This window comes from Antarcticimicrobium luteum (genome assembly GCF_004358185.1).
Taxonomy (GTDB): Bacteria; Pseudomonadota; Alphaproteobacteria; order Rhodobacterales; family Rhodobacteraceae; genus Antarcticimicrobium; species Antarcticimicrobium luteum.
Genome location: NZ_SMUV01000074.1, coordinates 53,047 through 277,361, shown reverse-complemented (window position 1 = coordinate 277,361; position 224,315 = coordinate 53,047). Strand labels below are relative to the sequence as shown.

Below are 224,315 nucleotides of genomic sequence, written 5' to 3'. Positions count from 1 at the left end.
TGGCCCGCCCTGCGCGAGGCCTTCGCGGCTTGGCTGAGCCCGTCGAATTTCACCGCCGATGGCGGGCAGGTCGAACGGCTCAGCGATCTGACCCGGCTGGTGCGGGTGGGCGCGGATCCGTCGCTTTGAGCGGGGCGCACCGAGGCGAGAGCGTCGGCAAGTAGGTCTGGATGGCCCGGTGGTGCCGGCATTTGGCTGACATTGGCACGGCGTCCTTCGGGCTTGATGCCGCGCTCGGGGGATTGGCGCAGAGGGGCGTTTCAGAGCGATGTTTCAGGTTTCTCGGCGGTTGCTTTAGAGCGGCTGCGCCTCGCGCAGCCGCTGCTGAACCAGCCCGGCGATCCGCGCGGTGGGCGAGGCCAGCGGCGTGCCGCGCGCCCGCGCCCGGGCCAGTACATCGGCCGCCTCGGCGAGGCAGGCGTCGTCGGCGCTGCGGGCGACGCCGCGCAGGAACTGCGCCACATAATCCAGAATGCGCCCGTCGCCCTCCACGGTCAGGAGCTCCGCAGCATGGGCCATGTCGTCGCGGTAGGCCAGCGGATCGGGGTGGATGATCTCGGCCTCCGGCAGGCCGGTGGCCGCGGGGTGCAGGTCGGGCGGCAGCCCCCCCAGGATCTCTGCCTGGAACCGGGCGAGCGAGGTGATCGGTTTGGGCAGGAACCCGTCGGCACCGGCGGCGATGGCGGTCTCCTCGCCGAAACTGTCGCCGGACAGGCCCAGGATTGCGCCGATCCGGGGGCTGGCCTGCGCGCATTCCTCGATCAGCTCGGCACCGGAGCCGTCGGGCAGGCCAAGATCCACGATCAGCGCCGCCGGGCGATAGACCTTCAGGTGCTTGCGGGCCGAATTCAGGCTGTCGGCGCGGCGGATGCGCGCACCGCTGCGCAGGCACAGCAGCCGCAGCGCCTCGGCGGCATAGGTGCTGTCCTCGACCACCAGCACGGTCAGCCCCAACGGAACCCGGCCGCAGCCGTCCCCGGGCCGGGACAGGGTGATCTTTTTCCGATCGTCCATCACGGGGCCTCCCCTCAGGCAATCCCGTCAAATTAGGAGCGAGGGGCTAATGCGCGGTTAACGCGGTCCGGTGCCGCGTCCGCTTGCCCCGCGCCCACTTGCCCTCGCGCCGGCCAGGCCCCATAACCCGGACACCCTGATCCCAGCCGCGAGGAGACCTGCCATGATCGGACGCCTGAACCATGTAGCCATCGCCGTTCCGGATCTGGAGGCGGCATCTGCGCAATACCGCGACGCGCTGGGCGCCAGTGTGGGCGCCCCCCAGGACGAGCCCGACCATGGCGTCACCGTGGTGTTCATCGAACTGCCCAACACCAAGATCGAGCTGCTCTATCCGCTGGGCGCCGACAGCCCGATCAACGGTTTTTTGGAAAAGAACCCCTCGGGCGGCATTCATCATGTCTGCTATGAGGTCGAGGATATCATCGCTGCGCGCGACCATCTCAAGTCCACCGGCGCCCGCGTTCTGGGCAACGGAGAGCCCAAGATCGGCGCCCATGGCAAGCCGGTGCTGTTCCTGCACCCCAAGGACTTCAACGGTTGCCTGATTGAACTGGAAGAAGTCTGAACCACATAACAGCCATCGGTCCGTCATCGGACCGGCGGCCGCAAGGGAGGCCCCCCCATGTCGATCACATCCGCTTTCGTTCTTTACGCGGTCATCTGGTTCATGACCTATTTCATCGCCATCCCGATCCGGCTGAAGACGCAGGGGGATATGGGCGAGGTGATGGAGGGTACCCATGCCGGTGCGCCCGAGCATCATAACCTCAAGAAAAAGGCCTGGATCACCACCGCCGTGGCCACCGTGCTCTGGGCGGCGATCACCTGGATTATCCTGTCCGGCTGGATCTCGGTTGACGATTTCGACTGGACGAAGAGCCTGCCGCCGGTCAGCTGAACCGCCCCGCGCCGGGCGGGGCGCCTCAGCGGCGCGCCGCCACCCGGTGGAAGATATGGGTAAAGGTGGCCGCCCCCAGGATCGGGATCACAAGGTTCAGCAGCGGCACCGACAGCGGGATCGCCATCAGCGTTCCCGCGGCCCAGATGGTGCCCGCATGGCGCGCCCGCAGTTCCTTGGCGCGCTGCCGCCCCAGCCGGCGCATCGCGGCCAGGGTGAAATATTCCCGCCCCAGCAGGAACCCGTTCAGCGCCCAGAAGATGAACAGCGAGGCGGGCGGGAACAGCGCGTAGAGGATGAAGGCCAGCAGGTTGGCCCCGATCAGCACCCCGAGAAAGTTGACCGTGTCGCGCAGCGCGTCCCAGAACGGTACCCTGGGCACCGGCGGCAGGCTGGGATAGTGGCGGTCCTCCACCGCCTGGGCCACCTCGTCGAGAAACATCGAGGTGATGGCCGAGGCGACCGGGATCATCAGGAACACCGACAGCACCATCATGAAGATGAAGGACGAGAGGCTGAGCAGATCGTTCAGCCAGTGCACCTCGCCCAGCACCGGCAGGGTCGCCTCGTTCCCCACGAACACCTCGATTAGAACCAGAAAGCCCGCGTAGGCCGCCACCAGCAGCGCGAAGGTCAGGCCGATGCCGAGCAAGAGCACCCTGCGGAACCGCGGATCGCCGATCTGGCCCAGGGCGAGGAAAAACGCCTGAAAGATCACTGGCTGACCCACTCGGTGATGTCGGTCAGCTCGGGGCGGGGCCGGTCCGGCGGCGCGCTGGTTTCGGTGGCGATATGGATCAGCCCGGCGATCCGCTCATGGCCTTGCAGTCCAAGCGCGGCTTCGCAGAACCCGCGGTCATGGCTGATCCAGCCCGAAAGCCAGTTGGCCCCCCAGCCCGCCGCCAGCGCCGCGTTGAGCAGCGCCAGGCAGACGGCCCCGGCCGAATAGCTCTGTTCGATGGGCGGGATCTTGTCCGAGGGTTTCTGCACCTCGATCACCGCCACCGCCAGATGGCCCTGATCGAACTGGCCGCGGGCCTTGGCGATGTCCACCTCCGGTTTGCCAAGGGCGCGGGCGCGGGCCTCGGCCAACTCGGCCAGACGCGGCATCGCGCCCGCCTCGATCACGATGAAACGCCACGGCTCCAGCTTGCCGTGATCCGGGCTGCGGGCGGCGGCGCGCAGCAGCGGCGCCAGTTCATCGCGGCTGGGGGCGGGGGCGCGCAGCGTCTTGGCCGGCCGCGACCGGCGGCTCAGCAGAAACTCCAGCGCGGCGGGGTTCGGATCGGGCATATGTGAAACCTGTTTACATTTGTCTCCCCCAATCTCAGGGCGGGCGGGAGGAGTTTCAAGGGCAAATCCGCGCGAAAGCTGCGGCTGTTTCCAGGCCCGTTCCCGCGCCCGGCCTTCGCGCGCCATGCCTTCACGAGATTGTGCGGCGCCGCGCGGCCCTGGGGGTGATAAAACAAGACGACGGGGCGCTGTCTTGCGCGCCCGACGGACGGAGATGACATGCGCGACATCATCCTGGCGATCGGTTTGACGGTTGGTCTGGCGGCCTGCACCCCGCCGGGCGGACCCGCGCCGGAGCCTGCGCATGCCCCTGACCCCGCGCTCGGCCAGGGCGCCTTTGTCGGGGCGCCGCCGGCACCGGGCAGGACCGCCGCCGAACGTGCGGCGCGGCGCACGTATTTCAGCGGCCCGCGTGGGCATGAATTCTGACCGAGACCGCTCTGGTCCTCGCCCCCGCCCGGGCGGTATAGAGGGGCATGGCGAAACCAAAGATCCGTGATCTACCCGACCTTTCCGATCTGGCGCACCCGGGCGCCGAGATCGCCCTGCGCGTCTCCCCAAAGGCGGCGCGCACCAGCCTGACGCGTGATGGCGACACCCTGCGCGCCACGGTCACCGTGGCCCCCGAAAACGGCAAGGCCAATGCCGCCGTGCAGGCCCTGCTCGCCGCCGCGATGGGGGTCGCGCCGTCGCGGCTGGAGTTGCGCCGCGGGCAGACCGCGCGCGACAAGGTGTTTGTTTTTCTGGGCTGAGCCACCGGGGAGCGGGGTTGGCAGGCGCGTGCGTGGACCGCGGCCCTATCCGTCCTGATCGGTCGGCGCCTCGCGCAGCTGATAGACCCCCTCGGGCAGGTCCAGCGCGGCGGCCAGATCGCGCAGTTGCTCGGGCGAAAAGGTAACCATCTGCACCCGGTCGGTGCGCGGATCGAGCTGTTCGACCGTCACGCATTCGGCAAAGGCATTGATGGTCACGTCCTCCTGCAGGGGGCGTTTGCCCTCGTCGATCAGGGTGATGACCGTGGCGTCGAATTCGTGCTCGATGGTAAACATGGACAAACTGTGCCGCCGCGCGTGCGCCAATGCAAGCAGCTTTGCGCGCCGCGGCTTGGGGCGAACGCCGGGACCGGGGCTGGCGGCGCCGGGGCGCTGTGATAAGCTCGGCCCGGGTGAACCGGGAAAGAGGCCCCCTGCGATGCGACGCATTCTGATGATGTTGGCCCTGCTTTTTGTCGCGGGCTGCGCGGCCGCGCCGCCCCCCGGCACGGCGCTGCCGGAGGAGGTGCTGCGCGCCCGGCGGGCCTTTGGTCAGGTGGTCGCGGCGGTCGAGCCGGTGGCCGAGCGCGAATGCGCAAGCCGCACCAGCGATGTGAGTTGCGATTTCATCATCCGCGTCGACCCCGATCCGGGGGATCAGCCCAACGCCTTTCAGACCGTCGACAGTCGGGGGCGGCCGGTGATTCTGTTCACCGTCGCGCTGATCGACAGCACCCGCAACGCCGATGAACTGGCCTTTGTCCTTAGTCACGAGACGGCGCATCACATTCTGGGCCATCTGGATCGGCAGGCGCGTCATGCCGCCGCCGGGGCGGCCATTTTCGGCGGGCTTGCCACGCTGGACGGGGCCAGCCCCGAGGCGGTGATCCGGGCGCAGGAACTGGGCGCGGCGGTGGGCGCGCGCAGCTATTCCAAGGATTTCGAGCTGGAGGCGGATCACCTGGGCACCGTGATCGCCTATCATGCCGGGTTCGATCCGCTGCGCGGGGCCGAGTATTTCGCCCGGCTGCCCGATCCGGGGGACCGGTTCCTTGGCACCCACCCGCCGAACGCGGCGCGGGTCCGGGTGGTGCAGCAAACCATGCGCGTCCTGCAGGGGCCGGGGCTGGCGGGATGAGCGGACCCGCGCTGACCCGCCTCGGCGTGGTCCTGAGCGATCGCGGCTCGCGCTATGCGGTCAGCGGTGCGCCAGTGCAATGCCGGGCCGAGATCGACGCCGTCCTGGCCGCGCTCAAGATCGACCGCGCCTATGCCAGGGCCACTCACAATACCTGGGCCGCGCTGTTGCCGACCGGCGCGCTCAAGGCCGACGACGGCGAGGCGGGCGCCGGTATGGTGATCCTGCGGATGCTGGAGCGGGCCGGGCTGGACAATCACCTGATTGTTGTAACCCGCTGGTATGGCGGCAAGAAACTGGGCGGCGACAGGTTCCGCCGGGTCCAGGATGCGGTGCGTGCCTATCTGGAGCAAACCGGGCTTTCCGACGGTTGACTTGTGTCAAAGGGCCGGGGTGGCGTTTTTGCTAGGCTGTTGTGGTGAACACCGGCCAAGGAGGGCTTCGGGATGCAAGACCGCGAAACGCTCAAACACCACGCCGCGCTGTTGGACCGGATGGCCGGCGCGCTGGGCATTGATCTGGAAGAGGCCGCGCTGTCGGGGCGGCTGACGGTTGATGAGATCTCGGATGCGGTGCTGCGCTGCACCGGCTGCGCCGGTCCGGCGCACTGCACCTCCTGGCTGGCGATGCGGGTCGGGGCACGGGCCGCCCCCGGATATTGCCGCAATCGCGATCTGATGGCCCGCCTGCGTGCCGCCGCGCCCGAAGCAGGGCGGCTGTGACGCAGGTTTTATTCAGGAGCTGCGATCCCGGGAGCGCGCCTGCGCACCGTATGGGTCCGGAAACAGGAGATGAACGATGGCAGTGTTGGGGCGACTCATGGACCATGTCCGGCTGATCGAACGTATGGCCATGGCCACCGGAACGGATCTGGTCGGCGCCTATGAGGCCGGCGCGCTCAGCCAGGCGGACTGGGCCGCGATGGTGCGAACCTGCCGCGGCTGCGCTTGGGCCGGGAACTGTGGTGCTTGGCTCGACCGTCACGAAACTGTCCCCTGTGCCCCTGCGAGCTGTCCGAACCGGCAGCCTTTCAGGGACTTGCGGTCCCGCACCCCGGCGCGCGCGGAAGGAGGAAAGTAAGATGGATGGTGGATGTCAAACCGAAGAGATGGAGGCGATGGATCGCCATTTCTGGCTGACCCGGTCGGTCGCGCGGGTGGCGGGGGTCAACTTGGCCCGTGCCATGGCCGCGGGTCACCTGAAACCGGCGCAATACAATGACATGATCGCCCGGTGCCAGAGTTGCGACCGCCGCGGGACGTGCGAGGTCTGGCTGGCGACACAGACCGACTGGCCGGCGCTGCCGCCCGCCTATTGCGCCCATGCGCCGATCCTCGACGAGCTGCGCCAGATCCAGCGCCCGCACTGAGCGGCGGGCGCTAATTTCCGTTCAGCCTCAGATGGTTAAAGTTTCGAGTGGGTTCCGTCGCAAAACGGCTGGCCGGAGGTGGCCTTGCAGCCGCAAAAGAAGGCCTTGCGGTCTTCTTCGGCAGTGAATTTCACCGGGCTGAGGCCGGTGTCCTTGTGGCTGCCGTCGCAGAAGGGCTGTTTCGCACTGAGCCCGCAGGCGCACCAGAAATAGGTTTTTCCGGCTTCGACCTCGACGGGGTAGGGGGCTTTTTGCGCGATCTTGGGCACGTCGGTCATTTCTGGCTCCTGTCCGGTGGCTGATCGAAGGCTGCCGCCCGGTCCCCCGCGCGTCAATGCGCAGCGCCGCACATCATCGGTGCGCGAGGGGAGTTTACGGATCCCGGGACGAATTGGGGAAGATCTGCCAAATTGTTGGCTTTTGAGTATCCAAGGGGTCCAGCCTGTGGATAACCCTGCGTCTATCGTTTCAAAATTCGGCCCCACAGATCATACTCTCCGGCCTCGTCCACCTCGACAGTGACGATATCCCCGGCGGCCAGCCCCTCGAAACCCTCGTCGATGAAAAGATTGCCGTCGATCTCCGGCGCGTCGGATTTGGTGCGGCAGGTGGCGGCCTCACCGTCCACCTCGTCGACGATCACCTCGCAGGTGGTGCCCACTTTGGCGGCGAGTTTGGCTGCCGAGATGGCCTGCGCCTTTTCCATGAAGCGGTCCCAACGCTCCTGCTTGATCTCGTCCGGGACATGGTCGGGCAATTCGTTCGACCGGGCACCGGCGACATTTTCGTATTGAAAACAACCCACCCGGTCCAGTTGCGCCTCGTCCATCCAGTCCAGAAGGGTCTGGAATTCCGCCTCCGTCTCGCCGGGATAGCCGACGATGAAGGTCGAGCGCAGGGTGATGTCCGGGCAGATCGCGCGCCAGGCGGCAATCTCGTCCAGCGTCCTGGCCGCCGCCGCCGGCCGCGCCATGCGCTTGAGCGTATCGGGATGGGCGTGCTGGAACGGGATGTCCAGATAGGGCAGCAGACCGTTGTCCGGGTCAGCCATCAGCGGGATCAACTCGCGCACATGCGGATAGGGATAGACGTAATGCAGCCGGACCCAGGCGCCGAGTTGCCCCAGTTCGCGCGACAGATCGGTGATGTGGCTGCGGACCTCGCGGTTTTTCCACAGGTTGGAATCATACTTTCGATCCAGCCCGTAAGCACTTGTATCCTGTGAGATAACCAGCAGTTCCCGAACCCCGGCCTCGACCAGCTTCTCGGCTTCGCGCAGCACCGCATGCGCCGGGCGCGATTGCAGCCGCCCGCGCATGTCGGGGATGATGCAGAACCTGCACTTGTGATTGCAGCCCTCGGAGATCTTCACATAGCTGAAATGGCGCGGCGTCAGCTTCACCCCCGCCGCCGGCAGAAGGTCGACGAAGGGGTCAGGGTCGGGCGGCACCGCGGCGTGGACCGCGTCCAGCACCTGCTCGTATTGATGCGGGCCGGTCACCGCCAGGATGCGAGGGTGGTGTTCGCGGATATAGTCGGGCTCGGCGCCCAGGCAGCCGGTGACGATCACCTTGCCGTTTTCGCGCAGCGCCTCGCCGATGGCCTCCAGCGATTCCGCCTTGGCGCTGTCGAGAAAACCGCAGGTGTTCACGATCACCGCGTCGGCGCCCTGGTAATCGGGCGACACGCCATAGCCCTCGGCGCGCAGCCGGGTCAGGATCCGCTCGCTGTCCACCAGCGCCTTGGGACAGCCCAGCGACACCATGCCGATATTGGGCTGGCCGGCGCGGGGGCGGTCGCCTAGGCGGGCTTTGGGGGCGAGGTCGGGGCGCAGATTGGGCGGATTGGATGTCATTGAGCGCATATAAAGGCGCGCGCGCGCCCTGCAAAGGGGGCAAAACGCGTCGGCGCGATTGCACCACGCGGCGCAGGGGGTAAGCTGGGCGCAAGAGCGGGCAGGGGGCAAGGCGATGAAATGGATCTTTCGCATCATCGGGATCGTGGTGGCGGCGGCGGCCCTGGCTGTGGTGGGGGTTCTGTTCCTGCCGTCCGAGCGCATCGCGCAGATCGCCGCCGACCAGATCGAGGCGCAGACCGGGCGCGCGGTGCGTATCGAAGGCGGCGTCAGGGTCTCACTCTGGCCGGTGTTGGGGGCCGAGACCGGACCGGTGACGCTGGCCAATGCGGACTGGGCCGGCGCGGAGCCGCTGTTGCGGGCCGACGGGCTGGCCATCGGGGTGGACGCGCGGGCGCTGATCGGCGGCACCATGCGGGTGACGCGGATCGTGGCGCGGCAGCCGGTGCTGAACCTGACCACCCGCGCCGACGGGCTGGGCAACTGGGTCTTTGCCAACGCGGCGGCGGCCGGCACAGGGGGCACTGCGGGAACTGAGGGCAATGCTGCCGCCCCGGTTACGCTGGACCGGCTGGAGCTGACTGGTGCGCGGCTGTTTTATTCCGATGCCGGGGCGGCACCGGTGACGCTGGGGCCGCTCGACCTGAATCTGGACTGGCCGCAGGGGCAGGACGCGGCGGATCTGACGGCGCGGCTCAGCCAGAACGGCGCTGTGATCGAGCTTTCGGCGCGGATCGGCGCGATGCAGGGGCTGCTGGCGGGCAAGGTGGTGCCGCTGACGGCGAGCGCCGCTGTGGGCAAGGCCAGGCTGGGCTTTGACGGTCGGGCCAGCATCGCGGGCGATGCCGCCGGCCGCGTCACCGCCGAAAGCCCGGACACCGCCGCGCTGATGGCGGCCCTCGGACTGGGCGCGGTGGATCTGCCCAAGGGGGCGGGCCGATCGGCCGGATTGTCGGCCGAGGCCACCTTTACCACCGATGGCCGTCTGTCGTTGCGCGACATGACGCTTGTGCTGGACCAGAACCGGATCACCGGGGCGGCCGACGTGACGCTGGCCGCAACGCCGACGGTGATCGCCGAGCTTTCGGCCGGGGCGCTGGATCTGTCGGCGCTGGGCGGGGCCGGCGGATCGGGCGGCGGCGGTGCGGAGGCCGGATGGTCCACGGCCCCGATCGACGCCGGCGCGCTGGGACTGTTCGACGGTTCGGTCAGGCTGAGCGCGCAGGGCATCGACACCGGCTCGATCAGGCTGGGGCCGACCGAGGCGAGCCTGACGCTGGAGCGCTCGCGCGCGGTGCTCAAGCTGCAGCCGGCCACGATCTTTGGCGGCAGCCTGCGCGGCCAGTTGGTTGCCAACGGACGCAAGGGGCTTTCGCTGCGCGGCGATCTGAAGGCCGAAAATGTGGATATGACCGCGCTGCTCCGCGATCTGGCGGGAATCGAGCGGCTGTCGGGCAAGGGGACGGCCAGTGTGGAGTTTCTGGGCTCTGGCGCCTCGATGGATGCGATCATGCGCAGCCTTTCCGGCCAGGGCAACCTCTCGGTCGGGCGCGGCGTGATCTCGGGCATCGATCTGGACAAGCTGTTCCGCTCGGGCGCGGTGACCGGCGGCACCACGGTGTTCGACAGCCTGACCGCAAGCTACCGGATCGAGGGCGGCAATCTGCGCAACGAGGATCTGCTGTTGCTGCTCTCCAGCTTCAAGGTTGCAGGTTCGGGGCGCATCGGGATCGGCGCCCGCGATCTGGACTATCTGATCACGCCGACCGCCTTCGAGGGCACGGACAGCGCCGGGCTTCAGGTCCCGATGCGCGTCACCGGCCCGTGGTCCAACCCGCGCTTTCGCCCCGATCTGGACGCCGCCAGCAAGGCGCGGCTGGAGGAACAGAAGGACAAGCTGGAGCAGAGGGCAAAGGAAAAGCTGCAGGAAAAGCTGAACCTGACCATCGAGGATGGCCAGAACGCCGAGGAGGCGATCAAGGACCGGTTGGAGGATGAGGCGGCGAAACAGCTCAAGAAGCTGTTGGGCGGGAACTGAGGCGGCGGGGAACGCGCCTTGCGGCGCGCGTGCCTGCGGCGCGACTATTTTTGAAGAGAAGGAGGCGGCTGGCCTTCGTTTCTTCTCTGTTCAAATGCTCAATTCAAGAGGATTGATCCGGGCGCGCCGATCGGGTGTCGGGCGCCCGGCCGGCAGGGTCAGATCCGCTGGTCGTAATCGCCGACCGAGGGCTCGGAGCGGATCACCGTGTCGATATCGGTGAAGATGGCGCGCATCTCTTCCTCGCTCTCGGCGCTTTCGCAGACCACGACAAGGTTCGGGGTGTTGGAGCTTGCCCGCACCAACCCCCAGGAGCCGTTGTCGAGGATCACCCGCGCGCCGTTCACCGTCACCACCTCCTTGATGGCGCGACCGGCGACGGTCTCGCCCGCCTCGGCCTTGGCGACCAGTTTCTGCACCAGCCGCTCCAGCACATCGTATTTCTCGGTGTCGGCGCAATAGGGCGACATGGTCGGGGTCGACCAGGTTTTCGGCAGCGCCTTGCGCAGGTCCGACATCGACTTGTCGGGGTTGCGCTCCATCAGCTTGCAGATCTCGACCGCCACCCGCATGCCGCAGTCATAGCCGCGCCCGATCGGCTCGGCGAGGAAGTAGTGGCCGGATTTCTCGAACCCCGCCAGCGCGCCGATCTCCTTGACACGGCGCTTCATGTGGGAATGCCCGGTTTTCCAGTAATCCGCCTTGACGCCGTACTTTTTCAGCTCCGGGTCCGAGGCGAACAGCCCGGTGGATTTCACATCCGCGACAAAGGTCGAATTGGGATAAAGCTTGGCCAGGTCGCGGGCCATGATCACGCCCACCTTGTCGGCAAAGATCTCTTCGCCCTCGTCATCGACCACGCCGCAGCGGTCGCCGTCGCCGTCGAAACCCAGCGCCAGGTCGGCGCCGGTCGACAGCACGGTCTCGGCCATGTCGTGCAGCATGTGCATGTCTTCGGGGTTCGGGTTGTAGTTGGGGAAGGTGTAGTCGAGGTCGTTGTGGCTGGGCACCACCTCGACGCCGATGCGCTCGAACAGCTCGGGCGCAAAGGCGCTGGCGGTGCCGTTGCCGGTGGCGCAGACGACCTTGAGCTTGCGGGTCATTCTGAAATCGCCGACGAGATCGTCGAGATAGGCCTCTTTCACGCCCTCGACGAATTCATAGCCGCCGCCGGGCGCCTGCGCGCCATGGCCCGACAGAACGATCTCTTTCAGTTCGGCCATCTCGTCGGGGCCATGGGTCAGCGGCCGCTCAAAGCCCATCTTGACCCCGGTCCAGCCGTTCGGGTTGTGGCTGGCGGTGACCATGGCGACGGCGGGCACATCCAGATGAAACTGCGCAAAATAGGCCATGGGCGAGACCGCCGGGCCGATATCCTTGACGTGGATGCCCGCCTGCATCAGCCCCAGGACCAGCGCGTTCTTGATCGCGAGCGAATAGTCGCGGTAATCGTTGCCCACCGCGATTTCCGGCCTGATGCCGCGGCGGCGCATCTGGGTGCCCAGCCCCAGGCCCAGGGCGGTGACGCCGGGCAGGTTGATCTCTTCGGGGTATTTCCAGCGCGCATCGTATTCACGGAACCCCGTGGGCGTGATCATCGGCAGCTTCAGAAAATCCCAGGTATTGGGTGTCACTTCGAAAAGCGGACGGGTCATAGCGTCATGTCCTTAAATCTCAGATTTCAATCGGGTTGGCCTTGGCCAGCGCATCAAAGCGCATCAGTGTGTCGATCAGTGCGCCCATCTGGTCCAGCGGGATCATGTTGGGCCCGTCCGAGGGGGCGCTGTCGGGATCCTCATGGGTTTCGATAAACACCGCGGCGACGCCCACGGCCACCGCGGCGCGGGCCATGACGGGGGCAAATTCGCGCTGCCCGCCCGACGCGCCGCCGAGGCCGCCGGGCTGCTGCACAGAATGGGTGGCATCCATCACGACCGGATAACCGGTTCTGGCCATCTGCGGCAGGGCGCGCATATCGGCGACCAGGGTGTTGTACCCGAAGGAGGTGCCGCGCTCGGTCAGCAGGATGCGGCGATTGCCGGTCGCCTCGATCTTGGCGATTACATTGGCCATGTCCCAGGGCGCCAGGAACTGGCCCTTTTTCACGTTCACCGCCGCGCCGGTCTCGCCGGCGGCAAGCAGCAGGTCGGTCTGGCGGCACAGAAAGGCGGGGATCTGAAGGATGTCCACCGCCTGGGCGGCGGCGGCGCATTGGTCCGGCGCGTGCACATCGGTGAGGGTCGGCACGCCGATGGCGGTCCCCACCTCGTTCAGCACCCGGAGCCCGGCGTCGATGCCGAGTCCCCGCTTGCCGGTGAGCGAGGTGCGGTTTGCCTTGTCGTAGGAGGCCTTGAACACATACTGCGCGCCGGCGGCATCGCAGATCTCTTTCATCCGGCCGGCGATCATCTGGGCATGGTCGCGGGTTTCGAGCTGGCAGGGGCCGGCGATCACGGTCAGCGGCCGGTCATTGCCGATCGTCAGGCCGGCGACGTCTACATGTTTCATAAGGGCTATGAGGTTACCTGTTCGCGGAGAATCGAAGCGGTCAGCGAGATCAGCAGGTAGATACCGGAAAAGATCAGGAATGCCAAAATCGTATTCTCGAACTTGCGGGGATAGCTGGGATCCTCGCTCGCCACCGGCTGGACCGAGGTGGTCAGATAGCGCACCTGGCGATTGGCCTCCATCCGGGTCTGTTCCACCTGTTGCAAGGCTGATTGCAACATCATGTCGCGGGTGGCCAGATCGGCCTGGGCCATCTGGATGCGCACGGAAAGCTGCGCCAGCGAGTTTTCGCCCTTGGAGGCGTCGACCATCTTGGCATTCAGCCGGTTCAGCAGCGCCTCAAGCCGGCGCACATCGCCCTGCGCGCCCTCGACCTTGGCCTTGTTGGGGCGCGGGTTGTCCATCAGCGCCGCCAGCTCAAGCTGTTTTTGCTGAAGCTGAACCTCGATATTGTTGATCTGTCCGCGCAGCGCAATGATCACCCCTTCGGGGTCCAGAATGGCGCCCTGCTGCTGCAGCGATACCAGCGCCTCCTGCGCCTTGCGCCGTTCTTCCTGTGCGCTTTCAAAACCTTTCATCGCATCGCGCATCTGGTCCGACCGTTTCTGTTCGCTCAGGTGGTTCACCCGCTCCTCGGCATAGGACAGCAGGCTGCTGGCGAAATCGGCGCTGACCCCGGGTTCGGCGGCGATCACCTCCATGCGGATCACCCCCTCGGTGGGATCGAACCCGATCTTCACGAACCGCGAGTACAGCTTGTAGGCCTGTTCGTTGGTGGGGGAATCGGGCAGGCGCTGGATCGGGTCGATCCAGTCCTGTGCGAAATGCCCCTTGAACCCCTCATCCCGGTCCAGCCGCAGCATCGCGTCCTTGGATTGCAGGTAGGATTGCACCGCAATGGAATCCTGACTGGTGGCGAATTGCGTCCCGCTCAGCAGACTGCCCAGCCCCATGCCACCGCCGGTATTGTCGGCCTTGAGGATCAGGAATTCCGACTTGGTCGCGTACATCGGCGTGGCAATGACATAGAAATACCAACCGACCACCGCCGTCGGCAGCAGCACGAAGAACAGCAGCCGCGTCATCAGCAGCAGCGATTTCTTGCGCCGGCGGCGGCCGATGTCGCGCTGGATCGCGGTGATCTCCTGCTCGCGTTCCTCAGCCGGGCTCAGCTCGGTCGAGGGCAGCGTCTCACGATCACCGGGCACGGTCTGCGGCAGCTGGACGCGCTCCCGGCGGCCGCCGGCCTGCTCTTCGGCATTGCTGTTGGGCACCACCAGTTCCAGCATGTTCGAGCGTTGGAACGGGTCGATCCCCTGTTGCCGCAGCAACCGAACCGCATCGAAATCGGAAGTGGCCGGCAGGTTGTGTTTCTGCGCCACGCGGCGCGCCATGCGCAGCTGGCGGCCGGTCAGCCCCTCGCGGCGGATGGCGTCGATGTCGTTTTCCGAGCTGACTTCGCGGGCCGAGGAAACCTCGCCGCTGCGCTCCGCGGGCCGGGCGGGGGCCTCTTGCGGCGCGGCGGCGGCGCTGCGCGGCTGGCGGGCGGCGCGGATCGTCTCGGCCGAGGGGCCGGCGGGCTGGGCTGCGGTCATCTCGGTCTCCTCATGGCCCGAGGCGACGACGCGCGGACGCAGCCGCTCCGTCGCGGGGGGCGGCGTGGCGTCGTTCCCGGCGCTCTCGGCGGCCGGCGCGGCGGCGCCCTGGGTCGGCGCGGCGTTGCGCCGGATGCGGAATTTCTTAGCCTTGGGTTTCGTAGTCATAGAGCTGCTTTGCCTCTTCCAAGGTATCGAACATGTGCAGTTTACCGTTTAGCAGAACCGCCGCCGAACGGACGAATTTCTCCAACGTGGCCGGCTGGTGCGACACCATCACGATGGTGGTCGTGCGCAGCCGCTCTTTCAGGATGGATCCCGCCTTGCGGTTGAATTCCACATCCGTGGTGCTCGGCATGCCCTCGTCGATCAGGTAGATGTCAAAATCCAGCGCCAGCATCAGCGCAAAAGAAAACCGGGCCCGCATGCCGGCGGAATAGGTTCCGATCGGCTGGTCGAAATATTCGCCGAGCCCGCAGAGCCAGCGGCAATAGGCCTCTACATAGTCGGGATCCATGCTGTAGAGCTTGGCAATATAGCGGCAGTTTTCCATCGCCGAAACCCGGCTGACCACCCCGCCCATGAACCCCAGCGGAAACGAGATCTTGCAGTTGCGCCGCACCTCACCCTCGTCGGGTTTTTCCAGCCCGGCCATCATGTTGATCAGCGTGGTCTTGCCGGTGCCGTTGGGCGCCAGAATGCCCAGCGACCGGCCCACATCCACCCGGAATGAAACCCGGTCGAGGATCACCTTGCGACGGGTGCCGGTCCAGTAGGATTTGCTGACATTGTCAAATTCAAGCATTCTAAAGTCCGGTGCTGTGGATGCAGCCGCACGGGTCCCTGTATCTTTTTCGTTCTGGCTTTTGCTCTTGCCCGTCCTCCTTAACAGAGGCGTCTTGACGGATTACATCTGGAATTAGGCCACATTATGTCGAAACATGAAACAAATTGCCATCAAGATTGAGGCCGAAATGGGGCGGACGCCGCTGTGGTGCAGTACTGTGGGCGCCTGCGGTCGATTGCCGGACCGGGTGGGGTATCGGATGACTGTTGCCGGTTCGGAAACGCGCGGTGAGGGTTTGTTTACCATGACGGGTACGGAAAGCCGATGACGGCGGCGCCGGATCTGCTGCGGGACATCGCGGCCTGTCGCCTCTGTGCCGACCGGTTTGCCGCGACTGCGACGGCGCATGCCCCCCGTCCGGTGGTCTGGTTTCGCCCCAGCGCCCGCATCCTGATCGCCGGCCAGGCACCCGGCGCGCGGGTTCATGCCTCCGGGCGGCCCTTCACCGATCCTTCGGGCGACCGGCTGCGGGACTGGCTGGGCATGGACGCGGCGGCCTTCTACGATCTGGACCGGGTGGCGGTGGTGCCGATGGCTTTTTGTTTCCCGGGCTACAACGATCGCAAGGCGGATCTGCCGCCGCCGCCGATCTGCGCGCGCACCTGGCACGCGCGGGTGATGGCCGCCTTGGAAAGGGTGGAGCTGACGGTTCTGGTCGGGGGCCATGCGCATCGCTGGCACCTGGGGACAAGGACGCCGGTGACCGGGACGGTGGCGGGCTGGCGCGCCCATGCGCCGCGCGTCTTTCCCTTGCCTCATCCGTCCTGGCGCAATACCGCATGGCTGAAGAAAAACCCCTGGTTCGAGGCCGACCTGCTGCCGGTTCTGCGCGCGAGGGTACGAGAGGTGCTGAATGACAAAGGCTGAAACGCCGATCGACCTCGCCCATGCGGCGATGGAGGGCGGACCCGAGGATGCCGCAGCGCGGCTGCGGTTCTATGAACGCGTGGCGGATGGCGAGCTTTACCTGCTGCTGACCGAAGAGGCGCAGGGCGAGAATATCACGCCCGAATTGTTCACGCTCGAGGCGGGCCGCTTTGTCCTGGCCTTCGACCGCGAGGACCGGCTGGCCCAGTTCGCCGGCCGTCCGGTGCCCTATGTGGCGTTGTCCGGCAGGGTGCTGGCGCAGATGCTGGCGGGGCAGGGGATTGGGCTGGGCCTCAATCTCGACGTGGCGCCTTCGGCGATCCTGATCCCCCCCGACGCGGTCGACTGGCTGCACACGACGCTGGGCCACGCCCCGGAGGAGACCGAGGCGCGCTTTGCCGAGTTCACGGCGCCCGCCGGCCTGCCCGAAGCGCTGATCCGGGCGCTTGACGCCAAACTGGCGACGGCGGCGGGGCTGGCGCAGGCGGCCTTTCTGGTCGGCACCGTCGACGCGGCGGGCGGGCGCGGGCATCTGCTGGGGTTCGTCGATGCCATCGAGGCGGCGCAGGGCGCGCTGGCCAAGGCCGCGGGCGAGGCGCTGACCTTTTCCGGGATCGAGGCCGGGGCGATGGACGTGGGCTTTTTCGCCGGTGACGCGGCGGTGACCGCCAAGCTGGCGGCGGTCGGTCTGCGTTTCGACCTGCCGCAGCCGCAGATGCCCGAGCGGATCGCGCCAGCCGCCCCGGGCCGCGACCCGGACAAGCCGCCGATCCTGCGATAGGGCGCGCTCGGCGACCTTGGCCAAGACGCATCTGACAAGAAAACGGCCAGCTCGCAGGAGCCGGCCGCAGGCGGTCTGCATCGGCGCGATCGGCCGGTGCGGACGGGGAAATTCGTTCAGATCGCCAGGTATTCGGAGCGCAGCTCGGCGTTTTCCAGCACCTCGGCGGCGGTGCCGTCGAACACGATGGAGCCGGTATCAAGGATGATGGCGCGGTCGGCCAGTTGCAGCGCGCGCACCGCGTTCTGTTCGACCAGAATCGTGGTGATGCCCTGCTCCTTGATGATGCGGAGGGTTTTCTCGATCTCATCCACGATCACCGGCGCCAGCCCTTCATAGGGTTCGTCCAGCAACAGCACCTTGAGGTCGCGGGCCAGCGCCCGGGCGATGGCCAGCATCTGCTGTTCCCCGCCCGAGAGCGTCACGCCCTCCTGCTTGCGGCGTTCGCCGAGGCGCGGGAACAATTCGTAAAGCCGTTCGAGCGACCAGCCGACCGGCGGCGCGATCTGGGCCAGTTGCAGGTTCTCCTCGACCGTCAGGCCGGGGATGATGCGCCGGTCCTCGGGCACCAGACCCAGCCCGACGCTGGCCGCCTCGTGCGAGGACATCTTGTGCAGCGGCTGGTGATCCAGCCAGATCTCGCCGTGGGTCACCTGCGGGCTGCCGGTGCGCGCGATGGCGCGCAGGGTCGAGGTCTTGCCGGCGCCGTTGCGGCCCAGCAGCGCCAGAATCTCGCCCTCGTGCACGTTGAAATTGACGCCCTGCACGATATAGCTCTCGCCATAATAGGCATGCATGTCCCAGACCGAGAGAAAGGCGGGCGCGGTTTCGGCGTGATTGGCGTGCTTGGAAAAATCCGGTTTGACGTTCATCGTTTCGTTCCTTTCTCACTCGACCAGCCCGAAAACGATGTCCGCTTTTCGGGGTGAGTGACGTCCTCGTCAGGCCGACTCGCCCAGATAGGCTTCGCGGACCTTGGGGTTGCCCTTGATGTTCTGCGGATCGTCCTCGACCAGCGGTGTGCCCTGCGCCAGCACGGTGATCCGGTCGGCGAGGGAGAACACCACATGCATGTCGTGCTCGATGATGGCGATGGTGATGTCGCGCTCTTCCTTGATCTGCTTGAGCAGGTCGATGGTGTTGTTGGTGTCCGCCCGCGCCATGCCGGCGGTGGGCTCGTCCAGCAGCAGCAGGCGCGGCTCCTGGCTCAGGCACATGCCGATTTCCAGCCGCCGCTTGTCGCCACGGCTCATGGCGGCGGCGTGCATGTGCCGCTTGTCGGCCATGTTCATGTCTTCCAAGACCTGTTCGGCCCGCTCGATGATCCCGCTTTCGTTGGCCACCGATTCATAGGCGTGCATCCGAAAGGCGCCGTCGCGGCGGGCAAAGATCGGGATCATCATGTTTTCCATCACCGTCAGATCGCCAAAGATCTCGGGGGTCTGGAACACGCGGGAAATGCCCATCTGGTTGATTTCATAGGGCGAACGGCCCAGCACCGATTTGCCGTCGAACATGACCGAGCCAGTGTCGGGGATCAGCTTGCCCACCAGGCAATTCAGCAGCGTAGACTTGCCAGCGCCGTTGGGGCCGATGATAGCGTGCACGGTGTTCTCGCGCACGCTCAGGTTCACATTGCTCAGCGCCTTGAGGCCGCCGAAGTTCTTGTTGACGTTCTTGACGTCGAGAATGCCCATCTCTGCGTCCTCCTTATTCGGCCACATGGGGCGTTTCTTTGGGGTGATGCTCGGGGTCTTCGCTGTCCGGGGCCTTCTTCTTGCCTTTCAGCAGCCGCCCGATGCGCTGTCCGCCTTCGACCAGACCGCCGGGCAGGAAGATCACGACCAGCATGAACAGCAGGCCCAGCGTCAGATGCCAGCCCTTGCCGATGAAGGGGTGCACGATGAAGACCACGAAATCCTCGATCCCGTCCGGCAGGAAGGCGAACCAGTTGTGCAACACGGTATCGTTGATCTTCGAGAAGATGTTCTCGAAGTACTTGATGAAGCCGGCGCCCAGAACCGGCCCGATCAATGTGCCGGTGCCGCCGAGGATAGTCATCAGAACGACCTCGCCAGAGGCGGTCCACTGCATCCGCTCGGCGCCCGCCAGCGGGTCCATCGCCGCCATCAGGCCACCGGCGAGGCCGGCATACATGCCCGAGATCACGAAGGCCGCCAGCGTGTAGGGACGGGTGTTCAGGCCGGTGTAGTTCATCCGCTGCTGGTTCGATTTCACCGCCCGCAGCATCATCCCGAAGGGCGAGCGGAAGATGCGGATCGCCAGGTAGAAGACGATCATCAAGATCACAGCGCAAAGGTAGTAGCCGGCGTTGAAGTCGAAGCGCCACGCGCCGAGTTCGAGCGAATAGGTCGAGCGCATCGACAACCCGAAAAGATGCGGCAGATCGGGCAGGCTGTCCCGATGGAACCATTGCGGATCGTCGGCATAGACCTGCAGGCCGGTTTCGCCGTTGGTCAGGTTGAACTTGGGGTTCGACAGCACCGAATAGGCCAGCGCAAAGGACATCTGCGCGAAGGCCAGCGTCAGGATCGAGAAATAGATACCCGACCGGCGCAGGCTGACAAAGCCGATGAACAGCGAGAAGATCGCGGCGACCACGACGCTGAGCGTGATGGCGGGGATCACGTTGTAGGTGAAGAGCTTGAAGATCCAGACCGCCGAATAGCTGCCGACTCCCAGAAAGGCCGCGTGGCCGAACGAGAGATAGCCGGTCAGGCCGAACAGGATGTTGAAGCCGATGGCGAAGATGCCAAAGATGATGAACCGTTGCATCAGGTCCGGATAGCCCGCGTTGAACTGCGCCATGGCGCTGCCGGTCGGGAACGGGTTCAGGATGAAGGGCGCACACAGCGTCAGCGCCGCGACCACGATCAGCAGCGTGGCGTCTTTTTTGTTCAGTCCCAGCATGAATTAGTCCTCCATCACGCCTTTGCGACCCATCAGGCCCCGCGGACGGGTCAGCAGAATGATGATCGCGACGAGGTAGATAATGATCTGGTTGATGCCCGGGATCGTGGTGGTCGCCCAGGTGGTCGAGGCGAAGCTTTCCAGAATACCCAGAAGGAAGCCGGCGAGCACGGCACCGGGAAGCGATCCCATGCCGCCGACAACCACAACCACGAAACTCAGTACCAAAAAGTCCATGCCCATATGATAATTCGGAGGATTGAGCGGGCCGTACATCACCCCGGCCAGCCCGGCCACCGCCGAGGCGACGCCGAACATGATGGTGAAGCGGCGGTCGATGTTGATCCCCAGCAGTCCCACCGTCTCGCGGTCGGCCATGCCGGCGCGCACCACCATCCCGAAGGTGGTGAATTGCAAAAAAGCGAAGACGCCGCCGATGATCCCGATCGCGAAGAAGAAATAGACCAGCCGCCAGATCGGATAGATGATCGCGTTGGCCTGAAAACCGACCATCATGCCCAGATCGACCGAGCCGCGCAGCATGTTGGGTTCCGGGGTCTGGATCGGGTTGGCGCCGAAGAAATACTTGACCACTTCCTGCAGAACGATGGCCAGGCCAAAGGTCACCAGGATCTGGTCGGCATGCTCGCGCTTGTAGAAATGCTTGATCAGCCCGCGTTCCATCACAAAGCCGACCAGAACCATGATCGGAATGGCGAACAGGATGGCCAGCGGCACCGACCAGTCGATGATGCCCGCGCCCAGATCGGGGCCGAACCAGGATTCGACGTAAGGCGTCTTGACCTTGAGCGGGTTGCCCAGGAAATCCTTCTGGGTCTCGTCGATGGTCTCGAAACTCAGGTTCAGGAAACGTTGTACCGTAACCGCGCAAAAGGCGCCGATCATGAACAGCGCGCCATGGGCGAAGTTCACCACGCCGAGGGTGCCGAAGATGAGTGTCAGGCCCAGCGCGATCAGCGCATAGGCCGAGCCTTTGTCGAGCCCGTTGAGAATTTGCAGAAGGAGTGCGTCCATTGTCCCCACCGTTGAATGGATCGGGAGCGTCCCTCCGGCGATTGCCGGGGGGACGACCGGTTGGTCCAACCGTTTTCCCTGAGTAAGAGGGTGCGGTCCGGGCCGTGGCCCGGACCTGCCGAGATCAGGCGCCCGGGTTGCAGGTGCCCAGTTCGCCGCCGGCGAACATCGGGTGATCCGGCGGATAGGTCACTTGCGCGGCCGGGGTCACTTCGACCACTTCCAGCAGGTCGAACTCGGAGGTCGGGTTTTCTTTCCCGCGCACCACGAGCACGTCCTTGAAGCACTGGTGGTCATCGGCGCGATAAAGGGTCGGACCGTTGCCCAGCCCGTCGAACTCGAAGCCTTCCAGCGCCTGACCAACACCGCAGGGGTTGAAGGTGCCGGCCCGTTCGCAGGCATCCGCATAGAGCAGCGTCTGGCAATACACGGTGTGCGCCGCCTGGCTCGGCGGGAAGCCGTATTTGGTGCCGAAGGATTTCACGAAGGCCTTGGAGCCCTCGTCCTGCAGCGACCAGTGCCAGTTGGTGGACCCCAGGATGCCCTTGACGTTCTCGCCGGCGCCCTTGGCCATCAGGCGCGAATAGAGCGGCACGACAATCTCGAACTGCTTGCCGTTGACCATCTTTTCGCGCAGGCCGAACTGCACCGCGTTGGTCAGCGAGTTGACCATGTTCCCGCCGTAGTGGTTCAGGATCAGCACATCGGCGCCCGAATTCAGCACCGGCGCGATATAGGACGAGAAGTCGGTCGCGGCCAGCGGGGTCTTGACCGCGTTAACGGTCTCCCAGCCCAGCGCCTCGGTGGCGGCCTTGATCGACTCTTCCTGAGTCCAGCCCCAAGTATAGTCGGCGGTCAGGTGATAGGCCTTGCGGTCGTTGCCATAGCGCGCGGCCAGCACCGGCGCCAGCGCGGCACCCGACATATAGGCGTTGAAGAAGTGACGGAAGCCGTTGGCCTTCTTGTCCTTGCCGGTGGTGTCGTTGGAGTGGGTCAGGCCCGCCATGAAGATCACGCCGGCCTCTTGGCACAGGCCCTGCACGGCGATGGCCACGCCCGAGGACGAGCCGCCGGTGATCATGATGGCGCCGTCCTTTTCGATCATCGACTTGGCCGATGCGCGGGCAGCGTCGGATTTGGTCTGGGTGTCGCCGGTGACAAACTCCACCTTCTTGCCCAGGATACCGTTGCCTTTCAGTGCCTTGGAGCTGAAGGTGCCCAGCATTCCGCCGTCGCCGCCGCCGTTCAGGTGCTCGACAGCCAGCTCATAGGCGCGCAACTCGTCGGCGCCCTCATCCGCATAGGGGCCGGTCTGCGGCACGTTGAAGCCCAGGGTGACCGAGCCGCCGGTGGGCTCGTTCATATAGGCGGCCGCCGAAGAGGCTGTGAAAATCGTCGGCAGGGCAACGCCGGCGCCGGCGATGGCGCCGGTTTTCAGCACGCCGCGACGTGTGACATCGTTCTTGGACATGAATATCCTCCCATTTATGGATTGCGCCACCAGGCTCCTCAACCCGGGACGGCGCGCGCACGATTGTGCAAATGGATTATGATGGGGGGGTGGAAAATTACGCAATAACCCCCTTGAAAAGCACGATATTTTTGTCAACAAATGAACAGGTGTATAGGGGTGGTTGTAAAAATCCTTATGTCGCAGCGCAGAAAGGCGTTGAAAAACCGCTGAAAAAAGGAGCGAGAGGCGATGCCCCGCGACACGCTGACCGGCAGCCGCATCCGCGAGCGGCGCGCAATCAAGGGGCTGCGCCAGGCCGATCTGGCCAGGCAGGTGGGCATTTCGCCCTCCTATCTCAACCTGATCGAGCACAACCGGCGCAGAATCGGCGGCAAGTTGCTGGTCGATCTTGCCGAGGTGCTGGGGGTGGAGCCATCGATGCTGACCGAGGGGGCCGAGGCGGCGCTGATCGCGACCCTGCGCGAGGCGGCGGACGAGGCCGGGCTCGCCACCGCCGAGACCGACCGCGCCGAGGAGTTCGCCGGCCGGTTTCCCGGCTGGGCCGAGGTGCTGTCCTGGTCGCATCGCCGCATTGCCTCGCTGGAGCGGACGGTGGAAACCCTCTCGGACCGGCTGACCCACGATCCCCGGCTGGCGGCCTCGCTGCACGAGGTGCTGTCGACCGCCGCGGCGATCCGCTCCACCGCCTCGATTCTGGCCGAGACCGGCGAATTGGAGCCGGAATGGCGCGACCGGTTCCACAAGAACCTGAACGAGGACAGCGCGCGGCTGGCCGACAGTTCCAAGGCGCTGGTCAACTATCTCGATGACAGCGCGACCGGCGAAGATCATCGCGGCGCCCCGCAGGAGGAGGTCGAGGCCTTCATGGCCGCCAACGGCCACCACTTCCCGGCGCTGGAGGCCGGGACCGCAGACCCCGATGCCATCGTCGCGGCCGCGCCCGAGCTGACCGGCAGGGCGGCGCGGCAGGTGGCGCGCGCGGTTCTCGGCCAGTACCTCGCCGATGCCGCGGCGATGCCGCTGGAGCCTTTTGCCGGCGCGGTAAAGGTGCAGGGGCTCGATCCGCTGGCGCTGGCGGCGGCCTTCGACGTGGACCTTCCGGCGGTGTTCCGGCGCATCGCGGCCCTGCCCGAGGCGGCCTTGCCGGGCGAGGTGGGGCTGGTGATCTGCGACGCCTCCGGCAGCATCCTGTTCCGCAAGGCGATCACCGGCTTTGCCCTGCCGCGCTTTGGCGAGGCCTGCCCGCTGTGGCCGCTGTTCACCGCGCTGAGCCGGCCGCTGGTGCCGATCCGCCGGCGGGTGTCGCAACTGGGCCGGGCCGTGGCCGAATTCGACTGCCTGGCGGTGGCCTGGCCGGATGGGCCGCCCGGGTTCGACCGCGATCCGCTCTACCGCTCGATCATGCTTATTCTGCCGCTGCGGCACGGCGAGGGGACCGCGGCGGCGGCGCAGCCGGTGGGGGGGACCTGTCGGGTCTGTCCGCGCAGCGGCTGCGACGCGCGGCGCGAGCCTTCGATCCTGAGCGAAGGGTTTTGACAGGCCGCGCGCCGCTTGGCTATGCTGACGCAAAGCAAGAACAAACTGTTAGCGCGGCCAGGCTGACACGTCAGGGGAGGAGTGGAATGGCATGGGCCGACATGTTCTGTTGATCGAGGACGAAGCCAATATCACCGAGGCGATCCGCTTTTTGCTGACGCGCGAGGGGTGGACGGTCGATACCCACGCCGATGGCCGCGACGCCATCGAGGTGATCCGCGCGGCCAAACCGGATCTGGTGATCCTCGACGTCATGCTGCCGGGCAAAAGCGGCATGGATATCCTGCGCGAATTGCGCGACAGCGACGGGCTGCGCGATCTGCCGGTGCTGATGCTCACCGCGCGCGGCCAGTCGCGCGACCGCGAGATGGCCGAGAAGGCGGGCGTCAACCGCTTCATGACCAAACCGTTCTCCAATGCCGAGGTGGTAACTGCCGTGCGCGACCTGTACGCGCAGGCCTCGCGGACATGACAGGCGACGGCGACGGCGAGCGGTCGGAACGCAAGGCGCCGGCGGTGTTTCTTGAACGTCAGACCTATCGCCGGCGCCGTCTGATGGACGCGGCGCGGCTGCTGCCGGTGCTGGGGGCGCTGCTTTTCGCGGTGCCCTTGCTGTGGCCGGGGGCCGAGGACGCCGGCACCGCGGCGCCGGTGCCCACCTCGCGCGCCATCCGCTACATCTTCGTGGTCTGGGCGCTGCTGATCCTGGGCAATGTCTGGTTCGGCCTGTTGACCCGCGGCTGGTCGGGGCAGGGGCAGGGACGCAACGACGACGAGGCCGAGCCCCCCCAGCGGGAGCGCGGATAATGGCCACGCTGAACCTGATGGTGCTGGTCTGTCTGGCCTATGTGGCGCTGCTGTTCATCGTCGCCTTCGCCGCCGACCGGCTGGCCGCCACCGGCCGCAGCACCTGGCTGCGCTCGCCGCTGGTCTATACGCTGTCGCTGTCGATCTATTGCACCGCCTGGACCTTTTACGGCGCGGTCGGCTACGCGGCGCGCTCGGGGTTGGAATATGTCACCATCTATCTCGGCCCGACGCTGGTGATGGTGGGCTGGTGGTGGGGCCTGCGCAAGCTGGTGCGGGTGGGCCGCAGCCAGCGGGTGACCTCGATCGCCGACCTGATCTCGTCCCGCTACGGCAAATCCAATCTTCTGGCGATCTGCGTCACCGTACTCGCCGTGGTGGGCATCACCCCCTATATCGCGCTGCAACTGCAATCCATCACGCTGTCGTTCTCGATCTTTTTCGAGGAGGCGCCGGTGGGGGCCTACAGCGATGCCTCGGTGGTGTTCTGGGTGGCGGCCGGGCTCGCCGTCTTTGCCATCCTCTTCGGCACCCGCAACCTCGATGCCAACGAACGCCATCACGGCGTGGTCACCGCCATCGCGCTGGAGGCGGTGGTCAAGCTGATCGCGCTGCTCGCGGTGGGGATCTTCGTTGTCTGGGGCCTGTCGGGCGGGGTGAGCGAGACCATGGCCCGCATCGACGCCTCGCCGATCGGGGAATGGAAGGTCAACGGCAGCCGCTGGGCCACCATCACCTTTCTCGCCGTGGCGGCCTTTGTCTGCCTGCCGCGGATGTTCCAGGTGATGGTGGTCGAAAATGACGATGAACGCCACCTGCGCACCGCCGCCTGGGCCTTTCCCACCTATCTGCTGCTGATCAGCCTGTTCGTGGTGCCGATCGCCGTGGTCGGCCTCGAGGTGATGCCCGAGGGCTCCAACCCGGACATGTTCGTGCTGACCGTGCCGCTGAGCCAGGGCCGCGAGACGCTGGCGATGCTGTCCTTTCTCGGCGGCTTCTCCTCGGCCACCTCGATGGTGATCGTCGCCGCAATGGCGTTGTCGACGATGGTGTCGAACCACCTGGTGATGCCGATCTGGCTGTCGTCGCAATCCGACCGCGCCTCGGTTTCGGGCGACGTGCGCCATGTGATCCTGCTGGCGCGCCGGGTATCGATCGCGGTGATCATGGCGCTGGGGTATTTCTATTTCCGGCTGTCGGGCGGCGGTGCTGCGCTGGCCTCGATCGGGTTGATCTCCTTCGCCGGCATCGCCCAGATTCTGCCGGCGCTGGTCGGCGGGTTGTTCTGGCGCGGGGCGACGCGCAGCGGCGCGCTGGCCGGTCTCACGGTCGGCTTCGCGCTGTGGCTTTACACGCTGCTGCTGCCGGGGCTGGGCGGCGGTCTGATGCCCGACTGGGTGCTCAGCGATGGGCCCTTTGGCATCGGCTGGCTGCGGCCGCAGGCGCTGTTCGGAATCCAGGGGCTCGACCCCATCGTACATGCGGTGATGTGGAGCATGCTGCTCAATACCGCGGCCTTCTGCGCCGCCTCGCTGCTGAGCTTTCCCTCGCCGCTGGAGCGGTTGCAGGGGGCGCAGTTCGTCAATGTGTTCGACCATTCGGCGGGGCCGCGCGGCTGGACCGGCTCGGTCGCGCAGAGCGAGGATCTGATGATCATGTCGCAGCGGATCCTCGGCGCGCGCGAGGCGCAGGATCTGTTCCAGAGCGAGGCGGCATTGCAGGGCGGGCGCGGCCATCTGCCCGAACCGACGCCGCTGTTCCTGGAGCGGCTGGAGCGCGAACTCAGCGGTTCGGTGGGCGCGGCGGCGGCACATGCGATGATCGGCCAGATCGTCGGCGGCTCCTCGGTTTCGGTCGAAGATCTGCTGGCGGTCGCGGACGAGAGCGCCCAGCTGATGGAATACTCCAGCCAGCTCGAGGTGAAATCGGGCGAACTGGCACGCACCGCGAAACAGCTACGCGAGGCGAATGAGAAACTCACCCAGATATCGTTGCAGAAGGATGCCTTTCTCGGGCAGATCAGCCATGAGCTGCGCACGCCGATGACCTCGATCCGGGCGTTTTCCGAGATCCTGCGTGACAATGACGGGCTGAATACGCAGGACAAGGTGCGCTATGCCACCATCATCCATGACGAGGCGCTGCGCCTGACCCGGCTGCTGGACGATCTGCTGGATCTGAGCGTGCTCGAGAACGGGCAGGTCAGCCTCAACATGCGCGATGGCATCCTGGCGGAGGTGCTGGATCGTGCCGTTGCCTCGGCGCTGGCCGGTGCCGAGGCGTCGCTGGCGGTGCGGCGCCGGCGGATCAGCGAGACGGTGCAGGTCCGCTCCGATCTGGACCGGCTTGCGCAGGTCTTTATCAACCTGATCGCCAACGCGCAAAAATACTGCGATGCGCCGAACCCGGAGCTGACGATCTCGGTCCATGACGTGGGCGGGCAGGCGGTGGTCGATTTCATCGATAACGGCAGCGGCATCCCGGCCGAGGTGCAATCCACCGTCTTTGAAAAATTCTTTCGCGTGAATGCGGAAAAGGCCGGCGGTGCCGGGCTCGGCCTGGCGATTTCGCGCGAGATCATGCTGCGGCTGGGTGGCGATATCGTTTATCTGCCCGGACAGTCGGGCGGCGCCTTCCGCGTGACCCTGCCGCTGGCCGGGCAGATGGCGGCGCAGTAGGGGGCGGCGCGGCAGTCCGTCCGCCAAGCCAATTGCGCGCGGCGGGCAGGGCCCTCACCGTGTCGGGTTATGCGATGGGCACAGACTGAAAAAGCGGCCCAGCGGCCGCTTTTCATTTACTTCAACTCTGCCGGTTCAGCCGCGCGCCGCCGCCAGCTGTTCCAGCGCCGGACGCATCCCGTCCAGCTGATAGCCCGCCGCCGTCGCCTTTTGCAGGATCTCGTCCACCGGCATCTGTCCGGCTTGGCCCAGGGCCCAGATCACTGTGCAGCGGGTGCCGCTGCGGCAATAGGCCAGCACCGGGCCGGTGGCGTCGGCAATGGTTTCTAGCTGCCGCACCCCGTTTTCCGGTGTCAGCGTCTCCTGCACCAGCGGCAGGGCGGCAAAGCTCAGCCCCAGCGCCTCGGCCGCATCGCGCATGGCGTGGCTGCCCAGCTCCGGCGGCACCTCGGCATCGGGCCGGTTGCAGATCACCATAGTGTAACCTGCTTCAGCGATGGCGGGCAGATCCTCGACCGAGATCTGCGGCGAAACGGCATAGCCGGGGGCAAGGGGGCGAATATCCATGCCCGACACTTACGCCGCCGCCGACATCCTGTCCAGACCGCGCCCGACCGCGGGGGCCGCCCCCATGCCGACCAGCATCGCGGCCATGAAGATCAGCCCACCCATGCCGTTATAGGTGATCGAGGCGACAGCCGGACCCGGGCAGAGACCGGCCAGTCCCCAGCCCATGCCGAACAGCACCGAGCCTGTGATCAGCCGATGATCCAGCTCGGGGCGCGGCAGGCTGGGAAACTCGCCGCCCACCAGCGGCCTGCGCCCAGGGGTCAGCCGCCAGGCGATGAACATCGGGATGATCGCACCGCCCATGACAAAGGCCAGCGTCGGATCCCAGTTGCCAAAGACATCGAGCCAGCCCTGCACCTTGGTGGTGTCGGTCATGCCGGAAACGAACAGCCCGCCGCCGAACAGCGCACCGGCCAGAAGAGACAGCAGAATACGCATCAGACCACCCCCAGAACGTGACGGAAGATCGCCAGCATCAGACCGCCGGCCAGAATGTAGAATACGGTGGCGGTGATGCCCCGCAGCGAGAACCGCGAGATGCCGCAAACCCCGTGTCCCGAGGTGCAGCCGTTGGCGATCCGCGTGCCGACGCCCACGAGCAGACCGGCGGCGATGATCACCGTCCAGTTCGTGGTCATATGCGTGTCGATCTCGACGTTATAGAGCGGCCACAGGATCAGCGGCATGACGACCACGCCGAACAGGAACACCGCCCGTTCCCAGAACGTGTTCCAGCCGCTGCCGTCAACCAGCCCGCCGATGATGCCCGAGGCGCCCATGATCCGCCCGTTGCCAAGCAGATATACGGCGCCCCCCGTCCCGATCAGCAATCCGCCGACCAGGCCCCAGATCCAGTCTGTTTCCATGATAATGTTCTTGCCCCTGTTGTTCGCGCGTTTTCCCGGTGGCGGATCAGACCGGCCCGCCGCCGGAACCCTTTTGGTGAGCCGCCGTTACAGCTTGTTCACCGGAATCTTGAGAAAGACATCGCCCTGTTCGTCCTCGGGCGGCATCTGGCCGGCCCGCATGTTGACCTGCAGCGAGGGCAGAATCAGCCGCGGCATCGCCAGCGTGGCGTCGCGGGCGTCGCGCATCTGCACGAAGTCCTCGATCTTCTTGCCCTGGCCGACGTGGATGTTCAGCGCCTTCTGTTCGCCCACCGTGGTCTCCCAGGCGTATTCGTCGCGGCCCGGCGCCTTGTAGTCGTGGCCGACAAAGATTCGCGTCTCGTCGGGCAGCGCCAGGATTTTCTGGATCGAGTTGTAGAGCGTTTCCGAGGATCCGCCCGGAAAGTCGCAGCGCGCGGTGCCGAAATCGGGCATGAACAGCGTGTCGCCGACAAAGGCCGCATCGCCGACCACATAGGTCAGGCAGGCCGGCGTGTGACCGGGGGTGTGCAGCACGTCGCCGCGCATCTGCCCGATCATGAAGCTGTCGCCCTCCTTGAACAGCGCGTCGAACTGGCTGCCGTCGCGCTGGAACTCGGTGCCTTCGTTGAACACCTTTCCAAAGGTGTCCTGCACGACGGTGATGCGGTCGCCGATGCCGATTTTGCCGCCGACCTTTTCCTGAATATAGGGCGCCGCCGACAGGTGGTCGGCATGCACATGGCTTTCCAGAATCCATTCCACGTTCAGGCCTTCGCCCTGAACATAGGCGATGACGGCATCGGCGGATTTGGTGTCGGTGCGGCCCGAGGCGTTATCGAAATCCAGAACGCTGTCGATGATCGCGCAGGCCTTGCCATGCGGCTCGCGGACGACGTAGGACACCGTAAAGGTGGCTTCGTCGAAGAAGGCTTTCACAAAGGGGGTCATTGGGATCTCCATTGGCTTTCGGAAAACATATAGTTTAAGCCGAATGTGTTGCAAGGATGATCTGGACCGGCCCGCCGTTGCCTGAAGCGTCGCCGAAAAGGTCGCCGGGCCGACCGGGCACCCCGAAATTGGTGCCGCATCACTGTGCACCGGTCAAGGAACCCGCGCAATTCAGTGGCAGGAACGCGCCGATCACCGGGTCCGGCCGGGAATCTCCGGGCGATTTCGCGCAGATGTCATATGCTCGTGCCAGATAGGGACCAGATTAGGGACGACAGGGGAGGATGTCATGACAGAACAGGATATTATCGCCGAGGCCGAACACCTCGAACGCCAGATCGCCGATGCAGATCGGGAGCTGCGCCAGGCCCTGCAACCGCAGTTGAGCCAGATTTTGGCCCGGCTGGAGAGCGCGGGCGCCCAGGTGCCGCAGCGGTTGCGCCGCCTCGAGGCATGCCTGACCGACGAGGCGGTCGAGGCGCGGTTTGACAATTTGCCGGTCTGAAATTCGCCGATGCGATTTTTTCCGGTCTGACAGGGGGGCTCCGGCGGCTTGGCGCGCGGCCGGTCAGCCGAGGAACGCGCCCAGCCCCACCAGCATCAGCCCCAGGATCGACAGGCCCAGCGCCCCAAGGTTGATCGGCAGCACCGATTTCAGCACCGCGCGCATGGCGTCGTCGGAGATTTTGGCGCGGCGGGCGTGGCCAACCCGCAGGATGCACCAGATCAACCCGGCCAGCCCCGCCAGCGACATTGCCACGCCGGCCCAGATCATGATGTCGAACATGGGTTATTCCCCCGGTTTTGCGTTGATCTTGCCGGTAACGGATCGGGGCAGGCGGCGCAAGTCGGCGTGGGGGAGGAAGGCATCCAAGGAGAAGGGGCTCTCCTTGCCCGAATAGCGCCGAAGGCGCCGGGCAGCGCCCGACCGCCCCCATGGGCGGGCGCTACTCTGACTGTTGCGCTCAGAACTGACGCCCGAAGTTGGGGTCGCCATAAAGTGACGGTCTCACAGCGAAGACGCGACCACCCGCGGCCGGGCGCTGCCCTTTGTTGCGCGCTGATTTCGGGGGAGCAGGCGTTCGCCGCGATGACGGGGATCTTGGAGCAGGTGCCCTTACGGATCGTCCGGCCGCCGCACATGCCGCATCCAGAACTCCGCGCCCTTGCGCACCGCGTCATGCACCGCGCGGCCCGCCGCCTCGCCCTGCGGCGTGTGCAGCCCGGCAAAGGGGGCATCCCCCGGCGGCGCCGCCACCGCGATGCAATCGGTCCCGGTCCCGGTGGCCAACCCTGTGGGCAGATGGTGGCCCGCCTCCATCACCGCTGCCGTGCGCGCCTGGGCGGCGATCGACAGCAGCTCCAGCAGCGCCGCGTCGCTCAGCGGCAGATCAAGGTGCAGCGCGATGTTGATGGTGCCCCAGTCCTTGCCGCTGCGGTCCATACGGGTGCCGACGCGTTCGGCGTTGCTGAGGCCCACGGTGGCAAGGCAAAAGGCGCGGACGCCCTCCACCTGCGCCTCGGCGGTCTCGAAGGCATCCAGATCGCGCGAGGTCAGCATCGCCACCGCATCGCCTGCGCCGCGCGCCGCCAATTCGCCTCGGTACCAGGCCAGAACGTCCAGATCCTCTGGCAGATCGGCATTGCGCACCTCGCGCCAGACGATCCGCTGCGCCGAAACGAACCCGGGGCGGGTCAGCGACCAGCTCAGCACCCGCACCTCGTCGCCCAGGTCCAGCTCCAGCCAGGGGCGGTCCAGCGTGACCCTCATCGCGTCACCCGCATCGGCTGGAACACCGGGCCCTGCGCGGTTTGCTCGTAATAGGCCAGGACGCCGAACACCCGGTCCACGTTTTCGGGCGTCAGCACCTCGCCCGGGGGGCCATCGGCCACCAGCCGTCCCCGCTCCATCATCATCAGCCTTGTGCAGTGCCGCGCCGCCAGCCCGAGATCATGCAGCGACACGATGACCGAGCGGCCCTCGCGCGCGAGACCGGCAAAAACCTCCATCGTGGCGATCTGATGCGCCGGATCCAGCCCGGCGATGGGCTCGTCCGCGATCAGCAGGGGCGTCTCCTGCGCCAGCGCCCGGGCGATCAGCACCCGCCCCTGTTCGCCGCCGGAAAGCTGGGTGGCGATGCGGTCGCGGTAACTCTCCAGACCCATCCGGGCGATGGCGGCATCCACCGTCGCCCGGTCCTCGGGCCGCAGCCGCGCGCCGCGCGGCAGATGCGGGATGCGCCCCAGCGCGATCAGCCGCTCAACCGTCACCGGCCAGGCGATCTCGCGCGCCTGCGGCATCCAGGCCGCCGCCCGGGCGCGCAGGGCGGCGGGAAGGGCGGCCAGCGTACTCTCGCCGCTTGCCGGCAGCAGGCCCAGTGCCGCGCGCAGCAGCGTTGTCTTGCCGGCGCCGTTGGGGCCGATCAGCCCGATGCACTCGCCGCCCGTCACGGTCAGCGAGACGTGATCGACGACCGGGCAATCGCCGCGCCGCACCGTCAGATCGCGCAGGGTCAGCAGGCTCATGCCATCTCCTTCCGCGTCTTGTAGATCAGGTGCAGGAACAGCGGCGCGCCGACCAGCGCCATCAGCACGCCCAGCTTGAGGTCGCGCGCGGGCAGCAGTTCGCGCACCGCGATATCGGCGGCCAGCACCATCGTCGCGCCGCCTAAGCTGGAGGCCCAGAGCAGGGCGGAGGGCCGCGCGCCGACCGCCGGACGCAGCAGATGCGGCACCACCAGCCCGACAAAGCCGATCGCGCCGGCCACCGCGGTCGCCGCGCCGACGCAGGCCGCCGTGCCGAGGATCAGCCGCAGCCGCAGGCCGGGCAGATTCACCCCCAGCGCCTGCGCCGCATCCTCGCCCAGCGTCAGCGCGTCAAGGCCGCGCCCGAGGCTCGCCAGCAGCGCCGCGCCGATGGCCATGAACGGCAGCGCCAGCCAGACGTGGGTAAAGCTGCGGTCGGCGAGCGAGCCCATCATCCAGAACACGATATCGGCCGCCGCAAACGGGTTGGGCGAGAGGTTCAGCGCCAGCGAGGTCAGCGCGCCGGCCAGCGCCGAGATGGCGATGCCGGCCAGGATCAGCGTGATCGAGGCGCCGCGCGGGCCCGCCAGCATGAGGATCAGCAGCACCGCCAGCACCGCCATGGCCAGCGCCGCCAGCGGCAGGGCCAGCGGAAACATCAGGCTGAGCCCGGTCTGGATCGCCAGCACCGCACCCAGCGCCGAGGCGCCGGAGACGCCGATCAGCCCCGGTTCGGCCAGCGGGTTGCGCAGATAGCCCTGCATCGCCGCGCCCGACAGGCCCAGCACGGCGCCGATCATCGCCGCCAGCAGCGCCCGCGGCAGCCGGATCTCGCGCATCACCACCGACAGCGGTGTGCCGTCCCCCGCGATCAGCGCCGCCAGGCTCTCTTTCGCGCCCACCGGCGCCTGGCCGCTGAGCAGCGAGGCGACGAACAGTGCCGCGACAAGCAGCGAAAGACCCAGCGCCAGCCTCATTCATTTCCCTCCAGCGACAGCCGCAGATCGCGCAGCTTTTCCACCGCCGAGAGGACCATGGGCGTGCCGCAGATCCAGTCGCGGTCGGTCAGCGTCCCGGCGACGCGGGTGCCGGGCAGGGCGCGCAGCGCGGGATGATCCAGCACCTCTTCGGCGCGGGACTGGCCGGGATAGTCGCGGCCGCTGACGATCACATCCGGCGCCAGCAAGATCAGCTGTTCCAGCGGCAGTGTGCCGCCCCGGGCGAGCCCGGCCTCACCGGCGACATTGGCGAATCCCGCCGCGCGCAGGATGTCCCCGGCCAGCGTCCGGTCGCCCACGGTATAGCTGTTGACATAATAGAGCGCCGCGCGCGGCCGGCGGTCCGGCGTCGCACTGAGCCGGTCCAGATCGGCGCGGAACCGCGCGATCAGCGCCGCCGCCTCTGCCTCGCGCCCCAGCGCGGCGCCCATCTGGGCGATGCGCTCCGGAACATCCGCGAGCGACTGCGCCGGGGCAAAGATCTCCACCCGGATGCCCAGAGTGCGCAGCATCTGCACCGTGCTGGCGGCGGTGAAGCTGCCGGCCAGCACCAGATCGGGGGCCAGCAGATAGACCTCCTCGGCGCCCGAGCCGTTGGTGGGATAGGCGCGGGCGGCCTCGGCCATGGACGAGCTGTCGGGATCCTGCGACAGGTGCGACAGCGACAGGATCTGGCCCGGCGCGGCCAGCAGCAGCGCCAGCTGATCCGTACAAAGATTGACCGAAACCACCCGTTTTGGCGCGGGTGCGGTTCCGGCCAAGGCCGCCGCGCCGGTCAGCACCAGCGCGGCGATCAGGGATATGACCCTAGAAGGACGCACGCAGCCCCGCATAGAGCGCCCGGCCCGACGCCTGGTATCCGGCCGCCGTCTCATAGGTTTCATCCAGCAGGTTCTCGATGCGCAGATACCCCTCGGCATTGTCGGTGAACGCATAGCTTACGCCGGCGTTGACCACGGTATAATCCCCCATCACGGTGCCGAATTCCGCCGGGCGGTCGGCGACGTGGCGCAGGTTCACATTGCCCGACCAGCCGCCCGAGAAATCGCCGGTCAGCCCAACCGTCATGTCATGCCCCGGCACCCGCAACAGCCGCGCACCGGTGGCGTCCTCGGCATCGGTATAGGTGTAGTTGCCGAACAGGCCGAGCCAGTCGTTCATGGCCCATTCCGCCGCAAGTTCCACCCCCTGCGTGCGCGATTCGCCCGGCACCTGCTGGTATTGCCCGGTAAAGGGCAGCGGCCATGAGGTCAGCGTGACGAACTGGATCAGGTTGTCGATCCGGGTGTGAAAGGCGGTTGCCCTGAGGCTGCGCCCGGCGCTGAACTCATGCTCCAGGCCCAGCTCGAAGCTGGTGCTTTCCTCGGGTTGCAGCGCCGGATTGCCGTAAAGCGTACTGTAAAGCTCGTAGAGCGACGGGGCACGGAACCCGGTCGCGGCGACGGCGCGGAGGGTGGTGGCGCCGGTCAGCCGATAGGCGGCGGCGAGCCGGCCGGTCACATGGCTGCCAAAGGTCGAATGATCGTCCAGACGCGCCGAGGCGGACAGGTCGAGATCGGCGGTGGGGGCATAGAGAACCTCGCCGAACAGGCCGGTGGTCTCGACGCTGCCTGAATCGGTGCCGGAGGTGAAGCTCTCCTCCTCCCAGTCGGTGCCGAAGGTCAGTGTCAGCAGGTCCGAGGCGATGTAGCGGCCGGTGTAGTCCAGCCGCTTGCGCTCGCCGTCGAAGAAGGTGTCGACCCCGTTCGAGCTGCTGACCCGGTCGGTGGTGAGATAGGTAAAGGACAGCGTGTGATCTACCGCGCCGGCGCTCAGCTCGGCAAAGGTGCGGATGGCGCGGGTCTTGGTGCTGTTTTTCTCGTCATAGGGCGGGGCGCCGTCGCCGAGGAATTCGTCGAACTCCCCCTCGCTGTCGAGCGCATAGCCGGAGAGGCCGAGTTTGAGCGTCTCGGTCGCCATCGTATCGGCGGAAAAGGTGATCTGCGTGCCGCGATAGCCGTCCGGCTCGGTGCTGCCGGCGCCGCTCTTGGACGAGAACCCGTCGGTGGTGATCCGGTCGATGCCGAAGGTCACACCGCCGCGCGCGCCGGTATAGGTAATGCCCGCCGCGGCGCGGTAGGTCTCGTAACTGCCGCCCTCGAGGCTCAGCGTGACCTTGCTGCCAGGTTCATCGGGGCGCTTGATTGTCGAGATATTGACCACGCCGCCAACCGCGCGCGAGCCGTAGAGAGACGAACTCGACCCCTTGAGGATCTCAACCCGGCCCAGATTGGCGGTGGTCAGCCCGCCCCAGTTGAACTGCGCCTGGGTCGAGCTGGGGTCGGTGACGTCGATGCCGTTGACCAGAACCTTGATGTATTTGCCGTCCAGACCGCGGATGCGAAGCGTGGTATTGGCGCCGACGCCGCCATTGGCGCTGACCGAAAGGCCGGGCTGGCGGGCGAGATACTCGGCCAGCGTGGTCTCGTCGGCCTTCTCCAGGTCTTCCTGGGTGATCACCTGGACGCTGGCGCCGGTCCGGTCGAGGGGGGTGGCCCCCCCGGCCTTGGTCGAGGAGAGGGTGATCTCACCCAGGTCATAGACCTCCTGCGCGCGGGCTGCGCCGCCGGCGCAGATGGCGAGGGCTGAGGCGGTGGCGAGGAATATCTTCATTGTCGTGGTCCTTTCCGGTCCTGTCGTTCCTGATGTCTGGAAAGGCACGGATTGAACGCGCTCTTCCGCAAACGGTGAGTTGGTCATCACCACTACGGTTCGAACGCCGCCCACCTGACGCACCCCGCGCCAAATGAAGGTGATCGCCTTGGCAGGTCTCCTGACTTGCGGGTCATCGCTGGGCCGGACCTTCCCGAACCCGGGTGGGTTCAGTGGTATTTGCCGGCCCCGCTCTCCGCCTACAGTTGCGGGGGCAGTCGCGGAATTGATCCCAAGCCGGATCGCACCGCGTTCCCTTTTCACGGCGACCGAAGCCGCCGAACCAAAGCAGGACCGTGGATAAGCGCTGCATCGGCGCGGCGCAAGCACGATTGCGGCACCGGCGGCGTCATTCCCGTCTTGCGGCAGCGCGGCGGGGCGGGTATCCCGGCGGGTACTCGCAAATCCCGACCATCGAGCGGAGCAGAACAATGGACTCAGTGGACGACAGCCAGGCCGAGGCCAATTACCGCGTGACCGCGGGCGAATTGCGCCAGTTCATCGAGCGGTTCGAGCGGCTGGACCAGGAAAAGAAAGACATCGCCGACCAGCAGAAAGAGGTGATGGCCGAGGCCAAGGCGCGCGGCTATGACACCAAGGTGATGCGCAAGGTGATCGCGCTGCGCAAGCGCGACAAGGATGACATCGCCGAGGAAGAGGCGGTGCTGGAGATGTACAAGGAAGCGCTCGGAATGTCCTGAGCCCGGGCGCGCCCGGGTCAGCGGGACGGGGGCGCTGCCCCCCCGCCGCACCGGCGCGCGACCCTCCCTGAGTATTTTTCAAAGAAAAGAGAACGGGCGGGTTCGGGTTCCGGCAGGGGGCGGCGGCTCAGCCCGCCCCGACGTCGGTGCGCGCAATCGAGACTGTCTTGATCACCGCATAGACCCGGCGCCCCGGGGCCAGCGCCAGCGCCTCGGCAGAGCGCCGGGTGACGCGGGCGAGCAGAAGGTCGCCGCCGCAGCGGATCTGCACCACCACGCCTGGCCCCTGACCTTCGCGCAGGGCGACCACCTCGCCGGGCAGGATGTTCAGCGCCGACAGCCCCTCGGGCGCGCGGTCGGCCACGATCACATCATGGGCCAGGATGCGCACCCGGGTGCGGGTGCCGGGCGGCTGGTCCATCTCGGGCAGGAACAACCGCCCGCCGGAGACCGCCAGTTCGGTCAGCCCGTCGGCGTGATGGCGGGCGATATGTGCGGGCAGCACCGCACCGGCCTCGCGCAGGCCGAACTGGCGCACCATGGCCGGATCCGACAACACCTGTTCGGCGGGTCCGGCGCGCACGACGCGGCCCGCCTCCAGCACCACCACGGTGGTGGCCAGCCGCGCCACCTCGGCCACGGAATGGCTGACATAGAGGATCGGCAGCCCGCTCTGGTCGCGCAGCCGTTCGAGATAGGGCAGGATCTCTTCCTTGCGCGCGGCATCCAGTGCGGCGAGCGGTTCGTCCATCAGCAGCATCCCGGGCCGTGCCAGCAGCGCCCGGCCAAAGGCGACGCGCTGTTTCTCGCCGCCCGAAAGCGCGCCCGGCCGCCGGTCGAGCAGGGGGCCGAGGCCCAGCAGATCGGCCACCTCGTCCAGCCCCGGGCCAGGCTCGCCGCGCGGCGCGAAACGGCAGCCATAGGTCAGGTTCTGGCGCACCGAGAGATGCGGGAACAGCCGCCCGTCCTGGAACACATAGCCTAGCCGGCGGCGGTGGACCGGCAGGTTCACCCGGGCCTTGGCATCGAACAGGGGAACGCCCGACAGAAGGATGCGCCCGGCCTGCGGCCGCAGCAGCCCGGCGATGGCGTTGATCACCGTGGTCTTGCCGGCGCCGGAGCGACCGAACAGCGCGGTGACCCCGCCGGGCGCCTCGAACGCCACGCGCAGATCGAACCCGGCCAGCGGATGGGTGATGTCGACCTCAAGGCTCATGCGCCGGAGACCCGTTTCGCCGCCCGCCGCGCCAGCACCTCGGAGACCGTCAACGCCGCCATCGCCACCGCGACCGACACCGCCACCAGGCGCAGCGCGGAGGCGTCGCCGCCGGGGACCTGCAGGAAGGTATAGATCGCCGAGGGCAGGGTCTGGGTCTGGCCGGGGATGTTGGAGACAAAGGTGATGGTGGCGCCGAATTCGCCCATCGCCTTGGCAAAGCCGAGGATCGCCCCGGCGATGACGCCGGGCAGGATCAGCGGCAGGGTGACGGTGGCAAAGACCCAGAGCCGCGGCGCGCCCAGCGTGGCGGCGGCCTGTTCCAGCCGGGGATCGACCGCCTCTATCGCCAGCCGGATCGCCCGGACCACCAGCGGAAAGGCCATGATTGCGGCGGCCAGCGCCGCGCCGGTCCAGCGGAAGGCGAAGACCAGACCGAACCAGTCGTCAAGCAGGCCGCCCACCGGGCCGCGGCGGCCGAAGGTGAGCAGCAGCAGATAGCCGGTGACAACCGGCGGCAGGATCAGCGGCAGGTGGACGATGCCGTTCAGCACCTGTTTGCCCGGAAAGCTCCAGCGCGCCAGCGCATAGGCGGTGAGAATGCCGAAGGGCAGGCTCAGCACAATGGCCCAGAGCGACACTTTCAGCGAAAGCGCCACCGCCTGCCATTCTTCCGGGCCGAGCCAGTCCGCCATCGGTTATTCGCCCGCGATGCCGAAGCCGTGACGCCGGAAGATTTCGCGTGAGGCCTCGCTGGTCAGGAAGGTAAAGGCGGCGCGGGTTTCCTCGCCATCGCCGTCCTTGAGGATCGCGGCCGGGTAGATGATGGCCGGATGGCTGTCGGCGGGGAAGGTGTCGAGCACGCGAACCTGATCGTCGGCGGCCGCGTCGGTGGCATAGACGATGCCCAGCGGCGCCTCGCCGGCGCCCACCAGCCGCAGGGCGGCGCGCACGTTGTCGGCCTGCGCCACCTTGCCGGCAACGCTGTCCCACAGGCCCAGCGAGCTCAGCGCCGCCTTGCCGTAGATGCCGGCGGGCACCGCATCGACCAGCGCCATCGCCAGACGGCCGTCGGCCAGCGTGCCGGCCAGATCGAGATCGGGGGAGATCGCAACGCTCAGGTCGGCGGCGGCGCCGGGTCCGGCGATCAGCACAATGGAGTTCAGCAGCAGATCGGTGCGGCTGCTCTCGGCCAGCAGCCCGTCGCCCTCGAGCGTGTCCATCCAGCCGGGGTTGGCCGAGATGAATATCTGCGCCGGTGCGCCCTGCTGGATCTGCCGGGCGAGGCTGGAGCTGCCGGCGAAGGAGGCCAGAATGTCGTTGCCGGTCTGCGCCTTGTAAGCGGCGGCGAGATCGTCCATCGCGGTCTTCAGGCTGGCGGCGGCAAAGACGGTGGTGGTTCCGGCCCACAGGGCAGGGGCCCAGCCGAACAGGGCGAGCGACAGGGCGACAAGCGCGGCGCGCAGGGTGCGGGGCATTGCAGTTTCTCCGGGTGGGCTTCGATATGTACCGCCAGATATATCGCCGGGGGCGCGGGCCGGTGCAAGCGATATTTTCATTCGGACATATCGGGTCGGAGCGCCGCAAGCGCCTCCAGCCCGGCGCGCCCGCACTCGCCGGCGGCGCGCTCGACTGCGCGGTAATGCGCCAGCACCCGTGCGCCGTTTTCGGTCAGCTGCGCGCCGCCGCCCCGGGCGCCGCCGCGCGCGCTTTGCACCAGCGGCGCGGTGAACATCGCGTTGAGTTCCTCGATCAGCGACCAGGCGCGCTTGTAGCTCATGCCCATGCGGCGCCCGGCCGCCGAGATCGAGCCGGTCTCGCGGATCAGGTCCAGCAGATCGGCCTTGCCGGGCCCCATCCAGCGCCCGTCGCCGAACAGCACCCGCAGCCGGAGCTTTGGCAGGTCGTCGGTCTGGGGATCGTCTGTCATGTCTGCCATGGGCACCTCGCCGGGGGAACGGGTCAGGGCAGGATCACCCGCACGCCGGGAATGTCGGCAATTGTGTCGATGTCCGCCTCGTAGATCGCCGTCATCTCCTCGACCAGATCATCGCTCCAGCCCGGTAGGTCGAGCTCTTCGACGATCTCGTCCTCGATGGCGTATTTGTCGAGAAAGGCGATCATCACCCGGCGCCGCTGCGCCTCGGTCAGTTCCGGGTTCTGGTGCAGGTAGACGCGAAACCGCTGCATGCCTTCCTTGCTCATGATTTCCGACAGCAGATCGAAGCCGCCGGCAATTTTCTCGTCCATCGGCAGACCGGCCAGCCGGCGCACCACCTCGCCCCAGATCAGCGGCAGATCCTCGTTGCACCAGACGGTGATCTTTATGCCGGGCACCTCGTCCTGGATGCGCTGGAACATGTCGGACCACAGCAGTGCGCGCGGGTCATGCCGGCTCAGGGTTTCGGCGATCCGCTGCCCGGTCGCCTTCTGCAGGGCGGCGGGCAGGAAGGTGGCCGGGTTGCGAACGGCCATATAGATCTCGATCTGGTCCTGCGGAAACAGCTCGCGCATCTTGGCCACCCGGTCGGACGCCTCCGGGTAGAGCTGGCCGTGATCCAGCACGTGGCGCTGCGAGCCGAAGAAATGCTCATTGGACAGGATCAGCCTCCCGGCCACCTCGTCATCGAGGATGGCGTCGATCAGCACGTCGCGCGCGCCCTCTGCGGCGGGCCCGACCTCAAGCGCGTTGAACGTGTCCTTCAGGAGCTGGCGGTATTTCCCTGGCCCCGGTACGGCGACGCCATTCTGCGAGAACGCTTCCTTGTTGCGCAGCAGGCATTTCAGGATCCGGTCCTCGTCGGTGCAATGGGCTCCGGTATGGAAAATGATCTTCATTCTTCCGCGCTCATGCCCCGACCTGACCTTTAAAGACTGCCTTTGGGTTAGCGCCTTGGTCCGGTTCAGTCAAACGGCTTTGCCGCGCCGCGCCCGGACCGCAGCACGTGCCGCCGGAGCCGGATCACGCACCGGCGGCGGGATTTCGGGCCGAACCGGCCGGGGCGGTGGCGCATGGGGCCGCCCCGCCCGGCCCATGTTCCGTGTCTCCTGTCCGCGCCCGACGCCACTGAGCGGCGTCGGCGACTGGCGAGGAGGGCGGTCGGGCCCAGGATCGGCGCCGGCGGCCGGTTTTCGGTGCGACGCCAGTCCGCGCATCCCGGCGCCCCCGGTGCGGACCGGGACCGAAGTCCGATCCGCGCCCAAGGAATGAAGAAGGACGCCCGACAGACTGCGGATGCGGTCAGAGGTCTTGCAGCGATCAGCCGAGTCGGGTAGGGGACAGCGTGGTATCGGAGACATCTGATCGCCCCCGGACCCTCGGGTCCCGGATGCCCCTATAGCTCAGCTGGTAGAGCAACTGATTTGTAATCAGTAGGTCCGCGGTTCGAGTCCGTGTGGGGGCACCATTACTTGGCCTAGGAGGCCATTTTTCAAGAATATCAGGCACCTAGATCCTCTCCCGAGACATTTTTCGGGACACATTGAGGCCACGGCCATGGTGGTGATGATGAAGCTCAAGAACGTTGGCGACCTCTCCGGGGGCCGAAAGCGGTTCCGTCGGCGCAACCCAAAGGCGGCCGAGTTGCTAAGCGAGTCGTTCTTTCAGGTGCCCATGAAGGCCGCGAAGGGGCCGCGCTGGCGGTCGTTCAGGAAACCCTCCTCGCCGAGTATGAGAAAATCGTTGCGAAAGCCCGGGAGAAGGCTGCCGGTGCCCGAGTCAGGCGCGACATGGGCGAACGTCGCGCATATGCATATGGTTGATGCATTCTGGCAGGCGGCTCTATAAAGATTTCCTATGGATATTCGTCAACTCCGCTATTTCGTTGCCATCGTGGAGCAAGGGTCTTTCTCCCGTGCTGCGGTCATCCTGCATGTCGCGCAACCGGCGCTTTCCCTGCACGTGCGCAATATCGAGGCCGAGCTGGGCACCAGCCTTCTGTTTCGCACGCCGAAAGGGGTTGTGCCGACGGAGGCGGGCGAAATTCTTCTGCGAAACGCCCGCACCATAATAGATCAGCTGACCATCACCGAGGAGGAGGTGCGCGGGCATCAGAACGATCCTGCCGGCGTGGTGCGGCTGGGTCTGCCGGGGACGATCAGCGAAATCTTGTCGGTTCCGCTGATCATGGCGGCGCGCAGCCGTTATCCCAGGATCGAGCTGCGTATCGCGGAGGCGATGAGCGGGTTCGTGCTGGAATGGCTCAGGGAATCGCGCGTCGACCTCGCGGTGATTTATCGAAACGTCAGCGACAACGGCCTCGCCACGGTTGAGCTGCTGGAGGAAGAGCTTGTCTTTTTTGGACCCGCCCAAGGGCTTTCGGACCCGCCCAATGCAGGCCCGTTGCCAGCGCCCGAGGCGATGCCGCTATTGGCCGATCTGACCGATTTGCCGCTGATCCTGCCGGGCAAGGCGCATGGTCTGCGTCTCTTGATTGATCGGCACGCCGCCGCGGCCGGGGTAGACCTGGATGTCTCGATCGAGGTGGATTCCTATTCCAATATCAAACGGCTGGTCTGTTCGGGCCTGGGCTGTTCCATTCTGCCGCTCAACGCGATTTCCCAAGAGGTCGCGGAAGGGAAGCTCGAAAGCTGGCATATTGGTGATGTGCGCCTGCGCCGGTCAGCCTATCTGGCCTTCCCCGAGGCGCGCCCGATGACCAACGCGGTGGCGGCCATTCGCGACCTTGCCGAGGAAGTGCTGCGCGATCTCGCGCGGAAAGGCAGCTGGGTTGGCGCGCGGGCGCTCCCCGGCGAAACCAGCTAATCTATCCCCATCAACGACGGCTTTCCCCGGCCGGTCTGGGTGCCCATGCGCGCAGATATAAGTTGCTTGCCGGCATCTTTTGGAAGGGCAGAACATTTTCTTATAGGGGGGAGCAAATATCTGGATTTGTAACGGCGATGATTTCGCAGTCACTATTCGGTAAGCCCCGGCGGGCAAGAGGAGCACACCGGGGCGGGAGAAGGGACAGCGGGTATTCGCCGGGATCGTTTGCCTCGTGCCAATCGGCGCGGGCGAGGCCGTCTTTGCGCCTGCCCGGAAGAGAGGGCCAGTATGATCCACGACCAACCGCCCGCCGCAGATGTCCTGCCGGCGAAAGGATGTTTCATCGACAACAGGTGGGTGCCAGCCGTTTCCGGGCAGACGCTGCCCGTGAGTGCGCCGGCGGAAGGGCGCGTCTTTGCCGAGATCGCCGCTGGCGGGCGCGAGGATGTCGACCGGGCCGTGGCCGCTGCCAGAGCCGCCTATGAAACCGGTTCCTGGTCACGGCTCAGCGCGACCGAGCGCGGCCGCCTTCTGAGCCGGCTGGGCCAGCTGATCGAAGCGAATTTCGAGGAGTTGGTGGCGCTGGAGGCGCGCGATTGCGGCAAGCCGCTGGCCACCGCCCGCGCCGACATCACGGCGACGGCGCGCTACTTCGAATATTATGGCGGAGCCGCCGACAAGGTACATGGGGAACAGATCCCCTTCATGAACGGGTACTACGTGACCGGCGAGCGCGAACCGCTGGGCGTGACCGGGCATGTGATTCCCTGGAACTACCCGGCACAGATGACAGGCCGCACGCTGGGCCCGGCGCTGGCGATGGGCAACGCCACCATCCTGAAGCCGGCCGAGGACGCCTGCCTGACTGTGCTGCGCATCGCGGAACTTGCCGCCGAGGCGGGCTTTCCTGAAGGCGCGATCAATGTCGTGCCGGGGCTTGGGCACGAGGCCGGCGCGGCGCTTTCGGAACATCCGGGGATCGACTTCATTTCCTTCACCGGCTCACCGCAGGTCGGCACGATGATCCAGACGGCGGCGGCGCGGAACCATATCGGTTGTGTGTTGGAACTGGGCGGCAAAAGCCCGCAGATCGTTTTCGACGATGCCGATTTCGAGGCGGCGGTTCCCGTGATCGTCGCGGCGATCGTTCAGAATGCCGGCCAGACCTGTTCGGCCGGGGCGCGGCTGCTGGTGCAGCGTAGCGCCTGGGACAGGCTGATCCCGATGGTGGTGGAGCGGTTCGCGAAGCTGCGCGCCGGCAAGCCGGAAGACACGCCTGATCTGGGCCCGATCATCAGCGCGAAACAGCGCGAACGTGTCGCCGGCTATATAGCGTCGGCCAAGGCGGCGGGTCTGCCGGTTCTGGCGGAGGGCGCGGTGCAGGAAGAGGCGCCTGAGGGCGGGTTCTTTGTGCCGCCGGTGCTGTTCGGCCCGGTGCCACGCGATGCTGCGCTGGCCTGCGAGGAAGTTTTCGGACCGGTGCTTTCGGCGCTGACCTTCGAGGATGAGGCCGACGCGCTGGCGCTGGCCAACGGCACCGAATACGGGCTCATCGCCGGCGTTTGGACCAGCGACACCGCGCGCGCGGTGCGCCTGGCGCGGCGGCTGCGGGTCGGGCAGGTCTATGTGAATGCCTATGGGGCCGGGGGCGGTGTGGAGCTGCCTTTCGGCGGCGTGAAGAAATCGGGCCACGGCCGCGAGAAGGGTTTCGAGGCGCTTTACGAATTTTCGGCGCTGAAAACCGTTGTCATCAAACACGACTGAACAGAGTGCACAGAGGGAGAGACTCATGAACGCAGCACAGGGCCGTATGGCCGGGAAGATTGCCGTGGTAACCGGCGCGGGCGGCGGCTTTGGAGAAGGTATTGCCAAGCTTTTTGCCCGCGAGGGCGCCAAAGTGGGTGTGCTGGATCTGCGTCGCGATGCGGCCGAGCGTGTGGCCGCCGAGATCGGCGAAAATGCCGTCGCGCTTGCTGCCGATGTCACCTCGCGCGCCGAAATGGATGCGGCCGTGCAGAAGATGGTCGACAGGTTCGGTGTGCCCAATGTCTTCATCAACAACGCCGGATGGACCCACAGAAACAAGCCGATGCTCGACGTGACCGAAGATGAGTTCGACAAGGTTTATGCGATCAATGTGAAGGCGATCTATCACGCCACTAACATCATCGTGCCGATGATGCGGGAGCTCGGCGGCGGCTCGATAGTGAATATCGGTTCGGTGGCGGGCATTCGTCCGCGCCCGGGGCTGACCTGGTACAATTCGACCAAGGGCGCTGTGAACATCCTTTCGCAATCCATGGCGGTGGAGCTGGCGCCTGACAATATCCGTGTCAACGCGATCTGCCCGGTGATGGGCGAAACCGGCCTGCTGGAAGAATTCATGGGCGTGCCCGACACGCCGGAGAACCGGGCGAAATTCGTTGCCACCATTCCGATGGGGCGGATGTCGCAGCCGGAGGACATTGCGCGGGCAACGCTCTATCTCGCCTCCGACGATGCCGAGTTTATCACTGGGATTCTGATGCCTGTGGATGGCGGGCGCACGGTCTGACGAGCTAACGCGAGCCGTTCGGCGCCTGTGCCACTGGGCGGCCCGCAAATATAAATGATTCTTGACTCATGATTCACATATAGATCTGATGCAGACGAGGATAAGAACGGTGCGGGCGGCCGGAGAGCCCCGGCAATGCCGGATCGCGCGACATTCAGGCGAAAGCCGGAATGAGGGGGGGGAATGGAACAGAACACAGAGAAAGATGGCGGCCATGGGGGGGCGGGCCCGATGGCTATGCTGAGCGGAGTTCTGGGCAAGGGCGGTTTCGATCAACTGCGGATCGTGACCTTGCTGTTTCTGGCGATTTTCATCCTCTATTCGGTTGTTCTTCCCGGCTTCTTTTCCGTGGGCAATCTTCTGACGCTGATGCGCACGGTTTCCGTGCTGGGCATTCTCGGTCTCGGCATGGCCATCGTGGTGATCGGGCGGGGGATCGACCTTTCCATGATCGCCACGCTGGCCGTGCCATCGGCTTTGGTGCTGACGCTTGCAGCCAAGGGATTTGGCGTGGTGCCAGCGGTCGGCATCGGGTTGATGCTCGCCATCTCCATCGGTGTGCTCAACGGCATTCTGGTGGCTTACGCCGAGATACCCTCGCTGTTCACCACGCTGGCGGTGGGCATCGGTGTGGCCGGAATCGGCCAGATCGGCCTTTTCGACTACGAGATCGTGTCCTGGCCGCCGGCGCTTGACGGGATCGCATGGATTGGACGGGGCAGTTTCTACGGGGTTCCCTATTCCGTTCTGGCCTTCGGTGTGGCGGCGATCGTGATCGGCATTTTCCTGCGCCGTACACGGTATGGCATGTTTGTCTATGCCTCGGGCGACAACCCCGGGGCGACGCGGCTTACCGGCATTCCGCTGCGGCCCGTTCTGGTGATGCAATATGTGATCTCGTCCTGTGTGGCGTTCTTCGCCGGCATGGTGCTTGCCGCCTCGTCGGCCAGCATGGATACGCGGATTTTCAATCTCACCTGGATCTACGATGTGATCCTGGTGGTGGTGCTGGGCGGGATCGGGCTGTCGGGCGGGCGCGGCGGTGTGGCCAATGTGATCATCGGCACATTGCTGATCGGCACGATCATGAACGGTCTGACAATCATGAATGTCTCGTTCGAGATGCAGAATCTGGTGCGCGGCCTCGTGCTGCTGGTGGCGGTGCTGGCCGACAGCATCATCAACCCGCGCAACGAGGAGACGGCGCAGCAAGGCGATATTTGAGAATCTCAGAGGCTATGGGCTGGCAGGAGGCTGACCGTGGCTGGGATGATAAAGGGAGGACCCGACATGAAGAAATTATTGAAACTGGGGATGACAGCGATGCTTGGCGCGCTGATCGGCACAGCGCAACTGGCCCATGCGCAAAAAAGCATGGATGACCCGCTGCGCGATGATTACTACGCCAATTTCGAAGGCCGGAAGGTGGTTTTCGTGCCGGTGTTCATGGGGCTGGACCTGACCGAGGGCTGGTCGAAGATCATGGCGAGCCAGGCCGAAGAGCTGGGCTATGATTACGAAGTTCGCAACTCGAACTTCAACACTGCCGCCGGCGCTCAGACTCTGACGTCGCTGATCAGCGAAAAGCCCGATGTCATCGTGGTGCAGAACCCGGATGTGCAATCGTATGCCAAGCTGCTTCGGCAGGCCGAGAAGGCCGGCATTCGTGTCATTCAGCTGAACATGAAGACCAACTATCAGACGACCGGCTTTGTCGGTGCCGATGTGGAGCTGATCGGCGAAAAGCAGGCCGAAGCCGCCGTGGCAAAATGCTCGAACGAAGCCAATCCCGGCAAGGTTCTGGTGCTTGCGGGCCCCCCGACCAGCCCGTTTTCGGCCTATATGCTGAAAGGATATGAGAATGTTCTGAACGCAAGCCCGGGGATGAATTTGGTGTCGGTGCAATCGACCGGGGATTATGAGTCCTCAAAGGCGAAATCGATCACGCAGGTCGTGTTGCAGCAACACCCCGATCTCTGCGCCATTCTCGGTGTCTGGGACAATACCGATGTCGGCACCGCAGCTGCGCTGCAGGAATCCGGCAAGGCCGATCAGGTTCTGGTGACCACCTCGGGCGGCGGCGGCGAGTTGGCCTGCAAAGGTCTGCACGAAGGCATGTGGCAGTATTACGTGAGCTACGATGTGCCGGGGCAAGGCCGGGATCTGAACGCGCTGATCATGGCGGCGCTTCAGGACAAGAATCCCGTCGGCAGCACCAAGACCGTGCTCTACACGCCGCTCGTGACCTACACGCCCGAGACGCTGGGCGACGAGCGCTGCTGGTCACTCGACACCCTGCGCTGAGCGCCGGGGCGCAAGCCCCCGGACCGACAAAGGCCAGCCCCCGGGGGACCCCTCCCGGGGGCTGCAACCAACATATCCGCACATTCCGAAACGGCCGGCTGAGGCAAGAACACGATGAATACACTGGTAAAACTGCGCTATCGCTTCTGGCCGGACAAGATTTTCGGCGAGCTGCTGCAGAAGCCCTGGATGGAAACGGCTGTGCCGCTCCTGGTGCTTCTTCTGGTGATCGCCTTCTTCAGCGCCCGGATCGACAATTTCATTTCGATCACCAACCTGAACGATACGCTGCGCCAGGCCTGTGAGCTGGGGTTCGTGGTGCTGGGCATGTCGATCGTGCTGATCGTCGGGGGGATCGACCTTTCGGTGGGGTCGATCTACGCGCTGTGCAACCTTTTGGCGCTCTATTGTGTCAACGTGCTGGGCCTCGGGATGATCTCCGCCGTGGCGATCACGCTGGTCGCGGGGGCGGCTCTTGGAGCGGTGAACGGCATTCTCGTCGGATATCTGAGGATGCGGGCCTTCCTGACCACCATGGTGACGCTGATCGTCTACAAGGCGGCGCATGATATGCTCAACGCCGAGGTGGGGGTTGCGATCTCGTCGAATTTCCCCGATGCGCCCGCCTGGGATTACCTTGGCTTCGGAACCTTTCTTTCGCTGCCCGTGGTGCTGTGGGTTTTCGCGGTGGTTGCTGTGGCGGGGCATGTGTTCCTGACACGGCTGCGTGCCGGCTGGCATGTAATGGCAATCGGCGGCAATCGCCGCTCCGCCTATAACACCGGCCTGCCTGTAAAGCGCGTGGTGGCGCTGTCGTATGTCGCGTCGGGCGTCTTTACCGCGACGGCGGCGATCTTCTTTGCCTCGCGCCTGGCCTCGCCGGGGGCGGATACCGGCAAGGGGCTCGAAATCGTCGTGCTGACCGCAGCCATCCTTGGCGGCATCCGGCTGGGTGGCGGCAAGGGCTCGGTCATGAAGGCGGTGCTCGGCACCCTGATCATTCTTTTGCTGACCAACGGCATGTTGCGCATGGCGATGTCTGCCGGCATGTCGCGGGTGATCTTGGCCACGATCCTGCTGCTCGCGGCGCTGCTCGATATTCGCTGGTTCAAGAACCGGCACAAAGCGGTGCAGGAACTCTATGTGAGCCCCGGCTACATGGAGCTTCCGCCGCCGCAAAGCACGGCGCCGGAATCCGGCTCGCCCTTTGCGCTGAACGACAAGCTGCGCCATGTCGACACGATCGGGCTGGGCGAGATCGAGAGCCCCGAGGATGTGGCGCTCGACGCCGACGACAATCTCTATTGCGGCAACCGCCATGGCGATATCGTCCGGTTCTTCGCGCCGGACTACACACGGCAGGAGGTTTACGCCCATATCGGCGGCCAGCCCCTGGGGATCGTGATGACGAAACAGGGCACCTTGTTCGTCTGCGTTGGGGGCATGGGGCTCTACAAGGTGAACCCCGATCGCAGTGTCGAGAAAGTGACCGATGAGACCAACCGTTCGCTGCTTTCGATCATCGACGACAGCCGGCTGCGCCTGGCGGACGATCTGGACATCGCGCCGGACGGGCGGATCTTCTTCTCGGAAGCGACGGTGCGCTACGAGATGCATGAATGGCCAACCGACAGTCTTGAAGCGCGCGGCAATGGCCGGATCATCTGCTACGATCCGCGCAACGGCAAAACCCATACCTGCCTGCGCAACCTGATCTTCCCCAACGGGATCGTCATGGCCTCGGACGGGCAGTCGATCCTGTTCGCCGAAAGCTGGGCCTGCCGGATCAGCCGCTATTGGTTCGACGGGCCCAAGGCGGGCACGGTGGAGCCGGTAATCGAGAATCTGCCGGGCTATCCCGACAACCTCAACCGCGCCTCGGACGGCAATTACTGGCTGGCGATCATGGGTGTGCGCAATCCGATTTTCGATCTGGCGATGCGCAAACCCGGCTTCCGCCGCCGCATGTCGAAAAAGCTGCCGGGCGATGAATGGCTAGCGCCCAATCTCAACACCGGCTGTATCGCCAAGATCAGCGAGAGCGGCGAGGTGCTCGACGTGATGTGGGATCTGGGCGGCGAGAACCATCCGATGATCACCTCGATGCGCGAGCACAAGGGGCAGCTCTTCATCGGCGGTATTCACAACAACCGCATCGGGCGGTTGAAGCTGGACGATGCCGATCCTGAATTCGTCGATCTCAAGGAGGCGGGCAATGCTTGATGTGTTTGGGCAGAAGCTGGGGGAGCTTATCGGTCTGCGGCGTTCGACCCTTGCGGTGCCGATCCTCGACGGGGTGTTCAAACCCAACAGCCTTCTCGAAGAGGCCGAGGTGTTGACCGAACGCGAGGGCATGGAGGATATGGCTAGAACGCCGGAGGGGCAGCTGCTTCTGGCCTGCGGCAGCGAGGTTCTGGCTTGTGACGTCAAGGGCGAGCTGAGCCCTGTGGCGGACCATGGCCGGCCGATCACGGCGCTCGCCGTTCTGCCCGATGGCCGTCGCGCCGTGGCGCTGGGCGACCGGATCGAGATCGAGGGAACGGCGGAGCCGCTGCGCGAGGCGGCAGGACGTCCATTCCGCGCGATCACCGCTCTTTCGCTGAGCCGAGATGGCAAGCTGCTGATCTGTGACGCGTCCGCCGAGCGCGATACCACCCATTGGCAGCACGATCTGATGGAGAAAGGCGCCAGCGGGCGGCTGGTCTCGCTCGATCCGGCGAGCGGCGCTGTGGAGGTTCTGCAAACGGGGCTGCAATGGGCCTATGGTGCATGGCAGGGAGAGGACGGCGGCATTCTGGTTTCCGAGAGCTGGCGCCACAGGCTGCTTCGGACGGGCAAGGGAACGATGGGCGAGATGCCTGGCTATCCTGCCCGGATCACACCCACGGCGGATGGCGGTTTCTGGCTGGCGGTGTTCGCCGCGCGGATGCAGATCGTGGAGTTCGTGCTGAGCGAAACCGAATTCCGGCGCGAGATGATCGCGACGATCGAGCCCGAACACTGGATTTCTCCGGCCTACAGCTCGGGCAAGGACTTCCTCGAACCGCTTCAGGGCGGCGGGGTGAAACAGATGGGTATTCTCAAACCATGGGCGCCGCCGCGTTCCTATGGGATGGCGGTTCGGTTCGATGCCCACGCGGTTCCCGTCATGTCGGTTCACAGTCGCGTTGGTGGCGAAAACCACGGCATTGTCACAGTGCTGGAGCGCGGCGAGGAGGTGTTGGCCCTGTCGAAAGGGGCGGGGCGGATGTTGCGGCTCGATGCGGGGGCGATCCGCCGGGCCAATGCCATCGGGGGAGAAGACGTATGACGCCGATTCTGGAAATGAAGGGTTTGACAAAGTACTACGGCCGTGTCGCAGCGGTCGAGGATATCAACTTCACGCTTTTCCCCGGCGAGGTTCATGCGCTTCTGGGTGAAAACGGCGCGGGGAAATCCACCCTGACCAAGATGATTGCCGGTGTGGTCGAGCCCAGCAGCGGCGAGATCCTGCTTGACGGCAAGCAGGTGCGGCTCGACACCCCGGCCGAGGCGCTGGAGACCGGGATCGCAATGGTGTTCCAGGAAACCAGCCTGGTACCCTCGATGACCGTGGCGCAGAACCTTTTCATGGGCAACGAACGGTTCTTCAACCGGCTGCGCGGGATCAATATCGCTGCCCAGCAATTCATGCAGGCGCTGAACTTTCAGGTCGATCCGACTGCGCTGGTGCAAACGCTGGGCGCGGCGAAGAAACAGATGATTGAGATCGCCCGGGCGATGCTGTCGGAGGCCCGGATCATCGTGTTCGACGAACCCACGGCAACGCTCACGCCGGAGGAGAAGAGGCATTTCTTCGATCTGGTGAAAACGTTGCAGAAACGCGGTGTTGCGGTCATTTTCATCAGTCACGCGCTGGAGGAGGCGCTGGCGATTTCCGACCGTATCACCATTCTGCGCGACGGGCGGCATGTGGTGACGGACAATACCACCAGTTTCGACCGTGATACGATCGTGCAGGCCATGGTGGGCCGCAGCCTGTCGGAGGAGCTTTACGGCACCAGAAAGAATGTCGTGCGTCGACCGGGCGAACGGGTGCTTCAGGTTAGCAACCTGCGGATGGCCAATGTCGTGCGCAACAATTCGCTTTCCGTGTTCGCCGGTCAGGTCACCGGGGTGTTCGGTCTCGTCGGATCGGGCCGGACCGAGACCTTCAAGGTGGTGGCCGGGGCGCTCAAGCGGAACTATCTCAACGGCGGCGAAATTTTCATCCACGGCAAGCGGGTGCGTTATCGTGTGCCGGCGCAGAGTCTGCACCAGCGCGTTGCCTATATTACCGAGGACCGCAAGGTCGAAGGGTTCTTCGAAACCATGTCGATCAAGGCCAATATCTTTATCGGCTGGCTGGCCAAGGCGGGCTGGAAGACATTCTGGATCAGGCGAAAGCGGGTCGACGAGATCGGCGAGGACTGGGCGAAATCGCTTCATATCCGTTCGGTGACGAACGATGCCAAGGTGATCGAGCTTTCAGGGGGCAACCAGCAGAAGGTCGTGATCGCCAAATCGCTGATCCAGGACCCGGACCTGATCATCTTCGACGAGCCGACGCGGGGCGTGGATGTGGGCGCCATAGCCGAGATTCACCACATGATCGAGCGGCTCGCCGACGAGGGCAAGGCGGTGGTGGTGATCTCGTCCTATCTGCCCGAGGTGATGCAGCTTTCCGACCGGCTTCTCGTTGCCCGGCAAGGGCGGATTGTCGAGGAATTCTCACCGCTCGACGCGACCGAGGAGAAGCTCATGTATGCGGCGGTGCACTGACATCGCACCGAAACGGCCCGCGATCCGAAGAGGGCGGGCCGTTTCAGCGCAGGCCTTAGCGTCTGATTTCCCGGCGTGCCGTGGAAAAGGCTTCGAGCACCGGGGCAAACCCGGCTTCCGCAGACGCTGCGGCGAAGCCGGCCAGCGCATCGACACATTCAGCTGAGACATCTTCCTGGGCGTTGGTGCGGATCAGCCGGTCGCGCATTTCATCGAAGGCGTAGGCGTAGTCAGCAGCCGTCATGTTGCAGATCTCGTCGATCACTTCGCCATCGTCGAGATGCACCAGTATCCGGCAGCAAAGCGTTGGCACCGCCGCATCGGCATCGAGGTCGATCCGGGCCACTAGAGCATTGATCTCGGCGTCGTCATATTCGGTCATCATCGCCATCGAGGGCGCGCCGCGCAGCAACGTCTGGGCGACGCAGAACGGGATGCTCATCAGCGTGCCGCCGATGGTCGAGAAGGGGCCTTTACTGTCCATCCCGGCATAGCCGCATTCATAGGGATTCATCCAGACGGTCGCACGTTCGATGCCGCGCCCGGCGATCCGGTCGCGCAGATCGAGCGTCGCTGTCACCGGGGTCTGGTTGAAGGCGCAGACGGGGAAGGGCTTGAAGGCGACGCGGAGCGTCTGCCAGTCGCGGCCGATCTTGGCGCGCGCGGTCTCCGTATCGAGCGGCTGGCCGGCGAAGGCCATGGCCAGCCCCTTGGCGCCCTCATAGCCTCGGCGCAGGCTGACCGAACCGGCCCGGGCAAGCTCGGTGGCGGCCCATCCTGCTTGTGCGGTCACACCCACCTGATAGCGCCATTCGTCGGTGCCTTCGGCGAAGGTTTGCAGCAGCCCACCGGAGAAGGAGACGGCATTTCCAAGCGCGGCGCATATCTGTTCCGGTGGCATGTGGAAGAGCCGCGCCGCCGCCGCCGCCGCCGCGCCGACACCGTAGATCGTGGTCGCGCGGAACCCCCTTGGTGTGGTGGCGCCGGCCAGAAGCTCTTCGAACAGGCCGCCCACCTCATAGCCGGCGACCAGCGCCGGAATAAGATCTTCGATGTCGCCATGGCCGCTTTCGATCAGGGCCATCAGCAGCGGAATCACCACCGCGCCAAGATGCGCCGCCCCGCAGGTGTCTTCCTGGCCACGCCCATGAAACAGCGCCCCGTTGGCAAGAATGGCGGCCGAAATGTTGCCGGTTTCGCCGCTGCCCAGAAAGCTGGCCGCGCCGCCGCCGGGATACATCGCCTGCCCGGCCTGCCGCGCCAGCGGCTCATAAGGCGTTGCCAGCCCCGCCATGGCGATCCCATAGCCGTTGAGAAGGCATGTCTGCGCCTTGTTCCAGACAGCCCCGGGGATGGTTTCGCGTTGCAGGCCAGATACGAAACGCCCGAGATCATCGGCAATTGTCATCTCTCTCTCCCTTTTCCTATGCGGAAGACTGGCCGGCGAAAACTGCTGCGTCAATAAAAATGAGAATTGACTCATAAATCAATTATGTCATCTTGGGGATCGGGAAGAGGAAGGGAGAGCACGATGTCACAGTTTACCGGCGAGATATTTGCGATCACCGGCGGCGCCAGTGGAATCGGTGCGGCCTGTGCCGAAGTTCTGGCGGCACGCGGCGCTCGCGTTGCCATTCTCGACTGCAATCTGGATCAGGCTCAGGAGGTGGCGGGCCGGCTGGACGGCATGGCCGTGCATGTCGATGTCGCCGATGAGGCCAGCGTCATCGAGGCTTTCGCGAAAGTCGAGGCGGATATAGGGCCGATGGCGGGCGGGGTCACCTCGGCCGGGATCGTTCAGACCCCGACGCCACCGGCCGAAATGGACATGGAGACCTTCGACAGGATTTACGAGGTGAATTTTCGCGGCACCTTTCTTTCGCTGAGGGAGATGGCGAAATACATGCTGCCGCGGCGCGCGGGCAGCATGGTGGCGCTCAGTTCCGTCACCGCCCGGCGCTCGACCCCGCTGCATGCCTATGGGCCGGGCAAGGCCGCAATCACGAATCTGGTGGGCGATCTTGCCGGCGAATGGGGCAGGGCGGGGCTGCGCATTAATGCCATCGAGCCGGGCTACACGAGGACACCCGCGCTTCAGGTCCAGATCGATATGGGCCATCGCGACGTGAGCTTGATGAACGAGAATTCCGCGCTGGGCCGTATGGTTGAGCCGTCGGAGATCGGAACTGTGGCGGCCTTTCTGCTGTCGGACGATGCCTCGGCGGTGACGGGCGTTTCCATGGCGGTGGATGCCGGTTTCTACCACGCCGGCTCATGGGCGCCTTATGGCGGTGTGCGCCCGCATTGAGACGCGAATTTCAAGTTCGTGCCGCTCGGGGGATGTGCCGGGCGGGGCGAGGACACGGTGCAATCCCACTCGATTTGGATGCACGTTATCTCAAGGGAGGAATGAGATGATCAAGACAAAGCAAGCCGACCTGTCCCGGCGGAAATTCCTGGCCACGACCGGCGCCGCCGGTGTGGCAACGCTGGCCAGCCCGGCGATTCTGCGCGCGGCGGGCAGCCCGATCAAGATTGGCATGCCGACGATCCTGTCGGGGCGCGTCGCGATTCTGGGCGAGACCGCTTCGGTCGGTGCGAAGATGGCGGTGGACACGTTCAATGCCGCCGGCGGAATCGATGGCCGCATGGTCGAGCTGGTGATCCGCGACAGTAAGGGCAAACCCGACGAAGCCGCAAAAGTGACTCGCGATCTGCTGAGCAGCGATGGCTGCGCGCTGATCCTGAACGGCGAGGCATCTGGCGGCACTTTCGCCGTCCATGAGGTGGTGCGCGATACCAAGACCTACTGCATGCACACGATTTCGGAAACCTCGGCGCTCACCGCCGATCCGGCCAACCGCGCACCTTGGGTGTTCCGTTCGGCCCGCCAAGGCATTCACGATGCGATCTCGGGCGGTCTCTACGCTTCGCAACTGGCCAAGGCCGGGGCAACACGCTGGGCCACCTGTTCGCCCGATTATGCCTATGGCCGCGATACCACGGCGGAATTCATGGAGTTCCTTGCCGTCTTCGCGCCCGAGGTCGAACTTGTCGGTGAGACCTGGCCGAAAATCTTCCAGCCGGATTACACCGAGAACATCACCAATCTGCTGAACTTCGCCCCCGATGCTCTCTATTCCTGCCTCTGGGGCGGTGATCTGGTGGCGTTCTTCGACCAGTCGAGCCTTTATGGTCTGTTCGATCAGTTCCAGACGGTGGCGGTGAACATGGGTGATGTGCCGGTGCTGGAAGCGATCAAGAACCTGCCGTCCGGCATCCATTCCGGCAACCGCTATCACAAGGATATCCCCGACACCGACGCCAACGAAGCCTGGAACACCAGCTTCCGCGAATCCGGCCAGCTTCCCACCAACTGGGCATGGCAGACCTATACCGGCGCGCAATTCGTGCTGGAGGCGCTGAAAGAAACCAAGGGTGAAACCGGCCATGAAAAGCTGGCCGATGCCACCCGGGGCCGCACAATCGACAGCCCCTTCGGCGTGAACGGGACGGTGACCCTGCGCGAGGCGGACAATACGCTGGTCGACTACGCGATCGGCTACGGCCAGACGGTTTCCGAAGCACCCCATATGGAGGGTTTCCAGCCCACCGGATGGGATGTGATCGCCGATCACGAAGCCGACTGGATGAAGCGCAAGAACTATCTCTGACGCTTTCCCCTTTCGCGCGGGCAGGTCCGGCCTCGGGTTCGGCTGTCCGCGCGGATTTTCATCTTTTGAACAGGAGTGCGGTCGCTGATGCTCAATATCGACGCGCTGATGAACTGTTTCGGCAATTCCGCATGTCTGGTGACGCAATCCGCGACCGGGCTGATTATCGGAATGTTGCTGTTTCTCGTGGCTTCCGGGGTGACCCTGATCTTTGGGGTGCTGCATGTGGTGAACTTCGCCCATGGGGCCTTTTACATGATCGGCGCCTACGCCGCCTATTCGGCCTATGGTGTGACCGGGAACTATTATCTTTCCGTGCTGGCCGGCGCGGTAGCCGCCGCGATTGTCGGCGTCCTGTTCGAACGATTGGCGATCAGCAGGGTGTATAAAGAGAACCTGCTGATGCAGCTGCTCGTCTGCTACGCCTTCGTGCTGATCTGCGACGATGCCGTGAAGATCATTTGGGGCGCAGAATACCTCGCCATGGGCATTCCCAGCGAGTTCCGCGTTCCGCCGCTGCGGATCGCCGGGGGCGTTGTGCCTCCCTTCTATCTGTTCCTCGCGGGCAGTGCGCTGGCCGTTGCCATTCTGAGCGTGATCCTGATCCGTTACAGCCGCTTCGGCAAGATCGTGCGCGCCGCGGCAGAGAACGCCACCATGGTTTCGGTTCTGGGCATCCGCGTTCCGCTCTACTTCGCGGCGCTGTTCGGGCTCGGCTGCGCGCTTGCCGGCATGGCCGGGGCGCTGGCGGCGCCGGTACGGTCGCTGACGCCGGGCATGGGACTCTCTATCCTGATCGAAAGCTTTATCGTCACCGTGATCGGTGGCATGGGCTCGATTCCCGGCGCGCTTCTGGCGGCGATCCTGCTGGGCTTTACCCGCTCTTTCGGCAGCGTCGGCTTTCCGCTCTTCGTCGATGGGGCGATGTTCCTGATGATGGTGGTGATCCTTGTGTTCCGCCCACAGGGGCTTCTCGGTGAAAGGATGGTCCGATGAACCTCGCGCATCCTTTCGTCCGCGCGGCGGGGCTGGCGCTTGTCTGCTTTGTCCTGCTCATCGTGCTCGCACTGGTTTACCCCGGCACATGGCTGCTCGATACGCTGACCGGCCTGTTTGCGTCCGGGCTGCTGGTGATGTCGCTGCATCTTCTGGTGGGCTATACCGGGCTCGTTTCCTTCGGCCACGCGGCGTATTTCGCCTCTGGCGGTTACATTTTCGGGATGTTTCTCCAGACGCCGGACATTGTCGCGGCGTTCGGAGCCTGGTCTGTCCCGGTGGCGACGCTTCTGGCGTTGCTGGGAACCGGCCTTTTCGCCCTCGTCGTGGGGCTGATCTGCGCCCGCCTGTCCGAGATCTACTTCGCCTTTCTGACCCTGGCGTTCCAGATGCTGTTGGTGTCGGTCATTCAGGGGCTGGTGCAATACACCGGCGGCGACCAGGGGCTGATGGGCGGCATTCCGCGGCCGGAATTCCTGGGTCTCGACATGGTGCAGGTGAAGGACCGTTTCGTGTTCTCGGCCTTCCTGTTCCTGGCGGGCGTTCTGGTGATCCGGCTGGTCACGCTCAGCTCTCTCGGTGCCACGCTGCGCATGGTGCGCGACAATGAGGTACGCACCGCCTTTCTGGGAGTGAATACCTATCGGGTCAAGGTTCTGGCCTTCACGATCGCGGGGGCCGTTGCCGGTCTGGGCGGTGTGATTCTGGCCATTCTGACCTCTGCGGCCTATCCGGAATGGGCTGGCTGGGCGGTCTCCGGCGAGGCGATCTTCACGATCATGCTCGGCGGGCTGCACAGCTTTTACGGGCCGCTCGTGGGCGTTGTGGTGATGCGTTTCATCAACGATGTGACGCTGATCTATACCACCCATACCGATCTCGCCAAAGGCGTCGCGATCCTCTTTGTGGTGCTGGTTCTGCGCCGGGGCATTCTCGACTGGATCATCGACCTGCGGGCCGCCCGGCGCGGGAGGAAAGAGGACGACAACGTCTCGCGGGCGCTGAGCAAGGCGGGAAAGGAGGCAGAAGATGCTGCGTCTTGATCATCTGGTGAAGAAATTCGGCGGGTTGACGGCCACGAATGACGTGACACTGGATTTCCCCGCCGGGACGCTCAGCGCAATCATCGGCCCCAACGGTGCCGGCAAGACCACGCTGTTCAACCAGATCACCGGCCATCTCGTGCCGACAAGCGGCAAGATCGTTTTCGCCGGTGAGGACATCACCGGGATGAAACCGGCGGCCATTGTCCGCAAGGGAATCGGCCGGGCGTTCCAGGTGGCCAATATCTTTCCCACGATGACGGTGGAGGAGGCGCTGGCCTCGGCGGTGAGCGCTCATGCGCATGCCGCTTTCGAACTGAGCAGCGCCTTTCCCCGCCGCGACGTGAAGACCAGGACGGAAGAACTTCTCGCGCTTCTGGGCATGGAGCCTGTGGCACGCCGCATTTCGGGCGAGATATCGCATGGCGATCAGAAGCTGCTCGATGTCGGGCTTGCTCTCGCGCTCGATCCCAAGCTGTTGCTGCTGGACGAGCCGGCGGCGGGCATGGGCCCCGAGGAGCGCTGGCAGATGATGGATACCGTGCAGCGCCTCTGGAAAAGCCAAAACATGACGCTGATCTTCATCGAGCACGATATCGACCTGGTGTTCCGGACTGCCGAAATCATCCATGTGCTGCGCTATGGCGCGGTTCTGGCCTCGGGCCAGGCCGACGAAATTCGCGGCAATCCCGAGGTGATCGAAGCCTATCTCGGCTCCGAGACCGATGCCACCGAGGCAGACAGCAGGGAGGAACCGGCATGAGCACACCGCAACCCGTTCTCGAACTCGACCGGATCAATGCGTTCTATGGGGCCTCGCATATCCTCTTCGATATGTCCTTTCAGGTCTACAAGGGGCGCACTCTGGCGCTTCTGGGCCGCAATGGCGCAGGCAAGAGCACCACGATGAAGGCCATTATGGGGGTGGTGCCCATCCGCTCGGGCGAAATCCGCCACGAGGGCCGGCGGGTCAATGGCGCCGCGCCGCATGTCATGGCGCATCGCGGCATCGGCCTGGTGCCGGAAGACCGGCAGATATTCCCGCGCCATACGGTCGACGATAACCTGCGTATCGCCGCGAAGCCCGGGCTTTCCGGGCGGGCAGACTGGACGCTCGACAATATCTACGATGCGTTTCCGATCCTCGCCCCGATGCGAGGGCGTAACGCCGGTATGATGTCGGGCGGCGAGCAGCAATTGCTATCCATGGCGCGGTGCCTGATGGGCAACCCCGATCTGATCCTGCTCGATGAGCCCTCGGAAGGGCTGGCGCCGATCATCGTGCAGGAGATCGGGCGGTTGATCCGAAAGCTGCGCGGCACCGGCGTGACCATCGTGATCGCAGAGCAGAACATGCATTTCTGTCTTGGCATCTCCGAAGATGCGGTGGTGATCGACAAGGGCCAGATCGTCTATCGTGGTACGATCGAAGACCTGCGTGGCAATGAAGAGATCACCAGTCGCTATCTGGCGATCTGAAGCCGGGTCGGCCGGGACCGCCAATGCGGATCACGGTCGAGGCTTCGGGTCGACAACAGAGGAATAAACCTATGTCCGGATCCCGATCTGCCATTCCTTCCCGGCGGCAATCCCCCCGGGTAAGGCTCAGCCGCGATGAGAAGGCGCGCCGCACCCGCGAGGCAATTCTGATCGCAGGGTGCCGGGTCGTGTCGTCCGACGGCTATGCCGGGGCATCCATCGCCCGCATCGCGGAGGAGGCGGGCGTAGCTCAGGGCACGTTTTACAACTATTTCGAGGATCGCCAGGCGCTTTTCGATCAACTCCTGCCATATGAAGGGCTCCGTATGCGCAAATGGGTCGAACGCGCGGCCCGGGAAACGCCGCCGGGCATGGATCGCGAATGCGCCCGCTTCAAGGCGTTTCTCGACTACGTGTCCGAGCATGTCGGGTTTTACCGCATTCTCTATGAAGCCGAAGTTTTCGCACCCAAGGCCCATAGGGCCCATATGGAGAATATCCTTCAGGGCTATATCCGCAGCTTCCGCCGGGCGATCGCGGAAGGCCGGATGCATGCGCTGGGCGAGGTGCAGCTGACCTGCCTGATCCACCATATGCTGGGAATGCGCGCCTATGCGGCGATGCAGATTCATGAAGCCGGAGGCGCTGCGGAGCGGCGGGAAATTGTCGCGGCTTCGCTGGAGGTTTACCGCCTGTTGCTGACGAAGGGCCTGTTCGCATAGAATCCGGTCCCCCGCCGGCCGGCCCCCGCCCGAGGCGTCAGTCCTTTCGAAACAGACCGTCGCGCATAAGCGCGGCATAGGCATTGACCGCCGCTTCGGGAACTTCGCGGCTCTCTTTGAATTGCATCGCCACATAGGCCCGCGCGCCCAGAAGGATCGCGGCGGTGGTGGTCAGCTCCGCCTCGTCCATCTCCCGCAGATCGCCCGCGGCCATCGCGCGTTGCAGCGCCCGCACATAGCCTTCGGTCAGGCGCCGGATATGCGCCTCATGCGCCTTGGGTGCGAAAACTTCAGCTTCGTAGAGCACCCGGTAAAAGCCCGGGTTTTCCCTCAAGTACCCGCAATAGGCGCGAAAACGCGCAACCTCACGTTCGAACCCGGTTCCGGAAAAATCGGCCAACTCTTCGGCGATCCAGTCAGTCATTCGCTCGCCGATATAGGGCAGAAGAACGTCGAAAAGTTCCTGCCGGTCTTCGAAGTAGTTGTAGAACGTGCCGTGGGCGACGCCCGCCACCTGCGTCACCTTGGCAATGGTGGTGGCCGCATAGCCGCTTTCCCCCACGATTTGGGCCGCCGCTTCCATCAGGTTGCCATAAGTGCGCTGGGCTTTCTCTTCACGGCTCAGCTTCTTGCGCTTCGGGCGATCGAGAGAGGCCGGAAGCGGTCTGTCGGGATGATATTCGGATCTATTCGGCACGGCTCTCCGGTGGGGTTGCTATCACTCGGTAAGAAAGCGATCTCGTAGCACTCTTTTCAGAATTTTTCCAGAAGGGTTGCGCGGCAGATCGTCGAGAATGCGCATGTCTTTCGGGCATTTGAAACCGGCAAGATGCGCGCGGCAGAACCCGACGAGGCTTTCGAGATCGAGCGTCGCCCCCTCGCGCAGCACGATTGCCGCGAGCGGCACTTCGCCCCATCGCTCGTCTGGCCGGGCGACGACCGCGACATCGGCCACCTCATCCATCATGTGGATCACCCGCTCAAGCTCGGACGAAGCGATATTTTCGCCGCCTGAGATGATCATGTCCTTCTTGCGGTCGGTCAGAAACAGGAACCCTTCCTCGTCGAGATAGCCGACATCGCCGGAGCGCAGGAAGCCATCGCCAAACATCGCGGCAGCGGTCCGTTCGGGATCTTTCCAATAGCCGCGCGTCACCTTCGGCCCGCGCATACAGATCTCGCCGATTTCGCCGGCGGGTAGGTTCTGACCTTCATCATCGCGGATTTCCAGTTCGACCATGCTAACCGGGCGCCCGACCGATCCGATCTTTTCGATCTCGCGTCCCGGTTCCATCAGGGTATCGCCCGAGACGGTTTCGGTCATCCCGTAGGCGTCGATATAACGCGCATTCGGGAAAACGCCGCCGAAATCTCGAATCCGACTTTCCGGGGTGCGCTCGCCGCCGGCGATACACCATTTCAGGCTGGCAAGATCGGGCAAGGCGCTCCGGTCGAGCGCGAGCAGGCCACTGGTCATCACCGGCGCCAGCCAGATGCCGGTGATCCGTTCGGCGGCGATGGTGTCGATCACCGTTTGCGGATCGTAATCGCGCAGCACGATCAATGTGCCGCCCATCGTGTGAACTGCCATCCCGGGCAGATCGCAGGCCCCGACATGATAGAGCGGTCCGGTCATGCAAAGCCTGTCCTGCGCCGAGAGCTGAAGCGCGAGGATCAGGTCCATGTTCTTGCAGTGATAATTCTCGTAGCTGTGGGTCACGCCCTTGGGCCGGTCTGTGGTGCCCGACGTATACATCAGCCGCATCAGATCGTTTCCGCTGCGGGGATGCGCGCCGGGGGCGGGATCGCTGCCAAGGACGCGCCCGCAATCGGCCTGCGCCGCCTGGTCGAGCAGGATGACCGGCGCTGCCAGGCCGCTGAGCACTCCGGCGAATTCCTCGTCCGCAACGATCAGATCCACGCCGGCATGGCTGGTGATGTAATCAAGCTCTTCGCCCGAGAGGCGGAAATTTGTCGGCAGCAGCACCGCGCCCAGATGCGACACGGCATAGACCAGCTCGACGAAGGCGGCGGAGTTCTTCATGACCAGCGCCACGATGCTGTCGGGGCCGATGCCCTTTGCGGCCAGCCCGCCGGCAAGCCGCAGGACGCGGGCTTCAAGCTCGGCCCATGTCAGCCGTGTTTCACCATAGACCAGCGCTTCGCGCCCCGGCATCTGCCGGGCGTGAAACCGCAATTGCGTCGTCAGGTTCTGCATCGTCGCTCCTCCCTCGAAAATGCAGTGTCAGTAAGATCTCGGAAGGCCGAGATTGGCCATCGAAATATAGTTCAGGATCATTTCTTCCGAGACCGGTGCAAAGCGGAAAAGCCGCGCATCGCGCCAAAGGCGCTCGGCGTGCATTTCCTTCGAGAAGCCCATGCCGCCCATGATCTGCATGGCCCGTTCGGCCACCGCCGAGGCGGCCTGCGATGCGATCAGTTTGGCGGCGTTGCTTTCCGAGCCGAAGGGCAGGCCGTTGTCGAAAAAGGAGGCCGCCTTGAGATTGAGCAGCTTGGCCGCTTCCAGCTCGGCCCAATGCTGGGCGAGGGGGAACTGCACCGACTGATAGGCGCCAATCGGTGTCTTGCCGAAAACGCGGCGCTCATTGGCATAATCGGCCCCGAGCTTGAGCGCCAGCCGTCCGGCTCCGATCAGGCCCGCCGTCGTGACGATCCGCTCGGTATTCAGCACGTCGAGAAGCTGGTGCCAGCCCTTGTCGAGCGTGCCGATCAGCTCGTCACCCTGAACCAACACATTGTCGAAGAAAACCTGGCTCGACGGGATCGTGTTGGTTCCGAGCTTGTCGATCGCGGTATGGCTCAGCCCTTCGCGTTTGGTGTCGATCATGAAGAGGCTGATGCCCTGGGTTTTCTTCTCGATCTGACCGACCGGCGTGGTGCGTGCGACAACGAGCATTTTCTGCGATTGCGGCACGCCGGTGATCCAGATCTTCTGGCCGTTCAGCCGCCAGCCATTGCCTTCCACGGTGGCGCTGGTTTTCAGCTCAAGCGAATTGCTTCCGGCATCCGGCTCGGTCAGCGCCATGCAGAACTGCATCTCGCCGCTGCAAAGTTTGGGCAGCCATTCCGCTCTCATCTTGTCGGTGCCGTATTTCGCAATCGAAACACCGCCGAAGATCGGGTTCAGCATGAAGATCTGGGCCAGCGTCGCGCCGGCTCCGGCGGCGCAAAGCTCTTCGATGATCAGGGCCACCTCGACCATGCCCAACCCGGCCCCGCCGAATTCCTCGGGCAGCATTGCGCCCGTCAGCCCGGCATCGCAGATCGCCTGCCAGCATTCCGTCGGAAAAGCCTTTTCCGCATCCAGCGCGCGCCAGTAATCCGGTCCGAATTTTTCGCCCACCTTTCGGGCGGTTTCGATCATCAGCTTCTGTTCTTCGTTCAGGATAAAATCCATATGGTCGGACTCCGGTTAGATCAGTTCGGTCGGCGCGCGGGGCGCAACAGCCGCAGGGGGGTTTCGAGGATCTCCACCACGGCGGAGAGAAAGCGCGCGGCGGCGGCGCCGTCGATGACGCGATGATCGCAGGCCAGCGTCAGGGTCAGTTCGCGCCTCAGGGCGGGCGCCCTATCGGGGCCCGGGCGGAACAGTGCACGTTCTGCGCCAACGCCCAGGATCATCGCCCCAGGCGGGTTGATGATTGGGGTCAGGCTGCTGGCGCCGAACATGCCGACATTCGACACCGAGATCACACTATCGCCGACATCCTCGGGCGTGAGCTGGCCGTCGCGGGCGCGGGCGGCTAGATCGCGCGCCGCGCGCGCCACCTGATCGAGCGACGCGGCGCCGGCATCGCGGATCACCGGGATGCGCAGCCCATCGAGTGTGTCGGCAACCATGCCGATATCGGCGCGGTCGAAGGCAAGAATCCTCTCGCCGGCCCAGATCCGGTTGAACCCGGGCATTTCTTCGAGCGCGAGGCCGAGCGCGCGGATCAGCATATGCGTGACCGAAACGCGCGGGCGGCCGTCCTCGGCATTGAGGCTTTCGCGCAGATCGGACAGCGCGGTGATCTCGGCTTCATGAGTGAGATAGAAATGCGGAATGTCGCGCTTTGCAGCCGTCACCCGCCGGGCGGTCGCCAGGCGCATCGCATCCGGTGCGATCTCCTGCACACCGGCCGGCTGCGCCGCAGGGGCGGCGGCGGCCGCGGCGGGCGTGGTGGGGGTGGCAGCTTCGACATCACGGGCCTTGATCCGGCCATTCTGCCCGCTGCCGGCGACAGAGCGCAGATCGACACCTTCGGCGTCGGCGATGCGACGGGCCAGCGGCGTGGCGATCACCCGCAGCACGTCTTCCTTCATCACCCGGCCATCGCGCCCGGTCGCTGGAACCTCGCTGCGTTCCAGCCCGTGCTCGGCCATCAGCTTGCGGGCGGCCGGGCCATCCGCCGGGGCGGGCGCCGATGGTGCCGGGGCGGCGGAAGTGGGCGGCGGGACGGCGGAAGAGGACGACGGGGCGGCGTGCGCCTCAACTTTCGCTGCACCGGCATCTCCGGCAAGCCGCGCCACCGGCGCGCCAACCGGAACCGTTTCACCTGCGGCAACGAGAATCTCCGCAATCTCGCCATCGCCTTCAGCTTCGACCTCGTTCGCCACTTTCTCGGTCTCGACCGTGAACAGCATGTCCCCGGCGCGAAACTTTGCGCCAGGCGCGACATGCCATTCCGAAAGCAGCCCTTCGGTCATGGTCAATCCGAATTTCGGCATCACAAGATCGGACATGATCAGCGGCCCGTGAAATTCGCATCGCGTTTTTCGAGGAAGGCCGTGCAGCCCTCATGCGCGTCGGCGCTGTCGAGCACGAGGCCGATCATCGCCTGTTCGTGGCGCAGGGCGGCAGAGAGCGGCATATCGCCCCCGTCCACCAGCGTACGTTTGAGCAGTTTCAGCACCAGCGGCGATTTATGGGCAATCTTCGCTGCGGTCTCGCGCGTGCTCTGCATCAGATCGTCATGCGGGACCACGCGATTGGCCAGCCCCACGCTCACCGCCTCATCGGGGGTCAGCATGTCGCCGGTATACATGATCTCCTTGGCGCGGCAGAGCGGCAGCTGGCGGATGATTCGTTGGGTGCCGCCGGCGCCGGGGAAGAGGCCCAGGGTGATTTCCGGCAGGCCCAGCCTGGCCTTGTCTGAAAGGATGCGGATATCGAGTGCCAGCAACAGCTCGGTTCCGCCGCCAAGAGCGAAGCCGTTCACCGCGCCGATTGTCGGCTTGTCGAAGGTTTCGATGCGGCGGAAGAGCTTGTGGATATCCTCGGCGAATTGCTCGTAATGTGGCAGGCCCCGGCGCGAATTCAGATCGGCGATATCGCCACCGGCAATGAAGGCGCGGCCCGCCCCGGTGAAGATCAGCACCCTTATCTCGGGATCGGCCTCGACCCGGTCGAGCGCCGTGTTCATCGCCGAAATCGTGGCGGTATCGAGGGCGTTCAGTGTCTCTGGGCGGTTGATCGTCAACGTGGCGGTCGCGCCATCGGTTTCAAGCAGGATGGGATCGGATGTCATGCGGATGCTCCTTCAGGATCAGGCGAGCGTGCGGCGCAGGGCCGCCTCGATACGCTCTGCGTTGGGGCGGTAGGCGTCTTCCAGTGTTTTGCCGAAAGGCGAAGGGGCAAAGGGCGCACCGACCCGGGTGATTGGCCCGTCCAACTCGTCAAAGCCGATATCGGCCATGCGCGCGGCAATCTCGGCGCCAATGCCGAATGCCTCGACCGCTTCATGCGCGACAACGAGGTTATGGGTGCGCGAAAGGCTTTCCAGAACCAGCCCTTCGTCCCATGGTTGCAGCGAGCGCAGGTCGATCACCTCGACGTCAATGCCTTCCCCGGCCAAATTCGCGGCGGCGGCTTCGGCCATGGTCACGGCGGCGCCGTAGGCCACGACGGTGGCATCATGCCCGGGCCGGACGATCCTGCCCTTGCCGATCTCGATCCGTTCGCGCGCCTCCGGCGCATCGGGCAGATCGCCCTTCATCGCGTAAAGCGCCTTGTTTTCGACCACGATCACCGGGTCGGGATCGTCGATTGCGGCGCGCAGGAGGCCATAGGCATCGGCCGGATTGGCCGGGCAGACCACCTTGAGCCCCGGGACATGCGCGAACCATGCCTCCAGGCATTGCGAATGCTGCGGCCCGGCATTGAGTCCGCCGCCATGCGGCGTGCGCAGAACCATCGGAACAGATCCCTGACCGCCGAACATCGAGCGCGCCTTGGCCGCCTGATTGACGAGCATGTCCATCGTGAGCGTGGTAAAATCCATGAACATGATCTCGGCCACCGGCCGCATTCCGGTGAGCGCGGCGCCGACGGCCATGCCGGCGATGGCGGCTTCGGAAATTGGCGTGTCATAGACCCGCTCGGGCCCGAACCTGTCAAGCAGATCGCGCGTCGCCTTGAACGATCCTCCGGCGGCGCCGATATCCTCGCCGATCAGGAAGACGCTCGGATCGGCCTCCATCGCATCCCAGAGGGCCTGATTGACGGCTTTGATATAGCGTATCTCAGTCATGGGTCAGACCTCGGCTGGCGTGTAGACATCGGCGAGAATGTCGGCGCTTTTGGGCAGGGGAGCGGCCAGCGCGGCCTCGGCGGCGGCTTCGATCTCGGCATCCACCTCGGCGGCGATCCCGGCGATCAGATCGGGCGCGGCCCCCGCCTCGGCCAGCGCCTCGGCGGCAAGCCGGATCGGATCGCGCGCCTCGAGCGCGGCGATCTCACCGGCGTCGCGATAGTCCTGCCTGTCGCCCTCGTAATGGCCGCGCACCCGGGTGGTGCGGCATTCGAGGATCGCCGGGGCAGGGTATCTCCGCATCGGCCCCACTAGCTTTCCGGCGGCGGCGGCCACATCGGCGATGACATTGCCATCGACCGAGCGGTATTTCATCGCAAAAGCCTTGCCCAGTTTTTCGAGATTGGTGGCAAGCTGGCGGTCGGTCGGGCTGAATTCCGACCAGCCGTTATTCTCACAAACGAACAGAATTGGCAGCGACCAGAGCTTGGCGATGTTCAGGCATTCATGCAGCACACCCTCCGCCAGAGCCCCATCGCCGAAATAGACGGCCGCGACATGCCCCTGCCGCTGCATCTTGTGCGCCAGCGCGCTGCCGGTGGTGATGGGAAGGCCGGCGCCGACGATCCCGTTGGCGCCCAGCATCCCCTTGCTCAGATCGGCCACATGCATCGAACCGCCCCGGCCCTTGCAAAGTCCGGTGGCCTTGCCCAGAATTTCGGCAAAGAAACCCGTAAGGTCCACACCCTTGGCAAGCGTATGGCCATGGCCGCGATGGTTCGACGACACGGTGTCGCGATCACTCAGAGCGCTGGACACACCGACCGGAACCGCCTCCTGCCCAATGGAGAGATGAAGAAAGCCGGGCACTTGCCCATCGGCAAAGAGCTTTTGCAAACGCTCCTCCGCGCGCCGGATCAAAAGCATCCGGCGGTAGAGGTCCGCCAGTTCGGTGAGCTTCATTGTGGTCCTCCCGTCTCTCGCTGCCAAACTGCCAAGGCCCGGAAGGGGAGTCAATAAAAATGATTAGTGAGTCATAAATCACCCCCCTTGTGTCCTCGGGCAGCTGTCACCATAGTTCCGGGTGCGAGCGAAGGGAGGGAAACCATGCAGCAAAACGGTCCTCATAATGCGCCCCGTCATGCGGTGATTTCCGGTGGCGGAAGCGGTATCGGACTGGCGACGGCGCAGCGGCTCATCCAGGCGGGCAGCCGGGTGACGGTGCTCGACCTTGCCGGGCCGGGAGAGGCGGCGGCGGCCGGGATCGGTGCGGATTTCTTCGAGGCTGATGTGACGCAGGAGGACTGTATCGAGGAGATCGCTGCCGTGCTTGAAAACCGTGCGGCGGCGGATGGCGGGCCGGCGCCCGACGCACTGGTGACCTGCGCCGGCGTCCTGCAGCGGACCCTTCCGCCCGAGACGCTGTCCTGGGCCGAATGGGACCGCATGATCGCGGTGCATCTGCGCGGCACCTATGCCTGTTGCCGCAGTTTCGGCGGGCGCATGGCGGTGCGTGGAGTGGGAGCGATTGTCACGGTTTCCTCGGTCGCGGGCATCGCTTCGGGGCCGCTTCACGGCTATGGGCCGGCCAAAGCTGCCATTGCCCATCTGGCGAAAACCCTGGCGGCTGAATGGGGGCCCTCCGGCGTGCGGGTGAACACGGTGGCGCCGGGCTTCACCAGCACGCCCGCATTGGAGCGCGGGCTTGCCGCTGGCGCGCTCGAGGCCGAGCGACTTGCCCGGGGCGCGGCATTGCAGAGGCTCGTGGCGGCGGAAGAAATCGCCGACGCTATCGCCTTTCTCGCCGGCCCCGCCGCCTCTGCCATCACCGGAGTGGTGCTGCCGGTGGATGCCGGGTACCTCGTGGCCGGTGACTGGGCAGCATATGGCGGGCTGCGCGATGCAGGGGCAAAGGGAGCATTGTGAATGTCGCGGTCTGGTGCGGTTTCTGTTCACTGAGGGTGCCCAAGCTTTAGCATCGGCAAGGACCGGAAAGGCGTTCTCGTGAAAAGGCATTGGGGCGGGACACCCCCCTTTTGATCCTGCATCGCGCAGCCCGCCATGCTGAGAAAGGGCGGAAAACTCTGGCTCTGGTACAGAGGGGGGCAGGAGGTTCGGTATCAAAGCACCTCAACCCCACGGGTCTCTCCATTGGGTGGAGGAACCTTGGGGCTCAGGTCACAGCCATAGTCGCAGCGGCAGGCCAAGCGTGATGTTGAACGGGAAACCCGAGCGCAAACGGCGCGTCACAATCCCCGGCCCGGAAGAACCGCGCGCCTCAAGCCACCTTGTCGCGGTTGTCGCCACTGATCCCCGAAATCGCCTGGATCAGATTGTCCTCGGTCACCTCGTCCGAGGTAAAGGTGCGCATGATCCGGCCGGAATACATCGCCACGATCCGGTCACTGACATGCAGCACCTCGGGCATTTCCGAGGAAATCACGATCACCGCATAGCCCTGCGTCGCCAGCTCGCGGATCAGGTTGTGAATCTCGGATTTCGAGCCCACGTCGATGCCGCGCGTCGGTTCATCCACGATCAGCACGTTGGGGTGCATGCTGAGCCATTTGCCGATCACGATCTTCTGCTGGTTGCCGCCCGAGAGGTTGCCGACAAGCTGTTTCCAGCCGGGGGTGCGGATGTCCAGCCGATCCCGGTACTGGTCGAAGATCGCAATCTCCGAGCCTTCGGCCACGAACGGCCCGGCCTTCAGGTCGTCGACCTGCGGCAAAGTCATGTTGTCGCGGCAGTTCATGCCCAGGACCAGCCCCTGGCCCTTGCGATCTTCCGGCACCAGCGAGATGCCCCGCTGGATCGCATCGTGCGGTGAATCGATTTGGACCTCCTCGCCATCGAGCAGGATCGTACCGGAAGAAGGATCACGCAACCCGAACAGGGTTTCTGCAATTTCGGTGCGACCGGCGCCGACAAGACCATAAAATCCGACCACCTCGCCGCGGCGAACTTCGAAGCTGACATCCTGATAGAGACGGCCGCAGGAGAGGCCCCGGACCTCCAGTGCCACGTCACCAAGTTCGTGGTGACTGGCATTGCGGCTCAGGTCCAGCTTCCGGCCAATCATCAGCTGGGTGATTGCTTCTTCGTCGGTTTCGCGGGTGTTGAGGGTGCCGCGATAGGTTCCGTCGCGCAGCACGCTGATACGGTCGGTAATACGGAAGATCTCTTCCATCCGGTGCGAGATATAGATGATCCCCACCCCCTGTGATTGCAGATCGGCGATGACATCGAACAGCACAACCTTTTCTGCATCGGTCAGCGAGGCGGTCGGTTCGTCAAAGATCACCGCCTTGGCATCGACCGTAAGGGCGCGCGCGATCTCGACCATCTGCTGGTTGGCGATCGACAGGTCGCCGACCCGGGTGCGCGCATCGAACCTGACTTTCAGCTTTTCGAGGATCGCGTTGGTCCGGGTATACAGCGTCTCCCAGTCCACCAGACCGAACCGCTTGCGCGGCAATTCGCCAAGGTAGATGTTTTCGGCGACGCTCAGTTCCTCCGCCAGACTGAGTTCCTGGTGGATGAACACGATGCCCTTTGCCTTGGCCTCCAGCGGCGAGGTCATCACCGCCGGTCGCTCGCCGACGATGATCTGGCCCTCGTCGGGTTGGTAGATGCCGCCGAGCACCTTCATCAAGGTGGACTTGCCGGCGCCGTTCTCGCCCATCAGCGCATGCACTTCGCCGGGCAGGACAGTTAGGGACACGTCATCGAGGGCACGCACGCCGGGGAAGGTTTTTACGATGCCTTCCAGGCGCAGGACGGGGGTTTGATCGGTCATACCTTCAGCTCCTCTTTACCCTTGATATTCAACTGGCGGTCCAGGAACAGGACGGCGATCAGGATCAGGCCGATCACCAGGTTCACAGTCGAGGTATCGGCGCCGATATGCGCCAGCCCCTTGCGCAGAAGCTGGATCGCCAGAACCCCGCCGAAGGTCGAGATGATCGAGCCCGAGCCGCCGGTCAGCTTGGTGCCGCCCAACACGACCGCGGTGATGACCCAGAGCTCGTAGAGCTCGCCGTCATTGGGATTGACCGATCCGGATTCCGAATAGAACACCACCGCTGACAGCGCCGCCAAAAAGCCGATGATCATGAAGTTGATCATCATGTGCGGGCCGACGCGGATGCCGGCATTCACCACAGCGGTGCGGTTGTCGCCGATGGCGTAAACGTTGCGCCCGTGCACGGTGCGGTTCATCAGGAACCAGATCGCCGCGGTCGCGATCAGCAGGAACCAGGTGGCGGTGTGCAGCCCCAGCCATTGCGCCTCGGCGAAGTCCACCAGGGTCCAGTTCAGGTGGCTGGTGGGCTGTTCACCGTTATACATGAAGACCAGACCGCGATAGCCAAGCATCGATCCCAGCGTCACGATGAAGGCATCGACCCCGGTCTTCCAGACGATCAGGCCATTCAGCGCGCCCAGCAGGGTGCCTGTCAGAAGCGCCAGTGCCCAGGCGACCGGGATCACCCCGTCGCCGAGCCCGGCAAAGAGCGGCCAGGTCATGCTGTCCAACAGGACGATGGCGGAAATGGCATAGGTCGCCCCGACACTCAGGTCGATATTGCCGTTGACCATGACGATGGTCATGCCCATGGCGATGATGCCGATCGGTGCCGACTGCTTGAACAACAGCAGCATGTTGTCGACATCCATGAAGGCCTTCTCACTCAGGCTCAGGAACTCGCCCGCGACGGTGAAGAAAATCAGCTCCAGCACGATAAAGCCCCAGATGGCGCCGCGCTTGAGCAGGGTGGAAAGGGTTCCGGGTTGCATGATCTCTCCTCCTTCAGGCGATTGGGGACCAGAGCTTGCCGCGCTTGGCCGCGATATCGAGCCAGACCGCAAGGATGATGATGACCCAGGTCACGACGAACTGGACGTAGAACTGCAGGCCGACAAGCAGCAGCCCGTTCTGGATGAAGCCTAGGATCAGCACCCCGATCACCGTCTTGAAGATCGTGCCAGAACCGCCCATCAGCGAGGCACCGCCGAGGATGACGGCGGCCAGCACCTCAAGCTCGAGCCCCTGGCCCACGGTGTTCTGCGAGCCGAGGCTGCGGCTGGCCTGGATCAGGCCGGCGGTGGCGACGCACAAGGCGCTCATCAGATAGCAGGTGAAGACGACCCGCGCCCGGCGGATGCCCGAAAAGGTTGCCGCGGTGCCGTTGCCGCCCACCGCATAGACCTTGCGCCCGAACGGTGTCTTGGACAGCAGGGCGCCAAGCACCACGGCCAACAGGACAAACAGCAGGATCGGCACCGGAATTCCCAGCGCATCACCCTGGCCGAACACCTTGAACCAGGTGCCTTCCTTATCGGCGATATCCATATTCTTGCCGCCGGAATAGGTCAGTGTCAGCCCGTGAATGGCCGACAGCATCCCCAAGGTGACAATCAGCGAATTGAGCTTCAGATAACCGACCAGGAAGCCGATGAAAGCGCCCAGACAGAGCGTCATCGCGAACATGGCCGGGATCGCCAGCGTCGGGCCGATCTTGTCATGCAAATCCAGAACGACGATCGTGGAGAACGACATCATCGAGCCGACCGACAGGTCGAGATTGCCGCTGATCACCACGAAGGTGACCCCCAGCGCCATCACCCCGAGGATGGCCGACGACCGCACCACGCCCATGATGTTATCAGGATCAAGAAATCGCGCATTCGCGAGTGTGAACCCGATCATGAACACCACGAAGGCGACGAGTATCCCCTGCCGGGCCAGAAAGCCGCCGATCTGTTCTTTTGTCAGCCCTGCCATGGCTTCCTCCCATTTGCCGCCCACGCGGCGATCACACCAGCGTCATGCCGCCGTCGATCATCACGATCTGGCCGGTCATGTAGTCGCTGTCCTTCGATGCCAGGAACGTTGTCGTCCCGGTGATGTCCTCAGGCGCTGCAACGCGGCCTTTCAGGATTTCGGAAGAGAATTCTTCCATTGCCTGACCCGGCCGCTCGGCCGCGCCGATCTCCATCAGGTCCTGATCGACCTGCTCCCACATCTCGGTAGCCACCACACCGGGCGCGAAACCCGTGACGGTGATATCATGTTTGGCCAGATCACGCGCACCCGATTGCGTCAGCGAGACCACCCCCCATTTCGATGCGCAGTAGGGCGCGACGTTGTCGAACCCCTGCCGGCTGGCGATCGAGGCGGTATTGATGATCTTGCCGAACGTGCCTTGCCGGATGAATTGTTTCGCGGCTTCCTGCATTCCGATGAGGCAGCCAAGCCCGTTCACATCCGTGATCAGGCGCCAGTTTTCCTCGGTCACGTCGAGAAAGTTCATCGGCTTGTTGACGCCCGCGTTGTTGAACTTGACGTCGAGCTTGCCAAAGACATCGACCGCATGATCGATCATCGCGCGCACTTGGGCGCGGTCGGTCACGTCAACGGCGGCATGGGTGACCCTGCCTCCGCCCCGCGCCGCTCTTTCGCGGTTGGCCCCGGCGACCTGGGCGACCTTTTCACCGTTGATATCGGCGAAACAAACGTCGGCGCCTTCGTCAAGAAGCGCCTCACCGATGGCGCGCCCAATACCTTGGGCTGCACCGGTCACGATACATGAACGGCCGGAAACTCGGGCCATGATCCCCTCCCAGGCGGTCTTGGTTGCTTTTTTCGGAGGCCGGGCGCGGGTTTGAGCCGCACCCGGCAAAGCGCGGGTCTTAGAAGACCGGCTTGGTGAAGTCGCCCATGTTGTCCTGGGTGATCTTCGGCGTGTCGAAGTAGTTCAGGAACGGAACCTCGGTACCGTTCAGGATGTCGATGGACGTTTCCAGGGCTGCCTCGGCATCATCGACCGGCGACTGGTAGATCGACCCCCAATACTCGCCGCGTTCCATGGCCTCGTAGCCGACGGAAAAGTTGGTGGCGCCGACGAAGATGATGCCTTCGCGCCCGGCGGCCTTGGCGGCGTTCAGCGCGCCCACACCCATGTTGTCGTCGCCGGCATAGACGCCGTCGATGTCGTCATACTTGACGAGGAAGGCCTCCATGACCTTCTGCGACTTCTCGCGGTTCCAGTCGCCTGGCTGGGTTTCGACCAGGGTGACGTTCGGGCAAACCTCCGGCAGACGGTCGTCAAAGCCTTTCTGGCGCTCGATCGCGGTGGTGTAGCCCGGCTGGCCCGAGATCTGCACCACGCGGGCTTCGTTTTCGATGCCCATAGCCTTGAACTTGTCGCACATGATTTCCGCCGAACGCGACCCTTGCGTGATATTGTCGGGACCGGAGAACGAGGCGACGAAATCGAAGCCCTGCTCGGCGATGTTCGAGTTGGTGACGACGACCGGGATGCCGGCCTTGTGCGCCTTGCGCACAGCGGGGATCACCGCTTCGCCGTTGGTCGGCCAGATGATGATGGCGTCGACTTCCTGTTGGATCAGGTCTTCCATCTGGGCGATCTGGCGGGCGACGTCGCCGCCGGCGTCAAGAACGACGGCGTCGACATTCGGGTTGGCGTCGGCCGCGGCGATGAAGGCCTTTTCGTAAGTGGTCTGGTAACTGTCGACGCCCACATTGTTCTGCGTGATGCCGATGGTCCAGGTTTCGGCCGAGGCACTGCCGGCGAAGGCCAGGGTGACGGCGGCAGTGGACATCGCCAATGCGTTGCGGATCTTCATTCGGGTCTCCTCCCAGATTGTCCCTGTTTCAAGTCCATACCCTCATTCGGGTCGGACAAATATCATCCGGGGTATCGGACGATTGCGCCCACATTGCCTTTTTCACCCGGCACGCAACGCAGCTTATTTATCCAAAACGAATAACAATACATCCAAAATGGATAATTTCGCGATACGATCTGGATGCCAGTTTGAACATCCTGACGAGGAGAGACGCAATGCCTGAACCGGATTCGTCCAATTTGAAAAAAACCGCGGTGAAGGCGCCGCGCGGACCACAAAGGGCGCAAGCACACCCAATGAACGCGATGAAGGGACATACCGATAGCTATCTGGTTTCGCCGCAGGCGAAAACCGAGATGCTTCATATCCTGTCCTATCTCGAGGATTTCGGAGACGAGCTTGAGACGTCGATCGAACTGTTCGCGCCCAATCCCCATTTTCGGATGACCCTGCACCTGATCCGCGGCCACCTGGAGGCCAAGACAGTGACCCCGACCTCGCTGATCGGGGCAAGTCAGGTGCCTTATGCCACCGCCAACCGGCGCCTCAAGGAAATGGTCGAATCCGGGCTGATCGAGCAGCGCCCGCGCACCCAGACCGGCAAGAGTTTCTCGATGCATCCGAGCGAGAAAATGCTGGAGCAGTGGATGCAGTTGTCGGGGCGGGTCGGACGCCTGGCCGAGGCCCGGTTCGGCGGGCGGGACCGCAGCCGGGACAACAAGGATTACTACTATGGCGGGTCCTACCTCTCTGCAAAGTCGATCCCGCCGCTGAAGGTTCTGCCCGAACCGCTGAAGGCGCCCGGCGGTATCCGCGTGCTGGTGCATGGCGACCCGACCTTCATGGTGATGGACAACCTCAAGCGCCAATTCGAACAGGTCATCGGCAGCCCGATCCACCAGCGCGCCTTTTCCATCGACCGGCTGCGCGAAGAAGCGATGCGAAATGCCGAACGCAAGGTCAGCCGCTATGACATCATCGCGTTGGATCTGCCCTGGGTCGGCGGATATGCCGAGCGCGGCATGTTGATGCCGCTGGACGAGGCGATGGACATCGCCCGGCTCGACCCGGCGGATTTCCATGCCGCCGGCTGGCAGGCCGCGCATTGGGGCGGGCGCCCCTATGGTGTGCCGGCCCAGACCACGCCCGAGCTGCTGTTTTACCGTAAGGATCTGTTCGCCGAGGCCGGTCTCGAACCGCCCGCCACAACCGGCGACTTGCTTGAGGCCGCCGCCGCCTTGCACGCGCCGGGCAGGGGCCGGTACGGGATTGCCTGGAACGCCGCGCGCGGCACCGCGCTGGGTCACACCGTTCTGATGACCATGGCCGATTTCGGCCAGCCGGTGCTGAACCTTCCCGAGATCGCCGGCGGGTTCGGCACGGATCACCTCTCCGATCATGACTACCGGCCGACGATCGACACCGAAACGGGCCTGCAGGCCGCTGAGTTCCTGATGAACCTGCTGGATTTTTCGCCGCCCGATATCCTGTCGATGTCCTGGTACGAGCGCGTCCGCCCCTATGCGGCCGGCAAGATCGCCATGGCCTATGGTTATACGCTGCTGGCGCCGTACTTCGAGCTGGACGAGACCTCGCCCGCCTTCGGGCAAACCGGCTACCTGCCGCATCCCGCAGGCCCCGGGGCCACACCGGTGGCGCCGGTTGGGGGCTATATGATGGGCATCCCGGCCAACCTTCCGCCCGAACGGGTCGCCGCCGCCGTCGAGGCGCTGATCGTCTTCACCTCGCCCGGCGCCCAGAAGCTTTACGTTCAGAACGGCAGCCGCACCAATCCGCGGTTCTCGGTCGGCGCCGACCCCGAGGTGCGCCGCGCCTCGCAGATCTTTGAGGCGGTCGACAACATGTCCTGGCGCGACGAGCTGCAATTCTGGCCGCGCCCGCCGGTGCCCGAGATCTGCGACATCATCCAGATCTGCGGCGAGGAATTCCACGACATGCTGCGCGGGATCGTGACCCCGCGCCAGGCTTTGCGCCAGGCCCAGGACCGGGCCGATGCGCTGATGCGACAAATCAGAACAACGTGACTTTAGGAGGAGTGCGACATGGACCCCAATCGTCTGAAAGGTAAGAACATCCTGATCACCGGTGCCGCGCGCGGTATGGGGGCGGCCAATGCCGAGAGCTTTGCCGCGCAGGGCGCCAATGTGTGCCTTGGGGATCTGGACCTCGACGAAGCCCAGAAAACGGCCGACCGCATCAACGCAGCGGGCAACGGCAAGGCGATCGCGGTCAAGATGGACGTGACCAAGCGCGAGGACAACGCCGCTGCCGTCGCCGCCACGGTCGAGGCGTTCGGTTCGATCAACGTGGGTCTCTTCAACGCCGGTCTCAACAAGCCCCGGTTCTTCATGGATATCGATGAAGACAACTGGGACATGATCATGAACGTCAATACCAAGGCGATGTGGCTGGGCATGCAGGAGACCGCCCGCCAGATGATCGCCCAGGGTCCGATGGAGGATCACCCCTACAAGCTGATCAATGTCGGCTCGATCGCCTCGCGCAAACCGCTGGTCGACGTCACCGTCTACTGCACCTCGAAATACGGCTGTCTCGCGCTGACCCATTGCGGCGCCATCGGATTGGCCGAACACAACATCACCGTCAACGGCTACGCGCCCGGTGTCGTGGTGACGCCGCTGTGGGAGCAGCTCGACAAGGATCTGGTCGACATCGGGTTCAAGGAACGCGAAGGCCAGGCCTATGACGACATCGTCCGCGACGCGCTGCAGATCAAGCGCGTGTCCTATCCCAAGGACATCGTCGGCACCGCATCCTTCCTGGCCAGTAACGACAGCGACTACATGACCGGCCAGATGATCCACATCGACGGGGGCTGGTGCATCCAGTGAACCCGGGGCTTCGGCCCGTTCCCGAACACCTGAACCAAAGCGGCGCCCGCGGGCGCATGGAGACCTATTATGAACACCAATGCCCTGAACCCCCGCATCCTGCAGCCCGGCGACATGGATCCGCGCTGGCGCTGGGACCGTCACATCCCCGCACTCGGCCACACGGCCGTGGATTTCGAGCGCCGGGTCGATCATGACCGCCTGCGCCGCTATCGCCTGAGCCGCGCCAAGGACGCGTTGAAGAAGTCGAACCTCGGCTCGATGCTGATGTTTGACGTCAACAACATCCGCTACGTCTCGGGCACCAAGATCGGTGAGTGGGAACGCGACAAGATGTGCCGGTTCTGCCTGCTGGCGGGCGACGAGGAACCCTATGTCTGGGATTTCGGGTCCGCCGCCGTGCACCACCGCGAGTATTGCGACTGGCTCGATCCCGACCGGATGCTGGCCGGTGTAGTCGGCATGCGCGGCACCATTCCGCCCAGCTTCGGCCTGATGAAACGCTACGCCGAGGAAATCGCCAGCCTGATCAAGAAGGCCGGCATGGCCGACATGCCGGTGGGCGTCGATTATGCCGAAACGGCGATGTTCTTTGCCCTGCAGGAGGCCGGGCTGAACGTGGTCGATGGTCAGCAGGTCATGCTGTCGGCGCGCGAGATCAAGAATATCGACGAGATCCAGCTGCTGAACCAGGCGGCCAGCATGGTCGACGGCGTCTATCACGCCATCTACGAAGAGCTGAAGCCCGGCGTGCGCGAAAACGAGATCGTCGCGCTGTCGAACAAGCTGCTCTACGAGTGGGGTTCGGACGATGTGGAGGCGATCAACGCCATTTCGGGCGAGCGCTGCAATCCGCATCCGCACAACTTCACCGACCGGCAGTTCCGCCCCGGCGATCAGGCGTTCTTCGACATTCTGCAAAGCTACCAGGGCTACCGCACCTGCTATTACCGCACGTTCAATGTCGGCTTCTCGACCCCGGCGCAGAACGACGCCTATGTGAAGGCGCGCGAATGGATCGATGCGTCGATCGACCTGATCCGTCCCGGCGTGACCACCGACGTGGTGGCGCAGGCCTGGCCCAAGGCCGAGGAGTTCGGCTTCCCGGATGAGCTGAGCGCCTTCGGTCTGCAATTCGGTCACGGCCTGGGCCTGGCGCTGCACGAACGTCCGATCATCTCCCGCGCGGTGTCGCTTGAAAACCCGATGGAGATCCAGACCGGGATGGTCTTTGCGCTGGAAACCTATTGCCCCGCGACCGACGGCTACTCGGCCGCGCGGATCGAGGAAGAGGTGGTCGTGACCGACAAGGGTTGCGAAGTGATCAGCCTGTTCCCGGCCAAGGATCTGCCGATCGCCAACCGCTACTGACCTCCCTTAGACTGCCTGGCCTTTCGGGGCCGGGCTCATTTCCGAAGAGATACGCACATGAGCCCCGCCAAGAAAACGAGCAACACCGAAGATTATCTGCGCATGTACCGCCAGATGGTCCGCATCCGCACCTTCGAGGACAACGCCAACCAGCTGTACCTGTCGGCCAAGATGCCGGGGTTGACGCATATGTACTCCGGCGAGGAGGCCGTCGCCGTCGGCATCTGCGAGGCACTCGAAGTGACCGACAAGATCACCTCGACCCATCGTGGCCACGGCCATTGCGTGGCCAAGGGCGCCGCGTTCAAGGAAATGTTCTGCGAGCTTCTGGGCAAGGAAGAGGGCTATTGCCGCGGCAAGGGCGGCTCGATGCACATCGCCGACCAGTCCAACGGCAATCTCGGCGCCAACGCCATCGTCGGCGGCTCGATGGGGATCGCCACCGGATCGGCCTTTACCGCCAAATTGCTGGGCCGCGACGATGTCACCGTCTGTTTCTTCGGCGACGGCGCCACGGCACAGGGCCTGATGTACGAGGTCATGAACATGGCCGCGCTATGGAAGCTGCCGGTGATCTATGCCTGCGAGAACAACGGCTATTCCGAATACACCGCCACCGATGAGATCGCCGCCGGCTCGATCCCCGCGCGCGCCGAGGCCTTTGGCATCGAGGCGCACAGCGTCAACGGCCAGGACGTGCTCGCCGTGAACCAGCTGACCCAGGATCTGGTCGCCCGCGCCCGCAAGGGCGAAGGCCCGTTCTTCATGGAGCTGATGACCTATCGCTATCACGGCCACCACGTCGGCGACATCAACCGCGAATACTACCGCCGCAAGGACGAAGAGCGCGATTGGAAGGACAACAAGGATCCGATCACCTTGTTCGGCGCCTACCTGACCAAGGAGGGCATTGCCACGAAAGAGAACCTCGCCGAGATGCAGGCCGCGATCGAGGCCGACGCCGCCGCCGCGGTCGAATACGCGCTCGCCGCCAAGTATCCCGACACGTCGGAAGTCGACATGCACGTCTTTACCGACGTCAAGCACGCGCTCGCCTGAGGAGAACGACCGATGAGAAATATTACCCTGTCCCAGGCCGTGAACGAAGCGCTGGCCGAGGAAATGCGCCGCGATGAGACCGTGTTCATCATAGGCGAAGACGTCGCCGAGGCCGGCACGCCGTTCAAGGTCCTGTCCGGTCTGGTCGAAGAGTTCGGCACCGATCGCGTCGTCGACACGCCGATCGCCGAGCCAGGCTTCATGGGGCTTGCCGTGGGGGCGGCGATGACCGGGACGCGCCCCGTGGTGGACCTGATGTTCGGCGATTTCATCTATCTGATCATGGATCAGCTCTGCAATCAGGCGGCCAAGACCCACTACATGTCGGGCGGCAAGCTGAACGTGCCCCTGGTGGTGCGCACCAATCTTGGCGCCACGCGGCGCTCGGCGGCGCAGCATTCCCAGTCGCTGCATGCGCTGGTGGCGCATATTCCGGGGCTGAAAGTGGCGTTGCCCTCTTCGGCCTATGAGGCCAAGGGGCTGATGAAGACCGCGATCCGCGACGACAACCCGGTGGTGATCTTCGAAGACAAGCTGATGTATAACGACAAGGCGCCGGTGCCGGAGGAGGAATACCTCATCCCCTTCGGCCAGGCGAATGTCCTGCGCGAAGGGTCGGACATCACGTTGATCGGGACCTCGTCCATGGTCCAGGTCTGCCAACAGGCCGCCGAACTGCTGGCCAGCGAAGGCGTCAGCGCGGAGGTGATCGACCCGCGCACCATCGTGCCGCTGGACGAGGAAACGCTGTTGAAATCGGCGAAAAAGACCTCGCGCGTGATCGTCGTGGACGAGGGCCACCAGAGCTTTGGCATCACCGGAGAGATCGCCAGCCGGATCAACGAAAAGGCGTTCTATCACCTGGATGCGCCGGTGCTGCGCATGGGCGCGATGGACGTGCCGGTGCCGTTCTCGCCCGCGCTGGAGGACATCACCGTTCCGACGCCCGAAGGCGTGGCCGCAAGCGCCCGCAAACTCATGTCGGGGGAGATGATCCATGCCGCATGAGGTGATCATGCCAGCGCTGGGCATGGCCCAGGAGACCGGCCTGATCGTCGCCTGGTACAAGAGCCCGGGCGATGCGGTCAAGTCCGGCGATGTGCTGTTCGAGGTGGAAACCGACAAGGCGACGATGGAAGTCGAGGCCCAGGCGGACGGCTTTCTCACGCAGATGCGCGCCCATGCCGGGGACGAGGTGCCCGTGGGTGACGTCATCGCTATGATCGGAGAGGACGCCGAGGCGGTTCATACCGAGGAGACCCCGGCCGGCACGGCCGCCTCCGAGGCGGCCGACCTGCCGGAAGGCCATCCCGTCATCATGCCCGCGCTCGGGATGGCCCAGGACACCGGATTGATCGTCGCCTGGCACAAGGCGCCGGGCGATGCGGTGGACGCAGGCGATATCCTGTTCGAGGTCGAGACCGACAAATCGACGATGGAGGTCGAGGCGGGGGCCGGCGGTTTCGTCGCCGCCCTTCTGGCCGAGGCGGGGGAGGACGCCCCGGTCGGTGAAACCATCGCGGTGATTTCGGCCGAGAAACCCTCGAACCCGCTGCAGGTCAGCCGATCCGGTGGTGCACGCGCGCCCGAACCGGCTGCCGCGCCTGCGCCCCGGTCTGAACCGGAACCAGCACGGGCCGAAGCCCCCGCAGCGGCGCGCAAAGCCCCGGCGCCGGTTCGGTCCGATGGGGGTCTCCTCGCCTCGCCGAAGGCGCGGCGGCTGGCGCTGGAACAGGGGCTGGATCTGACCCGGTTGGTCGAGGCCGGACACCCACAGCCCTATCACGCCGCAGATGTCGAGGTTCTGAAATCGCTTCCGGCCAAGGCGCCAGCCGATGCGCCGGCGGCCACGCGCCGTCTGGTTGCGGAACTGCCCGCCGATGGCTTCCCCGGGTTTGCCGCCTGGGCGGCGGAACATGCGGGGCTTGGCGATGGCAATGCCCTGTTGGCCGGACTGGCGGCGGCAAGCCTCGGGCGCGACAGTGCGACAGTCACGGTTGAGAGCATCGGCCGGACCAGCGTCCATTCCGTTCCGGCCGGCCCGCTGGGCGGCATCTCGGACGCCGATCCCGACACCATGCCCGACCTGTATCTGCGCGACTTGCGGATGAGCCGGCTCAGCACTGTCAACCTGGGGGCCGAGGCGGCGCCGGTTCTGACCCTGACACGGTCGGGCGACGGCCTTTCGATCACGCTGGAATGCGCAAGCCACCATCTGACCGCGGCGCAGGCGGTCAGCCTTCTTTCCGAATTCGCGGGCCGGATGGAGCAGCCGCTCCGCCACCTGCTCTGAGCCATGGAGACCAACATGGAATTCACCGATCTCTACATCAACGGCAAATGGGTGCCGGGTGCCGCCAAAGAGCGGTTCGACGTCATCAACCCTGCGACGGAAGAGGTGCTCGCCTCGGTCGCCTCGGCCGAGATCGCCGATGCCGACGCCGCGCTGAACGCTGCCGAGGCGGCAATGGCCGACTGGGCCGCGCGCACCCCGCGCGAACGCTCCGAGGTGCTGCGCAAGGCGTGGGAGCTGATGACGGCGCGGCTGGAGGAATTCGCCCGCTACATCACCCTGGAAAACGGCAAGGCCCGCGCCGATGCCATGGGCGAGGCCACCTACGCCGCCGAGTTCTTCCGCTGGTTCGCGGAAGAGGCAGTGCGCGCCGACGGGCTGATTACCCACGCCCCCGCCAGCGGGGCCCGGATCATGGTGCAGCACAAGCCCGCAGGCCTCGCGGTGCTGGTCACGCCGTGGAACTACCCCGCCGCCATGGGCACGCGCAAGATTGCCCCGGCTCTGGCCGCGGGCTGTGCGGTCATCATCAAGCCGGCCTCGGAAACGCCGCTGACCATGCTGGCGCTCATGCCGCTTCTGGAAGAGGCCGGCGTGCCGCCGGGACTGGTCAATGTGCTGCCCAGCAAACGCACCAGCGCGCTGGTCGACCACATGTTGCATGACCCGCGCGTGCGCGTGGTCAGCTTCACCGGCTCCACCGGGGTGGGCCGCAAACTGTTGCATTCGGCCGCCGATCAGGTGTTGAAACCGGCGATGGAACTGGGCGGCAATGCGCCGCTGATCGTGTTCGACGACGCCGATCTCGACGTCGCGGTCGAGGGCGCGATGCTGGCCAAGATGCGCAATCTGGGCGAGGCCTGCACCGCCGCCAACCGTATCTATGTCCACGAAGCCGTGGCCGCCGAATTCACCCGCCGCTTCCGTGACGCGATGGCCGCGCTCAAGGTGGGAGATGGCACCGACCCGAGCGTCGATGTCGGCCCGCTGGTCAACGCCGAGACCCGCGACAAGGTGGCCGAATTCGTCGCCGACGCGGTCGCCAAGGGGGCCAGGGTCGAGATCGGCGGCACCCCGCCGAACGGCCCCGGTTTCTATTATCCGCCCACCGTGTTGTCGAACGTGCCCGCAACCGCGAACTGCGTGCATGACGAGATCTTCGGCCCGGTCGCGGCGATCCAGACCTTCACCGACCAGGAGGACGTGATCGCGCGGGCCAACGACACCGAATACGGGTTGGTGGCCTATGTCTTCTCCGAGGACATGAAGCGCGCGCTGCAGGTCTGCGAGCGGCTGGAATACGGCATGGTCGGGTTGAACCGCGGTCTGGTCAGCGATCCGGCCGCGCCGTTCGGCGGCGTCAAGCAATCGGGTCTGGGCCGTGAAGGCGGGCATGAGGGCATGCTCGAATTCATGGAGACGCAATACATCTCGGCCAGTTGGTAAGGGGGCGGACATGACAGATGTGATCGCACCGCCCTCGGTCCGGGCACTGGCCCGGGAAAAGGGCATCGACCTTGACAAACTGGCCCGGGATCTTGGCCGCACGACGATTGCGCGCGAGGATCTGGAGGGCGGCAAACCGGCCGCCGGTCCGGCCGCCGACACCTCCTATTGGGAGGTGGACCATGCCGCCTACGGCCCGGTCACCGAGGAGCCGATGAGCCGGTTCGCCCACATCGCCGCCGCCAACCTGGCGGCTGCCAACGCGCTGATCCCGCAGGTCACCCACCATGATCGCGCCGATGTCTCGGCCATCGAGGCCCTGCGCACGGCATTGAAACCCGAGGCGCAGGCGCGCGGCGTCAAGCTGACCGCGCTGGCGTTCCAGGCCAAGGCGCTGGCCCGCGCGTTGCGCGAGTTCCCGCGCTTCAACGCCTCGCTGAGCGCGGATGGCAAGACGCTGATCGTCAAGGATTACGTGCATATCGGTATCGCCGTGGATACCGCGCATGGGCTGATGGTGCCGGTGGTGCGCGATGTGGACCGCAAGGGCCTTTGGCAGATCGCGGCGGAGATCGCCGATCTCGCCGGCCGGGCCCAGACCCGCAAGGTCGGACCCGACGAGATGGGCGGCGCCTCGATGACGATCACCAATCTCGGCGGCATCGGGGGCAGTGCGTTTACCCCCATCGTCAACCCGCCCGAACTGGCGATCCTCGGCATCACCCGCACCGAGATGGTGCCGGTCTGGGACGGCGCGGCCTTTCAGCCGGTCCCGATGGCGCCGCTGGACCTGAGCTATGATCACCGGGTGATCAACGGGGCCGATGCGGCGAGGTTCATGACCCATTTTGCCGGGCTGATCGCCGATCCGCGCCGGATCATGGTCTGAGGGGGCGAAGATGGTCGAGAAACACGCCGATTTCATCGTGCTTGGCGCCGGGCCGGGCGGCTATGCCTGTGCCTTCCGCGCCGCCGATCTGGGCCGCAAGGTCGTGCTGGTCGATCCGCGCGCGACGCTCGGCGGGGTGTGCCTGAACGAAGGGTGCATCCCGTCGAAGGCGTTGCTGCATGCCGCCGAGGTCATTCGTGAGGCCCACGAGATAGGCGACTGGGGCATCGACCTTGGCAAACCCAAGATCGACCTCGACGCGCTGCGGTCCAGAAAGGACGGCATCGTGGGGCAACTGACGGGCGGTCTGACCGGGCTTGCCAAGCGCCGAAAGGTCGAGACAGTGCGCGGCACGGCCCGCTTCACGGGTCCCAGCAGCCTGGACATCGACGGCGACGCCTGGACCTTCGATCAGGCTGTGATCGCCGTAGGCTCCGCGCCCATCCAGCTGCCCGGCTGGCCGGATGACGACCGCATCTGGGACAGCACTGCGGCGCTGGAGTTGCGCCAGGTGCCGAAACGGCTGGCAATCGTCGGCGGCGGCATCATCGGGCTGGAGATGGCCACGGTCTACGCTGCGCTGGGGGCGCAGGTGACGGTCATCGAATTCATGGACCAGATCGCCCCCGGCGCCGACGCCGAGGCGGTGCGCGTGCTGCATGACGCATTGGAACAACAGGGCGTCACCATCCACATCGGCACCAAGGTGACGACGATCAAGGCGACGAAAGCGGCCCTGACCCTGTCTTGCGAAGGCGGGTTTGCCGGCGACCTCAAGGCCGATGCCGCGATTCAGGCGGTCGGTCGACGCGCCAATGGCGCCTTGGTGGAACCGCAAGCCGCCGGCGTGGCGGTGGACGACCGGGGTGTCATCGCCGTCGATGCCAGCTGCCGCACCACAGTCGACGGCATCTTTGCCATCGGTGACGTCACCGGCAATCCGATGCTCGCGCACCGCGCCACCCATCAGGGCCATGTGGCCGCCGAGGTTGCCTCCGGCCATGTCGCGGCGCTCGACACCGACCTGATCCCCTCGGTCGCCTATACCAGCCCCGAACTCGCATGGGCCGGGCTGACGCAGGCTCAGGCCAAGGCGCAGGGCATCGCCCACAAGGTGGCAAGCTTCCCCTGGGCCGCGAGCGGACGCAACCTGTCCTCGGGCGGCGGTGACGGGCTTACCAAGTTGGTCTATTGCCCCGAAACGCACCGGGTTCTCGGCGCCACGCTGGTCGGCCGGAATGCGGGCGAATTGTTGGCCGAATGCGTGTTGGCGGTGGAGATGGGCGCGACCCTTGAAGACATCGCGCTCACCGTCCATGCTCATCCGACCCTGTCCGAGACTATCGCCTTCACAGCCGAACGCGCGCTTGGGACGCTTACCGACCTATGACCGCGGCGCGCCCCGAGATCGACCTTGCCGGCAAGACCGCGCTGGTCACTGGTGCCAGCCGCGGCATCGGCCTGGCCATCGCCCGCGTTCTGGCGCAATGCGGGGCCGATGTGATCGGTGTCGGCACCGCGATCAGCGGGCAGGCCAAGCCCCTCGGGGCACATTTCGACGGGCTGCCCGGAAAGTTCCAGCCCCGCGATTGCGATCTTGCGGACCGCACGCAAATCGACCGCTTGATCACCGACCTGGATGCGGCGGGACGGTCCATCGACATCCTGATCAACAATGCCGGGATCATCCGCAGAGCGGAAGCCGCCCACCACGGCACCGCCGACTGGGACGCCGTCATGGCGGTCGATCTGGACGCCGTTTTCCTTCTCAGCCGGGAAATCGGCGGCCGAATGCTGGACCGCGGCAGCGGCAAGATTGTCAACGTGGCCTCAGTTCTGTCGTTTCAGGGCGGAATCCTCGTGCCGGGCTACGCCGCAGCAAAAGGTGCGGTGGCGCAATTGACCCGGGCGTTCGCCAATGAATGGGCGGGGCGAGGCGTCAACGTGAACGCGGTCGCGCCCGGCTACATCGAGACAGACAACACAGCAGCCCTCCAGCAGGACGAGACGCGCACAAGAGACCTGATGGCACGTGTCCCGGCCGGGCGTTGGGGTCGGGCCGAGGAAATCGCCTGGCCGGTTGCGTTCCTTGCCAGTGACCTGGCCGGTTTCGTACACGGAGCGATCCTGCCTGTCGACGGGGGCTGGCTTGCACGATGAACGGAGGGGAAACGCTGGCACGGTAGGGTCCGCCGCGCTGATCCACCTTCACTCGAGAAAATATATGCGCGCCCTCTTCTGACGCGCCGAAAGGCGGACATTCCCTCCACGCGCATCGAGCGTCGGCTATCGGCTCAGGCGGTTTTCCTTGCCAACGCAACGTGAAAAACGGACCTTGATGCGCAGGCACCAAAGGGCACAGTATCGTCTGCGTCGCCGACATCGGTTCGAGCTGCAGCGAAAGCCCGTTTCCCGCCCGAAATGCATCTGCGCCCTTGCGACCGGCCAGCAGGTCAGTTCTGTTGTCGAGCGATTGCAAGCCCGGTGGCTCGTCGGCACCCATTCGGCACCCACTAAATCTTGCGACCACGGCGCCAATCCAAGAAATCGCGAATATATTATATTTTTCAGTGATTTAATGGTGCCCGGGGGCGGAATCGAACCACCGACACGAGGATTTTCAATCCACTGCTCTACCCCTGAGCTACCCGGGCACGGGAAAGGCGCTGGCCTTTGGGTGGGGGCGTTCTAGGCATTCCGCAGGCGGGTGTCCAGAGGCATTTTCGCCTTTGTGCGCCTAATGTGGTTTGCGCCGGGCGTCTTCGGCCTGTTCTTCTGTTATATCAAGGTCTTCGGGGGCATTCGCGGGCACCGAATAGGTGCCCTTGAACCAGTTGCCGAGGTCAATATCGGCGCAGCGCCCGGAGCAGAAGGGGCGATAGGCCGGGTCGGTTTCGCGCTTGCAGATCGGACAGCTCATGACAGCATCCCGAGGAGCGGCGCCCGGCCGCGTTTGCGCTGCAGCTCATAGTGGCCAAGCGGCGTCCAGCCGGCCAGAACCGTCTCTTCGCTGTCGGCGCGAAAGGCGGCGCGCAGCGCGGTCTCCAGATCGCGGCGATCCTTTTTCGGCATCGGCGCGAGGTCGATCGTGATCTGCCCGCCCAGCCCACGCAGGCGCAACTGGCGGGGCAGTTCGCGGGCGGTGGCGATATTGGCCTTGAGCCCGGCGGCGAGCGATCCGTCGGCGCCGGTGTTCACATCCACGGCCACCAGCGCCCGGGTCGGCTCGATGAAGAGGAAGGCGCCGCCGGAGAGCGGCACGCGCGGCGATTTCAGTGCCTCGATCGCGTCATAAACGCCGCAGCGCTCAAAGCCGCCCGCCGCGGTCTCGACCTGGGCCGGGTCCGACCAGTCGCGCCAGGCCAGAAGATGCGGCGCATCCCCTTCGGTCAGCTTTTCCGCCGCGCCGTCTGCATCGGCGAGGACGGTATCGGCCAGCGCCAGCATCGCGTCCACGTCCTCGGCGATCTCGTCGGCCTCTGCCCCGTCGCAGGCCGAGCGCAGGATGATGCCATGCGCGCTGTCCTCGGCGGCCGCGGTGCCAGCGGCGGCGAGAATGCGGATACGCTCCTCGTCGTCGTGGATGCGGCGCGACAGGTTCACCCCCGGCGCCCCCGGGGTGACGATGGCATAGCGGCTCTTGAACAGCAGTTTCTGCGTCACCGGGATCGCCTTGCCCGGTTCGGCATAGCCGGTGACCTGCACCAGCAGCGCCTGACCCGGCGCTATGCCCCGGATCTGCCGCAGATAGGCGGTGCCATCCGGCGTGTCGAGGAAAAGGCCGCCCTGTCCCTTCATCGGGCGCTGGGCAATGGCGCGATAGATGGCGCCGGGGCGGGGGGCGTCGCTGTCGATCAGCAGATCCTCCAGCCGCCCGTCGATCATCAGCGCGGCGGCCTCGCGCTCGCCGATATGGTCCAGAACGATCTGACGACCTTTCATTCTCTCTCTCCGTAAACGGGGTATCCCGCCGCCTGCAGCAATGCGGCGGTCTCGGCCAGCGGCAGGCCGACGATGCCGGTGAAGGAGCCGCTGATCCACGGGATCAGCGCGCCGGCCGGCCCCTGGATGCCATAGCCGCCGGCCTTGCCCTGCCAGTCGCCGCTGTCGAGATAGGCGTCGATCTCGGGTTGCGACAGGCGTTTCATCCGCACCGCGCTGACCACCTCGCGTTCCCAAAGGCGCTCGCCGCGCCGCACCGCTACAGCGGTGATCACCCGGTGCCGACGGCCCGAAAGCAGGCGCAGGAACCGCTCGGCCTCGTCCCTGTCGGCGGGCTTGCCCAGAATGCGGCGGCCCAACGCCACGGTGGTATCGGCGCACAGCACGATCTCATCCGCTGCGGCCTCGACCGCGCGCGCCTTTTCGCGCGCCACGCGGGCGGCATAGGGGCGGGGCAATTCGTCTTTCCGGGGGTCTTCGTCGATGTCCGCCGGGCGGATGTCATCCGGCACGACATGGATCTGCGCCAGCAGATCGCGCCGGCGCGGGCTGGCCGAGCCCAGGATCAGTTTCATCTCAGGGGCCCTCGCGCATAGGCTGCCTCGCCGGGGGCGCGGGACTTACTTGAAGCGATAGTTGATCCGACCCTTGGTCAGATCGTAGGGGGTCATTTCGACCTGAACCTTGTCGCCGGCAAGGACGCGGATGCGGTTCTTGCGCATCTTGCCTGCCGTATGCGCGATGATCTCATGGCCGTTTTCCAGCTCGACCCTGAATGTCGCATTCGGCAGGAGCTCCTTCACGACACCGGGAAATTCGAGCGTATCTTCCTTGGCCATGTTGTCTCCATAGTTGTTTCACCCGCCATTATGCGGGCCGTGCGCTTAGATGGCCCCATTTCCCCGGTTTTTCAAGGCTGCATTCGCGCATGGCAGAGGTTTTGTGACAGTGTCGCCTCATAGGGCGGCGCGTCTGCGCCTGCGCCCGACCATGGCCCGGGTATCGCCAGACGGCGGCCGGGATCACACGACCTCGGTCGGCTCTCCCCATTTTTCCTTGAGCTTGGCGATGATCTGCGCACGGGTCTGGCGGTAGGCGGCGAGTTTTTCCTCCCGCGTGTTGCCCAGCCCGGTGGGATCCAGGATCGGCCAGTATTCGACGGCGAGATGAAAGTACCGGGTCAGCTCCAGCGCCCGGCGCTGGCTGGCCGGCGACAGCGCCACCACCAGATCATAGGAACTCAGATCGTCGCCCCATTGCACCATGTCCTCGAACGAGCGGCTGCGGTGGCGCGACAGCTCGACATCGATCTCCTGGCACACGGCGATGGCAAAGCCGTCGATCTCCAGATCGTTCTTGACGCCGGCCGATTGCACATAGGTCGACATGCCATAGAACTTTTTCATAATCCCCTCGGCCATCGGCGACCGGCAGGAATTATGATCGCAGCAGAACAGGATCGACTGCGGCAGCGGTTCCACGGCTAGCCCCCGAAATGCAGGACGCAGATCAGGGTGAACAGACGCCTTGCGGTGTCCTCGTCGATCTCGGCCTTGCCCTCCAGCCGTTCCTTCAGCACCCGGCTGCCTTCGTTGTGGATGCCGCGGCGGGCCATGTCGATGGTCTCGATCTGGCTGGGCGGCATGGTCTTGACCGCGTTGTAGTAGGATTCGCAGATCTGGAAGTAGTCCTTGACCACCTGCCGGAACGGGCCCAGCGACAGGTGGAATTCAGCCGCCTTCTGGCCCTGCTCGGTCTCGATGTCGAAGACCAGCCGCTTGTCTCGAATCGACAGCGTCACGCAATAGGGGCCGTCCGGCACGGCGCGGCCGTCGCGCTCGGGCAGGGTAAAGCTGTTCTGTTCCAGAAGGTCGAACATGGCGACCTTGCGTTCCTGTTCGATTTCCGGCGTCGGCGGGGGCAGCCCCGCGTCGTCCAGCGCAATATCCACGATATGAGACATGGGCCGACTACCTGTTCAGTTGATCCAGACGCGCGCGGACCGACAGCCCGTGCGCCTCAAGGCTTTCCGATTGCGCCAGACGCTCGGCGCTGGGGCCGATGGCGCGCAGCGCCTCGGGCGTCATCCGGGCCAGCGTGGTGCGCTTGAGGAAGTCCAACACGCTGAGGCCGGAGGAAAACCGCGCAGACCGCGCCGTGGGCAGCACGTGGTTCGGCCCGCCGACGTAATCGCCGATGGCCTCGGGCGTGTATTGCCCGAGGAAGATCGCCCCGGCATGGACGCATTTGTCGGCCAGCGCCTCGGGGTCCGCGACGCAGAGCTCCAGATGCTCCGGCGCGATGCGGTTCGAGAGCTGTGCCGCCTCGTCCAGATCGCGCACGGTGATCACGGCGCCAAAATCGCGCCAGCTCGCTCCGGCGATGGCGCGCCGCTCCAGCGTTTCCAGCCGCTTGTCGACGGCTGCGCCCACCTGCTGACCAAAGTCCGCGTCATCGGTGATCAGGATCGACTGGGCGCTTTCGTCATGCTCGGCCTGGCTCATCAGGTCCAGCGCGATCCAGTCGGGATCGGTGCCGCGCTCCGCGATCACCAGGATCTCGGAGGGTCCGGCGATCATGTCGATCCCCACCTTGCCGAACACCCGCCGCTTGGCGGCGGCGACATAGGCATTGCCGGGGCCGGTGATCTTGTCGACCGGCGCGATGGATTCGGTGCCATAGGCCATCGCCGCGATCGCCTGGGCGCCGCCGATGCGATAGATCTCGTCCACTCCGGCGATCCGGGCGGCCATCAGCACCAGCGGGTTCACCTTTCCGTCCGGCGTCGGCACCGCGATGGCAAGCCGCTCAACCCCGGCCACTTTCGCCGGCACCGCGTTCATCAGCACCGAGGACGGGTAGGAGGCCAGCCCGCCGGGAACATAGAGCCCGGCGGCGGAGACGGCGGTCCAGCGCCAGCCCAGCGTCGCGCCTTCGGGGTCGGTCCAGCTGGCGTCCTCGGGCATCTGGCGCACGTGATAGGCGCGGATGCGCTCGGCGGCCAGTTCCAGCGCGTCGCGTTCCGCGGCCGGGACGGTTTCGATGGCTGCGGCGATCTCTTCGGGGGTAAAGACCAGGCGCTCCGGCGTCAGCTCCAGCCGGTCGAACCGCGCCGTCAGCTCGATCACCGCGGCATCGCCGCGGGCGCGCACATCGGCGATGATCGCGGCGACGGTGTCGTCCACATCGGGGCTGTCCTCTCGCTTGGCGGCGAGCAGGGCGGCGAAAGCGGGTTCAAAATCGGCGTCGTTGGTGTCGAGGAACTGGGGCATCTGGGTCTCCGGCGGATGGCACCACATAGCGTTGCGCGCGCGAGGCCTCAAGGGTCGAGGCGTTTCTGCATCGGATAGCCGACGATCCATCGCCCCGCGCGGCCCGGTCCCGCGGGTTGCCAGCCGTGTTTTAGATAGAAATCCCGCGCCGTCGCGGTGGCGGTCAGCCGCGCGGTCCGAATGCCGGACCGCGCCAGTTCCGCCTCCATCGCCGCCAGCAGCGCGGAAGACAGGCCGCGCCCCCGGCGGGCCGGGTCGACATAGTTCAGGGTGATCTTGCCTTCGGCCTTTTCGATCTCGCCCACCGCGGCGATGCGACCGTCAAGTTCGGCCACCCGAATACCGCCCGCCGCGATCATCCGTGCCACGCCCTCGGGGGTCTTGTTCGCCACCCATCGGGCGATGGCCGCCGGGTCGCCATGGTGATCGGCGTCGCACAGGGCGGTGATCGAGGCGGTCAGCACCCGCGCGCAGGCATCGGCGTCCTCCGGCCGGGCCGTCCGGATGCGCGGTGCGCTCATTCGCGGTGGGCGGGGGCCTTGCCCGAGGGGGCGCGATAGGGACGCGTCACGTCCTTCAGCGTCACGCCCAGCGCCTCGACCTCAAGCCGGATCGCGCCGTCGCCCGCCAGCGTCAGCAGGATATGGCCGGCGCCATCCTCGCCCGCCTCGAAGCCGATCGCCAGCAGCGACAGGATGGTGTCGGCGTCGCGGTGCGGCACGCCCTGGCTGGCAACGCCCAGAACCTCGTCGACCACCAGCAGCGAGCGCACCCGTTCGGGTCCGTGGCGCCCGCCGCCCTTGTCCTCCCAGCGGAACCGGTTGAGCAGGATGGCAAACCGCCGCGGCGCCGGGGTCCATGTCATGTCGCGGGCGACAAATACGGAATCCTGCGCCAACGCCGAGATCACCTTGAGATCCTCGACGTCCAGCGCCCCCAGGTTCAGCGGCGCCTCGCCACCCTCTTCGAATTTGGCGTCCTCGGTCATCAGTCCTTGATCCGTTCGATTCTTGCGCCCACGGCCTGCAGCTTGCGCTCCACGTTCTCATACCCGCGGTCCAGATGATAGACGCGGCTGACCACGGTCTCGCCCTCGGCCGCCAGGGCCGCCAGGATCAGCGAGACGCTGGCACGCAGATCGGTGGCCATCACCGGCGCGCCTTTCAGCCGCTCGACCCCGGTGACGGTGGCGGTGCCGCCCTGCACGTCGATCCGCGCCCCCATGCGCATCAGCTCGGGGGCGTGCATGAACCGGTTCTCGAAAATCCGCTCCTCCAGCACGCTTGTGCCGTCGGCGGTGCACAAAAGCGCCATCATCTGTGCCTGAAGGTCGGTGGGAAAACCGGGGAAGGGTTCGGTGGTGACGTCCACCGCGCTGATCCGGCCGTTGCGGCGGGCGACTTTCAGCCCTCTTTCGGTCTCTTCGACCGCGATGCCGGCGGCGTCCAGCTTTTCGCAGAAGGCGCCGACCAGATCGATCCGGCCGCCCAGCAGTTCGACCTCGCCGCCGGCGATGGCGGGGGCCAGCATGTAGGTGCCCAGCTCGATCCGGTCTGTGACCACCGGATGGGTGGCGCCGTGCAGCCGGTCGACCCCCTGAATGATGATCTCCGGGGTGCCGTCCCCCTCGATCTGCGCGCCCATCTGGCGCAGGCAGGTGGCCAGATCAACGATCTCGGGCTCGCGCGCGGCGTTCTTCAGCACCGTGGTGCCCTTGGCCAGCGTGGCGGCCATCATCACGTTTTCGGTCGCGCCCACCGAGGCAAAGGAAAACTCGACCACCGCGCCTTTCAGCCCGCCCGGGGCCTTGGCGTGCAGATAACCGTCGCGCAGCTCGATCTCGGCCCCCAGCGCCTCCAGCCCGTGAATATGCAGGTCCATCGGTCGCGCCCCGATGGCGCAGCCGCCGGGCAGCGAGACCACCGCATGGCCCAGCCGCGCCAGCATCGGCCCCAGCACCAGGTTCGAGGCCCGCATCTTGCGCACGATGTCATAGTCGGCGACGTGGTTGTTGATGGCATGGCTCGACATCGCCAGAACCTGCCCGTTCTGCAGGCTGGTGACCTCGGCGCCCAGCGATTGCAGCAGCGCGGTCATGGTGCGGATGTCGGACAGACGCGGCGCATTGGTCAGCGTCAGCGGATCCTCGCTCAGCAGCGTGGCCGGCATCAGCGTGAGACAGGCGTTCTTGGCGCCCGCAATCGGGATCTGGCCGCTGAGCGGCCCGTTTCCCGTCACCAGTATCGAATCCATATGCCCTAGCCCTCGCTCTTGCCTGCCGTGTCCGCCTCTTTGCCGGACCCCAGTTCAGCCCTGGCGCGCGCCTGCGCCTTGCGTTTGGCCATATTGGCCTTGAGCGCGGCCTTGAGCCGGTCTTCCCGGTCTGTCGCCGGTTTCGCCTTGTCTGTGTCTTTTCGCCTGGGGTCCATAGCCCATCTCTACAGCAGCGCCGGGGGCTGGTCCAGATTGAGCGGTGCCCTGGGCGGGGAGGGCGCAAATGAGGCACATCAACGATTCAATTCTGAAAATCTAATAAAATTTTAACATCTAGGACGGGGAGGGGCCATCGCCTCACGGGTCTGTTTCCTGTCACGGCGTCGGTCGACGTCGCCTTCCCCGGACGCTTTTGGAGAGACAGCAAATGACAATCAGTACCTTTTCGGCCGGTCTGGAAGATTGGACCACCACCAACGGTACACAGATCTTCGACACGGCCGAAGGCGACCCCGCCGGCAGTCTGCGCGGCATCGAGGGCGGCACCGGGGTCTGGTATTTCACCGCCCCCGATGCCTATCTGGGGGACCGGTCCGACTTTTACGGCGGTTCGATCAGCTTCGACATGAAGCAGGACGTCACCACCAGCCAGTTCGATGATATCGACATCGTTCTCAGCGGCGCCGGGGTGAATCTGGTACTGGACATGGGCGACAACCCCGGCACCGACTGGACCGCCTATTCGGTCAACCTGGCGCTGGGCGGCGGATGGCGGGTCAACAGCCTGTCCGGCTCGGTGGCGAGCGAGGCGCAGATCCGGGCGGTTCTGGTCGATCTCCAGTCGCTCTCTGTGCGTGGCGAATTCGTCAATGGCACCACTGGCGATGCCAGCAACCTCGATAATTTCCTTATGGTAAAGGAGCCGGCGACGCCGCCCGATTATATCGGCGTGAAGGTCGATTCGGCCTTTGATACCGGAATTGACGGCTGGTCCTTCGTCGCCGACGTCAAGGCCTTCGACTGGGTCGATACCGGCGGCAATCCCGGCGGATATGTCGAGGCGGTCGACTATGCCACCGGCGCCGTGTGGTACTTCGTGGCGCCGGTGAAATACCTCGGCGACAAATCCGCCTATTCCGGCGGTGTGTTGGAGTTCGACCTCAAGCAATCCTCGATCAGAAGCCAGTTCGACGACGACGATGTCGTGATCACCGGCGGCGGCAAGTCCATCGCGCTCAGCACCGAGGACAACCCCGGGCTGGACTGGACGCACTATGCGGTTTCGCTGGACACAGGCAGCGATTGGCGGCTGGGATCGGTGTCGGGCGATGCGGCGACCCAGGCCGAAATCGACGCGGTTCTCGCCGATGTGACCAGCCTCTGGATCCGGGGCGAATATGTGGTTGGCGGCGACACCGGCGGGCTGGACAACGTCCAGCTGAGCCCCGACCCCTCGGCGGTTCGGGTACTGTCCGACACCACGCTGGGGCTGTTGGTGTCGAACCACGACACGCTCGGCGATGCGCTGGCGGCGAGCGAGGACGGCAATGTGGTGCAGATCAACAAGGCCACCGCGGTGACGGCGGACAGCTATGTGGTCACCGACAACCGGCTGACCGTGACCTCGAACCGGGCCGTCGATGCCGAACTCAGGCTCGATGGCGTGACCAGCCTGACTTTGTCAGGTGACAATGACCTCGGGGCAACCGGCGACGCACGGAACAACACGCTGATCGGGTCGGATGGCGACAACACGCTCAAGGGGCTGCGCGGAAGCGACCTGCTGATCGGCGGCGCCGGCGCCGACCTGCTGGCCGGCGGCAAACGGGGCGACAAGCTGCTCGGCGAAAATGGCGCCGACGTGCTTCTGGGCCAGGACGGGTTCGACAGGCTGAAAGGCGGCGCCGGCAGGGATCTGCTGGACGGCGGCGTGGGCAACGACAGGTTCTTCGGCGGGTTGGGGGCGGATACCTTCCGGTTCTCCGACGGGTCGGGCTCGGACAAAATCTTCAAGTTCAAGGCGTTGAGCGACGACGAAAAGATCGACCTGTCCGACATGTCCGAGATCACCGGTTTCGCCGATCTTTCCGGCAGCCACATGACCCAGGTCGGCGCCGATGTGGTCATCGACGCCACCGGCGGCGACGTCATCACCCTGGTGGGCGTCCATCTGGCGGATCTGGACGCGGCCGATTTCCTGTTCTGAACCGTGCCGAACCGGCAGCGGGCGGCCCTCTTGCGGGGGGCCGCCCGGATGCCATCGGCCCGCCGCCGCAAGGCGGTGACGCCGCGCCGAAAAAATTCCAAAGAAGCGCTTGCACCCTTCGATATTTGCGTCTAACTAGCCGCCCACGGCGCTGCTGTAGCTCAGAGGTAGAGCACTCCCTTGGTAAGGGAGAGGTCGAGAGTTCAATTCTCTCCAGCAGCACCATTTTCACCCCGGAACAACTGACAGATCCGCGCCGGAAAACCGATTCCGGCCGCGATTTTCCCCGGAAACTTTCCGCTCGGGTGCGCAGGAAAACCACACATCTGAAGAATGGCATGGGTGGCGGGTCTTTGCCCATTGCGGGCCTTGCGCAGGGCGGGGCACAAGACGCGCCATGAAGATCGGGAATGCATTCAGGGCGGGATTTGGCGGCATCGTGCCGGCCGTGCTGGCCGTTTTGCTCACCGTGCAATTCGCCTTCATGCATGCGCCGACCTCCGCCGCGCAGGGCGGCGCTGGGATCGAGGTCGTCCTGTGCACCGAGGACGGGCTGCAGACGATCACGCTGGATCTGTCCGCTGGCACGCCACAGGACCGGCCCGCCGTGCCGCATGGGGCGAAATGCCCGCTCTGCATCACCGGCGCCGTGCTTGTGTTCGACCAGCCCGACCGCGCGCTTGCGGCGGTCGAATTTCATCCTGTCCGCTACCCGCTGGCCGCCGGTCCCCGGTCGCATCCCGCGCGGCCGGTCCGATCCGCCGCCATCCGCGCGCCCCCTTTGACCGTCTGAACCCCGGTTCCGGTGACACCGGCGCCCGATCTGCGCGCGCGGCCTTGCGGCTGCACCCGCGCGCAGTCGTTCAACGATAATCAAAGGGAAATGAAATGATACATACCAAACCGGCGCGCATCGGCGCGACCGCTCTTCTCCTGTCTTCGCTCTCCAGCATCGCGGTGGCGCAGGCGAGCCGCCCCGAAACCGGGGGCGAGGTGATCGAGCTGCCCCCCATCACCGTCGATGTCGAGACCGAGATCGCCGGGGCCTCCTCCTATGAATTCGTGCCGGGCGGCATGAGCCTGGCCCCCGGCATCGACGGCGGCGAGGTGCTGCGCTCGGTGCCCGGCGTCACCGCCGGGCGCATGGGCGGCCATGGGCTCGAGGTCATCATCCGCGGCCAGCAGCAGAACCAGCTCAACATCATCGACGCGGGCTCTTTCACCTATGGCGGCTGTCCCAACCGGATGGACCCGCCGGCCTCCACCGCCGCCCTGTCCCGGGCCGACCGCGTGGTGGTCGAACGCGGCTACAGCAGCGTGACCAACGGGCCGGGCGGCACCGGCGGCACCGTGATCCTGGAGCGCGACGCCCCCGACCTGGCCGCCGGCAAACCCTGGGAGGCCGAGCTTCACTCCGGCTTCACCACCAACTCCGACACCAGCGAGGTCGGCGGCACCGTCACCTTCGATCTGGGGCAGGGGTTCTACCTCAAGGGGTCAGCCGAAAAACGCTCCGCCGGCAACTACACCGACGGCTCCGGCAATGTCATCCGCAGCGCCTATGACCAGCAGAGCACCGGGCTGACCCTGGGCTATGCGAAAAACGGTCTCGACCTCGCCTTCGACGTCGAGCGCGACCTGGCCGAGGATGTGCTTTTTGCCGGCGCCGGCATGGACAGCCCGCTGTCGGATACCAATGTCTACCGCTTCCGCGGCGGCGTCGATCTGAACATCGGCGCGCTGCGCCGGATTGAGGGCAATCTCTATCGCAGCGAGGTTGACCATGTGATGGACAACTATTCGCTGCGCAATCCCGGTGCGATGATGGGCATGGTCTCGCCGACCACCTCGGACACCACCGGCGGCAAGCTCGAGGCGCAGTTCGATTTCGGCGCCACCAAGGCCAGGTTCGGGCTCGATTACCAGTCGAACACGCGCTTTGCCGAGGGCTACATGGGGCCGATCGCCGGGATCGAGGCGCGGCTGCCCGCCCTGCAGGTGGCGCTGAGCTGGCCGGATGTGACCATCGAGCAGACCGGCCTCTATGGTGAGGCCGAGACCGAGCTGTCCGAGCGGTTGACGGTGAAATACGGCGGCCGCGTCGACTATGTGCGGGCCACGGCCGATGCGGCGGCGACGCCGACCACCGGCGGCATGGGCATGACGGCGAACGCCTTTTACACCATGCAATATGGCACCGACTTCAACGCGCCGCGCAACGAGTTGAATGTCGGCGGTCTGGCGCGGCTGGAATACAGCCTGAACGCGGGCACGACCCTGTTCGCGGGTCTGTCCCGGTCGGTCCGCACCGCCGACGCGACCGAGCGGGCGATGGCGCGCAGCACCTGGGTCGGCAACCCCGACATCGCGCCGGAAAAACACTACCAGCTCGATTTCGGCGTCGAAACCCGGCGCGACAACTGGAGCGTGAACGCCTCGGTCTATGCCGATCATGTCGAGGATTTCATCCTGCGCGACGCCTTCTCGGTGCCCGGCGTGACCACCTACCGCAATGTGACGGCGCAGCTGGCCGGGGTCGAGCTGTCGGGCGCGTGGGAGCGCGGCGGTTTCATGATCTCGGGTGACGCGACCTATACCTATGGGCAGAACACTACCGACGACCGCGCGCTGGCGCAGATCCCGCCGCTGAACGGTCAGATCGCGGCCTCCTATGGCAAGAACGCCTGGCGCGCCGGGGCGCGGGTGAACTGGGCCACCACCCAGACCCGGATCGACCCGGCACGCGATCCCGCCCGGACCCCGGGATGGGCCACGCTTGACCTGTTCGGCAGCTACCAGCTCAGCGACAACGCGGTGCTGCTGGCCGGGGTCAACAACGTCGCCGACCTGACCTACGCCAATCACCTGAGCCGGTCGAACGTGTTCGACCCGACGCTGACTCAGGTGAACGAGGCGGGCCGCAGCCTCTATCTCAAGATCGAGGCGCGGTTCTGACCCGCCTTTCCGGGGGGCGGTGACACCCGCCCCCCGGGTTCGCCGCCGCGTCGCAGCGGCGGCCCCTCTCCCAGCAGCAGTAACTCCGGGCCGCGCCGCACGGCCCGCCGCGGCCGTTCCGTCACGTCGCTGCCGGGAATGGCCGTTGATCGCGGCCGCGCGCCGCCTCTAGAGTTCGGGACGGGCGGTCTGCACGGGCCGCCGGGGGAGGATCGGAAAGGACATCGCGTGACCGGCAGCTTGCGGAACGGCGGCGGCATCGCCAGCCTGCGCCCCGATGGGCAGGGCAGGGGGGCTGCGCGGAAACTGCGCGCCCGCCCGGCGCAAATCTCCGCCGAACCGGTTGCCGGTTCCAAACCGGGGCGCGCGACATGAGCTTCGCCAGCGGCATCGTCACCGGCTCTGACAGCTACCGGCGCAACCGCGCCGACATGCTGGCGCTGATCGAGCAGCTCCGCGCGCTCGAGGCGCGTCCTGTCGCCCTCTCCGAACAGCGCCGGGCGCGGTTCGAGGCGCGCGGCCAGATCACCCCGCGCGAACGTCTGGCGCGGCTGCTCGATCCGGGGATGCCCTTCCTCCAGCTGCACACGCTGGCCGGCTACCTCACCGATACCGAGGACGCGGAGACATCCATCCCCGGTTCCTCGCTGATCGCCGGGATCGGTTTCGTCTCCGGCACCCGCTGCGCCGTGCTGGTGGACGATTCCGGCATCAAGGCCGGCGCCATGGGCGAAAAATCCCTGCCCGCCGTGCTCAGCCTGCAATCGCTCGCGCTGCGCCACAAGCTGCCCTTTATCCACATGGTCGAAAGCGCCGGCGCCAACCTGATGGAATACACCGTCGGCCTCTGGGCCGAGGGCGGCAAGCTGTTCCGAAACTTCGCCTGGATGAGCGCGGCGGGCATTCCCAACATCGCCGTCCTGCACGGCCCCTCGACCGCCGGCGGCGCCTATATGCCCGGCATGGCCGATTACGTGATCGGGGTGAAAAAGAACGGCATGGCGGCGCTCGCCGGGGCGGCGCTGGTGCACGCCGCCACCGGGGAGCGGGCCAACGACCGCGACCTTGGCGGCTCCGAAATGCACGCCAGCAAATCCGGCCTTGTGGAATACCTGGCCGAGGATGACGTCCACGGCGCCGAGCTGGCCCGCGACGTGGTGGCGCGGCTGGACTGGAACCGCGGCCTGCCGTCCCGCGCGGTGCCCGATTATGCCGCGCCCGCCCTCGACCCCGACGAAATCGCCGGCGTGGTGCCAACCGACTACCGCATTCCCTACGACATGCGCGAGGTGGTGGCGCGCATCGTCGATGGCTCCGGCTTTGACGAATTCAAGCCCGGTTACGGTCCCGCCACGCTCTGCCTGCAGGCGGCGATTACCGGCATCCCGGTGGGCATCATCGGCAACAACGGACCCTTGGACCCCGCCGGCGCCACCAAGGCGGCGCAGTTCATCCAGCTCTGCGGCCAGTCCGGCACGCCGCTGATCTTTCTCAGCAACACCACCGGGTTCATGGTCGGCACCGAATACGAACAGGCCGGCATGATCAAGCACGGGGCCAAGATGATCCAGGTGGTCAGCAACGTGGATGTGCCGCGCATCGCGCTTTACATCGGCGCCAGCTTCGGTGCCGGAAACTACGGGATGAGCGGTTATGGCTATCGGCCCGATTTCCTCTTTGCCTGGCCCAATGCCACCACCGGCGTGATGGGCGGTGACCAGGCCGCCGGCACGATGGAGATGGTCGCGCGTGCCGGGGCAAAACGCCAGGGCGTGGAGGTCGACGAGGAAAAGCTCGCCAAACAAGGCGCGATGATTACGGCCCATTTCAACCGCCAGTCGGGGGCCTTCTATACCTCGGGGCAGGTGCTGGATCACGGGGTGATCGACCCGCGTGACAGCCGCCGGGTGCTGGGCTTCTGCTTGCAAACCTGCCTTGAGGGGCAGGCGCGGACCTTGAGGCCCAGCAGCTATGGCGTACACAGGTTCTGAGGGGGCGGCGATGACACTCGATACCATCCTGATCGCCAATCGCGGCGAGATCGCCTGCCGGATCATCCGCACCCTGCGCGCGATGGGCCTGCGCAGCGTCGCGGTCCATTCGCAGGCGGACGCGGGCGCGCCGCATGTGGTCATGGCCGACGCGGCGGTCGAGATCGGCGCCGGTCCCGTCGCCGACAGCTACCTCGACGGCGCGAAGATCATCCACGCCGCGCAAGAGGCCGGGGCGCAGGCGATCCACCCCGGCTATGGCTTCCTGTCGGAAAACGCCGATTTCGCCCGCGCGGTGGGGCAGGCGGGCCTTGTCTTCATCGGACCCACGCCCGAGGCGATCGAGGCGATGGGCAACAAGGCCGGGGCCAAGCGGCTGATGGGCGGGGCCGGCGTTCCCTGCTTGCCGGGCTATGAGGGGGCCGATCAATCCGATGCCGCCCTGATCGCGGCGGCCGGGCAGATCGGCTTTCCCCTGATGGTCAAGGCGGCGGCGGGCGGCGGCGGGCGCGGCATGCGCCTTGTCCACGACGCCGCGCACTTGCCCGAGGCGCTGACCCGCGCCCGGTCCGAGGCGGAAAACGCCTTTGGCTCGGACGAGCTGATCCTCGAACGCGCGCTGCTGCGGCCGCGCCACGTCGAGATTCAGGTTTTCGCCGACAGCCACGGGACTTGCCTCCACCTGGGCGAGAGGGACTGCTCGGTCCAGCGCCGCCATCAGAAGGTGGTGGAAGAGGCCCCCAGCCCCGCCGTGACGCCAGAGCTGCGCGCGGCGATGGGCGCGGCGGCGGTGCAGGCCGCCCGCGCGGTGGATTATCGCGGCGCCGGCACGGTGGAGTTCCTGCTGGACGAAGACGGGGCCTTCTACTTTCTCGAAATGAACACCCGGTTGCAGGTCGAACACCCGGTGACCGAACTAGTCACCGGCCTCGATCTGGTGGCGCTGCAAATCGCCGTGGCGCGGGGCGATGCCCTGCCTATCACCCAGGACGAGGTGCGCCTCTCCGGTCATGCCATCGAAGTGCGCCTCTATGCCGAGGACCCGGCAAAGGATTACCTGCCCGCCACCGGCCCGGTCACGCTCTGGCACCCGGCCGAAGGCGTCGGCATCCGCGTCGACGCCGGGATCGAGACGGGGATGGAGGTCTCGCCCTTCTACGACCCGATGCTGGCCAAGATCGTCGCCCACGGGGCCACCCGCGCCGATGCGCTCGCGCGGCTGATCCGCGCGGTCGAGGAAACCGTGTTGCTCGGCACCGTGACCAACACCGAATTCCTTGCCGATGTTCTGCGACAGCCCGCCTTCGCCGGGGGAGAGGCCACCACCGCATTTCTGGTCGAAAGCTACCCACAGGGGTTTGCCGCCGCCGCGCCGTCGCCGGATGAGATCGCGCTGGCCGCCGTGCTCTTCATGGAGCGCGACCGCGCCGCCGCGCTGGCCCGCGCAGGGCATGTGCCCGCCGACCAGCTCGGCTGGTCCAGCACGCCGCTGTTGCCGCGCGATCTGGCGCTGCACTTCGGCGGGGAGACGCTGACCTGCCGTATCGCCGCCGCGCCGGATGGCTGGCGGGTCTGGGCGGGCGGATCCGAAGTGTACGTTTTGATCGAAAAAATGTCCGAAACCTCGCTGCGCGCCCGTATCGGCGGCCGCCGCCATAACGTGACCCATGCCGGGGCAGGAGAGGTTCTCCACCTTGCCCGGGGCGCGCGGCGGCTGACCTTTCACCGGCCCGGGGCCGGGCGCGACGATGCCGCCGGCGCCGCCAGCGGTCATGTCGCGGCGCCGATGCCGGGGCAGGTTCTGTCAGTTGCGGTGGCGCCCGGCGACCGGGTGGCGCGCGGCGACACGCTGGCGGTGCTGGAGGCGATGAAAATGCAGCACCAGATCGCCGCCGCCACCGCCGGCACCGTGATCGCGGTGCATGTCGCGCCCGGCGCCCAGATCGCGGGCGGCGACGCGATGATCGAAATCGAACCGGAGGAGTAACATGCAGCAGGCGCAGGATTTTCTCGACGAATGCGAGGCGCTGGCGGCGGCTCTGGCCGATCTGCCCGAGGCGGACTGGACCCGCGCCACCCAGTTCAAGGGCTGGCGGGTGAACGACGTGATCGTGCACCTTTATTTCTGGAACCGCGCGGCGGATATGTCGCTGACCGATCCGGCGGGCTTCGACGCCCGGATCGGCGCGGCGCTGCCGGAGATGATGGAACGCGGCATGCGCCCGGTCGAGAATGCCGCGATCGGCGAACGGGGCCGCGCCCTCTATGATGCCTGGCGGGCGCAGTATCGCGACATGGCGGCGCGCTGGGCCGAGGTGGACCCGAAGACCCGGGTGAAATGGGCGGGGCCGGAGATGTCGGCGCGCTCCTCGATCACCGCACGGCAGATGGAGACCTGGGCGCATGGGCAGGAGATCTTCGATTTGCTGGGGGTGGCGCGGCAGGACGCCGACCGCATCCGCAACATCGTGGTGCTGGGGGTCAACACCTTTGCCTGGTCGCACAAGGTGCAGGGGCATGAGGTGCCGGACCAGATGCCGCGCCTGCGCCTCACCGCGCCCTCTGGGGCGATCTGGGAGTTTGGCGATCCAGCCTCGCCCGATCTGATCGAGGGGGCGGCGGCGGACTTCGCCCGGGTGGTCACCCAGACCCGCAACATCGCCGATACCGCGCTCAAGGTCACCGGGCCGGTGGCGACCCGCTGGATGGAAACCGCGCAATGTTTCGCCGGCGGGCAGGAGGCGCCGCCCGAGCCCGGCACAAGGTTCACGGCCGCAAAAGGCTAAACGATAGGCATACTGCGCGACCGGCTTGTCATCGCGCCGCGCCGCGCCCTAGGATCGCGGCGTGCGAGGGGAGGAAAACCGCATGATCGAATTCGAACGCCCGTCCGGGGCGGACCATACCCGTGCGACCGTGGTGGATCTGGTGCGCGCGGCGGCGCGGGACAAACCGGCGGCCGAGGCGCTGGTCTGCGGCGCGGCACGGCTGAGCTGGGCGCAGTTCGACGCTCGCATCAACCGGGTCGCCAACGCGCTGCTCGCCGGGGGTATGCAAAAGGGCGAGCCGGTGGCGATCCTGTCGCCCAACTCGGCGGCCTATGCGGAGCTGTTCATGGGCATCCTGCGCGCGGGCGGCTGCGTGACGCCGTTATCCACCATGGCCTCGCCGGCGGCGCTTGCCGGGATGCTGGCCGATTGCGGTGCGCGGCTGCTGTTCCTGGCCGAGGCCTACAGGGAGCTGGCCGAACAGGCCATTGCCGCTCTGCCGCTGCGGGTGGTGGCACTGGATTTCGAGCCAGCCGAGGGGGACGATTACGAGGCGCTGCTGGCGGCGGCCCCGGACCATGATCCGCTGATCCCCATCGACATGACGGACCGGTTCAACCTGATTTATTCCTCCGGCACCACCGGCACGCCCAAGGGCATCCTGCACGACCACGGGCTGCGCGCGGCGCAGATGGACCGGATCGCGCTCAGCGGCTACGACAGGGATGCGCGGACGCTGTTGTCGACGCCGCTTTATTCCAACACCACAATCGTGTCGTTCCTGCCGACGCTGGCGGGCGGCTCCACCGTGCATCTGATGGCGAAGTTCGACGCCCGCCGCTGGCTGCAGATTGCCGAGGCCGAGCGGATCACCCACACCATGCTGGTGCCGGTGCAGTACAAGCGCATCCTCGACGTGGAAGATTTCGACGACTTCGATTTGAGCGCGCTGCGCTTCAAATGGTCGACCTCGGCGCCGCTGCGGGCCGATGTGAAGCGCGATGCGCTGGCCCGCTTTCCCGGCACCCTGACCGAGCTTTACGGGCTGACCGAGGGCGGCGGCATCACCATGCTGGCCGCGCATGAACACCCCGACAAGCTGCACACCGTCGGCCAACCCGCCCCGGGCAGCGAGATCCGGCTGATCGACGATCAGGGCCGCGAGGTCGCGCCGGGCGAGGTGGGCGAGATCGTCGGCCGCTCGCCCACCATGATGGCGGGCTATTTCGGGCGCGACGACCTGACCGAGGACTATCTCTGGCGCGACGATCAGGGCCGGGTGTTTTTCCGTTCCGGCGACATGGGGCGGTTTGACGAGGACGGCTTCCTGATCCTGTCGGACCGCAAGAAGGACATGATCATTTCGGGCGGGCTGAACATCTTTGCCGACGATCTGGAACGGGTGCTGCTGGACGACCCCGACGTGGTGGACGCCGCCGTGATCGGCGTGCCGTCCGAGCAGTGGGGCGAGACGCCGCTGGGCCTGGTGGTGTTGCGCGCCGGTGCGGCGCGGGGCGCGGACGAGATCCGCGCGCGCGCCAACGAGGTCTTGGGCAAGAGCCAGCGGCTTTCGGTGGTTGAGATCCGCGGGGCGCTGCCGCGCAGCTCCATCGGCAAGATCCTCAAGCGCGACTTGCGCGCGCCATACTGGGTCAGACAACCGGCCTGAGAAGGGCCAGAGAGGGGACAGACGATGAGAAATCTGGATGGAAAGCGCGCCTGGATCACCGGCGGCGGCACCGGCATCGGCGCGGGCGCCGCGCTGGCGCTGGCCGATGCGGGGGCGCAGGTGGTGGTCTCCGGCCGCCGGCTGGAGCCGCTGCAAAAGGTGGTCGACCTGATCGAGGCGGAGGGCGGGCTGGCGCGCGCCGAGCTGCTCGACGTCTCCGATACCGATGCGGTCGCCGCAGCGGCGGAGCGGATCGGGCAGGTGGATATCCTGCTCGCCAATGCCGGGCTCAACGTGCCCAAGCGCGCGCTTTTCGAACTGAGCGACGAGGACTGGCGCACGGTCGTCGACGTCAATCTCAACGGCGTGTTCCATCCGGTGCGCGCGGTGTTGCCGGGGATGAGGGCGCGCGGCGGCGGTCAGGTGATCCTGATCTCAAGCTGGGCCGGGCGATACCCCGGGCGGCTCACCGGCGCGGCCTATAACGCCACCAAACGGGCGGTGATCGCGTTGGGCGAATCCATCAACGAGGAGGGCGGCGCGCACGGCATCCGCGCGACCGTGATCATGCCCGGCGAGGTGGCGACCGAGATCATGGATAAACGCCCCATGCCCCCCAGCCAGGCCGAGCGCGCGCGCATGTTGCAGGTCGATGATCTGGCCGCGACCGTGCGCTTCGTCGCCGAGATGCCGCCGCACGCCTGCATCAACGAGGTGCTGATCTCGCCCACGCACAACCGGTTCTATCAGGGCTTTGAGGAAATGTGAGGCGCTGAGCGGCCGGGCGCGGTGCGTCAGGTGCGGCGGACAGGGTCTGGCGCGGCAGGGCTTGCATTGCCTGGCCCTGATCAATTAGGAAAAAAGCGTTCATATTTGGATGACCTGAGGGGCCGGCCATGACAGACAGTGACAGCGCGCAAAAGCCCGGCCCGGACTATTCGGTGCCGCCGGTGGAACGCGCGCTGCGCCTTCTGCGTCATATCGCGGCGGGGAACCGGTGCCGCAATTCCAGCCAGACGGCCAAGGACATCGGCATCAACCGCACCACGCTGATCCGGCTGCTGGCGACGCTGGAGGCCGAGCGGATGATCGAACCCCTGCCCGAGGCGGGGGGCTATCGGCTGGGCACCGGGCTGATCGCGCTGGCCTCCGAGGCGCTGAACGAGCGCGGCATCATCCCGACCGCGCGCCCGGTGCTGCGCGAACTGGTCAAGACGCTGGGCCTCTCGGCGCATCTGGGGGTGCGCGAGGGGCGCGAGATCGTCTATCTGGCGCGGGAAACCCCGGTGTCGCACCTGGCCAGCACCGTGCGCGAGGGCACCCGCCTGCCAGCGCATGCCACCACGATCGGGCGCATCCTGCTGGCCGATCTGACGCCCGCCGCGCTGCGTGCGCTCTATGCCGGCAAGGCGCTGGAGGCCTATACCGAAAAGACCCGCACCACGCTGGAGGAACTGCAAAGCCAGCTCGAGGCGGACCGCGCCCGGGGCATGTCTTGGAGCGTGGCGAATTTCGAGCCCGAGATCGGCTCGGCGGCGGTGGCGGTGCACGATCATCAGGGCCACGCCATCGCCGCGATCAACGTCACCGGTCATGCCAGCGCCTTTGCCGAGGGCAGCCCGATGGTCGCGCGGATCGAGCCTGCGCTGAAGGCCGCCGCGCGGGACATATCCGAGGCGCTGGGCTATCGCGGCTGGTCGGCCGATCAGATGTAGGCGCGCGGCCCGCTCAGAAATAAGTATAGCCGAACGACATGCCGAAATCGCCCGAGCCAAGCGCGGCATTGCCGCGCCGCGCGTCGCGCAGCCACAGCCGCCCATGCACCTGGGTATCGGTCAGGTCGGTGCCCTCGGGCAGGCGCGCGCCCTGACACCACAGTCCGCCCAGCCATTCGCCGCCGCGGAAACTGACCGTCCCGCGCGCCGCGATCCCCTGCAGCGAGACATTGCCATAGCAGACGCTGTCCGAGAAATCCGCGCCGGCCTCGAACCGGGCATCGTCGAACCGCCCGATGCCGCGAAACTCTGCCCGCCGGAACCCGGCCGGGCCGGAAAAGCGGCTCTGCTCGAACCTTGCGTCGTTCATGAACAGCGCGCCGTCGAACCGTGCCGGGCCGCCGAAGCTCACGCCGCGCAACCAGCTCAACCCGTCGAACCGCGCCCCGCGCGCGTCGATCCCCTGCGCAAACCGCGCGCCCGAGAAATCCACCCCGGTCAGCGCGCAGCCCGCCAGATCCAGCGGCCCGTCGCAGGTGATCCCGCGCAGGTCGACATATGCGCCATGCCGCCAGGGCACGGTAAGGCGGTCGCGGATCTCCTGCGGGGTCATCAGGCGGCCTCGCCCAGCGCCGCGCCGGCCAGCGCGATCACCTCTTCGGCCCAGGGAAAGGCCAGATCCTCGGCCATGTCGGCGCCGGAGGCGTCATGCGCCACCCGTTCGCCGATCTGATGCGCGCCATGCGCCTGCATCAGCTCGGCCAGCTTTTTCGGCCCGTGGTTGAAGGTCTCGTCATATTCGCTGTCGCCGAGACCGAAGATGGCGAAATGCAGCGCCGAAAGGTCCGGCTGTTCCGCCGCCATCGCCTCGGCAAAGGGCTGGGCCGAGGCCGGCAGCTCGCCGTCGCCATAGGTCGAGCAGACCAGCAGAAAAAGGCGGGAGGCATCGAAATCGGACGGCGCCATGTCCGACAGGTTGAGGCAATCGACGTCGTGCCCGCCCTCCAGTTCGGACTGGATGTCCTCGGCCAGCATCTCGGCATTGCCTGTCTCGGTGCCGTAGAGAATGGTGATCTTCATTGCGGGGTCTCCTGGTGGCGGGCGAGGCGCAACATCTCCTCGCGGGTGGTGATCTTGGCGCGGCAGCGTCCCTCGGGCGCGGCCTTGATCTCATGGGCATCGATCCGGGTCCAGCCGGTGTAATCCACCGCCTGCGCCAGACCGGCCAGCGCGGCGCGGCCGGCTTTGGCGGGATCGGGGGCAAGCTGGTCCAGAATGCGCGCCGCCAGCGCCTGTGCGTCGGCGCGGTTGTCGGGGATGGTGCCGCGCGGGCCGCGCCGGAACCAGCCGGTGGCATATAGGCCGGGGGCCAGCGCGCCGGCCCCGGCGTCGGTCGCATCGGCCAGCAGCGCCTCGCGCGGCAGATCGCCCGAGGGGCCGAAGCCGATCGCGGTCAGCACCGAGGTGCAGGGCACCACCTCCTCGCCCGCGTCTGTGGCGAAACGGACCGCCTCGACATGGCTGTGCCCCACAACGGCGACCGGCGTCAGGCCAAAGCGGAAGGTGACCCGGCGCGGGCCGGTGGCGATGCCATCCAGCGCCTGCACCGCGTCGATTTTCTTCTGTTCCGCCGGATCGTCGCTGGACCCCGCGCCGAGCACGCGGATGCTGACGCCCGAGAGCTTCGCCAGTTCCTTGATCATCACCGTGTCGAACTTGGCCTGCGCGGCGGGCGAACGGCCGGCGATGGTGATCTCCTCGATGCCGCTCTGTGCCAGCCAGCCGGTGGCGACAGGGCCGAGGTCCGATCCGTCCAGTTCTCCGGGTTGTTTGGCCAGCAGCCGCAGCAGGTCGATGGCGACATTGCCGTTGCCGACAATCAGCGGGCGCGGGCCGAGGCCGGGCAGGCCGCCGGCGTCGGGGTGGTCATAGAGCGCGCGGGTCAGCGTTCCGGCGCCGTGAACGCCGGGCAGATCGGCGCCGGGAATGCCCAGCGGGCGGTCCTGGCTGAGGCCCGCGGCCAGCACCACCGCGTCATAGGCCCCCCGCAGCGCCTCCAGCGTGATGTCGCGGCCCAGTGTCACATTGCCGAAAAACCGCGCGCCCTGCCGCTCGAACACGCGGGCGAACTGCCGCGCCACACCCTTGGTGCCCTGATGGTCGGCGGCCACGCCATAACGGACAAGGCCATAGGGCACCGGCAGCCGGTCGATCAGATCGACCTCCAGCCCGGGCGCCGATTTCAGCAGCGATTGCGCCAGGAAACAGCCCGAGGGGCCGGCGCCGACGATTGCGATCTTGCCTGCGGTCATAGCCCCTCCACGGTCGCGGCGGCCCAGGGATGCATCTGGCCGGTGAGATCGGTGTAAACGCTTTTCTGCGCCATATAGGCGCGCAGCCCCTGACGGCCCTTTTCACGGCCCACACCGCTGTCGGCCTCGCCGCCGAAGGGGGTGGAGATCGAGAACTGCTTGTAGGTGTTGTGCCAGATGGTGCCGGCGTTCACCGCCCGGCCGACGCGCCAGGCCTTGGGGAAATCGCGGGTCCAGATGCCGCAGGCGAGGCCATAGTCGTTGTCGTTCGACAGCGCGATCACCTCTTCCTCATCCTCGAAGGGCATCACCACCAGCACCGGGCCGAACACCTCATCGCGGCAGATGCGGTCGGTGTTCTTCACGCCCGCGAGGATGGTGGGCAGGTAATAGCTGCCCTTGGCATAAAGATCGCCATCGGGGGCGGCACCGCCGCACAGAAGCTGGGCACCCTCGGCGATCGCGCGGGCGACGTGATCGGCCACCTCGGCCCGGTGGTCCATGTGGATCAGCGGCGCCACCTGGGTCGCCGCGTCGAACGGGTGGCCGACCTTCAGCCGCTTGGTCGCCGCCACCAGCCGCGCGACGAATTCGTCGTAGATCCCCCGCTGCACGAACAGCCGCGATCCGGCGATGCAGCTTTGCCCGGAAGATGAGAAGATGCCGAACAGGATCCCGGCCAGTGCCTGATCCATATCGGCGTCCCCGAAGACGATGGTGGGGGATTTGCCGCCCAGTTCCAGGCTGACCGGCATCAGCTTGTCGGCGGCCTTGCGCGCCAGGGCGCGCCCCGTGGTGGTGCCGCCGGTGAAGCTGACCTTGGCGATGCCCGGATGTTCGACCAGCAGGTTGCCGATCTCGCGCCCCGAGCCGGGCAGCACCGAGAACAGCCCCTTGGGCAGGCCCGCCGCCTCGACGATACGGGCCAGCTCCAGCGCGGTCAGCGGCGACCAGGAGGCGGGCTTGAGGATCACCGCGTTGCCTGCGGCCAGCGCCGGGGCGACCTTTTGCGCATCCGAGGCGATCGGCGAATTCCACGGCGTGATCGCGGCCACCACCCCCAGCGGCTCATGCACCGACAGGGTCAGCGCGGTGCCGCGCTGGGCCGTCAGATCCTCGTCCATCGTCTCGGCCACCGCGCCGAAATAGCGGAAGGTGCCGGCGGCGGAGGCGGCCAGCGCCGCGGTCTCGCGCAGCGTCTTTCCGGTGTCTCGGCTTTGGATGCGCGAGATGCGGTCGATGTTCGCCTCGATCCCGTCGGCGATGGCATAAAGGTATCGCGCCCGTTCGTGCGGTTTCAGCCCGCGCCAGGCCGGATCGGCCTGCGCCGCCCCGGCCCGCGCGATCGCCTCGATCCCATCGGCGCGCGAGGCGCCACGCAGCACCCGGTTGACGCTGCCATCGGCGGGAAACACGGAGGTGATTTCATCCCCGGTCCCGGCCTGCCACTCGCCCGCAAGGAAAAGCCGGCCGTCCGGCATTTCGTCAAAGCTCATATCCGTCATATTGCCACCACTGCCATGCGGTTCCGGACCTCGCGCAAGACCGAGTAGACCGTGGACACGCTGGTTTTCGCATTGCCCGCCGAGGGCAGGTTTTCGATTTCCATCCGATAATTCGCCACCGGCGAGCGCACCTCGTAGCTGTGCATATTGCCCGCCGCCGCCGGGTCGGCGATCAGCTCGACCCGCGTCGCCTCGAACCCGGCGCCCGCCAGCGCCAGCGTGGCGGCGACATTGGCGTTCTTGGGATAGTCCCGCGCCGCCTCGCGTGCGCTGCCTTGGAAGAACACCCTGCGTTCGGTGAGCGTATCCAGATCCAGCGCCGCCTCGGCCGGGGTTCCGGCCCAGGCGCGGGGCGGCTTGCTGCCGCGATAGATCACCTCCAGCCCCCCCGCAGGCGCCAGCGCCGCCAGAAGGTCGATACCGCCCACCGCGCCGGCGGGCAGAATGATCCGGGCGCCGCCCTCGGTCGCGGCGGCGCGCAGAGAGGCCTCCAGCGCCGCATCGGACATCGCCCCGACCGAGACCAGGACCAGGTCCACCCCGGCGCGCAGGATCGCGGGCACATGCGCCGCGACGCCGCCGTGCCCGGCGCATTCCACCACCAGATCGGGCGCGCAGCCCAGCAGCCCGGCGGCATCCTCGACCACCGTCGCCGCCCCGGCCAGCGCCGGAACGTCGGCGGCATCGGCCGCGATCCGGGCGCGCACGGTCGCGCCGCTGCCCGGCCGCGCCAGCACCGCCAGATGCGCCGGGCGCACGCCGGTCCGCTCAAGCAGCCCCAGCAGGGTCGCGGCGATATTGCCGTATCCGATCAGGCCAAGCCGCATTTGCTCACTCCGCCTTCTGCGCCGCGCCGGCGGGCGGGCCGGCAAAGGCCTCGGAAAACGGGCCGATGGCGCACATGTCCACCTCGATCAGCTGCGGCCCTCCGGCGGCAACCGCGGCGTCCAGCGCGGCGGCGAAATCGGCCACATCCGCCACCTTGCGGTGCGGCAGGCCGATGGCGGCGCAGAAGGTGCCGAACTCGGGCACGCGCAGCGCCGAGAAGTGGCGGCGGCTGTCATATTGCGCGTCCTGGATATTCTGGATCACGCCATAGGCCTGATCGTTCATCAGCACATAGACCAGCGGCGCGTTCTCCTCGACGGCGGTGATCGCCTCGGCCAGCCCCAGCATGGTGCCGCCATCGCCCAGCAGGGTGATCGCCCTTGTGTCCGGCGCGCAGGCCAGCGCCGCGCCGATCCCCATCGCCACCCCCTGCCCGATGCCGCCGCCCAGCGCATGCACACCCTGTTTCGGATCGGTGAGGCGCACATAGCGGTTGCCAAAGGTGGAGTTCGAGATGGTCACGTCGCGCACCCAGATGTGCCCCTCTTGCGAGACCTTGTCGCTCAGCGCATCGGCCACCACGCGATAGGGGCCAAGCTGATCGCGCAGCCGCCCCTCGGCCTCGGCCCGGGCGCGGGCGATGTCGAAACCCAGGTTCGAGTCGGTCGCCAGCTTCTCCGGCAGCCGGTCCAGCAGCCGGCGCAGGGTGTCGGCGGCATCGCCATGGACAAAGGCGTCGACCGGATAGTTGCGCCCGCCCTGGCCCGCGTCGGCGTCGATCTGCAACAGCGGGCGCGGCAGCGACAGCTTGTTGTTGCGGGTCTCGTTGCCGCGCAGGCGCGAGCCGACCACAAGCATCAGGTCGCAACTGTCGTAGAGCGCGGCGGCCTCGGGGCCCATGTTGAAGGCGCCCAGCGTCGCCGGCTCCTCCTCGGACACCACGCCGCGCCCGTTGGTCGAGGTCACCACGCCGGCGCCGCGCCGCATCAGCTCGGCCGCCTCGGCAGCGGCCCCGCGCGCGCCGCCGCCCAGCCAGATCAGCGGGCGCTTGGCGGCCTGCAGGTATCCGGCCAGCTCGTCGATCATCGCGTCGGAGGCGCGCGGCAGCACCGGTGCGGCCGGATGCAGACGGGCGGCCGAGGCGACCGGACTGCGCTGCACATCGACGGGAATTTCCAGGCTGACCGGCCCTGTGGGGGCGGACAGCGTGGCCGAGATGGCCGCGTTCAGCGTGCCGATGGCGCCGCTGGCGTCCCACATGCGGAACACCGCCTTTGAGATGCCGCGCAGCATCTCGGCCTGTTTCGGCACGTCATGGATCGGCGCGCGGTCGCGGTCGGCAAGGTTGGTATCGACCTGGCTGGTGATGTGCAGAACCCGGCTGCCCGCAGTCAGCGCCTCGGCCTGCGCGCCCGCCGCATTGCCCGCCGCCGTGCCGGTGGAGGTGAGGCACACCCCCAGCCCGCCCGAGGCGCGGGCATAGGCGTCGGCCATGTTCATCGCGCCGGCCTCGCCGCGCGCCGGCACGAACCGGATGCGCCCCTGCCGCGCCACCGCGTCGAGGATCGGCATGTTGTGAATCGAGATGACGCCGAACATCGTCGTCACTCCGATATCGGCCAGCGCCCCCGCGATGAAATCGCCGACGGTCGCGGCCTGTTGGATCTGTTCGTATTTCATGCCCACGTCCCTGAATGTCCTTAAATGTGCCGGTTCAGCCCGCCCGATACGTCGAGCTGGGCGCCGGTGATGTAGCTGGCCGCGCGCGAGCCGAGAAAGGCGATGGCGTTGGCGGCCTCTTCGGCGTCGCCCAGACGGCCCAGCGGGATGCCCTTGCGCCGGGCCAGATCGCGATACCAGTCCTCGCGGCTGACACTCTGATCCTCGCGCGCGGCGAACCGGCGGGTCCACTGGCCCGAGCCGATCAGCCCCATCAGGACCGAGTTCACCCGCACGTCGGGGGCCAGTTCCTGGCTCAGCGATTTCAGCATGTTCTGAACCCCCGCCCGGGCAGAGGAGGTACAGACCATGTGGCTTTCCGGCTGGTAGGCCAGCAGCGAGTTCACCGCGACGATGGCGCCGCTCGCCTCCTTCAGCATCGGCAGAAAGGCGCGGATCGGCAGCACCTGGCTGAAGATCTTCAGCTCGTATTCCTCGCGCCAGTCCTGGTTGGTGGTGTCGGCAAAGGTCGACTGCCGGCCCTGACCGGCGTTGTTCACCAGAAGATCGCAGCGCCCGAAGGTGTCGCGCACCTTGTCGGCGAAGGCGTTGACCGCCGCCTCGTCCAGCACCGAAAAGGCGTCGGTCAGCACCCTATCCCCGCCAAAGTCGCGGCGCAGCACCCCGGCGACATCCTCCAGCCGGGATTCGTTGCGCGCGCAGAGCGCCACCTTGGCGCCCGCACCCAGCAGCACCCGCACCGTGGCCAGCCCGATCCCCGAGGAGCCCCCGGTGACCACGGCGACCGCGTTGTCATAGCCGAGGTTCATTCCGCCGCCCCCCGGTTGGCCTTGCGCAATTCGGCAAAGCCCGGATCGGGCCGCCCCTGCATCACCGCGCGCTGCGCCGGGGTCGGCTGACCGGCGGTCATCCACAGATCCATTTTTTCCGGCACGTCGCGCGGCCAGACCTGCGCCTCGTGGGTGACCTCGTCGATCTGCTGCACCTCCGAGGTGAACTCGATCACGAACCCCGAGGGCGAGACGAAATAGGCGAACGGGTTGTTGCCCGGCCCGTGACGGCCCGGCCCCCAGGTGGGCACATGCCCCTTCTGCTTCATCCGCCCGATCGAGCGCATGAACTCGTCGATCGAGGGCAGCTCGAAGGCGACGTGGTTGACGCTGGGATAATGGGCGCGCACCAGCGCGATGGCATGGTGATCGGACGAGCAGCGCAGGAACACCATCTGGTCGGCGGAATAGTCCGACACCCGAAACCCCAGAACCTCCTCGTAAAAGCTTTGCACGCCCTCCATGTCCGGCGTGTTCAGCACCACATGGCTGACCTTGCGCGGCATCGCCCATTCGCGTTCGGCGTCGAGCGCGCGGGCGTCGGTACGGAACCGCAGGCGGCGGTTGTCGGGATCGAGCAGCTCGAAGCCATAGCCGCCGGGCCAGTCGTCGAACTCCGCCGGCGCGCCCAGCACATCGGCGCCGCGCGCCATGGCCTGCGCGTGCAGCGCATCCATCGAGGCCCGGTCGGGCATCGAGAAATGGACATATTCGATGCCAAAGACATCCCCCTCGGTCAGCCCGTAGAGAAAGGGTTCGGTCCCGGTGCCGCGCAGATAGGCGGTGCCGTCGGTCCTGTGCGCCAGTTTCAGCCCCCACATGTCCTGGTAAAAGGGCAGGGTGTCAGGCAGGCCGGGGCCGCGCATCATGATGCCGCGCAGGCCCCCTGTTCGTATGGTCTCGGTCATCCTGTTGTCTCCTCCGGTTCCCGCGCGTCACGCCGCGGGTTCGGGTGTCAGCTCCAGCGCGGCGGCGAACCGGGCCGGGGCCTGTTGATAAAGGGCGTGCCCGGCCTCGGGCAGCAGGGTGAAGCGCCCGCGGGCGGCGGCGCGCAGGGCGTCATGGGCGCGGCGGGCGCCGTCGGGGGGCGTCACCCGGTCCTCGGCGCCGACGATCACATCGGTGGGCACCGACAGCCGCTCGGCATCGTCCAGCAGCCGCCCCGAGGCCAGCATCCGCGCCGCCTGGCCATAGCCGGGCAGGGTGACCCGGGACATGCCGGCACGGACCAGCTCCAGCGCCTCGGGGTTCTGCTCGGGCGCGTGGACCAGCCGTGCGGCGCGGGCCTCGGCCAGCGCCGCGGCGCCCAGCCGCTCCAGATCGTCGATGCGCGATTGCGCCGCCGAACTCAACTGACCGCCGCGCGGCACCCCATGGCCCAGCGCCGGCGCGGCGAGGGTCAGTCGCGCCACCCGCTCGCGCCGGGCGGCGGCAAAGCTTGCCGCCATCAGCGCACCCAGCGAATGACCCAGCAGCATCACCCGGGGCAGGGCCAGCGCATCCAGAAACCGCTCCAGCGCGCGGGAATAATCGGCGGCCACCGGCCAGTCCTGCGCCAGCGGGTCGGAACCGCCGTAGCCCGGCGCGTTCCAGGCGATCACCCGCAGCTCTGGCGCCAGGAACGGCAGCAGCGGCGTGAACGAGGCCGCCTGAGAACCGATCCCGTGCAGCAGCACCAGCGCCGGCCCTTCGCCGGGGCGTTCGAGATACTCGATCCCGACCGCGCTATGGGTCTGCCAGCCGGTCATTTGAACACAAAGCCGTTGTTGACCGGCAACACCTGCCCGGTCAGCGCCAAGGCCCCCTCGCTCAGCAGGAAGGCGATCACATCGGTGATCTCGCCCGGCCCCTGCGGCCCCGGCACCGCGCGGCCCTCGGAATAAAGGCGGTGGCGCGCCTCTGGGACGTATTCGGTGCTCTCGGTGGTCAGAATCCCCGGCGCCACGGCGGTCACGCCGACCCGGTCCGGTCCCAGTTCGCGGGCCAGCGACCGGGTCATCGCCATCACCGCGCCCTTGCTGGCGGTATAGGACAGTAGGTTCGGCGCGCCCCAGAGCGCGGTGTCCGAGGCGACGTTGACCACCCGCCCCGAGCCGCTGGCGCGCAGCATTGGCGCGCAGGCCCGAGTCATCAGCCAGGTGCCGCGAACGTTGACGCGCTGCACCAGATCCCAGGTGTCGATGTCGATGTCTTCGAAGCCGATGCCGCCGATGCCGGTGGCGATGGCGCCGTTGTTCACCAGCCCGTGCAGCCCGCCGCCGGTCCGCTCGGCGACCGCCGCCCCCAGCGCCGCGATCGCCGCCGGATCGCCCAGATCGACGGGCAGAAACGCCGCCCCGACCTCGGCCGCGGTTGCGCGCCCCTCGTCCTCGGCGACATCGGCCAGGATCAGCCGCGCGCCCTGGGCGGCGAGGCCGCGGGCGATCTCCGCCCCCAGACCCCGCGCCGCGCCGGTCAGCAGGATATGCCGGTCGTTCAGCATGCTCACTCCGCCGCGACCGTTTGCTGTTTCAGCTCAGCCTCGATCTGCGCCTTGGCGGCGCGGGTCAGCACCTGGCGGATGCGGCTGACGCCGAGGTCATGCTGATACAGCATCTCGCGCTTGCGGGCATCGTCGGGCATGCCTTCCAGCATCACCCGGTCCTGCTCCAGCACGTCCCAATGGGTCTTTTCCATCTTGGCGCGATAGAGGAACCGCCAGCTTTCGCGGGCCAGCCCCTCGACCTGGCGCATCCGCCAGAAGAACACCTTGGTGGTGTGCTCATCCATCGGCGTCGCAAAGCCGATGATGCGGAACACCCCGCCCGGGCCCGCCGCCGCCGGATAGGGGATTTCGAGGAAACAGAACATGTCGCCCGGATAGACCTCGAACTCGGTCCAGTCGAAATTCGCGCCGGTCTGGCCCACGCGCTCGATGCGAAAGCCATGCTCGGTCTTGTCGAGCTTCATCAGATCCTGCTTGGATCCAAAGGCCAGCGTGAAGCTTTCGGCATGCAGGTAGCAGCCGTGCATCGGGTCGGCCAGGTTGTCGAGCGCATAGCGATAGTTCGCCTCCCACACCGAGGTGCACAGGAACCCCGCCCAGGCGTCGTCGTCCATCACGTCGGGCATCACCAGTTCCGGCGGCTCGGGCTGATCGACCGAGGGGATATAGACAAAGACCGCGTCGTTGGTCTCGGTCACCGCATAGGATGTCAGCGCCTTGCGTCCCTCCAGGGCGCATTCGGGCATGGCCGGCACCCGCACCACGACGCCGTCGCCATCGACGACCACCCCGTGATAGCGGCAGCCGATGTTGCCCTCGTGGATCTCGCCATAGCTCAGCGGCGCACCGCGGTGCGGGCAGAAATCCTCGATGCAGCGCAGCTTGCCGGCGCCGTCGCGCCACAGCACGATCTTTTCGCCCAGCAGCCGGGTGCCATAGGGGCGGCTGGTCTTGACCTCGACCGATTTGCAGATCGGGTACCACTGGCCGCGCAGGCCCTCGTTCACCCGTTTTTCGATCAGGGTTTTCTTGTCGATGGCAGTCATTTCTTGATCTCCCTTTTGGGTCATCCGCCGGGCCTAGCCATGGGCCTTGGGCAGGTAGTGCAATACGCGGTCCTCGATGCGCACCAGCGCGCTGTAGAGGACGAAACCGATCACGGTCAGCAGGACGATGGCGTTGAAGACCATCGCGGCATTCGCCTGGCCGCCGCCGTAGGAAATGAGATACCCCAGCCCGGTGTTGCCGCCGACCAGCTCGCCGACGGTCACGCCGATCACCGCCAGGGTCGAGGCGATGCGCAGACCGGCCATCAGGTTGGGCAGGGTCGAGGGCATCTCGATCTTCCAGAAGATGCCCAGACGGCTGAGGCTATAGGCGCGGGCGAGGTTGATCAGGTCGCGGTCGACGGTGCGCATCGCCTGCAGCACGTTGACCAGCACCGGAAAGAACACGATCAGAACCGTCACCAGCAGCTTCGGCACCGAGTTGTAACCGAACCACATGATGAAGAGCGGGGCGAAGGCGACCTTGGGCGCGATCTGCAGCGCCAGAATATAGGGCGAGAGCACCTTTTCCCAGAACGCCGACATGCCCAGCAGATAGCCCAGCGTGGCGCCCAGCAGGCTGCCGATGGCAAATCCCAGCAGGGTGTACAGCGCCGTGGACAGCGTATGCGCGGTGAGCCCGTCGTAGAGCCACATGCGCTTGAGTTCGAACAGGCAGTCGGTCAGCGTCGGGATGATGTACTTGGGCACGTCCAGCGCCGTCGGCAGGTATTGCCAGGCCAGCAGGACCAGGGCCAGCAGGCCAAGGCTTGCGACGGTTGTTTTCAGGCGGTGGTCCATGCGCGGTCCCCCGGGGTTCGCCGGTTTTCGGGTGACGGCCGGGGCTTTCGCCCCGGCCTGGGTTGCAGTCGCGTCGGTCATTTCACGAAGGCGTTGGTATAAAGATCCTCGACCGGCACCGCGGTGCGGACGATCCCGGCGTCGAGATAGAATTTCTGCACCTCGGCGATCCGTGCCGGGTCAAAGGCGCCCAGCGGCTGGTTCTCGCTCTCGGGATAGATCAGCGTGGAATAGGCGCGCAGGATGCCCTCGACTTGGGCCTCCTTGCCGGAATGCTGCGGCACGAAAGAGACGTAATCCTTTGCTGCCTGCGCCGAGTCGGCGTTGATGTCGCCGATCGCCTTGAGGACCGCCTGCACAAAGCCGCGCACAACCTCGGGGCGCTCGGCGATGGTCGCGTCCGAGGCGATGATCGCCTGCGCCATGGCCGGGAACACGCTGTCGACCGGGATCTGTTCCATCTTGACGCCGGCGCCCTCGATGGCGGCGATCCATTCGGGTACGCCGGACAGCGCGTCCAGCTTGCCCGCGATGCTCAGCTGGATGATGCCGCCCGGGCCGACCGCCTGGATGTCGACGTCATCCTTGCTCAGGCCGACCGAGGCGAGCACGCCCAGCAGGTTGTAATAGGTGGTGTCCTGGAACGACAGCACGCCGATCGACCTGCCCTTGAGGTCGGCGGGGCCGGTGATGCCGCTCTCGGCGCGCCAGGCCAGTTGCGTCAACCCGCGTCCGCCCAGCAGGCCGACGCCTTTGATCTTGAGCCCGTTGGCGCGCACGATGATCGGCGTGTCGCCGATGCCGCCGCCCAGATCGGCATTGCCCAGCGCCACCTGGGTCGCCACATCGGCGCCGCCCTTGCCGACCTGAAAGGTCACGTCAAGGCCGGCGGCGTCGAAATACCCCTTGCCCTTGGCAAGCTGGAACGGCGCGAAGGCCGGCAGAAAGTCAGGGGCGGGGAACAGATAGGTTACCTTGTCGGTGGCCAGCGCGGCGGTCGCCGAAAGGGCGAGCGCGGCGGCGGCAATGGTTCTGAAAATACTGTGCTTCATCTTGATTCTCCCGGTTGTCAGGCTGCTTTTTCTTCGAGTTTGAGGTGCTTGAAGAGCTGCGCGGCATAGTCGCTCACCTCCGGCAGCACCCGGCGTTTGATCGGCTCGTTGCGATGCGGCAGGTCCACCTTGATCTCGGCGATGATGGTGCCGGGCCGCTCGCTCAGGACCAGGATGCGGTCCGACATCAGCACCGCTTCGGCCAGATCGTGCGTGATCAGCAGGGTGGTCTTGCCGGCCTCGGCGATGGTCTTGGCAAATGAGTTCTGCAACAGCAGCTTGGTCTGCGCGTCCAGCGCCGAAAACGGCTCGTCCAGCAGAATGATCTCGGGGTCGATGGCCAGCGTCCGCGCCAGCGCCGCGCGCTGCCGCATTCCGCCCGAAAGCTGATAGGGATATTGCGTTTCGAACCCGTCCAGATGGCAATGCCTCAGCTCGGCTATGGCGCGCGCGCGGCGTTCCGCCCGCGGCACCCCACGCGATTCCAGCCCGAATTCGATGTTCGAGATGATGGTGCGCCAAGGCAGCAGAAGATCCTTTTGCAGCATGAAACCCACATGCGCGTTGGGTCCGTCCACCCGCGTGCCGCTGACCAGAACCTCGCCCTCGCTGGGCTGATACAGGCCGGCGGTCATCGACAGGATGGTGGACTTGCCGCAGCCTGAGGGGCCGACCACCGAGACGAACTCGCCCTCGTCGACGCGAAAGCTGACGCCCGAAACCGCGGTCAGCGGGGTGCCGGCATTGGTCGGAAAGACCTTGGTGACCGCGCGGAACTCAAGCGCCATAACCGTTCGCCTCATAGGCGGCGTCGAGGTCGGCGTTGATGGCGGTCAGCTCCTCGGCCAGCAGCGCCTCGGTCCAGTCCGTGCGGCCGGAGATCGGGGCGGTCACCTTCTTGTCGGCGAGCGCACTGGCGACGGCGGAGAAATCATGGGTGCCGGAGCCGTAGATGTCCATCAGCGCCTCGGCCAGCGTGGCCTCCTCCGCGCTCAACGCGCGCCCCTGACACTGATTGGCAAGTGCCGGGCGGCCGGTGTCGTGCGCCTGTTGCGACAGCTTATCCTTGAATGCGTCCATGTGCCCTTTCCCTCTCTGTCATGATCAGTGTTCATATTTAAACACTGTGTTCACAAATAGATTGGCCCGTGAAAGGACATCGAGTCAAGAATTTTTCCGGCTGCTATCGGGGCCATGGCGCCGGCCCGCGAGGGGCGTCGGCAACATGCTGAAATTTCGGACAAGTTTCATATATGACCGTGCGGTTAAATAATGAACAGCCCCGGTCGTGGAGGTCTGAAAGAGAATCAGGGGGGATCGGCCCCGCCGGTGATGGGGCGATGGCGCCCGGCTCCGGCGTCCGCGCCCAACCGGAAAATCGCTGTCCGCGCGCTTTCGCCGACCCGGCCACCGCGCCGGCCTGCCTCCGTCGGATCGACGCAGCGGCGCGGAGGTCGGAAAAATGGGCGCCACGCGGGCGCCCTCTCAGATCGGGAACCGGCCCCTCAGGCGGCGGCGTAGACCACGCCGTCCTCTTCGGCCTGGCCGATCACCGTCCAGACCGTCGCCGGGGCGGCGGAGTCGTTGCGGAACCAGTGCTTGCGCCCCGCTGGCGTCTTGACCAGATCGCGCGGACCCAGCTCGACCTCGACGGTCTCGCCATTCTCCTCCCAGCCCACGGTCAGCGAGCCTTCGAGTACCAGGACCGCATCCTCGACCGGCCGCACAAAGGGTTTGACGCCCACACGCGACGGCACCCCCCACATCTCCTTGCGGCAGGTGTCGTTGCCGATCCCGCCGGCCCCGACATAGACCTTGCGGGTGAATCCGGCATCCTCCCAGATCGTCGGCTGCTCATGGTGGCGCACCACATAGTCCGCCATCAGCTTTTGCAGCGGATGCGCGCCGTTGCGGTCGAATTTCATCGTCTTGCCCGGCTGCGCGCCAAAGGTGCGCGCCAGTTCCGGCGCGTGATCCTTGGGGTGATAGTGATAGACCGGCGGCAGCGGCTTGCCCACATCGACCGAGATTGACATCAGCACCGGCTCGACCCCGTCGACACGGAACCCGTGGCCGATCTCGCGCGCGTTCAGGATCATGTCCTTGGGCCCCAGATTGACTTCGACCACCTCGCCGTCCTTCTCCCAGCCGACGATCAGTGTGCCGTCGATGATCAGAAAGCTTTCCTCGATCTCATGGGAATGGCAGGCGGCGTATTTGCCCGGCTCCTTGTAGATCAGGCTCAGGGTGAAGTGATCGGGCTTCAGCGTGCTGGTGTCGCCCACCTTGGGCGAGCCGCCGGCGCCGATATAGCGCATCTGCGCGCGGGCCAGCTCGTCGAATCCGGCATTCGACGGAAAGGCGTTCCAGTCGAATTCCTTGTCGGTAAAGCGGCCGGTATGCGCCTTCAGCTCATCGGCCAGGGTGGAAGCGGTGGTCTGGATGTTCATGGCGAGTCCCTTTTCTGTCGCACGTCCTGCAACGGGTCTATCCGCCGATTGTTTTGCAGGCTATATAGTGTTTCATGGATAAAACATCTGACGAGCCGCTTTCGGAGGACCGCTATATCGTTCCCGGCCTCGTGCGCGGGCTCCGGGTGCTTGGCGCCTTCTCGCCCGAACGCAAGGAAATGACGCTGTCCGATCTTGCGCGCGAACTGGGGCTCAGCCGCTCCGCCGCCTTCCGCACCGTCTATACACTGGCGCAGATGGGCTACCTTTTGCAGGATCCGCGCGGCAAGAGCTACAGCCTCGGCCCCGCCGTGCTGCGTCTCGGCTATGGCTATATGGCCACCCGCGAGCTGGTCGAGATTGCGCTGCCCGAGCTTGAGCGCCTGCGCGACGAGACCGACTGGTCCACCCATCTGGGGGTGCGCGACGGCGACCGGGTGCTCTATCTTCTGCGGGTGCCCTCGCGCATGGGCATGGGCAGCATCGTCCACGTGGGCAGCCGCCTGCCGGCGGCCAGCACCACGATGGGGCGCGTCCTGCTCGCCGATCTGGACGAAGAGACGGTGATCGCACTCTACCGCGACCGGGGGCAGGCGGCGGCGCCGGGGCGCGCGCTGCGCGACCAGGGCGAGGTTCTGGCCCAATGGCGCCGCGACCGCGACAGCGAAACGGTCCAGCAGATCGGCAGTTTCGAGGCCGGCATCGCCTCGGTCGCCGCCCCGGTGCGCGACATGTCGGGCCGGGTGATCGCGGCGATCAACGCCACCATAGCCAGCGAGGGCAATGGCGCGGTCCCGCCCGAGATCCGCGCGGCGGTGCGCCAGACCGGCCTGCGCATCTCCCGCCTGCTGGGCGGGTAGGGCGCGCGGGACGAAGGACCGTGTCGGGGATGGAAGGCGTCTGTCGCAGACGCCTTCCAGAATCGTTTACGCCGCCGGCATCGCCATTTTCCAGGCCATGGCCCCGGACGGGTCGTGCAGGTATTCCTCATCAAGGAGAAATCCATAGCGTTCGTAGAACGGACGCCCGACGGCGTTGTCCCGGAAAACCTCGACCCGCAAGGGGCCTTTCAGCCGGACGGCATGATCCACCAGCGATCGTCCGAAGCCTTTGCCGACGTGCCCCGGATCCAGGAACAGCCCGCCGATTTCAGTGCCGATGAGGGCGATGAACCCCAGCGGATCGCCGTCCTCTTCCAGCACCCATGTCTCGGCGTTCGGCAGGTAGATCGCGCGCATGTCGGCGGCGACCCGGGCGACGAACTCCGGTGCCAGAAACGGATGGGCCAGCGCATTGGCCCGTCGCCAGATCGCGATCAGCGCGTCGGTGTCGCTGGTCCGGTATTTTCTGATGGTCATCTCAGTATCTTCTCTTGTCTTGTCGCTGCACGGCGCGGATCAGCTTGCCAAGGGATTTGTCCTTGGATTTCCGTTCGGCCAGGCTGGCTGAGTTGTGGGCCTCTTCGTTCATCAGCTTTCGCCACCGACCGAGCCGTGACGCCGCGATTGTGCCGGCCTCGACAGCGGCCAGAACGGCGCATCCCGGTTCCGTCATGTGCCGGCAATCGTTGAACCGGCACTGTGCCGAAAGGCCGCTGATGTCCGAGAAAAGATCGTCGATCCCCGCGGCCGCGTCGGTCAGTTGAAGCTCGCGCATGCCCGGGGTGTCCAGAACCACGCAGCCGCCGGACACCACATGCAACTGACGCCGCGTGGTGGTGTGGCGTCCCTTGGCGTCGTCCTCGCGGATCGCCCCGGTCTCGATCGACAGGGTTCCCGCCAGCGCATTGACGATGGTCGATTTTCCCACGCCGGACGACCCCAGAACCGCGACGGTCCTGCCCGGCGCGCACCACTCGGCCAGCTTTTCCCTGGGCTCGGTCCCGCGCGCATCTATGGTCACGACCGGAACCAGCTCGGACACGCCGCGCGCGGCGGTCACATAGCGCTCGACATCGCCGCAAAGGTCGGCCTTGGTCAAAACGATCACCGGGGTGATCCCGGCCTCAAGGGCCAGCGCGACATAGCGTTCCAGCCGGGCGACGTTGAAGTCCTGATTGCAGGACGACACGACAAAGATGGTGTCGATATTTGCCGCGATCAGCTGAACCCGCCGATCCGTGCCCGGTGCGCGCCGCTTGATCAGGCTCTTGCGCTCAAGGATCCGGCTTGTCTGTGGCGCCGCGGGGTCAAGCAACATCCAATCCCCCACTGTCGCCTCGGGATTGGGCGGAAGGGTCAGATCCAGACCGTCGCCGACAACATGCAGCCCGTTTCGATGCACCTCGGTGACGCGGGCGGGCGCCGTCGCCGTCAGATCGTCAACGCTGATCTGCTGGGCGAAAAAAGGCTGCCAGCCGAATGTGTCGATGGTTGAAAATGTGCGCGTCGCGCTGGTGCCGCCCGGACTTGGCGGCAGGAATTCGGAATAGTCCCGTCTCATTGGGGATGACTTTCATGTCGGGGTCGCAAGCATCGCTTCGACCGGAAGTGTAAGGTTGTTTGAGATTGCAAAACACCGCTCGCGTCGGCGGTTGGCCGACCACGCAGATCATCGGTTGATTTCGCATCGGGAGGACAGCTGCCTCCCCACTTCAGCGGGACATAAAATCTCCATTCCGGTGGCCGCTTCCTACAGCAAGGGCGGCCGTTTTTCAAGCGGCCGTCGCGCCGCGCGGCCGGATCGCCCTGTTCGGCTGTGGCGCCGGCGCAAATCGGGGATTGCATCCATGCCCCTCCCGCGCGGACAGTGGGCAGAGCCATCAGGGAGGCCGGGACAATCGCCGGGGAAGGGGACCGAAAGATGACCAAGGGGCTGGCGTCGAGCCGCATCCGCATGCGCCACCTGCGCTGTTTCCTGTCGGTGGCGCATCTGGGCTCGGTCACCCGCGCCGCCGAGGCGATGGGCACGGTGCAGCCCGCCGTCTCCCGCTCGCTGCGCGAGCTGGAGGAGGAGCTGGGCAGCCCGCTGTTCGACCGCACCGCCGCCGGGCTGGTGCTGAACGCGGCGGGCAATACGCTGTTTTCCTATGTCTCGGGCGGAATCGGCCAGATCGACCGCGGGCTGGAGGCGCTGCAGGGCCAGATCGCCGACCAGCGGGTGGTGGCCTATGTGCTGCCCAATGTCGTCCGCGTGGTGATGCCCGGCGCGGTGCGGCGGTTCAAGACGCTCTCGCCGTCCGTCGATCTGCGATTCATCGCCACCACCGGCGGCGGGCTGCAACAATATCTGCGCTCGGGCGAGGTGGATTTCGGCTTTGGCCGCCTGCTCTCCGCCGAGCACATGCAGGGGATGAATTTCGAACATCTCTACAGCGAGCCGCTGGTGTTCTTTGTGCGCGCCGGCCATCCGCTGGCGGGCCGGCAGGGACTGACAATCGGCGATGTCGATCGCTATCCGGTGGTCATCCCGATCCCCGGCACCATCATCCGCGACGAGTTGGACCGCTTCCTGATCTCGCAGGGCCTGTCCCGCTTCTCCAATATGATCGAGACGATCTCCTTCGAATTCGCGCGCTCCTATCTCGCCATGTCCGAGGCGGTGGTCTGTCAGCCGCTGGGCGCGATGCGGCGCGAACTGGAGCAGGCCGCCGCCGAATGCCTCGATGTCGCCGGAGGCGCCATGGACGGGGCGGTGGGGTTGACCACTCCGGCGGGGCAGACGGTCAGCGCGCCGGCGCAACTGCTGATGCAGATGATCCGTGAAGAGGTGCGGGGTCTGGGCCTCACGGACGGCAGTGGTATAGCGAAACGGTTATAGGTTTTTCGAAATCATTATTTTTCCCCGCCCCCCGGGCTTGCTAGGTTGCGACCGAATGTCACGGGGGGAGAGGTGGCGTCGCCCCATGCGTCACAGCGAACGGCGCGGGGTATGACCAGCCGATAGCGAATGACGAAACCAAAGAATATCCTGTTCATCATGTTCGACCAGCTGCGCTGGGATTACCTGAGCTGCTATGGTCACAAGACCCTGCACACCCCCAATATCGACCGCCTGGCCGAAAAGGGCGTGCGCTTCACCCGCTGCTATATCCAGTCGCCGATCTGCGGCAGCAGCCGGATGAGCACCTATACCGGCCGCTATGTCCATTCCCACGGCGCCAGCTGGAACGGCATCCCGCTGAAGGTCGGCGAGATGACCATGGGCGATCACCTGCGCCAGGCGGGGATGGATTGCTACCTGGTCGGCAAGACCCATATGCGCGCGGACGAGGAGGGGATGGCAAGGCTGGGCCTGGAACCTGACAGCCTGATCGGCGCCCGCGTCAGCGAATGCGGCTTCGACGTGATCGAACGCGACGACGGCATGCTGCCGGAGGGGCCGGACGGCTCCTACGACCCGGACGGCGCCAGGGAATACAACAAATGGCTCAAGGCCAAGGGGTACGAGAGCGATAACCCCTGGCACGACTTCGCCAACTCCGGCCTCGACGAGGACGGCAACGTACTGTCGGGCTGGTTCCTGAAGAATTCCAGCGAGGCGGCGAACATCGCCGAGCAGGACAGCGAAACCCCCTATCTCACCGGGCGCGGCATCGAGTTCATGGAAACCCACGCCGGCCCCTGGTGTTGTCACCTTTCCTATATCAAACCGCACTGGCCCTATATCGTGCCGGAACCCTATGCCTCGATGTACGGCCCCGAGGACGTGCAGGAGGTGGTCCGCTCGGATGCCGAACGCCAGCACGCGCATCCGATCTTCAAGGCCTTCATGGATACCAAGGTGGGCGAAACCTTCTCCCGCCAGGACGTGCGCGAGGCGGTGATCCCCGCCTACATGGGGCTGATCAAACAGGCCGACGACCAGATGGGGCGGCTGTTCCAGTGGCTGGAGGAGACCGGGCGCAAGGACGACACCATGATCGTGCTCACCTCCGACCACGGCGATTTCCTGGGCGATCACTGGATGGGCGAAAAGACCTTCTTTCACGACACCTCCACCCGGGTGCCGCTGATCGTCTACGACCCCAGCCCCGAGGCCGACGCCACCCGCGGCACCACCTGCGACGCGCTGGTCGAATGCATCGACTTCGCCCCCACCTTCGTCGAGGCGGCCGGTGGCCAACCCGCCAAGCATATCCTGGAGGGCGAAAGCCTGCTGCCGATCCTGCGCGGCGAGCGCAAGGAGACGCAGCGCGATTACGTCATCTGCGAATACGATTTCTCTGCCACCCCGGTGGCGCATCTGCATGACATCGCGGTGCGCGACGCGGTGATGTTCATGGTTGCCGACAAACGCTGGAAGCTGATCCATTTCGAGGGCGGCCATCGCCCGATGCTGTTCGATCTGGCCGCCGACCCGCAGGAGCTGACCGATCTGGGCGACAGCGACATTCACGCCGACATCATCGCCGGCATGTACGACAAGCTCTTTGCCTGGAGCCGCCGCCAGTCGCAGCGCACCACCCGCAGCGAAGAGCAGCTGATCGAAATGCGGACCAAGACCCGCAAGCGCGGCGTGGTGATCGGCATCTACGACGAGAACGATACGCCGCTGGAACTCACGGTCAAATATCGCGGCCGCAAGGCACCCGACATGAAATCGGGGCCGCGCGGCTGAAATACCGGGGCCGGAGGAGGCCCCGCAATTTCCACAGGGAGGAAAAAATGAAACATCTCGCACTGGGCCTTGCCGCCCTGATCGCCTCCGGCGCGCTCGCCGCCGGACCGGCCACGGCGCAGGTCAACCTCAGCGCCGAGGCGTCGAGCCCCGGCAACAGCCCGCATGTCTCGATCCTGCATATGGCCGAGATCGCCAGCACCGCCGGCATCGCCAGCCTGCAGGTACAGGAGGGGCAGACGCTGACCAATTCGGTGCTCAACGTCGCCGAGGGGCGCACCGACATCGCGCCGATGCCGCTGATTCTGGGGTTCCTGCTGGAAAAGGGGCGGGGCCCCTATGCCAAGCAGGGCGAAAAGGGCGCCGCGCTGGCCGCCAACCTGCGCGCGCTCTACCCCTATAACGCCGGTGCCTACGGGCTGATCGCGCTGGAAAGCGAGGGCATCGACGGCTGGGACGACCTCAAGGGCAAGGAGGTCTGGAACGGCCCGCCGCGCGGCGCCGCGCTGGTCAACGCGCGTCAGGCGATCTTTCTGGCCGCCGGGCTGAAGGACGGCGAGGATTACACCGGCCACCAGTCCAACTGGGGCCAGCTTCCGACCACGCTGGTCGATGGCTCGATGGATGCCTTCGTCTTTCCGCTCACCTTTCCCTCGGCGCGGGCCACCACCATGCAGGCCGCCGGCAATGTGGTGATGATCTCGACCCCCAAAGACGTGTTCGAGAGCGATGCCTATCAAAAGATCTTCAATGCGCCGGGTAACGTGCCCATCGTCGTCAAATGGGCGGACATGGGTTATGAGGACGGCAAGGGCATCCGCCTGATCTCCGAGGACGGCACCTTTCGCGGCCTCGGCACCGCCTTTGCCGACATCGTGCACAAGGACATGTCCTTCGACATGGCCAAGGCGCTGGTGGCCGAGTACATCGCCACGCTGGATCAACTCAGCAGCAAGACCGCCTATATGAAAAACGTCGGCCTCGCCACGCTGGCGCCCGAGCTCTCCGGCTTCTGCGGGCTGAACGCGCTGAAGTACCACCCCGGCGCCGTCGCCGCCTGGGAAGAGGCGGGCTATACCGTCCCCGACTGCGCGAGGGAGTGACGCGCACCGCCGCGTGACGCCGGCCGGGGCGCCCCCCTCATGCGTCCCGGCCCCTCCGATCCGCCTGCGAACAGGGGACAGACATGACCTCCGATCAGACCATCACGCCCGGCTCTGCCCGGCGCCTTGCCCCCATGCTCGGGCTCGCGCTGGTGATCATCGGGCTGCTGAACACCCTTCCCTCGATTCCCGGCCTCGACGCGCTGGCCGCCTCGGTCCTCGGCGAAGGGGTGGTGATCCGGCGGTTCAGCTACGAATACCTCTTCCCGCTGGTCTTTGTGATCATGATGTGCGCGGTGGCGCTGGAACATTCCATGGCCCGCGATTTCCGCCAGCGCGGACGCGGCGGGGCGCTGCGGGCCTTCGGGCTGGCGATGGATGTCGCGCTGGTGGTCATGGCCGTCACCGTCGCGCTGGGCTACCTGATCGAGATCGATTCTGTCTGCCTGATCGACCAGATCACCGGCACCCGCGCCGAGCTGATCGCCGGCGCCCTTCAGGCCGAGATCGAGTTCGCCGAAACCATGGGTCTGCCGCCCCCCAACACCGTCGACGATCCCAGCTGCATCGCCACGCTGGGGCTGTGGATCTTTCCCATGGTCGCCTGCGCCATCGCGGTTTTCCTGGGCTACAACGTGCGCGTCTGGGGCTTTCCGCTGGTCGCCGTCGCCATCCTGATCGCCGCCTATACGCTGATCACCGTGCTGGTCTGGTATGTCTTCGGCGCCGATGACATCAACAAATACCTCGTCACCAAACTGGGCGGAGAGCCGCGCCAGCTGATCGACGGGCGCCCCAACATGCAGGACATCCTTGTCAACAACGCCCAGGGGCTGCTGGGCCGGTTCATGGGCATCCTGATGAACACGGTGTTTCCCTATATCGTTCTGGGCTCGCTCTTCGGCGTCTCCGCCGGCGGCCGGTCGCTGATCAAACTCGCCTTTCTCTGGACCCGGGCGTTGCGCGGCGGCCCGGCCCACGCGGCCATCGTCAGCTCCGCCCTCTTCGGCACCATCTCCGGCGGGCCGGTGGTCAATGTGCTCTCCACCGGCGTGCTCACCATCCCGATGATGCTCCGGCGCGGCTTTTCCCGCACATTTGCCGGCGGGATCGAGGCGGCGGCCTCGTCGGGCGGCCAGATCATGCCCCCCGTCATGGGCGTGGCGGCCTTTGTCCTCTCGGCGATGACGGTGGTGCCCTACCGCGAGGTGATCATCGCCGCCGCGCTGCCGGCGGCCGCCTATTTCGGCTGCCTGTTCCTGACGGTGGTGTTCCAGGCCCGCAGGCAGGGCATCGAGGCGGTGGGCGAGGCCACCGAGGATATGCGCCTGACCGGCGCGGACAGGCTGCATCTGCTGATGATCTTCGCCCCCATCGGGCTGATCCTGCTGCTGCTGCTCACCCCCAAGGAGGCGGTGGGCTGCGGCCCGCTGGCAGGTTTCTGGGGGGTGACGCAGATCGTCACCGAAAACGGCTGCCGGGCCGAGACCCTGCCCTGGCTGCTGGAGCTTTTCCAGAATTCCGCCGGCGACGCCGGATCGGCCGGCTGGTGGGCGATGGCGCTGCTCGTCGCGCTCTTCTTCCTCGATGCCGAGATCCGGAAATCCCCGGGCAAGATCGTGGCGGCGCTCGCCGACGCGGGCCTGCTGGTCAGCCGGCTTTACCTGATGTTCCTCGCCGTCTCGGTGATCGATTTCTGTCTCAACCTCACCGGGCTGTCGAATTACATCGCGGTCGATATCATCTCCTGGCTGCGCGCTTCGGGCGGGGTGATCGGCGACAGCGCGCTGTTCCTCTTCGTCGCCCTGCTGGCGACCATGCTGATGGCGATCCTGCTGGGCATGGGGATGCCCACGGTGCCCGCCTATATCAACGTGGCGCTGCTGATGGCGCCGATGCTGGTCGGCCTCGGCATCGCCAGCTTCACCGCCAATATGTTCATCTTCTACTTCGCGGTGGCCAGCGCCATCACCCCGCCGGTGGCGGTGGCCGCCTTTGCCGCCTCGTCGATCACCGGGGCCGACCCGATGCGCACCGGCATCGCCTCGGTGCGGGCCGGCGTGGTGATCTTCGTCATTCCCTTCGTCTTCGCCTTCTACCCTGAACTTCTGCTGATCGAGGCGGCGCAGCTCAGCCCGACGACGGGCGGGGCGCGCTATCTGGAGGGCTATGACGGGACCGTTCACATCGGCGGGATAGCCTTCGTGATCCTGCGGGTGGCCGCCGCCCTCTATCTTCTGGCCAGCGCGCTGGCCCGGTTCGAGGCACGCCCGATCGGTGGGGCGGAACTGATCCTGCGGCTGACCCTCGCCGTGCTGGTGCTGATGAAGGCCCCCGCGGTCAGCCTCGCGGCGCTGGCAGCCGCCGCTGCGCTGCTGCTCTGGCACTGGTCCGGGCGGCGCGGGCGGGTCTGATCCCGCCGGTGCCGGCGCGGAACCTTCGCGCGGGGCCTCTCAATCGGCCAGCGCGGCGACCACCCCGGCGTCGGGAAAACAGCTGGCCGCGCGCCCCGTCGCCTCCTGCCAGCGGCCGATGGAGCGGCGGGTCCGGAACCCCGGCAACCCGTCGGCGCCGCCCACGTCATGCCCCAGCCGCTCCAGCGCCCGCTGCATCGCCGCGATGTCCGAGCGATAAAGGCCGCCGACATCGCCCCAGCGCGCGGTGAAATCGCCCATGCCAAAGCGGATGCGGTCGCCCACATGGCCGACGAACAGCGCATAGAGATCGCTCATGTTATAGGCCTTCAGCACGTAGAAATTCGGCGTCACGATAAAGGCCGGCCCGTGCCGACCCGCCGGCATCAGCAGATACCCCTCGCCGCGCAGCTCCTGCGCCGGGAACGGCCGGCCTGAGACGCGCGCGATTCCCATCGCCTCCCACTCGGCAATCGGGCGGCCCTGATCGGGCCCCTCCAGCGTGCAGGATACCGAGGGCGGCACCGTCACCTCGAACCCCCAGTCGCGCCCCGGAACCCAGCCGTGGCGCTTGAGGTAGCTGCCGATCGAGGCGATCGTATCGGCCTGCGATCCCCAGATGTCGGCGCGCCCGTCGCCATCGCCGTCCGCCGCATGGGCAAGAAAACTGGACGGCATGAACTGCGGCTGGCCCAGCGCGCCGGCCCAGCTGCTTTTCATCGCGCGCGGGGCCACATGGCCCGCCTCGGCGATCTGCAGGGCGGCGATCAGCTCATCGGTAAAATACTCCGCCCGCGTGCTCATGAACCCCTTGGTGCCCAGCACCGCAAAGGCGTCGTGCCGGATCGCCGCCCGGCCATAGCCGCTCTCGCGTCCCCAGATGCCGAGGACGATGCGCCCGGGCACCCCGGTTTTGGCCTCGACCCGCTTCAGTGCGGCCGCATGGCGCTGGGCCATCTGCCGCCCGACCCGGGTCGCGCCATCCACCGCGCCGCGATTGAAATACTTGCCCGGCGCCCCGAATTCGGCCTGCCGCTGCGCCTTCGGGGTTTTCGGTTTGGTCCCCGGCGGCACCAGATCGGGCAGATCCCAGTTGAGGGCGACGCCGGCGAACGCCGCGTCGAAGGTGCGGCGCGACACGCCCTTTGCCCTGGCCTGCGGCCAGACGGTCCGCTCCAGCCAGACCCGGAATTGCCGCTCAGCCCCGGCGCGATCCTGGGCCGGGGCCGGGGTGGCGAACAGCGTGAGCAGCAGCGCCAGCAGCGCCAGCAGCGTCAGCAGCGGTAGGGCAGGGCGGAGACCGTTTGACAGCATGGCAAAAAGGACGTCCCGATAAGGTTCTGATCGGGGCCAGCCTATTGACAAAACTCCCCAGCTCCAAGCGCAGCAGGCCCCGGCGCAAAGAGGCGCCCCTGCGATTGATCTGCAACTTGACTGCCGGCGGGCCTTGTCGTAACCCCTGCGCCCAGGTGCGGGTGTGATGTAATGGTAGCCTGTCAGCCTTCCAAGCTGAACGCGCGGGTTCGATTCCCGCCACCCGCTCCAGAACTCTCCACCCCCGGACTGACAGCCCCCGTGCGCGCGGCCCGTCCCGCGGAACCGGCGCCAGACGCCCGCATTGCGGCGCCTGCCGGGGCCGCGCTCTGCCCGGCGTGGCAACTGGCCGCTTGACCCGCGCCGTCCGCCCGGCCATGAAACGGCCCACCACCCATGGGCAGGCCCTGTCGTCCGGTCCCAAGATGCCCGATCCCAATAAGAAGGAGCCGCCATGGCCCGCGCCGCCACCTCCCGAACCGCCCCGCCCCCCGCGCCCGGCGCGGAAGAGGATCGCGCAAGGTCGCGCAAGATCGGGATTCTCGGCTCGCTCTGGCCCTTCATGCGGCCCTATCTGGGGCTGATCCTCGCCTCTGGCGTGGCGCTGGTCTTCACCTCGGTGGTGTCGCTCACCCTGCCGCTGGCGGTGCGCCGGGTGGTCGATAATTTCCGCACCGGCTCGGGCGAGCTGCTGGACCAGTATTTCCTTGCCGCCCTCGGCATCGCCGCGCTGCTGGCGGTGGGCACCGGGCTGCGCTATGCGCTGGTCACCCGGCTGGGCGAGCGGGTCGTGGCCGACATCCGCAAGGCGGTGTTCGACCGCGTCATCGGCATGAGCCCGCAGTTCTTCGAAAACATCATGACCGGCGAGGTGCTCAGCCGGATCACCACCGACACCACGCTGATCCAGTCGGTGCTCGGCTCGTCGATCTCCATCGCGCTGCGCAACATGCTGCTGTTCATCGGCGGGCTGGGGCTGATGCTGCTGACCTCGGCCAAGCTCACCGGCATGGTGCTGCTGATCGTGCCCGCCGTGGTGGTGCCGATCCTGGTGCTGGGCCGCCGGCTGCGCGCCATCAGCCGCGAGAATCAGGACTGGATCGCCGCCTCCTCCGGCAACGCCGGCGAGGCGCTGGGCGCGGTGCAGACGGTGCAGGCCTTCACCCACGAGGGCGCCAGCCGCGCCCGCTTCGCCGAGATGACCGAAACCTCCTACCAGGTCTCCCAGCGCCGCATCCTGACCCGCGCGCTGCTGACCGTCATCGTCATCTTCCTGGTCTTCACCGGCATCGTCGGCGTGCTCTGGATCGGCGCCCGCGACGTGCGCGCCGGCGCGATGTCCGAGGGGATGCTGGTGCAGTTCGTGATCTACTCGGTGCTGGTGGCGGGCTCGGTCGCCGCCCTATCGGAGATCTGGAGCGAGCTGCAGCGCGCCGCCGGCGCCACCGAACGTCTGATCGAGCTGTTGCAGGCCACCGACGCCGTCACCGACCCCGCCGCACCGGCGGTCCTGCCGGCTCCGGTGCGCGGCGAGATCGCCTTCGACGGCGTCACCTTCCGCTATCCCGCGCGGCCCGATACCGTCGCGCTCGACGACATCTCGCTGCATATCGAGCCGGGTGAAACCGTGGCCTTTGTCGGCCCCTCGGGGGCGGGCAAGACCACCATCATCCAGCTTGTCCTGCGCTTCTACGATCCGGAGGCCGGGCAGATCCGCCTCGATGGCGTGGCGCTCCGGGACATGGCGCGCGACGACTTCCGCCGCGCCGTGGCGCTGGTGCCGCAGGACCCGGTGATCTTCGCCGCCTCGGCGCGCGACAATATCCGCTTTGGCCGCCCCGAGGCCAGCGACGAAGAGGTCGAGGCCGCCGCCCGCGCCGCCGCCGCGCATGAGTTCATCATGGCGCTGCCGCAGGGCTATGACAGCTATGTGGGCGAGCGGGGAGTGATGCTCTCGGGCGGTCAGAAACAGCGCATCGCCATCGCCCGGGCCATCCTGCGCGACGCGCCCGTGCTGCTGCTGGACGAGGCGACCAGCGCGCTGGACGCCGAAAGCGAGCGCGCGGTGCAACAGGCGGTGGACGAGCTGAGCCAGACCCGCACCACCCTGATTGTCGCCCACCGCCTCGCCACGGTGAAAAAGGCCGACCGCATCGTGGTGATGGACCAGGGCCGCATCGCCGCCATGGGCACCCATGACGAGCTGGTGGCCGGCGGCGGGCTCTACGCCCGCCTGGCCCGGTTGCAGTTCACCGATGGGGCGATGGCCGCGCAATAACGCGCCGGGGCGGGGGCATCCGTTCCGCTCCGATCCCGCCCGCCGGGGCGGGGACATGCCGGTGCCGATGCGCAGAGCGCCGGCGCCCGGACTGCCGCCCGCCCGCAAACGCGCGGGCGGGCGGCCTGTTTGCTACAGCACGAACCAGTCGGCTTGCGCCGGCGCGGCGCCGGTAATGTCGATGGTGAAATCGGCGGCGCCGTCGCCATCGACATCGCCCTCGATCCGCTGCGTGTCGCCAAGGTCGACGGCGCGCAGTTCCCCGGCGGCGCCGGAGAAATCGACATAGCCGACGAAGGTGAACGCGTCGTTCTCCTCCGTCGCCGCGTCGGCATCGATGCGGTTGAGCCTGACGATGTCGCCCTCGGCGCTGGAGAAGTCGGTGATCGTGTCCACGCTCCCCAGGTTCGCCGGGCCGAAGATGAAGCTGTCCGCACCGTCGCCGCCGGTCAGGACATCGTCGCCGCGCCCGCCGTTCAGCCAGTCGTCGCCGTCGCCGCCGAACATCCGGTCGTCGCCGGCGCCGCCGCTCAGCCTGTCGTCGCCCGCGCCGCCGAACAGCCGGTCCGCGCCGCCGCCCCGGAACAGCACGTCGTCGCCGCGGCCGCCGCGCAGCGTGTCATTGCCCGCGCCGCCATCCAGCAGGTCGCTGCCCTGATTGCCCCTCAGGACATCCTCGCCGTCGCCGCCGTCCAGCACGTCGTTGCCCCGGCGCCCGTTCAGCACGTCGTCGCCACCCCAGGCCGCGAGGTAATCGGTGACGGAACTGCCGTCGAGCACATCTGCGGTGTCGCTCGGCGCCGTGATCTGCGACGCCCCGATGTATTCATGCAGCACGTAGATTGCCGAGCGGGCGTCCTCCACCGACTGTGCCCAGTCGTTGATGCCGGCACCGGAACCGTCGGCCATCCCGAAACTCAGGCCGTCGCCGGCCTGCTTTCTGTACTGGTCGGCCCAGCCCTCGCCGGTGCCGGGGTCGTTGACGCCGTCGCCGTTCAGGTCAAAGCCCCAGATCACGTCCAGCAGCGTGCCCTGCACGAGTTCGAGGTCGGTCGGATCGCCGTCCATGTCCTGATACCACTGCATCCAGACATCGCCATAGGTCGCCACCCGATCGTAATCGAAGGTCTCGGCGGCGCCGTCCGTGAACCCGAAATAGTCGATGTTCAGCGTGTCGCCCGAGCCGGTGACCGTGTTCACGTCCATCAGCGTATGCGCGGTGATCACCGCGTCCATGCTGATCGGATTGAACTTCGAGAACACCCCGGCCAGCAAACCCGTCGGATCCCACCCCCCCGCGATCAGATCGGCGAGCGGCTGCGGCAGATTGGCCTCGGCGTTGGCCTGCACCTGGGCCCAGCTGGTGGCGCCGCCCGCCGTCATGATCAGATCGTAAAGCGCCAGGTTCTCGCGCGGCGAGTCGATCAGCACACCGTCGACCATGATGCGCCCGGATGCCTCGGCCGCGATTTCGGTCCCGGCCGCGATCTTGGCCAGCGCCTCCTTCAGCGCATTATCCACCACGCGGTCCGGCGCGCGGATGATATTGGCCCGTTCAAGCTCGACTTCCTGAACAAAGTCCGCCAGCTCCGCCGGAACCTCGAAATCCCCTTCCTCCCCCTCGACAAGGTGGATCGGAAAGGTCTCGCCGGTCTCCGCATTATAGCCGATCGGCACGATCTGGCCATTTTCGTCCAGCACCGGCTCCCCGTTGCCGCCGCCATCCGACGGGTCAAGATCCCGCGCCACCACCCACAGATCGCCGTAAAGATCGCCGTGACCACCGCTGCCACCTTTGCCGGCGGGCGTTGAAATTGCTGTATCTGCCATGGTCTCCTCCTAAGCCTTGGCCACGTTCTCAGATCAGAGAATGCTGCTTTGAGGGTCGCCCCAAAGCGAGAGGTTTGCAATGATCTGAATCAACCAAATGCATCACATGCAATCCAGGATTGTGGCAGAGCGGGGCCGCCCGCCCGTCGGGGACCGTTTTTAAAACGACGCGACGCGACAGCCTTCCCCGGCTCCGTGCCTTCCTGCGCCGCGCAAGCGGGACGGTGCCGTCCCGGCGTCTTTGGCGGCAGGGCAGGGGCCGGTCCCGGCCTCGCCGGCGGCTCCGACATCGGGATGGTCTCCGTCGTTTTGGCTCTGCGGGTTTGATTGGCAGGGCCGGCCCGCGCCATCCGATCGGCAACGCCCCGCGCGGATGGCGTCCGCATGGCCGGCGCAATTCCAGGTGATCCGCGCCCCGGTCCGAAGCGGTCTCAGGTCGCGCCCGCGTCTCGCGCGGCCGCCGCTGTTCGCCCGACGTGCCGCAAACGATCGCCAATGTGCGGAATTGCGCCAATGCAAGTCTGTGCTACTATGCCCGCGCAGGGAGGAATAGCGCGGTTGTTGGAATTCACTCACAATCCGTGGATGGTCGCGGCGTCGTTCGCGGTCGCCTTGTTTGCGGGTTTCAGCGGTCTGTCCCTGCTGCGTGGCGCCTCCCGGTTGCCCGTCGTACAGCGCAAGTTTCTGGTGGCCGTCGCAGCGATCGTTCTGGGCGGCGGCATCTGGTCGATGCATTTCGTGGCCATGCTGGGCCTGCAATTGCCCACGTTGTTCTTCTATGACGGACTGATCACGCTGATGTCGGCGCTGGTTGCCATCCTGATGGTCGGTCTGGCGCTTCTGGTGCTGCACTTCGGGCGGCGGACACCGATCTCGATCACGGCGGCCGGCAGCATCATGGGCGCCGGCATCGCGGCCATGCACTATATCGGAATGCTGGGGATGGAGCTGTGCGGGCCGGTTTTCCGCCCCCTTGGCGTGGTGGTGGCGCTGGCCGCGGCCCTTGCCCTGTCGAACCTCGCCGTCTGGGTGGCCTATGGATCGCGGACCCGGGGAAATATCCTGTTGGGCACGCTGTGCTTCGCCGCGGCGGTGGTCTCGATGCATTTCATTGCGATGGCGGGCACGCAATTCTACCGGGCGGATGTGGCCTCGACGGCGGGCCCCGTGCTCAGCAACGCCGTGTTGGCCATGCTGGTCACCGTCTCGTCCTTCGTCATCAGCGGTGTGTCGCTGCTCAGCGGCGTGTCGTTCTTCGGTTCCGCCGCAGTTACCGACACCGCCATGAACACCCCCGGGGACGCCCCCGGGCCGGACGTTGCCGCCGCCGGATCGTCGGCCGACCCTGCCGGCCCCCCGAAAGAGACGAGATCGACGGCGCTGCCGGTTCCTTACGAAAGGGACGGCAACACACGTTTCGCCGAGTCCTCCAAAATCGCGGCGGTCCGGGCCGAGGGGCACTATACCGTGCTGTATACCGGCAAGGACAAGTACCTCTGCCCGTGGTCCATCTCCGAGGCCTACAGCCGGCTCGGACCCTACCGGTTCATTCGTGTCCACCGCTCGTATCTGATCAACCCGGCCTATGTCAGCGAGTTCCGGCGCACCAAGGACACCGGCGTCTGCTTCTTCAAGAACACCGAGTCCCTCGCCAAGGCGCCGGTCAGCCGCTCGCGCCTGGCCGACGTGCGCGCGGCATTGGGTATCTGAAGTCGCAACTCGCGCGGGCTATTCGCAACTCGTGCAGAAACCTGCGACATTCGGTAGCGGCCGTTTGGCGCCGGATCTCTCGTCCCTGACCATCGTCTCGACGACATCGACAGCGATGCCGCAGGGAGGACACATCATGATACCAGCCGGGTTCGAGTATCATCGGCCCGCCGATCTGACGTCGGCGATCGGCATTCTACAAGAGCATGGCGACGAGGCGCGCGTGGTCGCGGGCGGGCACAGCCTGATCCCGATGATGAAACTGCGCATGGCCGAACTGGGCCACCTTATCGACTTGCAGGACATCGACGCGATGAAGGGCATCGCGGTCGGGGGCGACACGGTCACCATCGGCGCGATGACCACGCAGCATGAGCTGATCGTGCATGACGGGCTTGGCGCGGCGCTGCCGATCCTGCGCGAGGCGGCGCTTCAGATCGCCGATCCGCAGGTGCGCTATGTCGGCACCATCGGCGGCAACGTCGCCAACGGCGATCCCGGCAACGACATGCCCGGGCTGATGCAATGCCTGAACGCGCGCTTCGATCTGACCGGCCCCGACGGCAGCCGCCAGGTGGCGGCGCGCGACTTTTACGAGGCCGCGTATTTCACCGCCCGCGAGGACGAAGAGATCCTCACTGCGATCATCATCCCGATCCCGGCGCCGGGCACCGGCTCCGCCTATATCAAGCAGAAACGCAAGATCGGCGATTACGCCACCGCGGCCGCGGCCGTTCTGGTTGGCGACGGGACGGCCTCGGTCGCCATGACCAACCTTGCCGACACCCCGATCTGGTCGGAGGCGGCGGGCGCCGCGCTGGCCGCCGGCGATATCGACGGCTGCGCCGCGGCCATGCTGGGCGCCATCGACCCGCAGGAGGATATGCGCGGCCCGGTCGCGTTCAAGAAACACGTCGCAGCGGTGGTTCTGCGCCGCGCCATCGACAGCGCGCTGTCGCGCCGGTCGTGAGAAAGGCAAATCCATGAGCAAGATGCACGTCAAATTCACCCTCAACGGTCAGGACGTGGAGGGCCTCGCCGAACCGCGCACCCTGCTGATCCACTTCCTGCGCGAGACCCTGAACGTCACCGGCCCGCATATCGGCTGCGAAACCAGCCATTGCGGCGCCTGCACCGTGGATATGGACGGCAAATCGGTGAAATCCTGCACCGTCTTCGTCGGCCAGGCCGATGGCAGGCAGATCACCACGGTCGAGGGGCTGACCAATGCCGACGGCAGCCTCGGCGTCATTCAGGAGATGTTCCGCGAACATCACGGGCTGCAATGCGGCTTCTGCACGCCGGGGATGATCACCCGCGCGCACCGGCTGCTGCAGGAAAACCCGAACCCGACCGAGGAAGAGGTGCGCTTCGGCATCGCCGGCAACCTCTGCCGCTGCACCGGCTACCAGAACATCGTCAAGGCGATCCTGGCCTCGGCCGAACAGCTCAACGCCATGAAGGAGGCCGCGGAATGAAGGACGAGATCCAAACCCCCGCAGACCGCAGCGCCAACCTCAAGGGGATGGGCTGCTCGCGCAAGCGTGTCGAGGATGTGCGTTTTACCCAAGGCAAGGGCAACTATGTCGACGACATCAAGCTCGACGGGATGCTCGTCGGCGATTTCGTCCGCTCCCCCTATGCCCATGCGCGGGTGACGGCGATCGAGACCGAAGCGGCGCTGAAGGTGCCCGGTGTGCTCGCGGTGCTGACCGCCAAGGATCTGGAACCGCTCGGGCTGCACTGGATGCCGACGCTGGCCGGCGACAAGCAGATGGTGCTGGCCGACGGCAAGGTGCTGTTCCAGGGCCAGGAGGTGGCCTTTGTCGTCGCCACCGACCGTTACGCCGCCGCCGATGGCGTCGCCGCGGTCGAGGTCGAGTATGAGGAATTGCCGGTCGTCACCGACCCGTTCAGGGCGCTGGACCCCGATGCCCCGGTGCTGCGCGAAGACCTCGCCGGCCAGACCGAGGGCGCCCACGGCCCCCGCCGCCACCATAACCACATCTTCACTTGGGAGGTCGGCGACAAGGAGGCCACCGAAAAGGTGCTGGATGAGGCCGATGTGGTGGCCGAGGAGATGGTCTATTATCACCGCACCCACCCGATGCCTCTGGAGACCTGCGGCTGCGTCGCCTCGATGGACAAAGTCACCGGCAAGCTGACCCTCTGGGGCACCTTCCAGGCGCCGCATGCGGTGCGCACCGTCGCCTCGCTGATCTCGGGCATCGCCGAACACAACATCCGCGTCATCAGCCCGGACATCGGCGGCGGCTTCGGCAACAAGGTCGGCGTTTATCCCGGCTATATCTGCTCCATCGTCGCCTCGATCGTGACCGGCAAGCCGGTGAAATGGGTTGAAAGCCGGATGGACAACCTGATGTCCACCGCCTTTGCCCGCGACTACTGGATGAACGGCAGGATCGCCGCCACGAAAGAGGGCAAGATCACCGGTCTGTGGTGCCATACCACCGCCGATCACGGCGGCTTTGACGCCTGCGCCGACCCGACCAAGTTTCCGGCTGGCTTCATGAACATCTGCACCGGCTCCTATGACATCCCGGTGGCCTATCTGGCGGTCGACGGCGTCTATACCAACAAGGCGCCGGGCGGGGTGGCCTATCGCTGTTCCTTCCGGGTGACCGAGGCCGCCTATTTCATCGAACGGATGGTCGAGGTTCTGGCGATCAAGCTGGGGATGGATGCGGCCGAGCTGCGCCGGATCAACTTCATCCGCGAGGATCAGTTCCCCTACCAGTCGGCGCTAGGCTGGGAATACGATTCCGGCAATTACCACGCCGCCTGGGACAAGGCGCTGACGGCCGTCGGCTATGACGCGCTGCGACAGGAACAGGCGCAGCGGATCGCGGATTTCAAGGCGGGCAAGACCCGCAAGCTGCTGGGCATCGGCCTGACCCATTTCACCGAGATCGTCGGCGCCGGGCCGGTGAAAAACTGCGACATCCTCGGCCTCGGCATGTTCGACAGCTGCGAGATCCGCATCCACCCCACCGGCTCGGCCATCGCCCGGCTCGGCACCATCAGCCAGGGTCAGGGCCACGCCACCACATTCGCCCAGATCATCGCCAGCGAGATCGGCATCCCCGCCGATGACATCACGCTGGAGGAGGGCGACACCGATACCGCGCCCTACGGTCTGGGCACCTATGGCTCGCGCTCGACGCCGGTCGCCGGGGCGGCGACCGCCATGGCCGCGCGCAAGATCCGCGCCAAGGCCCAGATGATCGCGGCTTATCTGCTCGAGGTGCACGACGGCGACGTCGAATTCGACGTCGACCGCTTCGTGGTCAAGGGCGCGCCGGAACGGTTCAAGACGATGAAAGAGATCGCCTTCGCCTCGTATAACCAGGCGATCCCGGGTCTCGAACCGGGGCTGGAGGCGGTCAGCTACTATGACCCGCCGAACATGACCTACCCGTTCGGCGCCTATATCTGCGTGATGGAGATCGACGTGGACACCGGCGAGCATAAGGTGCGCAAGTTCTACGCGCTCGACGACTGCGGCACCCGGATCAACCCGATGATCATCGAGGGGCAGGTCCATGGCGGCGCCACCGAAGGCTATGCCATCGCGATGGGTCAGGAGATCGTCTATGACGACATGGGCAACCACAAGACCGCGACGCTGATGGATTTCTTCGTGCCGACCTCGTGGGAGACGCCGCATTACACCACCGATCATACGGTCACCCCCAGCCCGCATCATCCGATCGGCGCCAAGGGTGTGGGCGAAAGCCCGAATGTGGGCTCGGTCCCGTGTTTCTCCAACGCGGTGCACGATGCCTTCCGTCCGTTCGGACTGGTCCAAAGCCACATGCCGCACGATCAATGGCGCATCTGGAAGATCGCCGACGATCTGGGCCTGCATGGCTAGGGCCATATCGCCGCCCGCCACCGGGGATGGGGCGGGCGGCGACGGCCAGGCGGATCGATCATGACAGCCGGAACCCATATCGCGTTGAAAGAGGCCCTCGGGCGGATCGGCTATGTTGCCGATGACAGCCTTGCGATGGCGCTGCATCTGGCGCTGTCGCTGGGCCGGCCGCTGCTGCTGGAAGGCCCCGCAGGGGTCGGCAAGACCGAGGTGGCCAAGGCGCTGACCGAGCATCTCGGCGCGCGGCTGATCCGCCTGCAATGCTACGAGGGGCTCGATGCCTCCCACGCGATCTACGAATGGAACTACCAGCGCCAGCTGCTGGCGATCCGCGCCGATCACGCCAGCGAAGAGGCGCTGTTTTCCGACCGCTTCCTGCTGAAACGCCCGCTGCTCGAGGCGATCACCCAGCACGACCCGCCGGTCCTTCTGATCGACGAGATCGACCGCGCCGACGAGGAGTTCGAGGCCTACCTCCTGGAAATCCTCTCCGATTTCCAGATCACCATTCCCGAGATCGGCACCATAGCCGCCAGCGCCCGGCCGGTGGTGATCCTGACGGCCAACGGCACCCGCGACCTGTCCGACGCGCTGCGCCGCCGCTGCCTCTATTCCTACATCGATTACCCCACCCGCGAGACCGAGCTGGCGATCCTTGCCAGGCGCGGGCCGAAGCTGGAGGCCCGGCTGGCCCGCCAGATCGTCGGCGTGGTGCAGGCGCTGCGGCGCGAGGATCTGGAAAAGAAACCCGGCATCGCCGAAATGCTCGACTGGTCCGCCGCCCTGGCCGGGCTGGGGATCAACGATCTGGCCGAGGACCGCGCGGCGGTTCAGGCGACGCTGGTCTGCCTGCTGAAGACCGCCGCCGACCGCGACGCCGCCCCCGCCGAAGTGATGGACCGCATCATCGGCAAGGTGGCGTAATGGGCGTGACCCGCTTTCCCGCCCGCGCCGAAGGGCTGGCCGACCGGATGACCGGCTTCATCGCGCATCTGCGCCTGAACGGCATGAAGCTGGGCCCCGGCGAGACGGCGGATGCGCTGGTGGTGCTGGGCGCGGTCAATGCCACCGACCCCGCCGAGGCCCGCCTGGCGCTCAAATCGCTGATCGTCCCCGATGCCGAGGGCTGGCGGCACTTCGACGAGCTGTTCGATGCCTATTGGTACAACGGCGGCAAGACCCGGACCGGCACAGCCAACGCCCATGTCCGCGTGCAGTCGGCCCGGCCCAGGCTGTGGCAGGGGCATCTGGACGCGCCCGGCGGCGGCGGCGACGGCGACGGGGAGAGCACCCCCGGCCAGGGCGAGGGCGAGGCCGAGGGCATCGACGGCCGCCTGATCGCCACCCGCACCGACAACCTGCACAAGCGCGACCTGCGCGAGCTGATGGACGAGGACAGCCGCCACGCCGCCGAGCGCGCCGCACTGGATCTGGCCCGCGCCATCCGCGACCGCCGCTCGCGCCGCCGCCGGCAGGCCCGGCGCGGCGCGGCCCTGGATCTGCGCCGGACCCTGCGCGCCAGCCTCGCCCGCGGCGGCGAGCCGATCGACCTGTTCCGCAAACAGCGCCCCGACCGGCCGATGCGCATCGTCGCGCTCTGCGATGTCTCGGGCTCGATGCAGCCCTACGCCCGGGTGTTTCTGGCCTTCGTCAAAGGGCTGATCGACGCCGACACCACCGCCGACGCCTACCTGTTCCACACCCGCCTGATGCGGGTCACCGGCGCCCTGCGCGATCACGACACGCTGCGCGCCGCCGGGCGGCTCAGCCTGATGGCCGAGGGGTTCGGCGGCGGCACCGATATCGGCGCCTCGCTGACCGCCTTTGCCGATACCTGCGCCTCCAGGGCGCTGACCCGGCGGACCGTCGTCCTGATCCTGTCGGACGGCTATTGCACCGGCGCGCCGGACAACCTGGCGCGGGCGCTGAGCCGCATCCGGCGCAAGGCGGGCCGCATCGTCTGGCTGAACCCGCTGCTGGGCTGGCAGGACTACGCGCCCATCGCCGCCGCCATGGCCGCGGCGCTGCCCCATCTCGACGCGCATCTGCCCGCCAACACCATCGACGCGCTTGCCGCGCTCGAACCCGAATTCGCACGGCTCTGAAAGGATTGGGCGCCATGGGACCCTTCGACATCTTCGACACCATCGACCGCCAGCGCCGCGCCGGGCGCCCGTTCTGCGTGGCGACCGTGGTGCGCACCGCCGACGTGACCTCGGCCAAGGCCGGGGCCAAGGCGGTGGTGACCGAGACGGGCGAGATCCTGGGCCATCTCGGCGGCGCCTGCGTGAAACGCGCGGTGCTCAGCGCCGGGCAGGAGGCCATCGGCAGCGGCGAAACCCGGCTGATCCGGGTGAAACCCTCGGAAAAGGTCGTTTCGCTCACCGATGCCGACGGCACGCAGGTGTTCAAAAGCGGCTGCCCCTCGGGCGGCACCGTGGATGTGCTGATCGAACCCTACGAGCTGCCGCCGCTGCTGGTGATCTTCGGCGACACCCCGATCAGCCGGGCGCTGGCGGCCCATGCGGCGCTGGCCGGATACCGCCTGGCGCTGCCCGAGGGCGCCGTGGGCCCGCCGGAGGCCGCGCGCTTTGCCGGCACCGACATCAGCGCGCTGCCCCTCGACCCGCGCGATTTCATCGTCGTCGCCAGTCAGGGCACGCAGGATCTGGCCTGTCTGCGCGCCGCGCTGGAAAGCCCGGCCGCCCGCGTCTCGATGATCGCCTCGCGCCGCAAGGCCGACGCGCTGACCGCCAAACTCGCCGCCGCCGGAATCGGGGCCGACCGCATCGCCGGGCTCAAATCCCCCGCCGGGCTCGACATCCGGGCCCTCGACCCGCAGGAAATCGCCCTCTCGGTGCTGGCCGAGATCGTCCTGTGGCGCAACACCGACCGCACCACGAAAGGAGACGCACATGAAAACCATGCGTAACTGGCTCAGGCGCCTTTGCGCGCCGCCCGCGCCGCCGCTGAGCCCCGAACAGCGGCAGGAGATCCTGCTGCACGCCCACCCGAGATGCTGCTGAGAAAGGGCTGAGTGCCTCATGGAGCTCGGCGGCGAAATCACCCTCGACACCGCCGGCCCCCGGCCGCGCGCCTTGTTCCGGGCAAGGGGGGCGGGGGTTGGGGGGCGGCGGGCGGAGCCGATACCCGGACCAGGAACAGCGAAAGGCAGCTCGCAGCCCGAAGCCGACATTGCGCAGGTTGAGAATTAGCAGGCTCGCGGCTAGAAACTCCCGACACCGCCGGGAGAAAGTTTATGGGCCAATCAGATGAAGCGCTTGATCACCTCAACGTGCTGTTGCATGCGCTACCCGTTGAAAACATGCCCATGACGCTTAGCGAACTTGACGGCTACCTGACCGGCATTCTTGCGTGCCCTGATACGATCATGCCTTCGGAGTGGCTGCCCCATGTCTGGGGGGAGACCGGCGAGGCAGACTTTCCCGACCAGAAAGCCGCCGAAGAAACGATCAGTGCGGTCATGGCGCACTACAATTCTGTGGCGGAGGCGATGGCGTACTCGCTTTGGGTCGAGCCTATCTACGAGGTTGATCCCAACAGCGACGAGACGTTGTGGGAGCCTTGGGTGGATGGCTTCACCCGCGCCATGAGCCTGCGACCGGACGCTTGGGAACGCCTACTCGATCAGGCCGACGAAGAGACGCAGGCTACGATGATCTTCTTGATGGCGCTTCAGGACATCTACACCGGGCGCAGCAAGTTCACGGATGACGAGATCGATCAGATCGACCTTGAAGCGCCCGATCTGATCCCGAACTGTGTGGCTACGATACTGCACCAGTCACGCCCTGAGCTTTCCCGCCCCGAGCCTGCAAATCTTCCCGGCATGCCGTTCAAGGCTGGTCCTCGACCAGGTCGGAACGATCCGTGCTCCTGCGGGTCGGGCCGCAAATACAAGCAGTGTTGCGGTCGGAACTGACCGGCCGTCTGAGATTTCATGGCAAGCACCCAAAGAGTGGCGGTCGGTCTCTTTGTGGGTGAGGGGCTGATGCGCTGCGCCACCGGTCCTCGGAACAGCTCGCGAGGGGAGGATTGGCTGCATTCAGCCCCAACGACGACCTTCATTTCTGCTGCTAGCCGGGTCGAACAACGTCCTTGACGAACAGCTCAGAATTGTAAGAACGTGAAAGAGTTCTTTTGTGGGGGAGTTATGAGCGATTTTGTGCAACTCGTGGAAGGGCTTGCGGAGCGATCCCGCGTGGCAGAACGGCAGGCAGTAACTGAAGAAGCCACAAAAACTTCAGTTATTTTGCCCTTGCTACAAGCTTGGGGCTTTGATGTTTTCAGCCTAAACGAAGTTATCCCAGAGTTTGTAGCCGATGTTGGAACAAAAAAAGGTGAAAAGGTTGATTTCGCTGTCAAAATTGACGGAAAAATTGCCATGTTGGTGGAGGCAAAACCCATCACCTCCAAGCTTGGCGATGCCCAGTTCAACCAGCTCTTCCGCTACTTCTCAGTCACTGAAGCACGCCTTGCTATCCTGACTAATGGGCGGGAGGCTTGGTTTTTTTCCGATACCGATGCTCCGAACAAAATGGACAAAAAGCCATTCTTCAAGTTCGATTTCCAGTCCTACGATGCAGTCCAAGTCGAGGAGTTGTCCCGTTTCCGCAAAGAGAGTTTCGCTATTGATCAAATTATCGAGGCCGCCTCTACGCTCAAGTATACGAGGGCGGCGTCAAACTATCTGAAAGCGCAACTTGAGGATCCCGACGACGAATTTGTCCGACTTGTCGGCCGACAAATTTACGATGGCTCGATCACCAAGAACGTAGCAGAACAATTGAAGCCGGCAATCCAGGCCGCGCTGGACGAACTGATACGAGATCGCATTCAGGACAAACTTTCCATCACCTTCCGGAACAACAGTAACGCAGACACCAGCAAGGTGTCGGATGAAGGTGACGCAGCGAAGAATGACGACGGCATCGTGACCACGGAGGAGGAGATCGAAGCCCATCGCATCGTCCGTGCTATAGGTGCGAAAATAGTAGACGTGAGCCGGATCGCTATACGAGATGCTAAGAGCTACTGCGCAATCCTAATGGACGACAACAACCGCCGCCCAATTTGTCGACTGTACTTCAACTCACCAACCAACAAATCGGTAGTCATTTTCGACGCGGATAAGAACGAACAGAAGTACAAAATTGCATCAATTGAAGAGCTTTACCAGTATGCTGAGGCATTTGAGGCGGTAATCACCGCATATAATGAATGAATCCGACGAGAATTCAAGCAGACCGGGCGTAGCAAAGCCCGGAGCCAGCCCAATCCGGACCCATTGCCCCCATCCGGCTATGGGCTGAGGTTAATCAGAGGAGGCGGTAAAGCAGTCGTTCGCGGCAGTGAGAGCATTAAACAGCAGCGTTCTATTGTGACGCATCTTGTTTTGATTGCGAAATCATGAATTTTTCTCTGCGCAGAATGAGTGAATGTATTCTTTAGTATACTCATAAGGGTCCAAAACGTACCCTTTAGCGACTTCAGCCGGATCATCCGACCAAGCGTGGTGAGACCACTTCCATTTCTTAGTTCCTTCGTACTCGTTGAAAGAACCCCAGCCTGATCGGCGCTCTTGCGAATTGCACGTCAGTATTAAACATTCAGTCAAGCGAGGTAAGAAGACGATCTCCGAAAACAACCGGTTGAGAGCCATAAATTTGGGTTCGAAGTAAATGCCAACGTGGACAGCCTCCAACCCACAGCGGTTGAACAAGTCATAAGTCTCATCATATTCGTCCGGCATACCGAGAGACGCAAGCGCACTCAAGCCTAGTCCACTAAATGGTTGACGCCGTTTCTTTCTTTCTACGTCGCTTTCGACAAATGAGTCAGAGCCGCCGCGGCGCTCCAGCAAGCTGACGACTGTTCGCTTGTTCTGAACGTAATCAAAATCATCGTGCTTGACTGTGCGAATATCGAAGAATTCGGCTACTTCTGGTGTGAGGTCAGAATGACCCAAGGTCTCTTCAAACACACCATTGATAAATGCCTGTGCTTGCTCTTTCGAGGGCACTTGGGCTTCAATCTTTTCGATCGCAGCTTTAGCTATGGCCAATGCCCCCATAGGTGGCTCAGGTGCTTCTTCGTCGACTTCGGGTTCGCGAAAAACCTCCTGCCTAAGCTCATAAAGTCGGCCTGCGTCGTTGCAGAACTTCTCTTGTGACGTTCCCTGTCGAATGAAATGCGGGGTTTGTCCACTTTGATTCAAGAAGGCGTCCCTCAAGGCGTTCTCTACGTCAGAGTAGTAAACAACTCCGTTTTCTTTTTGAAGGCAGGCCCTAATAAACTCATCAGTAAAAAGACTGATCGTATCACCCGCAAGTGAGAATTGGCTTTCTGTGCAGGATGAGAATTGAACGAACTTAGAAAACCCTGCCTTTAATTCACTCGTGATAGCGGGAATGGAGTTTTTGATTAAATTGCGCCCGGCCTCACAGGCGTCTATAATAACAACAGAAAGCTCTGCGCCAAACTGCCGAAGTAACTCGTATGCGTCTGCCCGAGAAAGTCCGGTGGTGTTTGGCGAAGCTTCCTTAAACCCCTCAAAACACATGTAGAAGTCATCCGCGTTTGAAAGTCCGTGACCAGAAAAATAAAGGAACGCTTCGTCGAACCCTTCTTCGGTTTCGGCCAGCGCTCGTATTCCGTCTTTAACCGTCGAAATAGGCTCGTCTACAAAGTCGACAATTTGGCTGAACTTTTGAGTTTCCGTCAGTAGCCTGCGCATTTGGGCGACGTCGTTGGCGCAGCAAGCCAGTTCGGATAGTTCCTTGTAGCGCGTGTTGCCGATTAGGATTGCGATGCTTTGACCCATGTGCCCCTCGAACTCTGCCTGCACTTCAGCGGCATGTATAACGGACTAAATGGCAGCGAGACAATGGCCGGATGAATGTCCGCTTCGGTTCGGATGCTCCTCTCGGTTCCGTTTCGCGAACACGACTTTGCAAATTCCGCTTCCTGCGCATCGCGGACATCGGCGCCAGGGGCACCGGCTCCTACTTCCGCACCGCCTCCAACCCCTCCTTCACGATCCGCCAGCGCAGCATTTCCTGCGCCACCTGCCAGGCCTTGTAGTCCATGCTGCGGCTGTCGGCGTCGTCCAGCAGCGCCAGCTCCCGGGCGGGGACCAGCCCGGCCAGCTCGTGGCCGTTGCGGGTGATCAGCACCCGCTCGCCGTCGCGGGCGACCAGTTGCACATAAAGGCCCAGCCGGTCGCGCAGCCGGGTGATCGGGCAGAGGTGGAGCATGGCGGGGGCCTCTCACGGGCTGGGGTCGGATGACGGGGTCGGATGACGGGGACGGGTGACGGGGTCGGGTGACGGGCGCGCAGGGTGGCCGGACGGGGTGAACGCCGGGTGAACGGCGCGTGCGCCGGGGCGCCGTCACCCGGGCGGTGCCGCGGATTGTACGAAACGGCGCGAAAAATCCCCAAACCGGCATATCGGGGGCGTCGGCGGGGGGGACGGACTGTACGGAACGGGGCGAAATCCCCCCGTTTCGCGGCGTCACTTGGCGTCACGTCACCCCGGCGGCGCGGATGATTTCATCCGCCGCCGCCTTGCGCCGCCCGCGCTTTGCACTCATCCTTGCCCGGCAAGGGTTGAGGGTCCGAAAAGGGGAGGATGCGGGAATGACATTTGCCGGAATGGAAGATCGGCTGGCCATCGAGAACGAAATGCCGTGGGAGGCGCGCGATCTGCCAAAGACGCTCTACCGTCTGCTGGCGGGCACCGCCCACAAGTTTCCGGACAACCGGGCGGTCAGCTATCAGCTCCTGTCCGGTCCGACCGACCGGGCCGAGACGCTGACCTGGGCGCAGCTTCTGGAAAAAGTCAATCAGGCCAGCAACTTGTTCCGTTCCCTCGGGGTCAGGGAGGGCGACGTCGTCGCCTATATCCTGCCCAATTGCACCGAGACCCTGATCACCATGCTGGCCGGCGCCACCGCCGGGATCGTCAACCCGATCAACCCGTTGCTGGAGCCCGAGCAGATCGCCTCGATCCTGCGCGAGACCGGCGCCAAGGTGGTGGTCACGCTGAAGCCGTTTCCGAAAACCGACGTGGCGCAAAAGGTCGCCGAGGCGGTGCGCCACGCCCCCCATGTGGACACCGTGCTCGAGGTCGATCTCAACCGCTACCTCACCCCGCCGAAATCCTGGATCGTCCCGCTGGTCCGCCCCAAGCTCGAAGGTAAGTCCTTGATCGCGCACGCAGATTACAAGGATTTCAACAAGGAGCTGGCGCGGCAGCCGAAAACGCTGTCCTTCGACGACGGCGGCAAGGACCGGGTCGCGTTCTACTTCCACACCGGCGGCACCACCGGCATGCCCAAGGTGGCGCAGCACAAGTATTCCGGCGCGATCTACAACGGCTGGCTTGGCCACCGGATGCTGTTCACCGAGAACGACAACATCATGTGCCCGCTGCCGTTGTTCCATGTCTTCGCCTGCCATGTGATCGTCATGGCCTCGGTCGCCTCGGGCGCGCATGTGGTGTTCCCCACCCCGGCGGGCTATCGCGGCGATGGCGTTTTCGACAACTTCTGGAAGCTGATCGAGCGCTGGAAGATCAGCTTCATCATCACCGTGCCGACCGCCGTCTCGGCGCTGATGCAGCGCCAGGTGGACGCCGATATTTCCACCGTGAAAACGGCCTTCTCGGGGTCCGCCCCGATGCCGCTGGAGCTGTTCAAGCGGTTCGAGAGCGCCTCGGGCGTCACCATCGTCGAGGGCTACGGGTTGACCGAGGCGACCTGCCTGGTCTCCTGCAACCCGCCGGAGGGCGAGAAAAAGGTCGGCTCGATCGGCATCCCGTTCCCCTATACGGATGTGAAGATCATGCGCGGCACCGCCGACGGCCCGCAGGAATGCGCGGTGGACGAGATCGGCGAGATCTGCATCTCCAACCCCGGGGTCTATGCCGGCCATACCTATACCGAGGCCGAGAAGAACGCCGATCTCTTCTACGACGACAAATACCTGCGCACCGGCGATCTGGGCCGCATCGACCAGGACGGCTATCTGTGGATCACCGGGCGCGCCAAGGATCTGATCATCCGCGGCGGCCACAACATCGACCCGGGCGAGATCGAAGAGGCGATTCTGACGCATGAGGCGGTGAGTTTTGCCGGCGCCATCGGTCAGCCCGACGCCTACGCCGGCGAGATGCCCTGCATCTATGTCGAACTGGTCGAGGGCGCCGCCGTCAGCGCCGACGAACTGATGGAGCACTGCAAGGTCCATGTGCACGAGCGTGCCGCGCGGCCCAAGTTCATCGGCATCCTCGACGAGTTGCCAAAGACGGCCGTCGGCAAGGTGTTCAAGCCTGATCTGCGCAAGATGGCGATCACCCGCGTCTATAACGCGGCGCTGGAAGAGGCCGGCGTTCAGGCCCGTGTGGTCTCGGTGATCGACGACAAGACCCGCGGTCTGGTGGCCGAGTTGCGCCGCCACGGCGCTGACGAGGCCGATGTGGCGCATGTGCTGGGCAACTTCACCCGGCCGTGGGAATGGGAGAAATGAGCGACACGCGCGATTATTCCCGGCTGATCGACGAACAGACCTGGGCCTTTATCCGCAAGACCGCCGAGAGCTATCCCGAGGATACCGTCGCGGGCAGTATCGCGGACCAGCGCCGGGTCTACGACGCCATGTGCAAGGTCTTCTATCAGGGCCGGCCCAAGGGCGTCGCGGTGCGGGACGTCTCCGCCGACGGGGTGCCGGTGCGGATCTATTCTGCCGGCGATCCGGGCTGCACGGTAATGTATTTCCACGGCGGCGGTTTCGTCGTCGGCGGGCTCGACAGCCATGACGACGTTTGCGCCGAGATCTGCGCCATGACCGGCTATCGCGTCGTCGCCGTCGATTACCGGTTGTCGCCTGAGCATCTGCATCCGGCGGCCTTTGACGATAGCTGGACGGCGACGCAATGGGCGGCGCGGGAATTCGGAGTCGATCTGGTTCTGTCGGGCGACAGCGCGGGGGGCAACCTGGCCGCCGCGGTGGCGCATCACGCGCGCGGGCGGCTCAAGGGGATCGTCGGGCAGGTGCTGATCTATCCCGCCTTGGGCGGCGACCGCAGCGCGCCCTCCTACCGCGAAAACGCCGACGCGCCGATGCTGACGCTGCAGGAGGTTCTGTTCTACATGGGCGTGCGTCTTCCCGAGGGGCAGGCAGAGCCAACGGACGATCCCACCTATGCGCCGCTGCAGGACAGCGATTTCTCCGACTTGCCTCCGACGGTGATCGTCACCGCTGATTGCGATCCGCTGCGCGACGACGCCCCGGCCTATGCCGCGCGGCTGCGCGCGGCCGGTGTTCCGGTGCATTGGATCAACGAGGCGGGGCTGGTCCACGGCTATCTGCGCGGGCGCAGCATATCGGCCCGCATCCGCGAAAGCTTCGAGCGCATCGAAGTGGCGATCGAGGCGCTGGGGCAGGGGCTCTGGCCCTACGACTGAGCTACGACTGAGGCGGCCTATACTCCCAGCCGGTCCAGCAGGCGATAGCCCGTGACAGTGGCCGCCACGCCGAGGCGGCGCAGCCCGTGCAGCGGGATCGGCCGGGCGGGGGTGATCGGAAAGTCCAGTTCCGCGTCCGGTTTCCCCATCGCCCAGTCGGCCATCACCCGGCCCATCGCCGTGCCCATCGCCACGCCGCGCCCGTTGTACCCCAGCCCGGCGAGGACGCCGTCGCCCAGCCGGTTCAGATGAGGGTAATGATCGGCCGTCACCGCAACGAAGCCGCCCCATCCGTACCCCCACCTCACACCTTTGAGCTGCGGGAACATCTGCTCCGAGACCCGCCGCAGCGCCGCCATCTGCCGCCGGGTGGCGCCGTCGGAATAGGCGCCGCGCCCGCCCATGATGAACCGCCCCTGCGCATCGCGCCGGAAATAGAGCAGCAGGCGGCGGCTGTCCGAGGGCGCCTGCAGGCCGGGCAGCAGGGTTTCCAGCACGTTTTCAGGCAGCGGATCGGTGGCCACCTGCACCGAACGCACCGGCACCACCGTGCGCGCCAGCGGCGGCATCAGCCCGTCGGTATAGCCATTGGTGCAGAGCAGCAGTTTCTCGGCTGTCAGCGTGCCCTGTGCGGTGGCGATCCGGTAGCCGCCGGCGGTCTTCTCCAGCCCCGTGGCCCGGCTCCGCCCATGTAGCACGGCCCCGGCTTTCTGCGCCGCCCCGGCCAGCCCGAGGGCATAGTTCAGCGGGTGCAGGTTGCCGCCGCGCCGGTCGCTCAGCCCGCCGCAATAGGCCTCAGTGCCGATCATCTCCGCGATCTCCTGTGCACTCAGCGGCGCGACATCGGCGCCGCGCTGTTGCCACTGCCGGGCCAGATCGTGCAGCTCCTCCCGGGCCTTTGGCGTATGGGCGGCGCGAATCCACCCGCTCTGCACCGCATCGCACTGAATTGCGTGGCGGCGGATCAAATCGAACACCAGCTGCCCCGCCGCACCGGACAGCGCCACCATGCGCCCGCCCGCCTGGGCGCCAAAACGCGCCTCGATCGCGTCGGGCGCGTCCTTCAGCCCCGGATTGACCTGCCCGCCGTTGCGCCCCGAGGCGCCCCAGCCGGGGGTCTCGGCCTCCAGTACCGTCACCCGCCGCCCGGCCTCGGCCAGATGCAGCGCCGCCGATAGCCCGGTGAAGCCGCCGCCGATCACCGCAACCTCGGTCTCCGCCTCGCCGATCAGCGGCGGGCAGGCGGGGGTGGGGTTCGCGGTGTCCGACCAGAGGCTGCGCGCGATCACGGGGTTTTCATTTTCGATCATGATATGCGATTTATCCACAGAGCTTCACTTTCCGACCCGCCCATAAGGAACCCGTCTCGCAAAATTCGTCAATTCCCCACAGCGTCAGGCGGCACGAAATCCCGCGCAAGGGGGCAATTCCGCCTGGTCCCCCTGTCGGTGGCGGTTTTTCGGCCACCGAAAACATCGGGCCGGGACATCCTGCGGTGTAAAGAGGGCCGATAACCCACTGCCGTGAATGCTGAATCTGGTCATGCACAGCGTACCCTCAGGTCAGGAATGGCGTCGCCTTCATCGTCTCGGGGATCGGGGCGCCCAGCCGGTGCAGGATCGTCGGCGCCAGTTGCAGCTGATCCAGCACGGTGTCGGGCTCCGGTCCCTCTGCCGGCCCGAAGTAATAGAGCGCCGCCTCCTGTTGCAATGCGCCGCGCCCGCCGTGGTGGCCGCGCTCGTCCTGGCCATGGTCGGCGGTGACGATGATTTCATACCCCGCCGCGCGCCACTTCGGGATGAAGGGCGCCAGCATCTCGTCCATCACCGCGCAGGCGTGGTCCATCTCCTGGCACTCATGGAAAAACCGGTGTCCCATGCTGTCGAGCGTGCAGGTGTGCAGCATGCCGTAGTCCAGCCCGAAGCGCTGGCAGAGGCTGGTCAGCGTGGCGAACAGATCCACATCCGAGGGTGTCATCTGGTTGATCAGCCCATAGCCGGTCATGGTGTGGAACCGGCCGTGGTTGATGGTGCCGCTCTCCGGCTCGTCATATTCGATGTCGCGCACCAGATCGAAGGGCGCGCGGTTGAAGAACTCCGACCAGAAGGAATGCGCGACCGCGCCGGTGATGCCGCCACCCTGCTGCACCTGGCTGAACACATCCGGATGGCTCAGCCGGAACACATTACCGTTGCCGGTGCAGCCATGCTCGGCCGGGGCCACGCCGGTGTGGATCGAGGCATAGCAGCTGGCCGAGATCGACGGCAGCACCGCGCGGATCTTCCACACCCGGGCATCGCCGCTGTCGACCCAGCCCTCCAGATTGCCGAACAGCCGACGCCAGTTGCGCCAGGGAATCCCATCAAGAATGATCAGCAACAGTTTGTTCTTCATCATCTTTTCTCAATCCGCCTGGTCCGGGTGCGGCCCGGAATCTTTTCTGGTCCGAAATATCCTCGGGGGTGAACTGGCCCGCTGGGCCAGCAGAGGGTCAGTTCCCCGCGCTCTCCATCCTGCGATGCGCGATCACCTGTTCCAGCCAGCCCAGCTTCATCTCCGGCACCGAGGACAGCAGCAGGTCGGTGTAATCGTCGAACGGCGGGTTCAGAACCTGGGACTTGGGACCATAGCGCACCACCTTGCCGCGATGCATCACCGCAATGGAATCGGCGATGGCGCGCACCGTGGCCAGATCGTGCGTGATAAAGAGATAGGCCACGTTCTCGATCTTCTGCAGGTCCAGCAGCAGCTTGAGGATGCCGTCGGCCACCAGCGGGTCCAGCGCGCTGGTCACCTCGTCGCAGATGATCATCCGGGGTTTGGCGGCCAGCGCCCGCGCGATGCAGACCCGCTGTTTCTGCCCGCCCGACAGCTCGGCCGGATAGCGGTCGATGAATCCGTCGCCCATTTCGATCTCGTCCAGCAGCTCCTTGACGCGCTTGCGCTTCTCGGCGCCTCGCATGCCGAAATAGAACTCCAGCGGGCGGCCGATGATGGTGCCCACGGTCTGGCGCGGGTTCATCGCCACGTCGGCCATCTGATAGATCATCTGCACTTCGCGCAGATCCTCGCGGGTGCGCCGCTCCAGCGCCGGCGACAGGGTGCGGCCGGCGAACTCGATCCCGCCGGCGCGCGGCGGCAGCAACCCGGTGATCACCCGTGCCAGCGTCGATTTGCCCGAACCGCTCTCACCCACCACGGCCAGCGTCTGACCGGGGTGCAGATCGACCGAAACATCATGCAGCACGTCGAAGGGCGTGCCCTTGTAGCGCGCGGTGATGCCCCAGACGCGCAGTACCGGGTCGGGTGTGGGCGGCTTTTCCGCGTGTTCGATCGAACGGACCGAGACCAGCGCGCGGGTGTAATCCTCTTGCGGTGAATTGATGATCTGATCGGTGGACCCGTATTCCACCATGTCGCCATCGCGCAGCACCATGATGTCGTCGCTGACCTGCGCCACCACCGCAAGGTCGTGGGTAATATAGAGCGCGGCGACGCCGGTGTCGCGGATCGCCTCCTTGATGGCGGCGAGCACGTCGATCTGGGTGGTCACGTCCAGCGCGGTCGTGGGCTCGTCAAAGACCACCAGATCGGGCTGCGGGCAGAGCGCCAGCGCGGTCATCGCCCGCTGCAATTGCCCGCCCGAGACCTGGTGCGGATAGCGGTTGCCGAAGGTCTCGGGGTCGGGAAGTCCGAGTTTGGCGAACAGCGCCACCGCCCGCGCCTCGGCGTCGGATCTGGAAAAGCGGTTGTGATGGATCGCCGCCTCGGTCACCTGTTCCATCAGCCGTTTCGCCGGGTTGAAGGCGGCGGCGGCCGATTGGGCCACATAGCTCACCTCGGCGCCGCGCAGCTGGCGCAGCCCGCGCAGGCCCCCTTTGAGGATGTCGCGGCCGTTGACCCAGACCTCGCCGCCGGTGATCTCCACCCCGCCGCGGCCATAGCCAAGCGCTGCCAGCCCGATGGTGGATTTCCCGGCGCCGGATTCGCCGATCAGCCCCAGAACCTTGCCCTTCTCCAGCGTGAAGGAGACGCCATGGACGATCTCGATCTCGCGCGGCGGCTCTCCGGGCGGATAGGCGGTGGCGCCGATCCTCAGATCGCGCACGTCGAGCATTGCGTCGTTCATCAGCCGCGCCCCCCCTTCAGCGATGTGGTCCGGTTCAGGACCCAGTCGGCCACCAGATTGACCGAGATCGACAGCGTGGCGATGGCCACGGCCGGCAGCAGTGCCGCGGGGATGCCATAGACGATGCCGTCCTTGTTTTCCTTTACGATGCCGCCCCAGTCGGCCGCCGGCGGCTGCACGCCCAGGCCCAGGAAGGAGAGGGTGGAAACGAACAGCACCATGAAGATGAAGCGCAGCCCCATCTCGGCCACCAGCGGTGACAGCGCGTTCGGCAGGATCTCGCGGAAGATGATCCAGCCGCGCCGCTCGCCGCGCAGCTTGGCGGCCTCGACATAGTCCATCACGTTGATGTCCACGGCGACGGCCCGGGCCAGGCGATAGACCCGTGTGGAATCGAGCAGCCCCATCACCAGGATCAGCATCGGCACCGTCACCGGCATCACCGAGAGCACGACAAGCGCAAAGATCAGTGTCGGGATCGACATCAGCAGATCGACCGTGCGCGACATCAACTGGTCGGCCCAGCCGCCCAGAACGGCGGCCAGAAACCCCAGGATCGCGCCGGTGGAAAAGCTCAGCACCGTAGCCGCCGTGGCGATAAAGATGGTCGTGCGCCCGCCATAGATCAGCCGCGTGAGCAGGTCGCGGCCGATATTGTCGGTGCCCAGCCAATGTTCGGAACTGGACTGCTCCCACACCCCGCCGACCACCTCCGCCATGCCGTAGGGGGCCAGCAGCGGCGCGAACAGCGCGGCGAGGAAATAGAGCGCAGTAAAGACAAGGCCGACCGCGGCTGCAAAGGGGATCCGGTTCATTTGGGATGCCTCAGGCGCGGATTGGACAGGATCGAGACGATATCGGCCACCATGTTCAGCCCGATATAGACTGCGGCAAAGATCAGCCCGCAGGCCTGCACCACCGGCACGTCGCGCTTGGAGACGTGATCGACGAGGTATTGACCCATGCCGGGATAGGTAAAGACCACCTCGATCACCACGACGCCGACCACGAGATAGGCCAGGTTCAGCATCACCACATTGACGATCGGGGCGATGGAGTTCGGAAAGGCGTGGCGACAGATCACCTGAAACCGGTTCAGCCCCTTGAGCTCGGCGGTCTCGATATAGGCCGACTGCATCACGTTGAGGATCGCCGCCCGGGTCATCCGCATCATATGCGCCAGCACCACCAGTGTCAGAACCATGACCGGCATCGCGATGGACGACAGCTTTTCGCCCAGGCTCATGCTGTCGTTGATCATCGCCACCGATGGGAACCAGCGCAGCTTGACCCCGACGACATACATGATGACGTAGCCGATCAGGAATTCTGGGATCGAGATCGAGGCGAGCGTCACCGCCGAAATCAGCTTGTCCGGCCAGCGGTCGCGAAAGCGCACCGCCAGAAGGCCGAGAAAGATCGCCAGCGGTACCGCGATCACCGCGGCCCAGAAGGCGAGGAACAGGGTGTTCTTCATCCGGCCGCCGATGCTCTTGGCGATGTCCTGACCATTGGTCAGCGCGGTGCCCAGGTCGCCCTGCAAGGCGCCCACGAGCCAATCGAAATACCGGGTGATGGCGGGTTCGTTCAGGCCCAGGTCCCGGCGCAGGTTGGCCAGCGCCTCGGGTGTAGCCGACTGGCCCAGGATCGACTGCGCCACATCGCCGGGCAAAATCTGCGTGCCGGCGAAGATCAGCGCAGAGACGAGAAACAGCAGAAGGAGGCCCAGCGCGACGCGCTGGGCCACCAGTTTCAATGCAGGCCCCATTTTAGGCGGTCACCCACATCTTGATAGGGGCGTAGAAGTTCATCAGCGCGAAGCCCTTCGACTCGCCCCAGCCGGCGACCTTGTCGGTGGTGGCGTCGATGAAGTCGTTGAACATCGGGCAGATCAGGCCGCCTTCGTTGTGCAGGATCATGCCCATGTCGGCATACATCTGCTTGCGCTTGGCCAGGTCCAGCTCGGCCCGGGCCGAGATCAGCAGCTGGTCGAACTTTTCGTTCTTGAACCGTGTGTCGTTCCAGTCCGCGGTCGACAGATAGGCGGTGGAATACATCTGGTCCTGAACCGGGCGGCCGCTCCAGTAGCTGGTGCAGAAGGGTTGCTTGTTCCAGACCTCGGACCAGTAGCCATCGTTCGGCTCCCGCTTGACCTCCAGCGGGATGCCCGCAGCGTTCAGAGATTGCTGGTACAGTGCCGCGGCATCCGGTGCGCCCGGGAAGGAGTTGTCCGAGGTGCGCAGCAGCACCGAGCCGTCATAGCCCGACTTCTTCCAGTGGAACGCGGCCTTGTCCGGGTCGTATTCGCGCTGCGGCAGCGGCGTGAACAGCGGATAGGCGCCGTTGACCGGGATGTCGTTGCCCACGGTGCCATAGCCGAACAGGATCTTGTCGACCATCTCCTGCCGGTTCATGCCGTATTTCAGCGCCATCATCACGTCCGGGTTCGAGAACGGCTCGGTATCCACATGGGCGATGAACACGTAATGCCCCGGCCCGGACTTGCTGCGGACCTCGATGCCCGACGCGCGGGCGACAAGGCCGGCGGTGCGCGGCGGCACGCGGTTGATCATGTGGACCTGGCCCGACTGCAGCGCGGCCACGCGCGCGGTGTCGTCGTTGATGATGATCAACTCAATTGTTTCGGCATGGCCCTGCGAGTCGTCCCAGTAATTCGGGTTCTTTTCGCCCACGAACCGCACGCCCGGCTCGACCGATTTCAGGATATAGGGGCCGGTGCCGACAGCTGCGGTCGGGTCGTCCTTGCCGCCGTTCGGCTGGATCAGCAGGTGATAGTCGGTCATCAGGAAGGGCAGGTCGGCGTTCGGCTGCTCCAGCTCTATGATGAACTTGTCGCCCTCCACGCGCATGCTCTGGATGCCGCGCATGATCCCCAGTGCACCCGATTTCGTGTCTTCGCCGGAATGGCGTTCCATCGTGGCCAGCACATCCTCGGCGGTCATCGTCTTGCCGTTCGAGAAGGTCACGCCAGAGCGGATCTTGAAGGTCCACGCCTTGGCATCAGGCGAGGACGAGTAGCTTTCGGCCAGGCGCGGCTCGACGCCGCCATCGGCGGCCTGCTCCAGCAGGGGCTCGCCCCACAGCCGGGTCACCATGGTCTGGCCCTGGTTGGCCGACAGCGCCGGGTCAAGGCTGTCGGCGGAGCCGCTGCCATTGACGCCGACCTTGATGGTGCCGCCCTTCTGCGGTCCGGCGGCATAAACAGCCTTGGTCATCAGGCCGTTGGCCGCCGCGGCGGTCAGGCCCAGGGCGGCGGCGCGGCCCATGAATTCGCGGCGGGACATCCGCCCCGCGATCACGCGGCCGGCGAAGAAATCGAGTTTATTTTGCATTCATGGCTCCCGTTATTGTCTTCTGCATCTGACGCGCAGGTTTATTGACTGATGGGTCAAGCGTCGCCCATTTCCCCCTCGGTCGCAACCCTTAATGCCGGATGAATGGTCAATTTGCGTCACGTGGTATGCTGTCTGCGACCTCGCGGTGGTGGACGCGGACCTCCCCCTCATAGGCCTCCAGTGTGGCACGCAGATGAAAATGGCTTGCGTCCGACCACATCTCGCAGCGGGTCTCGGTGCGCAGCCGCCAGTCGCCGCGGGCGCGTTCGTCGGTCCAGTGGCACCAGCCGCGGGCCGAGAGCGGGTCGCCCGGGTGGATGGTCCAGCGCTCGCGCGCGACGGTGCCGCCGATCAGCCCGTGATCGAGATCCTCGCGCTTGCCGAAATCGTCCTCGATCACCAGCGTCACCGCGCCGGTGACCGTATCGGTCTCGATTCGTCGGATATGGCGCTGGTCCCGCAGGGGGCGGGTTTGCCAGGGCGCTTCGGCCTCGGGCGGGGGGAAGTGCCATTCGTCGCCCGCCGAGGTCGCGCGGACGGGCAGGTCCATCCGGCCCTCCTCCAGCGTCAGCCCGGCGGTGTCCGGGCTGGGCCAGATCAGCGGCCAATAGGCGGACGAGACCGCCACGCGCAGCCGGTGCCCCCGTGGCACCCGATAGGCGATGTGATCGAGACTGACGGCGATGTCATAGCTTTTGCCCGGTTCCAGCGGCTGCGGAGACGCATGACTGTCGCGGTGGGTCAGGTTCAGCACCCCATAGGTGATCCGCGACGAGACGCCGTCCGGGTGGACGTGATTGAGCCGCACCGCGATCTGCGCCTGCGGTTTGTCGGCGCGCAGCCTCAGGTGCAGCACCGGCGCGCCGAGGATGTCGGTGTCCGCCTCCAGTGGCGCGCTGTCGAACGAGGCAGAGAGGGCGTCGTCACAGCGCTGGTCGCCGGGCATCTCGGGGCCCAGCCAGATGGCGCAATATTCGCCGGCCGCCATGCCGCAGTGATGCGGCGAGCGGACCAGCCGGTCGAGCGGGCCGGGGGTATCGGAGAGGCCGTTGTCGGTCAGGTGCTGCGTCCGAACCGGGATATGCGAGGTCGCCCCTTCATCCTCGGCAACCCAGCGGCCGGGGCGGTCGGCATACCAGGCGGCGGGGCGCAGCCCGTCCATCAGATAGGCGCGGTAGTCGGGATCGTCCTCGACGCCGGTCGCGATCCCCTTCAGCCAGCGATCCCACCAGCGCAGCGCCTCTTGCAGGAACCCGATGCGCGGCTCGGGCACGGCGAAATGCGGGTATTTGTGAACCCAGGGGCCGACGATCCCCTTGGCGCCGGGGATGTTCTCGACGATCTGCGGCACCGCGTTCTTATAGGCGTCGCCCCAGCCGCCCACCGCCAGCACCTTGGCCCTGATCACGCTGTAATCCTCGCAGACCGAGCCGTGTCGCCAATAGGCGTCGCGCCGCTGATGCCGCAGCCATGTGGCAGGCAGGAAGGGTTCGTTCTCCAGCCGGTTCAGCCACATGTCGCGCCAGGCCTCGCCCACCAGCGCCGGATCCGGCGCGCGGCTGGAATAGGACCACATCGTCGCCCCCCAGCCGAGGTTCTCGTTCAGCAGGCAGCCGCCCTTGTAGTGGATGTCGTCGGCGAACCTGTCGACGGTCGAGCACAGCGTGATGATCGCCTTCAATGGCGCGGGCGCCAGGGCGGCCACCTGCAGGCCGTTGAACCCGCCCCAGCTGATCCCCATCATGCCGACCGCGCCGCTGCACCAGTCCTGCGCAGCCAGCCAATGAACCACCTCGACCGCATCGTCGAGCTCCTGCTTGGTATACTCATCCGCCATCAGCCCCTGGCTGTCGCCGTTGCCGCGCATGTCGACCCGCACGCAGGCATAGCCGCGCCTTGCGAAATAGGGATGGGTCAGCGCATCGCGCGCGGTGGTGCCGTCGCGTTTGCGGTAGGGCAGATATTCCAGGATGACCGGGACCGGATCGTCCCCCGCATCCACCGGGCGCCAGATCCGGGCGGAGAGCCGGCAACCGTCTGAAAGGGTGATGCCCAGGTCGGGCAGCTCTTCGATCTCGCGCAGGGCGTTGCGATTGTCCGTCATGGCCCGACTGTTCGCGCCGGACCCTGACCTGTCAAGCGCGCAGAGCGATCAGCAGATCCATGACATTGGTGCCGGTCGGGCCGGTCGTGAGCAGGGCGTCACGCGCGGCGAGATAGCTTCCGCTGTCGGCGGCGGCCAGCGCCGCTGCCCCGCCGGGCCCCCAGGTGGCGCCGTCAACGATGCCGCCGGCGGCATCGGTCGGCCCGTCAGTGCCGTCGGTGCCGCCGACCACGACGGTGATCCCCGCGCAACCCGCGATCTCCCGCGCCAATGCCAGCGCCAGCGCCTGGTTGCGCCCGCCGCGGCCGGGATGCTCGGGCAGCACCACCGTGGGCTCGCCGCCGAGGATCATTGCGCCGGGGCCCATGACGCGGATGCGCGCGCCGATCCGGGCCGCCAGAACCTCCAGATCGTCGTGCAACGCTTCTTCCTCGGCCAGCACTGCGATCCCCCGCGCGCGGGCCTCCGCCGCCGCGGCCGCCCGGGCATGGGCGTTGCTGGCGACAATCTCGGCACTGTAGTCAAAGGCCGGGGCAGGCGGCGCGGCGCCGATCCCCGAGCCGATCACCCCCAGATCGTCGCCCGGAACGTCCGATATCGCCAGCACCCGTACCCGCGCGCCGCGGAAATGCGACAGCAGACCGCCGCCCTTGATCCGCGAAATCAAGCGCCGCTCTGCGTTCATCGCAGTGATGTCCAATCCGGCGGCAAGCAGGTGGCGGTTCAGCGCGGCGAGATCGTCCAGCGTCTTGCCCTCTGCCAGATCCTCGGCCAGCGACGACGCCCCGCCGGAGACCAACAGCAGCAGGCGCTCGCCCGGCACCATCGCCTCCACCGCCTGGCGCAGTGCCGCGCCGCCGCGCAGGCTGCGGGCGTCGGGCACCGGGTGGGCGGCCTCGATCAGCGTCACGCCCTCGGGCAGCCCGTCGCCATGGCCGTCCTTGGTGACCACCAGTGCAGGCACATCCGGAAACCGCTCCAGCGCGGCACGGGCCATCGCGCCCGCCGCCTTGCCCACGGCGAAGATACGGTCGGGGGCCTCAGCGCCCTCAAGCGCCGCCCGGGTGGCGGCATGGCCCCCCACGGCGGCGACGCCGGCGGTCCACAGGGCGAGGGTGGTGTCGCGCGGGTCCATTCAGACCTCCATCCAGATGGTGATCGGTCCGTCATTGACCAGCGCCACCTTCATGTCGGCGGCGAAGCGCCCGGTTGCGACCGGCACCCCCTGCGCCGCCATCTGCGCGGCGAAATAGTCATAGAGGCGTTTGCCCTCCTGCGGCGGCGCGGCGGTGGAGAAGCCGGGGCGGTTGCCGCTGCGGGTGTCGGCGGCCAGGGTGAACTGGCTGACCACCAGCGCCGAGCCGCCCGCGTCCAGCAGCGAACGGTTCATCTTGTCGGCCTCGTCCTTGAAGATGCGCAGCCTGGCGATTTTTGCCGCCAGCTTGTCGGCCTGCGCCTCGGTGTCGCCCTGCATGGCGCAGACCAGGATCAGCAGGCCGGGGCCGATTTCGCCGATCACCTCGCCATCGACCGTGACGCTCGCTTCGCTCACACGTTGGATCAGGGCGCGCATGGGGTCTCCTTCCATCCGGGCGCGTCGGCACCGGGGCGCGTGATGCTGTCGCTTGCGGCGCGGATGCCATGGGCGAGGGCGGCGCGCAAGGCCGCCTCGGGCAGATCCAGCGGCTTGGCCAGCAGCCGCGCATGGGTCAGATGCGCTAGGAACCCGGCGTTGAAGATATCGCCCGCGCCGACGGTATCGACCTCCTGCGTTTGCGGGGCAGGCAAGGCAAGGATCTCAACGCCGCGCATGGCCACCGCGCCCTGCGCCCCTCGCGTGTGCAGCAGCAGCGGCGCATCGGCGCGGAGCCGGTCCAGCGCGCCGGGGCCGAGCCAGTGCAGATCCTCGTCGGAGACCTTGACCACATCCGCCAGCGCCGCCATCCGCATCAGCCGCGCGCGATAGCCTGCTTTATCCCGTACCGGCCCGGGGCGGATATTGAGGTCGAGCCAGATCAGCTGTCGGTCCGCCGCGCGCCGCGCCAGCGTCTCGAACGCCTCTGCCGCGGGCGGGGCGATCAGGCTGATGCCGCCGAAGACCAATGCCTGGGCGCCCGCGGACAGCGGATCGGGCAGGTCGGCGACTGCATAGATCGCCCCGGCGGTGCCGGTGTCGTAAAGGTCAAAGCGCGTACCGCCCGCGACCGGCTGCGCCAGCGCCAGCGGGCAGGGGCGCTCGGACCGGATGGCATGGCTCAGCGAGACGCCTTCGGCCTGCATATGCTGTGCCAGCCGCTGCCCCGCCGGATCGGTGGACAGCGCGCCGACGAACCCCGCCCGCACCCCCTGCCGCGCCAGCGCAACGGCGCAGTTCAGCGCCGCGCCGCCCGGCACCGGGCGAAAGCCGGCGCCGCCGCCATCCAGCGCGGCCGGCACCAGATCGAGCACCGCCTCGCCGCAGCACAGGATCGCCGGCTCGCTCATCCGCGCCAGGTCACGATGTCGTCCACCGGGGCGCGCCCGGTGCGGAAGCCATTGGCCGGATCGTCGGGGTCGGCATGGCCGAAGGAGATCGCACAAAGCACCAGCCGGTCCTCGGGGATGTCGAACCAGCGGTGCAGGAAGGGCGCGAAAGAGGCCACCGCCGCCTGCGGGATCGTCGCCACCCCTGCGGCCTGCGCCGCCATGCAGAACCCGGTGACGAAGCCGCCGCAATCAAGCGCGCCATAGGGGCCGAGGTCCGCCGGGCTGGAGATGATGGCGCAATGGGGCGCGTCGAACAGCTCGAAATTCCGCATCATCTGGCGGGCCGATCCGGCGCGGTCGCCCTTTTCGACGCCGACCGCTTCGTAAAGCTGCCAGCCGCAGGTGCGCCGCCGGTCGCGGTAGACGCCGGGATAGCTGCTGGGAAACGGCAGGTCGGGCTCATGCCCGCCTGCCATCGCCTGTTCCATCAGCGCGGCGCGGAAGGCGTCGGTCTCTTCGCCGCTGGTGATGGCGAGGTGCCAGGGCTGGGCGTTGCACCAGGACGGCACCCGGCGGGCGGCGGCGACGATCTGCTCGATGGTTTCCCGTGGCACCGCGTCGGGCCGGAAGGCGCGGCAGGAAAACCGCCGGGCCATCAGCGCATCGAGATCGTCCAGGGTCATGTGTTTGCTCCCGCCTGTTTGCCGTGTCTCGGCGCAGAATGGCGGTGGCCGAAGGGGGGTGCAAGGGGCGCAATTTGAGCCGGATCAAAGAGGGTCCGGGGTTGAAGTGCATAAGGTAGCCTCACCCACTTGAACAGGAGGAATCGGACATGGTTGAGAAAACCGATCACGCGGGACTTTGGCCGTCGCTCTACGATCCGCTGCGGGCGCTGGGCACCCGGCTGGCCGACTGGCTGAGCCCGGCGACCGAGGCGTCGAGCAACGACACCGCCTATGACATCTCGATGGAACTGCCGGGCGTGTCGGAGGACGATATCGAGCTGACCGTCGAGGATGGCGTCGTCACCGTGCGCGGCGAAAAGAAGACGCAGCAGGAGAAAAAGGGCGACACCTGGTATTTCAGCGAACGCCAGTATGGTGCGTTCCGCCGCTCGTTCCGCCTGCCCGAGGATGCCGACGGCGACAAGGCCGGCGCCCGGATGGTCGACGGCGTGCTGCATGTGACGGTGCCCAAGCGCAGCCTTGAGGCCACCAAGGAGGCGCGCAAGATCAACATCGCGCGCGGGTGACGCGGCGGGCTGCGCCGCCTCGCGGTAGGGTGCTGCCCTTTGTTGTTCTTACTGGTTCAGCGCCGCCACATAGCCGATGCCGGCGGCGACGATCAGGCCCAGCACCACGGCGACGGTAATCTTGATCGCCGACCAGGGCCGCTCGCCCTGCACCCGTCCGGTGCGGCCGTTGACCACGAAACGGTACGTTTTGCCGCGATATTTGTACGCTGCCAGCCAGACCGGCAGCAGGATATGCTTGAAGGTCACATCCGAGACATCGGTGTCGATCTGGTGGATTCGCTGCTGATCGCCGCCGATGTCGAAGCGCACGTCGCGTTCGATCACACGGGCCATATGGTCGCGCGCCTGAGTGTACCCCTCGTCCAGCTCCACCGTATAGGCCTCGGCCCGGAACCCGGCGAGGTATTCCGGTCGGTAGGGTTCCAGCGCCGGCAGGTCCCAGGGCTCAAGCGCGTCGGTATAGCGTTTCGGAAGGCTTTTCGAGGCCAGCACCAGCACGTCGTCGAAGAACCGCGCGACGCGGCCCGCGGCAGGGGTCCAGCGCACCTTGGCGACCTGTTCCTGCACCCGCTTGCCGTCGCGCATCACCGTGCGTGTCTCGTAATAGACGGTGCCGCGCTCGCCGCGATAGCGCGACTTGGTATCGGCGTCGAAGGTCCAGTAGGGCACGTAGATGCCCTGCATCTTGCGCCCCTTGCGGGCATAGTCGCGCAGCCCGTTCGGGGCGAACCACAGCCGCCCCAGCCAATCGGTCATCGCCTTGTGGGCGCTGCGTTCGTCCAGCCCGAAGGGCAGCACGCCGCGCGGCTTGATATGGCGGCTGACGCCGGTGTCGGTGACCACCGGCGTGGCGCAGAACGGGCATTCGGCGGCGTGCGTCGCCGGGTCGAATTCCACCTGCGCGCCGCAGTTCGGGCAGGAAAGGACGCGGGTCTCTTCCGTTTCGATCTCCGGCAGTTGCCCGGCGCGGGCGGCGTCGAAATCCAGCTCGCGCAGCGTGGCGCCGCCCCAGGGGCCGTTGGCGATCGCCTCCTCATGGCCGCAGTGGTCGCAGACCAGCCGCCCGCGCGCGGGATCGAAGCGGTAGTCGGCGCCGCATTGGTCGCAGGGAAAGCGGTGTTCGTTGGGGGCGGCGGAGTCGGGGGCCGTGGGGGCGGGCGGTGGCGGCGGGGCGGACATGGGATTTGATGCCTACAGCGGGGATATTTTCGGTGAAAGGACGCGGCGGGCTCAGACCCCCGGCGGCGGCGGTGGCGGCAGAATGGTGAAGAGCTGCGCCAGTTCCTGCACGTCCTCGGCCTGTTTCCAGCCATCCTGGCCTGCGGTCCAGACATAGGTCTCGCGCGTCAGCTCCCCGGCGCTGGCCATGCGGCCGAGGTCGGCGCGGGAGAACGGACCCTTGGTCTCGCCGCCCTCGGCGAGATGCCAGACGTGCTCCACCGGCGGCGGCGGGGGCACCGGGCTTGCGGCCTGCTGCCCGGGCTGCGGCGCCGCGCCCCAGGGGCCGGGACGGGCCTGCTGGGCGGTCATCTGGTTGGCCATCTGGTTGGCCATCGCCATGCCCATGCCCGCACCAAGCCCCGCGGCCATGCCGCCGCCCGCGGGGTTGGAGGCCGCCGCGGTCATCGCCTCGGCCGCGGAATACTGGGTGAACTTGCCCAGATCGCCGGCCAGTCCCATCGATGTGCGCTTGTCCAGCGCCGCCTCGACCGCGGGGGGCAGCGAGATATTCTCGATGTAGAACTCCGGCATCTCCAGCCCGTAGCCCTCCAGCGTCGGCGAGACCTCGGCGGCGATCAGCTTGCCCAGATCAGCGGTATTGGCGGCCATGTCCAGCACCGGGATGCCGGCGCCGGCGATCACGCGGGAAAACTCCTGCACGATGATGTTGCGGATCTGGAAGGCGATCTCGTCCATGGTGAATTCGCCGTCGGTGCCGACGATTTCGACCAGAAAGCGGGCGGAATCCTTGACCCGTATCGTATAGGTGCCGAAGGCGCGGATGCGGGTCGGGCCGAACTCCGGATCGCGCAGCATGATCGGGTTCTTCGTGCCCCATTTCAGGTTGTTGAACCGCGTCGTGCTGACGAAATAGATTTCCGATTTGAACGGCGATTTGAAGCCGTGATCCCAATGCTGCAGCGTGGTCAGGACCGGCATGTTGTTGGTCTCGAGCATATAGAGACCCGGGGTGAAAACGTCGGCGAGCTGCCCCTCATGGACGAACACCGCCGCCTGCCCCTCGCGCACGGTCAGCTTGGCGCCGTACTTGATCTCATGGCCCTCGCGCTCGAACCGCCAGACCATGGTGTCGCGGGTGTCGTCGGTCCAGTGGATGACGTCGATGAATTCGCCGGTGAGAAAGTCGAAGATACCCATTGCACCTATCCTTTTTCTGTAATTTCTGGCCCGCGCGTCACAGCGCCTGGCCCATCAGTTCGCGGGCGATGATCCGGGTCACCGGGCGCGCCTCGTCGGCGGTCATGCCCGGTCTCAGGCGCGGATCGTACAGCATTTTCAACAGCAGCTCGTCATGGTTGGTCAGCAGCGCGAATTCGTCATCGTCGTTGAAGATCGACGGGCGCGCCTCGGGGCTGTCGTTGGGCAGACCCAGGCCTTGCGCGATTTCTTCATGAACGCAGGACAGCCGCACCAGGTCGGGGTGTTCGGCCCGGATCAGGGCCACCGCGCGGGTGTAGGTATTGGGGTTGCGGCTGCCCGAGACCGCCACCACCAGGCAGTAGAACGAGCGCGGCAGATCGCGGAACAGCGCCAGTTCCTGGGCGCTGATCGAGGGGATCAGCTGTTGCAGCCGGTCCAGGAAATAGGCGCGGTCGTCCTCGCCTGCGACAAAGACATGGAAATTCGCCCCGCCGCCGCCGGTGACCGAGATCGGGTGGCCGGTGATCCGCGCCAGCCGGGTCGTGTAGCCGGTGATGCCGTTGCTGTCACGGGTGCGTTGGGCCGGCTGCACGCTGGCGCCGAATTCGACGCCAATGCGCACCGGCCCGGCCCAGCGGCTGAGCTCGCCGCCCGAGCCGCGGGTGCGCCGGGCGGTGGGCGCGGTGCGGGAATACTCGTCGAAAAAGGCGATGGTCTCGAAATTCTCGACCAGATCGTCGGCGGTGAACGGGGTGTCCGGCCCGCCGCCATCGGTGCGCAGCAGCCCGCGCGTCAGCAGGTCGTTCTGAACCGTGCGGTAATAGCGCGCCAGCTCCCGGCTTTGGTCGGAGCGCGGCTTTGGCTCCTGTGGCGCGGGGGCGGCGGGCCGCGCCTGTGGCAGCGGCGAGCGGCGAGGGCCGGCCTCGTCGCAGCCGGTGAGCAGCAGCGGCGCGGTCAGCAGAACCCCGGCCAGTGCGCCTCCCGCCCGGCGCGTTATGCGGCGCAGCCCGCGCACCCGCCGCTCAGCCCGGAACCGCGGTGCCGGCGGTATCGCCGAGGCCGGTCTTCTTGGCCTTGGCGGCGGCCAGAGTATCGCGCAGCTCGGCCTCCATCTTTTTCAGCTCGGCCTCGGCGGCGGCGCGCTTGGCCTTGCCTTCGTCGGCGATGGCAAGGCTTTCCTCGATGGTGCCGATCAGGTCGGCATTGGCCTGTTTCACCGCCTCGATGTCGAACACGCCGCGCTCCATCTCCTCGCGGATCATCTTGTTGCTTTCGCGCAGGTTCTTGGCGTTGGCGGTCAGCAGCTCGTTGGTCAGGTCGTTGGCGTCGCGCACCGCGGCGGCGGCCTCGGCGCTGCGCTGGATGGTGACCGCCTGCGCCAGTTGGGTCTCCCACAGCGGCACCGTATTGACCATGGTCGAGTTGATCTTGGTGACCAGCGACTTGTCGTTCTCCTGCACCAGCCGGATCGAGGGCAGTGACTGCATCGTCACCTGGCGGGTGAGTTTCAGGTCGTGCACCCGGCGTTCCAGATCGTCGCGGGCGGCGCGCAGGTCGCGCAGCTCTTGCGCCTTCATCACCTGATCGTTTTCCGCCGCGGCCTGCACCTCGGCCTGCTTGGCGGGGATGTCGTCGCGGTCGAGTTCGGCCAGCTTTTCCTCGCCGGCGGCGATGTAGAGCGCCAGCTCGTCATAGAAATTCAGCGTCTTGCCGTAAAGCATGTCGAGCGATTTGATGTCCTTGAGCAGGGTATGCTCATGTTTCAGCAGATCGTCGGTGATGCGGTCGATCTGGCCCTGCACCTCTTCGTAGCGGGCGGTGAACTTGGCGAAAGGCGCGGTGCGGCCCAGCAGCCGTTCCCAGAATGTCCGCTCGCGCCGCACGTCGAGTTCGGAGACCGAGAAGCCGCGGATCGCGGTGACGATGGTGCGCAGGCTGTCGCCGGCGGGGCCGACATCCTTGTTGCGCACACCGGCCAGCATCGCCTGGCTGATCTCCTGCAACTCGGCCTGCGCGCCCGAGCCAAAGGCGACGATCGAATTGGTGTCGCCCATGTCGATCTCGCCCATCCGTTTGCGGATTTCGCCGCCAACCACCTCGCCGGCCTCTTCCATGGCGATCAGATCGCCGGAGGGGTCGGAGAGGACGACGGCGGTAACCTCCTCGATTTCGCTCAGGGTTTCCTCGGCCTGCTTGCGGATTTTGTCAGACATGAATGGGGATCCTCGTTGAAAATGGGCTGTGGTCAGTCAAGCCGGACGCCCTCGCGTTGCAGCCGCTCGCGCAGCACCTCGATCTCGACGGTCAGGTCGCTGTGGTCGTCGGTCAGCATCTTGCGGGTGCGGGCGGCGAAATTCTGCTCTAGGTCGTCGAGCAGGGCGGCGTAGTCGGCGCGTGCCTTCGGGTCCGGGTGGCGGGCGTAGAGATCGGCGAATTTGATCGTCGCGTCGCGCGCGCCCATCAGATAGACGGTCATGTATTTGCGCGCGCCGGTCAGGTCGCGGGGATCCTCCTCGACGGTGCGAAAGAGGTCGCGGGCGGTTTTCTGGAACTGCTCGACGCGGACCTCGATGCGTCGGTCGCCGGCGCGGCGCACCGCGTCGCCCATCGCCGAGAGATAGCCCTCGGCCTCGGCCACGGCGCGGGCGACGCGGTCCTGCTGAAAGGTGTCGACCCCCTTCATCCCCTTGTCGCGCAGCGGATCGATGCCGAAGGCCAGCCCATGCAGCACGCAGGCGGCCCCGCCATAGAGCAGCGGGGCGAGCAGCCCCGGCTCGCTGCGCCAGGTGGCCAGCCCGGCGCCGATGCCGGTGAGCAGGCTGGCCAGCATCTTGCGCGGCAGCACCGGGCGGCGGGCGACGCGGCGGGCGGCATAGGCGGCCTCGGCGCGCAGCCCCTCGCGCAGCAGCCAGGCGGCCAGCGCTAGCGCGCCCGCCGCCGTCAGGCCCAGCGTCATCGAGACGGCGCCGCTGCCCAGCGAGAGAAAGACCAGAAGAACAGCCGGAAGAAACAGCGCATTGGCGCGGGCGCCGACGGGATCGACCCTTGCGCCGTGATAGGCGCCACGCGGCGGCGGCGTCTCCGCCTCGCCGGCGGTCTCGGGACCCGCGCCCGGATCGGGGCTGAATTTTCCGCCGAAGCGCTGCGCCATCGCCTAGAGCCCCCCGAGCCAGCCGGTCGTCACCCCGAAGAGCAGCACCAGAAGCGCCGCATAGGCGATTTTCTGCAATCCGGTCCGTGACATCGGGCACCCCAGCAAAGCGTTACAGGCAAAAGGTAAGCGATGCGGGGCAGGCTTGCTAGGGGGAAGTGGTGCGCAGGCGCGTCAGTGCTGGCGGGATCAGTCCCGGTGCGGTTTTCCCGGGCGTTTGCCCTGCGGACGGGGGCCGGGTTTTGCCCCGGTTCGGGGGCCGGATCTGGCGCCCGGTTTTGCACCCGGTTTTGCGCCGGGTTTTGCATTGGGGCGCGCGCTGGTTTTCGTGTCGGGTCTGTTGCCCGGCTTGCCGCCTGGTTTGCCGCCGGATTTGCCGCCGGGGCCCGGTCGCGGTTTCGCTCCGGGGGCCGCCCCGGGTTTTGCGCCGCGGCGCAGGCGCGGTTTGGCGTGGCCCCCATCGGGCGGCGTTGCCACGTCGTCGGGGCTGTCCAGCCCGAGCTGATCGCGCATCACGCGCCGCCGTATCTCTTCGACGTCTCCGGCTTTCAGGTTGCCCAACTGGAACGGTCCATAGGACACCCTGATCAGCCGGTTCACGGAAAAGCCCATCTCTTCCATGGCGCGGCGGATTTCGCGGTTCTTGCCCTCGCGCAGCCCGATGGTGAGCCAGGCATTCGCGCCCTGCTGCCGGTCGATGCTGACGACCATCGGCTGAAAGTTCTCGCCGTCTATGCTGATGCCCCTGCGCAGGGGCGCGAAATCCTCGTCCTTGGGGCGGCCCTTGATCCGAACCCGGTATTTGCGCAGCCAGCCGGTGCTGGGCAATTCAAGCTGTCGCTTGATCGCGCCGTCATTGGTCAGCAGCAACAGCCCCTCGGAATTCAGATCGAGCCGGCCGACACTCATCACCCGCGGCATCTCTTCTGGCAGATCGTCGAAGATGGTCGGGCGGCCAAGCTCGTCGCGCGCCGTGGTCACCCGCCCGGTGGGCTTGTGATACAGCCACAGCCGCGCCGGTTCGGGGGCGCTCAGCGGCTTGCCGTCCACGGTGACACGATCCTTGTCGGTCACGTTCAGCGCCGGGCTGTCGATGATCTTGCCGTTGACGCTGACGCGGCCGGCCTCGATCATGCGTTCGGCCTCGCGGCGCGAGGCCACGCCGGCGCGGGCCAGAACCTTGGCGATGCGGTCGCCTGCGGGGGCGCCAGAGGGGGCGTCGGATGGCGGTTGGGTGCTCATATCACCGGCCTTAGCCGATCGGGCGGGCTTGCGAAAGCGCCGAATGCGGGGCAGGGAGGGGCATGGTGTTCCGATCCCATATGGACAAGGCGCTGGATCAGGCGCGGGCGGCGGCCGGGCGCGGCGAGGTGCCGGTGGGCGCGGTGATCGTCGATCCCTTCGGCGCGGTGGTGGCGGCGGCGGGCAACCGCACCCGCGAACTGCATGATCCCACCGCCCATGCGGAGATTCTGGCGATCCGCGATGCCTGCGCCGCTGCCGGGTCGGAGCGGCTGACCGGTCACGACCTTTATGTCACGCTTGAACCCTGCGCGATGTGCGCCGCCGCCATCGCCGCGGCGCGGATCGCCCGGGTCTACTACGGCGCCTCCGATCCGAAATCGGGCGGCGTGGCGCATGGGGCGCGGGTGTTCTCGCATTCCCAGGCGCATCACGTGCCCGAGGTCTATGACGGCATCGGTGCGGTGGAGGCGGAGCGGCTGCTGCGCGATTTCTTCGCGGAGAAGCGCGGCTGAAGCGCCGTCCGCAAATTCTTTACCACTGATCTGAGCCGCCCCCCCGAGCCAGGCCCCCCCTGCGGGGTGTGTTCCAAGCGAATGCCGGCGACCGGCCTAGACCTCGATCGCCTGCATGACCTGCGGCTCGATCACATCGACACCAGGCAGCGCCGCGACAAGCGTCGCGGCCGATTGTTCGAGGATCGGGAAGGTGCGGTAATGCGCCGGGATCAGCGTCTTGAAGTTGAAATAGCGTTTGGCGGCATAGGCAACCTTGGCCATGTCCATGGTGAAATACCCGCCCGAGGAGAGGATGCCGATGTCGGGTTTGTAGTAATCGCCCATCCACTCCATGTCCGCCATGATGTCGGTGTCGCCGCTGCAATAGAGCGTCTTGCCCTCGGCCTGGATCATGAAGCCGGCCTCGGAGCCGCCGGTGCGCGGCCCCTCGGGCGTGGCGAAGGTCGAGGAATGCTCGGCATTGACCATCGAAACCTTTACGCCGCCGCCCAGATCCATGGTGCCGCCCTTGTTGAAGCCGACCGTCTCGATCCCCTCGTGCTCGGCCCAGAAGGTCATCAGGTCGTACTGGCCATAGACCGGCGCGCCCAGCCGTTTGGACAGCGCCACCGCGTCGGCGGAATGATCGAAATGCGCATGCGTCAGCAGGATATGGGTGGCGCCCGCGACGGCGGCGTCGTGACGGTCCTCGGGCAGCACCGGGTTGCCGGTCAGCCAGGGGTCGAGCAGCAGGACATGGGCGCCGGTCTCGATGCGGAACGAGCCATGGCCGAGCCAGATGAGTTTCATGGGTATCTCCTTTTCGGTTTGACCGGACCCTAGCACCCGCGGCGGGAAAATCCACCGCCCGGAGACGCGACAAGGCGGCCCGCCGCGCCGGACCGGGAGAGCGCAGCGTCACCCGGCCCGGGTGATGGACCGCATCGCAGCAATCCGTTAACAGTTGAAGCGATCAGAGAGAGGGAAACCCATGCAATCGCGTTACCTGGTTGTGGCGGGCGCCTGCCTGACCCAATTCACCATCATCGGGCTGCTGTTTTCCTTCGGGCTGTTCTTCAAGGTGTTCGAGGCCGAATACGGCTGGTCGCGCACGCTGATGTCGGCCAGCTCGGCGCTGTCCTTTCTTATGATGGGGGTGCTGGCGATGCTGGGCGGGCGGCTAAGCGACCGCTATGGCCCGGCCCGGGTTCTGGGCGTGACCGGCGTGCTCTACGGGCTGGGTTTCGCCCTGCTGTCGCAGGTCACCCAGCCCTGGCAGCTCTTTGCCATCTGCGGCACCTTCATCGGGCTGGGGCTGAGCACCCATGACGTGGTCACGCTGTCCACCGTGGCGCGCTGGTTCGAGGGGCGCCGCGGCATCATGACCGCCGTGGTCAAGGTCGGAACCGCGGCGGGCCAGGTGGCATTGCCGCCGCTGGTGGCGCTGCTGATCTCGGGCATGGGCTGGCGCCCGGCGGTGATCGTTCTGGGGCTGGGGGCGGTGGTGCTGCTGCTGATCGCCGCGCTGCTGATGAAAAGCCCGCCGCTGCGGCCGGCAGCCCCGGGGCCGTCCGTTGAACAGGCTGGCGGACAGACGGGCGCACAGACGGGCAGCGCGCGGGGCGGCGCGCCGGGCGGGCTGTCCTTTGCCGAGGCGCGGCGCAGCCTGGTGCTGTGGACGCTTTGCGCGGTGCAGTTCTGTTTTTTCGCCTCGCTGATGACCGTGCCGCTGCATCTGCCGATCCACGGAATGGACCTGGGCCTGTCCACAGCCGCGGCGGCGACGCTACTGTCGGTGGTGGGTGGGGCCAGCGTGGCCGGGCGGCTGGCGGTGGGCCGGCTGGTCGACGTGATCGGCGGGCGGCGCGCCTTTGTCATGTGTTTCGTCGCGCTGATCGCCGGGCTGGGCGGGCTGACCGTGCTGACCGTGCCCTGGGCGCTGTTCGTGACGGTGGCGGTCTACGGCTTTGCCCATGGGGCGCTCTTCGTGGTGGTCTCGCCGACGGTGGCAGAGTATTTCGGCATGCGCGCCCATGGCGCGATTTTCGGCACCGTTCTGTTCTCGGGGACGCTGGGCGGTTCGGTCGGCCCGATCCTGACGGGCATGGTCTTTGACCGCAGCGGCAGCTACGTGCCGGCCTTCGTCACGCTGACGCTGCTGGCCGGGGTGGCGCTGGCGCTGGTGCTGTCGTTGCCGCGTCCCTCTGCCTCGCGGGTCGCCATGTCAGGCGGCTCCGCCGCCTGACCGGCGGCGCCGGGCGGCGCCCCGGCGGGGACAAAGCGATCGAGACACTCCGAGATGTCGTTGAGTGTGCAGGGCTTCTCGATGCAGCCGTTCATCCCCGCCGCAAGATAACTGGCCTTCTGATCGGCCATCACATTGGCCGAAAGCGCCACGATGGGCGTGTCGCGGTTGAGACCGCCGGCGCGGATGTCGCGCGTCGCTTCGATGCCCGACTTTCGCGGCAACTGGATGTCCATGAAGATCAGATCGAACCGCGTCCGCGCGGCGGCCTCCACCGCCTCGACCCCGTCGGCGGCGATCTCGGGGTCGACCCCCAGCTTGGCCAGGAACTTGCGGGCGATGAACTGATTGGTCTTGTTGTCCTCGACCACCATGACCCGGGCGTGATCCGTGCGCGCGGGCCTTTGGCTGACCGCGACCTCGACCCGGTCGGCAGGGCGGGCGCCGGCGACCAGCGGGAAGGTGAACCAGAAGGTGCTGCCCTGGCCGAGTTTGCTGCGCACCCCGGTGGCGCCGCCATGCAACTTGGCCAGGTTGCGGGCGATCGACAGTCCCAGGCCGGTGCCGCCATAGATCCGCGCGGTCGAGTTTTCGGCCTGTTCGAATGTCTCAAAGACCCGCGCGGCGGCTTCTTCGGTCATGCCGATGCCCTCGTCGCGAACCTCGACGCGGATCATGTCGCCCCCGTCGCTGCCGTCGCCCGCCTCGCGCGTCACCCGCACCTCGACCGTGCCGCTGTCCGAGAATTTCACCGCGTTGCCGACATAGTTCATCACGATCTGCGACAGCCGCGCCCGGTCGCCCACGAGATAGCGCGGCACATCCTCGGCGAACTGCTGGCGCAGGCTGATCCCCTTGCGCTCGGCCGGGGCGGCCAGCGCGGAAAACACGTTGGTCACTAGGTCTTCACGCCGGAAGGTGGTCTGTTCCAGCTGCACCCCGTGTTCGATGATGCGCGAGAAATCCAGAATGTCGTTGACGATGCGCAGCAGGGTCCGCCCGGAGGCGTCGGCGGTGTTCAGCAGCTCCTTTTGTTCCTGCGTCACCGCATGATCGGTCAGCAGTTGCACCGCCCCGATCACACCGTTCAGCGGGGTGCGGATCTCATGGCTGACATTAGCCAGAAAAAAGGATTTTGCGCAGTTGGCCGACTGCGCCTCGCGGCGCAGGTTGTCCAGATGCAGCGTCGTCTTTTCGGCCTCCGAGATGAAGATCAGCATGCCGACGGCAATTGCGGCGGTGACATTGAACAGGATCGCGCCGATCGGGCCGGGAACGGTGGCATCGGCCAGCAGGACCACGGCCGCGACCGTCAAAAGGCTGACGCTCGCGCCGATCCGTGTGCCCAGCAGCAATATGGCCAGCGGAGGAGCCAGGAAGAAATAGAGGGACATGGACCAGGTCTCGCCCACGGGCCAGATCGCCTCGAATGCGACCGACAGGATGAAGTAGGTCAGCAGGAACGAAGCCGCGAGCCGCAGCCGCCCGGTACTCCACAACAAGAGGGGCGGGCCGAGGTAGAAGATGGAATTTATCAAGATCCATTGCGCCCGGCCCGGCGAAAGCGCGCTCAGATCGTCGTACCAGGTTACCCCCTCGATCAGGCTGCCGGCAAAGGCGATCAGGGAGAAAGAGCTGACGATCCGATGCCGCGCGCTGGTCAGCCGGTCTTCGGGATCGACGGCGGGCCAGGCAAATTCCCGCAGGAATTTCGCGATCGCTTTGAACGAGGAACCAGACAGGGCGCATGCTCCAAAGACAAAGACTGTTCCGGGGTGACCATGCCGCAAGTGTATTGACAGATCGTTAGTCACGCAGGGCGTGCTGTCTCGGGGCGAGTCGGGGCCGCTGGCGGGCAATGCGCGGGCAATGCGCGGGCGCGCGGCGATGGACAGTCTTGAAGACGGCGCGCCGGAGGGGTAAACGCCGCACTGGTACAACGAGAGGTCTTCCATGTCGATTGACGAAAGCACCGCCGCCCGCGTGGCCAAGCTTGCCCGTATCCGGGTCGAGGAGGATGCGCTGCCGGCGCTGGCCGGCGAGTTCAACACAATCCTGGGCTTTATCGAGCAGCTGGGCGAGGTCGATGTCGAGGGCGTCGAGCCGATGACCGGCGTCACGCCGATGCGGCTCAAGCGGCGCAAGGACGTGGTGACCGATGGCAACCAGCAGGACAAGATCCTGTCCAATGCCCCCGACGCGCGCGAGGGGTTCTTCGCGGTGCCCAAGGTTGTGGAGTAAGACATGAGCGATCTGAACAAACTGGGTCTGGCCGAGGCGCGCGATGCGCTGCGCAAGGGTGATGTCACGTCGGTCGAGCTGACCGAGGCCTGCCTGTCGGAGATCGAAGCCGCCGATGCGCTTAACGCCTTTGTCCACAAGACCCCCGAGATCGCGCTGGAGCGCGCCCGGGCGGCGGACGCGCGGATCGGCGCGGGCGATGCGCCGGCGATGTGCGGCCTGCCGATCGGGATCAAGGATCTGTTCTGCACCAAGGGGGTGCCCAGTCAGGCTGGCAGCCGCATCCTCGAAGGGTTCCTGCCGGAATACGAATCGACCGTCAGCCAGCAACTGGCCGATGCCGGCGCGGTGATGCTGGGCAAGCTCAACATGGACGAGTTCGCGATGGGCTCGTCCAATGAGACCAGCGTCTATGGCAATGCGGTCAGCCCTTGGCGGCGCGGCAACGATGACACCCAGTTGACGCCGGGCGGCTCGTCCGGCGGCTCGGCCGCCGCGGTGGCCGCCGATCTGTGCCTGGCCGCGACCGGCACCGATACCGGCGGCTCGATCCGTCAGCCGGCGGCCTTTACCGGCACCGTCGGTCTGAAACCCACCTATGGCCGCTGCTCGCGCTGGGGCATCGTGGCCTTTGCCAGCTCGCTCGATCAGGCCGGGCCGATGACCAAATCGGTGCGCGACGCCGCGATCATGCTGGGCGCGATGGCCGGCCATGACCCCAGGGACTCCACCTCGGTCGATCTGGCGGTGCCGGATTTCGAGGCGTTGCTGACCGGCGACATCCGAGGCAAGAGGATCGGCATTCCCAAGGAATACCGCATGGACGGCATGCCCGAGGAGATCGAGGCGCTGTGGCACGAGGGGGCAGAGATGCTGAAATCGGCTGGCGCCGAGATCGTCGACATCAGCCTGCCGCACACCAGATACGCGCTGCCCGCCTATTATGTGATCGCGCCCGCCGAGGCCTCCTCGAACCTGGCGCGCTACGACGGGGTCCGCTATGGCCACCGCGCCACGCTGGCCCACGGCGACGGCATCACCGAGATGTACGAAAAGACCCGCGCCGAGGGATTCGGCGCCGAGGTGCAGCGCCGGGTGATGGTGGGGACCTATGTACTCTCCGCCGGGTTCTACGACGCCTATTACAACCGCGCCCGCAAGGTCCGCACCCTGATCAAGAAGGATTTCGAGGATGCCTTTGCCCAGGGCGTCGACGCGATCCTGACGCCGGCCACGCCGTCCGCCGCCTTCGGGCTGGGCGAGATGGGGCAGGCCGACCCGGTTCAGATGTACCTCAACGACGTCTTCACCGTCACCGTCAACCTGGCCGGGCTGCCGGGCATCGCGGTGCCCACGGGGATCGATCATCAGGGGCTGCCGCTGGGGCTGCAACTGATCGGGCGGCCGTGGGAAGAGGGCGACCTGCTGAACACCGCCTATGCCCTGGAGCAGGCGGCCGGATTTGTGGCCAAACCGGGGAAATGGTGGTAAAACGCGGGTCAACAAGACCAAAAACGGCAGGACGGCAGCCATGCGTTTCATCTATGTAGCCCTGATGCTGGGCGGTTTGAGTGCCTGTGCACCGGCGGTTCCGGACAGCGGAGTCGGGTTCGAGAATTCGATCGAGGCCCGGCGCGCCCGCGAGGCGGCGCTGAGCGGGGCGGCGCCGACGACAACCACCGTGGAGCCGCCGATGGCGGTGTCGTCCGAGCCGCTCTCGGCCGCCGGCACGGTGCCGGCCCAGACCCCGGTGCAGCAAACGGTGCCGGTGCAGACGGCCACGGCCGGTGCCACCCTGACCGGCAGCGGCGGCAGCCCGGTCAGCTCCGGCGACAGCGCCGAGGATATCGCCGCCGAGACCGCCGCCGCGCTGCAGGCGGCGCGCGGCAATTCCGGCGTGATGCCGGTGCAGGCCAGCCCGTCGAATCCGGCGCCCGCGATCGTCAACAACCCGGGCATTTCCGACGAGAACGATTTTCAGGCGGTCGCCTCGCGCGAAAGCATCCAGAGCGATGCCGACCGCATCGCCCGCAACCGCCAGCTGTACACCGAGGTCGAACCGACGGCGATCCCGCGCCGGCCCGGCGACGCGCAGCCCAATATCGTCGAATATGCGCTGCAGACAAATAATCCGCGCGGCGCGCAGCTTTATTCCCGGGGCGGGCTGAATAGCAAGGCGCGGACGGCGCGCAACTGCGCAAAATACGGCTCGGCCGATCTGGCGCAGATGGCCTTTTTGTCCAAGGGCGGACCCAAGCGGGACCGGCTGGGGCTGGACCCGGACGGCGACGGCTATGCCTGCGGCTGGGATCCGGCACCGTTCCGCGAGGCGGTCACGAACTGATCCGGTGACGCCGCGCTGGCATCCCTCTCCCAATTTCGGCGACCGCCGCGACGGGTTGCGCCCGTCGTTGGTGGTCCTGCACTACACCGCGATGAAATCCGCCGGGGCGGCGCTGGAGCGGCTCTGCGACCCGGCGGCCGAGGTTTCGGCGCACTACCTGATCGGGGCCGACGGTACGCTCTGGCAGATGGTGCGCGAGGCGGATCGCGCCTGGCACGCCGGGGCAGGGGCCTGGCGGGGCCGCGATGACATCAACTCCCGCTCGATCGGGATCGAGCTGGACAATCTCGGCACCCATCCGTTTTCCGAGCCGCAGATGGCGGCGCTGGGGGCGCTGCTGCCCGGCATCCTGGCGCGCTGGGGCATCGGGCCGGCGGGGGTGATCGGCCATTCCGACATGGCGCCGGGGCGCAAATGGGATCCCGGCCCGCGGTTTGACTGGGCGCGGCTGGCCCGCGAGGGGCTGGCGCTGACTCATTTGGACCATGGGCCGGGGCAGGGCGGCGCGGTGGCGGCCGACCGCTTTCGCGCGCTGGCGCGGCGGGCGGGCTATCCGGACGGGGCGGCGGACGACGATCTGCTGACCGCGGTGCGGTACCGGATCCGCCCCTGGGGCCGCGGGCCGCTGGCACAGGCGGACATGGATGCGCTGGCGGGGTTTGTTGCGGCGCAGGAGGCCCCGCTTGCCTGACCGGATCCGGTCCGACGACTGCCGGACCGGAACCTGCCGATTGACGCCGCCCCCCCGAGCCCCTATCTCCCCTTCAGCGCGGAGGGCCGGATGGCCGCGGCGGCCTTCGGGGCGTCGAGGAAAGTCCGGACTCCCTGAAGCAACGGTGCCGGGTAACGCCCGGGCGGGGTAACCCGACGGAAAGCGCCACAGAAAAGAAACCGCCATGCCCTGGCATGGTAAGGATGAAACGGTGGGGTAAGAGCCCACCGCGCCCTTGGCAACAGGGGCGGCACGGCAAGCCCCACCGGGAGCAATGCCAAATAGGACCCCCGCGCGGGCCGGTCCCCGGGGGCAACCCATGGGGAAACCGCCGCTAGGCCCGCTTCAGCCGAGAGGGGTCGGGTTGGCAGCACGAGGCGCGGCGCGAGCCGCGTCCCAGATGAATGGTCATCGACGGGGGCAACCCCTGAACAAAATCCGGCTTACAGGCCCTCCGCGCTAAATTTCCTGCCGCATCAGCGCCGCGCGCGCGGTCCGTTGCATTGCCGCGACATACTGCGCCTGAGTCCAGCCGCAGTCCTGCGTCAGCCGCGCCCATGTCTCGACCGACAGCAGGGTCCAGAGCAGATCGGCGGCCTCATCCGCGGACAGATGCGGGGTGAGGCATCCCTCTGCCGTCAGCGCCGCCACCGCCGCGACGCAGCCGTGGCGCACCGCCGCCATCCGGTCGTCATAGGCCGCGCGGGCCTCGGCGTCGGTTTCCATCATCGCCGCCAGCGCCCGGATCACGCCGTGGATCTCGGGGATATAGCCGCCCCAGGCCGCGACAAAGGCATCAAGCCGGGCCGGCCCGGTCGCGGACCGGCTTTCGGCCAGCCGCGCATCCACATCCTTGACGGCGTCCACATGGCGGGTGGTGGCCACCAGCAATTCGGCCCGGCTGGGAAAATGCAGGTAAAGCGCCTGCCGGCTGATCCCGGCGGCCTTGGCGATATCGGACATGCGCACGCCGCGCGCGGCGCCGGACTCCAGCAGTTTCCAGGCGGCGTCGAGGATTCGGATTCGGGTGGTGGGATTTTCACTTGACATGAAGACAAGGTACTCTTAATTGACGTGATGTCAACTTTACACGGTGTAAAGTCACGATTGCCAGACAGGAGACATCCTATGCAGCCCATCACCCCCATGAAGATCATCGTTTTCGGGGCCACCGGAACCATCGGGCGCCTCGCCGTGACCCGCATGATCGAGGAGGGCCATCACGTCACCGCCTTTGCCCGCCATCCGGAGAAACTGGCGCTGCGCCATGAGAATCTGACGCTGCGCCCCGGCGACGCCACCGACCGCGCGGCGGTCCATGCCGCCATGCGGGGGCAGGACGCAGCGGTGATCACCATCGGGGCGGGCATGTCGCGCAAGGGTACGGTCCGCTCGGACGCCACCATGAACGTGATCCAGGCGATGCAGGCCCATGGCGTGCGGCGGCTGATCTGCCAGTCGACGCTGGGCGCGCATGAAAGCTGGAGCAACCTGAACTTTTTCTGGAAACGGATCATGTTCGGCGCGCTGCTGGCGCCGGTGTTCCGCGACCATGAACTGCAGGAGATGCTGGTGCGCGCCAGCGGGCTCGACTGGACCATCGTGCGCCCCAGCGCCTTTACCGATGTCCCGGTGCCCGGCGCCTTCAAGGAGGCTGTCCGCCCCGGCGACCGCGCGCTGCGGCTGAAGATCCCCCGCGCCGAGGTGGCCGATTTCCTGCGCCGCCAGCTGTGCGACGGGCGCTATCTGCGGCAGGCGGTGGGCATTTCTTACTGACTGCGGCGGTTTCCGGGCGGATCTGCCGCACGGGGCGGCGAAAACCCGGTTGACTCGGGGGCTGCCATCGGTAAAAGGCAGGCTTCATGAGAATTTCACGGGCGCGGCTGTGCCCGGCGCAGGAGAGACCCAATGGCGAAGCCGACGACCATCAAAATCCGCCTGAACTCGACCGCAGGCACCGGCCATTTTTATGTGGCCAAGAAAAACGCCCGCACCATGACCGAGAAAATGGTGGTACGCAAATACGACCCCGTAGTCCGCAAGCACGTGGAGTACAAGGAAGGCAAGATCAAGTAATCCTGCCTGACACCAGACGTTTGCAAAGGGTCACGCGATTGCGTGGCCCTTTTGCTTTTTCGGGGGGCCTCCCCTGTACCCTTTGCCCTTGACCTGTGCCGGCCCCGCGACCCCGGAGGGCACCGGATCTGTGAGCGCGGCGTGCCGCCCGCTTGTCATCGGGTTGCCATTGGCGCTAGCGTGGCGCCCATCCTGTCCTGGTTCCGGCATTGCACATGAAACGTCTTCTCGCCTCCGCCTGTCTGATCTGTACCGCGCTTTCGGCCTGCACCGGGCTCAACTATCAGCGCGGCATCGGGTTCACCGGCATCGACGGAGAACCGAAAGCCTCTGCCACCCGGACCGGCGGCACGGTAACCCGTGCGGCGGGGCCGATCCAGGCGCTGGCGGCCCGCCCGCCGCAGCGGCTGCGGGTCGGGGACGGCGATCCCGGCGCCCTCGCCGCAACGGCGATCGCCCATGGCGGCCAGACCGGGACCACGGCGGTTCCGGCCACGCTGGGCGGTGCGCCGATGATGCTCAGCACGGTCGAGGTGAATGGTGTGCTGCATGCGGTGCTGCGCCTGCCCGAGGGGCGGCGCGGGCGTTTCGCCGATGACGCCGGCGCGGCCTTTGCCGGCGCGGTGCCGCGCCTGACCGGCTGCCTGGCAGCCGGTCCGACCTATCGCCGCGACCGCCCGATGGAACATGCCGGACTGGCGGTGCCGCTGGACTGCCGCTGATCCGTCAGGTCATCGGGACCGGACCCGCGCCGGGCCGCGCATCGGGCTTGCCCCCGCCCTGAAACTCGGTTAGCAGCGCCCCCCTCTCGGACAGGTGGGGCCATGCAGACACAGACGCTCGCAATCGATTTCGGAACCTCCAATTCCGCCGCCGCGGTGCCCTTTGCGCATGGGATCTATCGCATCCCTGTCGAGCGGGGGGCCGAGACGCTGCCGACGGCGGTGTTCTTTCCCGCCGACGAGGGGCCGATGCGGATCGGCGCGGCGGCCTCCGATGCGCTCATCGCCGGCGAGGACGGGCGTTACATGCGCGCGCTGAAAAGCGTTCTGGGCCTGCCGCTGCTGCATGAGAAACGCCTGATCGGCGGCCGCCGCCGCACCCTGGCCGGGATCGTCACCGATTTCCTCACCGCATTGCGCCAGCGCTCCGAAGCGGCGACCGGGCTGAGCTTCCGCCGGGCGCTGTCGGGGCGGCCGGTGCATTTCCATTCCGCCGACCCGGACAAGGACGCGCGCGCCGAGGCCGACCTGCGCGCCTGCTACCTGGCCGCTGGCTTTGACGAGGTCGCCTTTCTGGCCGAACCGGAGGCGGCGGCGCTGGCCTGTCAGGGGCTGGGCACGGCCGAGGGGATCGGGCTGATCGTCGACATTGGCGGCGGCACCTCGGACTTCTCGGTGTTCCGCAGTGGTGCGGCAGGGCCGGAGATCCTGGCCAATCACGGGATCCGCCTGGGCGGGACCGATTTCGATCAGGCGGTCTCATTGACCCATGCCATGCCGCAACTGGGCCTTGGCGGGCATTTGCGCCGGCAGATGGGGGCAGGGCTGTTGCCGGTGCCGCGCGCCCCCTACGTCGATCTGGCGACCTGGGCCAAGATCCCGTTTCTCTACACGCCAGAGACGCGGCGGATGGTGGCCGACATGGTCCGGCTCGCGGTCGATCGGCAGAAGATGGCGCGCCTGGGCACGGTGCTGGAGATGGAGCTGGGCCATGAGCTCGCCTTCGCGGTGGAACGGGGCAAGATCGCGGCAAACGGCGGCGAGGGGCCGGGGCGGATCGCCATGGGCTTTATCGAGCCGGGGCTGAGCGAGACCGTCTCGCCCGAAGGTCTGGACGCGGCGCTGGCCGAGAACCGGGCGCTGCTGCGCGGGGCGGCGGCCGAGACGCTGGCCCTGGCCGGGGTCGCCCCCGGCGCGGTCGGGCGGGTCATTCTGGTCGGCGGCTCCAGCCTGATGGGCTTTGTCGCCGATGAGGCCCGCGCGCTCTGCCCCGGTGCCGGGATCCTGCGGTCCGAGGCCTTCACGGCGGTGGTCGACGGGCTGGCGCTGGCCACCCTGCGCTGAGAAACGCACCGAAAGAACCTGAGCGGAACGCCAAAAGAAAAGGGCCGGTCGTAAAGACCGGCCCTCGGTAGGTACAGGTTCGTCGCTGTTACTCGCGGTTGCCCATCAGTTGCAGCAGGAACATGAACATGTTGATGAAGTCCAGGTAGAGGCTCAGCGCGCCCATGATGGCGGCCTTGCCCAGCCACTCGCTGTCGCCGGTGTGGGCGTGCTGGAGATAGGTGGTCTTGATGTTCTGGGTGTCATAGGCGGTCAGACCGGCGAAGATCAGCACACCCAGGATCGAAATCGCGAACATGATCGCGGGCGAGCCGAGGAAGATGTTGATGATCGAGGCCACGATCAGGCCGATCACACCCATGATCAGGAACGCGCCCCAACCCGAGATGTCCTTTTTGGTGGTGTAGCCCCACAGGCTGAGGCCCGCGAAGGCGATCGAGGTCACCAGGAACACCTGGGCGATGGAAAAGCCGGTGAAGGCGACGAAGATCCAGCTCAGGCTCAGGCCCATCACCGAGGCGAAGGCGTAGAAGAACAGCTGCGCGCCGGCGGCGGACAGCCGGTTCACCGCCGCGCCGAAGGCGAACACCATGATCAGCGGCGCGAACATCACGATCCAGCCCAGAATGTTGGGCTGAAGGGTCACCGGGTCGCGGAACACGCCCAGCAGTTGCGGGCTGGTGCCCACGGCCCAGGCCACGGCAAAGGTCAACAGCATGCCGACGGACATGGTGCTGTAGACCTTGTTCATATGGGCGCGCAGGCCCGCGTCAATCTGGGCAGCGCGGGTGCCGGCAGCCGTCCGGATTGTATCGAATTCAGCCATTTATGGTCTCCAGTAAATCCTGTTGGGCCGCCTGCACGGGCAGACGGTTTTCATGGGCTAAATATTGGAGGTCGTGGCATCTTTTTCAAGCAATTCAGTGACGAATTCCGCCTTTTGGCGCAGCAAAAAAGGCCGCGCGCCCACAGGGGGCGGCGGCCAGTCCCACGGGGATGGGAAAATCGTCAGCAGCGCCAGGTCGTCGGGGCGTCCCAGAAGGTGCGGCGCGCTTCGGCCTTGGCTTCGGCGCGGGTCACGCCGATGTCCTCGAGCGCCCGGTCATCGAGCGTTTCCAGAACGCGGCGCTGGCGCCAGACTGCAAAAAGGCGGGGCAGACCGCTCAGCACAGAGGGGCGGCGAGCGGAGCGGCGGTGAGAGGCGGTGGTAAAGGTCATCACTGGTGTCCTTTCCGGGTTATGTGATGGTTTCGAGGTGTTGTATCAATTTCCTTGATTTATATGGGGGGTCTGATCCATATTGAAAGCGAATGTTTTTGATCCAATGCATCAAGGATTGTGATAATGCGGAACCTCGACGTCACCACCTTGCGCTCCTTTGTGGCGGTCGCCGACAATGGCGGCGTAACCCGCGCGGCCGGCTATCTGCATCTGACCCAATCGGCGGTGTCGATGCAGCTCAAGCGGCTGGAGGAGCTGCTCGGTCTGCAATTGCTCGACCGCTCGGGACGGACCATCGCGCTGACAGCGGCGGGCGATCAGCTGCTGGGCTATGCGCGGCGCATGGTGGCGCTGAACGACGAGGTGATCGGACGGCTGACCGATCAGGCCTTCGAGGGCGAGATCGTGCTGGGTGTCCCCCATGACATCGTCTATCCGGCGATCCCGCGGGTGCTGCAGCGGTTCAACGCCGGGTTTCCCAGGGTCAAGGTGCAGCTGCTGTCCTCTTACAGCCGCCAGCTCAAGCATGCCTATGGCCGCGGCGAATGCGACCTGATCCTGACCACCGAACCGAACAGCAGCGAGGGCAGCGAGACCATCGCCGAACTGCCGCTGAACTGGGTCGGCGCGCCGGGGGGGTCGTGCTGGCGGCAGCGGCCGCTGCGGCTGGCCTTCGGGCGGCACTGCATGTTCCGTCCCGAGGCGATCGAGGCGCTGAACCGGGCCGGCATCGACTGGGAGCTGGCGGTCGAATCGGACTCCGATCGCACCATCGAGGCGACGGTCAGCGCCGACCTGGCCCTGACCGCCATGCTCGACGGCTCTGAACCGCGGCACCTGGAAAAGGTCGATCACGGCGGCGCGCTGCCCGAATTGCCGGCGCACAGGATCAACCTGTACGTACGGGACGTGGCGGCGAACCCGTTGGTGGGCGAGCTGGCCGCGCTGATCCGGCAGACGATTCGCAGCTATGCCGGAGCGTCCCTGCGCGCGGCCGAGTGAGGCGCCGGCCTAGATCCTGATCACCACCTTGCCGGTGGAGCGGCGCTCGCGCAGCAGCGTCATGCCCTCTTCGACCCGGTCCAGCGGCAGCACATGGCTGACATGCGGGTTCAGCCGCCCCGCCAGATACCAGCCGATCAGAGTCGTCAGGCTCTGCGTGACCGCCTCGGGGCGGAATTTCAGGTAGCCGCCGATATAGAATCCGATCACGGTGAGGTTTTTCACCAGGAGGTGATTGGCCGGAATCTGCGGCACCTCGCCGCAGGCAAAGCCGATCGGCAACAGCCGCGCCTCGGGGTTGCAGGCGCGAAAGGCGGCCTTGAAGGTATCGCCGCCCACCGCGTCATAGACCACGTCCGCGCCGCCCAGCGCCAGCACCCGGGCGCGCAGATCCTCGGAGGCGTCGATCAGGTGATCGGCCCCCGCCGCCCGGGCCGCCTCGAGCTTGTCCGCCCCGCGCGCCTGGGCGATCACAGTGGCGCCCATCAGCTTGCCGATCTCGACCGCGGTCAGCCCGACACCGCCGGCGGCGCCCGTCACCAGCAGTGTTTCGCCGGGCTGCAATCGGGCCCGATAGTCCAGCGCCATGTGGCTGGTGCCATAGGCGATCTGGAAGGCGGCGGCATGCTCAAACGTCATTCCAGCCGGAAGTTTCACCGCCCGGGCGGCCTCGAACACACCGTATTCGGCCAGCCCGCCCTGGCCGGAATAGACCGCCACCCGGTCGCCGGGGGCCAGGCCGGACACCCCGGGTCCAACGGCGTCGATGACGCCGGCGACCTCCATTCCCAGGGTGAAGGGGGCGGCGGGCGTATCCTGATAGGTGCCCTTCTGCATCAGCAGATCGGCAAAGTTCAGCCCGCAGGCCCGGATCGCGACGCGGACCGTCCCGGGCCCCGGATCGGGCACCGCAAGATCGGTCAGCCGGGCCGTCCCGCCCGGGGCCTCGATGTGATAGGCGCGCATATCATCCTCATGCAAATGAACCGAAACAGGCCTGGGCCGTCGTTCTTTTGCCAAACCGGCGCCGGCTTCACCAGTACCACAACCGCAGGGTAAATCGATTGGTCGGTTAATCAACTGACTTGAAATTACCCGGAAAGACCGTACACTTATTTTGGGTGCGGATGTGGCGCGCGGGCATTGTGGTATCGGTTCCGTGTCGCCGCCTTTGCGAATTACGGTGGTGGGGTTGAGCCGTTCGCCCAAGACGCGAGAGTTAATTTAGGGAGATTGCCATGCCACACCAGGTTGATGTCCATGTGGGCAAACGTGTGCGCCACCGTCGATGGCTGGTCGGAATGACACAACAACAATTGGCCGAAAAGGTCGGGATCAAGTTCCAGCAGATTCAGAAATACGAGACTGGCGCCAACCGGATCAGCGCGTCGCGGTTGTGGGATATTGCCGAGGCGCTGAGCGTACCGGTCAGTTTCTTTTTCGAGGGGCTGGAAGTGGCCGCCAAGGAAACCGGCGACAAATCCGACATCCCCGCCGACCTGATGGGCGACAAGGAGGCGTTGGATCTGGTGCGTTCCTACTACGCGATCCCCGAGAACCAGCGTCGCCGTCTGTTCGACCTGGCCCGCGTCCTCAGCGACGTGGCCTGACCGCCGCAGAGACTCGTCCGCGACCTGTTTGCGCGCCCGTGCTTGCATCCGGCAGGGGCGCGTGGCACCTGATCGGCCATGACACAGACTGCCCTGACCGATCTCGATATCGCCAACATGCTGGCAGACACCGCCCGCGAGGTGATTCTTCCCTATTTCCGCCACCCCGACCTCGGCACCGAAAACAAGGATGCCGGCGGTTTCGATCCGGTGACCGAGGCTGACCGTGCCGCCGAACAGGCGATGCGCGCGATTCTCGCCCGGCATCGCCCCGAGGACGGCATTCTGGGCGAGGAATTCGGCGCCCGGCCAGGCCGCAGCGGCCGCACCTGGGTGCTGGACCCGATCGACGGCACCCGCGGCTTTCTCAGCGGAACGCCGACCTGGGGCGTGCTGATCGCACTGTCCGGGGCGGAGGGTCCGGAACTGGGGATCATCGACCAGCCCTATACCGGCGAGCGTTTTACCGGGGCGCCCGGGCTGGCGGTTCTCGACGGTCCGCGGGGCCGCACCCCGCTTGCCACCCGCGCCACCGCGTCGCTGGATCAGGCGATTCTCTTCACCACCTTCCCCGAGGTCGGAACGCCAGAGGAACGCGCCGGGTTCGACGCCGTCGCCGGCCGCGTGCGCCTGACCCGCTATGGCATGGATTGCTACGCCTATGCGCTGCTGGCCGCGGGGCAGATCGACCTGGTGATCGAGGCCGGGCTCAATTCCTATGACATCCACGCCCCGATCGCGGTGATCGAGGCCGCCGGCGGTCTTGTCACCGACTGGCAGGGCGGCCCGGTGCACGATGGCGGCCGGGTTCTGGCCGCCGCGAACCCTATCTTGCACCAAGCCGCGCTGGAGATCCTGCGCCGGGTCTGACCCGGCTTGCGCGCCCGGCCCGCCGCGGCTAATCTCTGTCCCCGGCGCCGAGTCCTTTGCCCGTGTTCTGTCGGCGCCACGTCACACTTCGGAACCGAAACAGGCCAGACCCGGAGTGTGCGCAAAATGACCGAAATCCTGATCCGAAACGCCGACAGCATCCTGACCATGGACGATGCACGCCGCGAACTGCCGGGCGCGGACATCCTGATCCGTGACGGCGTCATCGCCGCCATCGGCCCCGGCCTGACCACCATGGGCGAGGTGGTGGAGGCCGCCGGCTGCGCCGTCACCCCCGGCCTCGTCAACACCCATCACCATCTCTACCAGAGCCTGACCCGCGCGGTGCCCGGCGGGCAGGACGCGCTGTTGTTCGGTTGGTTGAAGGCGCTTTACCCGATCTGGGCGCGTTTCGGGCCTGAGGAAATCTATACCTCGGCCCTCACCGGGCTGGCCGAACTGGCGCTCTCGGGCTGTTCGCTCACCTCCGACCACCTCTATCTCTACCCGGGCGGCGCGCAGCTCGACGACACCATCGCGGCGGCGGGCGAGATCGGCCTGCGCTTTCACCCCACGCGCGGCGCGATGAGCATCGGCGAAAGCGACGGCGGGCTGCCCCCCGACACGCTGGTCGAGCGCGAGGCGGATATCCTCGAGGACGCCGTCCGGGTGATCGACGCCTTTCATGACCCGCGCGAGGGCGCAATGGTGCGCGTCGGCATCGCCCCCTGTTCCCCCTTCTCGGTCAGCCGTGATCTGATGCGCGACGCCGCCCTGCTGGCCCGGGACAAGGGCGTGATGCTGCACACCCACCTGGCCGAGAATGAAGAGGATGTCGCCTATAGCCTGGCCAATTTTGGCTGTCGGCCGGGGCAATATGCCGAGGATCTGGGCTGGACCGGACCCGACGTCTGGCACGCCCATTGCGTCAAGCTCGATGGGGCGGAGATCGACCTTTTCGCCCGCACCCAAACCGGGGTTGCCCACTGCCCCTGTTCCAACTGCCGCCTCGGCTCCGGCATCGCGCCGGTACGGGCGATGCGCGACGCGGGCGTGCCGGTGGGGCTGGGTGTCGATGGCTCGGCCTCAAACGATGCCGGCAATCTGATCCTCGAGGCGCGCCAGTCGATGCTGCTGCAACGGGTGGCGAACGGCGCCGACGCGATGAGCGCGCGCGAGGCGCTGGAGATCGCCACCCGCGGCGGCGCCGATGTGCTGGGCCGCGCCGATTGTGGCCGGCTGGAGGTGGGCAAACGCGCCGATATCGCGCTCTGGGATGTCACCGGCATCGACAGCGCCGGCAGCTGGGATCCCGCCGCGCTGCTGCTGGCCGGACCCACACGCGTCAAACACCTTTTCGTCGAGGGCCGGCAGGTGGTAAGGGACGGCCATATCGCAACCATCGACCTGCCCACTGTCGTCGAAAGACAGAACCGGCTGGCCCGCGGCCTGCGTGACTGACCGCGCAGCGCCCGAAGAAGAAGCAAGGACCGCCCCCATGTCCGACCAGAACACATATGCCGGCCTCACCCAGCTCGGCCAGAAGGCCGATCTGCCCGCCTCGCCGGAACAGGCGGTGCTGGAACGGGTGCCGAATCCGCAGGCGGATGTGGACTATTGCGTGCGCTTCACCGCGCCGGAATTCACCTCGCTCTGTCCGATGACGGGGCAGCCCGATTTCGCCCACCTGATGATCGATTACGTCCCCGACCGCTGGCTGGTGGAAAGCAAGTCGCTGAAGCTGTTCCTGGGCAGCTTCCGCAACCATGGCGCCTTTCACGAGGATTGCACGGTGATGATCGCCCGACGCCTGGTCGAGCTGCTGGAGCCGCGCTGGCTGCGCATCGGCGGCTATTGGTACCCGCGCGGCGGCATCCCGATCGACGTGTTCTACCAGACCGGGGCGCAGCCCGAGGGCGTGTGGATCCCCGACCAGGGCGTGCCGCCCTATCGCGGCCGGGGCTGAGCGGGGTATCCGGAAAAACGCCTTTTGCCCGGAACAAGGCACGAAGTGCCGCCGGGCAGCGCCCGACCGCCCGGACGGCTGGGCGCTGCCTCATCCCCTGTGCGCAGACCAAACGCCCGATATGTTGGCTGCCATAAAGTGACGGTTTCACACCGCTGAGCGCCCACCCGCGGCCGGGCGCTGCCCTCTGTGGCACTTTGGACTGGTGCCCGCCGTTTCGCGCGATGCTCCGGTTGGGCATTGCTCCAGAGGTCAAAACCAAAGATCTGGCCGTGTCGAAAAGCCGGGGCTATGCGCCGCGCACCCGCCGCCCGCCGATCCAGACCTCGGCCACCGCGCGGTCGTCGCCCATCATGATGGTGGGGAAGATCGCTTCCCACAGATCCTCCGCTTCCGCCTCCCGCTGCGCGATGGCGGGGGTGGAGGCGAGGTCGAGCACCACCAGATCGGCCTCCATCCCCGGCGCGATATTGCCGATCCGGTCGTCCATCCGCAGCGCCTGCGCCGAGCCGACGGTCGCCAGCCACAGAAGCTGGGCGGCATGCAGCGGGGTGCCGCGCAGCTGGCCGATCTCATAGGCCGCCGCCATGGTCCGCAGCATCGAGAAACTCGACCCGCCGCCGGTATCGGTGGCAAGCCCGATCCGCTGCCCCTCCGCCATCAGCCCGGCCATGTCGAACAGGCCCGAGCCGATGAAGGTGTTCGAGGTCGGACAATGCACCAGCGCCGCGCCCACTTCGCGCAGCCGGTCCCGTTCGCGCGGTTCCAGATGGATAGCATGACCGTAGAGCCCGTTGGCGCCCAGCAGGCCGAATTGCTCATAGGTGTCGAGATAGTCGCGGGCCGCCGGAAACAGCTCCTTCACCCAGGCGATCTCGTCGGTCTGTTCGCTCAGATGGGTCTGCATCAGGCAACCCGGATGCTCGGCCCAGAGCGCGCCGATCGCCTCCAACTGCTCCGGCGTCGAGGTCGGCGAGAACCGCGGCGTGATGGCATAGGAGATCCGGCCGACCCCGTGCCAGGCCTCCAGCAGCGCCTTGCTGTCGTCATAACCCGATTGCGCCGTGTCGCGCAGCCCCTCGGGCGCGTTGCGGTCCATGCAGGTCTTGCCCGCCACCACCCGCTGGCCACGGGCCTGCGCCTCGGCGAAAAACGCCTCCACGCTGGCGGGGTGGATGGTGCAGAAGGAACACATGGTGGTGGTCCCCTCCGCCGTCGTCAGGTCGAGATAGAGCGCGGCGATCCGGGCCGCATAGGCGGGATCGGCAAAGCGCATCTCCTCGGGGAAGGTATAGCTGTTCAGCCAGTCGATCAGCCGCTTGCCCCAGCTCGCGATCATCGCGGTCTGCGGATAGTGCACATGCGGGTCGATGAACCCCGCGCAGATCAGCTTGTCGCCGTGATCGCGCCGCTCCGCCTGCGGGTAGGCCGCGCGCAGATCGGCCAGACTGCCGCGCGCGACGATGCGCCCGCCCTCCAGCGCCACCGCCGCGTCGAGACGGGCGGCCTCTTCCGGCACCGCGTCAAAGGGCGTGGCCGCAAAGGACAGGACCCGCCCGGTCAGAATTGTCACAGAACTCATAGAAAATCCGCTTTTCGATCCATTATGCCGCAGCAAGACTAGAGTGCACGCCGGAACTGGTAAATTCCGCCATTGTCATTGTTTTCTGGTAGAAGCTTCTTCTATTTTGCGATCAATCCGGGGTAAGGGGCGGGCCATGGGCACAGGCGAAGATCAGGTCGAAGGCGGGATCCCCCGCGAGGATGGCGGGCATGAGCGCGCCTATACGCTCGACCGCCGTGCCATCGCGGCGATTCTCTATGCCGTCGACGTTGGCGACCGCGACAAGCTGATCGAGCTGATGGAGCCGCTGCACGCGGCCGACATCGCCGACCTTCTGGAGCAGATCAATGCCTTTGACCGCGGCCGGCTGATCCGCCTCTACGACCGCGAATTCGACGGCGACATCCTCTCGGAGCTCGATGAGAGCATCCGCGAGGAGGTGATCGGCATGCTGCATCCCAGCGTGCTGGCCGAGGCGGTGCGCGATCTGGAAAGCGACGACGTCGTCGACCTGGTCGAGGATCTGGAAGCGCCGCAGCAGGCCGCGATCCTCGGCGCGCTCGAGGCCGCGGACCGGGTGGCGGTGCAACAGGCGCTGACCTATCCGGAAAACTCCGCCGGTCGTCTGATGCAGCGCGAGGTGGTGTTCGCCCCCGAACACTGGAACGTCGGTCAGGCCATCGACTATCTGCGCAGCTCCGAGGATCTGCCCGGGCAGTTCTATCACATCGTTCTGGTCGATCCGCGCCTGCACCCCATGGCCAATGTCACCCTGGGCAAGCTGATGGGCGCGCCGCGCGACACGCTGCTTCGGGATCTCACCGAAGAGGTGTTTCAGGTCATCCCGGCGGAGCAGGACGAAGAGGATGTCGCCTACGCCTTCAACCAGTACCACCTGATCTCGGCCCCGGTGGTCGACGCCGAGGGGCGGCTGGTGGGGATGATCACCATCGACGACGCCATGACGGTGCTGGACGAAGAGCACGAAGAGGACATTCTGCGCCTGGCCGGCGTGGGCGAGGAAAGCTCGCTGTCCGACCGGGTGATCGACACCACCAAGCGGCGCATTCCCTGGCTGGTGGTGAACCTTGGCACCGCCGGGCTGGCCGCGCTGGTGATCGCCCAGTTCGAAGAGACCATCGCCGTGCTGGTGGCGCTGGCGGTGCTGATGCCGATCGTCGCCTCGATGGGCGGCAATGCCGGCACCCAGTCGCTGACCGTGGCGGTGCGCGCCATCGCCACCCGCGACCTGACGCGGTCGAACGCCTGGCGGGTGATCCGGCGCGAGATGCTGGTGGGGTTGTTGAACGGGCTGACGCTGGCGGTTCCGCTGGGGACGATGACGGCGCTGATCTTCGGCACACCCATGCTGGGGGTGGTGATCGCAGCGGCGCTGATCATCAACCTGTTCGTGGCCGCGCTGTCCGGGGTCGCGGTGCCGATCCTGCTGGACAAGATCGGCGTCGATCCGGCGCTGGCCTCGGGTGTCTTTGTGACCACGGTGACCGACGTGGTGGGCTTCTTCGCCTTTCTGGGGCTCGCCACGGTGGTGCTGTTGTGACCGGTCTGGCCGCGCGCAAGGCGGCGGCGCGCAAGGCCGCCTTCGCCCGGCGCCGGGCGGCGCATGCGGCGGCGGGGCCGGGGCCTGCCGGCCATCTCAGCGCGGTTCTGGCGGGCTTTCGCGCCGTGCCGCTGGCGGGCTATCTGCCGATCCGGACCGAGATCGACCCGCGCCCGGCCATGGCCGAGGCCGCCGCCCATGGGGTGGTCGGCGTGCCGGTGATCGAGGCCGCCGGGCAGCCGCTGCGGTTCAGCCACTGGACGCCGGACTGTGCCCTGGTCGACGGCCCGTTCGGCGCGCAGATCCCGGCGGTGGCGGCGTTTTTCGAACCCGAAATCCTGATCGTGCCGCTGGTGGCCTTCGATGCGCAGGGCAACCGGCTGGGCTATGGCGGCGGGTTCTATGACCGTACGCTGGAGCAGCTCAGGTCGCGCCGCGCCACGCTGGCCATCGGTTTTGCCTATGACGCGCAGGAGGATGCCGCGCTGCCGCTCGAGGACACCGACCAGCCGCTCGACATGATCGTGACCGAAACCCGGGTGCTGTCCTTCCCGCAGCGGTAGGACCCGCGGATCGCAGGCGGCCTCTTGCCCTCCTGTTCGCCACGCCCTACCAAGCGCGCATGAGACTTCTGTACCTTGGTGACGTGATGGGCCGCGCGGGCCGCACGGCGATTTCCGAGACCCTCCCGCGCCTTCGTGACGACTGGAAGCTCGATTTCGTCGTCGTCAATGGCGAGAACGCCACCAACGGCATGGGGCTGAGCGGCGATCACGCCCGCCTGCTGCTGCAGGCCGGGGCCGACTGCATCACGCTGGGCGATCACGCCTTCGACCAGAAGGACATGATGCAGGCGATCGACCGCGAACCGCGCATCATCCGCCCGATCAATTTCGCCAAGGCGGCGCCGGGCAAGGGCTTTCGCCTGTTCGACGCGCCCGGCGGGCGCAGGGTGCTGGTGGCGCAGGTGCTGGGCCAGGTGTTCATGAAGCGTCCCTTTGACGATCCCTTCTCGGCGATCGAGCCGGTGCTCAAGGCGCATCCGCGCGGCGGCATCGCGCAGGCGGTGATCGTCGATATGCATTGCGAGGCGACCTCGGAAAAGATGGCGATGGGCCATTTCTGCGACGGCCGCGCCAGCCTGGTGGTGGGCACCCACACCCATGTGCCGACCGCCGATGCCCAGATCCTGCCCGGCGGCACCGCCTATCTGACCGATGCCGGCATGTGCGGCGACTACAATTCGGTCATCGGAATGGACAAGGTCGAACCGCTGCGCCGCTTCATCACCGGCATGGGCAAAGAGCGCTTTTCGCCCGCCGGCGGCCCGGCCACGTTGTCGGGTGTCTTTGTCGAGACAGACGACCGCACCGGTGCCGCGAAACAGCTGCGCATGGTCCGCATCGGCGGACGGCTGGAACAGGCGGCGCCCTGAACGCAGGCGGCATCCTGAACGCAGGCGAAGCGGCGCCCGCTTTCGGCCCCTGCGACGCCATGAACCGCTTGCTCCGCCCGGCACGATCGGTGAAAGTGGGCGCCGGTCCGATCCGGGCCACCCTGGTTGAAGCGAAAAAGCACATATCATGCCGTTCTTTGTCCTGTCGGAAACCGCTGGCGCTTTTCTGACCCTGATCATTGTCGCCGGCATGTTCGTGCTGTTCCTGCGCGAGATCTTTCCGACCGAGGTTGTCGCCATCGGCGGCGTGGCCACGATGCTGGTCACCGGCGTGCTTCCCTATGAGGCGGCGCTGCCGGTGCTGGCCAACCCGGCGCCCTGGACCATCGCGGCGATGTTCATCATCATGGGCGCGCTGGTGCGCACTGGCGCGCTCGACGCCTTTACCAGCCTGGCCCAGACCCAGGCCAGCACGCGGCCGCGCTTCGCCATCGCCCTGCTGATCGGCTTTGTCCTTCTGGCCTCGGCCGTGGTGTCGAACACGCCGGTGGTGGTGGTGATGATCCCGGTGTTCATCCAGATCTCCCGCACCCTCGACGTTTCGGCCAGCAAACTGTTGATTCCGCTCAGCTACGCCGCAATCCTGGGGGGCACGCTGACGCTGATCGGCACCTCGACCAACCTGTTGGTCGATGGCGTCGCGCGCAGCCACGGGCTGCCGGCCTTCTCGATCTTCGAGGTGACGCCGCTGGGCCTGGCGCTGGCGGCTTATGGCATGATCTACCTGCGCTTTGTCGCGCCGCGCCTGCTGCCCGAGCGCGACAGCATGGCCAACCTGCTCAGCGACAAATCGAGGATGAAATTCTTCACCGAGGCGGTGATCCCCCCCGAAAGCAACCTGATCGGACGCGAGGTTCTGGGGGTGCAGCTGTTTCAGCGCGACGGCGTGCGGCTGATCGACGTCATTCGCGGCGATCAGTCGCTGCGCCGCGATCTCCAGGGGGTGGTGTTGCAGGTGGGCGACCGGGTGGTGCTGCGGACTCGGATGACCGAACTGCTCAGCCTGCAGCGCAACAAGGAGCTCAAGCGCGTCGACCAGATCTCGGCGGTGGAGACCACCACGGTCGAGGCGCTGATCTCGCCGGGCTGCAAGTTGATCGGGCGCAGCCTGGGGGCCATGCGCCTGCGGCGTCGCTACGGCGTCTATGTGCTGGCGGTGCACCGCCGCAACCAGAACATCGGCCGTCAGCTCGACGATCTGGTGGTACGGGTGGGCGACACCCTGCTGCTGGAGGGGGCGCCGGGCGACATCCAGCGGCTCGCCGCCGAGATGGAGATGGTCGATGTCTCGCATCCCTCGGCGCGGGCGTTCCGGCGCGGTCATGCGCCGATCGCCATCGCGGCGCTGATCGGCATCGTCGCGCTGGCCGCCTTTGGCGTGGCGCCGATCCTGTTCCTGTCGGTGCTGGCGGTTGCCGTCGTGCTGCTGACCCGCTGCATCGACGCGGACGAGGCGTTTTCCTTTGTCGACGGACGCCTGCTGGCGCTGATCTTTGCCATGCTCGCCATCGGCGCGGCGCTGGAAAGCTCGGGCGCGATACGTCTGATCGTCGAGGCCATTTCCCCCTACCTGGGCAGCGTGCCGCCCTTCCTGGTGGTCTGGGCGATCTATCTTCTGACCTCGGTGCTGACCGAACTGGTGTCGAACAACGCGGTGGCGGTGGTGGTGACCCCGATTGCCATCGGACTGGCCAGCGCGATGGGGATCGACCCGCGCCCGCTGGTGGTGGCGGTGATGATCGCCGCCTCGGCCAGTTTCGCAACGCCGATCGGCTATCAGACCAACATGCTGGTCTATGGGCCCGGCGGCTACAAGTTCACCGACTTCATGCGCGTCGGCATCCCGCTGAACCTGACGGTGGGGATCCTCGCCTCGATCCTGATCCCGCTGATCTGGCCGCTCTAGCGGCGCGGGCCCGGCGCGGGGCAAGCGCCCGCGCCGCTGCCACCCAAAGCGGCGTGCACAGGGCGCGGATGCGCTTGAGCGGGCGCTCGAACAGCGCCGCGAAGGCAAAACAGGTGCCCAGCGTCAGCCCCAGAAGCCACAGGTCGTAGCCGGGCAGCGTCTCGGGCAGGGTTGCGTCGAGCAGGTGCAGCGTGGGGTAATGCACCACGTAGATCGAGAAACTGGCGCCCGCGACCCAGCGCACCGTGCGCGCGGCGATCCCCGGCACCGTGCTGGCGCGACCATCGGCGATGTGGCGGACCCCCAGCAGGTGCAGGGCCACGCAGGCGCCGATCACGGTGTTCCACAGAACCTCGTCCGAATAGGCCAGCAGGGCGTGATGGCTGACCGGCGCGAGCGCATGGATCGTCACCAGCGTCAGCAGACGGTCCAGCCCGGCGATCTTCAGCAGGATCAGGCAGCCGACCGGCAGCAGCGCCAGCGGCCAGGCCCGCGCCGGGGCGATCCGCGCCAGACGCCCGCCCAGCGACCAGACCGCGACGCCCATCAGCCAGGCCGGCAGCAACGCCAGCACCGGCAGCCCCACCACCAGCGCGATCAGCGCCAGCATCACCCAGCGCAGCGCCCCACGCAGGAACAGCGCCGCGCCGAACAGCATGTAGAACCCGACCTCGTAACTCAGCGACCAGAGCGGCCCGTTGGTGCCCAGCCGGACCCGCTCCGTCAGCCCCTGCCACTCGTTGGAAAAGCTCAGCCCGCGCGCCAGAAACTCCCACAGTGGCAGCACCCCGTAGTAATCCGCCGGATAGGCGCTCATGTCGATGCGCGTGCCGATGGCGTCAAAGGCCAGCGTCAGCACCAGCGCGGGGATCAACACCGAGTACAGCCGCGTCACGCGGTTGAAGGCGTAGCGGCCCAGCGACCCGTCACGCCCGGCGGTATAGGCGATCACCACGCCGGAGAGCACGAAGAACACGATCACCGCGTCCGATGCGATGTTGATCTCGCGCAGAAAATAGTAGTCGCCGCCGGTGAACCGGATATGCGCCATATGCCCGAACAGAACGCAGAGCGCCGCCGCCGCCCGCAGCGTGTCGAGCCAGAGCGAGAATCCCGGCGTCATCGCGTCCTCCAGCGGCGCGCCGTTGCGCCGGGGCAGCCGGGCGCTCAGCGCCTCCCAGCTTTCGGCAAAGGGTTTGAACAGCGCCTGTCCCAGCGTCTGGTGGGGCTGCTCCGTCCGCTGCCCCGCGGCGTCGGCGATGCCGAATGTCAGCGTCTCGCGGCTGCGGGGCACGTAGAGCGTGCCGAACATCCAGTCCCATAGCGCGAAGATCGCGCCATAGTTCTTGTCGTGGTGCCTGACGTCCACCGAATGGTGCACCTGATGCTGGGCGGGCGAGATCAGGATATGCTCCAGCACATACCCGTAGCTCAGCCAGATATGGCTGTGGCGCAGGTTGGCCCCCAGCGTGTTGAACAGGAAATAGAGCGCATTGGCCCCGGCGATGGTCACCAGGTCGATCCGCCCCACCAGCAACACCAGGATCAGCGCCTGCACGACGCCGACCAACCCGCTGATCAGCAGGTTGCGGACGATGGATTCAACCGGATGTGCCCGCATCACCGTCAGCGGCGTCAGCACGTCCGCCGAATGATGCACCGCGTGGAACGGCCAGAGCAGCTTCCATTCATGGTGGATGCGATGGGCCCAGTATTTGCAGAAATCCGACGCCATCACGATCAGCACCGTGGCCGCCAGACTGCGGCCCCAGGTGATCGGCAGCCCGCCCTCTGCGGCGCCGCCCAGCAGGCCCAGCACCCAATGCGCCACCGCAGGGGTGAACATCAGCGCCCCGAAGACGCCCAGAAAACTGGCCAGATTGTGGGTCAGAAACAGGCCTATATCCAGCAGGTTCGAGCGGTGCCGGTAGACCGCGCGCGGCAGCAGCCAGGACAGGAACGGCGCCGGGCGCCCGCGCGCGAGCCAGATCGCGCCCGCCAGAACGACGGTGCAGCAAAGGTAGAACGCTGATACCCGGACCTGCATGCTGAACGGCAAGCTTAGCAGGTACTGCCCGAATGCGATAATGATCTCCATGGACCTGGTCCCGCTTTGTCCTTAGCCGCAGGCTAGCGGGGCAATCGGGCCAGATCATGGCGTGATTGTGGGCCAGGCGTGGGCAGCCGATCCCGCGGCGATGATTCCACGCCGTTGTTTTTCCCCTGTGGACCGGTGCCGGCGCGCTGCTACTGTGCCGGCGCGGCGCAGGATGAGCGCTGGACTGAAGGAGCCCGCCGATGACCGGACATGACCTCAGGATCGCCGGACTCATCGCCGCGCTGGTGGTGGCCCTTGGGCTGGCGCTGGGCTATGGCGCCGGGCTGCTGGTGGCGCGCCGGGGCGATCTGCCCGGCGCCCCGGCCCAGTCGCCGGCGGGCTTTACCGCGCCGCAGGCCGAAACGCTGCCCAACCCCGCCGGAGGCAGCCTGCCGGGTTATCTCGATGTCTACGTCAACGATTATGCCGATCTGCTGGACGCCGGGGCCGAGACGCGCATCCGCGACGATCTGATCGGGTTATACGACCGCACCGGCATCGAGATGACGGTCCTGACCATTCCCAGCCTCAGCGACTACGGCCATTACGGCCCAATCGAGCCCTTCGCCACCGCGCTGTTCAACGCCTGGGGCATCGGTAACGCGGCGCGCAACGACGGGGTTCTGGTGCTGGTCTCGCGCTATGACCGCAACATGCGGATCGAGATCGGGTCCGGCTATGACCCATCCTGGGATGCGCGGATGCAGCGGGTGATCGACGACGGGTTCCTCCCCGATTTCCGCGATGACGCCTATCAGGCGGGGATCGAGACCGGGGTGGACGAGACCATATATGAGATCACCGGCCATTACCCCGGCACCTATGACGCCGGCACCTTTGCTCAGGGCTGGGGCTGGATCTTCCGCCAGCTCGGCGCGCTGGGCAACTGGCTGTGGGGGCTCGTCGCCGCGCCGCTGGCGGCGGGCGGTTTCTGGCTGCGCCGCTATCTGCGCCGCCGGCCGCGCCCTTGTCCCGAGTGCGGCACGCTGATGCAGCGCATGGGCGAGGAGGCCGACGACGAACATCTCGACGGCGGCCAGACGCTGGAGGAGTTTCTGAAATCGGTGGATTACGATGTCTGGGCCTGCCCGAATTGCGCCCATATGGACATCCTGCGTTACCGCAACTGGTTTTCCGGCTACGGCGCCTGTCCGAAATGCAACTATCACACGCTCTCGACCACGACAGAGGTCTTGCGGGCGGCCACCACGAGCAGCACCGGGCAGAGACGGCTGACCTATGACTGCAAGCACTGCGGCTATCACGATACCGAACTGCGGACGATCCCCAAGGTCTCGAAATCCTCCTCCGGCTCCAGCCGCTCCTCCTTCGGCGGCGGCTCGTCTTCTGGGGGGGGCGCGAGCGGACGCTGGTAGCCAGGAAACCTTGTGACAGGCGCCTGACCCGAACCGTTAAGCTCTCTGCGCGGCTCGCTCTGCGGGATGCGCGCAGGGGCTCTCAGGCCACCACCTCCGACCGCCCCGCATTGCGCCCGGAGAAGATACAGCCGCCCAGGAACGTCCCTTCCAGCGCGTTGTACCCGTGATAGCCGCCGCCACCGAACCCGGCCGCCTCTCCGGCCGCGAACAGGCCCGGAACCGGCTGCCCGTCTGCGCCGATCATCTGACTGTCGAGATTGGTCTGCAGCCCGCCCAGCGTTTTCCGTGTCAGGATATGCAGCTTGACCGCGATCAGCGGCCCGTTCGCCGGATCTAGAAAGCGGTGCGGTTTCGCGGTGCGGATCAGCCGGTCACCGCGATAGTTGCGCGCGGCCAGAATCGCCATCATCTGCGCGTCCTTGGAAAACGGGTTGTCCACCTGCGCGTCCCGCGCCGCGATCTGGGCGTAAAGCGCGCCGGGATCCAGCGGCACCTCGCCCAGCTTGTTCATGCCGGCGACCAGCTGATCCAGCGTGTCGGCCACGACGAAATCGGCGCCATGCTTCTTGAACGCCTCGACCGGCGCCGGCGCGCCGCCGCCCGACAACAGCCGCGCGCGGATCACCTCGCCCCATCTGCCCGAGGTCAGATCCGGGTTCTGCTCCGACCCGGACAGCGCGAATTCCTTTTCGATCACCTTCTGGCTCAGCACGAACCAGCTGTAATCGTACCCCGTCCCGAGGATTTCGCGCAGGGTGGAAAGGGTGTCGAACCCCGGCAGGCAGGGCGGCGGCAGACGGCGGCCGGTGGCATCGAACCACAAAGACGACGGCCCCGGCAGGATGCGGATGCCATGTTCGGGCCAGATCGGATCCCAGTTGCGCACCCCTTCGGTGTAATGCCACATCCGGTCGCCGTTGATCACATGGCCGCCGGCGGCCTCGGCGACGGCGATCATCCGCCCGTCCACATGCGCTGGCACGCCCGCGATCATGGTCTTCGGCGGCTCGCCCAGCCGGTCGCCCGGCCAGGCGCGGCGGACCAGGTCGAAGTTGCCGCCGATCCCGCCGGAGGTGACGATGACCGAGGGCGCATAGACCTCGAACTCGCCGACCTCGTCGCGGTTGGTCCTTGCGCCCCGCGTGGCGCTGTCGGGGGCCAGAACCTCGCCCGAGACCCCACGAACGGCGCCGCCCTGCAGGATGATGTGGCTGACCTGATGGCGGAATTTCAGCGCGATGCGCCCCGCCGCCACATGCTCGCGCACCCGCCGCACAAAGGGGGCCAGCGTGCCGGGGCCGGTGCCCCAGGTGATATGGAACCGCGGCACCGAATTGCCGTGACCGGTGGCATAGGCGCCGCCGCGCTCGGCCCAGCCGACCACCGGGAACCAGCGCAGCCCCATCGCCCGCAGCCAGGGCCGCATCTCGCCGGCGGCAAAATCGACATAGGCCTCGGCCCATTTGCGCGGCCAGGCATCCTCGCTCCGGTCGAACTGGGCACTGCCCATCCAGTCGCCCAGCGCCAGATCGCGGCTGTCGCGTACGCCCATCCGCCGCTGCTCGGGGGTGTCCACCATGAACAGCCCGCCCAGCGACCAGAACGCCTGTCCGCCGAGGAACCGCTCCGGCTCCTGGTCCAGCACGATCACCCGTTTGCCGCGATCCCCCAGTTCGGCGGCGGCGGCCAGCCCGGCCAGCCCGCCCCCCACCACGATTGCATCGGCGCTGTCCATGGCCTGTGCCCTCTCCCTGTTTCAACCAGCTTAGAGCGGCGGGGCGCGATGGGGCAACGGCGCCGGGGGCGGTTGACGTGGGGTCGCTGCGCCCCGGCCGGGTGGCGGCGCGCGCCGGGCGGTTTGCGCGCCCGCGGCCGATGCTGTACGGCAGGCGCCGAAGGCAACGACCTCACCCCGAACGGGGCGACAGGTCCGGGACGGCCCGGCGTATTGAAAACAAAGGATGCAGCATGCCTTGGATGCTTCTTTTTCTCGCCGGGCTGACCGAAATCGTCTGGTCTTTCCTGATGAAACAATCGCTCGGGTTCACGCGGTTCTGGCCGACCGTGGGAACCCTGACCTTCATGGCCTGCAGTTTCGCGTTGCTGTCGGTCTCCATGAGAACGCTGCCGCTCGGCACGGCCTATACGATCTGGACCGGCATCGGCGCGCTCGGGGCCTTCCTCGTCGGGGTCGTGTTCCTTGGCGAACAGCTGAGCGCCGGCCGGGCGATCGCGGCGCTGCTGATCCTCGGCGGCATCGTCCTGATGAAACTGTCCTCAACCCCCTGAGGGCGGTGGGCCGCGACGCCGCCGCGCAGCTCACATCGGCCAGAACACCAGGATCGCCGGGATCGACACCGCGATCACCAGCACCTCCAACGGCAGACCCATGCGCCAGTAATCGCCAAAGCGATAGCCGCCGGGGCCGAGGATCAGGGTGTTGTTCTTGTGCCCGATCGGCGTCAGGAACGCGCAGGAGGCCGCCACCGCGACCGCCATCAGGAACGGGTCGGGCGAGACCCCCAGCGCGCGGGCCATCTCGATACCGACCGGGGCGGCGACGATGGTGGTGGCAGTGTTGTTCAGCACATCCGACAGCGACATGGTCACCACCATCAGCACCGTCAGGATCGCCCAGGCCGGCAGCCCGCCGGTCAGCGTCACCAACTGCCCGGCCAACATCTCGGTGCCGCCGCTCGCCTCCAGCGCCTTGCCCAGCGGGATCATCGAGCCCAGCAGCACCACCACCGGCCATTCGATCTGATCGTAGAGCTCGGACAGCGGCACGATGCCGGTCAGCACATAGGCCACCACCACCAGCCCCAGCCCCACCGGCAGCGAAATCCAGCCGAGGCTTGCCAGCAGAACGGCGGCGGCGAACAGCCAGATCGACAGCCACGACTTGCTCTCCTGCGTGATCGCCAGCCCGCGTTCGGCCAGCGGCAGGCAGCCCAGCCAGCTGGCGACCTGGCGCCCCGAATCCGCCGGCGTCAGCAGCAAGAGGATATCGCCCGGCTGGATCTGCGCCTGGCGCAGATGTTCGGTGATCCGCTGGCCCTGGCGGGAAATGCCCACGATCACCGACCGCTGCCGCCAGTGCAGCCCCACCGCCAGCGCCGAGCGCCCGGCGATGCGGGCGTCGCGCGGCACCACCACCTCGGTCAGGGTCAGCCCCTCGGCATCGCCCTCGATCACGTCGCGGCGATCGGCGTCGGTATAGGAAAACCCCAGGGTCGAGCGGAACGTGTCCAGCGCGTCGGGCTGCGCCTCCAGGATCAGGATGTCGTCGGCCTGAAGATCGGTGTCGCGCGAACTGCCATAGCGGCGGCGGCCGCCGCGGATCAGCCCGAGAATCGTCACATCGGTCTCATCCGCCGTATCGTGCAGATCGCTCACCCGCTTGCCGATCCAGCCATTGCCCTCGGGCACCGCCAGTTCGGCGATATAGGCCGAGGTTTCGCGCAGCTGCGCCGCCGGGTCGCTCTCCCGCGCGCTCCTGGGGATCAGCCGCCAGCCCACCACCGTGACAAAGATCAGCCCGGCCGCCGCCGTGATCCCGCCCACCGGGGCGAAATCGAACATCCGGAACGAGGCGCCCAGCTGCTCCTCGCGGATCGCGGCGATGATGATGTTCGGCGGCGTGCCGATCAGCGTGACCATCCCGCCCAGGATGGTGGCGAAGGACAGCGGCATCAGCGTACTGCCCGGCGGCCGCTTGGCCTTGCGCGCGGTCTGAATGTCGACCGGCATCAGCAGCGCCAGCGCGGCGACATTGTTCATGAACCCCGACAGCACGGCGCCCAGCCCGCCCATGAAGGCAATGTGATGGCTGACCGAGCGGGTGCTGTCGATCACCGTGCGGGTGATCAGCTGCACCGCGCCCGAGCGCATCAGCCCTGCCGAGACCACCAGCACCAGCGCCACGATGATGGTGGCGTGATGGCCAAAGCCGGCAAACGCCTCTTCCGCCGGCACGATGCCCAGCACCACCCCGACCAGCAGCGCCCCGAAGGCCACAAGATCATAGCGGAACCGGCCCCACAGCAGCAGGACGAAGACGGCGAAGAACAGGGCGAACAGGAGGATCTGGTCGGATGTCATTGCCTCAGCTTACCCGTTGACGGGGCAGGGGCAAGCGCCGCTTGAACAGGGGCGGGGCAAGCGGCTATATGGGCGCCAACCCAGCAATCAGCACGAGGATGCACAATGGCCGGCCACTCAAAATGGGCAAATATCCAGCACCGCAAGGGGCGTCAGGACGCCGTTCGCGCCAAGCTGTTTTCCAAGCTCAGCAAAGAGATCACCGTTGCGGCCAAGATGGGCGACCCCGACCCGGACAAGAACCCGCGCCTGCGGCTGGCGGTGAAAGAGGCCAAGTCGCAATCGGTCCCCAAGGATGTGATCGAACGCGCGATCAAGAAATCGCAGGCCGGCGAGGGCGACGATTACGAGGAAATCCGCTATGAGGGCTATGGCCCGAACGGCGTCGCGGTGATCGTCGAGGCGATGACCGACAACCGCAACCGCACCGCCTCCAGCGTGCGCTCCACCTTCACCAAGAACGGCGGCAACCTGGGCGAGACCGGCAGCGTCGGCTTCATGTTCGAGCGCAAGGGCGAGGTGAGCTATCCGGCCTCTGTCGGCGACGCCGACACGGTGATGATGGCCGCGATCGAGGCCGGCGCCGAGGACGTGGAAAGCTCCGAAGACGGCCATATCGTCTGGTGCGCCGACACCGACCTGAACGAGGTTGCCACCGCGCTGGAGACGGATCTGGGCGAAAGCGAAAGCACCAAGTTGGTGTGGAAACCCACCACCACCACCGAAATGGACCTCGAGGGCATGCAAAAGCTTATGAAGCTGGTCGAGGCGCTGGAGGATGACGACGACGTGCAGCGCGTCACCACCAATTTCGAGGCCACCGACGAGGTGATGGAACAGCTCTGAGCGGTTCTGCCCGGGAGATTAAAAAAGCCGCCCTTCGGGGCGGCTTTTGTGTTCTGCGTGGCCCGCCAGGCAGGCCGCCTCAGAAAAAGCTGGCGATCTCGTCCAGCGGCTTCTTGATCTTGGCGACCTCGGGCACGGTGGCGGTCTCGGCCGGGTGGCCGATGGCGATGATCATCGTCGGCTTTTCCGAGGCCGGCCGCCCCAGAGCGTCGTTCAGGAATTTCATCGGGTTGGGCGTATGCGTCAGCGTCGCCAGCCCGGCATGATGCAGCGCCGCCAGCAGAAAGCCGGTGGCGATATTGACGCTTTCCGGCACATAGTAGTTCTTGTAGCGGGTGCCGTCCGCGAACTCTCCCCAGCGCTGGGCAAAGACCACGATCAGCCAGGGCGCGACGGTCAGATGCGGCTTGCTCGCGTCGGTTCCGATCGGCTCCAGCGCCTTGATCCACTCGTCGCCCGCGCCGCCCTCGTAGAAGCGCTTTTCCTCCTCCTCGGCCTCCTCGCGGATCCGCGCCTTCAGTGTCGGGTCGGAGATCGCGGCGAAATGCCAGGGCTGGTGATTGGCGCCCGAGGGGGCGCTGCCGGCGGTGCGGATCGAGGCCTCGATCACCTCGCGCGGCACCGGGCGCGGGTCGTAATCGCGCACCGAATGTCGCCGGCGCATGGTGTCGTAAAACGCCCGCGCCGCGGCGATCATCTCGGCGTCGGTCATCTCGCTGCGGTCTGGCAGCGGCAAGGCGCGATAGCTCAGCGTCTCTTTGGCGAACATCCGGTCTCCTCCCTCCATGTCTCAGGCCCGCTCTCAGGCGGGCACCAGCACATCCCGTGCGGCGGCGCGCACCGCCCGGGTGACCGGCTCCAGCGCCCCGGTCATCGCCCGGCTATGCTGCCAGGTCAACGGCACATCCATCACCTGATCGTGACGCAGCGGCACCAGTCGCCCCGCGCGCAGCGCCCCCTCCACCAGCGGCAGCGGGTTCATGCCCCAGCCCAGCCCCGCCTCGGCTGCGGCGACAAAGGCGGTTGAGGAGGGCAGGAAATGCGTCGGCGGGGCCAGACGCGCGCCGGTCGCCTGTTCGATCCAGCGTCGCTGCAACCCGTCCTTGGCGTTGAAGGTCAGGCAGGGCGCGCGCGCCAGCGCCTGCGCCGTCACGCCGCCGGGAAACCAGCGCGCCATGAAATCCGGGCTGGCGGTGGCGACATAGCGCAGCGCGCCCAGCGGGTGGGCATCACAGCCCGACACCGGCCGGCCCAGGGCGCAGACCGCCGCGCTCACCGCACCGCGCCGCAGCCAGTCGGCGCTGTGTTCCTCATCGTCGATCACCAGATCGAACAGCATGTCGGGCACCGCCGCCATTGCGTCCACGAACCAGGTTGCCAGACTGTCGGCGTTGATCGCCAACCGCAGCCGCGCAGGCCCCGGCGCCGCATCGAGCGCCAGGTCGCGGCTGAGTTGCGCCTCCAACAGCCCAACATCTTCGGCGTGCTTGGCCAGGCGCGACCCGGCGGGGGTGCCGGTGCAGGGACTCGCGCGGTTGACCAGCGCCACGCCGACCCGCTCTTCCAGCGCCTTGATCCGCTGCGACACCGCCGAGGGGGTCACGCCGAGATCGGCGGCCGCGGCCTCGAAGGCGCCGTGGCGCAGCACGGCGGCGAGGGCGGCGAGATGGGGGGCGTCGAATTGCATTAGACTGACTAAACTCAGTGCAAAAACTTTAACTGGATTAAGCCGCTTGCCCGGCCTAGTCAAACCCGGACGACCCAGTTCACGGAGCGTACAGTTTGACCGCCTTTTTCCCCGGTTTCGCCCTCAGCTTCTCGCTGATCCTCGCCATCGGCGCGCAGAACGCCTTTGTCCTGCGCCAGGGGCTGCGGCGCGAGCATGTGCTTGCCGTCGTTCTCACCTGCGCCCTGTCGGATGCGGTGCTGATCGCCGCCGGGGTCGCCGGGATGGGGCGGCTTGCCCAGGCGCTGCCCTGGTTTTCGCCGCTGATGCGGTTCGGCGGCGCGGCTTTCCTGATCTGCTACGGGGCGCTGAACCTGCGCACGGCCTGGCGGGGCGGCTCCGGCCTCACCACGGAGCCGGGGGCTGGGTATGCGCTGCCACGGACGCTGGCCACGCTGCTGGCCCTGACCTGGCTGAACCCGCATGTCTATCTCGATACCGTGGTGCTGGTCGGCTCGATCGCCGCCCAGTACGATGACCGGATCGGTTTCGGCGCCGGGGCGGTCACCGCCAGCCTTACCTTTTTCGTCGCCCTAGGGTACGGCGCACGGCTGCTGGCGCCGCTGCTGGCCCGGCCCGGCGCCTGGCAGGCGCTCGACGCGGGGATCGGGCTGACCATGTGGGCGATCGCGGCGAAACTAATTCTCATGTGACGGGTTGTACGCCGCGCGGATTGGGTGTTGAACCGTCGGGACATGTCACATCCGCGTCTTGACCCCGCCCCGGCCCGGCCCGTTGCAGGCATCCTGTGGATGCTGTTCACGGGCCTCTGCTTTGTTGCGGTGACCGCGCTGGTCAAGTTTCTGGGGCCGCGCATCCCGGCGGCCGAGGCCGCCTTTCTACGCTATGCGCTGGGTCTGGTGTTTCTGCTGCCGATGCTGCGGCCGATGCTCAACACCCGCTTCACCGGCCGCCTCGTGGGCCTCTTCGCGTTGCGCGGGGTGCTGCATGCGGGCGGGGTGATGCTGTGGTTTTTCGCGATGACGCAGATCCCGCTGGCTGAACTGACCGCGCTCAACTACCTTTCGCCGGTCTTCGTCACCATCGGCGCGGCGGTGTTCCTGGGCGAAAAACTGGCGATCCGCCGCATCGCCGCCGTCACCGTCGCGCTGGTCGGCGCGATCATCATCCTGCGCCCAGGTTTCCGTGAGGTGTCGCCCGGCCACCTGGCGATGATCTGCACTGCGACGGTGTTCGGCGGCTCCTACCTGCTGGCCAAGGTTCTGGCCGACGAGGTCAGCCCGTCCGTCGTGGTCGGCATGTTGTCGATCTGGGTGACTGCGGGGTTGGCCCCCTTTGCCGCCGCGGTCTGGGTCGCGCCCAACCTGCACGAACTGGCGATCCTGTTTGCCGTGGCCTGTTTTGCGACCACCGGGCATTTCACCATGACCCTGGCCCTGCGCGCCGCCCCGATCATGGTGACCCAGCCTGTCACCTTCCTGCAGCTCGTTTGGGCCATGCTGCTGGGCGCCGCGGTGTTCGGCGAATCGCTGGATGTCTGGGTGGTGTTCGGCGGCGGGCTGATCCTGGCCTCGATCACCTTCATCACCTGGCGGGAGGCGGTGGTGCGGCGCCGCTCGATCACCCCGATCACGCCGGCGACCAAGGTCTGAGAGGGTTGCCAGCGCCGCGCGCCGCCGCTTAACCTGAGCCGCGAGGGTCTCAGGGGGGTAGGATGAAGGCGTTTTCAACAGCGATCGCAGTGCTTTGCGGTCTGGCCGCGGGGCCGGCGCTGGCCGATTTGCGGCTGTGCAACGAGGCCAGCGCGCGCCATTCGGTCGCCGTCGGCTACAAGTCCGGCGATCAATGGATGTCCGAGGGGTGGTGGAACATCGATCCGGGCAAATGCGCGACTGTGATCAGCGGCGATCTGAAGTACCGGTTTTTCTACTATCGGTTGCTGGCCAAGGGCCGCAGGTTCGAACATGAGGGCTATGGATTCTGCACCCGGACCTCGGCCTTTACCATCGAGGGCGACAAGAATTGCGCCGACCGCGGCTATACCAATTCGGGATTCCGCCAGATCGACGCCGGCGACGCGCGCGATTTCAGCTTCTCCTTCACCGATGCGGTGAGTGTGACGGAACCGGTCGAGGCCGCGCCGCCCGCCGCCCCCCGGGCCGAGGCGGCGGCCCCCGCCGAGGCCCCCGGCACCTGGGGTGAGCCCTATGCCTCGGGCGCTGCGCTGTTCCAGGACTGCGTCAGCGAGACCGAGGCGCCGTTCTGCACCTTTCACGCCGACGGCACAAAATTCTTTGTCTACGATGACGGCCGGACGCCCGCCGGGGTGTTTCGGGCGATGCGCACCTACCTGCCCGGCACCCCGATTGAGGTGCGCGGCGATCTCGAGGCGATTCATGACCGCACCGCGGACATCGTGCTGCGCCGGGTGATCCCGCGCGCCTACGACACCTGGGACAATACCCTGAGCCGGATGCAGGGCACCTGGTATTCGGTCGACGATCCCAATTCACAGTTCAACATCATCGGCTCGGAGCTGGAGAATATCTATGACGGGGCCTTTGGCGCGCGGGAATACCTCAGCATGCGCGACACCTGCGAGCATTTCGATGGCGGTAATATCCTGGTGCGGATGGACGAGGAAACCGGCGATGTCATGTGCTATTCGATCGAGGAACTGGGCGCCTTCAACATGCTGCTGATGTATCTGCCGCGCGCGAATTTCCACGAATTCCGCAAGCTCGACTAGGCCGCCGGAGCGGGCGGTGCGGGTTCTTGATTGACGGGTCAGCACACGATCACTAGCGTCGGTCCGCTATCCAACATGCGAGGGCGCGATGCCGAAACTGGGAATGGAACCGATCCGCCGCGAGGCGCTGGTGCGCGCCACCATCGCCGAGTTGGGCAAGGCGGGCACGCTGGATGTGACCGTCAGCCAGATCGCCCGGCGCGCCGGGGTCTCCAGCGCGCTGGCGCATCACTATTTCGGCGGTAAGGATCAGATCTTTCTCGCCGCGATGCGCCGCATTCTGGCGGATTTCGCGGTCGACGTGCGGCGGGAACTCGATGGCGCCGCCGCCCGTGACCGCGCCGCCGCCATCGTGCGGGCCAGCTTCTCGCGCTCCAGCTTCACGCCCGAGGCGGTCGGCGCCTGGATGTGCTTTTACGGCATGGCGCAAAAGAACGCCGAGGCGCTGCGGCTCTGGCAGATCTATCACCGGCGGCTGCGGTCGAACCTGATCCACGCGCTGCGCCCCTATTGTGCCGGACCGGAGGCGGCGGCCGATACGCTGGGCGCGCTGATCGACGGGCTCTACATCCGCGCCGCGCTGGACCCGGGCCTCAGCCCGGAGGACGCGCTGGCGCAGGCGCTGTCGGTGCTCAGGGGGCTGTGCAGCGGGGGGCGGTCGTGACCCGTCCCAATATCCTGATCCTGATGGTCGATCAGCTGAACGGGACATTGTTTCCGGACGGACCCGCCGACTGGCTGCACGCGCCCAACCTGAAGGCACTGGCGGCGCGCTCGACCCGCTTTGCCAATGCCTATACCGCCTCGCCGCTCTGCGCGCCGGGGCGGGCCAGCTTCATGTCCGGGCAGTTGCCGTCGCGCACCGGCGTCTACGACAACGCCGCCGAGTTCCGCAGCGACATTCCGACCTATGCCCACCACCTGCGGCGGGCGGGCTACTACACCTGCCTTTCGGGCAAGATGCATTTCGTTGGCCCCGATCAGCTGCACGGGTTCGAGGAGCGGCTGACCACCGATATCTACCCCGCCGATTTCGGCTGGACGCCCGATTACCGCAAGCCGGGCGAGCGGATCGACTGGTGGTATCACAACATGGGCTCGGTCACCGGGGCCGGGGTGGCCGAGATCAGCAACCAGATGGAGTACGATGACGAGGTTGCGTACAATGCGACCGCGAAACTCTACGATCTGGCGCGCGGCAAGGATGACCGTCCCTGGGCGCTGACGGTCAGTTTCACCCACCCGCATGATCCCTATGTCGCGCGGCGGAGGTTCTGGGATCTCTATGAGGATTGCGCGCATCTCACCCCCGAGGTGCCGGCAATGGACTACGCCGATCACGACGCCCATTCGCGGCGCATCTTCGACGCCAATGACTGGCGCAGCTTCGACATCACCGAGGATCACATCCGCCGGTCGCGCCGCGCGTACTTTGCCAATATCTCCTATCTCGATGACAAGATCGGCCAGATACTTCAGGTGCTGGAGGACACGCAGCAGGAGGCGATCGTCGTCTTTGTTTCCGACCACGGCGACATGCTGGGCGAGCGCGGACTGTGGTTCAAGATGAGCTTTTTCGACGGCTCCTCCCGCGTGCCGCTGATGATCTCCGCGCCGGACCTGCCCGCGGGGCGGATCGACGCGCCGGTTTCAACCCTCGACGTGACGCCGACCCTGGGCGCGCTGGCGGGTGTGCCGATGGATGAGCTTGCCCCCTGGACCGATGGCGAAAGCCTGGTGGATCTGGCGCAGGGCGGGGAACGGAGCAGCCCGGTGGCGATGGAATATGCCGCCGAGGCCTCCTGTGCGCCGCTGGTCTCGCTGCGCTATGGCAAGTGGAAATACAACCGCTGCGCGCTGGACCCCGACCAGCTCTTCGATCTGGAGGCGGACCCGCAGGAACTGACCAACCTGGCCGGGGCGCCGGAGCACGCCGGCACCCTGCAAACGTTGCGGGCCAAGTCCGAGGCGCGTTGGGATCTGGACAGATTCGACGCCGAGGTGCGCGCCAGCCAGGCGCGCCGCTGGGTGGTCTATGAGGCGCTGCGGCAAGGGGGATATTACCCCTGGGATTATCAGCCGCTGCAAAAGGCCTCCGAGCGTTACATGCGCAATCACATGGACCTGAACGATCTGGAAGAGAGCCAGCGCTTTCCGCGCGGGGAGTGAGGCGGGACCGGGCGGGGCCGGGCGCGCATGCCCTGAAAAAACATGCCGGGGCCGGGGGCGATTGATCCGCGTCAATGTGGTGGACACGGGCGCCCCATAGGGTATAGCGCAACGCGATATTCAAGGAGCGAACAGATGACCCATACCCCCCACGAACTGGCCGAGGAATTCCCCGAACAGGCCGCGATGATCAGCGAGCTGAAGCAGAGCGACGCGCATTTCGCCAAGCTTGCGGACGAGTACCACGAGATCAACCGCGCCGTGCACCGCGCCGAGACCAACGTGGAGCCGGTCGAGGAACTGGCCGAGGTCGAGATGCGCAAGGCCCGCGCGGCGCTGAAGGACCAGATCTGGGCGATCCTGTCCAAGGCCTGAACCGATCCATCCGCAGGATGTGCAGGGGGCGCTTCGGCGCCCCCTTTTTTTTCGTTTGCCCGCCGCGTCGCGCCGGGTGCCCCCTGTCCGCAGGCCGCGTCATCGGCTAGGCTGCCGCCAGGGAGTCTGAAACGAATGAGGCTGGCGATGGGCCGCGACACATATCTGATCACCGGCGAGGACATCGAGGCGATGGAGGGGCTGAACAAGACCCATTTCCTCAACCCGAACGCGCAGCGCATCAACAAGTCACTGGGCGATGCGACCGGCCTGACCGGGCTGGGGTTCCACATCATCGAGGTCGCGCCGGGCTTTGACACCACCGAGCATCACATGCACCACTTCGAGGACGAATGCGTCTATGTGCTGGCCGGCCGGGGCACGGCCTATCACGGCGACGAGGCGGTGGAGATCAAGGCCGGCGATTTTCTGGGGTATCGCAAGGGCGGGCTGGCGCATTCGATCACCAACACCGGCGACGAGGTTCTGCGCTGTATCGTGGTGGGCGAGCGGCTGGCGCACGACGTCGGCGATTATCCCCGGCTGGGCAAGCGGATCTATCGCAATGACGGGATGCCCTGGGATCTGGTCGATCAGGGCGCGATCGACCATCCGGGCGGAAGCGTGGGAAAGAAATGACCGCGCCGCCCGGGCGCGCTCAGTTCACATCATAGGGCAGCACGCCGCGCTGATTGGCGTCGATGCTCAGCCGCCGCTCCAGCGGCGGGACCGAGCGTTGGTGGCAGGTCTTGCGCTCGCAGATGCGGCAGGAGATGCCGATCGGCTCGAAGGCCTCGGCATTGGTCACGTCCAGCGTGTCGGCATAGACCAGCGCGGGGGCGTGGCGCACCTCGCAGCCCAGCGCGATGGCATAGCGGCGCACCGGCGCGCCGAAGCTGCCGCCGGGTTTGGACACGTCGCGGGCCAGGTTGACATAGCGCACCCCGTCCGGTGTCTCGGCCAGCTGCCGCAGGAACCGGCCCGGGGTTTCAAAGGCGCGGTGCACGTTCCACAGCGGGCAGGCGCCGCCGAAGCGGGCGAATTGCAGCCGCGTGGCGCTGTGCCGCTTGGTGATGGTGCCGGCCTGATCGACCCGGGCGAAGAAGAACGGGATGCCCTTGGCGCCGGGCCGTTGCAGGGTGGAGAGCCGATGCGCGACCTGCTCGAAGGAGGCGCCGAAACGCGCGCTGAGAACCTCGAGATCGTGGCGATGGGTCTGGGCGGCCTCGAGAAAGGCGCCATAGGGCATCAGGGCGGCGCCGGCAAAGTAATTGGCCAGCCCGATCTTGGCGATGGCGCGGGCCTCGTCGTTGCGGAACCGGGCGAAATCCAGCGTCGCCTCCAGCAGTTTGTCCTGTTTGAGCAGCGCCAGTTGCAGCAGCGTCTGGAACAGGCGGGTTTCCGGGCTGGCGCGGGTCGAGAGCCGCAGCAGCCCGGTCGCGGCATCGAACTGGCGCAGCGGCGCGATATCGGCCAGCTCGATGCGGATGCCCATCCGCTCCAGCACCGATTGCGCGGTCTCGCCAAGGCGGCCGGGCCCGGCGCCCCGGGTGGCGAAATTCTCCGCCGCGCGGTCCACCGCGTCGATATAGTTGTCGCAGTAGTGGAAGAAATCGCGCACCTCTTCCCAGGGACTGGCCTGCAACCGCGCATCCTCGCGCCCCAGTGCCTCGTCCAGCGAGGCCAGCCGTTCGTGGGTCTGCCGATAGCTGCGGTGCAGGGCGAGAAAGGCGCGCGCCAGCGCCGGCGCGTTCGAGGCGGCCAGCCGAAGATCGGCCAGTGGCGGGGCGGCATCGGCAAAGACCGGATCGGCCAGCGCCTCGCGCATGTCGCTGACCAGCCGTTCGCTGTCGCCGGTGGACAGTTCGGTCACATCCATGCCGAACTCCTGCGCCAGCGCCAGCACCACGGTGGTGCTGACGGGGCGGTTGTTGTTCTCCATCTGGTTCAGATAGGGCAGCGACACGCCCAACTTGGCCGCAAAATCCTTTTGCGTCAGACCAAGCCGCGTGCGCATCTCGCGCAGTTTCGCGCCGGCATAGAGTTTCTGGGTGGCCATGGGGTGCCTTTGCAGTTTCGCTTTTCCGAGAGATTAGGTTTGCAAACCGTCCCGGGCAAGCCCCGCCGCGCCGCTAGAGGCCCAGTTGCCGTTCCCGGGCGATCACCAGCAGGATGGAGGCGATCCCCAGCGCCGAGACCACCAGCATGATGACGAGCAGCGGCCAGGCGCCCGAGGCCGGGGTCAGCAGGGCGCCGGCCAGCGCGCTGAGCCCGGCGCCGCCGCCCAGCATGGTCGCGCCGCTGAGACCCGAGGCGGTGGCGGCCAGATGCGGGCGCACCGAGAGCGAGCCGGCGGTGGCGTTGGGCAGGGCCATGCCGTTGCCGAGGCCGACGAAGGTCATGAACCCGAAGAAGGTCTCGACCGAGCCGGCCCCGGCGGCCATCACGATCAGCGACACCGACACCCCGCCGGCGCAGACCAGGCAGCCCCAGAGCACCATGCGGTTGATCCCGACCCGCACCGAGAATCGTCCGGAGAGGAAATTGCCGATCAGGTAACCCAGCGCGGGGGCGCCGAAATAGATGCCCAGCACGCCGGGGTCGAGGCCATAGACCTCGGTGCCGACGAAGGGCGCGCCGCCAAGGTAGGCGAAAAAGCAGCCCGCGGAGAAGGCGGCGGCCATCGTATAGCCCCAGAACCGCGGCGAGCGCAGCAGCTCGGGGTATTCGCGGAACTGGGCGATCAGGCCCTTGCCGCTTTTCTGCGCGGTCTCGCCGAAATCGGCATAGGTCAGCGCCAGCGTCAGCGCGCCGACCAGCAACAGCAACCAGAAATTCGCGGTCCAGCCAAAGAACTGGTCGAGGAAGCCGCCGGCAATCGGCCCCATCATCGGCACGATGGCCATGCCCATGGTGACATAGCCGATCATGCTGGCGGCGGTATCCTGCGGATAGATGTCGCGCACCGCGGCCCGGCCCAGCACCATGCCCACCACCACAACCGCCTGGCACATGCGGAACAGCAGGAACACCTCGACCGTGGGGGCAAAGATGCAGCCCAGCGTGGCGATCAGGAAAAGCGCCAGCCCCCACAGGATCACCGGCCGCCGCCCCATGCTGTCGGCCACCGGCCCGATCACGAGTTGCACCACCGCGTTCACACCCAGATAGAGCGCGACGGAAAGCTGCATCAGCCGGTAGTCGGTCTGAAAATACTCGGTCATGCCCGGCAGGCTGGGCAGAAAGATGTTCATGCCCAGTGCCGACAGGCCGGACAGCAGGATCAGAGTGCCGATATGGGGGGGCGTTCGCGGCGGCGCTTTGCGCGCATCGCGCCCGGCAGGCCCCTGTCGCTGTACCATTTGGTGCCGTTGCAGATTGTTCTCGCTCCCGCGTCAGGCGATGATGTCATCGCTTAACACGCTCACGATCGTGTCTAGAACAGTCAGCGTATCGCCGCCACCGAAATCGAACAGCACGTCGGCGCCCACCTGCGTGGCCAGCGCCAGGATTGCGTCGGCATCGCCCAGCTTCTTGAACACAAGGCTGTCGGTGTCGTCGGTGAAATCGGCAACGGTGTCGTTGCCGTTGCCCTTGGCGAAGATGAACCTGTCGGCGCCCGCCTGTCCGAACAGCATATCGTCGCCGGCCTGCCCCTTGAGTGTGTCCTTTTTCCCGCCGCCCTTGAGGGTGTCGTCGCCGCCGCCGCCCAGAAGGACGTCGCGGCCCTTCGCGCCCTTCAGCGTGTCGTCGCCGGCCTGCCCGGACAGTCTGTCGTTGCCGCCGCCGCCTTTGATCGTGTCGCTTCCGCCGCCGCCCTTGAGGGTGTTCCTGGCGCCGTTTCCGATCAACTTGTCGCTGCCTGCGCCGCCAAGGGCGTCCTCGATCACGGTGCCATAGGTGATCACCACGTCGTCGGCGGCGTCGAAACTCGAGAATTTTCCGGCCTTGAGGTTCAGCGTCACGGCCCCGGCCCGGGACGAGGCGTCAAAGGTGTCGCGCCCGCCGGTGTCCCAGACCGCGTCCACCGTATCGGTGCGCGACCCCGAATAGGTGGTGTTGCCCGCGTTGTAGCCGACCTCCCCCCAGATGTCCTGCAGGGCGAAAACGTCGAACAGCATCATCGCATCGGCGTTGAGCCCGTTGTCGGGGTTTGGGTCATAGGACATGATCGTGTATTTGTTGTTTTCCAGCGCGTCCGGCACAGACGGCGGCGAGAAAGGGTGCTTCAGCCCCAGCGCATGGCCCAGTTCATGCAGGATCAGGTCGGGTTGTCCTGTCAAATCCAGCGTGTTGTCATAGACGACAAAGCTGTCGTATTCGATGATCGAACCGCCGGAAGTCGTCGCGCTGTAGCCGCCATATCCGGCGGTGGAACCGGCAAGGGTGACCTTGCCGACGTTCATGTCCGGGTCGTCGCTGCCGGTCACCTCATCGAACGTGACGTTGAGAAAGGTCTCGATATGCGCCAGCGCCGCCTCGAAGGCGGTCTTCTCGCTGGCGGAAAAGGCGGTCCAGCCGGTGTAGCTGCTGCCGGTCGCCAAATCGGCCGGCTCGCTGGTGCCGGCGTATTGATAGGTGATCGTCTCGCGTGGATCGCCGGTGCCGTTGATCGGGTCGACCGAGTTCAACAGGGGAAATTGCATGGAGGAAAGAATGTCGGTCTTGGAAATCATGTCGGGCCTCGATCGGGCAAAGAACGGTTCCGGTTCGATCATAGTAGCAAAATCGCGGTCCACAAAGAAGGTCGTGCCCGCGCGGGGTGATATTTGCAGTTATTCATTTATGCAGCCGCATGTTTACCTGTCTTTGCAAATTTGCCGAATTTTACTTTGGCGGCGGCTGTCCTGCCTATATGGTCCGCTGAAATCTTACAGGGGATACGCATCATGAAGGACATTCTTTCCGAGCTGGAAGAGCGCCGCGACGCCGCCCGCCTGGGTGGCGGACAGAAGCGGATCGACGCGCAGCATGCCCGCGGCAAACTGACCGCGCGCGAGCGCATCGACCTGCTGCTGGACGAGGACAGTTTCGAAGAGTTTGACATGTTCGTCGCCCATCGCTGCACCGATTTCGGAATGCAGGAGCAGCGCCCCTATGGCGACGGGGTGGTGACCGGCTGGGGCACGATCAACGGCCGCATGGTCTATGTGTTTTCCCAGGATTTCACCGTGTTTGGCGGCTCGCTCAGCGAGACCCACGCGCAGAAGATCTGCAAGATCATGGATATGGCGGTGCAGAACGGCGCGCCGGTGATCGGCATCAACGACTCCGGCGGTGCCCGGATCCAGGAGGGGGTCGCCTCGCTCGCCGGTTATGCCGACGTGTTCCAGCGCAATATCATGGCCTCGGGCGTGGTGCCGCAGATTTCCCTGATCATGGGCCCCTGTGCCGGCGGCGCGGTCTATTCCCCGGCGATGACCGACTTCATCTTCATGGTGAAGGACACCTCGTATATGTTCGTGACCGGCCCCGACGTGGTGAAGACGGTGACCAACGAACAGGTCACCGCGGAGGAGCTTGGCGGCGCCTCGACCCATACCCGCAAGAGCTCGGTCGCGGACGGCGCCTTTGAAAACGACGTGGAGGCGCTGGCCGAGGTCCGCCGCCTGGTCGATTTCCTGCCGCTGAACAACCGCGAAAAGCCGCCGGTGCGCCCGTTCTTCGATGCCCCCGGCCGGGTCGAGATGAGCCTCGACACCCTGGTCCCGGAAAACGCCAACACCCCCTACGACATGAAGGAACTGATCCTGAAGGTCGCGGATGAGGGCGATTTCTATGAGATCCAGGAGGATTTCGCCAAGAACATCATCACCGGCTTCATCCGGCTGGAAGGGCAGAGCGTGGGCGTGGTGGCCAACCAGCCGATGGTGCTGGCCGGGTGCCTCGACATCGACAGCAGCCGCAAGGCGGCGCGCTTCGTGCGGTTCTGCGACGCCTTCGAGATCCCGATCCTGACCCTGGTCGATGTGCCCGGCTTCCTGCCCGGCACCTCTCAGGAATATGGCGGCGTCATCAAGCATGGCGCCAAGCTTCTGTTCGCCTATGGCGAGGCGACGGTGCCGAAGGTCACCGTGATCACCCGCAAGGCCTATGGCGGCGCCTATGACGTGATGAGTTCCAAGCACATCCGCGGCGATTTCAACTATGCCTGGCCCACCGCCGAGATCGCGGTGATGGGCGCCAAGGGCGCGACCGAGATCCTGTATCGCTCGGAACTGGGCGATCCGGAAAAGATCGCGCAGCGCACCAAGGATTACGAGGACCGGTTCGCCAACCCCTTCGTGGCGGCCGAAAAGGGCTTTATCGACGAGGTGATCCAGCCGCATTCGACCCGCAAACGCGTGGCGCGCGCCTTTGCGTCCTTGCGCAACAAGAAGCTGGAAAATCCCTGGAAAAAGCACGACAACATTCCGCTCTGATCCGGTCTTTTCTTACGGATAAATATCCCCGCCGGAGGCTCCGACATCGGCCCCCGGCGGGGCCTTGCAGACACGGGAGCCCCCCATGACCCAGCTGTGGAAAAACCAGGCCTTCACCATCTCCCACGCCGACGATGGCAAGTTCGTGGGCGAGGGGCTGCGGGCGTTCTTCGAATACCGCGACTTGGGCATCAAGACGGCCACCAAAGGCAAGTTTGGCGCCCATGTGATCCGTGCGGTGCCGGGGATGGAAAGCCCGGGCGCTTGGCATTCCCACGATCTGGATTTCCAGATGGTCTATGTGACCTGCGGCTGGGTGGTGTTCGAATACGAGGGCGAGGGCGAACATGTGTTGCGCGCCGGCTCCTGCGTGCTGCAACCGCCGGGGATCAGGCATCGCGAATGCCGCCACTCCGACGATATGGAACTGATTGAGATCATCTCTCCGGCAGAGTTTGCCACCCGTGACGAGGAGGCGCCGAAATGACATCCGACGGAAATGCGCGTGCAACGTCCGCGGGAATTGACAGCGCGGAGGTTGCCGCGCGATGATCGCCCCGCCGCAAAAGCCGCAAGACAGGATCGCGGGCGCGGGGTTCCGCGCGCCGCCAGCAGCCCCGGCAGGAGGAGCCTTCCGTTCGCGGCGGGGCCGGGGCTGCGACCTTGCGGGACCGATCCTGGCGGCGGCCGTTATCGCCGCGCCGGTTTCCGCGCAATCCCCTGAGCCTGTGCCGGTGCCGTCCGGCCAGAAAGTGATCCTGCACGAGGTCCTGCAGGATGACGCCCCCGGCGCGCCCTGGCTGCGGGTCCGTTTTGTTGCGCCTCAGATCGACACCGTCGCCGGTCCGGCGCAGAGCGCGGCGGACATGGACTATCTGTGCGCCGCCGTCGCGCTGCCCTATCTGGCCGAAACCGGGATCAGGGCAGAGCGCGTAGTGATTTCGCTGTCGGATCGTGCGGTGCCGTTTGGCGAGTCCGCGCCCGACGTCACCCAGTATTTCGAGGCCTACAGGGTCGAGAACGACCGCTGCATCTGGGAAGGGTTTTGACTATGCTACAATATCTTGCGAGGAAAAGCTCACCTATGGTTCCAGTTGAGGCTTTGCCGCCACAGGCCGGCCTGTTGACAGGCTGTGGATATATTTTCGGCGTGATTTCGGCTATACCCGGGGCCGGCCGCGGTACAGCGGCTGAAACCTCGAGGTTGAGGCAGGCAGGGCACGTGCGCCCTGTTGGTTTCAGTGAACTAGTCAGGAGAAACAGATGTCGAAGAGCATCCAATTCCTTGCCATGGTTGGCTTCGTCGCCACCGTGGCGGCCTGCGACAACTCGCCCAAGCAGGAGTATGTCGTGGTCGAGCCGGAGCCGATCTCGGTCGAGCCGGCCTTTACCGGCAAGTACAAGTAAGACGCGCGCGGGGCTGGCCTTCGGGCCTGTCCCGCCAGTCCCGCCTGTCGCGCCGCGGCCCGACCGGGGGGCGCGGTCATGCTGAAACACCGCGGTTTTCCCGGCCGCCTTCCCGGCACCGATTTCCAGTTCATCATCCGCCGCCCGAACCCCAAGGGTGTGACGCCGCTGATCCGGCGCGAACGTTTTTCCGATCGCCGCCCGGCCGACCGCCGCGCCGATGCCGGTTTCATGCGGGCGCTGTGGGAACATTTCGGCGATCAGCCTTTTGAGCGCGGCAATCTCGATGCCGGCCGGCTGAGCTGGCTGTTCGGCCGCGAGGTGATCCCGGCCGAGGATCCCTTCGATCCCGAAAGCTATGATGCGCTTCTGGTGATCGACGTTGCGGTGGCGCGCGCCAGTTTTCCGGAGCTGTTCGGATGAACATCGGCGGTGTCTTGCCCACAGGCTGGAAAAACCGGCAGATTACGGCCCAAACCGGGCCGTGCGCCGGGCTGCGCTTGGCGGCGCGATCCGTCTGTATCAGCATGACATCAGCGTCGGACGGATCGCTTTTCCGCCGCGCTTCGGACCAACCGTTCCGTACCCCTTCCTGTAACGGGCAGGTGCAGGCGCTCCGCGTCGGCCTGCCCGTCTTCTTTTCGCGCGGCGGGCGTCGGGGCGATCGGCGGCGTTCTGCCAAAGGCGGCGATGCGCTGCGATCGCGCTTGCCTGTTCCCGCGCCTGACGGTTTGATTTCGCAGCGAACCGACGCGGAACAAGAAGGAGCGGTAACATGCGGGCGAAACGAATTATCCTGGCCCTTGCGGCCTGCACGGGCCTGGTGGCTTGCGGCGACGATCCGGGCGAGCAGCTGCTTTACGGCGCCGGCGCCGGCTATCTCGGGGCGGCCGTGCTCGACACCAACCGCGGCGTCGGGGCGGCGGCGGGGGCGGCGGCCAACCTGCTCTATTGTCAGGAACACCCCGAAGACTGCTGAGCCGGGCGCGCGCCCGCAGCCGATGACATTCCGGCCCGCCTGCGGGCCGATCCGACCTCAACCGAACGCCGGTTCGGGCCATATGGCCCGGGCCGGCGTTTCGCGTGACAGCCACCCAAGAACGAAGGACGAAGCATGTTCAACAAGATCCTGATCGCCAACCGGGGCGAGATTGCCTGCCGCGTTATCAAGACCGCCCGCAAGATGGGGATCGGCACGGTCGCCGTCTATTCCGACGCCGACAAACACGCGCTGCATGTGGAAATGGCCGATGAGGCGGTGCATATCGGCCCGCCCCAGGCCAACCAGTCCTATATCGTGATCGACAAGATCATGGAGGCGATCCGCGCAACCGGCGCCAAGGCGGTGCACCCGGGCTATGGCTTTTTGTCGGAAAACCCGAAATTCGCCCAGGCGCTGGAGGCCGAGGGCGTCGCCTTTGTCGGCCCCCCGGTCAAGGCGATCGAGGCGATGGGCGACAAGATTACGTCCAAGAAGATCGCGCAGGAGGCCGGCGTCTCGACCGTACCTGGCTATATGGGCCTGATCGGGGATGCCGACGAGGCGGTGAAGATCTCGGGCGACATCGGCTATCCGGTGATGATCAAGGCCAGCGCCGGCGGCGGCGGCAAGGGCATGCGCATCGCCTGGAATGACGAGGAGGCGCGCGAAGGCTTCCAAAGCTCCAAGAACGAGGCGGCCAGTTCGTTCGGCGATGACCGCATCTTTATCGAGAAATTCGTGACGCAACCGCGCCATATCGAGATTCAGGTGCTCTGCGACAGCCATGGCAACGGCGTCTATCTGGGCGAGCGGGAATGCTCGATCCAGCGCCGCAACCAGAAAGTGGTCGAAGAGGCCCCCAGCCCGTTCCTGGACGAGGCGACCCGCCGCGCGATGGGCGAACAGGCGGTGGCACTGGCGCAGGCGGTCGATTATGCCAGCGCCGGCACCGTGGAGTTCATCGTCGACGGCGACAAGAACTTCTACTTCCTCGAAATGAACACCCGGCTTCAGGTGGAGCATCCGGTGACCGAACTGATCACCGGCGTCGATCTTGTGGAGCAGATGATCCGCGTCGCCGCCGGCGAGCCGCTGTCGATCACTCAGGCCGACGTGAAGCTGACCGGCTGGGCAATCGAGAACCGGCTTTACGCCGAGGATCCCTATCGCAACTTCCTGCCGTCGATCGGCCGTCTGACCCGCTACCGTCCGCCGGCGGAAATGGCCGCCGGGCCGCTGCTGGCCAATGGCAAATGGCAGGGCGAGGCCCCGGCCGGTGAAACCGCCGTGCGCAACGATACCGGCGTCTTCGAGGGCGGCGAGATCAGCATGTACTATGATCCGATGATCGCCAAGCTCTGCACCTGGGCGCCGACCCGCGCCGAGGCGATCGAGGCGATGCGCGATGCGCTGGACGGCTTCGAGGTCGAGGGGATCGGCCATAACCTGCCGTTCCTCAGCGCGGTGATGGATCATCCCAAATTCGTCTCGGGCGACATCACCACCGCCTTTATCGCCGAGGAATACCCCGACGGATTCACCGGCGTGGAATTGCCGGAACTGGCGCTGCGCCGGATCGCGGCCAGCGCCGCGGCGATGCACCGGGTGGCCGAGATCCGGCGCGCGCGCATCTCGGGCCGGATGGACAACCACGAGCGCCATGTCGGCGAAGAGTGGGTCGTAGCCCTCCAGGGGCAGTCCTATCCGGTCACCGTGGTCGCCGATCACCAGGGATCGACGGTGAAATTCGGCGATGGCAGCAGCCATCGGGTGGCCAGCGACTGGACTCCGGGCGATCAGCTTGCCGAGATCGACGTCGATGGCGACAGGCTTGTGCTGAAGGTGGGCAAGATCACCCAGGGCTTCCGCGTCCGCAGCCGCGGCGCCGATCTTAAGGTGCATGTGCGCAATCCGCGCCAGGCCGAGCTGGCCGCGCTGATGCCTGAAAAGATGCCGCCGGACACCTCGAAA

General features: G+C 66.2%; 216 protein-coding genes, 4 tRNA genes, 1 other RNA gene, 1 pseudogene and 1 riboswitch (2 of these 223 only partly in view). Of the genes and pseudogenes, 113 read left to right on the top strand and 109 right to left on the bottom strand.

Going from position 1 to position 224,315, the window contains the following annotated elements:
- A protein-coding gene (locus E1832_RS21420; protein WP_425358990.1) for a GNAT family N-acetyltransferase crosses the window boundary here: on the top strand, positions 1-129 show its 3' portion. Its footprint begins 600 nt before the window's first position; only the last 129 of its 729 coding nucleotides appear in the window; its start codon lies beyond the left edge, outside the window; the stop codon is at positions 127-129.
- Between the two features lie 165 nt (positions 130-294).
- On the opposite strand, the gene E1832_RS21415 is transcribed toward E1832_RS21420, so the two are convergent.
- Positions 295-1,014, bottom strand: coding sequence for a response regulator (locus E1832_RS21415; RefSeq protein WP_133361819.1), 720 nt, complete (start codon positions 1,012-1,014; stop codon positions 295-297).
- Between the two features lie 163 nt (positions 1,015-1,177).
- Here E1832_RS21415 and mce point away from each other — a divergent pair, with 163 nt between their 5' ends.
- A complete protein-coding gene (mce, locus tag E1832_RS21410) occupies positions 1,178-1,582 on the top strand; it encodes a methylmalonyl-CoA epimerase (protein ID WP_133361818.1) in 405 nt (134 codons plus the stop codon).
- 57 nt (positions 1,583-1,639) lie between these two features.
- Positions 1,640-1,915: a DUF1467 family protein gene (locus E1832_RS21405; RefSeq protein ID WP_133361817.1), complete on the top strand. Its 276-nt coding sequence runs from the start codon at positions 1,640-1,642 to the stop codon at positions 1,913-1,915.
- 25 nt (positions 1,916-1,940) lie between these two features.
- Here the strand turns inward: E1832_RS21405 and E1832_RS21400 are convergent, their stop codons facing one another.
- Together E1832_RS21400 and E1832_RS21395 are read right to left on the bottom strand one after the other, a co-directional pair.
- Positions 1,941-2,633, bottom strand: coding sequence for an EI24 domain-containing protein (locus tag E1832_RS21400; RefSeq protein ID WP_133362004.1), 693 nt, complete (start codon positions 2,631-2,633; stop codon positions 1,941-1,943).
- Positions 2,630-3,208, bottom strand: a complete 579-nt coding sequence (locus E1832_RS21395) for a nitroreductase family protein (RefSeq protein ID WP_133361816.1) — start codon at positions 3,206-3,208, stop codon at positions 2,630-2,632. Before E1832_RS21395 ends, E1832_RS21400 begins: the two co-directional genes overlap by 4 nt.
- Before the next feature lie 219 nt (positions 3,209-3,427).
- Here E1832_RS21395 and E1832_RS21390 point away from each other — a divergent pair, with 219 nt between their 5' ends.
- On the top strand, positions 3,428-3,637 hold the full coding sequence (locus tag E1832_RS21390) for a hypothetical protein (RefSeq protein ID WP_133361815.1): 210 nt from the start codon (positions 3,428-3,430) through the stop codon (positions 3,635-3,637).
- A gap of 47 nt (positions 3,638-3,684) precedes the next feature.
- Positions 3,685-3,960: a DUF167 domain-containing protein gene (locus E1832_RS21385; protein ID WP_133361814.1), complete on the top strand. Its 276-nt coding sequence runs from the start codon at positions 3,685-3,687 to the stop codon at positions 3,958-3,960.
- A gap of 45 nt (positions 3,961-4,005) precedes the next feature.
- On the opposite strand, the gene E1832_RS21380 is transcribed toward E1832_RS21385, so the two are convergent.
- The gene (locus E1832_RS21380) at positions 4,006-4,257 is read right to left on the bottom strand and encodes a hypothetical protein (protein WP_133361813.1); all 252 of its coding nucleotides are present in this window, start codon (positions 4,255-4,257) and stop codon (positions 4,006-4,008) included.
- A gap of 142 nt (positions 4,258-4,399) precedes the next feature.
- Here E1832_RS21380 and E1832_RS21375 point away from each other — a divergent pair, with 142 nt between their 5' ends.
- From E1832_RS21375 to E1832_RS21360, 5 genes are all read left to right on the top strand, one after another.
- Complete coding sequence (locus tag E1832_RS21375) at positions 4,400-5,098, top strand: M48 family metallopeptidase (RefSeq protein ID WP_133361812.1); 699 nt, start codon at positions 4,400-4,402, stop codon at positions 5,096-5,098.
- Entirely contained in the window at positions 5,095-5,472 is a 378-nt protein-coding gene (locus E1832_RS21370; protein ID WP_133361811.1) for a YigZ family protein, read from the top strand. Before E1832_RS21375 ends, E1832_RS21370 begins: the two co-directional genes overlap by 4 nt.
- A 72-nt stretch (positions 5,473-5,544) precedes the next feature.
- Complete coding sequence (locus E1832_RS21365) at positions 5,545-5,820, top strand: DUF6455 family protein (RefSeq protein WP_133361810.1); 276 nt, start codon at positions 5,545-5,547, stop codon at positions 5,818-5,820.
- A 76-nt stretch (positions 5,821-5,896) separates the two neighbouring features.
- Positions 5,897-6,178, top strand: a complete 282-nt coding sequence (locus tag E1832_RS23040; protein ID WP_280960211.1) for a DUF6455 family protein — start codon at positions 5,897-5,899, stop codon at positions 6,176-6,178.
- Position 6,179: 1 nt separating this feature from the next.
- The gene (locus tag E1832_RS21360) at positions 6,180-6,467 is read left to right on the top strand and encodes a DUF6455 family protein (RefSeq protein WP_245514076.1); all 288 of its coding nucleotides are present in this window, start codon (positions 6,180-6,182) and stop codon (positions 6,465-6,467) included.
- Positions 6,468-6,502: 35 nt separating this feature from the next.
- Here the strand turns inward: E1832_RS21360 and E1832_RS21355 are convergent, their stop codons facing one another.
- Positions 6,503-6,745, bottom strand: coding sequence for a CDGSH iron-sulfur domain-containing protein (locus E1832_RS21355; protein WP_133361809.1), 243 nt, complete (start codon positions 6,743-6,745; stop codon positions 6,503-6,505).
- Between the two features lie 182 nt (positions 6,746-6,927).
- Positions 6,928-8,322, bottom strand: a complete 1,395-nt coding sequence (rimO, locus tag E1832_RS21350) for a 30S ribosomal protein S12 methylthiotransferase RimO (protein WP_133361808.1) — start codon at positions 8,320-8,322, stop codon at positions 6,928-6,930.
- Between the two features lie 115 nt (positions 8,323-8,437).
- On the opposite strand from rimO, the gene E1832_RS21345 reads away from it, so the two are divergent.
- On the top strand, positions 8,438-10,360 hold the full coding sequence (locus E1832_RS21345; RefSeq protein ID WP_133361807.1) for an AsmA family protein: 1,923 nt from the start codon (positions 8,438-8,440) through the stop codon (positions 10,358-10,360).
- A gap of 158 nt (positions 10,361-10,518) precedes the next feature.
- Here the strand turns inward: E1832_RS21345 and E1832_RS21340 are convergent, their stop codons facing one another.
- From E1832_RS21340 to E1832_RS21325, 4 genes are read right to left on the bottom strand one after another with little or no spacing between them, the layout of a single operon-like run.
- Positions 10,519-12,015: a phosphomannomutase/phosphoglucomutase gene (locus E1832_RS21340; protein WP_133361806.1), complete on the bottom strand. Its 1,497-nt coding sequence runs from the start codon at positions 12,013-12,015 to the stop codon at positions 10,519-10,521.
- Positions 12,016-12,034: 19 nt separating this feature from the next.
- On the bottom strand, positions 12,035-12,868 hold the full coding sequence (gene kdsA / locus E1832_RS21335; protein WP_133361805.1) for a 3-deoxy-8-phosphooctulonate synthase: 834 nt from the start codon (positions 12,866-12,868) through the stop codon (positions 12,035-12,037).
- 5 nt (positions 12,869-12,873) lie between these two features.
- The gene (locus E1832_RS21330) at positions 12,874-14,631 is read right to left on the bottom strand and encodes a KpsE/RkpR family capsule polysaccharide export protein (protein WP_133361804.1); all 1,758 of its coding nucleotides are present in this window, start codon (positions 14,629-14,631) and stop codon (positions 12,874-12,876) included.
- Positions 14,609-15,268 (bottom strand): ABC transporter ATP-binding protein, encoded by a 660-nt coding sequence (locus tag E1832_RS21325; protein ID WP_133361803.1) that lies wholly within the window; start codon positions 15,266-15,268, stop codon positions 14,609-14,611. The genes E1832_RS21330 and E1832_RS21325 overlap by 23 nt, the downstream gene beginning before the upstream one ends.
- Positions 15,269-15,404: 136 nt before the next feature.
- Between E1832_RS21325 and E1832_RS22630 the strand changes: the two genes are divergently transcribed.
- Genes E1832_RS22630 through E1832_RS21315 form a run of 3 tightly spaced genes read left to right on the top strand, consistent with a single transcriptional unit; the run spans position 15,405 to position 16,958 of the window.
- Entirely contained in the window at positions 15,405-15,578 is a 174-nt protein-coding gene (locus E1832_RS22630; RefSeq protein WP_165978947.1) for a hypothetical protein, read from the top strand.
- Complete coding sequence (locus E1832_RS21320) at positions 15,575-16,177, top strand: uracil-DNA glycosylase family protein (protein ID WP_133361802.1); 603 nt, start codon at positions 15,575-15,577, stop codon at positions 16,175-16,177. The genes E1832_RS22630 and E1832_RS21320 overlap by 4 nt, the downstream gene beginning before the upstream one ends.
- On the top strand, positions 16,164-16,958 hold the full coding sequence (locus E1832_RS21315; RefSeq protein WP_133361801.1) for an SseB family protein: 795 nt from the start codon (positions 16,164-16,166) through the stop codon (positions 16,956-16,958). The genes E1832_RS21320 and E1832_RS21315 overlap by 14 nt, the downstream gene beginning before the upstream one ends.
- Before the next feature lie 116 nt (positions 16,959-17,074).
- On the opposite strand, the gene E1832_RS21310 is transcribed toward E1832_RS21315, so the two are convergent.
- The 5 genes from E1832_RS21310 to E1832_RS21290 form a co-directional block, all read right to left on the bottom strand.
- Positions 17,075-17,830, bottom strand: coding sequence for an ABC transporter ATP-binding protein (locus E1832_RS21310; RefSeq protein ID WP_133361800.1), 756 nt, complete (start codon positions 17,828-17,830; stop codon positions 17,075-17,077).
- A gap of 69 nt (positions 17,831-17,899) precedes the next feature.
- On the bottom strand, positions 17,900-18,655 hold the full coding sequence (locus E1832_RS21305) for an ABC transporter ATP-binding protein (protein ID WP_133361799.1): 756 nt from the start codon (positions 18,653-18,655) through the stop codon (positions 17,900-17,902).
- 13 nt (positions 18,656-18,668) lie between these two features.
- Positions 18,669-19,889, bottom strand: a complete 1,221-nt coding sequence (locus E1832_RS21300) for a branched-chain amino acid ABC transporter permease (RefSeq protein WP_133361798.1) — start codon at positions 19,887-19,889, stop codon at positions 18,669-18,671.
- A 3-nt stretch (positions 19,890-19,892) separates the two neighbouring features.
- Positions 19,893-20,924, bottom strand: coding sequence for a branched-chain amino acid ABC transporter permease (locus tag E1832_RS21295; protein WP_133361797.1), 1,032 nt, complete (start codon positions 20,922-20,924; stop codon positions 19,893-19,895).
- A gap of 124 nt (positions 20,925-21,048) precedes the next feature.
- The gene (locus E1832_RS21290; protein ID WP_133361796.1) at positions 21,049-22,395 is read right to left on the bottom strand and encodes a substrate-binding protein; all 1,347 of its coding nucleotides are present in this window, start codon (positions 22,393-22,395) and stop codon (positions 21,049-21,051) included.
- 231 nt (positions 22,396-22,626) lie between these two features.
- Here E1832_RS21290 and E1832_RS21285 point away from each other — a divergent pair, with 231 nt between their 5' ends.
- The 4 genes from E1832_RS21285 (at position 22,627) to E1832_RS21270 (ending at position 27,419) form a co-directional block, all read left to right on the top strand.
- Entirely contained in the window at positions 22,627-23,934 is a 1,308-nt protein-coding gene (locus E1832_RS21285; RefSeq protein WP_133361795.1) for an XRE family transcriptional regulator, read from the top strand.
- A gap of 91 nt (positions 23,935-24,025) precedes the next feature.
- Positions 24,026-24,406, top strand: a complete 381-nt coding sequence (locus tag E1832_RS21280) for a response regulator transcription factor (protein ID WP_133361794.1) — start codon at positions 24,026-24,028, stop codon at positions 24,404-24,406.
- Positions 24,403-24,741: a hypothetical protein gene (locus tag E1832_RS21275; RefSeq protein WP_133361793.1), complete on the top strand. Its 339-nt coding sequence runs from the start codon at positions 24,403-24,405 to the stop codon at positions 24,739-24,741. Before E1832_RS21280 ends, E1832_RS21275 begins: the two co-directional genes overlap by 4 nt.
- Complete coding sequence (locus E1832_RS21270) at positions 24,741-27,419, top strand: sensor histidine kinase (RefSeq protein WP_133361792.1); 2,679 nt, start codon at positions 24,741-24,743, stop codon at positions 27,417-27,419. Before E1832_RS21275 ends, E1832_RS21270 begins: the two co-directional genes overlap by 1 nt.
- 135 nt (positions 27,420-27,554) lie before the next feature.
- On the opposite strand, the gene E1832_RS21265 is transcribed toward E1832_RS21270, so the two are convergent.
- The 4 genes from E1832_RS21265 to E1832_RS21250 form a co-directional block, all read right to left on the bottom strand.
- Positions 27,555-27,986 carry a protein tyrosine phosphatase family protein gene (locus tag E1832_RS21265; protein WP_133361791.1) on the bottom strand — a complete coding sequence of 144 codons (432 nt, stop codon included), beginning with the start codon at positions 27,984-27,986 and terminating at the stop codon, positions 27,555-27,557.
- 9 nt (positions 27,987-27,995) lie between these two features.
- Entirely contained in the window at positions 27,996-28,427 is a 432-nt protein-coding gene (locus E1832_RS21260; protein ID WP_133361790.1) for a DUF6691 family protein, read from the bottom strand.
- A complete protein-coding gene (locus E1832_RS21255; RefSeq protein ID WP_133361789.1) occupies positions 28,427-28,855 on the bottom strand; it encodes a YeeE/YedE family protein in 429 nt (142 codons plus the stop codon). Before E1832_RS21255 ends, E1832_RS21260 begins: the two co-directional genes overlap by 1 nt.
- 87 nt (positions 28,856-28,942) lie before the next feature.
- Entirely contained in the window at positions 28,943-29,806 is an 864-nt protein-coding gene (locus E1832_RS21250) for an MBL fold metallo-hydrolase (RefSeq protein WP_133361788.1), read from the bottom strand.
- A gap of 289 nt (positions 29,807-30,095) precedes the next feature.
- On the opposite strand from E1832_RS21250, the gene E1832_RS21245 reads away from it, so the two are divergent.
- A complete protein-coding gene (locus E1832_RS21245) occupies positions 30,096-30,311 on the top strand; it encodes a hypothetical protein (RefSeq protein WP_133361787.1) in 216 nt (71 codons plus the stop codon).
- Between the two features lie 63 nt (positions 30,312-30,374).
- Here the strand turns inward: E1832_RS21245 and E1832_RS21240 are convergent, their stop codons facing one another.
- From E1832_RS21240 to E1832_RS21215, 6 genes are all read right to left on the bottom strand, one after another.
- Positions 30,375-30,593, bottom strand: a complete 219-nt coding sequence (locus tag E1832_RS21240; protein ID WP_133361786.1) for a hypothetical protein — start codon at positions 30,591-30,593, stop codon at positions 30,375-30,377.
- Positions 30,594-30,923: 330 nt separating this feature from the next.
- The gene (locus E1832_RS21235; protein WP_133361785.1) at positions 30,924-31,577 is read right to left on the bottom strand and encodes an adenosylcobinamide amidohydrolase; all 654 of its coding nucleotides are present in this window, start codon (positions 31,575-31,577) and stop codon (positions 30,924-30,926) included.
- Positions 31,574-32,332 (bottom strand): ABC transporter ATP-binding protein, encoded by a 759-nt coding sequence (locus E1832_RS21230; RefSeq protein WP_133361784.1) that lies wholly within the window; start codon positions 32,330-32,332, stop codon positions 31,574-31,576. The genes E1832_RS21235 and E1832_RS21230 overlap by 4 nt, the downstream gene beginning before the upstream one ends.
- Positions 32,329-33,309: a FecCD family ABC transporter permease gene (locus E1832_RS21225; protein WP_133361783.1), complete on the bottom strand. Its 981-nt coding sequence runs from the start codon at positions 33,307-33,309 to the stop codon at positions 32,329-32,331. The genes E1832_RS21230 and E1832_RS21225 overlap by 4 nt, the downstream gene beginning before the upstream one ends.
- Positions 33,306-34,151 (bottom strand): ABC transporter substrate-binding protein, encoded by an 846-nt coding sequence (locus tag E1832_RS21220; RefSeq protein WP_245514075.1) that lies wholly within the window; start codon positions 34,149-34,151, stop codon positions 33,306-33,308. The genes E1832_RS21225 and E1832_RS21220 overlap by 4 nt, the downstream gene beginning before the upstream one ends.
- A complete protein-coding gene (locus E1832_RS21215) occupies positions 34,138-35,982 on the bottom strand; it encodes a TonB-dependent receptor plug domain-containing protein (protein WP_165978946.1) in 1,845 nt (614 codons plus the stop codon). The genes E1832_RS21220 and E1832_RS21215 overlap by 14 nt, the downstream gene beginning before the upstream one ends.
- 133 nt (positions 35,983-36,115) lie before the next feature.
- A riboswitch (cobalamin riboswitch) is annotated at positions 36,116-36,324 on the bottom strand.
- Between the two features lie 128 nt (positions 36,325-36,452).
- Here E1832_RS21215 and E1832_RS21210 point away from each other — a divergent pair.
- Positions 36,453-36,722 carry a DUF2312 domain-containing protein gene (locus tag E1832_RS21210; protein ID WP_133361780.1) on the top strand — a complete coding sequence of 90 codons (270 nt, stop codon included), beginning with the start codon at positions 36,453-36,455 and terminating at the stop codon, positions 36,720-36,722.
- Positions 36,723-36,849: 127 nt separating this feature from the next.
- On the opposite strand, the gene modC is transcribed toward E1832_RS21210, so the two are convergent.
- From modC to E1832_RS21185, 5 genes are all read right to left on the bottom strand, one after another.
- On the bottom strand, positions 36,850-37,938 hold the full coding sequence (modC, locus tag E1832_RS21205; protein ID WP_133361779.1) for a molybdenum ABC transporter ATP-binding protein: 1,089 nt from the start codon (positions 37,936-37,938) through the stop codon (positions 36,850-36,852).
- Positions 37,935-38,633 carry a molybdate ABC transporter permease subunit gene (gene modB / locus E1832_RS21200; RefSeq protein WP_133361778.1) on the bottom strand — a complete coding sequence of 233 codons (699 nt, stop codon included), beginning with the start codon at positions 38,631-38,633 and terminating at the stop codon, positions 37,935-37,937. The genes modC and modB overlap by 4 nt, the downstream gene beginning before the upstream one ends.
- A 3-nt stretch (positions 38,634-38,636) precedes the next feature.
- Positions 38,637-39,416, bottom strand: coding sequence for a molybdate ABC transporter substrate-binding protein (gene modA / locus E1832_RS21195; protein WP_133361777.1), 780 nt, complete (start codon positions 39,414-39,416; stop codon positions 38,637-38,639).
- Between the two features lie 77 nt (positions 39,417-39,493).
- Complete coding sequence (locus E1832_RS21190; protein ID WP_133361776.1) at positions 39,494-39,877, bottom strand: winged helix-turn-helix domain-containing protein; 384 nt, start codon at positions 39,875-39,877, stop codon at positions 39,494-39,496.
- Positions 39,878-39,900: 23 nt separating this feature from the next.
- The gene (locus tag E1832_RS21185) at positions 39,901-40,776 is read right to left on the bottom strand and encodes a hypothetical protein (RefSeq protein ID WP_133361775.1); all 876 of its coding nucleotides are present in this window, start codon (positions 40,774-40,776) and stop codon (positions 39,901-39,903) included.
- A gap of 493 nt (positions 40,777-41,269) precedes the next feature.
- Between E1832_RS21185 and E1832_RS21180 the strand changes: the two genes are divergently transcribed.
- The 9 genes from E1832_RS21180 to E1832_RS21140 all read left to right on the top strand — a co-directional run bounded on the left by E1832_RS21180 (position 41,270) and on the right by E1832_RS21140 (position 52,364).
- Positions 41,270-41,345, top strand: a tRNA-Thr gene (locus E1832_RS21180).
- A 389-nt stretch (positions 41,346-41,734) separates the two neighbouring features.
- Positions 41,735-42,703: a LysR substrate-binding domain-containing protein gene (locus E1832_RS21175; protein ID WP_133361774.1), complete on the top strand. Its 969-nt coding sequence runs from the start codon at positions 41,735-41,737 to the stop codon at positions 42,701-42,703.
- Between the two features lie 291 nt (positions 42,704-42,994).
- Positions 42,995-44,470 (top strand): aldehyde dehydrogenase family protein, encoded by a 1,476-nt coding sequence (locus E1832_RS21170; RefSeq protein WP_133361773.1) that lies wholly within the window; start codon positions 42,995-42,997, stop codon positions 44,468-44,470.
- Positions 44,471-44,495: 25 nt separating this feature from the next.
- The gene (locus E1832_RS21165; RefSeq protein WP_133362002.1) at positions 44,496-45,260 is read left to right on the top strand and encodes an SDR family oxidoreductase; all 765 of its coding nucleotides are present in this window, start codon (positions 44,496-44,498) and stop codon (positions 45,258-45,260) included.
- Positions 45,261-45,443: 183 nt separating this feature from the next.
- Positions 45,444-46,484: an ABC transporter permease gene (locus E1832_RS21160; protein WP_206021086.1), complete on the top strand. Its 1,041-nt coding sequence runs from the start codon at positions 45,444-45,446 to the stop codon at positions 46,482-46,484.
- 66 nt (positions 46,485-46,550) lie between these two features.
- Entirely contained in the window at positions 46,551-47,564 is a 1,014-nt protein-coding gene (locus tag E1832_RS21155; protein ID WP_165978945.1) for a sugar ABC transporter substrate-binding protein, read from the top strand.
- Between the two features lie 114 nt (positions 47,565-47,678).
- Entirely contained in the window at positions 47,679-49,787 is a 2,109-nt protein-coding gene (locus E1832_RS21150) for an ABC transporter permease (protein WP_133361771.1), read from the top strand.
- On the top strand, positions 49,780-50,874 hold the full coding sequence (locus E1832_RS21145; protein WP_133361770.1) for an SMP-30/gluconolactonase/LRE family protein: 1,095 nt from the start codon (positions 49,780-49,782) through the stop codon (positions 50,872-50,874). Before E1832_RS21150 ends, E1832_RS21145 begins: the two co-directional genes overlap by 8 nt.
- On the top strand, positions 50,871-52,364 hold the full coding sequence (locus E1832_RS21140) for a sugar ABC transporter ATP-binding protein (protein WP_133361769.1): 1,494 nt from the start codon (positions 50,871-50,873) through the stop codon (positions 52,362-52,364). Before E1832_RS21145 ends, E1832_RS21140 begins: the two co-directional genes overlap by 4 nt.
- Before the next feature lie 55 nt (positions 52,365-52,419).
- Here the strand turns inward: E1832_RS21140 and E1832_RS21135 are convergent, their stop codons facing one another.
- Positions 52,420-53,772, bottom strand: a complete 1,353-nt coding sequence (locus E1832_RS21135; RefSeq protein ID WP_165978944.1) for an MmgE/PrpD family protein — start codon at positions 53,770-53,772, stop codon at positions 52,420-52,422.
- Positions 53,773-53,895: 123 nt separating this feature from the next.
- On the opposite strand from E1832_RS21135, the gene E1832_RS21130 reads away from it, so the two are divergent.
- The 7 genes from E1832_RS21130 (at position 53,896) to E1832_RS21100 (ending at position 60,278) form a co-directional block, all read left to right on the top strand.
- A complete protein-coding gene (locus tag E1832_RS21130; RefSeq protein WP_133361767.1) occupies positions 53,896-54,672 on the top strand; it encodes an SDR family NAD(P)-dependent oxidoreductase in 777 nt (258 codons plus the stop codon).
- A gap of 106 nt (positions 54,673-54,778) precedes the next feature.
- Positions 54,779-56,038, top strand: a complete 1,260-nt coding sequence (locus E1832_RS21125) for an ABC transporter substrate-binding protein (protein WP_133361766.1) — start codon at positions 54,779-54,781, stop codon at positions 56,036-56,038.
- Positions 56,039-56,125: 87 nt separating this feature from the next.
- A complete protein-coding gene (locus tag E1832_RS21120) occupies positions 56,126-57,034 on the top strand; it encodes a branched-chain amino acid ABC transporter permease (protein WP_133361765.1) in 909 nt (302 codons plus the stop codon).
- On the top strand, positions 57,031-58,077 hold the full coding sequence (locus E1832_RS21115) for a branched-chain amino acid ABC transporter permease (RefSeq protein ID WP_133361764.1): 1,047 nt from the start codon (positions 57,031-57,033) through the stop codon (positions 58,075-58,077). The genes E1832_RS21120 and E1832_RS21115 overlap by 4 nt, the downstream gene beginning before the upstream one ends.
- On the top strand, positions 58,064-58,840 hold the full coding sequence (locus E1832_RS21110; RefSeq protein WP_133361763.1) for an ABC transporter ATP-binding protein: 777 nt from the start codon (positions 58,064-58,066) through the stop codon (positions 58,838-58,840). The genes E1832_RS21115 and E1832_RS21110 overlap by 14 nt, the downstream gene beginning before the upstream one ends.
- Positions 58,837-59,556, top strand: coding sequence for an ABC transporter ATP-binding protein (locus tag E1832_RS21105; RefSeq protein ID WP_133361762.1), 720 nt, complete (start codon positions 58,837-58,839; stop codon positions 59,554-59,556). The genes E1832_RS21110 and E1832_RS21105 overlap by 4 nt, the downstream gene beginning before the upstream one ends.
- A 23-nt stretch (positions 59,557-59,579) precedes the next feature.
- Complete coding sequence (locus E1832_RS21100; RefSeq protein ID WP_133361761.1) at positions 59,580-60,278, top strand: TetR/AcrR family transcriptional regulator; 699 nt, start codon at positions 59,580-59,582, stop codon at positions 60,276-60,278.
- A gap of 37 nt (positions 60,279-60,315) precedes the next feature.
- On the opposite strand, the gene E1832_RS21095 is transcribed toward E1832_RS21100, so the two are convergent.
- From E1832_RS21095 to E1832_RS21065, 7 genes are read right to left on the bottom strand one after another with little or no spacing between them, the layout of a single operon-like run.
- Complete coding sequence (locus E1832_RS21095) at positions 60,316-60,975, bottom strand: TetR/AcrR family transcriptional regulator (protein ID WP_245514074.1); 660 nt, start codon at positions 60,973-60,975, stop codon at positions 60,316-60,318.
- Between the two features lie 21 nt (positions 60,976-60,996).
- Positions 60,997-62,496, bottom strand: a complete 1,500-nt coding sequence (locus E1832_RS21090) for an AMP-binding protein (RefSeq protein WP_133361759.1) — start codon at positions 62,494-62,496, stop codon at positions 60,997-60,999.
- A 27-nt stretch (positions 62,497-62,523) separates the two neighbouring features.
- Positions 62,524-63,696, bottom strand: coding sequence for an acyl-CoA dehydrogenase family protein (locus E1832_RS21085; RefSeq protein ID WP_133361758.1), 1,173 nt, complete (start codon positions 63,694-63,696; stop codon positions 62,524-62,526).
- Positions 63,697-63,716: 20 nt separating this feature from the next.
- Entirely contained in the window at positions 63,717-65,024 is a 1,308-nt protein-coding gene (locus E1832_RS21080) for a dihydrolipoamide acetyltransferase family protein (protein WP_133361757.1), read from the bottom strand.
- Positions 65,025-65,026: 2 nt separating this feature from the next.
- Complete coding sequence (locus tag E1832_RS21075) at positions 65,027-65,809, bottom strand: enoyl-CoA hydratase/isomerase family protein (protein WP_133361756.1); 783 nt, start codon at positions 65,807-65,809, stop codon at positions 65,027-65,029.
- Positions 65,810-65,827: 18 nt separating this feature from the next.
- Positions 65,828-66,811, bottom strand: coding sequence for an alpha-ketoacid dehydrogenase subunit beta (locus E1832_RS21070; protein ID WP_133361755.1), 984 nt, complete (start codon positions 66,809-66,811; stop codon positions 65,828-65,830).
- Between the two features lie 3 nt (positions 66,812-66,814).
- Complete coding sequence (locus E1832_RS21065; protein WP_133361754.1) at positions 66,815-67,774, bottom strand: thiamine pyrophosphate-dependent dehydrogenase E1 component subunit alpha; 960 nt, start codon at positions 67,772-67,774, stop codon at positions 66,815-66,817.
- A gap of 144 nt (positions 67,775-67,918) precedes the next feature.
- Here E1832_RS21065 and E1832_RS21060 point away from each other — a divergent pair, with 144 nt between their 5' ends.
- A complete protein-coding gene (locus E1832_RS21060; protein ID WP_133361753.1) occupies positions 67,919-68,737 on the top strand; it encodes an SDR family NAD(P)-dependent oxidoreductase in 819 nt (272 codons plus the stop codon).
- A 352-nt stretch (positions 68,738-69,089) separates the two neighbouring features.
- Here the strand turns inward: E1832_RS21060 and E1832_RS21055 are convergent, their stop codons facing one another.
- From E1832_RS21055 to E1832_RS21035, 5 genes are all read right to left on the bottom strand, one after another.
- Complete coding sequence (locus E1832_RS21055) at positions 69,090-70,610, bottom strand: sugar ABC transporter ATP-binding protein (RefSeq protein WP_133361752.1); 1,521 nt, start codon at positions 70,608-70,610, stop codon at positions 69,090-69,092.
- On the bottom strand, positions 70,607-71,608 hold the full coding sequence (locus E1832_RS21050; protein ID WP_133361751.1) for an ABC transporter permease: 1,002 nt from the start codon (positions 71,606-71,608) through the stop codon (positions 70,607-70,609). Before E1832_RS21050 ends, E1832_RS21055 begins: the two co-directional genes overlap by 4 nt.
- A 13-nt stretch (positions 71,609-71,621) precedes the next feature.
- Positions 71,622-72,596, bottom strand: a complete 975-nt coding sequence (locus E1832_RS21045) for an ABC transporter permease (protein ID WP_133361750.1) — start codon at positions 72,594-72,596, stop codon at positions 71,622-71,624.
- Between the two features lie 31 nt (positions 72,597-72,627).
- Positions 72,628-73,425 carry an SDR family oxidoreductase gene (locus tag E1832_RS21040; protein ID WP_133361749.1) on the bottom strand — a complete coding sequence of 266 codons (798 nt, stop codon included), beginning with the start codon at positions 73,423-73,425 and terminating at the stop codon, positions 72,628-72,630.
- A 79-nt stretch (positions 73,426-73,504) separates the two neighbouring features.
- Positions 73,505-74,461 carry a sugar ABC transporter substrate-binding protein gene (locus tag E1832_RS21035; RefSeq protein ID WP_133361748.1) on the bottom strand — a complete coding sequence of 319 codons (957 nt, stop codon included), beginning with the start codon at positions 74,459-74,461 and terminating at the stop codon, positions 73,505-73,507.
- 299 nt (positions 74,462-74,760) lie between these two features.
- Between E1832_RS21035 and E1832_RS21030 the strand changes: the two genes are divergently transcribed.
- The 10 genes from E1832_RS21030 (at position 74,761) to E1832_RS20985 (ending at position 86,555) form a co-directional block, all read left to right on the top strand.
- On the top strand, positions 74,761-76,509 hold the full coding sequence (locus tag E1832_RS21030; protein ID WP_133361747.1) for an ABC transporter substrate-binding protein: 1,749 nt from the start codon (positions 74,761-74,763) through the stop codon (positions 76,507-76,509).
- A gap of 18 nt (positions 76,510-76,527) precedes the next feature.
- On the top strand, positions 76,528-77,337 hold the full coding sequence (locus tag E1832_RS21025) for an SDR family NAD(P)-dependent oxidoreductase (RefSeq protein WP_133361746.1): 810 nt from the start codon (positions 76,528-76,530) through the stop codon (positions 77,335-77,337).
- Positions 77,338-77,406: 69 nt separating this feature from the next.
- Positions 77,407-78,708 (top strand): M24 family metallopeptidase, encoded by a 1,302-nt coding sequence (locus E1832_RS21020; RefSeq protein WP_133361745.1) that lies wholly within the window; start codon positions 77,407-77,409, stop codon positions 78,706-78,708.
- A gap of 57 nt (positions 78,709-78,765) precedes the next feature.
- Positions 78,766-79,767: a thiamine pyrophosphate-dependent dehydrogenase E1 component subunit alpha gene (locus E1832_RS21015; RefSeq protein ID WP_133361744.1), complete on the top strand. Its 1,002-nt coding sequence runs from the start codon at positions 78,766-78,768 to the stop codon at positions 79,765-79,767.
- A 12-nt stretch (positions 79,768-79,779) separates the two neighbouring features.
- The gene (locus E1832_RS21010; RefSeq protein WP_133361743.1) at positions 79,780-80,775 is read left to right on the top strand and encodes an alpha-ketoacid dehydrogenase subunit beta; all 996 of its coding nucleotides are present in this window, start codon (positions 79,780-79,782) and stop codon (positions 80,773-80,775) included.
- Positions 80,765-82,060, top strand: coding sequence for a biotin/lipoyl-containing protein (locus E1832_RS21005; RefSeq protein WP_133361742.1), 1,296 nt, complete (start codon positions 80,765-80,767; stop codon positions 82,058-82,060). Before E1832_RS21010 ends, E1832_RS21005 begins: the two co-directional genes overlap by 11 nt.
- Before the next feature lie 15 nt (positions 82,061-82,075).
- On the top strand, positions 82,076-83,506 hold the full coding sequence (locus E1832_RS21000; protein WP_133361741.1) for an NAD-dependent succinate-semialdehyde dehydrogenase: 1,431 nt from the start codon (positions 82,076-82,078) through the stop codon (positions 83,504-83,506).
- A gap of 10 nt (positions 83,507-83,516) precedes the next feature.
- On the top strand, positions 83,517-84,395 hold the full coding sequence (locus tag E1832_RS20995) for a 2-oxo acid dehydrogenase subunit E2 (RefSeq protein WP_133361740.1): 879 nt from the start codon (positions 83,517-83,519) through the stop codon (positions 84,393-84,395).
- Between the two features lie 10 nt (positions 84,396-84,405).
- Positions 84,406-85,785: a dihydrolipoyl dehydrogenase gene (gene lpdA, locus E1832_RS20990; protein WP_133361739.1), complete on the top strand. Its 1,380-nt coding sequence runs from the start codon at positions 84,406-84,408 to the stop codon at positions 85,783-85,785.
- Positions 85,782-86,555 carry an SDR family oxidoreductase gene (locus E1832_RS20985; RefSeq protein WP_133361738.1) on the top strand — a complete coding sequence of 258 codons (774 nt, stop codon included), beginning with the start codon at positions 85,782-85,784 and terminating at the stop codon, positions 86,553-86,555. The genes lpdA and E1832_RS20985 overlap by 4 nt, the downstream gene beginning before the upstream one ends.
- 419 nt (positions 86,556-86,974) lie before the next feature.
- Here the strand turns inward: E1832_RS20985 and E1832_RS20980 are convergent.
- The 12 genes from E1832_RS20980 to E1832_RS22625 form a co-directional block, all read right to left on the bottom strand.
- A tRNA-Phe gene (locus E1832_RS20980) sits at positions 86,975-87,049 on the bottom strand.
- 83 nt (positions 87,050-87,132) lie between these two features.
- Positions 87,133-87,315 (bottom strand): DNA gyrase inhibitor YacG, encoded by a 183-nt coding sequence (locus tag E1832_RS20975; RefSeq protein WP_133361737.1) that lies wholly within the window; start codon positions 87,313-87,315, stop codon positions 87,133-87,135.
- Complete coding sequence (locus E1832_RS20970) at positions 87,312-88,337, bottom strand: ribonuclease E/G (RefSeq protein WP_133361736.1); 1,026 nt, start codon at positions 88,335-88,337, stop codon at positions 87,312-87,314. Before E1832_RS20970 ends, E1832_RS20975 begins: the two co-directional genes overlap by 4 nt.
- The gene (locus tag E1832_RS20965; RefSeq protein WP_133361735.1) at positions 88,334-88,912 is read right to left on the bottom strand and encodes a Maf family protein; all 579 of its coding nucleotides are present in this window, start codon (positions 88,910-88,912) and stop codon (positions 88,334-88,336) included. The genes E1832_RS20970 and E1832_RS20965 overlap by 4 nt, the downstream gene beginning before the upstream one ends.
- 45 nt (positions 88,913-88,957) lie before the next feature.
- The gene (gene infA, locus E1832_RS20960) at positions 88,958-89,176 is read right to left on the bottom strand and encodes a translation initiation factor IF-1 (RefSeq protein WP_005978431.1); all 219 of its coding nucleotides are present in this window, start codon (positions 89,174-89,176) and stop codon (positions 88,958-88,960) included.
- A gap of 183 nt (positions 89,177-89,359) precedes the next feature.
- Positions 89,360-89,818, bottom strand: a complete 459-nt coding sequence (locus E1832_RS20955) for an arsenate-mycothiol transferase ArsC (RefSeq protein ID WP_133361734.1) — start codon at positions 89,816-89,818, stop codon at positions 89,360-89,362.
- Between the two features lie 2 nt (positions 89,819-89,820).
- On the bottom strand, positions 89,821-90,300 hold the full coding sequence (locus E1832_RS20950) for a UPF0262 family protein (protein ID WP_133361733.1): 480 nt from the start codon (positions 90,298-90,300) through the stop codon (positions 89,821-89,823).
- Positions 90,301-90,307: 7 nt separating this feature from the next.
- Positions 90,308-91,609, bottom strand: a complete 1,302-nt coding sequence (gene hisD / locus E1832_RS20945) for a histidinol dehydrogenase (protein WP_133361732.1) — start codon at positions 91,607-91,609, stop codon at positions 90,308-90,310.
- Positions 91,610-91,656: 47 nt separating this feature from the next.
- On the bottom strand, positions 91,657-92,130 hold the full coding sequence (locus tag E1832_RS20940; protein WP_133361731.1) for a GNAT family N-acetyltransferase: 474 nt from the start codon (positions 92,128-92,130) through the stop codon (positions 91,657-91,659).
- Entirely contained in the window at positions 92,127-92,597 is a 471-nt protein-coding gene (locus E1832_RS20935; RefSeq protein ID WP_133361730.1) for a DUF2948 family protein, read from the bottom strand. The genes E1832_RS20940 and E1832_RS20935 overlap by 4 nt, the downstream gene beginning before the upstream one ends.
- A complete protein-coding gene (gene murA / locus E1832_RS20930) occupies positions 92,597-93,862 on the bottom strand; it encodes a UDP-N-acetylglucosamine 1-carboxyvinyltransferase (RefSeq protein ID WP_133361729.1) in 1,266 nt (421 codons plus the stop codon). The genes E1832_RS20935 and murA overlap by 1 nt, the downstream gene beginning before the upstream one ends.
- Before the next feature lie 5 nt (positions 93,863-93,867).
- On the bottom strand, positions 93,868-94,038 hold the full coding sequence (locus E1832_RS22625; RefSeq protein ID WP_165978943.1) for a hypothetical protein: 171 nt from the start codon (positions 94,036-94,038) through the stop codon (positions 93,868-93,870).
- Positions 94,039-94,250: 212 nt separating this feature from the next.
- On the opposite strand from E1832_RS22625, the gene E1832_RS20925 reads away from it, so the two are divergent.
- The 10 genes from E1832_RS20925 to E1832_RS20880 all read left to right on the top strand — a co-directional run bounded on the left by E1832_RS20925 (position 94,251) and on the right by E1832_RS20880 (position 107,127).
- Positions 94,251-96,029 carry a laminin B domain-containing protein gene (locus E1832_RS20925; protein WP_133361728.1) on the top strand — a complete coding sequence of 593 codons (1,779 nt, stop codon included), beginning with the start codon at positions 94,251-94,253 and terminating at the stop codon, positions 96,027-96,029.
- A 150-nt stretch (positions 96,030-96,179) separates the two neighbouring features.
- Positions 96,180-96,254 (top strand) — tRNA-Thr (locus E1832_RS20920).
- A gap of 172 nt (positions 96,255-96,426) precedes the next feature.
- On the top strand, positions 96,427-96,822 hold the full coding sequence (locus tag E1832_RS20915; RefSeq protein WP_133361727.1) for a DUF2946 family protein: 396 nt from the start codon (positions 96,427-96,429) through the stop codon (positions 96,820-96,822).
- A gap of 95 nt (positions 96,823-96,917) precedes the next feature.
- The gene (locus E1832_RS20910) at positions 96,918-98,984 is read left to right on the top strand and encodes a TonB-dependent receptor domain-containing protein (protein ID WP_133361726.1); all 2,067 of its coding nucleotides are present in this window, start codon (positions 96,918-96,920) and stop codon (positions 98,982-98,984) included.
- Positions 98,985-99,355: 371 nt separating this feature from the next.
- Positions 99,356-100,975, top strand: a complete 1,620-nt coding sequence (locus E1832_RS20905) for an acyl-CoA carboxylase subunit beta (protein WP_133361725.1) — start codon at positions 99,356-99,358, stop codon at positions 100,973-100,975.
- Between the two features lie 10 nt (positions 100,976-100,985).
- On the top strand, positions 100,986-102,962 hold the full coding sequence (locus E1832_RS20900) for an acetyl/propionyl/methylcrotonyl-CoA carboxylase subunit alpha (protein ID WP_133361724.1): 1,977 nt from the start codon (positions 100,986-100,988) through the stop codon (positions 102,960-102,962).
- Position 102,963: 1 nt separating this feature from the next.
- Positions 102,964-103,761 (top strand): TIGR03084 family metal-binding protein, encoded by a 798-nt coding sequence (locus E1832_RS20895; RefSeq protein ID WP_133361723.1) that lies wholly within the window; start codon positions 102,964-102,966, stop codon positions 103,759-103,761.
- An 82-nt stretch (positions 103,762-103,843) separates the two neighbouring features.
- Positions 103,844-105,412: a class I adenylate-forming enzyme family protein gene (locus E1832_RS20890; protein WP_133361722.1), complete on the top strand. Its 1,569-nt coding sequence runs from the start codon at positions 103,844-103,846 to the stop codon at positions 105,410-105,412.
- 24 nt (positions 105,413-105,436) lie between these two features.
- Complete coding sequence (locus tag E1832_RS20885) at positions 105,437-106,180, top strand: SDR family oxidoreductase (protein ID WP_133361721.1); 744 nt, start codon at positions 105,437-105,439, stop codon at positions 106,178-106,180.
- Between the two features lie 128 nt (positions 106,181-106,308).
- Positions 106,309-107,127: an IclR family transcriptional regulator gene (locus E1832_RS20880; protein ID WP_133361720.1), complete on the top strand. Its 819-nt coding sequence runs from the start codon at positions 106,309-106,311 to the stop codon at positions 107,125-107,127.
- Between the two features lie 13 nt (positions 107,128-107,140).
- On the opposite strand, the gene E1832_RS20875 is transcribed toward E1832_RS20880, so the two are convergent.
- The 16 genes and pseudogenes from E1832_RS20875 to E1832_RS20800 form a co-directional block, all read right to left on the bottom strand.
- Positions 107,141-107,740, bottom strand: a complete 600-nt coding sequence (locus E1832_RS20875; protein ID WP_133361719.1) for a pentapeptide repeat-containing protein — start codon at positions 107,738-107,740, stop codon at positions 107,141-107,143.
- A complete protein-coding gene (locus E1832_RS20870) occupies positions 107,740-108,207 on the bottom strand; it encodes a flavodoxin domain-containing protein (protein ID WP_133361718.1) in 468 nt (155 codons plus the stop codon). The genes E1832_RS20875 and E1832_RS20870 overlap by 1 nt, the downstream gene beginning before the upstream one ends.
- The gene (locus E1832_RS20865; RefSeq protein ID WP_133361717.1) at positions 108,204-109,439 is read right to left on the bottom strand and encodes an FAD-dependent oxidoreductase; all 1,236 of its coding nucleotides are present in this window, start codon (positions 109,437-109,439) and stop codon (positions 108,204-108,206) included. Before E1832_RS20865 ends, E1832_RS20870 begins: the two co-directional genes overlap by 4 nt.
- Positions 109,436-110,935 carry an aldehyde dehydrogenase gene (locus E1832_RS20860; RefSeq protein WP_133361716.1) on the bottom strand — a complete coding sequence of 500 codons (1,500 nt, stop codon included), beginning with the start codon at positions 110,933-110,935 and terminating at the stop codon, positions 109,436-109,438. Before E1832_RS20860 ends, E1832_RS20865 begins: the two co-directional genes overlap by 4 nt.
- Positions 110,936-110,940: 5 nt before the next feature.
- A complete protein-coding gene (locus E1832_RS20855; RefSeq protein ID WP_133361715.1) occupies positions 110,941-111,771 on the bottom strand; it encodes an aspartate dehydrogenase in 831 nt (276 codons plus the stop codon).
- Positions 111,772-111,775: 4 nt separating this feature from the next.
- On the bottom strand, positions 111,776-113,452 hold the full coding sequence (locus E1832_RS20850; RefSeq protein WP_133361714.1) for a thiamine pyrophosphate-binding protein: 1,677 nt from the start codon (positions 113,450-113,452) through the stop codon (positions 111,776-111,778).
- 20 nt (positions 113,453-113,472) lie between these two features.
- Positions 113,473-114,261, bottom strand: coding sequence for an SDR family oxidoreductase (locus E1832_RS20845; RefSeq protein ID WP_133361713.1), 789 nt, complete (start codon positions 114,259-114,261; stop codon positions 113,473-113,475).
- On the bottom strand, positions 114,258-115,190 hold the full coding sequence (locus E1832_RS20840; RefSeq protein ID WP_133361712.1) for a VOC family protein: 933 nt from the start codon (positions 115,188-115,190) through the stop codon (positions 114,258-114,260). Before E1832_RS20840 ends, E1832_RS20845 begins: the two co-directional genes overlap by 4 nt.
- Positions 115,191-115,217: 27 nt before the next feature.
- Entirely contained in the window at positions 115,218-116,030 is an 813-nt protein-coding gene (locus tag E1832_RS20835) for an alpha/beta fold hydrolase (protein ID WP_133361711.1), read from the bottom strand.
- A complete protein-coding gene (locus E1832_RS20830) occupies positions 116,027-116,764 on the bottom strand; it encodes an SDR family oxidoreductase (protein ID WP_133361710.1) in 738 nt (245 codons plus the stop codon). Before E1832_RS20830 ends, E1832_RS20835 begins: the two co-directional genes overlap by 4 nt.
- Positions 116,765-116,766: 2 nt before the next feature.
- Positions 116,767-117,813 (bottom strand): Rieske 2Fe-2S domain-containing protein, encoded by a 1,047-nt coding sequence (locus tag E1832_RS20825; RefSeq protein WP_133361709.1) that lies wholly within the window; start codon positions 117,811-117,813, stop codon positions 116,767-116,769.
- Positions 117,814-117,846: 33 nt separating this feature from the next.
- Entirely contained in the window at positions 117,847-118,614 is a 768-nt protein-coding gene (locus E1832_RS20820; protein WP_206021085.1) for an ABC transporter permease, read from the bottom strand.
- Between the two features lie 77 nt (positions 118,615-118,691).
- Entirely contained in the window at positions 118,692-119,666 is a 975-nt protein-coding gene (locus tag E1832_RS20815) for an ABC transporter substrate-binding protein (RefSeq protein WP_133361707.1), read from the bottom strand.
- A 286-nt stretch (positions 119,667-119,952) separates the two neighbouring features.
- Positions 119,953-120,454: pseudogene (locus E1832_RS20810) on the bottom strand (ABC transporter ATP-binding protein); the annotation flags it as partial.
- Positions 120,444-120,746, bottom strand: a complete 303-nt coding sequence (locus E1832_RS20805) for a recombinase-like helix-turn-helix domain-containing protein (RefSeq protein WP_133361705.1) — start codon at positions 120,744-120,746, stop codon at positions 120,444-120,446. The pseudogene E1832_RS20810 and the gene E1832_RS20805, both read right to left, overlap by 11 nt.
- Positions 120,747-121,171: 425 nt before the next feature.
- The gene (locus E1832_RS20800; protein ID WP_133361704.1) at positions 121,172-122,116 is read right to left on the bottom strand and encodes a cupin domain-containing protein; all 945 of its coding nucleotides are present in this window, start codon (positions 122,114-122,116) and stop codon (positions 121,172-121,174) included.
- 74 nt (positions 122,117-122,190) lie between these two features.
- Between E1832_RS20800 and E1832_RS20795 the strand changes: the two genes are divergently transcribed.
- On the top strand, positions 122,191-122,976 hold the full coding sequence (locus E1832_RS20795) for an IclR family transcriptional regulator (RefSeq protein ID WP_133361703.1): 786 nt from the start codon (positions 122,191-122,193) through the stop codon (positions 122,974-122,976).
- A gap of 66 nt (positions 122,977-123,042) precedes the next feature.
- Here E1832_RS20795 and E1832_RS20790 read toward each other — a convergent pair whose 3' ends face one another.
- Both E1832_RS20790 and rsgA read right to left on the bottom strand, forming a co-directional pair.
- On the bottom strand, positions 123,043-123,474 hold the full coding sequence (locus E1832_RS20790) for a GNAT family N-acetyltransferase (protein ID WP_133361702.1): 432 nt from the start codon (positions 123,472-123,474) through the stop codon (positions 123,043-123,045).
- 1 nt (position 123,475) lies between these two features.
- Positions 123,476-124,558, bottom strand: coding sequence for a ribosome small subunit-dependent GTPase A (rsgA, locus tag E1832_RS20785; RefSeq protein ID WP_133361701.1), 1,083 nt, complete (start codon positions 124,556-124,558; stop codon positions 123,476-123,478).
- 360 nt (positions 124,559-124,918) lie between these two features.
- Between rsgA and E1832_RS20780 the strand changes: the two genes are divergently transcribed.
- The 4 genes from E1832_RS20780 (at position 124,919) to E1832_RS20765 (ending at position 131,192) form a co-directional block, all read left to right on the top strand.
- Positions 124,919-125,875, top strand: coding sequence for a LysR substrate-binding domain-containing protein (locus tag E1832_RS20780; RefSeq protein ID WP_133361700.1), 957 nt, complete (start codon positions 124,919-124,921; stop codon positions 125,873-125,875).
- A gap of 129 nt (positions 125,876-126,004) precedes the next feature.
- Positions 126,005-127,675, top strand: a complete 1,671-nt coding sequence (locus tag E1832_RS20775) for a sulfatase-like hydrolase/transferase (protein ID WP_133361699.1) — start codon at positions 126,005-126,007, stop codon at positions 127,673-127,675.
- A gap of 47 nt (positions 127,676-127,722) precedes the next feature.
- Entirely contained in the window at positions 127,723-128,778 is a 1,056-nt protein-coding gene (locus tag E1832_RS20770) for a TAXI family TRAP transporter solute-binding subunit (RefSeq protein WP_133361698.1), read from the top strand.
- Between the two features lie 83 nt (positions 128,779-128,861).
- Positions 128,862-131,192 carry a TRAP transporter fused permease subunit gene (locus tag E1832_RS20765; RefSeq protein WP_133361697.1) on the top strand — a complete coding sequence of 777 codons (2,331 nt, stop codon included), beginning with the start codon at positions 128,862-128,864 and terminating at the stop codon, positions 131,190-131,192.
- Positions 131,193-131,231: 39 nt separating this feature from the next.
- On the opposite strand, the gene E1832_RS20760 is transcribed toward E1832_RS20765, so the two are convergent.
- Entirely contained in the window at positions 131,232-132,506 is a 1,275-nt protein-coding gene (locus tag E1832_RS20760; RefSeq protein WP_133361696.1) for a lytic murein transglycosylase, read from the bottom strand.
- A gap of 157 nt (positions 132,507-132,663) precedes the next feature.
- On the opposite strand from E1832_RS20760, the gene E1832_RS20755 reads away from it, so the two are divergent.
- A tRNA-Gly gene (locus E1832_RS20755) sits at positions 132,664-132,737 on the top strand.
- Positions 132,738-132,960: 223 nt separating this feature from the next.
- A complete protein-coding gene (locus tag E1832_RS20750) occupies positions 132,961-134,784 on the top strand; it encodes an ABC transporter transmembrane domain-containing protein (protein ID WP_133361695.1) in 1,824 nt (607 codons plus the stop codon).
- Between the two features lie 132 nt (positions 134,785-134,916).
- Here the strand turns inward: E1832_RS20750 and E1832_RS20745 are convergent, their stop codons facing one another.
- Complete coding sequence (locus E1832_RS20745) at positions 134,917-136,614, bottom strand: calcium-binding protein (protein ID WP_133361694.1); 1,698 nt, start codon at positions 136,612-136,614, stop codon at positions 134,917-134,919.
- A gap of 531 nt (positions 136,615-137,145) precedes the next feature.
- Between E1832_RS20745 and E1832_RS20740 the strand changes: the two genes are divergently transcribed.
- The 9 genes from E1832_RS20740 to E1832_RS20700 all read left to right on the top strand — a co-directional run bounded on the left by E1832_RS20740 (position 137,146) and on the right by E1832_RS20700 (position 147,464).
- Positions 137,146-138,324: an MHYT domain-containing protein gene (locus E1832_RS20740; protein ID WP_245514073.1), complete on the top strand. Its 1,179-nt coding sequence runs from the start codon at positions 137,146-137,148 to the stop codon at positions 138,322-138,324.
- A gap of 136 nt (positions 138,325-138,460) precedes the next feature.
- On the top strand, positions 138,461-139,294 hold the full coding sequence (locus tag E1832_RS20735) for an FAD binding domain-containing protein (protein ID WP_133361693.1): 834 nt from the start codon (positions 138,461-138,463) through the stop codon (positions 139,292-139,294).
- 13 nt (positions 139,295-139,307) lie between these two features.
- Entirely contained in the window at positions 139,308-139,802 is a 495-nt protein-coding gene (locus tag E1832_RS20730) for a (2Fe-2S)-binding protein (RefSeq protein ID WP_133361692.1), read from the top strand.
- Positions 139,799-142,219 (top strand): aerobic carbon-monoxide dehydrogenase large subunit, encoded by a 2,421-nt coding sequence (locus E1832_RS20725; protein WP_133361691.1) that lies wholly within the window; start codon positions 139,799-139,801, stop codon positions 142,217-142,219. The genes E1832_RS20730 and E1832_RS20725 overlap by 4 nt, the downstream gene beginning before the upstream one ends.
- 60 nt (positions 142,220-142,279) lie before the next feature.
- Positions 142,280-143,143 (top strand): AAA family ATPase, encoded by an 864-nt coding sequence (locus E1832_RS20720; RefSeq protein ID WP_133361690.1) that lies wholly within the window; start codon positions 142,280-142,282, stop codon positions 143,141-143,143.
- Entirely contained in the window at positions 143,143-144,324 is a 1,182-nt protein-coding gene (locus E1832_RS20715) for a vWA domain-containing protein (RefSeq protein WP_133361689.1), read from the top strand. Before E1832_RS20720 ends, E1832_RS20715 begins: the two co-directional genes overlap by 1 nt.
- Before the next feature lie 14 nt (positions 144,325-144,338).
- Positions 144,339-145,151 (top strand): XdhC family protein, encoded by an 813-nt coding sequence (locus E1832_RS20710; protein ID WP_133361688.1) that lies wholly within the window; start codon positions 144,339-144,341, stop codon positions 145,149-145,151.
- A gap of 327 nt (positions 145,152-145,478) precedes the next feature.
- Positions 145,479-146,162 carry a UPF0149 family protein gene (locus E1832_RS20705; RefSeq protein WP_133361687.1) on the top strand — a complete coding sequence of 228 codons (684 nt, stop codon included), beginning with the start codon at positions 145,479-145,481 and terminating at the stop codon, positions 146,160-146,162.
- Positions 146,163-146,393: 231 nt separating this feature from the next.
- The gene (locus E1832_RS20700) at positions 146,394-147,464 is read left to right on the top strand and encodes a type I restriction endonuclease (RefSeq protein ID WP_133361686.1); all 1,071 of its coding nucleotides are present in this window, start codon (positions 146,394-146,396) and stop codon (positions 147,462-147,464) included.
- A 183-nt stretch (positions 147,465-147,647) separates the two neighbouring features.
- Here E1832_RS20700 and E1832_RS20695 read toward each other — a convergent pair whose 3' ends face one another.
- Positions 147,648-149,063: a caspase family protein gene (locus E1832_RS20695; RefSeq protein WP_133361685.1), complete on the bottom strand. Its 1,416-nt coding sequence runs from the start codon at positions 149,061-149,063 to the stop codon at positions 147,648-147,650.
- 181 nt (positions 149,064-149,244) lie between these two features.
- Positions 149,245-149,496, bottom strand: coding sequence for a type II toxin-antitoxin system prevent-host-death family antitoxin (locus tag E1832_RS20690; RefSeq protein ID WP_133361684.1), 252 nt, complete (start codon positions 149,494-149,496; stop codon positions 149,245-149,247).
- Between the two features lie 383 nt (positions 149,497-149,879).
- Here E1832_RS20690 and E1832_RS20685 point away from each other — a divergent pair, with 383 nt between their 5' ends.
- Entirely contained in the window at positions 149,880-151,769 is a 1,890-nt protein-coding gene (locus E1832_RS20685) for an acyl-CoA synthetase (protein ID WP_133361683.1), read from the top strand.
- Positions 151,766-152,707 (top strand): alpha/beta hydrolase, encoded by a 942-nt coding sequence (locus tag E1832_RS20680; RefSeq protein ID WP_133361682.1) that lies wholly within the window; start codon positions 151,766-151,768, stop codon positions 152,705-152,707. Before E1832_RS20685 ends, E1832_RS20680 begins: the two co-directional genes overlap by 4 nt.
- Positions 152,708-152,724: 17 nt before the next feature.
- Here the strand turns inward: E1832_RS20680 and E1832_RS20675 are convergent, their stop codons facing one another.
- The 11 genes from E1832_RS20675 to E1832_RS20625 all read right to left on the bottom strand — a co-directional run bounded on the left by E1832_RS20675 (position 152,725) and on the right by E1832_RS20625 (position 165,445).
- Positions 152,725-154,017, bottom strand: coding sequence for an NAD(P)/FAD-dependent oxidoreductase (locus tag E1832_RS20675; protein WP_133361681.1), 1,293 nt, complete (start codon positions 154,015-154,017; stop codon positions 152,725-152,727).
- A gap of 247 nt (positions 154,018-154,264) precedes the next feature.
- The gene (locus E1832_RS20670) at positions 154,265-155,101 is read right to left on the bottom strand and encodes an alkaline phosphatase family protein (protein WP_133361999.1); all 837 of its coding nucleotides are present in this window, start codon (positions 155,099-155,101) and stop codon (positions 154,265-154,267) included.
- Positions 155,102-155,198: 97 nt separating this feature from the next.
- Positions 155,199-156,836 (bottom strand): ABC transporter ATP-binding protein, encoded by a 1,638-nt coding sequence (locus E1832_RS20665; RefSeq protein ID WP_133361680.1) that lies wholly within the window; start codon positions 156,834-156,836, stop codon positions 155,199-155,201.
- Entirely contained in the window at positions 156,836-157,651 is an 816-nt protein-coding gene (locus tag E1832_RS20660; RefSeq protein WP_133361679.1) for an ABC transporter permease, read from the bottom strand. The genes E1832_RS20665 and E1832_RS20660 overlap by 1 nt, the downstream gene beginning before the upstream one ends.
- On the bottom strand, positions 157,648-158,604 hold the full coding sequence (locus E1832_RS20655) for an ABC transporter permease (protein WP_133361678.1): 957 nt from the start codon (positions 158,602-158,604) through the stop codon (positions 157,648-157,650). The genes E1832_RS20660 and E1832_RS20655 overlap by 4 nt, the downstream gene beginning before the upstream one ends.
- A 1-nt stretch (position 158,605) precedes the next feature.
- Positions 158,606-160,189: an ABC transporter substrate-binding protein gene (locus tag E1832_RS20650; protein ID WP_133361677.1), complete on the bottom strand. Its 1,584-nt coding sequence runs from the start codon at positions 160,187-160,189 to the stop codon at positions 158,606-158,608.
- 109 nt (positions 160,190-160,298) lie between these two features.
- Positions 160,299-162,296, bottom strand: coding sequence for a CocE/NonD family hydrolase (locus E1832_RS20645; RefSeq protein WP_133361676.1), 1,998 nt, complete (start codon positions 162,294-162,296; stop codon positions 160,299-160,301).
- A 31-nt stretch (positions 162,297-162,327) separates the two neighbouring features.
- A complete protein-coding gene (locus E1832_RS20640) occupies positions 162,328-163,431 on the bottom strand; it encodes a DUF4147 domain-containing protein (RefSeq protein ID WP_133361675.1) in 1,104 nt (367 codons plus the stop codon).
- The gene (gene dtd / locus E1832_RS20635) at positions 163,432-163,869 is read right to left on the bottom strand and encodes a D-aminoacyl-tRNA deacylase (protein ID WP_133361674.1); all 438 of its coding nucleotides are present in this window, start codon (positions 163,867-163,869) and stop codon (positions 163,432-163,434) included.
- Positions 163,857-164,780 carry a carbohydrate kinase family protein gene (locus E1832_RS20630; protein WP_133361673.1) on the bottom strand — a complete coding sequence of 308 codons (924 nt, stop codon included), beginning with the start codon at positions 164,778-164,780 and terminating at the stop codon, positions 163,857-163,859. The genes dtd and E1832_RS20630 overlap by 13 nt, the downstream gene beginning before the upstream one ends.
- Positions 164,777-165,445, bottom strand: a complete 669-nt coding sequence (locus E1832_RS20625) for a nitroreductase (protein WP_133361672.1) — start codon at positions 165,443-165,445, stop codon at positions 164,777-164,779. Before E1832_RS20625 ends, E1832_RS20630 begins: the two co-directional genes overlap by 4 nt.
- Positions 165,446-165,594: 149 nt before the next feature.
- On the opposite strand from E1832_RS20625, the gene E1832_RS20620 reads away from it, so the two are divergent.
- Positions 165,595-166,014 (top strand): Hsp20/alpha crystallin family protein, encoded by a 420-nt coding sequence (locus E1832_RS20620; protein WP_133361671.1) that lies wholly within the window; start codon positions 165,595-165,597, stop codon positions 166,012-166,014.
- 48 nt (positions 166,015-166,062) lie between these two features.
- On the opposite strand, the gene E1832_RS20615 is transcribed toward E1832_RS20620, so the two are convergent.
- The 6 genes from E1832_RS20615 to E1832_RS20590 form a co-directional block, all read right to left on the bottom strand.
- The gene (locus E1832_RS20615; RefSeq protein WP_133361670.1) at positions 166,063-167,196 is read right to left on the bottom strand and encodes a TFIIB-type zinc finger domain-containing protein; all 1,134 of its coding nucleotides are present in this window, start codon (positions 167,194-167,196) and stop codon (positions 166,063-166,065) included.
- 51 nt (positions 167,197-167,247) lie between these two features.
- Positions 167,248-168,396, bottom strand: a complete 1,149-nt coding sequence (locus E1832_RS20610) for an SPFH domain-containing protein (RefSeq protein ID WP_133361669.1) — start codon at positions 168,394-168,396, stop codon at positions 167,248-167,250.
- Positions 168,397-168,433: 37 nt separating this feature from the next.
- Positions 168,434-169,405 (bottom strand): DUF2927 domain-containing protein, encoded by a 972-nt coding sequence (locus E1832_RS20605; protein WP_165978953.1) that lies wholly within the window; start codon positions 169,403-169,405, stop codon positions 168,434-168,436.
- Between the two features lie 16 nt (positions 169,406-169,421).
- Positions 169,422-170,612, bottom strand: a complete 1,191-nt coding sequence (locus E1832_RS20600; RefSeq protein ID WP_133361668.1) for a toxic anion resistance protein — start codon at positions 170,610-170,612, stop codon at positions 169,422-169,424.
- A gap of 32 nt (positions 170,613-170,644) precedes the next feature.
- Positions 170,645-171,550, bottom strand: coding sequence for a 5-bromo-4-chloroindolyl phosphate hydrolysis family protein (locus E1832_RS20595; RefSeq protein ID WP_133361667.1), 906 nt, complete (start codon positions 171,548-171,550; stop codon positions 170,645-170,647).
- Between the two features lie 189 nt (positions 171,551-171,739).
- Positions 171,740-172,792 carry a pseudouridine synthase gene (locus tag E1832_RS20590; protein WP_133361666.1) on the bottom strand — a complete coding sequence of 351 codons (1,053 nt, stop codon included), beginning with the start codon at positions 172,790-172,792 and terminating at the stop codon, positions 171,740-171,742.
- Between the two features lie 62 nt (positions 172,793-172,854).
- Here E1832_RS20590 and E1832_RS20585 point away from each other — a divergent pair, with 62 nt between their 5' ends.
- Positions 172,855-173,307, top strand: coding sequence for a nucleoside deaminase (locus E1832_RS20585; protein ID WP_133361665.1), 453 nt, complete (start codon positions 172,855-172,857; stop codon positions 173,305-173,307).
- A gap of 96 nt (positions 173,308-173,403) precedes the next feature.
- On the opposite strand, the gene E1832_RS20580 is transcribed toward E1832_RS20585, so the two are convergent.
- Positions 173,404-174,099, bottom strand: a complete 696-nt coding sequence (locus tag E1832_RS20580; protein ID WP_133361664.1) for a metal-dependent hydrolase — start codon at positions 174,097-174,099, stop codon at positions 173,404-173,406.
- 181 nt (positions 174,100-174,280) lie between these two features.
- Here E1832_RS20580 and E1832_RS20575 point away from each other — a divergent pair, with 181 nt between their 5' ends.
- Positions 174,281-175,534 carry an MFS transporter gene (locus tag E1832_RS20575; protein ID WP_133361663.1) on the top strand — a complete coding sequence of 418 codons (1,254 nt, stop codon included), beginning with the start codon at positions 174,281-174,283 and terminating at the stop codon, positions 175,532-175,534.
- Here E1832_RS20575 and E1832_RS20570 read toward each other — a convergent pair.
- Positions 175,417-177,324, bottom strand: coding sequence for an ATP-binding protein (locus tag E1832_RS20570; RefSeq protein WP_165978942.1), 1,908 nt, complete (start codon positions 177,322-177,324; stop codon positions 175,417-175,419). The two genes, E1832_RS20575 and E1832_RS20570, sit on opposite strands and share 118 nt — an antisense overlap.
- A 163-nt stretch (positions 177,325-177,487) precedes the next feature.
- Between E1832_RS20570 and gatC the strand changes: the two genes are divergently transcribed.
- The 5 genes from gatC (at position 177,488) to rnpB (ending at position 181,293) form a co-directional block, all read left to right on the top strand.
- Positions 177,488-177,775, top strand: coding sequence for an Asp-tRNA(Asn)/Glu-tRNA(Gln) amidotransferase subunit GatC (gene gatC, locus E1832_RS20565; protein ID WP_133361661.1), 288 nt, complete (start codon positions 177,488-177,490; stop codon positions 177,773-177,775).
- Positions 177,776-177,778: 3 nt separating this feature from the next.
- The gene (gene gatA / locus E1832_RS20560; protein WP_133361660.1) at positions 177,779-179,266 is read left to right on the top strand and encodes an Asp-tRNA(Asn)/Glu-tRNA(Gln) amidotransferase subunit GatA; all 1,488 of its coding nucleotides are present in this window, start codon (positions 177,779-177,781) and stop codon (positions 179,264-179,266) included.
- Between the two features lie 40 nt (positions 179,267-179,306).
- A complete protein-coding gene (locus E1832_RS20555; protein WP_133361659.1) occupies positions 179,307-180,119 on the top strand; it encodes a hypothetical protein in 813 nt (270 codons plus the stop codon).
- Complete coding sequence (locus E1832_RS20550) at positions 180,070-180,810, top strand: N-acetylmuramoyl-L-alanine amidase (protein WP_133361658.1); 741 nt, start codon at positions 180,070-180,072, stop codon at positions 180,808-180,810. Before E1832_RS20555 ends, E1832_RS20550 begins: the two co-directional genes overlap by 50 nt.
- Before the next feature lie 78 nt (positions 180,811-180,888).
- An RNA gene (gene rnpB / locus E1832_RS20545) (RNase P RNA component class A) lies at positions 180,889-181,293 on the top strand.
- Here the strand turns inward: rnpB and E1832_RS20540 are convergent.
- Positions 181,291-181,881: a TetR/AcrR family transcriptional regulator gene (locus E1832_RS20540; protein WP_133361657.1), complete on the bottom strand. Its 591-nt coding sequence runs from the start codon at positions 181,879-181,881 to the stop codon at positions 181,291-181,293. The genes rnpB and E1832_RS20540 overlap by 3 nt on opposite strands.
- Before the next feature lie 78 nt (positions 181,882-181,959).
- On the opposite strand from E1832_RS20540, the gene E1832_RS20535 reads away from it, so the two are divergent.
- The 4 genes from E1832_RS20535 to E1832_RS20520 all read left to right on the top strand — a co-directional run bounded on the left by E1832_RS20535 (position 181,960) and on the right by E1832_RS20520 (position 184,973).
- On the top strand, positions 181,960-182,607 hold the full coding sequence (locus E1832_RS20535) for an NAD(P)-dependent oxidoreductase (RefSeq protein WP_245514071.1): 648 nt from the start codon (positions 181,960-181,962) through the stop codon (positions 182,605-182,607).
- 132 nt (positions 182,608-182,739) lie between these two features.
- Positions 182,740-182,907, top strand: a complete 168-nt coding sequence (gene rpmG, locus E1832_RS20530; RefSeq protein WP_132831491.1) for a 50S ribosomal protein L33 — start codon at positions 182,740-182,742, stop codon at positions 182,905-182,907.
- Positions 182,908-183,122: 215 nt separating this feature from the next.
- A complete protein-coding gene (locus E1832_RS20525; protein ID WP_133361656.1) occupies positions 183,123-183,629 on the top strand; it encodes a hypothetical protein in 507 nt (168 codons plus the stop codon).
- Positions 183,630-183,731: 102 nt separating this feature from the next.
- On the top strand, positions 183,732-184,973 hold the full coding sequence (locus tag E1832_RS20520) for an Hsp70 family protein (RefSeq protein WP_133361655.1): 1,242 nt from the start codon (positions 183,732-183,734) through the stop codon (positions 184,971-184,973).
- An 88-nt stretch (positions 184,974-185,061) separates the two neighbouring features.
- On the opposite strand, the gene E1832_RS20515 is transcribed toward E1832_RS20520, so the two are convergent.
- Positions 185,062-185,799: a Bax inhibitor-1/YccA family protein gene (locus tag E1832_RS20515; protein WP_133361654.1), complete on the bottom strand. Its 738-nt coding sequence runs from the start codon at positions 185,797-185,799 to the stop codon at positions 185,062-185,064.
- 182 nt (positions 185,800-185,981) lie between these two features.
- Positions 185,982-186,191, bottom strand: coding sequence for a DUF1127 domain-containing protein (locus E1832_RS20510; protein WP_133361653.1), 210 nt, complete (start codon positions 186,189-186,191; stop codon positions 185,982-185,984).
- A gap of 126 nt (positions 186,192-186,317) precedes the next feature.
- On the opposite strand from E1832_RS20510, the gene E1832_RS20505 reads away from it, so the two are divergent.
- The gene (locus tag E1832_RS20505) at positions 186,318-187,196 is read left to right on the top strand and encodes a LysR family transcriptional regulator (RefSeq protein ID WP_133361652.1); all 879 of its coding nucleotides are present in this window, start codon (positions 186,318-186,320) and stop codon (positions 187,194-187,196) included.
- Between the two features lie 9 nt (positions 187,197-187,205).
- On the opposite strand, the gene E1832_RS20500 is transcribed toward E1832_RS20505, so the two are convergent.
- A complete protein-coding gene (locus E1832_RS20500; RefSeq protein WP_133361651.1) occupies positions 187,206-188,162 on the bottom strand; it encodes an NADPH:quinone oxidoreductase family protein in 957 nt (318 codons plus the stop codon).
- 272 nt (positions 188,163-188,434) lie between these two features.
- On the opposite strand from E1832_RS20500, the gene E1832_RS20495 reads away from it, so the two are divergent.
- The 4 genes from E1832_RS20495 to queF all read left to right on the top strand — a co-directional run bounded on the left by E1832_RS20495 (position 188,435) and on the right by queF (position 191,642).
- Positions 188,435-188,806, top strand: a complete 372-nt coding sequence (locus E1832_RS20495; protein ID WP_133361650.1) for a helix-turn-helix domain-containing protein — start codon at positions 188,435-188,437, stop codon at positions 188,804-188,806.
- A 78-nt stretch (positions 188,807-188,884) separates the two neighbouring features.
- Entirely contained in the window at positions 188,885-189,676 is a 792-nt protein-coding gene (gene hisN, locus E1832_RS20490) for a histidinol-phosphatase (protein ID WP_133361649.1), read from the top strand.
- A gap of 126 nt (positions 189,677-189,802) precedes the next feature.
- Positions 189,803-191,137 (top strand): 8-oxoguanine deaminase, encoded by a 1,335-nt coding sequence (locus E1832_RS20485; RefSeq protein WP_133361648.1) that lies wholly within the window; start codon positions 189,803-189,805, stop codon positions 191,135-191,137.
- 37 nt (positions 191,138-191,174) lie between these two features.
- Entirely contained in the window at positions 191,175-191,642 is a 468-nt protein-coding gene (queF, locus tag E1832_RS20480; RefSeq protein WP_133361647.1) for a preQ(1) synthase, read from the top strand.
- Between the two features lie 289 nt (positions 191,643-191,931).
- Here the strand turns inward: queF and guaD are convergent, their stop codons facing one another.
- A complete protein-coding gene (gene guaD, locus E1832_RS20475; RefSeq protein ID WP_133361646.1) occupies positions 191,932-193,224 on the bottom strand; it encodes a guanine deaminase in 1,293 nt (430 codons plus the stop codon).
- 136 nt (positions 193,225-193,360) lie between these two features.
- Here guaD and mgtE point away from each other — a divergent pair, with 136 nt between their 5' ends.
- The 4 genes from mgtE (at position 193,361) to E1832_RS20455 (ending at position 198,129) form a co-directional block, all read left to right on the top strand.
- Positions 193,361-194,767: a magnesium transporter gene (gene mgtE, locus E1832_RS20470; RefSeq protein WP_133361645.1), complete on the top strand. Its 1,407-nt coding sequence runs from the start codon at positions 193,361-193,363 to the stop codon at positions 194,765-194,767.
- On the top strand, positions 194,764-195,330 hold the full coding sequence (locus tag E1832_RS20465; RefSeq protein WP_133361644.1) for a 5-formyltetrahydrofolate cyclo-ligase: 567 nt from the start codon (positions 194,764-194,766) through the stop codon (positions 195,328-195,330). Before mgtE ends, E1832_RS20465 begins: the two co-directional genes overlap by 4 nt.
- A 59-nt stretch (positions 195,331-195,389) precedes the next feature.
- Positions 195,390-196,202, top strand: coding sequence for a TIGR00282 family metallophosphoesterase (locus E1832_RS20460; RefSeq protein WP_133361643.1), 813 nt, complete (start codon positions 195,390-195,392; stop codon positions 196,200-196,202).
- A gap of 148 nt (positions 196,203-196,350) precedes the next feature.
- Positions 196,351-198,129, top strand: a complete 1,779-nt coding sequence (locus tag E1832_RS20455) for an SLC13 family permease (RefSeq protein ID WP_133361642.1) — start codon at positions 196,351-196,353, stop codon at positions 198,127-198,129.
- Here the strand turns inward: E1832_RS20455 and E1832_RS20450 are convergent.
- Complete coding sequence (locus tag E1832_RS20450; RefSeq protein ID WP_133361641.1) at positions 198,050-200,227, bottom strand: sterol desaturase family protein; 2,178 nt, start codon at positions 200,225-200,227, stop codon at positions 198,050-198,052. The genes E1832_RS20455 and E1832_RS20450 overlap by 80 nt on opposite strands.
- Positions 200,228-200,427: 200 nt before the next feature.
- Between E1832_RS20450 and E1832_RS20445 the strand changes: the two genes are divergently transcribed.
- Positions 200,428-201,603, top strand: coding sequence for a TPM domain-containing protein (locus E1832_RS20445; RefSeq protein ID WP_133361640.1), 1,176 nt, complete (start codon positions 200,428-200,430; stop codon positions 201,601-201,603).
- An 82-nt stretch (positions 201,604-201,685) separates the two neighbouring features.
- On the opposite strand, the gene E1832_RS20440 is transcribed toward E1832_RS20445, so the two are convergent.
- On the bottom strand, positions 201,686-203,341 hold the full coding sequence (locus E1832_RS20440; RefSeq protein WP_133361639.1) for an FAD-binding dehydrogenase: 1,656 nt from the start codon (positions 203,339-203,341) through the stop codon (positions 201,686-201,688).
- Positions 203,342-203,574: 233 nt separating this feature from the next.
- On the opposite strand from E1832_RS20440, the gene E1832_RS20435 reads away from it, so the two are divergent.
- The gene (locus E1832_RS20435) at positions 203,575-203,895 is read left to right on the top strand and encodes a DMT family transporter (protein ID WP_133361638.1); all 321 of its coding nucleotides are present in this window, start codon (positions 203,575-203,577) and stop codon (positions 203,893-203,895) included.
- Positions 203,896-203,925: 30 nt separating this feature from the next.
- Here the strand turns inward: E1832_RS20435 and E1832_RS20430 are convergent, their stop codons facing one another.
- On the bottom strand, positions 203,926-205,707 hold the full coding sequence (locus E1832_RS20430) for an SLC13 family permease (RefSeq protein ID WP_133361637.1): 1,782 nt from the start codon (positions 205,705-205,707) through the stop codon (positions 203,926-203,928).
- Positions 205,708-205,812: 105 nt separating this feature from the next.
- On the opposite strand from E1832_RS20430, the gene E1832_RS20425 reads away from it, so the two are divergent.
- Positions 205,813-206,553, top strand: coding sequence for a YebC/PmpR family DNA-binding transcriptional regulator (locus E1832_RS20425; RefSeq protein WP_133361636.1), 741 nt, complete (start codon positions 205,813-205,815; stop codon positions 206,551-206,553).
- Positions 206,554-206,632: 79 nt separating this feature from the next.
- On the opposite strand, the gene E1832_RS20420 is transcribed toward E1832_RS20425, so the two are convergent.
- Positions 206,633-207,322, bottom strand: coding sequence for a nitroreductase family protein (locus E1832_RS20420; RefSeq protein WP_133361635.1), 690 nt, complete (start codon positions 207,320-207,322; stop codon positions 206,633-206,635).
- Positions 207,323-207,355: 33 nt separating this feature from the next.
- Positions 207,356-208,240: a LysR family transcriptional regulator ArgP gene (locus tag E1832_RS20415; protein WP_133361634.1), complete on the bottom strand. Its 885-nt coding sequence runs from the start codon at positions 208,238-208,240 to the stop codon at positions 207,356-207,358.
- 95 nt (positions 208,241-208,335) lie between these two features.
- On the opposite strand from E1832_RS20415, the gene E1832_RS20410 reads away from it, so the two are divergent.
- The 7 genes from E1832_RS20410 to E1832_RS20380 all read left to right on the top strand — a co-directional run bounded on the left by E1832_RS20410 (position 208,336) and on the right by E1832_RS20380 (position 214,172).
- Positions 208,336-208,932, top strand: a complete 597-nt coding sequence (locus tag E1832_RS20410; RefSeq protein ID WP_133361633.1) for a LysE/ArgO family amino acid transporter — start codon at positions 208,336-208,338, stop codon at positions 208,930-208,932.
- 42 nt (positions 208,933-208,974) lie between these two features.
- Positions 208,975-209,892 carry a DMT family transporter gene (locus tag E1832_RS20405; protein ID WP_245514070.1) on the top strand — a complete coding sequence of 306 codons (918 nt, stop codon included), beginning with the start codon at positions 208,975-208,977 and terminating at the stop codon, positions 209,890-209,892.
- A gap of 62 nt (positions 209,893-209,954) precedes the next feature.
- Positions 209,955-210,989 (top strand): DUF1036 domain-containing protein, encoded by a 1,035-nt coding sequence (locus E1832_RS20400; RefSeq protein WP_133361632.1) that lies wholly within the window; start codon positions 209,955-209,957, stop codon positions 210,987-210,989.
- 88 nt (positions 210,990-211,077) lie between these two features.
- The gene (betI, locus tag E1832_RS20395) at positions 211,078-211,653 is read left to right on the top strand and encodes a choline-binding transcriptional repressor BetI (protein WP_133361631.1); all 576 of its coding nucleotides are present in this window, start codon (positions 211,078-211,080) and stop codon (positions 211,651-211,653) included.
- Complete coding sequence (gene betC / locus E1832_RS20390; protein WP_133361630.1) at positions 211,650-213,158, top strand: choline-sulfatase; 1,509 nt, start codon at positions 211,650-211,652, stop codon at positions 213,156-213,158. Before betI ends, betC begins: the two co-directional genes overlap by 4 nt.
- Positions 213,159-213,293: 135 nt before the next feature.
- Positions 213,294-213,533 carry an HP1242/YdcH family protein gene (locus tag E1832_RS20385; protein ID WP_133361629.1) on the top strand — a complete coding sequence of 80 codons (240 nt, stop codon included), beginning with the start codon at positions 213,294-213,296 and terminating at the stop codon, positions 213,531-213,533.
- 147 nt (positions 213,534-213,680) lie between these two features.
- On the top strand, positions 213,681-214,172 hold the full coding sequence (locus E1832_RS20380; protein ID WP_133361628.1) for a cupin domain-containing protein: 492 nt from the start codon (positions 213,681-213,683) through the stop codon (positions 214,170-214,172).
- Positions 214,173-214,191: 19 nt separating this feature from the next.
- Here E1832_RS20380 and E1832_RS20375 read toward each other — a convergent pair whose 3' ends face one another.
- The 3 genes from E1832_RS20375 to E1832_RS20365 form a co-directional block, all read right to left on the bottom strand.
- The gene (locus tag E1832_RS20375; protein WP_133361627.1) at positions 214,192-215,592 is read right to left on the bottom strand and encodes a helix-turn-helix domain-containing protein; all 1,401 of its coding nucleotides are present in this window, start codon (positions 215,590-215,592) and stop codon (positions 214,192-214,194) included.
- Positions 215,593-215,665: 73 nt separating this feature from the next.
- Positions 215,666-216,895, bottom strand: coding sequence for a multidrug effflux MFS transporter (locus E1832_RS20370; RefSeq protein WP_133361626.1), 1,230 nt, complete (start codon positions 216,893-216,895; stop codon positions 215,666-215,668).
- 33 nt (positions 216,896-216,928) lie between these two features.
- Positions 216,929-218,179, bottom strand: a complete 1,251-nt coding sequence (locus tag E1832_RS20365; protein WP_245514069.1) for a M10 family metallopeptidase — start codon at positions 218,177-218,179, stop codon at positions 216,929-216,931.
- Positions 218,180-218,422: 243 nt separating this feature from the next.
- Here E1832_RS20365 and E1832_RS20360 point away from each other — a divergent pair, with 243 nt between their 5' ends.
- The 7 genes from E1832_RS20360 to E1832_RS20335 all read left to right on the top strand — a co-directional run.
- A complete protein-coding gene (locus E1832_RS20360) occupies positions 218,423-219,955 on the top strand; it encodes an acyl-CoA carboxylase subunit beta (protein WP_133361625.1) in 1,533 nt (510 codons plus the stop codon).
- An 85-nt stretch (positions 219,956-220,040) separates the two neighbouring features.
- The gene (locus E1832_RS20355) at positions 220,041-220,442 is read left to right on the top strand and encodes a cupin domain-containing protein (RefSeq protein ID WP_206021084.1); all 402 of its coding nucleotides are present in this window, start codon (positions 220,041-220,043) and stop codon (positions 220,440-220,442) included.
- 61 nt (positions 220,443-220,503) lie between these two features.
- Positions 220,504-221,004: a DUF6497 family protein gene (locus E1832_RS23035; RefSeq protein ID WP_133361624.1), complete on the top strand. Its 501-nt coding sequence runs from the start codon at positions 220,504-220,506 to the stop codon at positions 221,002-221,004.
- A 214-nt stretch (positions 221,005-221,218) separates the two neighbouring features.
- Complete coding sequence (locus E1832_RS22620; RefSeq protein ID WP_165978941.1) at positions 221,219-221,362, top strand: hypothetical protein; 144 nt, start codon at positions 221,219-221,221, stop codon at positions 221,360-221,362.
- A 78-nt stretch (positions 221,363-221,440) separates the two neighbouring features.
- A complete protein-coding gene (locus E1832_RS20345) occupies positions 221,441-221,785 on the top strand; it encodes a hypothetical protein (protein ID WP_133361623.1) in 345 nt (114 codons plus the stop codon).
- 352 nt (positions 221,786-222,137) lie between these two features.
- A complete protein-coding gene (locus tag E1832_RS20340; RefSeq protein ID WP_133361622.1) occupies positions 222,138-222,341 on the top strand; it encodes a hypothetical protein in 204 nt (67 codons plus the stop codon).
- Positions 222,342-222,476: 135 nt separating this feature from the next.
- Positions 222,477-224,315, top strand: the 5' portion of a protein-coding gene (locus E1832_RS20335) for an acetyl-CoA carboxylase biotin carboxylase subunit (RefSeq protein WP_133361621.1). Its footprint extends 207 nt past the window's final position; 1,839 of the gene's 2,046 nt are visible here — the first part of the coding sequence; its start codon is at positions 222,477-222,479; its stop codon lies off the right edge, out of view.

Bases quoted from the DNA above. Each gene is read 5' to 3' on its own strand.
- E1832_RS21355 (WP_133361809.1), bottom strand. From the start codon at position 6,745: ATGACCGACGTGCCCAAGATCGCGCAAAAAGCCCCCTACCCCGTCGAG.
- E1832_RS21140 (WP_133361769.1), top strand. From the start codon at position 50,871: ATGACGCCGATTCTGGAAATGAAGGGTTTGACAAAGTACTACGGCCGT.
- E1832_RS20880 (WP_133361720.1), top strand. From the start codon at position 106,309: ATGACAGACAGTGACAGCGCGCAAAAGCCCGGCCCGGACTATTCGGTG.
- E1832_RS20405 (WP_245514070.1), top strand. From the start codon at position 208,975: ATGTCACATCCGCGTCTTGACCCCGCCCCGGCCCGGCCCGTTGCAGGC.
- E1832_RS22630 (WP_165978947.1), top strand. From the start codon at position 15,405: ATGAAACAAATTGCCATCAAGATTGAGGCCGAAATGGGGCGGACGCCG.
- E1832_RS20910 (WP_133361726.1), top strand. From the start codon at position 96,918: ATGATACATACCAAACCGGCGCGCATCGGCGCGACCGCTCTTCTCCTG.
- E1832_RS20640 (WP_133361675.1), bottom strand. From the start codon at position 163,431: ATGGACCCGCGCGACACCACCCTCGCCCTGTGGACCGCCGGCGTCGCC.
- E1832_RS21160 (WP_206021086.1), top strand. From the start codon at position 45,444: ATGGAACAGAACACAGAGAAAGATGGCGGCCATGGGGGGGCGGGCCCG.
- E1832_RS20770 (WP_133361698.1), top strand. From the start codon at position 127,723: ATGAAACATCTCGCACTGGGCCTTGCCGCCCTGATCGCCTCCGGCGCG.
- E1832_RS20750 (WP_133361695.1), top strand. From the start codon at position 132,961: ATGGCCCGCGCCGCCACCTCCCGAACCGCCCCGCCCCCCGCGCCCGGC.
- E1832_RS20505 (WP_133361652.1), top strand. From the start codon at position 186,318: ATGCGGAACCTCGACGTCACCACCTTGCGCTCCTTTGTGGCGGTCGCC.
- E1832_RS21230 (WP_133361784.1), bottom strand. From the start codon at position 32,332: ATGAGCCTGCTGACCCTGCGCGATCTGACGGTGCGGCGCGGCGATTGC.
- E1832_RS21065 (WP_133361754.1), bottom strand. From the start codon at position 67,774: ATGAAGCTCACCGAACTGGCGGACCTCTACCGCCGGATGCTTTTGATC.
- E1832_RS21165 (WP_133362002.1), top strand. From the start codon at position 44,496: ATGAACGCAGCACAGGGCCGTATGGCCGGGAAGATTGCCGTGGTAACC.
- E1832_RS20975 (WP_133361737.1), bottom strand. From the start codon at position 87,315: ATGAGCTGTCCGATCTGCAAGCGCGAAACCGACCCGGCCTATCGCCCC.
- E1832_RS21020 (WP_133361745.1), top strand. From the start codon at position 77,407: ATGAACACCAATGCCCTGAACCCCCGCATCCTGCAGCCCGGCGACATG.
- E1832_RS20450 (WP_133361641.1), bottom strand. From the start codon at position 200,227: ATGGAGATCATTATCGCATTCGGGCAGTACCTGCTAAGCTTGCCGTTC.
- E1832_RS20790 (WP_133361702.1), bottom strand. From the start codon at position 123,474: ATGACCATCAGAAAATACCGGACCAGCGACACCGACGCGCTGATCGCG.
- E1832_RS22625 (WP_165978943.1), bottom strand. From the start codon at position 94,038: ATGGACCCCAGGCGAAAAGACACAGACAAGGCGAAACCGGCGACAGAC.
- E1832_RS21315 (WP_133361801.1), top strand. From the start codon at position 16,164: ATGACAAAGGCTGAAACGCCGATCGACCTCGCCCATGCGGCGATGGAG.
- E1832_RS21240 (WP_133361786.1), bottom strand. From the start codon at position 30,593: ATGTTCGACATCATGATCTGGGCCGGCGTGGCAATGTCGCTGGCGGGG.
- E1832_RS20865 (WP_133361717.1), bottom strand. From the start codon at position 109,439: ATGACCGCAGGCAAGATCGCAATCGTCGGCGCCGGCCCCTCGGGCTGT.
- E1832_RS23040 (WP_280960211.1), top strand. From the start codon at position 5,897: ATGGCAGTGTTGGGGCGACTCATGGACCATGTCCGGCTGATCGAACGT.
- E1832_RS21010 (WP_133361743.1), top strand. From the start codon at position 79,780: ATGAGAAATATTACCCTGTCCCAGGCCGTGAACGAAGCGCTGGCCGAG.
- E1832_RS21330 (WP_133361804.1), bottom strand. From the start codon at position 14,631: ATGACTACGAAACCCAAGGCTAAGAAATTCCGCATCCGGCGCAACGCC.
- E1832_RS21270 (WP_133361792.1), top strand. From the start codon at position 24,741: ATGGCCACGCTGAACCTGATGGTGCTGGTCTGTCTGGCCTATGTGGCG.
- E1832_RS20890 (WP_133361722.1), top strand. From the start codon at position 103,844: ATGATCGAATTCGAACGCCCGTCCGGGGCGGACCATACCCGTGCGACC.
- E1832_RS20825 (WP_133361709.1), bottom strand. From the start codon at position 117,813: ATGACTGCCATCGACAAGAAAACCCTGATCGAAAAACGGGTGAACGAG.
- E1832_RS21135 (WP_165978944.1), bottom strand. From the start codon at position 53,772: ATGACAATTGCCGATGATCTCGGGCGTTTCGTATCTGGCCTGCAACGC.
- E1832_RS20360 (WP_133361625.1), top strand. From the start codon at position 218,423: ATGAAGGACATTCTTTCCGAGCTGGAAGAGCGCCGCGACGCCGCCCGC.
- E1832_RS21285 (WP_133361795.1), top strand. From the start codon at position 22,627: ATGCCCCGCGACACGCTGACCGGCAGCCGCATCCGCGAGCGGCGCGCA.
- E1832_RS20985 (WP_133361738.1), top strand. From the start codon at position 85,782: ATGACCGCGGCGCGCCCCGAGATCGACCTTGCCGGCAAGACCGCGCTG.
- murA (WP_133361729.1), bottom strand. From the start codon at position 93,862: ATGGATTCGATACTGGTGACGGGAAACGGGCCGCTCAGCGGCCAGATC.
- E1832_RS21380 (WP_133361813.1), bottom strand. From the start codon at position 4,257: ATGTTTACCATCGAGCACGAATTCGACGCCACGGTCATCACCCTGATC.
- E1832_RS21000 (WP_133361741.1), top strand. From the start codon at position 82,076: ATGGAATTCACCGATCTCTACATCAACGGCAAATGGGTGCCGGGTGCC.
- E1832_RS20870 (WP_133361718.1), bottom strand. From the start codon at position 108,207: ATGAAGATCACCATTCTCTACGGCACCGAGACAGGCAATGCCGAGATG.
- E1832_RS21120 (WP_133361765.1), top strand. From the start codon at position 56,126: ATGCTCAATATCGACGCGCTGATGAACTGTTTCGGCAATTCCGCATGT.
- rpmG (WP_132831491.1), top strand. From the start codon at position 182,740: ATGGCGAAGCCGACGACCATCAAAATCCGCCTGAACTCGACCGCAGGC.
- E1832_RS22620 (WP_165978941.1), top strand. From the start codon at position 221,219: ATGTCGAAGAGCATCCAATTCCTTGCCATGGTTGGCTTCGTCGCCACC.
- E1832_RS20615 (WP_133361670.1), bottom strand. From the start codon at position 167,196: ATGTCCGCCCCGCCGCCACCGCCCGCCCCCACGGCCCCCGACTCCGCC.
- E1832_RS20595 (WP_133361667.1), bottom strand. From the start codon at position 171,550: ATGGCGCAGCGCTTCGGCGGAAAATTCAGCCCCGATCCGGGCGCGGGT.
- E1832_RS21025 (WP_133361746.1), top strand. From the start codon at position 76,528: ATGGACCCCAATCGTCTGAAAGGTAAGAACATCCTGATCACCGGTGCC.
- E1832_RS20590 (WP_133361666.1), bottom strand. From the start codon at position 172,792: ATGAGCACCCAACCGCCATCCGACGCCCCCTCTGGCGCCCCCGCAGGC.
- E1832_RS21015 (WP_133361744.1), top strand. From the start codon at position 78,766: ATGAGCCCCGCCAAGAAAACGAGCAACACCGAAGATTATCTGCGCATG.
- mce (WP_133361818.1), top strand. From the start codon at position 1,178: ATGATCGGACGCCTGAACCATGTAGCCATCGCCGTTCCGGATCTGGAG.
- E1832_RS21085 (WP_133361758.1), bottom strand. From the start codon at position 63,696: ATGGATTTTATCCTGAACGAAGAACAGAAGCTGATGATCGAAACCGCC.
- E1832_RS21050 (WP_133361751.1), bottom strand. From the start codon at position 71,608: ATGCAACCCGGAACCCTTTCCACCCTGCTCAAGCGCGGCGCCATCTGG.
- E1832_RS20915 (WP_133361727.1), top strand. From the start codon at position 96,427: ATGAAGATCGGGAATGCATTCAGGGCGGGATTTGGCGGCATCGTGCCG.
- E1832_RS20690 (WP_133361684.1), bottom strand. From the start codon at position 149,496: ATGCTCCACCTCTGCCCGATCACCCGGCTGCGCGACCGGCTGGGCCTT.
- E1832_RS20670 (WP_133361999.1), bottom strand. From the start codon at position 155,101: ATGAAGAACAAACTGTTGCTGATCATTCTTGATGGGATTCCCTGGCGC.
- E1832_RS20805 (WP_133361705.1), bottom strand. From the start codon at position 120,746: ATGGACGCATTCAAGGATAAGCTGTCGCAACAGGCGCACGACACCGGC.
- E1832_RS20760 (WP_133361696.1), bottom strand. From the start codon at position 132,506: ATGCTGTCAAACGGTCTCCGCCCTGCCCTACCGCTGCTGACGCTGCTG.
- E1832_RS20555 (WP_133361659.1), top strand. From the start codon at position 179,307: ATGCGTTTCATCTATGTAGCCCTGATGCTGGGCGGTTTGAGTGCCTGT.
- E1832_RS20940 (WP_133361731.1), bottom strand. From the start codon at position 92,130: ATGAGCGCACCGCGCATCCGGACGGCCCGGCCGGAGGACGCCGATGCC.
- E1832_RS21115 (WP_133361764.1), top strand. From the start codon at position 57,031: ATGAACCTCGCGCATCCTTTCGTCCGCGCGGCGGGGCTGGCGCTTGTC.
- E1832_RS20970 (WP_133361736.1), bottom strand. From the start codon at position 88,337: ATGAAAGGTCGTCAGATCGTTCTGGACCATATCGGCGAGCGCGAGGCC.
- E1832_RS20675 (WP_133361681.1), bottom strand. From the start codon at position 154,017: ATGATCGAAAATGAAAACCCCGTGATCGCGCGCAGCCTCTGGTCGGAC.
- E1832_RS20855 (WP_133361715.1), bottom strand. From the start codon at position 111,771: ATGCGGCTTGGCCTGATCGGATACGGCAATATCGCCGCGACCCTGCTG.
- E1832_RS20665 (WP_133361680.1), bottom strand. From the start codon at position 156,836: ATGAACGACGCAATGCTCGACGTGCGCGATCTGAGGATCGGCGCCACC.
- E1832_RS20730 (WP_133361692.1), top strand. From the start codon at position 139,308: ATGAGCAAGATGCACGTCAAATTCACCCTCAACGGTCAGGACGTGGAG.
- queF (WP_133361647.1), top strand. From the start codon at position 191,175: ATGTCCGACCAGAACACATATGCCGGCCTCACCCAGCTCGGCCAGAAG.
- rsgA (WP_133361701.1), bottom strand. From the start codon at position 124,558: ATGAGACGGGACTATTCCGAATTCCTGCCGCCAAGTCCGGGCGGCACC.
- E1832_RS20510 (WP_133361653.1), bottom strand. From the start codon at position 186,191: ATGACCTTTACCACCGCCTCTCACCGCCGCTCCGCTCGCCGCCCCTCT.
- E1832_RS21305 (WP_133361799.1), bottom strand. From the start codon at position 18,655: ATGGGCATTCTCGACGTCAAGAACGTCAACAAGAACTTCGGCGGCCTC.
- mgtE (WP_133361645.1), top strand. From the start codon at position 193,361: ATGGGCACAGGCGAAGATCAGGTCGAAGGCGGGATCCCCCGCGAGGAT.
- E1832_RS21125 (WP_133361766.1), top strand. From the start codon at position 54,779: ATGATCAAGACAAAGCAAGCCGACCTGTCCCGGCGGAAATTCCTGGCC.
- E1832_RS21005 (WP_133361742.1), top strand. From the start codon at position 80,765: ATGCCGCATGAGGTGATCATGCCAGCGCTGGGCATGGCCCAGGAGACC.
- E1832_RS20775 (WP_133361699.1), top strand. From the start codon at position 126,005: ATGACGAAACCAAAGAATATCCTGTTCATCATGTTCGACCAGCTGCGC.
- E1832_RS20830 (WP_133361710.1), bottom strand. From the start codon at position 116,764: ATGCTGAACGACCGGCATATCCTGCTGACCGGCGCGGCGCGGGGTCTG.
- modA (WP_133361777.1), bottom strand. From the start codon at position 39,416: ATGCCCCGCACCCTGCGCGCCGCGCTTGTCGCCCTGTCGCTCGCCCTG.
- E1832_RS21190 (WP_133361776.1), bottom strand. From the start codon at position 39,877: ATGGCAGACATGACAGACGATCCCCAGACCGACGACCTGCCAAAGCTC.
- E1832_RS21345 (WP_133361807.1), top strand. From the start codon at position 8,438: ATGAAATGGATCTTTCGCATCATCGGGATCGTGGTGGCGGCGGCGGCC.
- E1832_RS20800 (WP_133361704.1), bottom strand. From the start codon at position 122,116: ATGAACATCCAGACCACCGCTTCCACCCTGGCCGATGAGCTGAAGGCG.
- E1832_RS20795 (WP_133361703.1), top strand. From the start codon at position 122,191: ATGGATAAAACATCTGACGAGCCGCTTTCGGAGGACCGCTATATCGTT.
- E1832_RS21145 (WP_133361770.1), top strand. From the start codon at position 49,780: ATGCTTGATGTGTTTGGGCAGAAGCTGGGGGAGCTTATCGGTCTGCGG.
- E1832_RS20650 (WP_133361677.1), bottom strand. From the start codon at position 160,189: ATGCAAAATAAACTCGATTTCTTCGCCGGCCGCGTGATCGCGGGGCGG.
- E1832_RS21365 (WP_133361810.1), top strand. From the start codon at position 5,545: ATGCAAGACCGCGAAACGCTCAAACACCACGCCGCGCTGTTGGACCGG.
- E1832_RS21110 (WP_133361763.1), top strand. From the start codon at position 58,064: ATGCTGCGTCTTGATCATCTGGTGAAGAAATTCGGCGGGTTGACGGCC.
- E1832_RS20835 (WP_133361711.1), bottom strand. From the start codon at position 116,030: ATGACCGGCTGGCAGACCCATAGCGCGGTCGGGATCGAGTATCTCGAA.
- E1832_RS21415 (WP_133361819.1), bottom strand. From the start codon at position 1,014: ATGGACGATCGGAAAAAGATCACCCTGTCCCGGCCCGGGGACGGCTGC.
- E1832_RS21060 (WP_133361753.1), top strand. From the start codon at position 67,919: ATGCAGCAAAACGGTCCTCATAATGCGCCCCGTCATGCGGTGATTTCC.
- E1832_RS21405 (WP_133361817.1), top strand. From the start codon at position 1,640: ATGTCGATCACATCCGCTTTCGTTCTTTACGCGGTCATCTGGTTCATG.
- E1832_RS20445 (WP_133361640.1), top strand. From the start codon at position 200,428: ATGACCGGACATGACCTCAGGATCGCCGGACTCATCGCCGCGCTGGTG.
- E1832_RS20685 (WP_133361683.1), top strand. From the start codon at position 149,880: ATGACATTTGCCGGAATGGAAGATCGGCTGGCCATCGAGAACGAAATG.
- E1832_RS20720 (WP_133361690.1), top strand. From the start codon at position 142,280: ATGACAGCCGGAACCCATATCGCGTTGAAAGAGGCCCTCGGGCGGATC.
- E1832_RS20425 (WP_133361636.1), top strand. From the start codon at position 205,813: ATGGCCGGCCACTCAAAATGGGCAAATATCCAGCACCGCAAGGGGCGT.
- E1832_RS21370 (WP_133361811.1), top strand. From the start codon at position 5,095: ATGAGCGGACCCGCGCTGACCCGCCTCGGCGTGGTCCTGAGCGATCGC.
- E1832_RS21055 (WP_133361752.1), bottom strand. From the start codon at position 70,610: ATGACCGATCAAACCCCCGTCCTGCGCCTGGAAGGCATCGTAAAAACC.
- E1832_RS21150 (WP_133361771.1), top strand. From the start codon at position 47,679: ATGAATACACTGGTAAAACTGCGCTATCGCTTCTGGCCGGACAAGATT.
- E1832_RS20845 (WP_133361713.1), bottom strand. From the start codon at position 114,261: ATGAACCTCGGCTATGACAACGCGGTCGCCGTGGTCACCGGGGGCTCC.
- E1832_RS20705 (WP_133361687.1), top strand. From the start codon at position 145,479: ATGGGCCAATCAGATGAAGCGCTTGATCACCTCAACGTGCTGTTGCAT.
- E1832_RS21215 (WP_165978946.1), bottom strand. From the start codon at position 35,982: ATGAAGATATTCCTCGCCACCGCCTCAGCCCTCGCCATCTGCGCCGGC.
- E1832_RS21255 (WP_133361789.1), bottom strand. From the start codon at position 28,855: ATGGAAACAGACTGGATCTGGGGCCTGGTCGGCGGATTGCTGATCGGG.
- E1832_RS20725 (WP_133361691.1), top strand. From the start codon at position 139,799: ATGAAGGACGAGATCCAAACCCCCGCAGACCGCAGCGCCAACCTCAAG.
- E1832_RS20815 (WP_133361707.1), bottom strand. From the start codon at position 119,666: ATGAAGCACAGTATTTTCAGAACCATTGCCGCCGCCGCGCTCGCCCTT.
- E1832_RS20455 (WP_133361642.1), top strand. From the start codon at position 196,351: ATGCCGTTCTTTGTCCTGTCGGAAACCGCTGGCGCTTTTCTGACCCTG.
- E1832_RS20345 (WP_133361623.1), top strand. From the start codon at position 221,441: ATGCTGAAACACCGCGGTTTTCCCGGCCGCCTTCCCGGCACCGATTTC.
- E1832_RS21325 (WP_133361803.1), bottom strand. From the start codon at position 15,268: ATGCTTGAATTTGACAATGTCAGCAAATCCTACTGGACCGGCACCCGT.
- E1832_RS21185 (WP_133361775.1), bottom strand. From the start codon at position 40,776: ATGAAGATCATTTTCCATACCGGAGCCCATTGCACCGACGAGGACCGG.
- E1832_RS20435 (WP_133361638.1), top strand. From the start codon at position 203,575: ATGCCTTGGATGCTTCTTTTTCTCGCCGGGCTGACCGAAATCGTCTGG.
- infA (WP_005978431.1), bottom strand. From the start codon at position 89,176: ATGGCCAAGGAAGATACGCTCGAATTTCCCGGTGTCGTGAAGGAGCTC.
- E1832_RS21260 (WP_133361790.1), bottom strand. From the start codon at position 28,427: ATGCGTATTCTGCTGTCTCTTCTGGCCGGTGCGCTGTTCGGCGGCGGG.
- E1832_RS20355 (WP_206021084.1), top strand. From the start codon at position 220,041: ATGACCCAGCTGTGGAAAAACCAGGCCTTCACCATCTCCCACGCCGAC.
- E1832_RS20735 (WP_133361693.1), top strand. From the start codon at position 138,461: ATGATACCAGCCGGGTTCGAGTATCATCGGCCCGCCGATCTGACGTCG.
- hisD (WP_133361732.1), bottom strand. From the start codon at position 91,609: ATGCCCCAGTTCCTCGACACCAACGACGCCGATTTTGAACCCGCTTTC.
- E1832_RS20645 (WP_133361676.1), bottom strand. From the start codon at position 162,296: ATGACGGACAATCGCAACGCCCTGCGCGAGATCGAAGAGCTGCCCGAC.
- E1832_RS21035 (WP_133361748.1), bottom strand. From the start codon at position 74,461: ATGAAGATCCGCAACGCATTGGCGATGTCCACTGCCGCCGTCACCCTG.
- E1832_RS21075 (WP_133361756.1), bottom strand. From the start codon at position 65,809: ATGACATCCGATCCCATCCTGCTTGAAACCGATGGCGCGACCGCCACG.
- E1832_RS20850 (WP_133361714.1), bottom strand. From the start codon at position 113,452: ATGAAATACGAACAGATCCAACAGGCCGCGACCGTCGGCGATTTCATC.
- E1832_RS20440 (WP_133361639.1), bottom strand. From the start codon at position 203,341: ATGGACAGCGCCGATGCAATCGTGGTGGGGGGCGGGCTGGCCGGGCTG.
- E1832_RS20365 (WP_245514069.1), bottom strand. From the start codon at position 218,179: ATGCAATTTCCCCTGTTGAACTCGGTCGACCCGATCAACGGCACCGGC.
- gatA (WP_133361660.1), top strand. From the start codon at position 177,779: ATGAGCGATCTGAACAAACTGGGTCTGGCCGAGGCGCGCGATGCGCTG.
- E1832_RS20420 (WP_133361635.1), bottom strand. From the start codon at position 207,322: ATGTTCGCCAAAGAGACGCTGAGCTATCGCGCCTTGCCGCTGCCAGAC.
- E1832_RS20515 (WP_133361654.1), bottom strand. From the start codon at position 185,799: ATGGCTGAATTCGATACAATCCGGACGGCTGCCGGCACCCGCGCTGCC.
- E1832_RS21395 (WP_133361816.1), bottom strand. From the start codon at position 3,208: ATGCCCGATCCGAACCCCGCCGCGCTGGAGTTTCTGCTGAGCCGCCGG.
- E1832_RS20995 (WP_133361740.1), top strand. From the start codon at position 83,517: ATGACAGATGTGATCGCACCGCCCTCGGTCCGGGCACTGGCCCGGGAA.
- E1832_RS20965 (WP_133361735.1), bottom strand. From the start codon at position 88,912: ATGAAACTGATCCTGGGCTCGGCCAGCCCGCGCCGGCGCGATCTGCTG.
- E1832_RS21170 (WP_133361773.1), top strand. From the start codon at position 42,995: ATGATCCACGACCAACCGCCCGCCGCAGATGTCCTGCCGGCGAAAGGA.
- E1832_RS20400 (WP_133361632.1), top strand. From the start codon at position 209,955: ATGAAGGCGTTTTCAACAGCGATCGCAGTGCTTTGCGGTCTGGCCGCG.
- E1832_RS21320 (WP_133361802.1), top strand. From the start codon at position 15,575: ATGACGGCGGCGCCGGATCTGCTGCGGGACATCGCGGCCTGTCGCCTC.
- rimO (WP_133361808.1), bottom strand. From the start codon at position 8,322: ATGACATCCAATCCGCCCAATCTGCGCCCCGACCTCGCCCCCAAAGCC.
- E1832_RS21360 (WP_245514076.1), top strand. From the start codon at position 6,180: ATGGATGGTGGATGTCAAACCGAAGAGATGGAGGCGATGGATCGCCAT.
- gatC (WP_133361661.1), top strand. From the start codon at position 177,488: ATGTCGATTGACGAAAGCACCGCCGCCCGCGTGGCCAAGCTTGCCCGT.
- modC (WP_133361779.1), bottom strand. From the start codon at position 37,938: ATGAGCCTTGAGGTCGACATCACCCATCCGCTGGCCGGGTTCGATCTG.
- E1832_RS21105 (WP_133361762.1), top strand. From the start codon at position 58,837: ATGAGCACACCGCAACCCGTTCTCGAACTCGACCGGATCAATGCGTTC.
- E1832_RS21210 (WP_133361780.1), top strand. From the start codon at position 36,453: ATGGACTCAGTGGACGACAGCCAGGCCGAGGCCAATTACCGCGTGACC.
- E1832_RS20500 (WP_133361651.1), bottom strand. From the start codon at position 188,162: ATGCGCGCCTATCACATCGAGGCCCCGGGCGGGACGGCCCGGCTGACC.
- E1832_RS21130 (WP_133361767.1), top strand. From the start codon at position 53,896: ATGTCACAGTTTACCGGCGAGATATTTGCGATCACCGGCGGCGCCAGT.
- E1832_RS20710 (WP_133361688.1), top strand. From the start codon at position 144,339: ATGGGACCCTTCGACATCTTCGACACCATCGACCGCCAGCGCCGCGCC.
- E1832_RS20780 (WP_133361700.1), top strand. From the start codon at position 124,919: ATGACCAAGGGGCTGGCGTCGAGCCGCATCCGCATGCGCCACCTGCGC.
- E1832_RS21265 (WP_133361791.1), bottom strand. From the start codon at position 27,986: ATGGATATTCGCCCCCTTGCCCCCGGCTATGCCGTTTCGCCGCAGATC.
- E1832_RS21040 (WP_133361749.1), bottom strand. From the start codon at position 73,425: ATGGCCCGAGTTTCCGGCCGTTCATGTATCGTGACCGGTGCAGCCCAA.
- E1832_RS20520 (WP_133361655.1), top strand. From the start codon at position 183,732: ATGCAGACACAGACGCTCGCAATCGATTTCGGAACCTCCAATTCCGCC.
- E1832_RS20550 (WP_133361658.1), top strand. From the start codon at position 180,070: ATGCCTGCGGCTGGGATCCGGCACCGTTCCGCGAGGCGGTCACGAACT.
- E1832_RS21310 (WP_133361800.1), bottom strand. From the start codon at position 17,830: ATGAACGTCAAACCGGATTTTTCCAAGCACGCCAATCACGCCGAAACC.
- E1832_RS20905 (WP_133361725.1), top strand. From the start codon at position 99,356: ATGAGCTTCGCCAGCGGCATCGTCACCGGCTCTGACAGCTACCGGCGC.
- E1832_RS20950 (WP_133361733.1), bottom strand. From the start codon at position 90,300: ATGTCTCATATCGTGGATATTGCGCTGGACGACGCGGGGCTGCCCCCG.
- E1832_RS20385 (WP_133361629.1), top strand. From the start codon at position 213,294: ATGACCCATACCCCCCACGAACTGGCCGAGGAATTCCCCGAACAGGCC.
- E1832_RS20925 (WP_133361728.1), top strand. From the start codon at position 94,251: ATGACAATCAGTACCTTTTCGGCCGGTCTGGAAGATTGGACCACCACC.
- E1832_RS20740 (WP_245514073.1), top strand. From the start codon at position 137,146: ATGCCCGCGCAGGGAGGAATAGCGCGGTTGTTGGAATTCACTCACAAT.
- E1832_RS21245 (WP_133361787.1), top strand. From the start codon at position 30,096: ATGACAGAACAGGATATTATCGCCGAGGCCGAACACCTCGAACGCCAG.
- E1832_RS21300 (WP_133361798.1), bottom strand. From the start codon at position 19,889: ATGCTGGGACTGAACAAAAAAGACGCCACGCTGCTGATCGTGGTCGCG.
- E1832_RS21080 (WP_133361757.1), bottom strand. From the start codon at position 65,024: ATGTCCGATCTTGTGATGCCGAAATTCGGATTGACCATGACCGAAGGG.
- lpdA (WP_133361739.1), top strand. From the start codon at position 84,406: ATGGTCGAGAAACACGCCGATTTCATCGTGCTTGGCGCCGGGCCGGGC.
- E1832_RS21225 (WP_133361783.1), bottom strand. From the start codon at position 33,309: ATGAGGCTGGCGCTGGGTCTTTCGCTGCTTGTCGCGGCACTGTTCGTC.
- E1832_RS20840 (WP_133361712.1), bottom strand. From the start codon at position 115,190: ATGACCGAGACCATACGAACAGGGGGCCTGCGCGGCATCATGATGCGC.
- E1832_RS20680 (WP_133361682.1), top strand. From the start codon at position 151,766: ATGAGCGACACGCGCGATTATTCCCGGCTGATCGACGAACAGACCTGG.
- E1832_RS20540 (WP_133361657.1), bottom strand. From the start codon at position 181,881: ATGTCAAGTGAAAATCCCACCACCCGAATCCGAATCCTCGACGCCGCC.
- kdsA (WP_133361805.1), bottom strand. From the start codon at position 12,868: ATGAAACATGTAGACGTCGCCGGCCTGACGATCGGCAATGACCGGCCG.
- E1832_RS20575 (WP_133361663.1), top strand. From the start codon at position 174,281: ATGCAATCGCGTTACCTGGTTGTGGCGGGCGCCTGCCTGACCCAATTC.
- E1832_RS20885 (WP_133361721.1), top strand. From the start codon at position 105,437: ATGAGAAATCTGGATGGAAAGCGCGCCTGGATCACCGGCGGCGGCACC.
- E1832_RS21175 (WP_133361774.1), top strand. From the start codon at position 41,735: ATGGATATTCGTCAACTCCGCTATTTCGTTGCCATCGTGGAGCAAGGG.
- hisN (WP_133361649.1), top strand. From the start codon at position 188,885: ATGACACAGACTGCCCTGACCGATCTCGATATCGCCAACATGCTGGCA.
- E1832_RS20370 (WP_133361626.1), bottom strand. From the start codon at position 216,895: ATGGTACAGCGACAGGGGCCTGCCGGGCGCGATGCGCGCAAAGCGCCG.
- E1832_RS21375 (WP_133361812.1), top strand. From the start codon at position 4,400: ATGCGACGCATTCTGATGATGTTGGCCCTGCTTTTTGTCGCGGGCTGC.
- E1832_RS20375 (WP_133361627.1), bottom strand. From the start codon at position 215,592: ATGGCCACCCAGAAACTCTATGCCGGCGCGAAACTGCGCGAGATGCGC.
- E1832_RS21275 (WP_133361793.1), top strand. From the start codon at position 24,403: ATGACAGGCGACGGCGACGGCGAGCGGTCGGAACGCAAGGCGCCGGCG.
- E1832_RS20765 (WP_133361697.1), top strand. From the start codon at position 128,862: ATGACCTCCGATCAGACCATCACGCCCGGCTCTGCCCGGCGCCTTGCC.
- E1832_RS20460 (WP_133361643.1), top strand. From the start codon at position 195,390: ATGAGACTTCTGTACCTTGGTGACGTGATGGGCCGCGCGGGCCGCACG.
- E1832_RS20895 (WP_133361723.1), top strand. From the start codon at position 102,964: ATGCAGCAGGCGCAGGATTTTCTCGACGAATGCGAGGCGCTGGCGGCG.
- E1832_RS21295 (WP_133361797.1), bottom strand. From the start codon at position 20,924: ATGGACGCACTCCTTCTGCAAATTCTCAACGGGCTCGACAAAGGCTCG.
- guaD (WP_133361646.1), bottom strand. From the start codon at position 193,224: ATGAGTTCTGTGACAATTCTGACCGGGCGGGTCCTGTCCTTTGCGGCC.
- E1832_RS20695 (WP_133361685.1), bottom strand. From the start codon at position 149,063: ATGGGTCAAAGCATCGCAATCCTAATCGGCAACACGCGCTACAAGGAA.
- E1832_RS20415 (WP_133361634.1), bottom strand. From the start codon at position 208,240: ATGCAATTCGACGCCCCCCATCTCGCCGCCCTCGCCGCCGTGCTGCGC.
- E1832_RS20600 (WP_133361668.1), bottom strand. From the start codon at position 170,612: ATGTCTGACAAAATCCGCAAGCAGGCCGAGGAAACCCTGAGCGAAATC.
- betI (WP_133361631.1), top strand. From the start codon at position 211,078: ATGCCGAAACTGGGAATGGAACCGATCCGCCGCGAGGCGCTGGTGCGC.
- E1832_RS21280 (WP_133361794.1), top strand. From the start codon at position 24,026: ATGGGCCGACATGTTCTGTTGATCGAGGACGAAGCCAATATCACCGAG.
- E1832_RS21290 (WP_133361796.1), bottom strand. From the start codon at position 22,395: ATGTCCAAGAACGATGTCACACGTCGCGGCGTGCTGAAAACCGGCGCC.
- E1832_RS20340 (WP_133361622.1), top strand. From the start codon at position 222,138: ATGCGGGCGAAACGAATTATCCTGGCCCTTGCGGCCTGCACGGGCCTG.
- E1832_RS21155 (WP_165978945.1), top strand. From the start codon at position 46,551: ATGAAGAAATTATTGAAACTGGGGATGACAGCGATGCTTGGCGCGCTG.
- E1832_RS20625 (WP_133361672.1), bottom strand. From the start codon at position 165,445: ATGACCCTGGACGATCTCGATGCGCTGATGGCCCGGCGGTTTTCCTGC.
- E1832_RS20745 (WP_133361694.1), bottom strand. From the start codon at position 136,614: ATGGCAGATACAGCAATTTCAACGCCCGCCGGCAAAGGTGGCAGCGGT.
- E1832_RS21045 (WP_133361750.1), bottom strand. From the start codon at position 72,596: ATGGCAGGGCTGACAAAAGAACAGATCGGCGGCTTTCTGGCCCGGCAG.
- E1832_RS21090 (WP_133361759.1), bottom strand. From the start codon at position 62,496: ATGCAGAACCTGACGACGCAATTGCGGTTTCACGCCCGGCAGATGCCG.
- E1832_RS20875 (WP_133361719.1), bottom strand. From the start codon at position 107,740: ATGACCCCGCAGGAGATCCGCGACCGCCTTACCGTGCCCTGGCGGCAT.
- E1832_RS21390 (WP_133361815.1), top strand. From the start codon at position 3,428: ATGCGCGACATCATCCTGGCGATCGGTTTGACGGTTGGTCTGGCGGCC.
- E1832_RS23035 (WP_133361624.1), top strand. From the start codon at position 220,504: ATGATCGCCCCGCCGCAAAAGCCGCAAGACAGGATCGCGGGCGCGGGG.
- E1832_RS20700 (WP_133361686.1), top strand. From the start codon at position 146,394: ATGAGCGATTTTGTGCAACTCGTGGAAGGGCTTGCGGAGCGATCCCGC.
- E1832_RS21100 (WP_133361761.1), top strand. From the start codon at position 59,580: ATGCGGATCACGGTCGAGGCTTCGGGTCGACAACAGAGGAATAAACCT.
- E1832_RS20485 (WP_133361648.1), top strand. From the start codon at position 189,803: ATGACCGAAATCCTGATCCGAAACGCCGACAGCATCCTGACCATGGAC.
- E1832_RS20820 (WP_206021085.1), bottom strand. From the start codon at position 118,614: ATGGACCACCGCCTGAAAACAACCGTCGCAAGCCTTGGCCTGCTGGCC.
- E1832_RS21340 (WP_133361806.1), bottom strand. From the start codon at position 12,015: ATGACCCGTCCGCTTTTCGAAGTGACACCCAATACCTGGGATTTTCTG.
- E1832_RS20610 (WP_133361669.1), bottom strand. From the start codon at position 168,396: ATGGGTATCTTCGACTTTCTCACCGGCGAATTCATCGACGTCATCCAC.
- E1832_RS20585 (WP_133361665.1), top strand. From the start codon at position 172,855: ATGGTGTTCCGATCCCATATGGACAAGGCGCTGGATCAGGCGCGGGCG.
- dtd (WP_133361674.1), bottom strand. From the start codon at position 163,869: ATGCGCGCCCTGATCCAACGTGTGAGCGAAGCGAGCGTCACGGTCGAT.
- E1832_RS21030 (WP_133361747.1), top strand. From the start codon at position 74,761: ATGAACGCGATGAAGGGACATACCGATAGCTATCTGGTTTCGCCGCAG.
- E1832_RS21235 (WP_133361785.1), bottom strand. From the start codon at position 31,577: ATGAGGGTCACGCTGGACCGCCCCTGGCTGGAGCTGGACCTGGGCGAC.
- modB (WP_133361778.1), bottom strand. From the start codon at position 38,633: ATGGCGGACTGGCTCGGCCCGGAAGAATGGCAGGCGGTGGCGCTTTCG.
- E1832_RS20620 (WP_133361671.1), top strand. From the start codon at position 165,595: ATGGTTGAGAAAACCGATCACGCGGGACTTTGGCCGTCGCTCTACGAT.
- E1832_RS20660 (WP_133361679.1), bottom strand. From the start codon at position 157,651: ATGAACCGGATCCCCTTTGCAGCCGCGGTCGGCCTTGTCTTTACTGCG.
- E1832_RS20715 (WP_133361689.1), top strand. From the start codon at position 143,143: ATGGGCGTGACCCGCTTTCCCGCCCGCGCCGAAGGGCTGGCCGACCGG.
- E1832_RS20580 (WP_133361664.1), bottom strand. From the start codon at position 174,099: ATGAAACTCATCTGGCTCGGCCATGGCTCGTTCCGCATCGAGACCGGC.
- E1832_RS20535 (WP_245514071.1), top strand. From the start codon at position 181,960: ATGCAGCCCATCACCCCCATGAAGATCATCGTTTTCGGGGCCACCGGA.
- E1832_RS20900 (WP_133361724.1), top strand. From the start codon at position 100,986: ATGACACTCGATACCATCCTGATCGCCAATCGCGGCGAGATCGCCTGC.
- E1832_RS20495 (WP_133361650.1), top strand. From the start codon at position 188,435: ATGCCACACCAGGTTGATGTCCATGTGGGCAAACGTGTGCGCCACCGT.
- E1832_RS20380 (WP_133361628.1), top strand. From the start codon at position 213,681: ATGGGCCGCGACACATATCTGATCACCGGCGAGGACATCGAGGCGATG.
- E1832_RS20935 (WP_133361730.1), bottom strand. From the start codon at position 92,597: ATGACCGAGGACGCCAAATTCGAAGAGGGTGGCGAGGCGCCGCTGAAC.
- E1832_RS20655 (WP_133361678.1), bottom strand. From the start codon at position 158,604: ATGGGGCCTGCATTGAAACTGGTGGCCCAGCGCGTCGCGCTGGGCCTC.
- E1832_RS21385 (WP_133361814.1), top strand. From the start codon at position 3,685: ATGGCGAAACCAAAGATCCGTGATCTACCCGACCTTTCCGATCTGGCG.
- E1832_RS20860 (WP_133361716.1), bottom strand. From the start codon at position 110,935: ATGAGCTTTGACGAAATGCCGGACGGCCGGCTTTTCCTTGCGGGCGAG.
- E1832_RS21250 (WP_133361788.1), bottom strand. From the start codon at position 29,806: ATGACCCCCTTTGTGAAAGCCTTCTTCGACGAAGCCACCTTTACGGTG.
- E1832_RS21070 (WP_133361755.1), bottom strand. From the start codon at position 66,811: ATGACTGAGATACGCTATATCAAAGCCGTCAATCAGGCCCTCTGGGAT.
- E1832_RS20525 (WP_133361656.1), top strand. From the start codon at position 183,123: ATGAAACGTCTTCTCGCCTCCGCCTGTCTGATCTGTACCGCGCTTTCG.
- E1832_RS20630 (WP_133361673.1), bottom strand. From the start codon at position 164,780: ATGAGCGAGCCGGCGATCCTGTGCTGCGGCGAGGCGGTGCTCGATCTG.
- E1832_RS20430 (WP_133361637.1), bottom strand. From the start codon at position 205,707: ATGACATCCGACCAGATCCTCCTGTTCGCCCTGTTCTTCGCCGTCTTC.